Here is a 228014-nt window from a genome sequence, read left to right as displayed (position 1 = left end):
TCTCAAGACGCTGCTCACCGATCAGAAGGTTCTCGCGGGGATCGGCAACGCCTACTCCGACGAGATCCTGCACGTCGCGCAGCAGTCGCCGTTCGCGACCGCCGGCAAGCTCACCGACGACGAGGTGACCACGCTGTACGGGACGATGCGGTCGGTGCTCACCGACGCCGTCACCCGCTCGGTCGGGCAGGACGCGGCGCGCCTCAAGGGAGAGAAACGGTCGGGGCTGCGCGTGCACGGGCGTACCGGCGAGCCGTGCCCGGTGTGCGGCGACACCGTCCGCGAGGTCTCCTACACAGACCGCTCGTTCCAGTACTGCCCCACCTGCCAGACCGGAGGGAAGGTCCTCGCCGACCGGCGGATGTCCCGCCTGCTGAAGTAGCGTGCGCGCCGTGCAGGCCCGTCCCCGTCTCCGCGAAGAAGTGCGCACCCTGGCGCCGGGTTACTTCGCCTTCGTCATGGCCGGCGGCATCGTCTCCACCGGCCTCCATCTCCGGGGTTTCCACTTCGCATCGGCCGCGCTGCTGATCGTGTCCGTGATCGGATACGCGACGCTCGTGGCCATGTCGGTGTGGCGGTTCCTCGCGTTCCGCGACGAGGTCCGCGCCGATCTCGCCGATTCCGGGCGGGCGTTCGGCTTCTTCACCTTCGTCGCGGGCAGCAACGTGCTCGGCGTACGGCTGATGATGGACGGCCGGCATTCCACCGCGGCGGTGCTGCTCGCGGGCGCGGCGGCGACCTGGCTGGTACTGGGATATGTCGTCCCGTGGACCGCCGTGCTCGGCACGGCGGAGCGTCCCGTCCTCGCGAAGGCCAACGGGACGTGGTTCATCTGGGTCGTCGCGAGCGAATCGGTGGCCATCGCCGCGGCCACGCTCCAGCCCGTCTACCGCGAACTCGACCGGCTCCTCGCCGCCGTCGCGGTGTTCACCTGGGGTGTGGGCCTGTTCCTGTACGCGGCGGCGGGCATCTTCGTCGCGGCGCGGATGCTGCAGTACCCGCTGCGTCCCACCGACCTGACCGCACCGTACTGGGTGTCGATGGGAGCGTGCTCGATCACCGTCGTGGCGGGCTCACGCATCGTCGAGATGGACGACGCCCCGATGGTGGACGCGACCCGCGGACTGATCGCGGGCCTCGCCGTCGTCATCTGGGCCTTCGCGACGTGGCTGCTGCCGCCTCTCGTCGCGGCCGGTTGGTGGCGTCACCGCGTCCATCGGGTGCCGCTGACCTACGACTCGGCCCTGTGGTCGATCGTCTTCCCGCTCGGCATGTACGCGGTCGCGGGGATGTATCTGGGTCGCGCCGACGATCTGCCGCTGGTCGGGGCGATCGGTGCCGCCGAATTGTGGGTCGCGGTGGCGGCCTGGGTCGTGGTGTTCGCCGCGATGCTGCACCGCATGTGGGTCCGGCTCACGCGGCCGGTCGAGCGCGACCGACCGTGACCGCCCGCGCGCGGGCACGCCCCATCTCGCCGTACCAGCGGACGGCGAGCACGACGGCCAGGGCCACACCGACCGCGTCGCCGCCGTAGTACATCAGCTGGGCCCCCGCCTGCAGATCGGATGCGGCGAACATCGTGCCGGGAGGTGACTGCGCGTACAGCGTCTTCGCCAGCACTGCATGAGCCGCGCCGGCCACGAGCAACACCACCGCGAGATGCGCGAGACCGTACCGGCGGCGGAGCGGATCGAGGCGGCAGATCGCGACGGTGAACAGCATCCCGGCGGCGAAGACGTGCAGGTGGACGACGGTCGCGACGAGCGGGTCGTCGTGCATGGCAGCGAACAGTGGCGTCCGGTAGAGCACCCACAGCCCACCCATGTCCAGCACGGCCGCGACGGCCGGCGCCGTGAGCAGTGCGGCCGGTCGCGAATGCAGCACGGTGAGCAGACCCGCACGTGCGCCTCCCACCGGGACGGTCCTCAGCAGCAGCGTCATCGGCCTGCCCAGCACGATCAGCAGGGGTCCGACCATCCCGACGAGCAGATGCCCGGCCATGTGCGCGGTGAACGGACCACCGGGCAGAGGGAACACCGCCGTCGTGACGAGAGGCAGCACCGCCGCCGTGACGAGAGGCAGCACCGCCGCCGTGACGAGAGGCAGCACCGCTGCCGCAGCGACGGCGCCGGCACCTGCGGCGACACTCGCGTCACGCCACCACGGCCAGGCGTCGCCGCGTCGACGCAGCCGCACGGCCGCTCCGATGTACAGCGCGACGGCCACCGCTGCCGCGAACAGAACGACGAGAGCGAGCGCTCCCGGTCCCGCCTGTGTCGGATGGTCGTGCACCGACGGCTCCTATCCGTCCGAGAGCCCGGTGGGGCGCGCGCTCCGTCGCGCCGACCACCACAGGAGCGCACCGGCGACGAGGAACACGAGAGCCCCTGCGATCCAGGCCAGGTCGTAGGGCCACACGTCGACGTCGTAGCGGATCTGGTGGACGCGGAACACCTTGTGGTTCACCAGCCCGTCGAACAACTGGAACGCGCCCGCTCCCATGAGCAGCGCCGCCCAGAAGTGCCGTACCGCCAGGGCGTGCCTGCGGCGCACATCCGCGAGCAACGCGAATCCCGCTACGAGAACGAGCAACTCGGCGGTGTGCAGCAGACCGTCGGACGCGAGACCGACCGCGGGTGTGGAGCGATCGTAGAAGTGGTGCCAGCCGAGGATCTGGTGGAAGACGATCTCGTCGATCGCCGCCATGAGCGCCACACCGAGCAGGGCACCGCTGATCGCGGAGTGCCGCACCGAGATTCCGCCGTGTGTGTCTCCGGGTCGTGTCGCTCCCGTCATCGCTCCTTCACCGTGCCGTCCGTAGGACTCCGCCCTGGGAATACGGGTTGTTCCGATCCCGCGGCGGGTACCCGAGCGGTCATGCTGAGAAACGCACTGTGGGAAGGCCTGGTCGCCGGTGCGGCCGGCGTCGCCGCCATGACCGTCGGGGAGAAGATCGAGCAGGCCGTCACCGGGCGACCGAACTCCCACGTGCCGGGCCGCGTACTCGCACGGCTGACGGGCGCGTCCGAATCGGCCGGGCAGCACTCGACCGCCCTGAACTGGGCGATGCACTTCGGGCAGGGCATCGCACTCGGCGTCCTGCGTTCGGTCATGGCCGAGGTCGGCCTGCGGGGGCCGCTCGCATCGTCGAAGTTCACCGTCGTCCGTCTCACCAACGATCAGATCCTCGAGAACGCGACCGGCGTGGGAGCACCGCCGCAGACGTGGCCCCGTTCGGAACTGGCGATCGACGTCCTCCACAAGAGCGTCTACGGCTTCGTCACCGGTGCCGTTGCCGACGCACTGGCCGCCCGCCGCGGTCCCGGCCCGGGCGGGCGGCATGCCGAGCTCGTGCCCGGTCGCCATTCCGACATCGGCCCGATCCCCCGCAGCGCGGCGGCCGGCCGGTAGAGGTACGGAGCAGCACGCGCGACCTGCGGCACGGAGCACAGGCGACCTGCTGCGGAGCACGGAGGCCCGAGGAGACGTCGCCGACGCGGCGGTTACCGTATCGGTGTGAGTGTCGAACCGCTGGACACCGGCACCGTGGCCGGTCACCTGCATCTTCCCGAGGGCAGCCCGCGGGGTGCCGTCGCGTTGACGCACGGCGCCGGCGGCAACTGCGACGCCCGGATCCTGCAGTCGATGTGCTGCCGGTTCTCCGACGCCGGCTTCCTCGCCCTGCGCTACGACCTGCCGTTCCGCCGTCGCAAGCCGAAGGGTCCTCCGCAGCCGTCCCGCGCCCCGGAGGACCGCGAGGGGGTGGCCGCCGCCGCCGCGGAGCTGCGCGAACGCGTGTCCGGGCCCCTGCTGCTCGGCGGCGTCTCCTACGGCGGCCGCCAGACGTCGATGCTGGCGGCCGACGAACCCGGCATCGCCGACGCCCTCGTCCTGCTGTCCTATCCTCTCCATCCCCCGGGCAAGCCGGAGAAGCTGCGCACCGAGCACCTGCCGAAGATCTCGATGCCCACGGTGTTCGTCCACGGCGACCGCGACCCCTTCGGTACCTTCGACGAACTGCGGGAGGCACTCGATCTCCTGCCCGCGGCCACGACCCTCGTCGAGGTCACCGGGGCCGCACACGACCTGAGCCGCGCGAAGACGGATCCCTCGGAATCCGCCGTATCCGCCGCGCTGCACCTGCTGGAAGAGAAGAAGTCATGATCGAACCCACCGACGTCGCCATCGACACGCTGCTCGCCGAGCTCCGCGACCGGCTCGACGACTCCGTCGACGCCCCGACGACCCTGCGCGGACTGCTCGAAGCGGTGCTCGTCGTGGGATCGGGTCTCGAACTCGACTCCATGCTCCAGCGCATCGTCACCGCCGCGACCGCCCTCCTCGACGCCCGCTACGGCGCGCTCGGTGTGCGCGCCGCCGACGGTGGCCTGTCGGAGTTCGTGTACGTCGGGATCAATCCGACGCAGCGCGAGGTGATGGGCCACCTGCCCGAGGGTCGGGGCATCCTCGGTCTGCTCATCAACGATCCCCGGCCGGTCCGCCTCGGCGACCTGTCGAAGCATCCCGCCTCCATCGGCTTCCCGCCCAACCATCCGCCCATGAAGAGCTTCCTCGGCACACCGATCATGGTGCGCGGCAAGGTCTTCGGCAGCATCTATCTCACCGAGAAGCTGGGCGCACCCGAGTTCACCGAAGAGGACGAGGTGATCCTCAAGGTGCTCGCGATGTCCGCCGGCGTGGCCGTCGAGAACGCGCGCCTGTTCGAGGGCTCCCTTGCCCGCGAGAGATGGCTCACCGCAATGGCATCCATCAACTCCCGGTTGCTGATGGGTGGGTCGGTGGACGAGACGCTGTCGATGCTCACCGGCCAGGTCCGCGAACTCGCCCGGTGTGCGGGCGCCTATGTGGTGCTCGTCGACGGGCATCACGGCCGCCTGCAGGCCGCGTCCCCCGCGATCCCGTGCGGGAAGGACAAGCGTTTCGATCTCACCGGATCGCCTGTGCTCAAAGCACTCAAGAGCCGGCAGCCGATGCACCTCGACACTCTCGAGGGACTGCCGCCGACGGAACAGGGCGACGAGGGCCACGCGGTGGTGCTGCCGCTGTCGGCGACGTCGACGGTCACGGGCGTGCTCGTCGCGACCCGCGAGGCCGGTAGCGAACCGTGGGACGACGAGGACGTGGCCCGCTTCGAATCCATGGCGAACCTCGCGGCCGTGGCCCTCGAATTCGCCGAACAGCAACGCAAGAAGCGGTTGCTCGACGTGCTGGCCGATCGCGATCGCATCGCACAGGACCTGCACGACAACGTCATCCAGCGCCTGTTCGCCACGGGTATGAGTCTGCAGAGCGCGACCGCGGACGGAGCGGACAACGAACGCATCGTGGAGGTGATCCGCCACGCGATCGAGCAACTCGACCGGACGGTGCGCGAGATCCGCACGACCATCTTCGATCTGCACACCACCGGCGCGGCGGCGTCGAACAGCCTGCGCCGGAGACTGCTGGACGTCGTGGGCGATCTGAGCATCCACTCCGCGGTGGCACCCAACGTGCAGTTCGTCGGCCCCATCGACACACTGGTGCCGATGCGCATCCACCCGCACGCCGAAGCCGTGCTCCGCGAGGGGCTGAGCAACGCGCTGCGTCATTCGCAGTCCGACAACATCTCGGTGTCGGTCTCGGTTCAGGACGACTTCCGGATCGAGATCCTCGACGACGGCACGGGTCTGCCCGACACGCCTCGCCGCAGCGGCCTGGCGAACCTCGAGCGGCGCGCCGTGCAGTGCGGCGGGACGTGCGAGATCGGCCCCGCCGATCCGCGCGGCACCCGGGTGCTGTGGGCGGTCCCGCTCTGACGGGACCGGTCCCGCACCCGTCGGACTAGGACGTCGGCTTGCCGCGCTCGTTGCGCAGTTCGGTGGCGAGCACCGCGGCCTGAGTGCGGCGCTGCATGCCGAGCTTCGCCAGCAGGCGCGAGACGTAGTTCTTCACGGTCTTCTCCGCGAGGAACAGCCGTTCGGCGATCTCCCGGTTGGTCAGGCCCTCACCGATGAGCTCGAAGACGGCGCGTTCCTGCTCCGACAGCTCGGCCAGCGGATCGGCCGTACGCGACGCCCGGATCCGTTCCATGAGGGCGGCGGTGGCACGGCTGTCGAGCAGCGAGCCGCCCTCACCGACGGTGCGGATCGCCGAGACGAGATCGGTGCCGAGGATCTGCTTGAGCACGAAACCCGAGGCACCGGCCATGATCGCGTCGAAGAGCGCCTCGTCGTCGGCGTAGGAGGTGAGCATCAGGGCGCGCAGGCCCGGCATGCGGGTACGCAGCTCGCGGCACAGTTCGACACCGTTGCCGTCGGGGAGCCGCACGTCGAGCACCGCGACGTCGGCGCCGCTCTCGGGCACGCGGGCCAGGGCCTCGCCCACCGAGGCGGCCTCACCGACGACGGTGAAGTCGGGCACGCTGCTCAGCAGATCCACCAGGCCGCGCCGCACGATCTCGTGATCGTCGACGAGGAACACGCGGGTCATCTCGGGCACCTTTCGTTGACATGCTGTCCCGTCATTGTCCCAGGTGTACCGCGATACCCACGTCCTCGGGGCCGTTCGACACCCATCTGGGGACCTTCTCCCCCTGCCCCGCGGGCGCCGCTCGGGAGACGCTGGAGGGGCAGAGGTGGACATGTGGGACGAACGAGCCGACGAGGAGGATGTCGTGACTGTCGATGCCGGAACCTGGTCGCTCGGTGACACCGAGATCATTGCGCGTGCGGTGGTGGAGGCACCCTCGGTGCACGACACGCAACCGTGGAATCTGCGCCTGCCCGATCACAGCGCCGAACTGGAGGAACGCCTCGAGTTCGCCGAGCCGGGCCCGGACCCGCTGCGAGTCGACCGGTTGATCTCGTGCGGTACGGCCCTTGCGAATCTCGAGCTCGCGATCCGGGTCCTCGGCAACCGATCGCGCACCTCCGTGCTGCCCGATCCGCAACGTCCGGAACTCATCGCCCGGATCGAGACGCTCGGCTCGGGCACCCCGAGCAGCCGCGACCTGCGGTTGTACGCCGCCATCTCGCACCGTCGCAGCCACCGCGAATCGTTCACCGATATCCCGGTGCCGACGGAGACGCTCGCCGACGTCGTCGCCGCGGCCGGGGAGGTACCCGACATCGACGTGCGCCTGCTCGCCGCCGACGAGTCCGCCGCCCTCGCCCAGGTGCTCGCCTACGCGGCGGAGGCCCGCCGGCGTCACCCGCACTATCAGCGGGAGATGTTCTCGTGGACGTCCCACTGGCAGCCGCGCGGCAACGCCGAGGTGGTCACCACGTGGAGCGCGACCCTCGACGAACACGGCGCGGCCGGCGAGGCCATGGTCACCACCGGGATCCCCGACATCGATGCGCTGGCGGCGGCGATCGCGCGCGAATCGGTGCTGCTGTTCTCCGCCCCGTCGACGTCACCGGCGGATCTGGTCCGGGTGGGTGCGGCGGTGGAACGGTGCTGGCTCGCGGCCATCGACGCGCGACTGTCGGCGTCGGTCGTGACGCATCCCCTGCGCGTCGAAGACGCCGGTTCGCGCCTGGCCGAGATGCTCGACCTGCCGGTCGTGCCGCTGGTGATCCTGCGCGTGGGTTTCTGACGAGAAGAGAGATCGAGGTGACGATGAGCGCACCGACCGAGGATCCGATCGACGATCCGACCCGCGAGTTGTTCCACACGGCGCTGGACATGGCGCAGGCCGCCAAGGCCGGGAACGTCTCCGGGTGGCTGACCGCCCGCTACGAGTGCGGACGCGTCGAGGACGTCGCGTTCGTCCTCTCGCAGATGCTCGGGGTGCTCATCGAGAACGGGGCGATCAGCCGGGGTGTGCATCCGGCCGACGCGTGGAGGGAACTGCGCGAGCGGGGCGTCGACGACTTCGGGTGACGCCCCGCATCGCTCGTCCGCCGGATCGATCCCCGTCCGGGATCAGTCCTCGGTCTCCTTCGACCGGACGACGAGGACCGGGCAGTCCGCGGTCTGGATCAGCGCGTTGCTCGTGGAGCCGAGCAGCAGTCCCTTGAATCCACCACGTCCGCGGGTTCCGACCACGAGAAGCTGTGCGGTCTCGGCATATTCGCTGAGCACTCGCACCGGCCGGTCGCGGGCGACGACCCGTTCGACGGTGACGTCCGGGTACCGCTCCTGGTATCCGGCGAGACGTTCGGCGAGCACGATCTCCTCACCGGTCTGGATCCGGCTCCAGTGCGGGTCCTCGGGGACGGCGCCGAGCGAGGGCTGGACGCTCACGTCGCTCCACACGTTCACCGCGACGAGCGTCGCCCCGCGTGCGGAGGCCTCCTCGAACGCGACCTCCACCGCGTCGCGGCACGAGACCGATCCGTCGACACCGACCACGACGGGCCCCTCCGCCGGCGGCGCACCGTCGAGGGTGCGGCCCCGCACCACGACGACGGGCGCCGTCGCGTGCGAGACGACCGCCGTGGAGACCGAACCGGCGAGCAGACCCTTCACCTCGCCGAGACCGCGCGAGCCGACGACCAGCCGGTCGGCGTGCTCGGCCTCCGCGATGAGCGTGGGCACGACCTTGCCTTCGAGCTGCGCGGTGGTGACCTCGACGTTCCCGTGACGGTTCTCGTCGATGATCTGCCGGGCGAGCACGGCCGCATTGTCGAGCCGGTCGCGGGCCGTCGCCTTCATCTCCTCGTGGAAGCTCTGCGCGAGGTAGGGCTCGGAGTAGTAGAAGGCGGGGATGTGCACGACGGTGACGATGCGCAACGGCAGGCCGCGGATCGCAGCCGTCCGTGCCGCCCAGCTCACCGCGGTCGTGGACGCGTCGGATCCGTCGACGGCCACGACGATCGGCTTGTTCTCGGTCATCGCACGCGGAACCTTTCTCGGTGGGTCAGCCGCAGATCTGTCGCAGCTGTTCGATCAGTCGCACACGACCTGCGGTGTCGGCCGCGAAGGGGGTGACGTTGAGGGTGGTGACCCCGGCCTCCGCGAAGGCCGCGATACGTTCGCGCACGAAGCCCTCCGAGCCGATCAGGGAGATCGAGCGCAGCAGTTCGACAGGCACCGCCGCGGCCGCCTCCTCCTTCTTGCCGGCCAGGTAGAGCTCCTGGATGGTCTCGGCTTCCTTCGCGTAGCCGTAGCGGATCGCGAGGTCGTTGTAGAAGTTCTTGCCCTTGGCACCCATGCCGCCGACGTAGAGCGCGACCATGGGGCGGACCCAGTCGAGCATATGGTCGACGTCGTCGCCGATCGCGAGCGGGGTCTGGGCGTAGATCTGCAGGTCGCCGAGAGCCGGATCGCGCTTGGCCTTGCCCTTGGCGATCGACTCGCCCCACACCTCGGCGGCCTTCTCCGGGTAGTAGAACAGCGGTTGCCAGCCCTCGGCGATCTCGGCGGTCATCTCGACGTTCTTCGGGCCGAGCGACGCGATGATGATCGGGATGCGCTCGCGCACAGGCTTGTTGATGATCTTCAGCGGCTTGCCGAGACCGGTGCCGCGCTCGGCGGGCAGCGGGATCTGGTAGTGCTTGCCCTGGTGCTCGACCTTCTCGCGGCGCCACACCTGGCGGCAGATGTCGACGATCTCGCGCGTGCGGCCCAGCGGCGCGTTGTAGGGAACGCCGTGGAACCCCTCGATGACCTGCGGACCGGATGCGCCGATGCCGAGCACGAAGCGTCCGTCGGAGACGAAGTCCAGGCCGGCCGCCGTCATGGCCGTGAGCGTCGGTGTCCGGGTGAACAACTGGAGGATGCCGGAGGCGAGCTCGACGCGGGAGGTCTTCGCCGCCAGATAACCGAGCTGGCTCACCGCATCGAACGAGTAGGCCTCGGGCACGAACACGATGTCGAGACCGGCCTTCTCCAGGTCGGCCACCTCCGCCGCGGTCTCCGCGAAACCTCCGCTGTAGTTCAGTCCCATTCCGATGCGCATGCGCCACCTTCGTTCCTGCTGCACACCCCGTTCGGGGCGCGTTCGTCCACGTGCCCCCGAACACTACCGCCGTCAGGTAGTGACCGGTCGCACCACCATCACCGGGCACTGCGCCTCGCGCATGAGCGCGTTTCCGGTGGAGCCGAGCACCATCCCCTTGAAGCCACCCCTGCCCCGGGTACCGACCACGACTAGCTGGGCTTTCCCGCTCCAGGACCGCAGGTGGGCGCGGGGGCCGTCGACGTAGACCTTCCGGTGGACCGTCACGTCCGGATAGCGCTCGCCGTAGCCCGCGAGGCACTCCGACAGCAGGGAGTGCTCGTACTCCTCGAACGCGCGGGGATCGAAGTCGAGGGGCGACTCGTCGATCTCCCCGACCTTCAGGTCGCTCCAGACGTGGACGGCGACGAGGTCGACCCCGCGCCAGGACGCCTCCTCGAACGCCAGGTCGACCGCGTGGCGGCTCGCGGGGCTGCCGTCCACACCGACGACGACGGGACGCTCGTCGGGGACGGGCCCTTCCGGTCCCCGCACCACGACGACCGGGCATTCGGCATGACCGGCGACGGAGACCGGGGTGGAACCGAGGAAGGCCTCCCCCAGCTTGGTGCTCCCGGTGGCACCGAGGACGATCATCCGCGACGTGCGGGACAGCTCGACGAGCCACTTGGCGCTTCCGGTGAGCGCGAGCTCTGCGGTGATCTCGAGATCCGGCGCCACCGACTCGGCGGTCTCCGCGGCCTCCTTCAGGAGCGCCTGCGCCTCGGCCTCACTCCACTCGAAGACCTGCGAGGGACGGAAGAAGGGAAGTTTCGTCCAGCCCGACGGCGCGAAGTCCACCGCGTGGACGAGATGCAGCGGAATCTTCCGGCCGGCCGCGGTGGCCGCGGCCCACCTCACCGCCCGCTCGGAGGCCGGGGAGCCGTCCGCACCGACGGTCACGTGGTTGTGGTCGCGGGGTGCCTCACCGAGTGGTTTCACGCCCCCGAGACTAGTCGGATCCGCTACGTCCGGATACGGACTTTGGTCATCGTGTCGAGATTCCTTTGATTGCAATGCATTCCATCGACAGCGATCTGCGTCACATCAAATTGTCATTTGGGATGCGAATTTACTACCGTGAGGTCATGCAACTCACCCGGTTCACCGATCTAGGACTGAGAGTTGTGATGCATCTCGTCGCCGGCCCGGCGGAGAGTATGCCCAGCACCAGAACGATTGCAGACCAGCTCGATCTGTCGTACGCACATACGACGAAGGTCGTCGCCCGGCTCGGCGAGCTCGGAGTGGTCACCACCCGCCGCGGACGCGGTGGAGGCCTGACCGTCACCGAACTCGGCCGCACGGCGAGCCTCGGTTGGCTCGCCCGAGCCCTCGAGGGTGAAGAAGAGGTCGTCGAGTGCGAAGGAGCGAAGCCGTGCCCCATGCGTGGCGGTTGCAGCCTCCGCTCCAGGCTCCGCGCCGCACAGGACGCCTTCTACGCCGCTCTCGACGACGTCACGATCGCCGACCTGGCGACCCCTGACGCCGGCCCGGTCCTGCTCACTCTCGAACCACCCACCGGCCGCTGACCCACGGCGAGGCCGCCGGTGCAGCCCGTCACGACACACACGAGGAGACACACCATGCCGCTCTCACCCGAATCCAAGGACGTCATCGCCGCGACCCTCCCGGCGGTGGGAGCCGCCATCGGCGACATCACCCCGCTGTTCTACAGCAAGATGTTCGCCGCCCACCCCGAGCTCGAACGCGATCTGTTCAACCGCGGCAACCAGAAGCAGGGTGAGCAGCAGAAGGCACTCGCCGGATCGATCGCGGCGTTCGCGACGCTCCAGCTCGATCCCGATCCCGCCCGTGTCGAGGCGATCCTGTCCCGCATCGCCCACAAGCACGCCTCGCTCGGTATCAAGCCCGACGAGTACTGGATCGTCCACAAGCACCTCTTCGAGGCGATCGTCGAAATCCTCGGAGATGCAGTGACTCCCGAGGTCGCGAAGGCATGGGACGAGCTGTACTGGCTGATGGCCAACACTCTCATCTCGATGGAGGCCGATCTGTACCGGGCCGCGGGTGTCGAGGCCGGCGACGTCTGGCGCACCGTCCGCGTCGCCGACCGCGTCCACCAGTCCGCCGACACCGTCTCGTTCGTCCTCACCTCGCTCGACGGCTCCCCGCTGCCCACCTTCCGTCCGGGCCAGTACCTCTCGGTCGGCGTCCACCTCCCCGACGGCGCCCGCCAGATCCGTCAGTACAGCCTGTCGAGCGCACCCGCGAAGGGCGACTGGCGCATCACCGTCAAGCGGGTCCTCGCGACCACCGCACCCGACGGCACCGCGCTTCCCGCCGGTGAAGTGTCGAACTTCCTGTACAACAATGTCTTCGAGGGCGACGAGCTGGAGGTCACCACCCCCTTCGGTGATCTCGTGCTCACCGAGGACGACACTCCGATCCTGCTGGCGTCGGCCGGTATCGGATGCACCCCGATGATCGGCATGCTCGATCACCTCGCCGGCGTCGGCGACGAACGTCCCGTCGCGGTCCTGCACGCCGACCGGTCGGTCGCGAGCCACGCCCACCGCCGCGAGCTCGAGACCCTCGCCGAGAAGATCCCGTCGGCCCAGCTGTACCGCTGGTACGAGGATCTCGGCAACCGTCAGCCGCTCGAGACGGTCCGCGTCGGACGCGCCGACATCTCCGATCTGCCGCTCGACCCGAAGACCCAGGCCTACCTGTGCGGCCCGCTGCCGTTCATGCTCTCGCTGCGCGAGGCCCTGATCGAGCGCAACGTCCCGGCCGAGAACATCCACTACGAAGTGTTCGGACCCGACAGCTGGGCGCCTGCCTCCTGATCCGACCCGATCCGATCGCGGTGCCCCGGCCGAGTCTGCCGGGGCACCGCTGCATTCGCGGCTAGGCTGCACCCATGGACTCCGCCGCGGCTGTTCGCCACCCGGCCCCGTCCCGGCGTAGCAGTGTTCTGGCACTGATCGGAGTCCTCCTCGTGGCGGGCCTCGTCGCCTTGTTCCCCGGATCCGACGAGCCGCTCGGTGCAGACGCTCCCGCCGATGTCTTCAGCGCCGCCCGCGCCGGCGAACACATCGACGCGATCGCCGGCGGCCCACGACCGCTCGGGTCGCCTGCCCACGCCGATGCCCGTGACCATCTCGTCGCCGTCCTCGAGGAACTCGGGTGGTCGACCCGCGTCGACTCCGGTGTCGGATGGATGGCGCGGTCCGGTGAGGCGACCCAACGCGGCGCCCGCGTGCAGAACATCGTGGCGACCCGGGACGGTACCGATCCCACGGGCACCGTCGTGCTCGCCGCCCACTACGACACGGTCCGGGGCTCCCCCGGCGCGGGCGACGACGGGATCGGCGTCGGCACGGTCCTCGAGGTCGCTCGTGCGATCGACTCCGGCCCTCCCCCACGGAACGACGTCGTCGTCCTGCTCACCGACGGTGAGGAGAACGGTCTGCTCGGCGCCCACCGGTTCGTGGGCACGGAATCCGTCCGGGCCGGTCCCGTCGTCGTGCTCAACCACGAGGCCCGCGGGAACGCCGGTACGCCGACGACCTTCCGGATCACCTCACCGAACGGCGTCCTGATCGACAGCCTGGCGGGGGCACCGGGCGCGAACGCGGATTCCCTCACCGAACTGATCTTCGAGGCGCTGCCGAACGACACCGATTTCCGTCGCTTCGCCGAGCACGGCCACCACGCCCTCGACACGGCGATCTCCGCGGGATCGGCGTACTACCACAGCCCTCTCGACACCCCCGACCGTCTCAGCAGGACGTCGCTGCAGCACATGGGCGACACCTCCCTCGCGACCGCCCGCACGCTCGCCGGATCGGATCTCGCGACCGTCGACGACGGCGGCGACCAGGTCGTGACGACCGCGCCCTGGGGACTGCTCCACATGCCGCGCTGGGCCGAGGTGGTCGGCGCGATCGTGCTGGCCGCCATCGTGGGGGCGATCGTCGTGCTGCGGGTGCGCCGCGGTGAGGCCTCGGCCTGGCAGGTCGGCGCGGCCGTGGCCGTGGCCCTGCTCGCCGCCGTGCTCGCGGCGGGCGCGGCGTGGCTGCCCTGGTGGATCGTGCAGACCGTCGATCCGGGCACGGCCGCGCCGGTCGCCGACGAGCCCTACCGGCCGGGTGTCTTCCAGTTCGCGGCGGTCGTCGCGGCTCTCGGCGTACTGCTGATCGCGCGATCGTGGTGGGGCCGTGCCCGTCCGGCCGCCGCGCTCACGTGCGGAGCGTTCACGCTCGTCGCGGTGCTCGCTCTCGCCGGTATCCCCTTCGCCGGTGTGCCGCTGACGCTGCTCGTACTCGTCCTGCCGACAGCGCTGGGTCTGCTGGTGGCGCTGCTGCTCCCGCAGCGCGACACGGTGTGGCCGCTCGTCGCGATCGCGCTCGGTGCGCTCGGCTCGGTGATCTTCGGCCTGCCCGCCGTGCTGGTGTCGTTCGACGCCGGACTCCTCTACGGGGCACCGGTGGCCGGTCTGTTCGTCGCCTTCACGTTCGCCGCGGTGCTCCCGCTGTGCGAGCCGTTCGCGTCGACCACCCGCGGGCTCGTCGTCTCCGCGACCGGCACGATCGCGATCGTCGTGGTGGGCACGCTGCTCGCCGGCTATCTCAACCGGGACGGTGCGACCGATCCCCGGCAGGAATACCTCTGGTACTCGCTCGACGCCGACCGGAGTGCCGCGGTGTGGGGATCGCCCGACGGCCCGCGATCCGACTGGAGCGAAGGCCTGCTCACCACCGGGCCCGAACCGCTCCCCACCGCCTTCCCGTGGCGGGAGCACCGGCCGATGTACCACGGGCCTGCCCCGGTCGCCGAGCTCGAGGCGCCCGAGGTCGAGATCCTCGAGGACACGACCGGCGGAAGCGCCCGGAAGATACGACTGCGGTTGAGTTCACCGAGGGACGCCCAGGCCGTCGGACTGTGGATCGACAACACCACCGCCCACGTCCACGGCGCAACGGTGGACGGCTTCCGCGCCGAACCGTCCGACGACTTCGGTTTCCTGTTCTGGGCTCCCGGCCCCGACGGGATCGAGGTCGAGCTGACGCTGAGCATGCTCGAGAGCCGTCTCGGCATCCGCGTCGCCGATCTCGGTGACGATCTCGGCGAGGTACCCGGTTTCGAGCCGCCCGCCGATCGCGTCGTCGTCCAGCCGACGGTGGCCGTGACGCGGACCCTGCAACTGTAGGGTCGTCACTCCCACTCGTGGACGGGAGTGCCCGAGGCCATGTTCTGCACGTAGTCCTTCATCATCCCGAGCAGGGCGGTGCGCCGGTTCTCGCCGGCAGCCTCACGCCGGGCCACCTGCCGTCGCTGCCACGCCGCTCCGGTCTGCCGGGTCAGCGCACGTCCCTCGACGATGCCGAGATAGCGGTCGCGGACCGCTGCCGACAGCCCGTAGGCCTCGAGGCCCTGGTGCGCGAGCGGCAACAGGCACCGCAGTACGAGTTCGTCGGCGCCGACCCATCCGGTGCGCGGCCAGTACAGCTTCGCGTCGAGACCGAACTTCGCACCGAGCACGAGGTTCCGCTCGGCGGCGTCGAAGCTGAGGTCGCGCCAGAGCGGCTCGTCGGAGTCGGTCAGGGCGCGCAGCGTCCCGTAGTAGAAGGCCGCATTGGCCATGGTGTCGAGGACGGTCGGTCCCGCAGGGAGCACACGGTTCTCGACGCGCAGGTGCGGATGGCCGTCGCTGATGTCGTAGACAGGCCGGTTCCACCGGTAGATGGTGCCGTTGTGCATCTGCAGTTCGCGCAGTTCGGGAACCCGGCCGGCGTCGAGTTCGGACATCGGATCGACGTCCGAGACCTCCGGCAGGAGAGCCGTGAAGTAGCGGGAGTTCTCCTCGAACAGGTCGAGGACGGAGTCGATCCACCGCTCACCGAACCACACGCGGGGACGAACGCCCTGGTTCCGCAATTCGAGCGGGCGTGTGTCGGTGGCCTGCGCGAACAACGGGATCCGGCTCTCGTGCCACAGCGCCTTGCCGGCGAGGAAGGGCGAGTTCGCCGCGAGCGCGACCTGCGCTCCGGCCAGGCACTGGGCAGCGTTCCAGTGCGTCGCGAAATCTTCGGGGGCGATCCGCAGGTGCAGCTGCAGGGACGTGCAGGCCGCCTCGGGGACCACCGAATTCATGTCGGCGCGAAGGGTTTCCACGGCATCACTGCCGGGCAACGGCACACCGTCGAGATCGAGTTCGATGTCCTCGCCGCGCGCCGCGAAGATCTGCTCGTTGAGCGCTTCGTACCGAGGATTGGCGGTGATCCGGCCCCGTTCGAGATCGTCGAGTTCGAGCGTGGGCAGCATGCCGATCATGACCAGCTGCGCGTCGTGCAGGTGCATCCGCTCGTCGGCGCGCCGCAGCGACGACCGCAGCGACTCTTCGAGTTCGAAGGGTTCGTCGCCGGTGAGACGTCGTGGCTCGACGTTCATCTCGACGTTGAACTGGCCGAGTTCGGTCTGGAAGACCGCGTGATCGTCGATCGCCTGAAGTACCTCGAGGTTCGACATCGCGGGCGACATGTCGTCGCGGACGAGGTTGAACTCGATCTCCATGCCGAGATGCGGTTCGGGTGACGAGTGCACGTCGACGAAGACGTCCTCTCGAAGCATCCGCTCGAGCGCCTTCATGCAGTCGCGAACCTTGCTCCGGAACATCCGCCGGTCTTCCCCGGTGAACGAACGAGCGGATATCTCAGCTCCCAATGGAACCCCCGGGTCGGCGCGCGGTCTGTCGAGCCAAGCCTAGCGCGCGCTCACGCTGCGGGTGGGATCGACGGCGTGCCGTCGGGTGGGATCGAACACTGCGGTGGGATCGACGGCGTGCCGTCGGGTGGGATCCGATACCGCGGGTGGGATCAGACGGCGCGGTAGCCGCCCCAGTCGGTGACGACGCCGCGATCGCTCAGCCACGCGTTGGGGTTGATCTTGGTGCCTTCGGTGTCCCAGACCTCGAAGTGCAGGTGCGGTCCGGTGGACCAGCCCTCGTTGCCGACGGTGGCGATCTGCTGGCCGGCGTTGACACGCTGACCGGCCGAGACCTGGTAGGTGCTCACGTGGCCGTAGACGGCGGTGGTGCCGTCGTCGTTCAGGACGCGGACCCACTGACCGAAACCGGAAGCCGGTCCGGCGTCGAGGACCGTGCCGTTGGCCGCGGACTTGATGGGCGTGCCGAGCGGAGCGGCGATGTCGATGCCGCCGTGGTGTGCGCCCCAGCGCGGACCCCAGTCGGAGGTGAGGGTGCCGGAGACGGGCTGCACAGCAGAAGGAGCAGCGGGGTTCAGCTGGTCGAGCCAGCTGGGACCGGAGAACTGGTCGAGGAAGTTCGTGACCTCGGCGGGCAGCTCGGGCGCGCCCTGCTCGGCCGGGGTGGTGATGCCGGGGATGGCCGGGATCTCGACACCCTCGGGCAGCAGGCCCGCGGGAAGCTCGAAGGGCAGGCTGGGCGCGGGGGCCTCGGCCTGGACGTGGTCGTGGCCGGGATGCGCGGCAGCGGTGCCGGCGCCGATCTGCGAGCCGACGGCAAAGAAGGCACCCGTGGCAGCGGCGACGGTGGCGGCCTTGACCGGAGCGGACGTACCGGTGGGCTCTACGCGGTGACGGCCCTTGCCGGAGGACGGCACGCGAATCGTCTCGAGGTCGAATGCTTCGTCTTCGCGTGTGCGCTGATGGCGTCCCACAGTGTGTCCCTTGTTTCGTCCCGACTTCGACCGGGTATCCCCCGGCCGCTCCTGGCGACCCAAGGTAACAAAACGATATAGGGAAAGGCCAGTGTTACCTTTCCTTGATCTCAATCGGCGGGAACCTGCAGGTCGTACGCCCGGCCTCGAGAGCCTCGAGAGCGGGCGCTTGGTTACGGCACGCGTCCGGCGGCTACACTCACAACGCGCCAAGGTCGGCTCCGCCCGGCCGGACGCCTCCGTAGCTCAGGGGATAGAGCACCGCTCTCCTAAAGCGGGTGTCGCAGGTTCGAATCCTGCCGGGGGCACAGATCGGGTTCCGCCGCATCCGCGAGCACTGGCGGACCCACTTCCTCGAACATCACGGGCATCTTCCCGCCCACGCATCACGGTTCGATCTAGTCGGCCATCCACCGTCCGCGCGACAGTTAGCATCCACAACGATGCCGCTCGACGACGACGGAAATCGAGGACCTCACATGGACATTCGGCCTCGTGCCCGACATCTCGCCGTGATCGTCTCGGCGGCGGTCCTCGGATTGTTCGTCCCTCCCGCCCCCGCGGTCGCCGGGGGCGTCTCGGGCCTCGTCGAAGGACCCGCTCATCCCGTCGGGGCGGGCAACGCCCGCACGTACGTCACCGTCGACGAGGAGGGCACGCCGGCCACCATCGGGGTGCGACTCGATGCGGCCGCCCTCGACGACCTACCCAGTGCCCTGATGCCGGTCACCGAGGCCTACGTGCTCGAGTTGCCCGAGGAGGCGGCCGCCACCGCGTTCGACCACGTCACGGTCGACTGGAACTCGCACGGCCACGATCCCCAGCACGGCTTCGACGTCCCGCACTTCGACGTCCACTTCTATCTCCTGGATCGGCCCACGGTGGAGTCGATCCATCCCTTCGCCCCCGGCTACATCCCGGCCGCGGTCCGCGTGCCCGACCCGCGTTACATACCGGAGGGGTACGCACCGTCCGGGGATCCGCTGACGTCGACCGTCGCGGGCATGGGACTGCACTGGGTGGACACCACCGAGGCGGAGCACGATCCGGCGGCGGGACACCACCTCACCGAGACCGTGCTCTACGGCACGTGGGACGGACGGCAGGCGTTCATCGAACCCATGCTGAGCCGCGAGTGGCTCGCGACGCGGCCCGCGCACCACGAGGAACTCCGCCTGCCCGAGGCGTACCAGCGCGGAGGCCTCTACCCCACCACCTACTCGGTGTGGTGGGACGAGGCGTCGCAGACGTACACGGTCGAACTCGGCGGGCTCACGATGCGCGAGGCGTCGTAGACCGGTCGGCCGAACGGGGACTCAGTCCAGCGGGGAGACACGGATGAGGTTCCCGTCCGGGTCCGACACCACGAACGTCCGCCCGAACACCTCGTCGTGTGGCGCCTCCACGACCGTCGCCCCCTTTCCTACCCACTCGTCGTGGATCGCATCGACTGCGGCGGCCGATCCCGGCACCATCAGGCCCACCTCCGAGAACCGCGGCGCGTTCGTATCCACCGTCTCCGCGTGACCCGACCACAGTGCGAACAGCACTCCCGGCGTCACTTCGAAGGACACGTAGCGCGGGGTCGTCAGCTGCGGGGTCATGCCGAACAGCTCGCTGTAGAAGCGGGTCGCGCGGTCGACGTCGGTCACGTAGATCAGGAACAGATTGGGCGACGACACGGTCATCGACATCTCCTTCCGGTAGGCGGTGAAGGCTTCGAGGACTACCGTGACACCGAAACCCGACAGTTCCTGTCGTGTTTTCGGAAGGAGATCGGACAGTCGATGAACCGGCCGCAGCGGTTGCTGAGCATGCTGGTCGTCCTGCAGGCCCGCAGACGGGTCACGGCCGCCGAACTCGCGGAGGAATTCGGCGTCTCCGAGCGCACCGTGCTGCGCGATGTGGAAACGCTTGCTGCCGCGGATCTTCCGGTGGTCGCCGAACGCGGCAGGTACGGCGGCATCGTGATGCTCCCCGGCCGGCAGACCGACCTGAACCGGCTCAACGCGTCCGAGGTGGACGTCCTGCGCGCCCTGGGGGTCGACATGGGCCGGGCCCGGCAACTCGGTGTCGACGCCGCCGCGAGGGACGCCGTCCACAAGCTCACCGCACGTGCCCGGCGCACGCCCTCCACCGCACGCGAGAACGACCTGCTGCCGCTGACCGAGGTGGTCACCGTCGACAACCGGGGATGGTTCGCCACCGAGGACCGGGCCGACGTCGCGGCACTCACCCACGACCTGCGGCGCGGCCGGCAACTCGCCATCACCTACCGCTCGAGCGGGCACCGCGACGAACGCGAGATCGTCGTCGATCCCTACGGTGTGCTCTCCCGCGCGGGCCGTTGGTATCTCGTGGCCGACGACCAGGGGCGACCACGACTGTTCGCGCTGACCCGCCTGAATGCGTGGACAGTGCTCGACCGGCCTCGACACCTGTCCCCCGGCCGGACCCTGCCCGCCCTGGCACGCGAACTGGGCGACGCGCTCGAACGACGCGAGGACGTCGTCGTCACCGCCGATCTCGCGACGAACCGCCTCGACCTCGCCCGGCGCATCCTCGGTGCCCGCCTGCGCGGGAGCAGCGCGGGGCCGCGACCGGACGTCTCGCGGATCACGGTGGCCTACGACTCGATCGACGGTGTGCGGCAACTGCTGCAGTTCGGCGAGCACATCGAGATCGTCGGGCCACCCGAGGCACGGGACCTCGTGGCGGGACTGGCCGAGTCGCTCCTCCGCCGCCATACCGCGCATCGCCGCGGCGAGTGAACTCCCGTCGAGCCGAACCCTGTCCCGACCGGACCGGGCTTCCTATCGTGGGGAGATGTTCGACGCCCACCTGCACATCATCGATCCGCGTTTCCCTCTCGTCGAGAACGACGGCTATCTGCCCGAACCGTTCACCGTCGACGACTATCTCGCGCGGGTCGCACATTTGGGTGTCACCGGCGGCGCGGTGGTGTCGGGCTCGTTCCAGGCCTTCGACCACAGTTATCTCCTCGACGCGCTCGACCGGCTCGGGCCCACTTTCGTCGGCGTCGTACAACTTCCGGCCACCGCCTCGGACGACGAAATCGTGCGACTCGACGCGGCGGGAGTGCGCGCCGTGCGGTTCAACGTCAGACGTGGCGGATCGGCGACGCTGTCCGACCTCGACCGCCTCGCCCGGCGGGTCCACGATCTCGTCGGCTGGCACGCCGAGTTGTACATCGATTCGCGCGATCTGGCCGAACTGCACACGACGATCTCCGGACTACCCGCTGTCTCCGTCGACCACCTGGGCCTGTCGCAGGAGGGTCTGCCGTCTCTGTTGCGGCTGGTGGAGGGCGGTATCCACGTGAAGGCCACGGGGTTCGGACGCGTCGACCTGCCCGTGGCCGACACGCTGCGCGCCGTTTCCGACGTGAATCCCGGTGCACTCGTGTTCGGCACCGACCTGCCGTCGACACGGGCACCGCGACCGTTCCGGGACAGCGACATCACCCTCGTCGAGGACGTCCTCGGCGACGAGCTCGCCGACGCGGTGCTGCGCCGCAATGCTTCCGAGCTGTATCGGATCGAGACCGAAACCGCTCCTGGGACTTCGGTGTCTCGATAGACTCACGCTCGTCATCGGTGCGCGGGACGCGCCGCGGTGTTCTTCGCTGCGGTCGGCTCCCGGACGTGACCTTCCCTTTCCGAGGAGCAGCACCATGCCTGCACTGCGAATTCCACGTCGAGTTCTCGCCCTGGCGGCACCCGTCGCCGCCGCAATCGCATTCACCGGTGTGGCCACCGCTGCACCCCCTCAGCCCTTGGGCACGGCGATCACCATCGGCTGCATCAACCAGGGCAGCCTGGCGTCGTTCACCTCGGTCACGGCGCAACCCGGACCGGACGAGGGCGTCCCCGGCGGTCACGTCCTGTTCTCCACGCAGGAAGCCCTGTGGCCGGTCCCGGCGGCGGGACAGGTCAGCGTCGCATGGCTCAACCGCAACAACGGCCGTGCCGGCATCGTCGATCTCGGCGGTGCGTACCCGAACCTGTCGACGCTGGTCGACACCGGGCCGGGTGAGGTCGTGGCGACGGTCTTCGGTTCGGTGAATCTCGGCAGTGGACCGCTGTGCAACTCGACCCCCGCAGTCGGCAGCGTCGTGGTGCCGTGACGTTCGGGCGAGGCATCCGGCCACCTCTGTGCCGGATGCCTCCTCACCGAGGTGAGGCCGGATGCAGCGTCACCTGGGCGAATACATGATGATGGCGACGCCGGCGAGGCACACGAGCGTGCCCGCGACATCCCATCGGTCCGGCCGGAAGCCGTCCATCACCATGCCCCACACCAGGGAACCCGCCACGAACACACCGCCGTACGCGGCGAGGATGCGACCGAAGTTCGCGTCGGGCTGGAGCGTGGCGACGAAACCGTAAGCGCCGAGAGCGATCACGCCCAGGCCCATCCAGATCCAGCCGCGGTGCTCGCGCACGCCCTGCCACACCAGCCACGCACCACCGATCTCGAACAGGGCGGCAACGGCGAACAGCAGCAACGACTTCAGCACGGTCACGGGAGGTGACTCTAGCCCTGCGACGCGTTGCCCAGCTCGATGCGGCGCACGGAGTCGCCCCGCACGAGGATCGTCACGAGCGCCCGGCGTCCCGGAGGCAGGACCCGCACCGTGACGGAACCGTGTGAGACCAAGTCAAGTTCGTCGGCGACCGCGCGGCGGAGGCGGGCCTGTTCGTGCGGGGGCACCCCGTCCAGGCCGTGATCGTCGAGCATCACCACGTCCACACCTCGCCGGCGCGCGGCGTCGGCCGCCTCGACGACCTGCGGATCCTGCAGGGCGGGCGCTCGAAGCCCGTCCCGCAGACGCGCTTCGAGCAGCACGCCGGCGCGTCGCTCGCCCGGGTCGAGCAGCTCCCCGGTCGCGATGCGTTCGAGGAGCGGCCGGGCCAGGGAGTCGAGCCGGTCGAGCTGCGCGTCGCGCTCCTCGATCGCTGCCGCCGAGGCCGCCTGTTCCGCGCTGCGCTGCAACGACATCGCCCGCAGCAGGTAGATGGATCCGGCGAGGGGGCGCAGGGTGAAGGCGAAGAAGGTGGACATGAGGACCGGGGCCGCGTTGACGACCGACAGCGACAGGCCGGGTCCGATCCCCTGTCCCGTGACGTAGGTCCAGAAGGTCGCGGTCGCGATCATGCAGGCCAACCCGATCCACGCTGCGAGCGTGCGTCCGCGCACGCACATGAAGGTGAAGACGACGGTGGACATCCCGAGCGGCCAGGTCGCGACGCCTCCCGGGGACGGCACCGGCAGCACCGAGAAGACGAGCGCCGACGAGACCGTCCCGGTGGCGGCGAGCAGGATCGTCGCCGGCATCGGCAGCGGGTCGCCCGGAACGGTGATGAGGGTGAACGCCGCGAACGTGCACACGAGCACAGCGAGGGCGGGAGGCCAGCTCGCGGACGTGTGCTCGGCGCCGAATGCCGCCAGCACGAGGCAGACCAGGGCGTAGAGGATCACGAGTACACGTGCGGCCGTGGTGCGCATCCCCAGCAGGTCGCGCACGTCGCGGGTCGGTTCGGCGGTCACGGCGCGCGACGCTCTGCCGGATCGCGCCAGAACAGCGTCACCGTCGTGCCTCCGGGACCGGAGGTGATCTGCGAGTCGCCTCCGGCCAGGCTGCGCATGCGTCCGTGGATGCTCGCGCGGATGCCCATCCGGTAGGGATCGACCTGGGCCGGGTCGAATCCGTGGCCGTCGTCGCGGACGACCACGCGGACCGATCCGGAACCGAGGTCGACGTGCACGGCACGCTGCGTGCCCGGGCCGGCGTGGCGAACGCTGTTCCGCACGGCCTCGGCCAGCGCGGCTGCGACCGCCCTGATCACGTCGGCCGGGTAGTGCGGCCCGGCATCGACGCTCGTGGCAGTCGTGAACTCGACGTCCTCGTCCACTTCGGAGGCCGCCGAGCGGAACTGGGCCGCCACCCGGTCGGCGTCGAAGCTGCTCTCGGTGTCGTCGCCGCGCCGCAGCGAGTCGAACATCTCCAGCGCACGACGGGCCTGGGCGGCGACGGGACCGTCGGATGCGCCGCGACCCGAGGCGAGCAGGGTGGACATCACCTGGTCGTGGACGAGCGCATCGAACCGCTCGCGTTCGACCGTCCTGGCCGCGGCCGCGGCCGCCGCGACGACGGATCGCTCGGTGGCCGCGACGGTGGAATCGAGGACGTCGCCCGTGCGGAAGGCGACGATCGCCGCGGCAGCGAAGACCCCGCAGAACATGAGTGCGAACGCGAGTTCCGGGACGAATCGGTATCCCGTCGTGGTGTTCACCAGCAGGTAGTTGGTGGCCTGCACGACGAAGACCACCACCATGAGGTAGGCGAGCGCCGTCCGGGGCCGCCACGCTGCCGCCGCGGACAGTCCTGCCACTCCGGGGAAGAGCGCCTGCCAGGCCGTGCTCGTGGAGGCCTCACCCGTCCAGGCCGGGAACCACAGGACCGCCGCGATCAGGAAGGCCAGGGCGTTGGCGGCTGCGAGTCGTCCGACCCACCGGACATCGCTCAGGAAGGTCGCCACCCCGAGCGCGATTCCGGTGCCGAAGATCGCGAGCAGTGACGTCGACAACCACCACCATGCCGTGAGGTGGGCCTGCGACACCGCTGTGGGGACGACGAACAGCAGGTAGAACACGTAGCCCGCGCTGATGAACCGGCCGAAGACCCGGTGGATCCGGTCGGCCGCGCTCACGGGATCCGTCGTGTGTCCACCCTGTGCGGTGGCAGGCCGACGGGTCACAGCTCGTCGATGGAGACCACACCGTCCTGCAGAGCGCGGGCGAGCAGTGCCGTCTTCGTGGTCGCCGTACGCCCCACGCGGGCGTACTTCTCGCGGATGCGGACGATGTGGGTGCTGACCGTGGCTGCGGTGACGAACAGGCTCGCAGCCGCCTCGGACTTGGACTCGCAGAGCAGCCAGGCCCGCAGGATCTCGATCTCGCGAGCCGAGAGTGCGGGCTTCTGAGGCGCAGGCTTCTGTGCCGGGGAGTGTTCGAGCATCGTCGTCATAGCGCGTCCCTACCGAGATGAATACATGGGATCGAACCGAGTCCCCCGACGAACTCCGTTTCGAGTGGGTACAACGTAACGGTTGAAACCGACAACTACCCAGACAGATTTTTCTCTGCCCAAGAAAATATGGGCATCGGTGTGTCGACTAATTACCGGTTCGGCAGCCGTCGTGCCCGATCTCGATCCGGCGCACGCCCTCGCCCTTCACGAGCATCGTCACCATCGCCGCGCGGGCCGGCGGCAGCACCCGCACGGTCACCGATCCCTCGCTCACCGAATCGAGCACGTCCACCACCTCCCGGTAGACGGCGCGCCGGACCTCGGGGGACGCCGAGTCCATGGCGTGGTCGTCGAGCATGACGATCTCGACGCCGCGCCGGCGGGCCGCAGCGGCGGCCCGGTCGACCTCGGGCACCTGGAGCACGGGCGCACGCAGACCGTCGCGCAGTCGTGCCTCGACCAGTCCGCACTCGATCCGTTCGTTCTCGTCGAGAGGTTCGCCCGAGACGATCCGCTTGAGCAACGGGCGCGCCGACGCGTCGAGGCTGCTCAGCCGGGCATCACGTTCCTCCAGGGCCGCGGCGGCCGCGGACTCCGCCGCGATCCGCTGCATCGACCGGGCGCGCAGCAGGTAGATCGACCGCGCGAGCGGGCGGATCGTGTAGGCGCAGACGGTGCCCATGAGGACAGGTCCCGCGCTTGTGATCGTCAGCCCCAGTCCGTAGCCGAACCCGGGGCCCGTGAGATACGACCACAGCGCGGCGACGACGAGCATGAGGAGCATCCCGCACCAGGCGAACGCCGTGCGTCCCCGCACGCACATGAACACGAGGATCGTCGTGGACATCCCGAACGGCCACAGCTCGATGGGGTGCGGTGCCGGATCGGCGGGCACCACCCACAGCACCGACGCCGACGCGATCGCGCCCGAGAACGTCATCGCCAGTGCGGGTCGCACCGGTAGTGGATCCCCCTCCACCGCGACGAGCGCGTAGGCGGCGGCCACACACACGATCACGGCGATCGCGAGGGGCCAGCGGACCTCCGCATGGGGCGCGGTGTTCAGGGCGAGCACCACGCAGGTCACCGCATACAGGACGGCAAAGGCCCGCGCGGGCCGGCTGTGCATCCGCAGCAGATCGGAGACGGTCGAGTTCGCCGTGTTCATGCGGCCGGATCCCGCCAGTACAACAACACCCGGGTCCCGGCCCCGGGAGCGGACTGCACGACCGCCCGTCCACCGGACAGTCGGCGCATGCGCCCGCGGATGCTCACTTCGAGACCGAGCCGGTGCGGGTCGACGGCCTCGGGTTCGAAACCTCTGCCGTCGTCGTCGACCTGCACGGAGATCCATCTCGGTGCCACATCCACCTCGACCGTGCGGGAGGCGTCCTTACCGGCGTGCCGCACGCTGTTGCGCACCGCCTCGGCGAGGGCGGCGGCGGTCGCGCGCGCGGGTTCGGGCGGGAACGAGACGTCGCCGGATCCCGGGGCGACACGGCCGGTGAAGACGACGTCCTCGTCGGCCTCGGTCGCCGCCGAGCGGAGTCGCGCCACGACTGCGGCGGCGTCGAGCGCCGAGTCCCGATCGGTGCCGCGCCGCAACTCGTCGAGTTCGGCGACGGCGCGTTCGGCCTGCTCGACGAGCGACTCCCGGGGGGCGTTGCGCGACGCCGCCAGCAGGGTGGACATCACCCGGTCGTGGACCAGGGCGTCGAACCGTGCGCGTTCGGCGTTCCGCGCTTCCGCCGCCGCGGCGGCGGCCGCCGTGGCCTGGGTGGCGGCGATGGTTTCGTCGAGGGTGCGGCCGGTGCCGAGTCCCACCACTGCGGCCGCGAGGAAGACCGTGCAGAAGACGAACGCGAACGCCAGGTCGGGCGCCAGGAAGTATCCGAAGGGGGCGTCGCGGACGAGGTGGTTCGCGCCCTGCGCGAGCAGGACCGCGACGAGCATGTGGACGAACGCCCGCCGGGGTCGCCACGCGACCGCCGCCGCGAGCGAGGCGAGGCCGGGGAAGGCGGTGAACCACAACGAGTGGTCCTGCGGGATCTGTGTCCCGTTCCACGCCACGAACCACAACCCGACCATCACGACGTAGGCGAGCGCATTGACGGTTGCGGTCCGCTGCATCCATACCGAGCCGCGGAACGACGCGACGCCGAGCGCGACTCCGGAGCCGAACATGAGGACGGTCGCGGTGGGGGTCCACCACCACGCGACGAGTGCCGACGCCTCGAGGATCTGTGGCACGAGCAACGCGAAGTAGCAGAGGTATCCGATCGCGACGAATCGCGTGAACATCCGGAGAAGCCGGTCGGCGGCTGCGGTGCTGCGATCGTGCGACTTCTCCCCGGCGTCCCCGGCCGGTTCGTCAGCGACGGCGGACATCCGACCGTTCGGGCATCGGCAGCCATCCGTCCTCGACGGCGCGCTTGTACAGATCCGTCTTCGTGGGGGCGGGACGACCTGCCTCCGCGTACTTCTGGCGGATCCGCTGCAGGTAGTCGTTGACGGTCTGCGGAGCGAGGCCGGTCAGCCGGGCGACCCGGTCGAGCTTCTCCCCCGATGCATACAGTTCGAGCACTTCGAGCTGCCGTGGACTCAGGCCCACGTCGTCGAGTTCGGGGTCACCGTCGATCGCTGCGGCCCACTCGGTGCTGGCGACCTGCCCTCCAGCGGCGGCCACGCGGATCGCCTCGATCACCACGGCAGCAGGCTCGGATTTCCGCACCACCCCGAGCACACCGGCGCGGGCGGCCGAACGCAGCAGATAGGGGTTCTCGGCACCGGTGAACACCAGGGTCTCGAGCCCCGCCGCGCGCAACTGCTCGACGTTGCTCTTCGGCGAGGACCCGTCGGACAGGCGCAGGTCGAGAACGGCGAGGTCGAGGTCGGTGACCTGCTCGAGCAGACCCGAGACGGTGGTGGCAGTACCTGCGAGTTCGAGATCGGATTGGTCGGCGAGCATCGCGGCGAACCCGAGCGCGACCGACTCGTGATCCTCGACCAAACCGATCCGACGGACGACGCCACGCGAGCCCTCGGCCATTGATGCCTCCCCTAATGCCCGATCACCCGACTTCGAACGAACGTTAGCAGTCAGCGCCTGTTTCCTCTTCTCGCACCACGCTCGACGCATCCACGTCGTCGCGCAGACCGCGCCAGCTCGCGTGCCGAACACGGTCCCCATCCGTCCATCCCCCGAACCGCACCTCCCCCACGAGTTCGGGCCGCAACCACACCGCATCGCGGCGTTCGGCGGCCGGCACCTCGTTCACGAACGGGTTCGTGCGGCTCGTGTGCCCTTTCATAGCCTTCGCCACCGACAGGAGCGTCTCGTCGTCGAAACCGGTGCCGACCTTGCCGACGTACACGAACTCGCCGTCGTCGTCGTAGACGCCGAGCAGCAGGGAGCCGAAGGTCGAGGCACGGTTGCCCTTGCCGCGGCGGTATCCGCCGAGCACGACGGTCTGGGTGAGCCAGTTCTTCGACTTGATCCATCCGGCTCCGCGCTTGCCCGGCAGATACACGGAGTCCCGGCGCTTCGCGACCACGCCCTCCCAGTTCTTCGCTCTACTGCGTTCGAGGGCCTTCGAACCGTCACCCGGGAGCAGATCCGGGACGATCAGTCCGTCCGTCGCAGCGGCGAGCGCCTCGAGGACGCGTCGGCGATCGTCGTAGGTCTTGCGCAGCAGTGACACCCCGTCGAGATACAGCACGTCGAACACGCGGTACTCGTAGTTCACGCCGCGCTGCAGCATCGAGAAGCTCGTCACTCCGGAGCGGTCGACGGCGACGATCTCCCCGTCGAGCACCGCCGAGTGACCGTCGAGGATCGTCGCGAGTTCGACGAGCTTCCGGTAGTCGCCGGTGACATCGCGTCCGGATCTGCTGCGGAGCCTGACGGTGCCGTCCTCGATCTCCGCGACGGCGCGGTATCCGTCCCACTTGCCTTCGAAGGCCCAGTATTCGGCATCGAGACCCGAGACGTCACCCGGGGTCGCGAGCATGGGCGCGAGATCTCGCGGGAAGGCCTTGGACCCCGACGACCCGACGAGGGAGGCCGGATCGACATCGGACGCCGACTCGGTGCTCGGCGTCGACTGGTCCTTCATGCGGTGCGCCAGCCACTGGTTCTTCTCGGTGCGGATCAGCGCGTACCGTCCCTCGACCCTCTCGCCGTGGAACCGCACGATCACCTCGTCGTCCCGCCACTTCTCGGTGTCGTAGGTGCCGGTGTCCCACACGGTCATGCTGCCGGCGCCGTATTCGCCCTTCGGGATCGTCCCGTGGAAGGTCAGGTACTCGATCGGGTGGTCCTCGGTCCGGACCGCGAGATTGTTGCGCCCGGAGGTGTCCGGCAGGTTCTTCGGTACGGCCCACGAGGCCAGTACACCGTCGCGTTCGAGCCGCAGGTCGTAGTGCAGGCGACGCGCGTGGTGTTCCTGGATGACGAACCTGTTGCCGGGACCGTTCTCGGGGACACGGTCGGGTACCGGCTCCGGGGTGCGCGACGCGTCGCGCTTGCCGCGGTAGGTGTCCAGGGCGTCTCCCGACCCGGCCTTACCGCCGGACACGGCCTTGTCTCCGGACACCGCCTTGTCTCCGGATACGGCCTCGCCGAGGGGCGGGTCGAGACCGGCGAGCAGGTCCCCGAACTCGTCGATGCGGGCGAGGACGTCCCGGAACTGCAGTTGCCCGAGGTCGGGGTCGTCGAGTTCGTCCCAGCTGCGCGGCGCCGCCACCCACGGCTCGTCGCGACCGCGCAGCGAGTACGGCGCGACCGTCGTCTTGGAACTGTTGTTCTGGCTCCAGTCGACGAAGACCTTCCCCTCGCGCGCCGATTTCGCCATCGTCGCGGTCACCAGGTCGGGAAGGGTGGTCTCGAGATTGCGCGCGACCTGCTTCGCGACCTTCGACGCCCCCGACGACGACAGCATCCGATCGAGCGGGACGTACAGGTGGATGCCCTTGCTGCCGCTGGTGACCGGGTAGGCCGACCACCCGAGTTCGGCGACGGTGTCGCGCACGTGGCGGGCGACCTCCGCGCACTCGGCCAGGCCCACGCCGGGCCCCGGGTCGAGGTCGAAGACGATGCGGGTCGCGGGTCCTGCCTTCTCTCCGTCGAAACGCCACTGGTGCACGTGGAGTTCGAGGGCGGCCTGTTGCCCGAGCCAGACGAGCCCGGCGGCGGAATCGAACAGCGGGTAGGTGACCCGCCGGTCCTTGTGGTGCAGGGTGCGACGGTCGAGCCAGGCCGGTGCGTGGTCGGGAAGGTTCTTCTCGAAGAAGGACTGTTCGCCGACACCGTTCGGCCACCGATTACGGGTCGCTGCCCGGCCGACGATGTGGGGAAGCATCGCCTCGGCGACGGCTTCGTAGTACTCGACGACCTCACCCTTCGTCGTCCCGGTACTCGGATACAGCACCTTGTCGAGGTTGGTCAGGGTGATGCGGTGACCGTCGATCGTCCAGGTCGGCATACTCCGGATTCTGCCAATTCGGACGCGTTCGGGTGCGGTGTCGAAGGGTGGCGATCGGGACTGCACGTCCGTGGACGCCGAAGCTTCGGAAAGAGGTAGGTTCGGGAGCATCGGTGGTGCACGACCGCGATGCGGCGGGGAGGTGGGGCATGACGGGGTCACCGCTGGCCGGAGTGGTCCGCTCGCGCGGCGGAGGCGGGGATGTGCGCGTCGCTCAGCATTCCCCTGCAGTACGCGGGACGGACCCTGGGCGCGCTGAAGGTGTATTCCACGCGCCCCCATGTCTATACAGCAGACAGTGAGGACATCCTGGGACGTTTCGCCGACCAGGCGGCGATCCTGCTGGCGAACATGCACACCCTGTCGGAAGCCGAAGCGCTCGAGGAGCGGTTGCTGCAGGCTCTACGCGACCGCGACCTGATCGCCACCGCCAAAGGAATCGTGATGCTGCGCGAGAACCTCGATGCCGATCGTGCCGTGCAGCGACTGCTGGAGTTGTCCTCGCAACGACGCATCGCCGTACGGGAGGTGGCAGCTGAGATAGTCGCGTCGACCCACACCGAGACGGTCTGACGCCGCGATGAACTACCTTCCCGACGGCGAGCATCGCCGGCAACTCCTCGCTGCACTCCGCGCTTCCGAGCTCGGTGTCGAGGAGTTGTGGCTCCGCTACTTCGCCCTCGGCGGCGAGGTGGGGAAGGTGGAGATCGAGGCGTATCTCAACGGTTTGCTTCCCCTCTCCCGTGTGCAGCACGATCTGATCGCCCACGCGATCAACGAACGCCTCGACGAGATCGCGCCACCCCGTGCGCCCTATGCAGCCGAACTCCCCGCGTCCCTCCCCGAAGTGGACGACGGCGACGACGATCCCGGCGAATCACGAGGAACGGGGCCGGATTCCGACCGCTGAAGTGATGACGCCCGCGCGCCGAACGACCTGCGGCGCGCCGAAACCCTGCCACCCGAGCAGGGGAAATGGGCGACAGGGTTCGGCATCGCCCGAGTGGCCTACCTCTGATCCACCCGGCGCCGGCAATCGTCCGTGCAGGGGGGTGACAGGCGATCACCGATGTCCTGAGCATACGCCGAAATGCCTTCACCGGGACCGATTGTGCGTACTCGAGCCACTGCCGACGGGGCAGATCGACATATCCGACCCCCTGCGTCGGAAGTCTCGCGCCCCGCCGGCAGAGTCGACAGCGAACGCATGGTTCGCTTCCGGTGCAGTCTATTCGTTTTCTGCAGGATCGGCAGTAGTTCGATCGGACCACAGCCTGCCCGACCGGGTCACACGAGGCGTCCGGCCGTAGACGGACCGGTACTGCGTCGCGAATCGTCCGGGCGAGGAGAAGCCCCACCGTGCAGCGATCGACGCGACCGTCTCGCGGTTCGGGTCGGCGGCCTGCAGATCCCGGTGAGCTCGCGCGAGCCGTACGGACCGCAGGTATTGCATGGGCGTCGTCCGGTGATGACGCACGAAGTCGTACTGCAGGGCACGGCGACCGATTCCGGCGGCAGCCGCGATGTCCGCCAGTCTGATCGGACGTGCTGCTTCGGACTCGATGAACGCGACGGCCTTCCGCAATGCCGAGGGTGTCGATGCGGTCTCCAGGGCCTCCCTGATGGAAGGTGGTTCACTCGCCCGATCGGACGTGAGCACGTCCTCTGCCAACTGCACCATCGGCACATCGGCGCGACGGGACGCCTGGACCAGTGTCTCCTTCGCCTGTTCGGCATCGAGTCCGTACCGCTCCATCAGCACGCCCGTGGCCCGCTCGATCGCGGCCCGCGAGGCCCACACCTGCTCCTCGGTCGGAGCTGCAGCAGCGAGGTGGGTCTCCTCCGCCCACTCGTTCGCCCGTGTGTCCATCTCCCGATCCCACCATCCGAACGTCCCGTATGTCAGCACACCTGCACGTTGACCGCATGTCGACCGAAGATCCCATAACCGATCTCGAAACGGACCTGTTGGCCACCGGTCAGGAAGCGGTAGCCGCTCCCATCTATCTGTGAGTAGTGCACCAGGATCTCCGTACCGTCGTCGTCACGGATGAACCCGTGACCCAGACCGGCGTCGAACCACAGCACAACACCATGTTCCATTGTCGCTCCCCTGCCACCGTTCGCGTTGTCCCGACGGAGCAGCGACGCGGAAGCGTATCCCCTGCGCTCCCGACAGCCCCTCTGCACCTGTCATTGAAACGTGCCCGGCGGGTCCGGGGAAGTGTCCACGCCGAATCGGCGACATTCGTACGATTTCTACCGATTTCACGGCGTGCCAATGCAGTTCGTTCGATGGACAGACACCGACGATCGTGGGGGCGTATCCGGGCTGTGGGTGCCGACAGGATACATACAGCACGCACGCATTTGTGTGAAGAGCCTACGGACACATGACATTCGGATGACGTCGGGTCATACGGCCGGTGCTCCGTCGACCGGATCCACTGCCTGTGCCCGTTCGGCGACAGTGATCGCACAGGCCGCGCCGACGAGGGTGAGGTGACTGAATGCCTGGGGGAAGTTGCCGACCTGCCGTCCCGCCTGCACGTCGTACTCCTCGGCGAGCAGTCCGAGATCGTTGGCGAGTCCGAGCAACCGCTCGAACAATGCGCGGGCCTCGTCGACCCGGCCGTTGAGCGCCAACGCGCTCACCAACCAGAACGAGCAGGCCAGGAACTGACCTTCGTCTCCCGGAAGCCCGTCGTCGGTGTGCGTCGTGGAATACCTGGATACGAAGCCGTCGCGACCGAGTTCGTTCCGGATCGCGTCGATCGTGGAGGTGACCCGGTCGTCGGTCGGAGGCAGGAAGCCGACGAGCGGGATGAGCAGCACGCTGGCATCGAGTTCCGCGGAACCGTAGTACTGCGTGAACGTGCCGCGGACCGGGTCGTATCCACGTTCGCAGATCTCGTCGTGGATCTCGTCGCGGGTCCGCTTCCACCGTTCGAGAGGAGCGTCGAGCCCGAACCCCTCCGCGAGCCGGACGGCACGATCGAAGACGACCCAGGCCATCACCTTGGATTGTGTGAAATCCCGGCGGGGACCACGTGTTTCCCAGATCCCGTCGTCGGGTTCCCGCCAGATCCTCTCGACGTGCTCGATCACCGCCTGCCATCGGGGCCACATTCGCGCCTCGATCCTGCCGAGCGCCTCGGCCCCCTTGTACGCCACGCTGAGGACTTCGCCGTACACATCGAGTTGGAACTGTTCGGCAGCGGCGTTACCGACCCGCACAGGTGCCGACCCTTCGTAACCGGGCAGATGATCCACCTCGAACTCGGTCAGCCGGCGTTCGCCCCTGATCCCGTACATGATCTGGATATCGGCCGGATCACCCGTTCCCACCCGGAGCAGGAAGTCACGGAAGGCCAGGGCCTCGCCGGTGTATCCGCCGGCGAGCAGCGCCTCGAGTGCCAGCACCGAGTCGCGCAGCCAGCAGTATCTGTAGTCCCAATTGCGTACCCCGCCGAGAGCTTCGGGCAGGGAGGTGGTCGGGGCCGCCACGATCGCGCCGGTCGTCTCGTCGGTCATCCCTTTGAGGACGATCAGAGACCGGATCACCTCGTCGCGATACGCCCCCTTGTAGGTGCACCGACCGGTCCACTCGCGCCACCACTCCACGGTGCGCGCGAGCGCGGATTCGGCATCCTCGACGACGGGGGCCGGTTCGAAGGATGCGTACCGGTCCAGAGCGAATCGGTATCGGCCGCTCTCCACGGCGACGAACTCGGATTCGACGGTCCCGGCACGGATCTCCAACGGCACCGTCGTGCACAGATGGAAGGCATCCGGGCCGGCCGTCGCGACGGCACCGTCGGCCACCGCCTCGACCCATGGAGTGACGGCCGCATAGTCGGGACGCAAGGACAGATGCATCCGCATCGGCACCCGACCGCGCAGACCCTGGACGATGCGGACCAACCGAGGCGGACCCGACCCCCGGCGAGGCATGAAGTCGATCAGGCGGACGGCACCGTCCGCGGTCTCGAAATCGGTCTCGAGCACCAGGGTGCCGTCGACGTAGCGGCGGTTCACCGCCACGGGTTCCGCCTCGGGCGCGACGAGCCAGCGTCCGTGCTCCGGGCCGCCGAGCAGGGCCGCGAAACACGATCCGGAGTCGAAGGCGGGCATGCACAGCCAGTCGATCGAACCGTTCCGGCCGACGAGCGCGGAGGTCTGCAGGTCACCGATGAAGCCGTAGTCCTCGAGAAGCATGGCGGTACCCCCGCGAGAAGAGGAGTCGAGTCCTTCGATCCTCCTCTGGTCTCGGATGCGAGGTCAAGGTCACGGTTTCGACTCGTCGACGCCACTGTGCACCACCGCGGTGGATCATGACGTGCAGAGTTTCGGCGACGTCCTTCGCGACGGGAAGTACGAGATGACCGACAATCCGGTGGCGAGACCGTCCGCCCCCATCCGGCGAATGTTGCTTCCACTCGCCCTCGCTCAGTTCATCTGCAGTTTCGCAGGTTCGAACATGAACGTGATGATCAACGACATCAGCGTCGATCTGGACACCACGGTGCAGGGTGTCCAGACCGCGATCACCGTGTTCCTTCTGGTCATGGCGGCGTTCATGATTCCGGGTGGGAAGCTGACGGATCGATGGGGCCGCAAGCGATGCTTCGTCGCCGGGCTCGTCCTGTACGGCGTGGGAGCCCTCCTGAGTGCGGCAGCACCGGGTCTGGGAATCCTGATCCTGGGCAACTCGATCTTCGAAGGAATCGGCACCGCACTGCTGATCCCACCCGTCTACATCCTCACGACGATGCTCTTCACCGACATGAAGTCCCGGGCACGGGCCTTCGGCGTGATCACCGGTATGGGTGGGATCGGCGCCGCGGCGGGGCCGTTGATCGGTGGATTGATCACCACCGCGATCGACTGGCGGGCTGCCTTCGTCTTCCAGGCACTGATCGTCGCCGCCATCGTCGTTCTGAGCAGAGGACTCGAGGATCCCCTTCCCCCGGATCCGACCACCCCCTTCGACGGGATCGGTGCCGTCCTGTCCGCCGCAGGTCTCGTCTGCGTCGTCATGGGGATTCTCCAGGCGGACAACGCGCTTGCGGTGTCCGTCGGCCTCATCGGCATCGGAGTCCTGCTCATCGTGGGGTTCTTCCTGCACGTACGACGCTTCGAACGGTCCGGCAGAGTGCCACTGCTGTCGACCGGCCTGTTCCGCAATCGCACGTCGAATCTCGCGCTCGTCACCCAGAACATCCAGTGGCTGCTATTGATGGGTGTCGCGTTCGTCGTCTCGGCATTCCTGCAAGTGGTCCGCGGCTACAACGCGATCGAGACGGGCGTCATCTTCACCGCCGCGACCGCCGGTATCCTCGGTTCCTCGCTGCTGGCCGAACGGTTGGCCGCCCGGCATTCACAACGCTCCCTCATCATGAGCGGCTTCGTCGTCACCCTCGCCGGTATCGTGGTTCTGCTCCTGCTGGTGCGTGCATGGACCAGCGCATGGGCGTTCGCCCCGGGTCTGTTGCTCATCGGCGTCGGACTGGGTGCGATGCTCACTCCCTCCGTCAACGTCGTGCAGTCGGCGTTCCCGGAGGAACAGCAGGGTGAGATCTCGGGCCTGTCGCGCTGCGTGTCCAATCTGGGTTCGTCCCTGGGCACCGCCGTGGCAGGTACCGTCCTCGTCGTCGGCCTCGCCACCCCGGACCGTTCGTATGCGGCCGCGATGATCGTGCTGGCGTGTATCGGGCTCGTCGGACTCGTTGCGTCCGCACTCCTTCCCTCGAGCTCGAGTGCAGCGCCTTCCGCATCCGGAGCACGGTGACGACTGCATCGGAAAGAAAAGTCGGAGACGTACCGGACGAAACATGCTCTCCGTCAACCGATGCAGTGCGTCCTCGGTACGGCATCATGTCGACGGCGGCCGAATCGACGGTGACCGGGTGGACGGTGGCCGTGGGGACGACCAGTTCTCCGGCTCGACCTCCCCGACGTCCACGTCGTGCCCGAAGAGCTCACGGGCGAGCGCACGCGCACGATCCTGTACCTCCGCCGAGGTGAGTTCGTCCGCGAGCACCAACGACAGCCTCGCCAGACGGTCGGCCGGCTCGCCGATCCGGTGTACCGTGCACCTCCAGTCGCCCACGAGCCCGGTCCCATCGCATCGATCGTCGCGTCGGAACGGTCGTAGCCACTCGCACCGGATGCCGCACTCGTATTTCAGGATCCGAGAATTCGCGCCTTCTCCCTCTCGAACTCGGCCTCGGTGAGCACGCCCTGCGCCTTCAGTTCGGCGAGGTCCTTCAGCGCGGCGATGCGGTCCGTTCCACCCGGAGGTGAGGCGGCCGGAGGAGGCGTGGGCACGGGTTCGGGTTCGGGCGCGTACTGCGCCGGACGACCGTAGACGGCCTGCCCCTGCGATGCCCATCGCTCTCCCTGTCGACGGGAGACGCGGTTGGAGACGGCCGTCGCCGTCCCCGCTACCACTGCGGTGCGAGCCACCCCGCGGAGTAGTCCTGGCATGTCGATCTCCTCATGTATCTCGTTCGCTCGACTCACATTTCGACGTCGAGCTTCTCCAGCGAAGCCAGGATGCTCTGGACCGGGATACGCCCGGATGCGACGAGTTCGGCGCCGTTGCGACGCAGTGCCCGCGCCAGTGGAGCAGCCCAGGTGTTCTCGTAGACGAGCACGGCCGCCGAGCAGCCCGGCTCGAGCGCGGCCCCCGCTTCGTCGAAGTCGGTGTCGCCGAGCAGGCCCGAAGACGCCTCCGCGAACAACGTCACGTCGACTTCTCCCTCGAGTCCGACCTCGGAGATGTCGATCCCGGTGACCGAACCGTCGGTGTCCTTGCGGACGAACGCAAGATCGAGCACCCGGATGATGCCTCGCTCGACGAGGTCGAGCAGCAGCGGTAGCGCAGAGCCGTTCGGTGGTCGGTCGGCTGGGAATTCGATGACGAGATAGTCGACCGGGCCCATCTCGTCTATATCCGAATCGGTCACCTGGAGCCTCGTTTCGATGAAAGATCGTTCACGGAAGCCGGGAGCCGACTTCCGTCGGTGTCGTCGAGAACAGATCCCCCTCCCGTCGAGTATGACCGCCCGACGGCCACTTCTGAAGCGAATAGGGTCCAAATTCCTGCCGGAGCGATCCGCAGCGGCGCATACTGGATCCGGCCCCGAAAGGGGGCGATGCAGGGATGACCACGAACATCGACTCGGGCGGTGACGAGCCCCGACCGGGCCGGCTGGACGACGACGAACGCGCCGAACTCGATCGGTTGCGTGCGGAGGTCGCCACGCTTCGGGAGCGAGCCGTCGTCGAGGGCGAGCCCGCTCCCGAGCCGCGGCCCGCGAGACACGGATGGCGCTGGGCTGCGGTTGCGCTGCTCACCGTGCTGGTCGCGGTTCTGGCTGTCCTCTCGGTCACCGCACGCTTCGTGCGCAGCGAGATCCTCGACACCGACCGGTACGTGACCACCGTCGCCCCACTGGGCTCGAATCCCGCCATCCAGGCACAGATCGCGAATTCCGTCACCGACGAGATCTTCATGCGCGTCGACGTCGAAGGTCTGACGACCGATGCTCTGGCTGCTCTCACCGATGCCGTTCCGGCCACGGAGAACGCGCCGCGCGTCGACCGCGCCGTCGAGGGACTGGCACCGGTGATCACCGGGCAGGCGCGGAACTTCGTCAACGAGACGGTGCTGTCGCTCGTGCAGAGCGAGCAGTTCGAGGATCTGTGGATCCAGGCCCACCGCGGCGCCCACAACGCATTGGTCGCGGTCGTGACCGGGAACCTCGGACCGTCGTCGGTGACGGTCGACGATTCGGGCACGGTGAGCATCTCGCTCGGCACGGTGATCGACAACGTGAAGGGACGTCTTCTCGACCGCGGTTTCACGTTCGCCGAGAAGATCCCGAGCGTCGACAAGCAGTTGGTCCTGTTCCGATCACCGGAACTCGTCCGGGCGCAGCGGGCCGTGAACACTCTCGACAACGTTTCGGATGTGCTGCCCTGGATCACCCTCGCCGCTGCTGCCGGCGCAGTCGCTGTCGCGCCGCCCGGCCGTCGCCTACGCGCACTCGCCTTCGTGGGCCTCGCCCTGGTGGTGGGAATGTTCGTTCTGGCGGTCGCGCTCATCATCGCTCGATCGCTGTATCTCGACGATGTCCCGCCCGACGTCCTGTCGCCGGACGCGGCGGCCGCCATCATCGATGCGGTGCTGGTGCCGCTGCGGACCAGCCTTCGGGCGGTCGCGGTGCTCGGACTGGTGATCGCTCTCGGTGCCTACCTCACCGGTGGCTCGTCCTCCGCCCTGACGGTCCGTCGCGGATTCGGCCGCGGCCTCGATGCCGTCCAGCGGCTACGTCGGCCTCGCCCGCCGAATACCTTCGAAGAAGCGGCCTTCCGTGCCCGCGTTGCAATCCGGGCGGTCGTCATCGGAGTGGCTGCACTGCTCGTGATGTTCTGGCGTTACCCCACCGGGCTGGTGGTTGCGTTCATCGTGCTGGGTGCGGTTCTGGCACTGCTCGCCCTCGAGCTGGTGATCAGGCCGGCCCGCACGCCGGAGGACCGACCGACGACCGAGGATCAACCGACGACCTGATCGTTGCCGCGACCGGTCCTGCCGATGAAGGCGTCCACCGCGTCCTCGAGGGTGGGATGGAACCGGCTCGGGTCGAATCTGTCGCCCACCCCGAATCTGATGAGCCGGTCCTTGATCGGCCCTTTCATCTCGGCGAACACGAGGCGGATGCCGTTGCCTTCCAGATAGGCGTCGAGGTCGACGAGCTCGTCGACGGCGGTCGTGTCCAGTCCCGTGATCGGTTCGGCCGCGATGACCACCCATTCGACAGGCGCTTCGGTTCGGGCCACCACCGACCGCACGTACTGATCGAAGATCTCCCCGTTGGCGAAGAACAGCGGGGCGTCGAACCGGACGATCACCAGACCCGGGATACGACTGCCCTCGGGATGACGTTCTACGTCGTGGAATCCCGGACGATCGGCGGTCCGCACGAGCTCGGTGCGATACGGCTGCCAGGCGCGCGCGACCACCGAGACGAAGGACAGACCGATCGCGACGAGGATGCCTTGCAGCACGCCCACCAGAGCGACCCCGAGGAAGGCCGCGACCGCCAGCCCGAACTCGACCGTGCTCATCTGCCACATCCGGACCATTCCCCGGACGTCCACCAGTGCGGTGGCGGCGACGATCACCACGGCGCCGAGCGTCGCATCGGGTAGATAGGTGGTCAACCCCGGAGCGACGAGAACGAAGACGAGAACGGCGACCGCTCCCACAACGCAGGCGAATTGGGTTCGCGCGCCGCTCTGCTCGGCGACCGGTGTCCGGGATCCGCTCGCCGAGACCGGGAACCCTCCGAACAGTCCCCCGGCGATGTTCGCTACGCCCACCGCTTTCATCTCCGTGCTTCCGTTCACGTTCTCGCCTCGTCGCGCGGCGAAGGTGCGGGAGAGCACTCCGGTGTCGGCGAAGGCGATCAGCGCGATGCCGGCTGCCGGTCCGACGAGCCGGGCCACGTCCGACCACTCGACACCGCCGAACGACGGGAGCGGAAGTCCGTCGGGTAGCGCACCGACCATCCCTATGTCGTCGGTGAGATCGAGTGCGGCAGAGGCGATGATGGCTGCGACGACCGCGACCAGGACTCCCGGGATCCGTGGCAACCACAAGCGGAAGCCCACGATGACCGCGAGGGAGGCGAGCCCGATAACCGCTGCGACGGGGTCGATCCCACCGTTCACGACGGTCTCTGCGATCTCCCGGATCTCTCCGAGGAGACCGGGCGCGTCGACCGAGAAGCCCAGCAGTTTCGGAAGCTGTCCGACGATGACGACGAGGGCGATGGCGTTCAGGTAACCCAGCCGGATCGGTTTGGACAGCAGTTCGGTGACGAAGCCGAGGCGCAGGAAACCTCCGACGAGCAGGATCACGCCGACGAGTACGCCGAGTACCCCGGCGAAGACCAGCGCGCTCTCCGGATCGTCCGCAACGGCGAGCGGAAGGACGGCCGCAGCGATGAGCGGAGCGAGCGAGGAATCCGGGCCCAGGACGAGGATCTTCGACGGGCCGACCACCGCATAGGCCAGGAGCGGAACGATGGTCGCGTAGAGCCCGGCATAGGCGGGCAATCCGGCCGCTTCGGCGTAACCCATCCCGGCCGGAATGAGCAGCGCGGTGAGCACGAGGCCGGCAGTGATGTCCGGTCTCAACCATTCACGGCGGTAGGCACGAGCCGTGGCGATTCCGGGTAGCGCCCCCGGCCCCTCGATCCGCGGCATGACCCCGCCTCAGTGGGCCCGCGCAGGAGCAACCGCCGCAGGCGCGGGAATCGACAGGTCCGGCGAGCGTCGGCGACGTCGAACCGCCTTCTCCGCTTCCACCACGACCGGAATGATCACCGACCAGCCGATACAGACCAGCCATTGAGCACCCGTCAGCGACGTCGTCATGAGGAGGTCCTGAAGGAATCCCAACTCCACGGCGAACACCGTGACCACCACCGGAATCGCCAGGATCCGGACGGCGCCCACGATCGGCGCGGAGAATCCGGATTCCGGATCGCGTCGCATGGACAGTCCTGCGAGAACGGATCCGAACGACAATACGACGAACGCGGTCGTCATCGCCACGGTCGGCTCCGTCGTGCTCATCTCACCGGGAGCGAGGAGCATCGCCGCGAGTGCGACGGCGAACTGAAGGGTTCCGTAGAACGACCACTGCACGAAGGCTGCCCTGTTGGCGATCGGTGTGTTCGGGTCGCGAGGCGGTTTGCTCATCAGATCCGGCGAGGGCGGGTCGAGCATGATGACGGCCACCGGGAACAACGTGATGAAGAAGTGCTGGAACAGCACCATCAACGGGGTCAGGGCGACGCCGTCGTTGATGTCGAAGATGCTCGCGACGAGGAAGAGCAGGACGAGCGACAACAGCTTCGACATCTGGTACCGGATGTAGGACACGATCTTCTCGTAGATGTTGCGTCCCAGGCGTATCGCAGTGACCAGCGTCCCGAAGTTGTCGTCGGTCAGCACGATTCTTCCGGCCTGCTTCGTCACTTCGCTGCCCGACCCCATCGCAACTCCGATGTCGGCCTTCTTCAGAGCTGCGGCGTCGTTGACGGCGTCCCCGGTCATCGCGACGACCGCACCGCCCTTCTGCATGAGATCGACGAGTCGGAGTTTGTCCTGGGGAGTGACCCGACCGAACACGTGCAGGTTAGGAAGTTCTGCCGCCAGAGCCTCGTCGGGCATCGCACGAAGGTCGGGTCCGCTGACGACGCCCGGTCCGAGACCGAGCTCGGCGCCGATCGCGGAGGCGGTGATCGCATGATCGCCGGTGATCATGCGGACATCGATACCTGCCGCGTGCGCGGTGCGCACCGCCTCGATCGCTTCGGGCCGAAGCGGATCGATGATGCCGACCATCCCGACGAAGGTGAGATCGTCCACGAACGACATCGGATCGATCCGCACCGCTTCCTCCTGCCCGTCGACGAGACGGGCCGCGAACGCCAGGACCCGCAGTCCCTTCTCGGACAGGGCTCGGTTCGCCGCGAGGATGTCGTCACGAACCTCGTCGAGCGGAACCGCTCGTCGTCCAGGGCGAAAGGCGCTGCCGCACTGCGCGAGAACCACGTCCGGGGCGCCTTTGACGAGCTCGACGAACCGTGTGGCACCGTCGACCGGCAGGTGATGGAACGTCGCCATGAACTTGTACGCCGAGTCGAACGGCACTTCGGCGACGCGGGGATACGACCGGCGGGTGAGCGGGGCGTCGATGCCGAGTTTGGCGGCCAGCACGACCAGAGCCGCCTCGGTGGGATCTCCGACAACCACTCCGCTGTCGGACACCGTGGCATCGCTGTCGAGGCACAATCCGTATGCGAGAAGAGTGAAATCGGGCAGCTCGTCGCCGGCGGCACGCGTGATCCGCCCGGTCTTGCTGTATCCCTCACCGTCCACGGTGTACCACCGGGTGTGGAAGTACAACGAGCGCACGGTCATCTGGTTCATCGTGAGCGTACCGGTCTTGTCCGAGTTGACCGCGTTCGTGGCACCGAGGGTCTCGACATCGGAAAGGTTCTTGACGACGGCCTTCGCTTCGGCGAGCTGCCGGGCACCGAAAGCGAGCATCGCCTGCACGAAGGTCGGCAGTCCGGTCGGGATCGCCGACACCCCCATGGCGATGCCCAGCAACAGCACCGTGGTCAGATCCTGCCCACGGATCACGCCGATGACGACGATGACGGCAACCGCGGTCCAGGCGATGACGCCGAGCAGCCGGGTCAGCGAGTCGAGTTCGCGTTGCAACGGTGACTTGCTCGGAGCAACGGCCGAGAGCATCGACGCGATCCGGCCCATTTCGGTGTCCATGCCCGTTTCCGTCACCACCATCCTGGCGGTACCACGAGTGACGGATGTGTTCTGGAACAGCATGTCGGAGCGATCGCCCAGGGGCACGTCACCGACGGGAAGGGTCGCGGGGTCCTTCGGAACGGGTGCACTTTCTCCGGTGAGCGCTGCTTCCTGCGTCTCGAGCGTCGCCGACGTGATCACACGTCCGTCCGCGGGCACGAGGTCGCCGGCTTCGAGTTGCACGATGTCGCCGGGCACCAGGTCGGTGGCCCCGATCTCGCTCAACACTCCGTCGCGGATCGTTCGCGCCTGCGGAGTCTGCATTCTCGCGAGGGCGTCCACGCTCGCACGGGCCTTCACTTCCTGCCGCGTGCCCAGCACCACATTGAGTGCGACCAGGACGACGACGACGAGTGCGGTGGAGATCTCCCCGATCACGATGCTGACCGCCGTCACGGCGATCAACATCAGGTTCATCGGATCCCGTACCTGCCGCAGTGCGATCGTCCACGTGGACGGTGCGGGTTCGGACACGATCGTATTGGGTCCGAAGCGTCGGCGACGTTCGTCCGCCTCTGCCGTGGTGAGACCGGATCGTTCGTCGGAGGACAGCGCTGCGATCACGTCGGCGGCGTCGGTGGCATACCAGGACGGTTCTTCCCGATCGGGGACGAAATGCTTCGCTCGGTCCGGTCCGGATCTCGTAGTGGCCATCGCGGTTCGTCCTTCCCTACCGGAAGAGCCTCAGTAGAGCGTGGGTATCCAGTGAAGAGGCTGGGTCGGTGCCGTGTACCCATCGGCGTCCTGCCGCTGCGGCAGAACCAGATCGGGGCGCTCGAGCGGCTCGTAGGGGATCCGGTCGAGCAGATGGGCGATGACGTTGAGACGACCACGTTTCTTGTCGTCGTTGTCGACGACATACCAGGGAGCCCAACCGGTATCGGTGAAGTGGAACATCTCGTCCCGTGCCCGGGAGTAGTCGTACCAGCGTGTGTACGACTCCAGATCCAGATTCGACAGCTTCCAGGTCTTGCGAGGATCGTCGATGCGACTCTGCAAGCGCAGCGTCTGTTGCTCCGGGCTCACTTCCAGCCAGTACTTCAGAAGGATGATGCCGGAGTCCACGATCGCGCGTTCGACCGTCGGGATCATCTGGAGGAAATGCTGTGCCTCCTCCTCCGTGCAGAAGTTCATCACTCGTTCGACGCCGGCGCGGTTGTACCAACTGCGATCGAAGATCACGACCTCACCTCCGGCCGGCAGGTGGGGTACGTAGCGCTGGATGTACATCTGAGACCGTTCACGCTCCGTGGGTGCGGGCAACGCGACGACGCGGAAGACCCTGGGACTCACTCGTTCCGTGATCGCCTTGATGACACCACCCTTACCTGCGGTGTCGCGACCCTCGAACAGGATGCAGATACGAACTCCGGACGATCTCACCCATTCCTGCACGGCGACGAGTTCGGCGTGCAACGGACGGAGCAGGCGACGGTACTCCTTGTTCTTCATGGGTTCGCGGACCGGCGATGCGCCCTGCTGCGGTGGACCGGGGGGACGAAGAGCGCCGGAATCGGAACGCGCGGTGAGCGACTTCTCCGGCGATCTCTTCCGGTGCTTCTCGTGCCCCGTCTTGTGTCCCACGGTTCTCCCTCGGACGTTCACCCATTGTCCGCCTCCGACCCCGCGTTCGTGGGAGAACGATCGGTTCGGAGCGATGAATGCGGACCGGCCACCACGTGCCGCAGGTGTTGCCGAATCGTGCCCGGAAACGGTGCATCCGATGCCGTTTCGAGCCTTGACGTATCTCGGGGCCGACGTCACGCTTGGCCGATGAGCGGTGACGACGAGTTCCGTCAGATCCAGCAGGTGATCGAACGCCTGATCGTTCGATATCCGCTCGTTCCTCCCGACGACATCGCACGTGCGGTGCACGGCGTCTATCGCCGATTCGCCACGAGCAGGGTCCGAGACTTCGTTCCGCTCCTCGTCGAGAAGGCGGTGAAACGTGAACTCTCCGAACCTACGACTCTCGATTCCGTTCTTCCGCCCGCGATTCCGGATATCGGAAGGTAGGACGTGAGCAAGCACGAGCACGACATGCTGCTTGTGAGCGCTGCAGCATACGACCGCGTCGACGATGCCGTGGCCGACTTCGATCGCCTCGAACGCCTCCACCGCGAGGTGCGTCCGTTCCACGACTTCGACGCGTCCGTCATCGTCAAGGACGAGAACGGGAAGGTCCGCGTCGTCGAGAAGCACGAGCACCACACCCGTCACGGCGCGGCGATCGGTCTCGGCTGGGGTCTGGCCGCGGGAGTGGTGGCCGCACTCTTCCCGCCGGTGGGCATCGGCCTCGTCGGCACCACGGCCGGCGGAACGGCGCTCGGTGCACTGCTCGGACATGCCGGTGACCGAATGGGACGCGCCGACGTCGACGAACTCGGCGAGACCCTCGAAGCGGGACAGGCCGGCGTCGTCGCGGTATACGACGTCGACCTCGCCGACCGGGTCGCCGACGAGATGAGATCGGCCCGCCGGATCGTCTCCAGGACCACCGGGATCGCCACCGCCGACCTTCGCGGCACCGACCGGAATCCCTGACCGTACCGACGGAAAGAACCCTGTACGAACGGCTTTCATTCCATCCGAGCCGGGTCGCCCGACCGGGTCGTCGCGTCGTGACCGGTCGCGGCCGTCGACGGTCGCGACGAGAGATCCCGCCACCCGACGAGCACCTCGTGTACGTTCTCGGCACCTTTCAGCGGCTCGGGTGGAGGGGGCAGCGTGGCCGGGTAGAGGAGGAAGGGGGTGCCCTGCGGGCCACCCATGCCGCCGTGCGAGCCGACCTGCTCCTCGAATGCCGCGACCTCGTCGGTCTCCGGCCAGTAGGCACCACCGACCATGATGTCGGCGACGTTGCCGAAGGTGTCGGTGCGCCGGATCTTCGACAGTGCGTCGGGTCCCATCACCTCGAGGGGGTTCCGGCCGGTGACCTCGCCGGTCGTCACGTCCACCCGGCCGTGGGGTCCGAGCACGACGGATCCGCCCGGAGCGGCAACGAGGAGGAAGCCGATTCCGGGATGCTCCCGGAGCCCGGCGAGCAGTCCCGGATGCGCCGCCTCGATGGCGTCGATGTCGGCGCGACCGGGCAGGTGCGGGAAGTAGATCAGGCCGAGATTGCCCGAGCCGAGAACGATCGGCTCACCGGCGGCCGGGCGCGGCTGCTCGTCGGCGGCAGCGTGCATGCTGGCTGCGGCATAGGCGCGACCCTCCGCTCCGGGTTGAGCGGATCCCTCTCCCCTGTGCTGGTGCCTGTGACCGTCCGCCGCGACCGAACGGGACCGTGTGGCCAGCCGGACCACCAACTCCCCCAGGCTTTCCCCGTAACGCTGCAGGAAGGTCGCACCCTGACTCTGTCCGTGATCCGAGAGCACGACGACGCGATAGGACCGGTCGGACTGTTCCGCCACGGCAAGGAGCATCTCGATGATGTCGTCGACCTTCGTGAGCACGGCCAGCGTTTCGGGTCGAGATATCCCCGAGTGGTGCGAGACTTCGTCGTAGCCGATCAGATCGAGGTAGACGACGGCACGTCCCTTGATCAGATCACCGACCACGGCAGCAGCGGTGACGTCGGTGGCGAGAACGGTCGCGAAGGCGCGGACGAACGGATAGATTCCGCCTCGCGGTACTCGTGGCCGAATGTCCTTCCGCTTCTGGCGCAGTGACTGACGAAGTTCCCGTTGCAGTTCCGCGATCATCCGGATGAAGGTGCGCAGTGCGCTCGCCGGGTCGGCGAAGTACGCGCTGTAGCCGGCGCCTCCACCGAGTCGGGCACCACGCATACGACTGACGACCAGCACGTTGTCCTGTGCGCCACCGGTGAACAGGTTGCCCCGGCTCGCACCGTCGTGCGCGAGCAACCCGGGCCGGTCTGCTCGTTCGAGTTCGCGTTGTTCGTTGTCGGCGGGGTTGCTGAACACGGAGATGCGCCCGGTCGTCTTGTCGTACCAGCGGAATGCGGGCACGTTGTGATTGGACCCGTGCAGTACACCCAGCTGTGTCGCACCGGTCTGGCTGCTCCAATCCGTGTACCACGGCACCAGCCGGTGGGTCTCACGCACCAGTTTCGCCAGGCCGGGCGTGACACCGTCGGCGATCGCCCGCCGCAGGACGTCGTATCCGAGTCCGTCGATCTGGATGCACAACAGCCCCGGAGTCGCGTCCACGAGCGTCGCGTTGCGCCGCAGGCGGAACCGGTTCCGTCGCACCTGCATCAACCGATAGGCGGTATCGGAGCGCGAGGCGATCGCGCCCGAGACGACCGAGGTGACCAACGAGACCAGTGCGGCGAGGACGATCGCGTCGAGCGGGCGGTCCACCGTGGCGACCGGTACCAGGTACAACGTCAGCAGCATGATCGCGCCACCGGCCAGGAACACCCCGGCGAACAACAACACCGGGCCGACCCACGACATCAACCGCATCATCACCGGCCACAGGGCCGCGTTCAGCAGACCGAACACCAGCGCGAGTACCAGAGCAGCCGGGAGCGTCGGTATCGGAGCGAAGCCGGACCGATCCAGGGTGATGCCGCCGAGGACGCGGTCGAGCACGACGAGCACGAGCGCCGACGATCCCCACAACACGAGGAACTCGACGAGTATTCGCAACAAGCTGCCCACCGTACGCATCGCGGGCCCCTTCCCACGTCTGGAATCGTAAGGTCATGAGCACGCCACCGCGGGGGAATGCCCCGGCATCCGGTCTGCGCTGGCTCGGACACGCCACCACGCTGATCGAGGACCGCGGGACGGTCGTCCTGACCGATCCGGTGCTCACCGATCGCGTCGCGCACCTGCGCCGACGCCGGGGCCCCGCCCCGGCCGGACCGCGCGTGCTCGACCCGGATGCGGTGCTGCTCTCGCACCTGCACACGGACCACACCCACCTGCGGTCGCTGGGAAGGCTCGATCCGGACGTTCCGATCGTGGTCCCACGGGGAGCGGTCGACGGATTACCGGCACTGCGTCGGTTCGACGACCGGTTGGTCCCGCTGCGTCCCGGCGAGGCGACACGGATCGGCACGGTCACCGTGCGTGCCGTGCCCGCCCGACACGACGGTCGCCGTTGGCGGCGCGGCCCGGAGTTCGCCCCGGCGGTCGGATACGTCGTCGAGGGAGACCGGCGCACCTATTTCGCCGGCGACACGGATCTCTATCCCCGTCTTGCCGGGCATGTCGGCCCGGTGGATCTGGCGTTGCTCCCCGTGGGAGGTTGGGGACCCACGCTCGGTGACGGTCATCTCGATCCCGCTCGGGCCGCGGTCGTCGCCCGTCTGGTGGAGGCGAGTCTGGCCGTACCGATCCACTACGGCACGCTGTGGCCGATCGGATTCGACGCCGTTCGGCCCCGGTTGTTCTTCGGTCCGGGCGCCGAGTTCGTCCGCCGGGCCCACAACGCCGGGATCGCTGCCGTGGAGCTGACTCCGGGCGATTCACTCGACACATCGGGTCCCGGCCGGAACGAGCGGTGACATGGACTCCGACAGCAAAGAATTCGTCGTGATCACATCGAGCGCACGGGTGAGATCGGCGCGAACGGCCGGAACTCCTGGTCGCTCCCCCGAACGACACCCGCGCTCGACTCGGGAACCTCCAGCCAGGCCCCTTCGAGATCCCGAAGGGGTTCGGACACCACGAAGCGGGTGTCGTCTCCCAGCTGGTACAGCACTTCCACTTCGGGATGCTGCGCCCGTATCGCCTTGATGTCGGCCGAGTAGAACAACGAGCGTGTCTTCCGCTCCGTCGAATACCGGAACACCCAGACGCTGCTGCCGTCGGTGGTGGCGATCGTTCCCTGCATGGGATTCTCGATGCCCATGCGGGCTCCGATATCCTCCACGAAACCGACGGCCTTCGCCACGCCGGTGAACGGGTCGTCGGCGAGGCCGAAGGTGAGCGCGAGGTAGAACAGCATCTCGGAATCCGTCGACCCCCGGATCGCGTCGTAGAGGCTCGCATCGACGGCCATCGCCAGGTCCCGTTTCATGAGGTGGAATCCGTGCACCGCCCCGTTGTGCATCCACAACCTGTTCTCGTAGCGGAAGGGATGGCAATTGGTGCGCTGCACCGGAGTTCCCGTCGAGGCGCGGACATGCGCGAACATCAACGGCGTACGGATCTGCGTGGCGAGCTCGCGGAGGTTGCTCTCGTTCCAGGCGGGTTCGATGCACTTGAACAATGCGGGCCTCGGGCCCTCTCCGTACCAGCCGATGCCGAAGCCGTCCCCGTTCGTGGTAGTTGCGCCCATCTTGGAATGCAGGCTCTGGTCGATCAGGGAGTGCACCGGCCGGAACAGGAGGTCGTCCATCAGGACGGGATCACCGGTGTACGCCATCCATCTGCACATCCCTCCATTGAAGTCGTAGGATGCGCCGGAATGTGAGATCCGAAGAGTTCAATTCGGCCACAATATCTTCCGCAACCGAACGGAATCGAGGTGCGGGGGCGGCACACGCGCTCCCGGACGGTTGCGGGGAACACGAACTCGTAGCGCTCCGGTGGAGATCGTGCATCGGACGGGTGTCGACAGCATCACCGACTCACCGTCGACTCCGACCGGAATCTCCGGTACGTCCGCATCGACGACCACTTCTGTGGCGGTGCGCTGCAACAGGCCTCGGTTGTGGGTGCGACGGAACAGGCCGACCGCCTGGCGTGCGTTCGAGACCGAGATCGCGACGACACCGAGCCGGCCGCTGTCCAGGCGGGGCCGTCGGCCCATTCCTGCCAGGTCGTCGAAGGCGTACGGACCGTTGCTGACCAACACCGCCTGAGGCCCGTCGACGGTCTCCGTGTCGATGTGTGCCCGCAAGCCCGGCCGGCCCTGCTCCCCGAGCAGATCGGGCAGCATCTGCAGCACCGTCGCCGTCTTGTCGGCACGATACTGCGGACTCCGCACCGCCTCCGCGTAGACACCGAAGGACGCATTGTTGACGAACGGCCGCCCGTTGATCCGGCCGAGATCGACGCGCAGTTCGACCCCGTCCCGGAGGGCGTCCAGACCTGCCGCGGGATCCTCCCGGTCGAGCCCGAGGTCGAGGGCGAAATGATTCCGGGTTCCGGCGCTGATCACCACGAACGGAAGCCGGTGTTCCGCTGCGACCGCCGCGACCAGGGCCTGCGTTCCGTCGCCACCCGCGACGCCGAGCAGGTCCGCCCCTCGTTCGACGGCTTCCTCCGCCAGCTCGGTGACGTCGAGTTGCTGCGGACCGCTCAGCAGCACCACTTCGGCCCCGAGTTCCTCGGCCTTGCGCTGCAGGTCGAAACGGACGACCTTGCCGCCGCCCGAGCGTGGATTCATGACGAAGAACGGGTGCTGTACGGGAACGGCCGGGAACTCAGGCTGCGGGCTCACGCGATCGGCCCGCAGGGCACGGCGTCCGCACGCGACCGCCACAGCGACGAGCAGCACCGACACGATCGCAACCCACAGGTGACCCGACGCCGCGAAGACGACGATCACGACCACCGGCGCGAGGACGGTCACGGCCAGAGCCGCCCCGCGGATCACGCCCCGGTGGGTGAGGAACCAGTAAGCCGCGGCAACGGCCAGGGCTGCACCGGCCGCAGCGACCAGCAACAGCGCGACGACACCGCGCAGACCGGCTTCGGCGATCGGAAGCACGATGGCAACGATCAGCACCACCACGGCGGTCCACGCCCACCGGCGGGAATCGGCGGGTACCGGATCCCGATGCGATTCGTGTTCCTCGGCCATCGACTCGACCTCGCAATCGTTCCTGCGCGCCCGGGCAGCCGACCTCGCGGGCCGGACGGACTTCTCGGGTCGAGGACCGACCACTTCTTCCGAGCTTGGCACGATCGTGTGCGGGTGAGGAGTGTTTTGCCGTTGCAGAATTTTCTGCGACACCGCACGTTTCGCCGTGCCGGCAATGCCGGGCACGGACCGGTTCAGCTCAGTACGAGGACACCGACGAGGGTGATCAGCACCACCCACAGGGTGGAGGCCGCAGCGAGCACGAACGGTCGCAGCCCGATCGAGCGCAGCAGTCCGACCCTGACCCCGAGACCCAACCCGAACATGGCCGTGGTCAACAGCGCCGATTGCACGAGCGCGGCGTGCTCGAGCACGACGTCGGGAAGCAGTCCGGAGGACCGCACCGCCACCGCTGCCAGGAATCCGATCACGAACACCGGCACCAGAGGCGGCTGCCGGCCGACCGTGTCCTCGTGGACGCCCGTCTCGCGACTGCGCCGTCGGCGGACCACGCCCAGATATGCCATCACCGGGGCCAGCATCAGGACACGGGCAAGCTTGACCACGGTGGCGACCGCGAGAGCTCCGCCGCCGATCATGCCTCCGGCGGCGACCACCTGCGCGACCTCGTGGATCGATCCACCGGCGAGGATGCCGGACTGCCGGTCGTCCATCCCCAGAACTCCCACCAGCAGCGGAATCCCCGGGATCATCAGTGTGCCGAAGACGACGACCAACGCGATCGAGGTGATCACCTCCTTACGCTTCGCGTCGACGACTCCGTCTGCGGCAGCCACCGCCGCGGCGCCGCAGATCGAGAATCCGCACGAGATGAGGACCCGCTGAGTCCACGAAAGTCCGAGGACCCGCCCCAGGTACATCGTCCCGGTGATCCCGGCCGCGACGATGACCACGACGAGCGCGATGACACCCCACCCGAGGGCGAGGATGTCGTGGAAGACCAGTTGGAGGCCGAGCACGGCGATGCCGAGGCGCAGCAGCCGTTTGGTCGAGAAATCCACACCTGGGCCGATCCACGCCGGGACGGGAATCAGATTGGCCACCAGTGCTCCGAACACGATCGAGATCAGCATCGGGTTCACGGCGGGGAGCAGTCGGCCGAGCACGATCGCGATTGCAGCGCCGGCCGCGCACACCCCGATACCCGCGACGAGGGCAGCCGCGCGGGGACGCGCACCCCTCGGCGTCGACTCCGGCCGCACGACGTCCTGCGGCGCCGACGTAACCTCACCCGACATCCGGCGAACCCTGACTCGTCGACACCGTGCCCGTCGATACCGCGCCTGTCCGTACCGTGGTGACGAGTTCGCGCTTCAGGATCTTTCCCGTCGCGGTCGTCGGAAGCGTCGTGACGATCTCGATCGAGCGCGGATACTTGTATCCCGCCATCCGATCGCGGCACCAGGAGATCAATTCCTCTTCCGTGATCTGATCCCCTGCCTCGAGGACGACGAAGGCGCCGACCTCCTCGCCGTACACCTCGTGGGGAACGCCGACGACCGCTGCGAGCGACACTGCCTCGTGGGTGATCAGTACTTCCTCGATCTCGCGGGGGTAGACGTTGAAGCCTCCGCGCACGATCAGATCCTTCGCGCGATCGACGATGTAGTAGAAACCGTCCGCGTCCCTGCGAGCGAGGTCGCCGGTACGCAGCCAGCCGTCCCGCATCACTTCGGCGGTGGCATCCGGCCGGCCGAGATATCCGGACATGACGTTGTGTCCGCGCAGGGCGAGTTCCCCGATCGTGTCGGTAGCTGTGACGGTGTTCCAGTCGGCGTCGACGAGGCGGGCCTCGACTCCCCACACCGGGACTCCGATCGATCCGGGCCGCGGGTCGCGTTCCGGATCGCTGAACAACGCGAGCGGAGACGTCTCGGACAGCCCGTAGCCCTCGAGGATCCGGACGCCGAAGCGCTCGGAGAACCGGGTGAGGATCTCGACGGGCAGGGCGGCGCCACCGGAGATCGCCCGGCGCATCGTGGCGGCGATCCGTTGCACGTCGACCGCCTCGTCCACCGCATCGAGCAGAGCCCAGTACATCGTCGGGACCCCGGCGAAGACGGTGACGTCCTCCTCGATCATCAGTGTCAGTGCGGTGCGGGCATCGAAACGTGGCAGGAGAACCAGCGTGGCCCCTACCGACAGTCCCGCGTTCATGGTCACGGTCTGGCCGAAGGAGTGGAAGAGCGGCAGGGTCACCAGGTACGTGTCGGGGCACATCGGAGTGCTGTCGAACAGGCGGTTCGCGGTGAGTGCGTTGGTCACCATGTTGGAGTGGGAAAGGCAGGCTCCCTTCGGTTTTCCTGTGGTTCCGCTGGTGTAGAGGATCACCGCCGTGTCCTGCGGATCACGTACCACCGACGAGCGGACATCCGATACTTCCCCCAGCGCAGTATCGAGACTGTCCGCACCATCGAGTCCGCCGACGACGAACATGTCGCGACACTTCGGTGCTGCGGCGAAACCGGCACGACCGTATTCACCGATGGGCAGGTCGGGTCCACCTTCGGAGCAGAAGAACGCCCGGGCGCCGGAATCCTGCAGATGGTAGGTGATTTCAGGTCCCTTGAGCATGATGTTCAACGGCACCACGACGGCGCCGGCCTTGAGGATGCCGTAGTAGACGATCACGAACTCCGGCACGTTGGGGATCGACATCGCCACGGTGTCGCCCGGCGCGATTCCACGCGCGATCAACAGGTTGGCCACCCGGTTCGCTCGGGCGTCGAGTTCGCCGTAGCCGATCCGGGTGTTCCCCAGCACCAAGGCGTCCCGGTCGGGATACCGGCGGGCGGAATCCTCCAGGAGAACGGACAGGTTGAGCATCGTTGTTTCGCTTTCAGGATTCGGACGGGACGGGGGCGGTCTCGTGCGTTGTCGCTCCGGACCGCTGGAGCAGTTCCTGCAGGAACAGATCGGCGGCGGGCCAGTCGCCGAAGCCGGACGCGGGATTCAGATGCCCGACCTCACCGAGGTCGACGAATCGACTCCCCCACGCCTCCGCCAATCCTGCGACCCGGCGCCGGTCCGCGAGTGGATCGTTGCTGCTCGCCGCAAGGATGCTCGGGAAGGGAAGGCGGCGACGCGGTATCGGGAGCCAACCACCTCGATCGAGGTCGGCCGTGGTCGGATACCCTTCGGGGAGCGGCTTTTCGATATCGACCGGTGTTGCGAGCAGCGCACCGAGAACCGGTCTGGTCGATGCGTGGGCCCAGTGCACGGCGATCAGGACGCCGGCGCTGTGCGCGACCAGCACGATCGGACCGTCGACGTCGCTGACGACCGCGTCGAGCGCGGCGATTCGCGCATCCAGGCTCAGCCGGTCGTGGTCGAGCGGAGGTACGGTGCGTACCCGGTCGAGCCGATCTGCGAGCAGTGTCTGCCAGTGGTCGGCGACGTGGTCGCGCAGGCCGGGCACGATGATGACGGTCGGTTCGGTGTCGTCGTTCATCTCTCCGAAACTTCCCTTCGTACGGAGCATTCCCATGCAGGTGCGAGCCGCCGGGTGTCAGCCGTGGTGGGTGAAGCCGACCTGACCCGGGCGGCGGTTGGGGGCGTAGCCGAGCTTCGCGAGCGTCTCGTCGGCGTCACGGTAGGTCTCGCCGATCCGGTAGATCTCGCGGGCTTCCTTGCCGGTGGCGACCTCACGGCCGAGTTCGTCTGCGAGACGGACCAGTTGCCGGATCTGTTCGACCGAGGTCATCTTCTCGCCCTTGCGTCCCCAGAGGGTGTCCTCGTTGCCGCAGCGGGTGTGCAGCCCCATGGCGATGGCCATGGTGTTGACCGGCAGCACCGAACGCATGAGGGTTTCGAGTGTCAGGCAGGCACCGTCCGGGACACGCTGGATGAAGTTCATGATGTTGTACGGGTTCGGTCCGTCGAAACCGCCGCCGATCCCCACCCAGGTCAGGTTCAGCGGACCGGTGTAGATGCCGCGTCGAATCAGGCGTTCGACGGTCTCGAGCTGCGGGATCGACGACAGCTGGAAGTGCGGCTGGATGCCGGCGGCCTGCAGGCGTCGCAGGTGCTCCTCGACCCATTCCGGCCCGGCGGGCACGGTCATCTCCCGGTAGGTCACCGCGAGTTCCGGACGCTCCATCGAGGTGCCGGCGATGTCGTCCGCGGTCATGAGCTCCATGATGTTCATCTGGCTCGTGTTGATGGCGATGGTCACCTGATCCGGCTTGGGATCCAGTTCGGCGAGCATGTGCCGAACATCGTCCGACAGCCATTTGGCTTCGGCTCCTTCACCTTCCGGCGCGAAGGAGATCGAGCCGCCGACCTGCAGGATCATGTCCGGCACCGCTTCGCGCAGGCGGGAGAGCAGTTCGTTGAACTTCGACAGTCGCTTGCTGCCCTTGCCGTCGAGTTCGCGAACGTGGATGTGCAGCACCGTGGCTCCGGCCTCGTAGCAGTCCACCGCCTGCTGGACGTGCTCGTCCATCGTCAGCGGCAGGTCTTCCGGGAAATCTTCCGGTTCCCATTCGGGTCCGTACGGGGCGGCGGTGATGACCAGCTTCTCCTGGCATTCGGGGAACAAGGCATCGTCGTGGAAGTGCATCGTGGTCTCCTGTGGATCGGGTCGTGCGTGATGAGGGAAGGAAGTTCTCGGAGTCAGAAGGGACGATCGCCGGCGATTCCGGCGCGCTCCATCCTCCGGACGGCAGGCCAGTAGTCCTGGACCGCGTAGTGCTGGGTGGACCGGTTGTCCCAGATCGCCACGCTGTTCGGCGTCCATCGCCACCGGACCTGGTACTCGGGGATCGTCGCCCGGCTCTGCAGGAACCGGAGCAGCTCGCCCGCCCCGGGTGCATAGTCGATACCGCAACGGACGTTGTCGGCCGTATGGAAATTCGTGAAGTGTGTGGTGAAGCTGTTGACGAACAGGACCTTCTCGCCCGTTTCGGGATGGGTGCGCACGACGGGGTGCTCCGCGTCCGGGAACCGGTCCTTCAGCGCGAGTCGCTTGTCGATCGGCAGTCGCGCACCGAACGATGCCTCGATGCTGTGGCGTGCACGCAACCCGGCGATCTGTTCCTTCACGTGGCCGGGCAACTGCTCGTAGGCGAGTGCCATGTTCACCCAGATCGTGTCGCCACCGACGGCCGGACCTTCGACGCATCGGAGCACCGATCCCATGGGCGGGTTCTCCCGCCAGGTGGCGTCGCAGTGGTAGGAGTTCTCGAACGCCTCGGGTGGGCTGTCGAGGTCCTTGTAGATACGGACCAGACCGGGATGTTCCGGATCGCTGCCGAGTACCGGATGGTCCTCGAGCGAGCCGAAACGCTCGGCGAGGGCGACGTGCTCGGCCCTGCTCATCTCCTGGTTCCGGAAGAACAACACCTTGTGTTCGAGCAGCAGCGCCTTCAGTTCTGCGAACCGTTCGTCGTCGCGGGCCACCTCGGCGAGGTCTACGCCGTGCAGTTCTGCGCCGATGCTGCCGGTCAGCGGTCGTGCGTCCATCGGGAATCGGCGATGTGCCTCGTCCCGGACATGAGCGGGGTCGGTGGTGGTCATGACGGTCTCCTGGGCGTGACGGGGTGGATCGGGTCGAAGGTCAGAGCGAGAACACCGACGAGCCGACGCTGATGCCGGCTTCGAGGTCGCGGTGTGCTCGTTCGGCGTCGGCGAGGGCGTATCTCTGGTTGATCTCGATATCGATGTCTCCGGCCGCGACCTGCGCGAACAGCTCGTTCGCCAGTTCGGCTCGCTCGACCGGATCGGCGATGTAGTCCGCAAGCGCGGGCCGGGTGACGAACAGCGAGCCCTTGACCGCGAGGTCCATGGCGCTGATCGGTGGGATCGGGCCGGAGGCCGTTCCGAACGCGACGAGCAGGCCTCGGCGGGCGAGGGAATCGAGCGAGGAACGATGGGTCGAGGCCCCGACGCTGTCGAACACGACCGGCACACCCGCTCCGTCGGTCAGCTCGCGCACTCGTTCTGCGATGTCCTCACGGGTGTGGACGATGACCTCGGCACAACCGTAGGACCGAGCGACCTCCGCCTTCTCGTCAGTGGACGTGGTTCCGATGACGTTGATTCCCAACCGTTTCGCCCATTGGCAGAAGATCAGGCCGACGCCCCCGGCTGCGGCGTGCAGTAGGACCGTGTCGCCGGCTTCGAGTGGGTGGATGCGGCGCAGGAGGTACGCCGCGGTCAGGCCGCGCATGGTCATCGCGGCCGCGGTGTCGAAGGGAATCGCGTCGGGCAGTGCGATGAGGTGTGCTGCGTCCATCACCCGTTCGGTGCTGTATGCACCGAGCGGGCTTCCCGTGTAGGTGACACGGTCACCCTCGCGGAAGTCGGTGACGCCGGGGCCGACCGCCTCGATCACGCCGGCGGCCTCGACGCCCATTCCCGCCGGCAACGGCGCCGGATACAGCCCGGTACGGAAGTAGGTGTCCGCGAAGTTCAGGCCGACGGCTTCGTGCCGGATCCGCACTTCGCCGGGGCCGGGATCGCCGACCTCGACGGTTTCCCATTCGAGGACGTCGGGGCCGCCCGTCTCGTGGAAGCGGATCGCGTGTGCCATCTGTGTTCTCCTTGGATGTCGGGCGTTCTGCTACCGCAGAGGGGGTGTGACGCCGATAACACGACACTAACGAGCGGACATCCGGAATACTTATCCCTGCGGGACATATTCGTTGTCATTCGGGGACAACCCCTTCATCGGTCGACGGGACATCGAGGAGACGCGCGATGACGCTGCCGAAGCCGTTGGCGCGCTACGCCACACTGACGGGATTCGTCGAACTGGCCCGCTCGCTCTCGGTCGACCCGATCGATCTGCTGCGCAGCGTCGGGCTGGACCCGTCCGGACTCGACCTGCAGGACCGGTGGGTGCCGGCGGCGTCGATCGTCCGTTTGCTGGAACTGTCCGCCGTCGTCACCGCCCGCCAGGATTTCGCACTGAGACTCGCCGAACGGCGACGCCTGTCGACCCTCGGCCCCTTGAGCGTGGCCATCCGCGACGAACCGAACGCCCGCAGCGCCCTGCGCATGCTGATCCGCTTCCAGCACACGTACAACGAGGCGCTGTTCATCGACATCACCGAACGTGACGGGCTGTCGACGATCGTCCTCCGCGTCGAACCGGGCGAACCCATGCCCGTGCGTCAGGCCACGGAACTCGCGGTCGCCGTCATCCACCAACTTCTGCAGTATCTGCTCGGCGACCGCTGGCGGCCGGTGTCGGTGTGTTTCGAACACGGTCGGCCCGACGACGACAGCACACACCGTCGGGTCTTCGACGCGCCCCTCGTCTTCGACGGCAACTATTCCGGAATCGTCGTGTACACCGGCGATCTGGACCTACCCAATCGCCTCTCCGATCCCGTCCTCCGAAGTTATTCGCAGCAGGTCCTCGATGACCTCTCGGCATCCGAAACCCCCGCGCTCGAGCGGCGGGTCCGGGAACTCGTCGAACTACTGTTACCGACCGGGCGCTGTTCGGTCGACCAGGTGGCAGCGAGCCTCGGAGTGGATCGCCGCACCGTCCACCGGCACCTGGCGAGGTCGGGACAGACCTTCACCGGGGTCGTCGACGACACCCGGGCCGAACTCGCCCAACGACTGGTGACGAGTGGGCGTCACACCTTCGCCGAGATCTCGGAAATGTTGTCGTTCTCGGCTCCGAGCGGCTTCTCGCGCTGGTTCACACGCCGTTTCGGCATGACTCCCCGAGAATGGCGCAAGCGGTCCGAAGCCTGAGTGTCCCGAAATGGACAGACCCGTGTCCCCTCGGGATAAGTGAGCGCCGCACACCCCGACTACTGTGATGTGCACCACGGCAATCGCGGATCGGCGTGCACGCCCCGCCGTCCTCCCCTCCTCCGCGTGAGAGTCGTGAAACCGCTCGGGTTCCGACCCACCCCTTTTCTATCGAGGAGCTCCTATGGGAATTCTCCCCACCCCGATCGGCACCCCTGCCGAACTCACCCTCGAATCACCGGACGAGCCAACCGATTCCGGCGGACCGGCACCCGAGAAGAATCGACGCCGACGGGTCGCATACCCCTGGTTGGTCTTCGCGCTGACATTCGCACTGCTGCTCTCGGATTACATGTCGCGCCAGGTGCTCAGCGCGGTCTTCCCGTTCCTGAAAGCGGACTGGGCACTGTCGGATTCACAACTCGCATCGCTGACGAGCATCGTCGCCCTGATGGTGGGCCTGTTGACCTTCCCGTTGTCGCTCCTCGCCGATCGGTGGGGCAGGGTACGGAGCCTCACCCTGATGGCGGTGATCTGGAGTATCGCGACGCTGTTCTGCGCTGTGGCAGCCAATTACGAACAGTTGCTCATTGCCCGCTTCCTGGTCGGGGTCGGCGAGGCCGCCTACGGCAGCGTCGGAATCGCCGTGATCCTGAGCGTCTTCGTCCCGCGGGTCCATTCCGCACTCAGCGGCGCCTTCATGGCCGGCGGCTCGTTCGGTTCGGTCATCGGCGTCGCACTCGGGGGCGTCATCGCGGTGCACCTGAGCTGGCGGTGGTCGTTCGCGGCCATGGCGGTGCTCGGCCTGATCCTCGTCGCTCTGTTCCGCGCCCTGGTCACCGAAGGTAGGTTGGCGGCGCACAGGGTCGGTCAGGACACGACGCCGACCGAACCGTCTCCTCGTCCGGATTCGTCACCCCCGATCCGGGTACCGATCTCCACACTGTTCACCAGCCCTGCCGTGTGGTGCGCCTATCTCGGTGGCGGTCTGCAGATGTTCACTGCCGCGGTGCTGCTGGCATGGACGCCCAGCTTCTTCAATCGTCAGTACGGTCTGGCCCCGGACAAGGCCGGGATGGTCGCATCGATCTTCGTCCTGCTGATCGGCACCGGCATGGTGGTGTGCGGGATGATCACCGATCGGGTGAGCCGCACGAACCCGTCGGCGAAGTGGACCAGCGCCATCGCCTACTGCGCCGTCTCCCTCGTGTCGCTCGCCATCGGATTCCAGCTGGCGCCGGGTCCGGCGCAATTGGGCCTCATCGGAATCGGAGCCTTCTTCGCCGCCGGGTCCTCCGGTCCCACCGCGGCCATGGTGGCACGACTGACCCACGAGTCGGTGCGGGCCTCCGCGCTCGGCACTCTCACCGTCGCCAACAACGTCCTCGGGCTGGCGACCGGGCCGTTCGTCGTCGGGATCCTCGCCGACCGTCTGGGTCTGCTCGCCGCGCTGCAACTGACCCCGCTGGTGTACGCACTCGCGATCGTGGCGCTGGTCTTCGGTAAGCGTTGGTACGCAAGCGGCGTGGAACGACTGCACCGTCGGAGCGCGGCCGCATCGGATCATGTCCCTGCTCGATGAGACCGAGCGTCGTGTCGCGCTGCGCCGGGCGTCAGTTCCCGCCGTAGCGGCGCGCGAAGGTGTCGAGCGACGACTGCAGGTCGCCGTGCAGGGCCCGCGCCACCCCCGAGCCGATCGGGCCGAACAGGGGCGCCCCGCCGAGGTCGATCTTCATCGACAGCGTCGAACCGTCCCCGCGGGCCGCGACGGCGAGTCGCATCGAGAACTTCGTGCCACCCTTGCCGGTGCCCTTCAGCACCACGTGGTGCGGCGCGTCCAGTTCGACGATGGTCCACGTGACGCGGTTGCGCATGCCCTTGACGGACACCACCGACTGCAGGGTGGTGCCCTCGGCGAGGGTGTCCGGCAGGTCGCTGCGCCACCCGTCGTGGATGCTCAGCCACTCCCCGAACGACTCGAGGCGGGAGGCGTGCTCCCACGCTGCGTGCGGGTCGAGCGGAAGGTCGGTGGACACTTCGAGTTTCGCCATGGTCCGCAACAGTAGACGGTCCGTTCCGCCGGCGGGGCACCCCGACACGGCGGTGGCCCGCCCCCGTATCGGGAGCGGGCCACCGCGGTGCAGAGGATCAGTGGGAGACGGCCTTCTCCACACCGACACCGGTGAGCGAGCGGACCTCCATCTCCGCCTGCTTGTACCGGTCCTCCTGCCTGCGGCGTCCGACGTAGGTGCCGATGACACCGAGCGCGAACGCGAGCGGGATGGACACGATGCCCGGGTTCGACAGCGGGAACCAGGAGAAGTCCACGTTCGGGAACATCGCCGAGGGTGCACCGGACACCGCCGGGGAGAACACGATGAGCACGAGGCAGCTGATCAGACCGCCGTAGATGCTGAACAGGGCGCCGGTCGTGTTGAACTTCCGCCAGAACAGCGAGTACAGCAGGGTCGGCAGGTTCGCCGAGGCGGCGACCGCGAAGGCCAGGGCCACCAGGAAGGCGATGTTCTGTCCCATGGCGAGGATGCCGAGGACGATCGCCACCAGACCGATCACGACGACCGTGATCCGCGAGACCCGCACCTGCTCGTCCTCGGTGGCGTTGCCACGCTTGATGACGCTGGCGTAGATGTCGTGGGCGAACGACGCCGAGGCGGTGATGGCCAGGCCGGCGACGACCGCGAGGATCGTCGCGAAGGCGACGGCCGAGATGATCGCGAGGAAGACCGTGCCGCCGAGTTCGAAGGCCAGCAGCGGGGCCGCCGCGTTCTCCTTGCCGGGAGCACCGAGGATCGCGTCGGGGCCGACCATCTTCGCGGCACCGTAACCGAGCACCAGAGTGAACAGGTAGAAGGCGCCGATGAGGGCGATGGCCCAGGTGACCGAGCGACGTGCTTCCTTGGCGGTGGGCACGGTGTAGAAGCGCATCAGCACGTGCGGCAGACCGGCGGTGCCGAGGACCAGCGCGATGCCGAGCGACAGGAAATCGATCTGCGTCATGTTGCTGATGCCGTACTTGGCGCCGGGGGCGAGCACGTCACGCTGGGCGACGGCCTCGTTCGACGAGCTCGACACCATCGCCTGTGCGTCGGCGAGCAGCTGCGAGAAGTTGCCCCGCACCGCGAACAGGACGAGCACGAACATCAGGCCCGCGCCGGCGACGAGCAGCACGGCCTTGACCATCTGCACGTAGGTCGTGCCCTTCATGCCGCCGATCAGCACGTACACGATCATGAGCACACCGACGACCGCGACGACGATGGCCTGGCCGACCTTGCCCTCGATGTCGAGCAGCAGCGCGACGAGTCCGCCGGCACCGGCCATCTGTGCGAGCAGGTAGAACAGCGACACCGCGAGGGTCGAGAGCGCCGCCGCCATGCGGACGGGGCGTTCCTTGAGCCGGAAGCTCAGCACGTCGGCCATCGTGAACCGGCCGGTGTTGCGGAGCAGTTCGGCGACGAGCAGCAGGGCGACGAGCCATGCGACGAGGAAGCCGATCGAGTACAGGAAGCCGTCGTATCCGTAGACGGCGATCGCACCGGCGATACCGAGGAACGACGCGGCCGACAGGTAGTCGCCGGCGATGGCGAAACCGTTCTGCGGGCCGGAGAACTGGCCGCCGCCGGTGTAGAAGTCGGAGGCCTTCTTCGTCGTGCGGCTGGCCTTGATGACCAGGCCCATCGTGATGACGACGAACGCGACGAAGATGGCGATGTTGAGGATCGGGTTACCGACGTCGGCCCCACTCTGCGCGAGAACGCTCACTGCTGCGGTCCTTCCAGTTCCTCACGGATCGCGGCGGAACGCGGATCCAGCTCACGCCCGGCGAACTTCACGTAGACGGCGGTGATCACGAAGGTCGTGACGAACTGGCCCAGACCCAGGATCAGCCCGACATTGATGTTGCCGATGACCTTCGTCGCCATGAACTCGTCCGCGTAGGTGGCCAGCAGGACGTACAGGGCGTACCAGGCCAGGAAGAACGCCGTCACCGGGAACACGAAACGGCGCAGACGGCTGCGCAGTTCCTGGAACTCCGGGCTCTCCTGCATCGTGACGAACTCCTGCGGCGTCGGTATCCGTCGCTGCTGGGGTACGCCACTCTCGCTGAGTGGTGCTGTGGTCACTGCCGACTCCTTGATAGTCGTGTGAGGTGAGGATGATCACAACGCTAATGAGACGGCTGTCACACGAACAGAGCAGACAAGAGGCGGAACGACGAGGGGTGCCCTCGTGCGACGAACGGTCGCGTCACCGCGACGAACGGCGCCTCTCGCCGGGACCACGGCCCCGCTCACCGAACGCGCCGAGTTCGCGGTCGCGGCCCATCCCGAGCCGCTCGGGTACGTGCATGCGGGAGAACGTCCTACCCACGTCCCTGGGGATCCGGCGACGCGTCAGAAGACTCACCGTGATCATCGTGAGGAACGCCAGCGGCACGCTCAACGCCGCCGGGTAGGCGGAGAGCACCGTCGGCCACCCGGCGGCCACCGACGGATCGATCGGCAGCAGCACGGTCGCCAGGGCTGCACCGCCCGCGACGAGACCACCGACGACCATCCCCGCCGCGGCACCGATCGCAGTGAGCCCGCGCCACCAGATCCCCAGCACCAGCAGCGGACACAGCGTCGACGCGGCGATGGCGAAGACCTGACCGACCGAACGGGACAGGTCGAGGGAGGTCACCGACAGGGCGAGCACGAGCGGCACCACGCCGGCGAGCACCGCGGCCACCCGGAAGTCGCGCACCCGGCCGCGCAGTACGTCCGTGGACAACACGCCGGCGACACTCACCAGCAGTCCGGACGACGTCGACAGGAAGGCCGCGATCGCACCCGAGGCGACCAGCGCCGCGAGCAACTGTCCGCCCCAGCCCGACAGCACCGATCCCGGTAGCAGCAGCACTGCCGCATCGGAGCGTCCGGTGATGAGCAGCTGCGGGACGTACAGGCGCGCGAACACCCCGAGCAGCGTGGGGAACAGATAGAACAACCCGAGCAGGCCGATGACGGCGAGCGACGTCATGCGCGCCGCCCGCCCGTCGGGATTGGTGTAGAAGCGCACGAGCACATGGGGCAGCCCCATCGTGCCCAGGAAGGTCGCGAGCATCAGCGAATACACCTGGAACAGCGGATGTTCGCTGCTCGCTCCCAGCCCCGCCCCCGGCGACGCCCAGGTGTCGTTGTCGGTCGGCGCACCGGCGACCACCGGCACCGGTGACCCGGCGTCGAGGACCAGTTCGGTCCCGGCCCCGAGGACGTGCTCTCCCGGTTCGAGTTCGAAGACGCCCGTGACCGGCCGGCCGTCGATCTCCCCTGTCGCCACGACGGGGAGCGTTTCGGCGACCTGCACGATCACGTCGATCGTCACGTCGACGGTGGTGGTCTCGGTGACGGTGGGCGGCACGGGTTCGTCGACGCCGCGGTCGTCACCGACGAAGTGCAGTGTGAGGACAAGAGCGGGTAGGGCGACCGCGGTGAGTTTGAGCCAGTACTGGAAGGCCTGCACGAAGGTGATCGAGCGCATCCCGCCACCGACCACGTTGGCGACGACGATCACCCCGACCACCGCGACGCCCACCCAGTCGGGCACTCCCAGAAGGATGTTGAGCGTGAGTCCCGCGCCCTGGAACTGCGGCACCAGGTACAGGATGCAGATGATCGCCACGACCATCATCGACAGCGTGCGCAGCCACTTCTCCCCCAGCCGGAACTCCGCGAAGTCCGGGACGGTGTAGGCACCCGAACGTCGCAGCGGCGCAGCGACGAACAGCAGCAGACCCAGATAACCGGCGGTGAAACCGACGGGATACCACAGGGCGTCGGCACCGAACTTCGCGACGAGCCCGGCCACTCCGAGAAAGGATGCCGCCGAGAGGTATTCACCGGAGATGGCCGCGGCGTTCCAGCGCGGGCCGACGCTGCGGGAGGCGACGAGGAAATCCGAGGTGGTGCGCGCCATCCGCACGCCGTACACCCCGATCGCGACGGTGGCGATCGCCGCGGCGACCAGACCGACGACGGTGACGACGGGAATCGATCCGCTCATGGGGTCGTCAATCGTCGGTGAGGTCGGTGAAATCCTGCTCGTTGCGTTCGGCGAGGCGCAGATACACCCACGCGATACCGAGCAGGATCGGATAACCGACCACACCGAGCAACACCCACGGCAGGCGGATGCCGAGGACCGTCACCGCGGCGAGACCGGGAGCGAGGTGGAACAGCACCGGGATGGCGCCCAGCAGACACACCGTGAACAGCGCGACCCGCAGCGCGAGCCCGAGCTGCGCCCGGACCAGCCCGCGGACCATCGCGTCGCCCACCTCGGTCTGCTGCTGCACCTCGACCCGGGTACGGACCATGCGCGCCCCACGCCGTTCGGCGAGGACGACCTTCTGACGCGGCGGAGGCGGGCCGCCGGTGGTGCTCATCGCGACGTCCACGACTGCATCGGACCTCGGATGAGCCGGTCCTTGAGTTCCCGTGTGTGCCGGCGGCTGACGGGCAGTTCGACGGGCGGTGAGTTGCTGTCGCTGCGCAGGCACACGACGAGACCCGAACCCACACTGCGGATACCGGTGACGAGCGGCAACGCCACGAGATAGGAGCGGTGCACCCGCAGGAAGCCGGCGTCGCCCCAGCGGTTCTCGAGCGTCGATATCGGGATACGTACCAGGTGCGAACCGGTCGCGGTGTGCAGGCGCGCGTAGTCGCCCTCGGCCTCGACCCAGTGGACCGACGAGCGCGGCACGAGGGTGGTGACACCGCCGAGCTCGACCGGGATCACGTCGTCGCTCTGGCCGGTCTCGGATGTCGCCTGCGCGGCGGGCCGGTGGCGCTCGGCGATCCGCCGGACCGCTTCGGCGAGTCGTTCCTCCCGCAGCGGCTTGAGGACGTAGTCGACGGCGCCGAGGTCGAACGCCGAGACCGCGCGATCGTCGTGCGCGGTCACGAACACCACGGCCGGGGACACCGCGAAATTGCGCAGGATGCCTGCGAGTTCCAGCCCGTCGAGTCCGGGCATGTTGATGTCGAGGAAGACCGCGTCGATTCCTCCGTCGCGCAGCACGCGCAGAGCGGTCGTCGCGTCTCCTGCGGTGTGCACGACGCCGATCTCCTCCTGCGCGCGCAGCAGGTAGGCCAGCTCGTCGAGGGCGGGCGGTTCGTCGTCGACCGCCAGCACGGTCAGGTTGTCTGTGATCTCGTTCACGGCGAATCCATCGTGCCATGCCGGGTGTTCCTCACGGCCGGATACCCGCCCTGAACTTCGGCACGCGCATGCTCACCCGGGTGCCGGCCCCCGGCGCGGTCTCGACGACGAGGCCGTAGTCGTTGCCGAAGGCCGCACGCAAGCGGTCGTCGACGTTGGCGAGGCCCACGTGCGCGGACTCGCGGACGCCGCTGCCGTGCTCGCTGTCGGCGATCGCGTCGAGCGTGCCGGATCGCAGCAGTTCCGGGTCCATGCCGATGCCGTCGTCCTCGACGCTGATGACGCAGTCGGTGCCCTCGTCGGCCGCGGTGATGGTGATGGTGCCCGTGCGGGTGTCCTTGCCCGCGATCCCGTGCCGCACGGCGTTCTCGACGAGTGGCTGCAGAGCCAGGAAGGGCAGCGTCACGTTGAGTACCTCGGGAGCGATCTGCAGGCGTACCTCGAGGGCGTTGCCGAAGCGGGCGCGTTCGAGTGTCAGGTACCGGTCGATGTTGCGCAGTTCGTCGGCGAGCAGGGTGTACTCGCCGGCCGCGCGGAACGAGTAGCGGGTGAAGTCGGCGAAATCCAGCAGCAGTTCGCGGGCGCGGTCGGGGTCGGTCCGGACGAACGACGCCACCGTGTTGAGCGCGTTGTAGATGAAGTGCGGACTGATCTGGGCGCGCAGCGCACGGACCTCGGCGCGGTCGAGCCGGGCGCGGGAGGCGTCCAGTTCGGCCAGCTCGATCTGGCTGCACGCGTACCGCGCCACCTCGGTGATCGCACCGAGCAGCGCCGGGCCGGGTTCGACGGTCGTCACGACGCCGAGCACCCCCGCCACACCCATGTCCTCCACGACGAGCGGCTGGGCGATCAGTGCGCGGGCCGCGAGGTCGCCGTGGGCCCGTCGCAGGTCGTGGTGCCCGACGAGCACGCGGCGCTTGTCGGCGACGGCCCGGCCCGCGGCGGTGATCATCTCGTCCGTCAGTTCCTCGAACGGGCCGTCCCAGGCGAGCAGGGCACCGTTCTCGTCCAGCAGCGCCACCGCGCGTGCTTCGGCCAGCAGCATCCGCAGGTGCGGAGCGGCCTCCTTCGCCGACGACGCGTCGAGCCCGGCGCGCAGGGGGCGCGCCGCGAGGGACGCCGTGTGCAGGGTCGCGTGGACCGCGCGTTCGGCGGGTGTGGTGACCACCCGCCGGGTCCACAGCACCACCGAGACCACGACCAGCACCAGGAGCAGTACCACCGCGGCGAGCTCGATCGCGATCATGCGCTCACGTTACGTCGAATCGACGCACCGCTCCCGGGATGCGTGGTCAGTTCTCCCCACCGAGCCGGCCGGACAACCGGCGGAGGCGTTCGAGGCTCGCGCCGTCGAGTCCGACGATGGTGACCGTCTTTCCCTTGGCCGCGTACTTCTGCTGGATCGCATCGAAGGTGGCGACCGTGGAGGCGTCCCAGATGTCGGCGTCGGTGAGGTCGATGACGACGTTCTCCGGATCGCCGATGTAGTCGAACTGGTGGACGAGATCGTTGCTCGACGCCCAGAACAGTTCACCGGTCACCCGATAGGTGCGCGTGTCCACTCCCCCGTCCCCGTCGGTGTCGGCATCGGCGATCTTCTCGACGGTGGTCATGTGCGCGACGCGGCGGGCGAACAGCACCATCGCGGTGAGCACTCCCAGCGACACTCCGATCGCGAGATTGCCGGTGCTCACCGTGGCCACGACGGTGACGATCATGACGACGGTCTCGCTGAGCGGCATCAGCCGCAGCGTCCGCGGGTGCACGCTGTGCCAGTCGACCGTCGCGATCGACACCATGATCATCACGGCGACGAGGGCGGCCATCGGGACCAGCCCGACGATGTCGCCGAGGGCGACCACGAGGATCAGCAGGAACACGCCGGCCGCCAGGGTGGACAGGCGGGTCCGTGCCCCGGAGACCTTCACGTTCATCATGGTCTGGCCGACGACGGCGCAGCCGCCCATGCCACCGAAGAATCCGGTCACGATGTTGGCGATGCCCTGACCCCAGCCCTCGCGGGTCTTGTCCGAGCGGGTGTCGGTGATGTCGTCGACGAGCTTGGCCGTCATCAGCGATTCCATGAGGCCGACGAGGGCCATCGCGAGCGCGTACGGCGCGAGGATCCGCAGGGTCTCGAAGGTCAGCGGCACGTCCGGGAAGAAGAGCGTGGGCAGGCTCTCGGGCAGTTCACCCTGGTCCGCGACGTCCGGCACGTTCAGCGAGAAGGCCACCGTCACGACGGTGAGGAGCACGATCGTGACGAGCGGAGCCGGCACGGCCTCGGTGATCCTCGGGAGGACGACCAGCACCAGCAGACCTGCCGCCACCAGCGGATAGACCATCCACGGCACGTCCACGAGGTGCGGAATCTGGGCGACGAACACGAGGATGGCCAGGGAGTTGACGAAGCCGACCATGACGCTGCGCGGCACGAACCGCATGAGCTTGGCGACGCCGAGGAAGCTGAGCAGCACCTGGAAGATGCCGCCGAGGATCACCGTCGCGATGAGATGGTCCACCCCGTACTGCTCGGACACCGGGGCGATCACGAGCGCCACGGCCGCGGTCGCCGCCGAGATCATCGCGGGCCGTCCCCCGACGATCGCGATGGTGATCGCCATGGTCACCGAGGCGAACAGCCCGACCCGGGGATCCACACCGGCGATCACGGAGAAGGCGATGGCTTCGGGGATCAGGGCGAGCGCCACGACCAGGCCGGCCAGGAGTTCGGTCTTCAGACGAGCAGGCGACCGGAGAGCGAAACGGACGGAGACGTCGGTGCGGGGATCGTGCGGCACCTGTTCCGGCCCGTGCGGGGTGTTCACTTGCGGAAAGTCTACCGTTGCGGCCTGTCGTCCCTACCGCTGCACACCGTCGTCCCGACTTCGGGCACCGTCGTCCCGGCGCCGGCGGCGGATGCGCTCCTCCACCGCCGCTTCGTCGATGTCCAGGCTCTCGAGCACGTCGCGGAGGATCTCGTCGTCGAGTTCACCGCGATCGCGGGCGTCGATGAGGGCCTGGCGTCGCGCCCGCAGGGATGCCCGTCGGATGTCGTCGAACAGCGCGGCCAGTCGTGTTCCGGCGTCCTCCGCGGTGTCCTCGACGGTCTCCGCCTCCTGGCGGGATCGGAGCGACTTTCGTGCCTTGGCCAGGAGTTTGTCGTAGATCTCCGGGTCCACGCCGTCGGGTGGATGCGTGGCGAGTTCGGTGAGCACCCGGTCGCTCGACTCGGCCGAGATCCTGCGGGCCACCGCCATCTGTTCCTCGGTGCGCAGCCGCTCGTAGGGGTCGGTGACGTCGAGTCTGCGGATGAGCCACGGCATCGTCGCGCCCTGGATGAGGAGTGTGCCGATGGCGACGACCAGCGCGGAGATCTGGATCATCTCGCGGCCGGGGAAGGGAGCACCCGACGCGATCGCCACGGGCACCCCACCGGCCGCGGCGAGGGTGACGACGCCGCGCATGCCCGCCCACGACACCACGACGTGTTCCCGGAAGTTCAGCTGGTCGCGGCCGAGGCGTTCGGATCCGGCGCGTCGCACGAGCGCGCGCCGCCCCCAGTGCAGCAGACCCCACGCGGGTCGCACGATCATGACGACGAGCAGGATCATCACCGCACCGAGCAGCGCGAGGCGCAGATCGGCGCCGCTGTCGCGGACCTCGTCGAGGACGAACCGCAACTGCAGGCCCATGTAGGCGAAGACGAACGTCTCGAGCACCACGTCGACGCTCTTCCACACCGCGCGTTCCTGCAGTCGCGTGCTCACCGAGACCTCGGTGGCCCGGTGCCCGATGAACAGTCCGGCGGCGACGACGGCGAGCACTCCCGAGGCGTGGATCTCCTCGGCAGCGAGATAGGCCGCGAACGGCAGCACCAGTCCGAGCACGGTCTCGAGCGGCGAGTCGTACATCCGGGCGCGGATCAGGTGGACGGCGTACGCGAGCACCAGACCCACGGCGATCCCACCCGCCACCTCGTAGAGGAAGAACAGGAACGGCGAGTCGGCGAGGATGTGCGTGCCGGTGACGGCCGAGATCGCCACGGTGAACAGGGTCAGGGCGGTGGCGTCGTTGACCAGACCTTCCCCGGTCAGCACCGCGATGACCCGTTTCGGTAGTCCGAGTCGCTGTCCCACGGCGACGGCACTGACCGCGTCCGTCGGTGCGACGACCGCGCCGAGAGCGAGAGCCGCACCGAAGGTCAGCGTCACCATCATCGCGGATGCGGTCCACGCCACGACGAACGCCGTGACGAGCACGGCGTAGATGCCGAGCCGCAGGATCGACGGCAGGTACTGCCGGAAGGTGGGAACCGAGAACCGCAGGGCCGACGAATACAGCAACGGCGGCAGGACGACCCCGAGGATGGCCTCCGGATCCAGTTCGAGCCGCGGCAGGCCCGGCGCGAACGACACCAGTGCGCCGACCGTGACTAGCACGAGTGGGGCCTGCAGGTCGCGGCGCGACGCGACGGCGGTCACCGCGATCCCGGCGATGACGACCAGCAGGATCCACGCGCCGTTCATCGCGACGGCACCGTGCCAGGCGTCCGGTTCACGGTGTGATGGTGACACAGCCGGCGGCCGACCGTCGCGAACATGCAGGTCGTTTGTACGGACCCGGCACGGGTATGCAATCGATCGACCGCCGTGTACCCGGCCCAGCGAGGAGTGCGTGTGATCCCAGCCCGCGACGACGACGGCTATGCGGACCTGCGCACCTATGCCGCACTGGGCGACGGCGACACCGTCGCCCTCGTCGCCGAGGACGGGTCGGTGGACTGGTATCCGGTACCGCACCTCGATTCGCATCCGGTCTTCGCACGACTGCTCGACGCATCGACGGGCGGTTCCGTCGAACTGCGTCCCGTCGACGAGTTCACCGTCGAACGCGCATACGTGCCGGGCACGAACGTGCTGAGCACCGTCTTCACCACCGCACAGGGGCGGGTCCGGGTGACCGATTCGATCGACACGGGTGTCGCCGGGCGGTTGCCCTGGGGTGAGCTCGCCCGCCGCGTCGAGGGTCTGGACGGTGAGGTCGCGATGCGCTGGACGGTCACCCCCGGCACCGGACTGGGCCGGTACCAGCCCTGGTGCGACCGGACCGAACACGGCCCCGTCCTGCGGGTGGGGACGGTGAGCATCGGGGTGCGCACGTCCGGCACCGGCGAACCGGTGGTCGAGCACCGCTCGATCGGTGGCCGCTTCACCACCTCGGCCGGATCCCGGCACCTCATCGCCGTGCTGTCGACGGAGAACGAACCCCTGCCGTTGCCCGACGCCGACGCGATCGACGCCAACATCGACCGCACCGTCGACCGGTGGAAGCAATGGTCGTCGCTCCTGCACTACGACGGGCCGTGGGCCGACGCGGTGATCCGGAGCGCGCTCGCACTGAAACTGTTGCAGAACCGATCGGGCGCGATCGCCGCAGCGGCGACGACGTCCGTTCCGGAAAGCCCGGACGGCGAGAAGAACTGGGACTACCGTTTCGCTTGGGTGCGCGACGCCGCTTACACCCTGCACGCGCTGATCCGTCTCGGCGATCGCGAGGAGGTGCACGCCGCGATGAGCTGGTTGCTCCGCGTGGTGCGCGATCAGGGCGCCGATGCGGAGGTGTTCACCCGGCTCGACGGCGGAACGCCCGACGACGAACGGCGACTGGAGGTTCCGGGTTGGCGCGGTATCGGCCCGGTGGTCGAGGGGAACAGGGCCGCAGGGCAATTGCAGCTCGGGATCTACGGCGACCTGTTCGAGATCGTGACCCTCTACAGCAGTGAGGGTTACGTGCTCGACATCGCGACCGCGCGTCTGCTCGCCCGCATCGCCGACCACACCTGCGATGTCTGGCAGCAGGCCGATCACGGCATCTGGGAGCTGCTCGAACGCGAGCACTACACGAACTCGAAGATGAGCTGCTGGCACGCGCTCGACCGCGCCGTCCACCTCGCGGAGGTCGGGCAGATCCCGGGGACGGCGGATCGCTGGCGCCGCGAACGCGATCTCATCCGCGACTGGATCGAGGAGAACTGCTGGTCGGACGAACTCGGTTGCTACACCGCTTATCCCGGCACCGATCGGCTGGACGCGTCCGTCCTGCTCGGAGCCGTCGGCGGGTACGACCGGGGTCCGCGCATGCAGGCCACCTGCGACGCCCTGCGACGGGAACTCGGTCGCGGGCCGCTGCTCTACCGGTTCAGCGGCGCCGACAAGGAGGAAGGGACGTTCGTCGCCTGCGCGTTCTGGATGGTCGCGGCACTGGCCGAGACGGGACGGACCGACGAGGCCACCGAACTGATGGGCGAACTCGTGCCGCTCGCCAACGACGTGGGCCTGTACTCGGAGATGATCGCCGAGGACGGCACCTTCCTCGGCAATCTCCCCCAGGGTCTGAGCCACCTCGCGCTCATGACGGCTGCACTGACACTCATCGAGAAGTACTGATCGCCGATCGACCGGAGGAGCGGACAGGTATGACGCTGATAGGTTTTCACGCCTCACACGAACAGGCGTCCCCATCCCGCCTGCTCGAGGACGTCCGGCTCGCCGAAGCAGCCGGCTTCGGGGCGGCCATGTGCTCGGACCACATCGAACCGTGGTCGCACCGCCAGGGACACTCGGGGTTCGCGTGGTCGTGGCTCGGAGCGGCCCTGGCCACCACCGACCTACGTTTCGGTGTCGTCACCGCGACCGGCTTCCGCTACCACCCCGTCGTCACCGCCCAGGCCACCGCCACTCTGGCATCGATGTTCCCGCACCGCTTCTGGTTCGCACTCGGCAGCGGTGAGCACTGCAACGAACGCATGTCCGGAGTTGCCTGGCAGCCCAAGGAGGAACGGCAGCAACTGCTCGGCGAGAACCTCGACATCGTGCGACGCCTGCACGCAGGCGAAGTCGTCGACCACGACGGCGCGGTGAAGGTCGACCGCGGACAGGTCTGGGACCGGCCGGAGACTCCTCCCGAAATTCTGCTTCCCGCACTGACTCCCGAGACGGCCGGTCGTTTCGCCGACCGGGTCGACGGTCTCGTCACCGTGAACGCCCCGCTCGACGACCTGCGCCGGATCCTCGGCGCCTACCGCGACGGTGGCGGAGGCGGACGGACCGTGCTGCAGGTCCATCTGAGTTGGGCACCCACCCGGGAGCGTGCCCGCGAGATCGCGCGGGAACAGTGGGCGACGAACGCCCTACCGCCGGAACTGATGGCAGAACTGGCCACGCCCGAGGAATTCGAGTCCCACGCCGCCGAACTCGACGACGGCGACCTCGAGGGCGCGGTGATCGTGTCCGACGATCCCGCCGAACACGTCGACCGCCTGTGCGAATTCGCCGAACTCGGTTTCGACGAGATCTATCTGCACCATGTGGGGCCGGATCAGCGCCCGTTCATCGACACCTTCGGCGACACGGTGCTGCCGCACCTCCCGTGAACCGTGCTGCCGCACCTACCGTGAACCGTGCTGCCATACCTGCCGTGATCAGGGCTGACGCGGACCCGGTTGCGCTTCCGGTCCGGGACCGCCCTCGGGACCCGGCTCACCGCCCGGTCCGGGCTGCGCGCCCGGTGCGGGATTGTCGGTGGTACCCAGGTGCTGACGGGCGGCGTCCTGCGCTTTGTCGACGTGCTGGGCGTACTTCCCGCCGGTACGTCCGTCCACCTGGTCGCCGGCCTTCTCGATGAACTGGTCGGCCTTGTCGGGGTTCTTCGAGGCGTAGTCCTTGCCCTTGTTCACAAGGCCCTTCACCGAATCCATGAAACCCATCGTTCGGTCCTTCCCTCGTCGGATCGCCGTGAGGTTCGGGCGCACCCATCCGTGCGCTGCGGGTCAGTGTACGCCCGGCAGCAGATCGTCGGGGGCGGCGAACAGGCGACGGCGCTCCCCGTGCAGACGCCCCGACACCCACCACAGGGCCTCGACCAGGACGACTCCGATCAGCCCGCACGTCACCGCGATCGTCGTGTACCCGACGTTCGACGGATCGAGCGCGAAGAACTCCCGGGTGAACGGCACGGAGAACAGGATCACGTAGCCGAGCACCGAACCGGCGAGCAGCACGATCTTCCACCACTGGTACGGGCGGGCGACCACGGCGAGCACCCACAGCGCGATGATCAGCAGGGTGATCAGGGCCGAGGTCCCGGCCTGGATCTTCTGCTGCTCGGTCTGCTCCGGGCCGCCGTAGACGAGCACGTAACAGACGAAGGTCGCCACACCCACGACGACACCGGACGGAATCGCCAGTCGCATCACACGGGAGACGAAACCCGAGCGTGCCCGCTCGTTGTTCGGTGCCAGCGACAACAGGAAAGCGGGGATGCCGATGGTGAACCACGCCGCGATCGTCACGTGCCGGGGCAGGAACGGATAGGGCAACGGCTCGAAGTCGAACACCTGCGACAGCACACCCGACACGCCCACCAGGAAGGCGAGCAGCACCGAGTACACCGTCTTGGTGAGGAACAGGTTGGAGACGCGTTCGATGTTGCCGATGACCCGGCGACCCTCGGCCACCACGTAGGGCAGCGTCGCGAACTTGTTGTCGAGAAGGACGATCTGTGCGACCGCGCGGGTGGCGGGACTGCCCGACCCCATCGCGACTCCGATGTCGGCGTCCTTGAGGGCGAGCACGTCGTTGACGCCGTCGCCGGTCATCGCGACGGTGTGACCGCGCGACTGCAGCGCGCCGACCATCGCGCGCTTCTGATCGGGACGGACCCGGCCGAAGGTCGTCGAGCCTTCGACGACGTCGGCGAGTTCGTTGTCGCCTTCCGGCAGGGAGCGCGCGTCGATGGGAGACGCGCTGCCCGGCAGGCCGAGGGACGAGGCGACCGCACCGACGGCGATCGCGTTGTCGCCGGAGATGACCTTGACGTCGACCTGCTGGCCGGCGAAGTACTCGAGGGTCGGCTTCGCGTCCGGGCGCACCCGCTGTTCGAGGACGACGAGCGCGGCGGGCGTGACCGTGCCGGGTGCGAGTTCGTCGTCGACCGGGCGGTCGCTGCGCGCGAGGAGCAGCACCCGCAGGCCGCTCGAGCCGAGTTCCTCGGCGCGTCGCGCCGCCTCGGTGCCGGGGTCGAGCAGCACGTCGGGTGCGCCGAGCAGCCAGTTGCCGTGGGTGCCGTACGACTGGCCGCTCCACTTCTTCGCCGACGAGAACGGCGCGACCGCCGTGGGCTCACCCCAGCCGGGGGCGGTGGGGAACGCCTCGGCGATCGCGAGGACGCTGGCGTTCGGACGCGGGTCGTCGGCGGCGAGCGAAGCCAGGGCGGCGCGGGCCTCGTCGAGGTTGCTTCCGTCCAGGGCCTCGAGATCGGACAGGCGCATGCCGTTCTCGGTGAGCGTGCCGGTCTTGTCGGCACACACCACGTCGACGCGCGCGAGGCCTTCGATCGCCGGCAGCTCCTGCACGAGGCACTGGCGGCGTCCGAGGCGGACGACACCGACCGCGAACGCGATGGATGTCATGAGCACGAGGCCCTCGGGCACCATCGGCACGAGGGCGGCGACCATGCCGCTCAGTGCGGGGCCGAGCGACTCGCCGCTGGAGAAGAGCTGGTTGTAGATGATGAGCAGACCCGCGGGGATCATCAGGTAGGTGATGAAGCGCAGGATCTTGTTGATGCCCGCGTTCAGCTCCGACTTCACGAGCGTGAACTTGCTCGCCTCTTCCGCGAGTCGCGCCGCGTAGGCGTCGCGGCCGACCTTCGTCGCACGGTAGGAGCCGGATCCGGAGGCGACGAAGCTGCCCGACATCACCGTCGAACCGGGCACCTTGTGCACGGGATCCGACTCGCCTGTCAGCAGCGACTCGTCCAGTTCGAGACCCTGGGCCTCGACCACCTCGCCGTCGACGACCAGCTGGTCGCCGGGGCCGAGCTCGATGATGTCGTCGAGGACCACCTCGCGCGGAGCGATCGGTGCGGCGACGCCGTCCCGGCGCACGACGGGTTTCGTCTGGCTGACGATGGCCAGCTTGTCGAGGGTGCGCTTGGCACGCACCTCCTGGATGATGCCGATGCCGCTGTTCGCGATGATCAGCAGACCGAACATGCCGTCGATGATCGAGCCGGTGGCCAGCACGATCAGCAGCAGCACCCCGAGGATCGCGTTGATCCGGGTGAACACGTTGGCCCGGACGATGTCCTTGACCGATCGGGACGCGCGGTCGGGGACATCGTTGGCGAGGCCACGTGCCACACGCTCGGCGACCTGCTCGGTGGACAGCCCGGTGGCTGCGTGGTCGGGTGCGAGGACCGGAGCCTCGCCCGTTCCCACCACCGTCGTGGGCTCTTCTACTGCCATGACGAACCAGATTAGGGCACGAAAGCGAACAGCCGGTGTCGTGGCGGGTGGATCAGCTCGACGCGAGCCACCAGGGATCGAGTGCGACGGGCTTCGATGCATCGGACTTCGAGACGTCGATCCGCTGACCCGGCATCGGCACCGCCGTGATCACCTCCGACTCCCGCGCGGCGGGCAACAACCGGGTGATCGGCTCCGACCAGGCGTGGAAGGCCAGGTCGAAGGTTCCCCAGTGCACGGGGACCAGCAGACTGTCACGACGGTCGACGCCACCGAGGTCGAGATGCGTGCGGACCGCCTCCTCGGGGTTCATGTGCACGTCGGGCCATCGCCTGTCGTAGGCGCCGACGGGCAGCAACGTCAGGTCGAACGGGCCGTACGCCTCGCCGACGTCCGCGAAGCGCGGGGTGTACCCGCTGTCGCCGCCGAAGAACACCCGGCGTGTCGGGCCGGTGAACACCCACGACGCCCACAACGTGATGTTGCGCTGCAGGCCACGACCGGAGAAGTGCCGGGCCTCGGTGCACGTGATGCGCAGGCCGTCCACCTCGACGTGCTCGTCCCAGTCGAGTTCGACGATGCGTTCCTCGGCGATCCGCCAGCGGCGCAGGTGCGCGCCCACCCCGAGCGGCACGACGAACCGGACGGCCGGCTGCAGCACGGCGAGGGTCTCGACCGTGAACCGGTCGAGATGGTCGTAGTGGTCGTGCGAGATCACCACCGCGTCGAGGCGCGGCAGGGTCTGCAGTTCGACGGGCACCGGATGCAGACGCGCCGGGCCGACGGTCGGTGACGGCGACACACGCTCGCTCCACACCGGGTCGCACAGCACCCGGTAGCCGTCGACCTCCACGAGGGCGGTCGAGTGACCGAACCACGTCACGGCGAGTTCCGCCGCGTCGACCGGCGCGAGATAGGTCGACAACGGCACGTCGGCGCGAGGTCTGCCCCGCGATCCGCGGGTGATCAGGTCCTTCGCGAAACCGCCCGCTGCCTCGGGTCCGAGCACGGACGCCGGGTCGGTGTTGTGGAAACGACCGTCGCGGTAACGGGGCGACGCGGCGGCGTAGGGACGGATGTCGGAGACCGAGGCGCCGATGGAACCGGGCAGGCCGTTCACGGCGCGCGCCACCCACAGCGTGCCCGCCCCGGCGAGCACGGCCGAGACCGCGGACCGGACGTTCATCGTCCGCGGAAGATCGGGTCGCGGCGCTCGGAACGAGCGAGCCTGGCCTCCTGGGCGTCCTCACTGAGCCACGCTGCGGCGAGTGCGGCGGTCTGCTCGGGTGTGGCCTCGTCGCGGGTGCCGTCGTCGTTGAGGAACAGCTTCATCGCGTTCAGCGACAGCGGCGCGAGCTTCGCGATCTCGTGCGCCCAGGCCTGGGCGTCGGCTAGATCGCCGATGCGGTTGGCGAGCCCACGCGCGAGGGCCTCCTCGGCGTGCACGGGTTCGGCGGCGAGGAAGACCGTGCGTGCCGGACCGCCGCCGATGAGCGAGGCGAGACGGCGGACCGTCCAGCGGTCCACCGAAATACCCAGGCGCGCAGCAGGAACCGAGAAACGCGCGGTGGGCGCCACGACTCGCAGGTCCGACGCGAGCGTCAGCTGGGTGCCGGCACCGATGGCGGGGCCGTTGACGGCCGCGATCACCGGGATGGGGGCCTCGACGATGGTGCGCAACATCTCGGCGAGGCTGTCGGTGAACCCTTCGGCGTAGACGTCGCCGGACAGATCGGCACCGGCGCAGAAGCTCGAGCCCCGCCCGGTGATCACCATTGCGCGCGCGTCGTCGGCCACGGCCTTGTCCACGGCTTCGCGGATCTCCACGCACAACTGCGTGTTGAGCGCGTTCCTGCGTTCCTCGCGTTGCAGTTCCACGGTCACGACGTCGCCGTCGCGGCTGATCCCGATCATGTGTCGCCCCATCCCTTCGTCACCGAACACCCCGCATCATTCCACCTGCCCCGCGCGTGTGGGTGAGGCGCCGGACCGTCAGGCGCGGCCGGTCGGCGCGTAGCTCTCACGTTCCCACCGCTCGACCTCTTCGGTCACGTTGTCGGCCTCGTCCGAGAGATACGCGATGGCACCGAGAATCATGATCGACGCACCGGAGACCCACGCGATCCAGGCGGCGCCGTCGCCTGCGAACCGGCCGACCCACGGTGAGACGAGCATCGCCAGACCCACCACCGACAGAGCCCAGTGATCCTTCGTGGGATCGCGCGCGACCAACGACCACAGCGCGAAGATGCTCGCCAGAGCCCCCAGACCGAGGGTGGCGCCGCGCCCGGGCTCGGTGGTCTCGACCCAGAACGACGACGACACGGTGAGCAGACCGAGAAGCAACGCGATTCGTCCTGCCCAGGACGCGTGAACGGACATTCCGAAACCTCCTGACAGCGAAACGCTACATGTAGTGTAGCTACAGACACTGTATCGACGTTCCGATTCGAATGCCATGCTTCGATGGAGCGGCCGACCCGACACCCGACAGAAGAGGCCGAAGGCGATGGACGCCGCGACGACACCCTCACCCGAACAGCGGATCGCCGACACCGTGCTCCTGCTGCTGCGCACGAAAGGGCCGAAGGCCGTCACGATCGAAGCGGTCGCGAACGTCGCCGGCATGGCCCGGACGACGATCTACCGCAGGTACCGAGATCGCAGCGAGATGCTGAAGGCGGTGATGGAACCCCTCACCCGACCGGCACCCCCGGAACCGGAGGCCACGGCCGAAGAGCTCCTGCGGTGGGTGGTGGAGCAGTCCCGCCTCTCCGTCGACGAGGGCATCGGGCTCGGTGGGCTCGCGGCGCTCGTCACCGAACAGGAACCGTGGTTCACCGAGCTGATGCGATCTCTGTTGATGCGCCATCGGCAGATGCTCGCCGAGGCCATCCGACGCCACTGCGACGACGGAACCGTCTGCGCCGATCTCGATGTGGAGACCTTCCTGGACTGCGTGGTCGGAGCCTACTTCGCCGAGCAGGCGCGCCGCGGCGAGGTGGACGAGGACTGGCCCGCTCGCATCACGCGAACCCTGCTACCGACCTTCGCCGCCTGATGCCGGATCAGGTCGTGCGGGACACTCGCAGCGCAGTCGACGTCACCGCTCGCGTCCTCACGGAGGTCGGGGCGCCCTGGGTGATCAACATCGTCGGGTCGGTGGTCTTCGGCATCGGTGTCGGCGCCCCGGGCTGGGGCGTCTTCGTCGCGATGATCGCCGGGGTGATCCCGATGGGGCTCATCCTCACCGGGATGCGACGCGCCCGGATCGGCGACCATCACGTCACCCGGATCGACGAGCGGCACGCGCTGATCGTCGCCATCCTTGGCGTGGTGGTCGCCGGACTGGTGGTCCAGATCGTCGCCCGGGCTCCGATCGAGACGATCGCGTTCACCTCGGCCGGTGTCGCCGCCCTCGGTGTCGCCGGGATCATCACGAGCCTGGCGCACTGGAAGGTCAGCGTGCACACCGGCGTCGGAGCCGGTGTGAGTGCGGTTCTGGCACTGGCTCTCTCGCCGTGGTGGCTTCTGGGACTGGTGTTCACCGCCGCCGTCGGCTGGTCGCGTGTGCATCTCGGAGACCACACCCGCGGGCAGGTCGTCGTGGGGGCGGTCGCCGGTGCACTCGCCGCCGGACTCACCTACGCCCTGATCGCCTGATCAGTGAAACCAGTCGAGAATCCGGCCCCGCGACCAGCAGCGCGCCACCGCATCCACCCGATGCTCGGCGCCCTCGTACAGCGCGATGCCGACGATGCTGTGGCCGGAGGCCGGACGATCACCGAGCGTCGGGACCGACGGCGCGACACCCACACCCTCGGCCGACACCCATGCGACCGTTCGTCCCGTGGCCGCCTCGCGAAGGCGGTCGACGAACGACGGGCGCCGCGGAATCGCCAGACGCGACAGAGCCCAGGTGGTCGTCACGACCGGCAGGGCATCCTCGGGTACCGCCGCGATCGCCTCGTGCAGCAGCTCCACGACGTCACCGCAGAACCGGACGGGTGGGTCCTCGGCGAGCAGGGCGTCCTCGACGTCGGGGCGGTGGCGCGTCACAGCGACGCGCGCGACCACCGGAGGCATCGCACGGTCGGGAACCGACCCGCCGTGGACGATCGAACAGCTCTCCTGCACAAGAGAATCCGGGTCGCCCAGGAGCACCCCGTCGCTGTAGGTGATACCCACGCGGTCGACGCACAGGTTCAGCGCCGCGGGGCGTCCCACGTCGATCAGACCGATCGCGGTCGCGCCTACGCGATGGGCCGCCTCGACAATCGCGGGATAGAGCACCGCGTAGCGACCCGTCTCGTCGGTGGCGCCTCCCCGTCGTGCCGTGCCGGCCATCTCTGTTCACTCCTCGTCGTCGGCATCGGCTCGCGGACGGCCCGGTCCGCGTATGCGCCCCACCTCGCGCGGCATCCGCCCGGCCTCGGTGAGGGCCCGCCGGAGCAGGAACTCGATCTGGGCGTTGGTGCTGCGCAACTCGTCGGCAGCCCACCGCGCGAGCGCGTCGTGGACTGCCGGGTCGAGGCGCAGCAGCACCTTCTTACGTTCGGCCATGCCGCATGATCCCTACTGGTACAGCGATCCCGTGTTGAGGACGGGCTGAGCACTCTGGTCTCCACACAACACGACGAGGAGATTCGAGACCATCGCGGCCTTGCGTTCCTCGTCGAGTTCGACGGTGTGCTCGGCCTCGAGGCGGGCCAGGGCGGTGCCGACCATCGAGACGGCACCTTTGACGATCTGCTCGCGGGCGGCGATCACGGCGCCGGCCTGCTGACGTCGCAGCATCGCCTGGGCGATCTCGGGTGCGTAGGCGAGCTGGTTGATGCGGGTCTCGATGACGCGGATACCGGCGGACTGCACGCGGTCGTGGACCTCGGCCGAGAGCTTGGTGGTGATCTCGTCGGCGTTCTGACGCAGCGACATCACTTCCGGCGCAGCGTCGTACGGGTACGAACCGGCGATGTGGCGGACCGCGGCCTCGGTCTGGACGGCGACGAACTCCTCGAAGTCGTCGACGTCGAAGACGGCGCGCGCGGTGTCCTCGACCTGCCACACGATGACCGCCGAGATCTCGATGGGGTTGCCGTCGGCATCGTTGACCTTGGCTCTGCCCGTCTCGTGGTTGCGGATGCGGGTGGAGATCTTGCGGCGGGTGTTGAGCGGGTTCATCCAGCGCAGACCGGGTTCGCGCAGGGTGCCGGTGTACGAGCTGCCGAGGAGCTGGAGGACGCGGGCCTCGTTCGGTTCGACGAGGACGAGTCCGGCGAGTGCCACGAGGGCAAGCACGACGATGACGCCACCGGCGACGATCAGCGGGACGGTGACATCCACCGCTCCCCAGCCGATCAGACCGGCGCCGACGGCGATCACGACCAGGGCGGCGATCAGCACCGACCAGCCGTTGGACGAGCCGCCCGGCCGCTCGACGGTCACGGGCGATTGCACGACATCCATGTTCCTACCTCCCAGAGTCAAAGCGATATTAAAGTGATATCACATTTCTACGGCTGCGGACAGCGTTCCTTCCGCGCATCGGCCGCGATCGCGGCATGATGAAGGACAACGATCCGAGAGGGAGGCTCGCGATGCTCGCCGACGAGGCACTCGATGCGGCCGAGATACAGACCGCCGATGCGACGCCGGTCGACATCGTCGTGATCGGAGCCGGGCAGGCCGGTCTGTCGACCGCCTACTTCCTCACCCGCTTCGGAGTCGCACCCGAGACCGGATTCGTCGTCCTCGACCGCTCGTTCGGCCCCGGCGGCGCATGGCAGGACCGCTGGCCGTCATTGACACTGAGCACCGTCAACGGCGTCCACGACCTGCCCGGCCTCGCGTTCGCGGACGTCGTCGACACCTCCGCGGGTGAGGTTCCGGCGGCCTCTGCGGTACCGCAGTACTACGCCGCCTACGAGAAGGAGTTCGACCTTCCCGTCCACCGCCCCACCACCGTGCGGGTCGTGTGCGACCGCGGCGAGCGACTGCGCGTCGAGACCGAATCGGCCGTCTACGCGGCACGCGGCATCATCAACGCGACCGGCACCTGGGAGCGCCCCTTCGTCCCGTGGTATCCCGGCGCTGCACGCTTCACCGGACGCCAACTGCACACCAAGGACTATCGAACGGCCGAGGACTTCACCGGGCAGCACGTACTCGTCGTCGGTGGCGGCATCTCCGCGGTCCAACTCCTGGACGAGATCTCCCGCGTCACCGAGACCACCTGGGTGACGCGACGCGAACCTGCCTGGAGCGAGGAGCCTTTCACTGCCGAGCGCGGTCACGCTGCCGTCGCGCTCGTGGAGGATCGGGTACGACGCGGACTGCCACCCGGATCGGTCGTCTCCGTCACCGGGCTCCCGCTCACCCCGGCGCTGCGGGCAGCGCGCGAACGCGGCGTGCTGGAGCGGTCCCCGATGTTCTCCGAGATCACCGAGACCGGCGTGCGGTGGAGCGACGGCCGGACACTCGACGTCGATGTCATCCTGTGGTGCACCGGATTCCGGAGTTCCCTCGACCACCTGGCGCCGTTGTCGTTGCGCAATGCCGGTGGCGGCATCACGATGGACGGCCGGCTCGCGACCCGCGTCGCGAAGGATCCGCGCATCCATCTCGTCGGCTACGGCCCGTCGGCGTCCACGATCGGGGCGAACCGCGCCGGTCGCGCCGCGGCCCGGGAACTGCTCGACCATCTCACCGGCGAGGTGCCGCAGCAGTGAGCGGGCGGGGCGGATCGGTGCTGCTGGTCGCGCTCGCGACCACCGCCAGCCTCGTCGCATCGGCACCGGCCCTGGTCGACGTCATGCTCCCTCCCCCACCGCCGGCGCCGGTCGCTCCTCCCCCGACGCCGTTGACCGCCGACGAACTCACCGCGCGCACCCTGCCGGTCGTCGTGACGATCGACGCGAGCGCGGGATGGACGGGCATGACGGGCACCGGGATCGTGATCACCCCCGACGGCACGGTCGTCACGAACCATCATGTGGTGAGCGGAGCCACCGACATCAGCGCGGTCAGCGGTGCGGACGGCCTGATCTACGACGCGGAGGTCCTCGGCTACGACCGCGAACGCGATCTCGCCGTCCTGCGCCTCGGCACCGCGAGCGACCTCCCGGCCGCCACGATCGCCGAGGACCTGCCGCCGGTGGGGAGCCGGGTCACGGCCTTCGGCAACTCCCAGGGCGGTGGGGTCGTCGTGGCGACCCCCGGCACCATCGTCGAGTTCGACCGCAACGTGGTGGTGCGCGACGCCACGGACGGTTCACGTCACCGCCTCACCGGGATGATCCGCACCGATGCCCCGATCCGGCCGGGTGATTCCGGCGGGCCGCTCGTCGACGAGTACGGAACGGTCGTGGGGATCAACACCGCGGGCGCGGTGCAGCGGAACACCGACACCTCGCCCGACACGACCCCCGAGGCGTACGCCGTGCCCATCACCGAGGCGATCACCGTCGTCGAACAGGTGCGGACGGGAGTGAGCGAAGGGTCGGTGCACGTGGGCCCGACGCCCCGGCTGGGCGCGAGCGTCACCACCGCCCGCAAGGACGGGCAGGATCTCGGGGCCGAGGTGCTGTGGGTGTCCTACGACAGTCCCGCCTATCACGCCGGTCTCGACGCCGGCGACGTCGTGGTGTCCTTCGACGGGGAGCGCGTCTCGTCGACCGGGGAACTCGAGGAACGTCTGCTCCGTCACCGTCCCGGCGACGTCGTGTCGATCGAGTGGACCACCGAGAACGGTGAAAGGCGTTCCGCCGACATCGTTCTCGAATCCGGACCCGCACGCTGACGGCGACGCCCACGGAAAATCGGTTGATCGGTCACCCGAGGGGCGAAGACACTTGACCTCGAGTCGCCTCGAGGTCGCAAGATCTCATCGGACCGTCCGACGACCGGGGGAACGCGATGAGCAACCACACCGCATCACCGACGCACCGGCGTCCGCGCCTGGCGCGCGGGCCCGTGCGGCCGTTCGCTCATCCGCAGTACCGCCTGCTGATCCTGGCGCTCGCCGCGGGACTGCTGTCCGTGGGCACCTGGCTCATCGCGGTGGTGTGGCAGGTCGTCGAGATGGGTGGTGGTCCGGCCGAACTGTCCTCGGTCGCAGTGGGGCCTGCCGTGGGCATGCTCCTCGTCGCACTTCTCGGGGGTGTGCTCGCCGATCGGATCCCGCAGCGCACCCTGCTCCTCGCGACGTACATCGTCCGGGCGGTGCTGGTCGCGGTGACGGCTGCGCTCGCCGTGAACGGATCGATCGCCTTCTGGCATCTCACCGTCGTGGGTTTCGCACTCGGGCTCGCCAACGGTGTCCAGTTCCCGGCCTATTCGGCACTGTTGCCGTCCATCGTCCCGCCGCAGGACCTGCTCGCCGCCAACGGTGTCGAGGGTGTGCTCCGGCCGACGCTCGTGCAGGCGGCTGGTCCGGCGGCGGCGAGCGCCGTCGTGGCGGCCTCGTCCCCCGCCGTCGCCATGTGCACCGTCGCGCTCCTCGAGGTGGTCGGGGCATTGTGCATCCTCGCGATGCACCCGACCGTGGTCCGCTGCGACGACACGCGGACCGGAGGGTCGAGCAGATTCCGTTCCGTGCTCGACGATCTCGCGGAGGGTGTGCGGTTCACCGTGCGCACGCGGTGGTTGCTCGGAACGCTCCTGTTCGGGTCCGTCGCGGTCTTCTGCGTGCTGGGACCGATCGAGGTGCTGATCCCGTTCGCGATCCGCGAGGCGACCGGGGGCGGGCCGTTGCAGCACGCGATGGTGATGGCCGGTTTCGGTGTCGGTGGGGCAGTCGGGTCGATGCTCGTGGCGTCGCTGCGGCTGCCGAGGCGCTATCTCACCGTCCCGCTTCTGATGTGGGGGCTGGGCTGCGTCCCCCTCGCCGTCATCGGGGTCTCCGGGTCGGTACCGATCATGATCGCCGCGGTGTTCGTCGTCGGCGCGCTGTTCAACGCCGGATCCGTCGTGTGGGGAACGCTGCTGCAACGGCGGGTGCCCGCGCACCTGCTCGGTCGGGTCTCGAGTCTCGACTTCTTCGTCTCGATCGTGTTCATGCCGCTGTCCATGGCCGTGGCCGGGCCGCTGGCCCTCACGGTCGGGCTCGCGCCGACCTTCGCGATCGCCGGGTTGGTGCCGGCCGTCGCCGCGGTGATCGTGATCGTCGCGGCCCGGACGCGGCGCGACGAGATCGACAATCCACTCGACGCCGTCCCGGTGGGCGACGATGGGATCGTGCCCGCGGAGTGCGGCGGCTGAGGGGCCGCTCGTGGCCGGTACCGACCCGCGCCGGACCTCGGATTCGTCGCACCCGGGATACTCGGAGCGTGAGCGCAACACTTCGTATCAACGGCCTGTCGGCCTCCCGCGGGGAACGTGTCCTGTTCGACGGACTCGATCTCACCGTCGCACCGGGCGACGTGATCGGCCTCGTGGGCGCCAACGGCGCCGGGAAATCGACGCTGCTCACGACCCTCGCGGGGGTGGGCGACGCCGATGTCACCGGCTCGGTGATCCTCAGCCCGCCCGACGCCACGATCGGCTATCTCGCGCAGGAACCCGAGCGGGTGCCGGGCGAGACGATCCTCGGCTTCCTCTCCCGGCGCACCGGTGTCGCCGAGGCCGAACGCGTCATGAACGACGCCGCCGAGCGACTCGGCGACTCCGACGAGGACGAGTACACCCCGGCGCTCGAACGGTGGCTGGCGCTCGGCGGGGCCGACCTCGCCGAGCGCGCCGAGAAGGTGATCGACGACCTCGGCCTGGAAGCGGGCCTCGACGCTCCGATGACGGCGCTCTCCGGTGGCCAGGCCGCCCGCGCCGGGCTGTCGGCACTGCTGCTGTCGCGCTACGACGTGCTCCTGCTCGACGAACCGACGAACGACCTGGATCTGGCCGGCCTCGAACGACTCGAACGCTTCGTGGACGAGACACGCACGGCATTGGTGGTCGTCAGCCACGACCGCGAATTCCTCGCGCGCACGGTGACGGGCATCGTCGAACTCGATCCCGTGCAGCAGCAGATCTCGGTCTACGAGGGTGGGTACGAGGCGTATCTCGTCGAGCGCGAGGTGGCGCGCCGACACGCGCGTGAGCAGTACGAGGAGTTCGCCGACACCAAAGCGCAGCTCGAGGAACGCGCCCGGATGCAACGCAACTGGCTCGAACACGGCGTCCGCAACGCGCGCCGCAAGTCCAAGGACAACGACAAGATCGGACGCAAGCATCGCGCGGAGGCCACCGAGAAGCAGGCGGCGAAGGCGCGTCAGACGCAGCGGCGCATCGAGCGGCTCGACGTCGTCGAGGAGCCGCGCAAGGAATGGGAACTGCGCATGTCCATCGCCGCCGCCCCGCGCAGCGGCACGGTGGTCGTAACCCTCGACGAGGTCGTCGTCCGGCGGGGCGACTTCGTCCTCGGGCCGATCACCACGCAGGTCGAGTGGGGCGACCGCATCGTCGTCACCGGCCCGAACGGCGCCGGGAAGTCTACGCTGCTTCGGTTGCTGCTCGGCACGATCGAACCGGATACCGGTCGCGCGTCGCTGGGGTCGGGTGTTCTCGTCGGCGAGATCGATCAGGCCCGCAGCCTGTTCGAGGGGGACGAACCGCTGGTCGAGGCGTTCGGGCGCAACGTGCCCGACTGGCCGGACGCCGACGTGCGGACCCTGCTGGCGAAGTTCGCCCTCAAAGGGCACCACGTCCTGCGGACGGCGTCGTCGCTGTCGCCGGGCGAACGCACCCGCGCGGGACTCGCACTGCTGCAGGCACGCGGCGTCAATCTGCTGGTGCTCGACGAACCCACCAACCACCTGGATCTGCCGGCGATCGAGCAACTCGAGCAGGCCGTCGACAGTTTCGAGGGAACCCTACTGCTGATCACGCACGATCGCCGCATGCTGGAGACCACACGGACGACACGTCGATGGATGCTCGACGACGGGAAGCTGAGCGAGGAGTTGATGTAGATGGGTGGAAGCGTGCGCGTGGACAGCTGGACGTGGTCGGTCCGGCTGTTCAAGACCCGGTCCGCCGCGGCGAGCGCGTGCCGCGCCGGGCACGTCCGCGTCGACGGTGTGACGGCCAAGCCGTCGACGCCGGTGACGATCGGAGCCGAGGTCCGCGTACGCGCGCACGGAACGGAGAAGATCGTCGAAGTCACCCAGCTCGTGAACAAGCGCGTGGGTGCACCGATCGCCGCGACCGCCTACATCGATCACAGTCCCCCGCCTCCACCGAAGGAGATCCTCGCGGCGCTCCCCCGCCGCGACCGCGGGGCGGGCCGTCCGACGAAGAAGGAACGCCGCGAACTCGACCGTCTCCGCGGTTTCGCCGACGACGACTGACAACACTACGACATATCGATCCATCCTCTCCCATTGACAAAGCGTTGGGTTTTCACAACACTTTGTTCCATGAGTCCGGTACGTCGTGGGGAAGCTCTCCCCATCTACAACCGCATCCGCGTCCTGCGCGCGGAACGCGGACTGAGCCGCGCGCAACTGGCCGAACTCGTCGAGGTGAACCCGCAGACCGTCGGCGCCCTGGAACGAGGCGACCACTACCCGAGCCTCGATCTGGCCTTCCGTATCTGCGATGTCTTCGGACTGCCGGTCGAAGCCGTCTTCTCCCGTACCGAGTTCACGCCGTTGTCGACCGAGCTGTACAAGCCTCGAAAGGAGGCCTGACGTGTCCACCGCCTCACTGATCGACCGTTACGAGCACTACCGCACCCGCCGGTTCCTCGAGAACGAGAAGCTCACCTCCGGGTGGCTGCCGAACTGGCGCACGCAACATCGCCGTCGCATCCTCGCCGGCACAGTGGTCGCACTCATCGGCGCTATGTTCGTCACCGCCGTCGCGTCGTACTTCACGATCATGGTCTCCCTGGTGTGGCTGCCGGTCGTTCTCGCGTTCCTTCCCGCGTGGACCTGCCTGCAGATCGTGTCGGGGAGACAGTCCGACGCGCCCCGCCACGCCCTCGACGAACGCGAGATCACCGAACGCAACAGCGCTCGTTCGATCGGATTGTCGGTGGCACAGGCGCTTCTGCTGGTCCCCATCTTCGTCCTGCTCTTCGGCGCCTCGATCGACTCCCTCGACCACCAGGCCCTCGCGTACTCGATGGGTGGGTTCGCACTCGCCTCGATCCTGTTCAGCGGTTGCCTGCCCGCCGTTCTGCTCGCCTGGACCCGCCCCGACGACGATCCGGAGGACCTGCTGTGACACTGACGATCGACAATCTCTCGAAGCGCTACGGCGACACGGTCGCTCTCGACGGCGTGAGTTTCGAAGTCCGCCCCGGCGAATTGTTCGGTTTCGTCGGCAGCAACGGCGCCGGCAAGACCACCACTATGCGGATCACCCTCGGCGTCCTGGCCGCCGACTCCGGCGAGGTCCGCATCGACGGGAAGCCGGTCGACCTCGAGATGCGCCGCAACATCGGGTACATGCCCGAGGAACGCGGCCTGTATCCGAAGATGAAGGTCGGCAAGCAGTTGTCCTATCTCGCTCGGCTGCACGGCCTTTCGAAGTCGGAGGCGTCGGAGGCGGTGCAGCGGTGGACCGAGCGGCTCGGCATCGCCGAACGTCTCGGCGACACCGTCGACGCCCTGTCGCTCGGCAACCAGCAGCGCGTACAGCTCGCCGCGGCCCTCGTGCACGACCCGACGGTCCTCGTCCTCGACGAGCCGTTCTCCGGCCTCGACCCGGTGGCGGTCGACGTCATGAGCGACGTCCTGCTCGAGAAGGCGAAAGAAGGTGTGCCGGTGGTGTTCTCGAGCCACCAGCTCGACCTGGTCCAGCGCCTGTGCGACCGCGTGGGCATCATCGGCGCCGGCCGGATGCGCGCCGTGGGCACCGTCGACGACCTGCGGTCCAAGGGCGACGCGCTCCTCGTCGTCCACGCGCCGCAGGCACCCCGCGGGTGGGCGCACGGCCTGCCGGGCGTCACCCACGCCGAGTACGAGGACGAACGCACCGTACTCACCGTCACCCCCGGCGCCGACGACCAGCTGATCCTCAAGGCGGCCCTGGCCACCGGCCCGGTCCACGAGTTCTCGCTCCGACGTCCGTCCCTGACCGAGCTGTTCCGAGAGGTGGTTTCCGCATGAGCGCCCCGTTGAGCAACGCCCGCGCGGTCGGTCTCGTCGCGTCTCGCGAGTTCGTCACGCAGGTCCGGAAGAAGAGCTTCCTGATCAGCAACGCGATCATCCTCGTCGCGATCGTCGTCGGCATCGTCGCCACCTCGGTCCTGTCCGGCGGCGACGACGACCGGCCCACCGTCGGAGTGGTGGGCGCACCCGCGCTGCAGACGACGATCGAATCGCTCGGCGAGACCGTCGGCACTCCGCTCGAGGTCTCCGGCGTTCCCGACGCCGCCACCGCCCGCGAGCAGGTGTCCTCCGGTGATCTCGACGTCGCGCTCGTCCCCGGCGACGGAGCGTCCGTCACGGCGATCACCGAATCGGAACTCGACACCGACGTCCGCGCGGTCGTCGAGGCCGCTGTCGTGCAGCAGGCCCAGGTCGCCGCGCTGACCGACCGTGGCGTCGATCCCGCCGCGGTCGCGGCCGACGTGTCCGCGGCGACCGTGACCGTCGAGGCCCTCGACCCGCCGGATCCCGAACAGGGACAACGCATCATCCTCTCGATCATCGCCGTGGTCCTGCTGTACATGCAGATCCTGATGTTCGGCATGTACGTCGCGATGGGTGTCGTCGAGGAGAAGTCCTCGCGGGTCGTCGAACTGCTGCTGTCCACGCTGCGTCCGCTGCAGTTGTTGTGGGGCAAGATCGTCGGCATCGGCGCGGTCGGGCTCCTGCAGCTCACCGCCTACGGTGTGGTCGGTGTCGGCACGGCGCTCGCCACCGACACCCTCACGATCACCGGTACCGCCCTCGGCGTGCTCGCCGGCACCCTCGGCTGGTTCGTGCTCGGCTTCGCGTTCTTCGCCGTCCTCTACGCGGCGGCGGGGTCGATGGTGTCGCGGCAGGAGGACGTCAACTCCACCTCGGGTCCGCTGGTGATGCTGATCCTCGCGATGTTCTTCGCGGCGTTCTCGTCGGTCGACGATCCCGAGGCGGGATGGAGCACCACGCTGAGCTGGATCCCGCCGTTCTCGGCGATCCTCATGCCGCTGCGCATCGCGGCAGGGGTGGCCACGCCGGTGCAGATCGTCGGCACCATCGCGCTGATGGTCGCTGCCATCGCGGTGCTCAGCGTGATCGCCGCGCGCATCTACCAGCGGTCGATCCTGCGCATCGGCCGGACGGTCACGTGGAAGGAAGCGCTCGGCCGATAGCCGATCCCGCAACGAGGGGGAGGATATGTGCGGTGTGTCGCAAGAACACGCACATGTCCTCCCCCTCGTTCGCGCCGTTATAGGTTGACCTCGACGGACGAGGACAGGTGGAGGCGACGTGGCCGGTGGCAGGATCTCGGCGCAGGAGTTCATCGACAAGGTGCTCGACCCGGGAAGCTTCGTCTCCTGGGACGTTCCGCCGATCGATGTCGGGGCGGGCGAGAAGTACCTCGCCGATCTGGAGCGGGCCGCCGAGAAGTCCGGGGTCGACGAATCCGTGCTCACCGGTTCGGGCACCGTCCACGGCCGCCGGGTCGCTCTGATCGTGTGCGAATTCTCCTTCCTCGCAGGCTCGATCGGTGTCGCCGCCGCCGAGCGCATCGTCACTGCCGTCGAGCGTGCGACCTCCGAGGGACTACCTCTGCTCGCGTCGCCCACCTCGGGTGGCACCCGCATGCAGGAGGGCACCCTCGCCTTCGTGCAGATGGTGAAGATCGCCGCCGCCGTCGCCGCACACAAGGCCGCCCACCTCGGCTATCTCGTGTACCTGCGCAACCCGACGACCGGTGGGGTGTTCGCGTCGTGGGGGTCACTCGGGCACGTCACCGCCGCCGAACCCGGCGCGCTCGTCGGGTTCCTCGGCCCGCGCGTCTACAAGGCGCTCTACCAGGAGAACTTCCCCGAGGACGTCCAGACCGCGGAGAACCTGTACCGCAAAGGCGTGATCGACGGGGTCGTGCCCCTCGGCGGTGTGCGGCAGGTCGTGCACCGGTTGCTGCGCGTACTCGTCGAGGGCAACCGGCCCGAGGTGACGTCGAGTCCGGCGATCACCACCGTCGACGACGTGCCCGACATCCCGGCCTGGCAGTCGGTGATGCTCAGCCGACGGCCCGAACGGCCCGGTATCCGGCAGTTGCTGCGTCACGCCGCCTCCGCGCAGGTCCCCTTGTCCGGGACCGGTGAGGGCGAATCCGATCGCACCGTCCTGCTCTCCCTCGCCCGGTTCCGGGGCGTGTCGTGCGTGATGTTCGGCCAGGACCGCGCGGGACAGTCACCCGAACGCACGATGGGGCCGGGAGCACTGCGCGAGGCCCGCCGCGCGATGCGTCTCGCCGACGAACTGCGCCTGCCGCTCGTGCTCGTCATCGACACCCTCGGTGCCTCGTTGTCGAAGGAGGCCGAGGAGCGCGGGCTCGCACCCGAGATCGCCCGCTGCCTCGCCGATCTCGTCACCCTGCCCACCCCGACGGTGTCGGTGCTGCTCGGTCAGGGAACCGGCGGCGGCGCGCTCGCCCTTCTGCCCGCCGACCGGGTGCTGTGCGCACAGCACGGCTGGCTCGCCCCGCTCCCGCCCGAAGGTGCCAGCGCGATCGTGCACCGCGACACCACCCACGCACCGGCCATGGCGCACGATCAGGGGATCCGCTCCCGCGACCTGCTGCGCAACGGTGTCGTCGACGCGGTCGTCCCCGAGCATCCGGACGCCACCGAGGAACCGGTCTCGTTCGTCAAGCGGATCGGTGCCGCGGTGGCCCGCGAACTCGCGATCCTCACCGACGAGCCCGCGGAGGACCGCTGCCGGCGACGGATCGAGCGGTACCGGAATCTCGGCCTGCCCTCCTGACCGTCGCCGGCGCGATCCGGATCAACTCGAACCCGCCACCGCTCCGCCGGCCGCGACGGCGGCCATCATGGCCGCGTTGACGGACGCGACGGCGTCACGCACCGCCTTGGCCGCCCACTCGCCCTGCGCGATCTCCTTCGCCCGTTTCTTCACTGCCCGCTTGTCGGCGTCCGGGAACACCTTCGGCGCCGCATCCGCGGCCGACAGCAGCGCGATCAGCGCCGCGGTGCGTGGCTCCGGGGTCAGGCCGTCGATCAACGCCGCGCGGATCAGGTCGCGGACGCGCTGCTCGTGGGTGGAATCGATCGCGGGCCACTTCTTCGTCGGGAACACCCCGAGGATCTTCCCGCGCTCCTCCGAGACCCAGCCCTGCTCGACGACCCGAGCGAGAAGCTTCTCCTGCAGGCCCTTCTGCAATTTCTCGATGGCCGCCGTCGGTTTCAGCGGCCTGCCCGAGCCGAGCCGCTCGACCGCCTCGGCGAGGATCGGATCGGCGGGTCGTGCCTCGGTGCGTATCGCGATCCGCCCCTTCTTCACCTGCTTGCCCTCCGCGTCGACCGCCACCACGTCGTCGAGGGCGAGTTGGAGGAGCACCGCACCCGCGAGGACGCGGGGCAACTTCACTCCGTCGACGACAGGCTTTCCCGATTCGTCGTCGAGAAGCAGGAGCAGCAGGTCTTCCGCGATCGAGGTCATGCGGCTCAGGGTAGGCACTTCGTCCGTTCGTCGCGTGGTTGTGTCCGTCCGACGCAGACCTGCAGCCACCCCCTTGCAGGTCACATAGAGTGGTTCGGGCCACAACCGCCGTCGAGGAAGGACACGAACGATGGGCTCGTACGAGGAGGCGTTCCGCCGGAGCACCGAGGATCCGGAGGGATTCTGGCTCGAGGCCGCCCGCGCGGTCGAGTGGGAGAGCGCGCCGACGCGAGCCCTCGACGACTCGGCGGCACCGTCGTACAAGTGGTTCCCGGACGGCACCCTGAACACCAGCGTCAACGCCCTCGACCGGCACGTGGACGCCGGGAACGGCGACCGCCCGGCCCTGATCTGGGATTCGGCGATGGTCCCGGCCAAGCGCACCTACACCTACGCCGAACTGCTCGACGAGGTCGCGAAGTTCGCCGGTGTGCTGCGCGACCAGGGTGTCGCGGCCGGCGACCGCGTGATCGTCTACATGCCGATGATCCCCGAGGCCGCCATCGCGATGCTCGCCTGCGCCCGCATCGGGGCGGTGCACTCGGTGGTGTTCGGCGGGTTCGCCGCGAAGGAACTCGCGACCCGCATCGACGACGCCACGCCGGTCGTGCTCGTCACTGCTTCCGGTGGTCTCGAACCCGGCCGCACCATCGAGTACCTGCCGATCGTCGAGCAGGCGATCGGTCTGTCGCCGACCCCGCCGCACACCGTGATCGTGAAGAACCGCGAGCAGATCCCCGGCTCCGCGGCCGATTACCAGACGTCCTCGGCGGCGTGGTTCGACTGGGACGAACTGTGCGCCGACGCCGCCCCTGCCGAGCCCGTGACGGTCGCGGCGACCGACCCGCTCTACATCCTCTACACCTCCGGCACCACCGGGAAGCCGAAGGGCGTGGTCCGCGACAACGGTGGGCACGCCGTGGCCCTGACGTGGTCGATGCGCAACATCTACGACATCGACCCGGGCGACGTGTGGTGGACCGCCTCCGATGTGGGCTGGGTGGTCGGCCACTCCTACATCGTCTACGGTCCGCTGCTGGTCGGTGCGACGACGGTGATGTACGAGGGCAAGCCCGTCGGCACCCCCGATGCGGGTGCGTTCTGGCGGATCATCGCCGAGAACGGCGTCAAGGCCCTGTTCACCGCCCCCACTGCGATTCGCGCTGTGCGCAAGGCGGATCCGAACGCCGAGGAATTGAAGAAGTACCCCATCGACTCGCTGCAGACGCTCTTCGCCGCCGGTGAGCGCCTCGACCCCGACACCTACCACTGGGCGACGAAGGTGCTCGACCGCCCGGTCGTCGACCACTGGTGGCAGACCGAGACGGGCTGGGCGATCGCCGCCAACTTGCGCGGCCTCGAGGCGATGCCGCTCAAGGCCGGCTCCCCCACCGTCCCCGTCCCGGGATACCGGGTCGAGATCGTCGACGGAGAAGGCAAGCCCGTCGATCCGAACACCGAGGGCAACATCGTCATCCGCCTGCCGTTGCCGCCGGGCACGCTCGCCGGCCTGTGGCAGGACGACGACCGGTATCGCCGCTCGTACCTCGACACCTTCCCCGGCTACTACCTCACCGGCGACTCGGGCTACGTCGACGAGGACGGCTACGTCTTCGTCCTCGGCCGGTCCGACGACGTGATCAACGTGGCCGGGCACCGGCTCTCGACCGGCAGCATGGAGGCCGTGGTGGCGTCGCATCCCGCCGTCGCCGAATGCGCCGTGGTGGGCATCCGCGACGAACTGAAGGGCCAGCGTCCGTCGGGCTACGTGGTGCTCAAGGCCGGTGTGGAGATCGATCCCGAGACCCTGCGTCAGGAACTCGTCACGATGGTCCGCGACCAGATCGGTGCGGTCGCGACCTTCCGCGACGTGACGGTGGTCCAGGCCCTGCCGAAGACGCGCTCCGGCAAGATCCTCCGCAAGACCATGCGGCAGATCGCCGACCACGAGGAGTACACCGTGCCGTCGACGATCGAGGACCCCGCCGTGCTCGACGCGCTGAAGGAACAGCTCGGCGGCTGACCGACCCCGACCCGCACGGATCGGCGGACGGAGACCTCGTCTCCGTCCGCCGAGTGCATTGCATTCAGGTCACTTCCGTCGTCGGCGCCTCACGAGCACCAACACGAGCACGGCCGCGACGACTCCTCCGGCCACCGCGATCAGATCGGGCCGGTTGCGGACCTCCTCGGCGCGTTCGGCCGCGGACTGCTTGACCCGGGTGGGCACGTCGAGCCTGTCGGTGAGTTCGCCGACGGTCGCGGCGAGTTCGGCCCGTTGACGTTCGATGTCGGCCACCTCGTCCGGACGACCACCGTTGTCGGATGCGGTCACTTCGTTGCTCCCTTCGCGGCGTCGATGTCGGCGCGGACACTGGCGACCGTGCGTTCCGGCACGGGCGGTGCGGCGTTCTTCGCCTTCGAGGCCCCGACCGCGGCGAGGATGCCACCGACGGCGAGCACCACGAGCGCGACGATCAGAGCCGCGAGCCACGGTTCGACGGCCGTGGCGAGGCCGAGCACCGCCGTCGCGATCAGCGTCGCCAGACCGAGGAACAACAGGATCGCTCCCGCACCCGAGATCCCCACGCCCACACCGATGCGGGTGCCCTTGGACTTGACCTCCTCGAGCGCGTGCGAGACCTCGGTCCGAACCAGGGTCGAGACCTGTTCGGTGAGTCGCTCGGTGAGCTCTACCGTGGACAGGTTCTTCGGTTGTTCGGCCACGGGGCGTGCATTACCGGTGGGTGTCGTCATCGCGGATTCCTTTCCGTCGTGGGCACGGTAGGGCCCACGGGGTCGGCCGCCTCTCCGGGGGAGCCGTCGGGGTTGTCGGTGCTGTGGGCTTCACGCAGCCTGCGCCCGTGCTCGACGAGTTCTTCCAGCTTGGCGGCGTTCTTCTCGCTCGCGCGCGAATCACGTTCGGGCAGTTGCAGTGTCTTCTCGGCAGGCATACCGGCCTGCAGCTGACGGCCACGCTCCATCTCGGCGTCGAACTCGGCGCCGAACAACAGGGCCAGATTGGTGATCCACAACCACAGCAGGAAGATCACCGCGCCGGCGAGTGAGCCGTAGGTCTTGTTGTAGCTACCGAAATTCGAGACGTAGAAGGCGAATGCCACCGAGGCCACGATCCACACGACGATCGCGATGAGCGACCCCAGGCTGACCCAACGGAACTTCGGCTGCGACACGTTGGGCGTCGCGTAGTACAGCACCGCGACGATCATGACCACCAGTGCAAGCATCACGGGCCACTTGACGATGTTCCACACCGTCACGGCGGTGTCGCCGAGGCCGATGACGTCGCCGATCGTGCGTGCGACCGGGCCGCTGATCACGAGCATCAGGGCGGTCGCCCCGGCGGCCACCAGGGCCACAGCGGTGATCAGCAGCATCAGCGGGCGCAGCTTCCAGACGGGCCGGCCCTCTTCGATCTCGTAGATCCGGTTCATGGCGCGGCCGAAGGCGCCGACATATCCCGAGGCCGACCACAGCGCGCCGAGAATACCGACGACCAGGGCGAATCCGGCTGTCGGTGCGGACACGAGCTGTTCGATCGGGCCCCGGAGGGTGTCGACGGCGGAGGACGGGCCGAGGTCCTCGACCATGCCGAGCACGGTGTCGACCGTCGTCTGTCCCTGGCCGAACACGCCGAGCAACGAGACCACGACGAGCAGCGCGGGGAACAGCGACAGGACGGCGTAGTACGTCAGCGCGGCGGCGAGATCGGTGCACTGATCCCGGCTGAACTCCCGAATCGTCCTGCGCAGCACGTACTTCCACGACGGCTTGGACAGATCGGTCGGTGAGTCGGGTTTGCGCGGGTCGTCGGGGGCGAGGGTGGCACCCGACGATCCGTCACCTCTGTGCTCGGCGTCCATACTGCGGCGGGTACCCCACCTCACTCGTAGACCAAACTCACAGGCGCACGTGTACCGAACTCCCGCCGGGGCGGGGGCACGGCCGTACGATTCGGCTCATGGCCGACACCCCACTCGAAGGTTCCGCCGACGGTTTCGCGGACATCGCCTCGCAGCTCGACTACCCGATGTTCATCGTCACCGCATTCGACGGTGAGGAACGCAGCGGTTGCCTGATCGGCTTCGCGACCCAGTCCGCGATCGATCCGGCCCGCTTCCTGGTGGCGCTGTCGAACAAGAACCGGACCTACCGGGTGGCGTCGAAGACGAAACACCTCGCCGTGCACGTCCTGACCCCGGACGACCGCGAACTGGCAGCACTGTTCGGTGAGCACACCGGCGACGACATCGACAAGTTCGACCGCTGCGCGTGGCGCGAGGGACCCCACGGCCTGCCAGTGCTGGACGGTCCGCGCGCGTGGTTCGTCGGCCGGATCCTCGAGACGTTCACGACCGGTGACCACGGCGGTTTCCTCCTCGAACCCGAACGCGGTGAGCTCCGCGGCGACCTGGACCGCCTCATGACCTTCAAGTCCGTGGGCGATCTCGACGCCGGGCACGGCGCGTGACGTGCATCCGGCGGGCGGGAGTGGTCTGATCGGCGACATGCGACGACTCGACGGCACCGATGCGGCGCAGCACGTGGACGACACGGCGCTGCGCGCTCTCTACGCCTACCCCGACGACCTGTCCCGGCCGTGGATGCGGATCAACTTCGTGTCCTCCCTCGACGGAGCCGTGGCGGTCGAGGGACGATCCGGCGCCCTCGGCTCGCCCGCCGACAAGAAGGTCTTCGGGCTGCTGCGCGAACTCGCCGACGTGATCCTCGTGGGCGCGGGCACCGTGCGGGCCGAGAACTACGGCGGCGCCCGGACCGGCGAGGCCCTGCGTGCGCGCCGCGAGGAGGCCGGACTCGCTCCGATACCGCCGATCGCAGTGGTGACGGCCTCGTGCGACCTGCCGACCGACCTGCGGCTGTTCACGGACACGACGATCCCGCCCGTGGTCTTGACGACCGCACGGGCCCCCGAGGCCGCCCGGCGCGCGGTCGAGGCCGCCGGAGGCGACGTCCGCGTCATCGCCGACGCGGTGATCGACGGGCCCTCTCTGCTCGCGGCGATCGGCGAGGCCGGATGGTTCCGGGTGCTGTGCGAGGGCGGACCGAATCTGTTCGGCCGCATGATCGAGGACGGCGTCGTCGACGAACTGTGCCTGACCTGGGCTCCGGTCCTGGCCGCCGGCAACGCCGCGCGTATCGCGCACTCGCCGACGGCCGCTCTGACACCCCTGCGACGTGCGCACCTCGTGTGCGACGACGACGGCACCCTGCTCACCCGCTGGGTGCGACCCGATGCTCTGGAAGGAGACACGCATGGCCGATGACGACGTGGTGGAGGGGACGGACACCTCCGACGAGTTGATCGAGCAGCTGGCTCAGCTCGCCTCCGACAAGGAGCTGACGCTCGGCTGCGCGGAGTCGCTCACCGCGGGCACGCTCGCAGCCCGCCTGGGTGCCGCGAAGGGCAGCTCCGACTGGTTCCGCGGTGGCATCGTCGCGTACTCGCGCGAGGTCAAGTACGGCCTGCTCGAGGTTCCTGAAGGTCCGGTCGTATCCGAGAGCGCGGCCCGCACGATGGCGGAGAGCACCTCTCGTCTCCTGGGCGCGGACATCGTCGTCGCCGTGAGCGGCGCCGGTGGACCGGACCCGCAGGACGGCCGCCCGCCGGGCACGGTCTGCTTCGCGACGACCGGTCCGGACGGCACCCACAGCGAGGAGCAGCGCTTCGACGGTGACCCCCAGGATGTGCTCGCGAAGACGGTGCGTCACGCCCTGTCGTTGCTCGTCGAGCGCGCGTCCGCCTGAAAATCGGATGCGATCCTCTGCCCGCGGGGCCTAACGTGACGAGCATGCGCGTCGTCTTCACGAAGGGTCCCGGCATCGGGTACGAGATCGCGGTGCACCGCGACACCGGTCCGGAGCTTGCTCCGCGCAACGGCCCGGGCGGTCACCCCTATCTCCCCCACGACCTCGTACATCTGCTGGTCGAGAAGGAGGCGGGGATCGAACTCGGCGTCTTCGGGCAGCTGGCCGCGGGCGACAACGGCCTGTTCTGGCCCGCCGACAACGCGGAACGCACCCGCGCGGGCCGACGCCGCAAGGCGAAGAAGCATGCAATGCCGCCGCGCGCGGAGGCCGACATGATCAGGTCGGAGGAATTGGCGCGCATCGCCGTTCCCGTCTGGGAGGTGCGACGCGGTCTGGCGCAGAGCCTTCCGGCATATGTGTCCGCACACGATGTCACCCCGGTGGTCGACCGGATCGTCGACACCTTCGACGACCACGCCGACCGGTGGCATGCGCTACCGGTCGGCGGGTCGTTGACGGTCACCTGGAATGTGTCGCTACAGAACCGACGGTGACACGTCGAGGGTCGTGCGGTCGAGGCTTGCGAGCAGATCGAACTGCGGTCCGGTCCTGGGCAATTCGAAACGGAAGAAATAGCGTGCGGCGGCGCGCTTCCCGTCGAAGAAGTCGCCCTCGCGGTCGCCCACGGCGAGGAGCTGTTCGAGCCACATCCACGCCACCACGACGTGCCCGACGGCTTCGAGGTAGACCGACGAGTTGGCGAGGGCCACAGCGGGATCGCCGGTGGACCACAGTGTCGCGGTGGTCTCCGCGACGCGAGCGACGGCCGCACCCAGCTGCTGGGCGTAGGCGGCGGCGTCGCCCCCGGCCTGAGTCGCCCGCGCGATCGTCTCGCCCACCGCTTCGCCGAGCAGCGCGAGAGCGGCACCGCCCTGCATGATCACCTTGCGGCCGAGCAGGTCGAGACCCTGGATACCGTGCGTGCCTTCGTGAATGGGATTGAGGCGGTTGTCGCGGTAGAACTGCTCGACGTCGAACTCGCGGGTGTAGCCGTAGCCGCCGAGCACCTGGATGGCGAGGCTGTTGGCCTCGAGGCACCACTGCGACGGCCAGGACTTCGCGATGGGGGTGAGCAGGTCCAGCAGCAGACCGGCGCGGGTCCGTTCGTCGTCGCTCTCGGCGGTGCGCTGCACGTCGACGAGCTTCGAGCAGTACAGTCCCAGCGCGAGCGCGCCTTCGACATAGGACTTCTGCGCCAACAGCATTCGGCGCACATCGGCGTGTTCGACGAGCGGCACCTGCGGCGAGGCCGGATCCTTCGCGCCGAGCGGCCGGCCCTGCGCGCGGGTACGGGCGTAGTCGAGCGACTGCAGGTACCCGGCGTAGCCGAGGGAGGTGGCGAGGAAGCCGACGCCGATCCGGGCCTCGTTCATCATGTGGAACATGTACGACAGGCCCTTGTGCGGCTCACCGAGCAGGTAGCCGACCGCCCCGGCCTCGCCGCCGGGGGTGTGGACGCCCTCGCCGAAGTTGAGCAGGGTGTTGGTGGTGCCGCGGTTGCCCATCTTGTGGTTGAGGCCGACGAGGGCGACGTCGTTGCGTTCGCCGAGCGTGCCGTCGGCCTCGACGAGGAACTTCGGGACGATGAACAGCGAGATGCCCTTCACCCCGTCCGGCCCGCCGGGGATCTTGGCGAGGACGAGGTGGACGATGTTCTCGGTGAGTTCGTGGTCGCCGCCGGAGATCCACATCTTGGTGCCGGTCAGCCGGTAGGTGCCGTCCGCGGCGGGCACGGCCCTCGTGGTGATGTCGGCGAGCGACGAACCGGCCTGCGGTTCGGACAGGCACATGGTGCCGAAGAAGCGGCCCTCGAGCATCGGCGGCACGAACGTCTCGATCTGCTCGTCGCTGCCGTGGGTGACCAGCAGGCTCGCGTTGGCGGCGGTGAGGAAGGGATAGGCCGAGGTGCCGGCGTTCGCGGCCTGGAACCATGCCATCGATGCGCGCTGCACGGTGACCGGCAGTTGCATGCCGCCGTGCTCCTCGTCGAACCCGCCGGCGAGGAGTCCCGCCTTGCAGAACAGGTCGAGCGCGTCCTTGACCTCGGGGATGATCTCGACGCGACCGTCCTCGCCGATGCGGGGTTCCTGGGCGTCGCCCTTCTTGTTGTGGGTCGCGAAGTGCTTCGTGGCGATGTCGGCGCTCAGGTCGAGCACGGCGTCGAAGGTCTCCCGGGAGTGCTCGGCGAACCGACTCCGCGCGGTGAGGGACTCGATGTCGAGCCAGTCGTACAGGAGGAAGTCCAGGTCGCGGCGGGACAGTACGGGAGAGGGCATCGAGGATCCTTTCGGGCGACTCGGATATCGGCCGCAGCAGGAACGAACTCAGCAGGAACGAACTAAGCGCTCACTCAGTAGACCAACGACGGTGCATGATGTCAACGACGCCTTCTCCGCGACCCGCAGGACGGACCCCGTGACCGACACACCCGAGCAGACCCCCGACGCCTCTCTCGCCGCAGCGCTCCCAGGCGGTGGATCCGAGGTCGCACGTCGGCTGGTCGCGTCCGCGGTGGAGTCCTTCGCACGCCGCGGCTACCACGCGACCACGACCCGCGACATCTCCGTCGGCGCAGGATTGAGTCCCGCGGCGCTCTACGTGCACTTCCCGTCCAAGGAGGCCGTGCTCTTCGAGGCCGGCCGCAACGGGCACCTCCACGTCCTCGAGGAGGTCGAGAGCGCCGCTTCGAGTTCCACCGACCCGATCGAGCGGATCCGCGCCATCGTCGATCGCTTCGTGCGGATCCACGCCGTGCACCACACCACCTGCCGGGTGGCGCAGTACGAACTGCATGCGCTCTCGGAGGAGCACTACCGCGAGATCGCGGAGATCCGCAGACGCACCGACGCCGTGGTCCGGGAGGTCATCTCCTCGGGCGTCGACAGCGGCGCGTTCCGGGTCGGCGACGTACCCACCGCAGCCCTGGCGATCCTGTCGCTGGGGATCGACGTCGCCCGCTGGTACCGGCCCGGCCGTGTGGGCGTCGACGATCTGGCCCGCAACTACGTCGACCTCGCGTTGTCGATGCTCGGGGCGTCCCGCAACTGAGCCGGCCGGGCACCGAACGACGACGAGGCCCGCAACCCCGGCGGTCTCACCGGTGTTGCGGGCCTCGAATGTCGTTGCGGGTCGGGTTATCCGACGCCGAGCAGATCGATCACGAAGACCAGCGTCTTGCCTCCGAGCGGATGCCCGGAACCGGCCGGTCCGTACGCGAGCTGCGGGGGCACCGTGAGCTTGCGACGTCCACCGACGCGCATGCCCGGAATGCCTTCCTGCCAGCCCGGGATCAGGCGTCCGAGCGGGAAGCGGACGGAGTCGCCACGAGCGAACGACGAGTCGAACACGTCGTTGGTGTCGTACTCGACCCCGTGGTAGTGCACGTCGACCACGCCGCCGGGCTGCGCTTCGTCGCCGTCACCGATGGTGATGTCCTCGATGACGAGATCGGCGGGCGCCGGGCCGGTTGCCGGCTCGACCGTCGGAACCTCCGGCGGCACCTGCACGGCGAGCAGGTCGATGATGAACACCAGCGTCTTGCCCGACAGGCGGTGGCCCGATCCGGCGGGACCGTAGGCGAGCTCCGGCGGGATGGTCAGCTGGCGACGGCCGCCGACCTTCATGCCCGGGATGCCCTCCTGCCAACCGGCGATCAGACCGGACAGCGGGAAGGTGATGGACTCACCACGGCTCCACGACGAGTCGAACTCTTCACCGGTATCGAACTCGACCCCGACGTAGTGGACTTCGACCTTCGATCCGGGCTCCGCTTCGGCACCTTCGCCGACCACCAGGTCCTTGATGACCAACTGGGTGGGGGCGGGGCCCTCCTGGAACTCGATTTCGGGCTTTGTCATGCGTGTCTCCTCGTCGGGATTCGGTCGATCTTTCCGGTCGCTACGAGGTTCAGCGCTCCTCGAGGGACGTGTACGGGCGCTCGGTGTAACCGGTGTAGATCTGACGCGGACGGCCGATCTTCAGGGTCGGGTCCGAGTGCATCTCACGCCAGTGCGCGATCCAGCCGGGCAGGCGACCCAGGGCGAACAGCACGGTGAACATGCGGTCCGGGAAGCCCATCGCACGGTAGATCAGGCCCGTGTAGAAGTCGACGTTCGGGTACAGCTTGCGCTCGATGAAGTAGTCGTCCGTGAGGGCGGCCTCTTCGAGCTTCATGGCGATCTCGAGCAGTTCGTCGCCCGCACCGAGCTTCTTGAGGATGCGGTCGGCGGTCTTCTTGACGATCGCGGCCCGCGGGTCGTAGTTGCGGTAGACGCGGTGCCCGAAGCCCATGAGCTTCACGCCGTCTTCCTTGTTCTTGACCTTGCGGACGAAGTCCTTGACGTCGCCGTCGGACTTCTGGATGCCGTCGAGCATCTCGAGCACGGCCTGGTTGGCGCCGCCGTGCAGCGGGCCCCACAGTGCGTTGATGCCGCCCGAGATGGACGTGAAGAGGTTGGCGTCGGAGGAACCGACGAGGCGCACCGTCGACGTCGAGCAGTTCTGCTCGTGATCGGCGTGCAGGATGAGCAGCATGTCGAGCGCCTGAGCGATTTCGGGATCGATCTCGTAGGGCTCGGCCGGGAAGCCGAAGGTCATGCGCAGGAAGTTCTCGACCAGCGACAGCGAGTTGTCGGGGTAGAGGAAGGGCTGGCCGACCGACTTCTTGTAGGCGTAGGCCGCGATGGTCGGCAGCTTGGCGAGCAGACGGATCGTCGACAGCTCGACCTGCTCGGAGTCGTCCGGATCGAGGGAGTCGGGGTAGTACGCCGACAGGGCGTTGACCGCGCTCGACACGACCGGCATCGGGTGCGCGTTGCGCGGGAAGCCGTCGAAGAACCGCTTGAGATCCTCGTGCAGGAGGGTGTGGCGGCGGATCTTGTCGGTGAAGACCTCGAGCTGCTCCGCGGTCGGCAGCTCACCGTAGATCAGCAGGTAGCTGACCTCGATGAACGTCGACTTCTCGGCGAGCTGCTCGATCGGGTATCCGCGGTACCGCAGAATGCCCTTCTCGCCGTCGATGTACGTGATCGCCGACTTCGTGGAGGCGGTGTTGACGAAACCCGGGTCGAGGGTGGTGTACCCGGTCGCCGCGAGGAGCTTGCCCAGCTCGATACCGTCATTGCCTTCCGTCGCCTTGGCGATCGACATCGTGTGTTCGCCACCGGGGTAGCTGAGGGTGGGGTTGGTGTCATTCTCAGCGGGCACGAAGGATCCCTCTCAAGCTCAGACCTACGAGAAACTTCCGGACATTCACGTAGAACCTAGCCGTAGCGCGGGGTATGCGCTGCGGCAGGGTCCGCCGAAAGTCCCCGATCGGTATGTCGTCCATGTGGGTTCCGAACGCTCGCCCGCACCCTCCGCGACTGCGCCGCAAGGCCGGCACACGCCGATAACCTGCGGCAATACTACCCGGGTCTCACCAAGGTCGTTACGCGGGGATCTGCGCGTATCCGGCGCCCCACGCCGGCCACTGTACTCACGGCACGGCGAAGAGCGCATCGACCAGCGCGGCGGTGGTCTCCGCGACGGGCCCGCCCTCGAGGGGAGCGTCGGGGTCACCGGTGGTCGAGTCCGACAGGATCACCAGCAACAGCGGCTGCCCGTCCGGCGACCACACCACCCCGGCGTCGTTCACCGTCCCGTGATTGCCCCCGCCCGTCTTGTCCGCCGACGTCCATCCCGACGGCAATCCCCCGCGGATCCTGGTGTCCGAAGTGGTGGTCGCCCGCATCCAGCCGAGCAGTGTCCGCTGTTGCGGAGCGGGCAGCCCCGAACCGAGCAGCACCTCGCCGAAGCCACGGGACAGTCCGGCAGCGGTGGTGGTGTCACGCTGGTCGCCCCGTGCCGCCTCGTTGAGTTCGGGTTCCCAGCGGTCGAGCCGGGTGGTCCCGTCCCCGACGGAACGGGCGAAGGCGGTGACAGCGTCGGGCCCACCGATCCGTTGCAGCATCAGGTTTCCGGCGGTGTTGTCACTGCGGGTGAGCGCGGCCTCGCACAGCCGGTCGAGCGGCAGCACGCGCCCCTGATGTTCCGAGGTCACCGGCGAATTGACGACGATGTCGTCCGGGTCGATCGGAAGGGTCTCGTCGAGCCGGAGGGTTCCCTCGGCCTCGAGGCGCAGGATCGCGGCGGCGGCGTAGACCTTGAACGGAGAACAGATCGCGAACCGCTCGTCGGCCCGGTGGGTGTGGACGCGCCCGGTCACCGGCGACTGCGCGACCACACCGAGCCTCACGGCATAGCGGTCCTCGATCTCCTTCAGGCGCTCGTCGACACCGGCGGCGAGCAGCCGGGTATCGGTGGCCGACTCGGCCGTCGTCGACGGGATCGTGTCGACCGGACCGTCCTGCGACCCACAGGCCGCCGCGGCGGTGACGGACGACAGGGCGAGAGCGGAGTGGAGAAAACCCCTGCGCGACAATCCGTTCCGGACAATGGATTCGGTGGGTGTCATGCCGACAGGACACCACCGACGGGAATCGGCCCGCCAATACCCACCTGCCGTCCGCACGAGTCGGAAAAACTATCGCCGCTGTTGGCGGCCGGGACGACGAGCGGGATCCGGCCGCGCGACACGGCGGGTCGACGAATCGTCCGCCGGTGCTGATTGAATCCCCTGCCATGGACCTGATCCGCCATCTCCGGTTCTTCGTCACCGTCGCGGAGGAAGGACACTTCGGGCGGGCCGCGGCGGCGCTCGACATGACGCAACCTCCTCTGTCACAAGGACTTCGGAAACTCGAGCAGCATCTCGGTTCCGAACTCGTGCATCGCACCAGGCAGGGAGCGGTCCTCACTCCTGCCGGAGCCGAACTGCTCCCCCGCGCTCGTCTCCTCGTCGACGACGCCGACCGTTTCCTCGCCGAGGCCGGACGCGTCGCTCGCGCCCGGGGTCTCCTGCACTGGGGCGCCACCCGCGCACTGCCCGACCGCCTGGTCACCCTGTGCGTCACCGCATTGAGCAGACGCGGTGAAGCGACCGTCTCGACACGATCCGCGAGCACCGTCGAACTCGTCGACGCCGTGCGCTCGGGCATGTGCGATCTCGCCGTCGTCGAACATCCGGCCCTGACCGAAGGACTCGACGCCGGCCCGGTGGTCAAACTCCGGCGATGGCTCGTCGTGCCGGCCGACCACCGCAGCGCCCGTTCCGACCGGCCCCGTCTGCCGATGCTCTCCGACCTGACGTTCGCCGCGGCGCCGCGGACGGGGAACCCGGCGGCCTTCGACGCGGTGCAGGATCTGTTGCGCGAACGCGGACTCGATGTCGACACCACCCCGGCGGTGGACGACCGTGCGGTACTCGCCGCCGTGGCCGCCGGTACCCACTTCGGGGTGTCGACCTCACCGCCCGGCTCGGTGCCCGGCGTGGCCTGGCTGGACTGGGCTCCGTCCGCGCTGGCGCTGCGGGTGCGCATCGTGCGACGCGCCGACGCCGACGTCGGTGCGCACGTCGACGCCCTCGACCGCGTCCTGTTCAAGGAACGGGTCCGATGACCGGCGGGGATCGGCGAGACACGGCGGTCGACCGGATCCGGGCGGTCTTCGCGGATGCGGGGTGCACGGGATGGCTGCACGCCCGCCGATGTTCGGATCCGCGTGCGGCGATGCTGTCGGTGCGCGGGGACGAACGCGTGGTGCTCGCGTCGGTGTACAAGCTTCCGCTGTTCCTCGCGTTCTGTGCAGAGGTGGACGCCGGCCGGCTCGACGCATCCGGGCAGCTGCGGATCGTGCCGTCGGACTGCACCCCCGGACCGACGGGGATCGCGAGCTTCCGGGATCCGGTGACGATGAGCCGACGCGACGTGGCCGCGTCGATGATGACGGTGTCCGACAACGCGGCAGCCGACGTGCTGCTCGGCGAGATCGGCACGACCGCCGTCGAGGAACTCCTCGCGCGCCTCGGACTCACACGGACCCGGATCATCGGTGGCACGGCGGACGTCTATCAACGCCTCGTCGAAGAGACGGACACCCGCACCACCGTCGAGGCGTTCCGGGCGCTCACCGACATCGACGCGGCCTGGACCGTCTCGGCGTACGACCCGGCCTATACGAGCGCGACCACCCCGCAGGAGATGACCCGACTGCTCGAAGCCGTGTGGTCGGGCTCGGTGCTCTCGCCCGAGAGCACCGACTTCGCGCAGCAGGTGATGCGCGCGCAGGTCTGGCCGCATCGCATCGCGTCGGGCTTCCCGCATCGCGGGGTCGCGATCGCGGGCAAGACCGGCACGATCGGCATCATCCGCAACGAGGTGGCGGTCGTCGAGTTCCCCGGCGAGTATCCGATCGCCGTCGCGGTGTTCACCCGCGCCGCCCGCGCGGATCCCGTACTGCCCGTCGTCGACGCGGCGATCGGTGAGGCCGCGCGCATCGCCGTCACGGAGTTGCGGGCTCCCCTGCCGGACGACCCCGCAGGCCCGTCACCCGAGTGTGCGTGAGACCCGGTAGCGCACGAAGGCCGGGAAGGCGACGACGCACACGAGCGTGCCGACGATCACGAGGACGCCTCCCCCGGCAGCCGCGACGGCCGTGCCCGCAGCCGCTGCAGCGGCACCGTGGAGCACGTCGCCGATACGCGGCCCGCCCGCGACGACGACGATGAACACGCCCTGCAACCGGCCGCGCATCTCGTCGGTGGCGACGGTCTGCAGCATCGTCGAGCGGAAGGCCGCGGACACCATGTCGACCGCCCCGCCGAACGCCAGGAAGAACAGGGCGACCCACAGCAGCAGACCGCTGCCCTCGGGTTCGGCCCACCACACCGCGGCGCCGAAACCGACCATCGCCACGCCCCACAGGACGATGCACACGATCACGGCGAGACCCTGGCGCTGCACCCGCGGCAGCCATCCGGAGAAGACACCGCCGACCACCGCGCCGACCGACATCGCCGCGAACAGCAGACCGAGGGCGAAGCCGCCCTGGGCCGGATCGCCGAACGACTCGTGGGCGATCTGCGGGAACAGGGCGCGCGGCATCCCGAACACCATGGCGACGATGTCGACGACGAACGACGCCAGCAGGATCTTCTGGCCCGACAGATATCGGAAACCGTCGAAGACCGCGCGCAGTCCGGCCTTGGTGACCTCACCGAGCGGCGGGATCGCCGGGAGCCGGACCACCGCCCACAGCGTGGCGAGCAGGAAGATCGCATCGAGCAGATAGAGAGTGGACAGTCCCACGACGGGAATGAGAGCGCCGGCGAACAACGGACCGGCGATCGCCCCGAACTGCACGACCGTCATGTTCAGCGAGGTGGCCGCCGCGATCTGCCCGACCGGCAACAGCCGCGGGATCACCGCCGCACGGGTGGGCTGGTTGACGGCGAAGAACGCCTGCTGCACCGAGAAGAGACAGAGCAGCACCCACACGTTGTTCAATCCGATCGCGGCCTGCGCCCACAACAACAGCGACGTGAGACCGAGACCGGTGGAGGTGACGATCAGCAGTTTCCGGCGGTCCATCGCATCGGCCAGGGCTCCACCCCACAGGCCGAACACCACGAGCGGCACGAGCCCGAACACGCCGGTCAGCCCCACATAGGCGGAGTTGCGGGTGATCTCGTAGATCTGCTGGGGTACGGCGACGACCGCCATCTGCGCACCGATGACGGTGACGATCCCGGCCCACCACAGCCGGGCGTAGTCCTTGTTGCGCAGCGGTGTGGTGTCGGCGAGCAGACGCCTCACGGTTGCAGACGCTCGGTGATCCAGCGACCGTCCACCAGCCGGGTCCGGATCCGGTTGTGCAACCGGTTGGGCCGGCCCTGCCAGAACTCGACCGACTCGGGCACGATGCGGAATCCGCCCCAGAACGGCGGTACCGGGATGTCGTCGTCGACCTCGTAGCGCTCGGCGGCCTCGACGAGGGCGTGCTCGAGATCGGCGCGCTCCGCCACCGGACGCGACTGCTGCGACGCCCACGCGCCCAGGCGGGATCCGCGCGGCCGAGTCCGCCAGTACGCCAGGGTCTCCTCGTCGGGCACGCGCACGACCGGCCCGCGGACGGTCACCTGCCGGTAGACCGGCAGCCACAGGAAGGTCGCCGACGCGTAGGGGTGCCCGGCCAGATGACGGCCCTTGTCGGACTCGAAGTTGGTGAAGAAGGTCAGGCCGTCGGCGTCGATCTTCTTGCACAGCACGGTGCGGGTCGCGGGGTGGCCGTGCTCGTCGACGGTCGCGAGCACCATCGCATTCGGCTCGGGCACCGTGGTGGCGACCGCGTTCGCAAACCACGTGCGCACCAGCGGAAGCCAGCCCTCGGCGACATCGCCGGGGGTGAGATCGCGGTCGGCCGGGGACTCGTCGGTCGGCCCGGCCGGGCTGTAGTCGACACGCATACGCGCGAGGTCGTCACCCTCGGGGCGCGGCAACGGGAAATCGGACGGCACGAACGACGACGGTACTCCCGGCATCCGGGCGTCGACGCTCGGACCACGGGAGCTACAGTTTTGACGACGACCCGAGTGGGGCGCCGATCACACCCGACGGTGACCTCATTCCACCGGCAGCGCGGCTCGGACCGGGCCGTGCTCGAACGAGGAGAGCCCAACCGTCATGGCAGCGAGCGCGTCAGTTCCCGAGGATTTCGTCGCAGGACTCGAAGGCGTGGTCGCCTTTACGAGCGACATCGCCGAGCCCGACAAGGACGGTGGCGCACTGCGCTATCGCGGGGTCGACATCGAAGAGCTCGTCGAGAAGGGCGTCACCTTCGGCGACGTGTGGGCACTGCTCGTCGACGGCGAGTTCGGTCGCGGCCTGCACCCGGCCGAGCCGTTCCCCCTCCCGATCCACACCGGCGACGTGCGCGTCGACGTCCAAGCCGGTCTCGCGATGCTCGCACCCATCTGGGGCTTCCGTCCGCTGCTCGACATCGACGACGCGACCGCCCGCGACAATCTCGCCCGCGCCGCGGTGATGGCCCTGTCCTATGTCGCCCAGTCCGCCCGCGGCATCTACCAGCCCGCCGTGCCGCAGCAGCGCATCGACGAGGCGAGCACTGTCACCGAGCGCTTCATGGTCCGCTGGAAGGGCGACCCGGATCCCAAGCACGTCGAGGCGATCGACGCCTACTGGGTGTCGGCGGCCGAGCACGGCATGAACGCCTCGACGTTCACCGCCCGGGTCATCGCCTCGACCGGCGCGGACGCGGCCGCCTCGCTCTCCGGCGCGGTCGGCGCGATGTCCGGCCCGCTGCACGGCGGTGCCCCGGCCCGCGTGCTGCCGATGATCGAGGAGACCGAACGCACCGGCGATCCGCGCGGGCTGGTCAAGGGCATCCTCGACCGCAAGGAGAAGCTCATGGGCTTCGGTCACCGCGTCTACCGCGCCGAGGACCCCCGCGCCCGGGTGCTGCGCAGCACCGCCCAGCGGCTCGACGCTCCCCGTTTCGAGGCGGCGGCCGCGCTCGAACAGGCCGCCCTGGCCGAGCTGCGCGAGCGTCGTCCCGACCGGGCGATCGAGACCAACGTCGAGTTCTGGGCCGCGGTGATCCTCGATTTCGCGGAAGTCCCCGCGGCGATGATGCCCGCGATGTTCACCTGCGGACGGACCGCAGGCTGGTGCGCCCACATCCTCGAACAGAAGCGCCTGGGCAAGCTCGTGCGTCCCGCAGCGATCTACACCGGCCCCGATCCGCGCCCTGCCTCCGAGGTCACGGGCTGGGATTCGATCACGCATCGCTGATGCCTCTTCCCCTGCCGGGCCGACCAGCGCCCGGCGGGGGCTCCGAGGGGGCGGTCTAGACTACCTGTGCACCATGTCCCTCGACTCTTAGGACACGCATTCCGATGGCAGACGCGTCACCGATCATTCCCGCCGACCTCAAGCCCGCAGACGGCCGCTTCGGCTGCGGCCCGTCCAAGGTTCGTCCCGAGCAGCTGCAGTCGCTGGTCGACGTCGGCGCTTCGGTGTTCGGCACCAGCCACCGGCAGAAGCCGGTCAAGGACGTCGTCGCCCGTGTCCGCTCGGGTCTGCGCGACCTGTTCTCCCTGCCCGAGGGCTACGAGGTCGTCCTCGGCAACGGTGGCACCACCGCCTTCTGGGACGCCGCGGCCTTCGGTCTGATCCGGGAGCGTTCGCAGCACTTCACCTACGGCGAGTTCTCGTCGAAGTTCGCGACGGTCGCGAAGAAGAACCCGTTCATCGGCGACCCGATCGTCGTGGGTTCGGAGCCGGGCTCGGCTCCGGAGATCGTCGCCGACGCGTCGGCCGACCTCATCGGCTGGGCGCACAACGAGACCTCGACGGGTGTCGCGGTTCCCGTCCAGCGTCCTGCCGGTTCCGACAACGCTCTGATCGCGATCGACGCGACCTCGGGCGCCGGCGGCCTGCCGGTGAACATCTCCGACGTCGACGTGTACTACTTCGCCCCGCAGAAGAGCTTCGCCGCCGACGGTGGCCTGTGGATCGCGCTGATGAGCCCGGCCGCGCTCGAGCGTGTCGCCGAGATCAAGGAGTCGGGTCGCTTCACCCCCGAGTTCCTGTCGCTGCCGATCGCCGTCGACAACAGCAGCAAGGACCAGACCTACAACACCCCGGCGCTGGCCACCCTGCTGATGTTCGCCAATCAGATCGAGTGGCTCAATGGCAACGGCGGTCTCGACTGGGCCGTCGCGCGCACGAAGGATTCGTCCTCGCGCCTGTACGAGTGGGCCGAGGCCTCCGAGTACGCGACGCCGTTCGTCGCCGATCCGTCGCTGCGTTCGCAGGTCGTCGGCACCGTCGACTTCGCCGACTCCGTCGATGCGGCGCAGGTCGCGAAGATCCTGCGGGCCAACGGCATCGTCGACACCGAGCCGTACCGCAAGCTCGGCCGCAACCAGCTGCGTATCGGCATGTTCCCGGCCATCGATCCCGAGGACGTCACGCAGCTGACCAAGAGCATCGACTGGGTCGTCTCCCAGCTCTGAGCACGCCGCACAGCGGGGCCGGGTCCGATGTCGGATCCGGCCCCGCTGTCGTCATAGTCTCGACCTCGCATCGAGACATTTCGGCGAACCCTGGACGATAACGCGCCGCGTCGGATTTCTTGCGATGTCGCTCGGCGTGGCGCGGCGTGTCCGGCCACGAAAAATATCCAGGTCGGTTACAGTCGGGCGGGTCAATCGCGATCGGCGCGAGGAGGTCAAGGTGCGAGAGCTTCGAGTGGTCGGTCTCGAGCCCGATGCTAAGCATGTGGTGCTCGCCGATCCCACGACGGGGGACAAGTTCCGCATTCCCGTCGACGACACCCTGCGCGCGGCCGCTCGCGGCGATCTGGCCCGTCTCGGCCAGATCCAGATCGAGACGACCAGCCAGCTCCGTCCTCGCGAGATCCAGGCCCGCATCCGCGGCGGCGCCTCGGTCGAACAGGTGGCCGACGAGGCCGGCATCCCGGTCGCCAAGGTCGAACGGTTCGCCTATCCCGTCCTGCTCGAGCGGTCCCGGGCGGCCGACATGGCCAAGAAGGGCCATCCCGTCCGCCCCGACGGTCCCGCCGTCGAGACCCTCCACGAGATCGTCACGCAGGCCTTCCGCGCTCGCGGGCACAGCCTCGACGAGGCCGAGTGGGACGCCTGGCGCGACGACGAGGGCTTCTGGGTCGCACAGCTGCGGTGGCACGCGGGTCGTTCCACGAACCGCGCCCACTGGCGGTACCAGCCCGACGCTCACGGCGGCACGATCACCGCGCTCGACGACATCGCCGCCGATCTCGTCGATCCCGACTGCGGTCGCCCCCTGCGCTACCTGACCCCGGTCTACTCCGCGCGCGACGTCGACGATTCCACCGAGGCGGAGAACGCCGAGCGGCACGCCCCGATCGCGCTGGAGGCCCCCGCCGCCGACGAACCGGCCCCCGAGCCGGTCGCCGACGAGGAGACCGCCGTCGCCGTCACGGTGCCCGACGACACCGACGCATCGCGCACGTCGCAGGCTCCCGCGAAGGACAAGCGCGGCAAGCCGGCACTCCCCTCGTGGGACGACGTGCTGCTCGGTGTGCGCAGTAACGGACGCGTCTGAGGAAGTCGTCGACGATGTCGGCGACGGTGTCGACGCTCTGGTACGTCGACGCACCCGATCCCGCAGCGGTCCTGCGCGAGTTCTCCCCGGATCGCGATGCGGCCCAGGCACTTCTGTCGCGCCTGTTCCCGGATCTCCAGGTCGATCCCGGCGGCCGGGTTCCGCTGGCCGAGGCCGGGGATGCCTGCGAGGACGACGGCGTCGAACAATTCCGGATCGGCAGTTATCCCGGTGTGACGGTGGTGTCGAGCCCCCGGTTCGCGCTGCGCCACCCCTCGGAGCTACCCGCGATGTGGTTGCGCACGCCCGCCGCCGAACGCACGTGCCTGCTGGCCTCCGATCCGGCCGGCGCGTGGGGATCGTTCGCCGTGTGGGAGTGCGGCACGCTGCGCCGCAGCTTCGGGGCGAACACCGTCGAGTTCTTCGAGGATCAGGGACTCCCGTTCGTGTGGGAGCGCCCGTTCTGGGCGGGTGAGCATCCGCTCCGCTGGCCGCCGAACGTGCCCCCTCCCCCGGAGTCCCTGCCCTTCCACCCACGCAAGCTCGTCGAGGAGGCCCACGGGGCGTGGCTCGGATTCCGCTACGTCGGCCGTCGCGACGACGAGCTCGACCCGCGGAACATCGAGACGTGGAGTTTCACGCTGCGCACCCCCGTCCCACAGATCTCCGTCCCCGCACCGAAGACCTCCTGGTGGCGGCGACTCGCCGCGCACTGACGTGCCGTCGAGCGACGCTCCCGGTCGGACTCGTCACTCCTCTGCTCCGACAATGGATTTCAGTTCTTCGATGTCGTCGGGCGTGATCTCCGGGGACTGCAGGACGACGGCCCAGGCGTCGACGTACTCGGTGCTGTACTTGTGGCCGTGCCCGGCAGGGACGCCCGTGGAGAAGGGCAGATCGGCCGTGACCTGCCAGAAGGTCACGAACGGGATCCACACCATGTCCTCGAGCACGTCATGGCCGGGGGCTTCGCCGATCCAGTCCGGCTCGCTCGTGATCAGGCGCGGACTCCACCAGACGATCGGATCCGACGGGTGCATCAGATACAGCACCCGGCTGCCCTCCCACGGCTCGTCCGCCGGCGGGATCTCCGCCTGCGGGTCGTTCGTGAACCGCACCGTGCGGCCGTCCCGGAAGACCGGTTCGATCTCGGGGCTGCCGGCCTCCCTGCGATCGCTGAACTCCCGGAAGAGGACGTTGAAATTCGGAGGTCCGGCGAAGACCGTACCCGACGTGCGATTGCGCAGGTCGTACTCGCCGCTGAAGGCGGTCTCCCCGCCGAACGAACCGAGGCTCTCCCCAGCCACGAGCAGTCGGGGGCGGGCGTCCTGGGGAAGCTTCGACCAGACGTCGTAGACCGCGTCGAACAGGTCGCGTCCGGCCTCCCGCGCCTTCGACTGATCGACGAGATACGAGATCCACGAGGGCAGATAGGAGTACTGGATCGCGACCGTCGCGACGTCGCCACCGGTGAGGTACTCGACGGAGTCCACCAGGGCCGGGTCCACCCAGCCGCTCCCCGTCGTCGTCACCACCACCAGGTTGCTCCGCTCGAATCCTCCTGCCCGGGTGAGGTCCTCGACCGCGAGGGACGCGCGATCCTCGGTGTCGTCCGCCGATGCCAGGCCGGCGTAGATCCGGATCGGTTCCAGAGCAGGACCTTCCGCGAACTCGCCGAGTTGCTCGGTGGTCGGGCCCTGCCCGACGAAGATCCGACCCTGCCACCCGAGAGAATCCCACGGAACGACCGAATCCGGTCCACCGGAGCGGAGTGCAGTCGTCGGTTGCTGCACACCTTCCTCGGTTCTCGTGTCCCGCGCCGAGAACGCCGCGTTGGCGGCGTCGATGAAGCCGGCGAGGAGCACTCCGGAGACGATCGCGTACACGAGTCCCGCGACGAGAACCCACCCCACGACGTTCGCGGCCCGCTGCCCGATCCACCGGTCGAGTGTCCGTGCCGCCCAGTGGTACAGAGCGCGGATACCGTGTCCGATCGCCAGCAGCACAGCGAACATCACGACCGCGACGAGCGGGGAGAGGACCGCAAGCGCCAGGTTGTACTCGGAAACCCCCATCAGAGTACGGATCTCGTGCTGCCAGTACTGACCGAGACCGAAGAAGACCGCGAAGAGGACCACCGCGCAGACACCGAAGGTCCACCACGACGTCGCCTTCGGAGGTCGAGGAGGACGGTCGGCGAACGCACGCCACACGAACGCGACGAGCACACCGAGACCGTATCCGATCGCAGCGGTGATCCCGCAGATCATCCCCTGCAGGAGACCGCCGCGCGGGAGCAGCGACGGCGTGAAGGACAGGCACGCGAAAAGCACTGCACCCCAACACCCGGGAAGTGTGAGGTGCAGCGCTTTCCGTCGTGTCCGCGATCGGGGGTCATCGGCCGCGACGTTCGCGACCGGATCGCCCCGGACGCTGCGGCCGTCTTCCTGCACGGTCGCGTCAGTAGTAGTCGGGGCGCGGGTTCCAGGTCGAGATCGCCCAGATCACGACCGCGTCCAGCGCGATGATCAGGATCGACCACCACGGGTAGTACGGCAACCACAGGAAGTTCGCGATGATCGACAACGCCGCGAGGACGATCGCCGTGACACGGGCCCAGGTGGCACCGCTCATCAACGCGAGACCGGCGACCAGCATCACGACACCGAGGACGATGTGGATCCATCCCCACGTGGTGAAGTCGAACTTGAACGTGTATTCCACGCCCCGGACGAACACTTCGTCCTCGGCCACCGCAGCGATGCCCTGGAAGAGCTGGACGACGCCGACCGTTGCCAGGATGATCGCGGCCCCGATCGAGGTGCCTGCGGCGATGCCCTGTTTCACACTCATCCCGTCTCTGTCGGGACGTACGTCATGCGACATGACGATCCTCTCGTGTACGAAGGAGACATCGATCGTGCACCGACCCTCGCGAGGAGCGGTCACGATCCGATTCGGAGGAACAAGGGTGCTGCGGGTTACGCTGTCACCCTTACATTTTCAACCGCCGGCTGCCCCGACGCGACACGACGATCGCACGAGCCGACCATGGGAGGGCACCGTTCTTCGATGCCCTCCCCGCACCGATGGTTCACGCGATGGGCACGCCGTCGCGTCCGGTCGTGACGTTGCCGAGCGCCTGCGCCTTGAGGTGTTCGTACTCCGTGGGTGTGATCGCACCCGAATCGAGCAGGGCCTTGGCGTCGGCGATCTGCTGGGCCGGGGATTTCCCGACCGCCACGGTCCGGATGTACTCGTCGGTGGCCTGCTTCGCCTCCGCTTGGGCCTGCTGCGCCCGCAGTGCCATCCCGCGGCCCCGAGCGATCAGATAGACCAGTGCCGTGAGGTACGGGAGGATCACCAGTCCGATGACCCACACCGCTTTGACCCAGCCGGACACGGAGTGATCACGGAAGAGGTCGACGATGATTTGGAACAGGACGATCAGGTATGCCACGAATGCGAATACGACGACTGTGTACCACACGTAGTCCCAGAATGAATCCATAGCCGAACCTCCTCGGCCGGACCGGGGGACGGAACGATGCCCGCGAAACCGCCCGGAAATTGAAGATCTCGAATCCTGTTTCCCCCTGCGGCGTGCCGCTGCCGGCACCACCACCAGTCACGGCTCATCCGCTCGTCGACACCGGATCGAATCGTGGCATCTGTCCGACTCCGGCGTCGGCGGGTGTCTCTACAAGCCATGACGACCTCCGTCCCTCCCGTCCGGAAGGAACGCATAAACCATACGCCCATCACGAGTGAAGGACACCTGTTTTCGCTGATCGTGCGCCCGGCGCACGACCGGGTCGTTCAGGAGTAGATCGCTCGGGGGTTCCACGCCGAGATCGCCCAGATCACCATCACGTCGAGCGCGATGATCAGGATCGCCCAGCCCGGATAGTTCGGTAGCCACAGGAAATTCGCCACGATCGACAGTGCGGCGATGACGATCGCCACCACGCGCGCCCAGGTCGCACCGGCGATCAATGCGATTCCCACCACCGCCATCGCGACCCCGATGACGATGTGGATCCATCCCCACGTCGTGAGGTCGAACGCGAACGTGTATTCCGGCCCGGCGACGAGCAACTCGTCGCCGGCGACCGCAGCGATCCCCTGGAGGATCTGCAGCGCGCCGATCAAGGTCAGGATGATGGCGGCTCCCACCGACATCCCGGCTGCCAGACCCTGACCGATCGTCATGTGCTCTTGTTCGGCATGCGCACCGTGGGACATGATGCTCCTTTCGGCCCACCCGACATTTCCGAGTGTGCGCTTCGGAGACGTTCTGCGGAATGCCTGCCGCGGGAGGAATGCTCCGCAGGGACGGTCAGGACACGATCAGCGCGAGCCAGCCGAACGGCACACCGGCCACGAAACCGGCGGCAAGCCAGCGCAGTACCTGCACCCGGAGCCACGACCACACGGTCGGCGCAACTCCCGCGACCGTCACGACATTGACGACGACGGCGAGGGCCGGATGGATCCGTCCGAGCGCCTGCCCGCAGGCGACGACGGTGATGACGGTGGCGACGAAGGAGAATGCCGTCAGTGTGAGCCCCGTCGCCCAGGGGGTGGGCGCGGGGCCGCGAGCCTGGCTCATCGCGGGAGCCGCACCCGCTCGTAGAACGCCATCGCAGCAGCGGTGGCCACGTTCAGCGAATCGGTGCCGGGAGCCATGGGAATGCGGGCGCGCACGTCGGTCGCCCGCATCGCATGCTCGGTCAGGCCCGGGCCCTCGGCACCGAGGAGCAGCGCGACCTTCTCCCCCGTCATCGCTTCGGCGAGCGGGATCGCCTGCGGGTCCGGGGTCAGCGAGATCAGCTGGAAGCCACTGCTGCGCAACAGATCCAGGTCGGACGGCCACCGGTCGACGTGCGCGAAGGGGACACGGAGGACGTGCCCCATCGACACACGCACCGCACGCCGGTACAGAGGGTCGGCGCATCCCTTCCCGAAGAGCACACCGTCGACACCGAGCCCGGCGGCGTTGCGGAACATCGAGCCGATGTTCTCGTGGTCGTTGACCCCTTCGAGCACTGCGACCGTGCTCGCCTTGTCGAGGACGTCGTCGAGCGACAGCGGTTCGGGCCGGTGCGCGACGGCGAGCACCCCGCGGTTGAGGTGGAAGCCGACGACCTCCGCCATGGTCGCCGCATCGGTGCGGTAGAACGGCACGTCGACGTCGCGCAGGTCGTCGGCGAGTTCGTCCAGCCGCCGACCCACTCCGAGCAGGCTCGTCGGCGCGAACCGGGAGTCGAGCATGCGTTGGACCACCAGCACACCCTCCGCGATCACCAACCCCTTGCCGCCGGGAAGGTCGGGCCGACGGTCCGCGGAGTTGAGATCGCGGAAGTCGTCCACCCGGGGGTCGGAAGGATCGTCGATGTCGATGACGTGAACCACCGGGTCATTCTCCCAGCGCCCCCACGTCCTCCCGCACCGGGTCGGTCGTCATCGACCGCAGTGCGGTCGGGCGTCACCACCGCGGTGCGGTCGGTCGTCACCACCGCGGTGCGGTCGGTCGTGATCGACCGCGGGGCGGTCAGTCGTCTTCAGCGACGAGCGCCGTGAGGATTCCGACGGCGTCGCGCAGCGTGGCGAGCGAGTCGGGATCGAGCTTCTCGAGCCGTTCGGTCAGCCACGCTTCGCGTGCCTGCGCCTCGTCGGCGAGCAGCTCGCTCCCGGCGTCGGACAGCGTCACGATGATCTGTCGTCCGTCGGTCGGGTGCGGTGTCCGTTCGACGAGACCGAGTTCGTGCAGAGACGCGATGACCCTGGTCATCGAGGGTGGTTGGACGCGTTCGCGCGCTGCCAGTGCCCCCGGGGTCATCGCACCCTCCTGCGCGAGGGTGGCCATCGCCGAGATCTGGGTCAGGGAAACTCGGGAATCGCTGCGTCTCCCCCGCAAATGACGCGTCAGACGCACTACGGCGAGTGAGAGGTCACCGGCGAGTGCGCGTGTATCCGAGATCATGGCGTGCAGAATACGTCACATCGCCCGAAACACGCGTCGGCCGTCTAGGTGAGCAGTTCCGTGAGGGGATCGACCGAGAAGTACAGGGCGAACAGCACTGCGACGATCCACATCAGCGGGTGGATGGTGCGGATCTTGCCGCTGGCGGCGTGCAGGATCACCCAGGTGATGAAGCCGACGCCGATGCCGTTGGCGATCGAGTAGGTGAACGGCATGACCATGATGGTCAGGAAGGCCGGCAGGGCGATCTCGAACTTGGTGAAGTCGATGTCGCGGACCTGACCGATCATCAGGGCGCCGACGACCACGAGTGCCGGGGAGGCCGCCTCGATGGGGACCACCTCGTACAGCGGGGTCAGGAACATCGCGAGCAGGAACAGCACGCCGGTGACCACGTTGGCCAGGCCGGTGCGGGCTCCTTCCGCGATACCCGAGGCCGATTCGACGAACACCGTGTTCGACGAGGCGGAGGCGCCGCCACCGACGATGGCGCCGGTGCCCTCGACGACGAGGGCCTTGCCGATACCGGGCAGGGTGCCGTTCTTGTCGGCCAGGCCGGCTTCCTTGCCGAGGCCGGTCATGGTGCCCATGGCGTCGAAGAAGTTCGCAAGGACGAGGGTGAACACGAGCAGGGTCGCGGCGATCACGCCGATGCGGGTGAACGCGCCGAACAGGTCGACGTTGCCGACGAGGCTCAGGTTCGGGATGCCGAAGAAGGAGTCGGGGGCCTCGGGGGTGCTGAGGTTCCAGCCCTTGGGGTTGGTGCCCAGCGAGGGGCCGACGTCGGCGATGGCCTCGATGATCATCGACAGGATCGTGGTGGCGACGATGCCGATCAGCAGTCCGCCGCGCACCTTGCGGGCGACGAGCACACCCATCAGCAGCACGCCGATGACGAAGACGAAGGTCGGCCACGACGCGATCGATCCGTCGATGCCCAGGCCGACGGGCACGGTGGTGCCGGCGGCGTCGGGGATGCGGCGGACGAAGCCGGCGTCGACGAGGCCGATCATGGCGATGAAGGCGCCGATACCGGCGGCGATGGCGGCCTTGAGTTCTGCCGGGATCGCGTTGAAGACCGCGGTGCGGAAACCGGTCAGGGCCAGCACGACGATGATGATGCCGTCGATGACGACCAGGCCCATCGCTTCGGGCCAGGTGACCTGCGGCGCGATGGTCACCGCGAGCAGGCTGTTGATGCCGAGGCCGGCGGCGATGGCGAACGGATAGTTGGCGACCACACCGAAGACGATGCTCATGAAGCCGGCGACCAGCGCGGTGACGGCGGCGACCTGGTTGATGGGCAGGATGTTGCCCATCACGTCGACCTTCGCGCTCGCGTCGTCGGCGGAGAAGCTACCGAGGATCAGCGGGTTGAGGACCACGATGTACGACATCGCGAAGAACGTGACGATGCCGCCACGCACCTCCCGGGACACGGTGGAACCGCGTTCCGTGATCTTGAAATAGGTGTCCAGAAAGGACGTTCGCTTGGAGTCGGTGCCTACGGCCATGTCCACAAATCCGCTCGTCGAGTACGGGGCGTCGCAACGGGAACCGATTATTGCAGCGCGAAGGAACTAATCTGCAAACCGTGGAACCCGCCCAGCTCGTCGCAGCCCGCATCCGACGCCTCGCCGACCCTCGCCCCGCGCTCGCCGTGGGAACCGGTCTGTGGGTGGTGGCGACCGTCGTCGTGGCGGTGGTGGGCGGCGAGCTCCGGGACGATGTGCTCCCGGTCTGCGTGGCGGGAATCGTGGTGGGGCTGCTGGGAACTGCGCTCTTCCTGCTGCAGCGCCGGGCCGCCCGGCGCGGCGACCGGGGTGCCCAGGTGGGGCTGGACTGACCCTCGCCCACAGCCGTCCGCGACACGCCCGCAGCGGTGTCAGCGACGGATCCGCACCCGAGTGATCAACCACACCCACAGCAGTGCCCATGTGATCCCGAAGATCCAGCCCGCGACGACATCGGTGAACCAGTGCGCCGCGAGGTAGACGCGGGAGAGCCCGATCACGACGGTGTAGGCGGCGAGCGCGATCGTCGCGGCGGTCCGGCGGCGATCGCCCCGCGGCCATGTGCGCACGACGACCGCGATGAGCACCGTGGCCAGAACGGCGCTGGTCATCGCATGTCCGGACGGGAACGATTCGGTGTGCAGGGCCAGCAGCCGTTCGGGTTCCGGTGGCCGGACGCGGCCGAACAGATTCTTGAGCAGGACCATCACCGGCCAGCCCGTGAGGACCGCTCCGGCGACGAGGACGGCGTCGGACAGACGATCGGCCCGCACCAGCAGCAGCGTCGTCACCGCGGCGATCAGGGTCGTGGCGACTCCCCCGCCCGTGTGGGTGAGTGCGGTCACGGCGGTGGTCAGCCCCGGCTCACGGATCGACACCATCCAGTCGAGCACCGCGGCATCGAGCGTCACGGTTCGGTTCTCACGTCCGGAGCCGCGAACGCGGTGAGTGCCGCCGCCAGACCGGCCGGTGTGCTGTGGACGGTGCCGGCCGCGTCGACCCACCACGGGACCTCGACCTCACCGGTCAGCGCTCCGGAGCAGCGGACGACGAGTCGGTCGTGCAGCGCGAGCACCCCGCGCGGAAGCGGCACACCCGCGACGATCCCGGCCAGGACCGCGGCCGGTTCGCGCTCCCACGTCGAACTCCGGCCCTGCTCGACAGGTTCGGCGTCGATCACCGCGGATGCCACGGCGATGTCGAGCACGTCCGCGAGCGCGTGGGCGGTTCCCCGGCCCCCGGTGACGAGCCGGTCGTGCGGGATCGCGGCCGCGAACCACGGACGGTCGGGCACGAGAGCGTCGGCTGCATCGACGACGACACCCACCAGGCTGCGCACCCCGTCGGGCAGGGTCACCGACTCCGGGTCGAGACCACCCGACGAGAAGGCCGCTGCGAGCGCGTCGTGGGCGGCGACGATCGCGGCCGGTCCCGGCGACCTGCTGTCGTCCGCGAGCCGGTCGAGCAGTGTTTGTGCCAGATCGGTGTCGTCGATCCGCGTACCGGCGAGGGCGCTGCGGAAGGCCGATGCGTCGGGGTGGGTGCAGGGGTCGAGCAGACCCTCGAAGAGGGTGTCGTCGGCGAATCGGTAGTGCCCCAGAGGCCGGCCGTCGAGCGACGCGCGGGTGCGCAGGTACCACGCCGTGTATCCGGCGGGGTCGGTGATCGCCTCGGCCGTCGCAGGTTCGGCGGCCAGCAGGGTCAATGCCCGCGACCAGCGGCGATCGTCGACGAGATCGAGGTCGCGCACGGCGACGAGCACCTCGGGATCGTCGTCGAGCCGCTCCCACCACAGGTGCTCGTCGGGCAGGTCGTGGTCGGGTCCGGTCGGCAGTTCCGCGCGCAGGACCGTGAAACCCCAGCCCACACCGATCGCGCGCAGGGCGTCGGCGCCGTACCGGTCGGGGACGGACGGGTCGACGGTGCCGAAGGGCGCGTCCGCGACCAGCACTTCTGCGAGCGGTGCACCGGGAAGCAGCAGTTCGTCGGCGGGGACGAGGTCGCCGTGGGCGTCGGGCAACAGCAGCGCCCCGAGTTCGCGGGGCACGGCCGTGGGCGACACGAGCGGCACCAGCCGCAGCACGACGTCGGCGAGCTCACCGGCCGGGAAGTCGCCGTCCGGGTCGATGTCGTCGGGATCGGTGTCCTCGACGGCCGCGACGAGCGCCGGGTCGGCGAGCAGGTCCTCGACCGTCACGGTGCCGGCTCCGAGCCGGGCGAGCAGCGGATGCGCGGCGTCGGGATGGACGAGACGCACCCACGGCATCGACACCGGGCCGAGATCCTGCAGTTGCGTCGCGAGCACGGCCGTGCGCGGGCCGGTCACGGTCCGGCCGTCCGACAGCGGAACGGGAAGGGACGCGAGTTCCTCGGCTGCGACCGCGTCGACAACGAGCGGAGTGAGCGCCTCGTACAGGCGGTTCCACCACTTCGGATCGCGTTCGTGCCCGGAGAGCAGTTCGGCCAGTCGCGCGAGACCGAGCCGATGCACGCCGACGGCGGTCAGCGCGGAGGCATGTCGCGGCCCGCACAACTCGGGGATCACGAGTCCCGGGACGACCTCGCCGAGGACGTCGGCGAGCTCGTCGGTGAGACCGGGGAGTGCGACGGCCCGGTCGGGCACCAGATCGGCGCTGCCGTCGGCGGCGGGAAGCCACGCGCCGGCAGCCAGCTCGTCGAGGATCGCCTCGCGGATCCGTCCGTCGACCTCGCTGCGCGCGAAACCCGGCAGGGGCACCAGGTCGAGTCGCTGCTCGGCGGGCAGAGCCGCGACGAACCGCGCGTATCCGCGGGCGACGTTCTCGACATGGGCGCCGGGAAGCACACGCCGCCGGTCGGGTTGCATGGCGACGTCGGCGACGACGATCGCAGGGAGCGACAGCTCCTCGTCGGAGCGGGTGGGGGCCCGCAGGACGTCGTTGCGGACCGGGTCGATCCGCCCGTCGACGACGGGCACCAGCCATCGCGCCGACGCTCCGGTGAACTCCCACCAGGTGCGATCGCCGATCCGCACCTCCCATAGGCCGCTGTCGAGTTCGCGCCGGTGACGGGTGAATTCGTCGTCTGCGACGACGAGGGTGTGCAGGCCCGGGAGTTCGAGCAGGATGTCGTGGGCCTCGGAACGGAAGGCGTCGAGCAACGCGACCGCGTCGACTCCCGGGCGTAGGACGAGCACGACTTCGGTGTCGCTGCCGGTCGCCGGCGGTGTCTCCGTCGGCCACACGAGGCGCAGCGCCGGGACACCGGATTCCGGCTCGGGCAGGTTCCGCTCGGCGAGCACCGCGCGGGTGCGGTCGGCCGAGAAGTGGAGCGAACCGGTGCGCGAACGCACCTCGATGTCGTCGGAGACCGACAGCACCGCCGTGAAGCCGACACCGAACCGCCCCACGGTGGATCCCGCGCCGGTCTTGTTCGACGAGCGCAGCGCGGTCAGCGCGTGGACACCGCCCTCGTCGAGCGGCTCACCGATGTTCGCGACGTGGAGACGGCCTTCGGCGAACCACACCCGCAACTCACCCGGCACACCGGCACGTGCCGCGGCGTCGGCGGCGTTCTGGGCGAGCTCGGTCAGGACGCGGTCGCGGTACCCCGCACGGACGTGATCGGCCTCGGTGGCCGCGTCCTCGCGCAGACGGGTGGGCGACGACGACCAGGCCGCGATGATCCCTTCGCGTAACGCCGCGGTCCCGAACGGATCCGCGGGGTCCGGCCGGGTCACGTCAGTCGGTCTGTTCCGACTCGGGCGGGGACGGCTCGGACGACTCGGCGGTGGAATCGGTCGGCGCGGAATCGGTCGGCGCGGACTCGGTGGCCGGCCCGAGCTCGACGACCTCCACTGCCGAATCGTCGAACGCCTCGTAGATCGGCGAACCGGCGCCGGTGGGCAGGGTCGTGTCGGAATGCGCGCCGCACCCGTACTCGGCATGCACGACGTGACCGTCGGCGGCGAACTCGTTCCCGCAGACGCCGAAGGCCGCGCGCAGCGATCCGGCGAGCGGAAGGTAGAAACCGCACAGGCGGCACGAGGACGGAGCGGCCTTCGCCATCTCCGAGCCGGGGCCGTACTCTCCGTCGAACCAGCGCTGCGCTGCCTCGAGGCGACCCTCCAGGCTCATGACCTGCTTGCGGCCCAGCCCGATCTCGAGAGCGGTCTCGTCGACCTCTGGGTCGCCGGACTGCATGTAACCGGGGACCAGGCGCACGTCGTCGGGAGCGGGAGCCAGCAGGTCGCCGGGGCCCAGATCGCCGGGACGGATCCGCTCGCTCCACGGCACCCACTCGGGCGCGACGAGCGCGTCGGGACCGGGCAGGAGCACGAGTTCGCTCACCGTCACCCGATCCGAGTCCGGGGCGGCGGCCACGACGACGGCCCACTGCCACCCGCGGTAGCCCGGCAACTCCGAGGCGAAACGATGGGTGGCCGAGCACTCGTCCTCGCGCGTCACGCCCAGATAGGCGCCGACTCCACCGTCCCCGAGTTCGTCGAGTGCGGCCCGGGCGAGGTCGACGGCGTCGGCGAGCACGGAACGCACCGCCGGATCGACCACGGGGTTCGTTCCTCGGGAAGTGGAAGCAGAGGCAACACTCACGGCCCCCATTCTGCCTGACCTGTCTGCTCCGGCGCCTGCGGGTCGCGGAAGGTCGTACAGGCACCGCTCACGCGCGAGGTGCAGGATGGGCGCGTGCCCCGTCTTCTCCTCTCGGCCGCGGTCGCGACGGTCGTCTGCGTCACCACCGCCGGATGTGGCGACGATCTCGTCGCCGAACCCGGTCCACCCGCCACCGAACTCGGTGTGGAGGTCGTCGCCACGCACCCCCACGATCCGGAAGCGTTCACCCAGGGCCTCGAGATCGACGAAGGCGAACTGCTCGAAGGCACCGGCCGGGCCGGGCGCTCGTGGGTGTCGGCCCGGCAAGTCGACCTCGACGGCGGCACCGTCGCCCTCGCCGAGACCGAGCGCACCCGCGAACCCGTCCTCGACGACTTCTTCGGTGAGGGCATCACCGTGGTCGGCGACGAGCTGTGGCAGCTGACCTGGAAGGACGGCACGGCCGTCGTCCGCGATCGCGACACCCTCCTCGAGAAGCGCCGGGTCGACTACGACGGCGAGGGCTGGGGGCTGTGCGCGCAACCCGACCGCCTGGTGATGAGCGACGGCTCGGCCGAGCTGATCTTCCGCGACCCGGCCACCTTCGACGAACTCGGGCGCGTCACCGTGCACCGGGACGGGCGTGCCGTGTCGGAGCTCAACGAACTCGAGTGCACCGAGGACGGCAGGGTCTGGGCGAACGTGTGGCAGACGGACGAGATCGTGCTGATCGATCCGGCGTCGGGCCGCGTGGAGGCCCGGGTCGATGCGGCTCCGCTGCGCGATCGGCTGCCCGAGGACGCCGATGTGGACGTCCTCAACGGCATCGCGCAGATCCCCGGGACCGATCGGTTCCTGGTGACGGGCAAGTACTGGCCGACGCTGTTCGAAGTGCGTTTCGTGGAGTGATCCGGGTGGCATACCGATCGCGACACGCGTCACTCGGGCCACGTGCCGCCCTTGTGTTACAGCCGCTATCGCGTGGGGAAGAATCGAAGACGTGACCGAACCGGACGAGCGACCCGCCCCCGAGGGAGCGGACGGCCGTGCCCCGGGTTCGCAGCATCCGGGGTACAGCAACTATCCGCCTCCGCGCCGCGTCTCGGGCCGTCGCACTCCCCTGCCGCCCCTGCATCCCGTCGACCATCCGCGCCGGCCACCGGGTGCGTCGGCCGCCGGTCGGACGGAGTCCTCGTCCGAGACCGACTCGCCGCGCGCCCCGCGCATGCCGCGGAAGTTGACGGTGACGCGGGTCGCGGCCCTGCGCAGCCGCGAACTCACCTCGAAGGGCATCGCGACCTTCCGTCGAGCGGCCACGGCCGACGGCGCCGACAAGTCGGGCCTGACCGCGCTCACCTACGCGACGATGGCGAACTTCGCCTCCGACGCGGCCATCGCCGTCGCGCTCGCGAACACCCTGTTCTTCTCGGCGGCCACCGGTGAGGACAGGACGAAGGTCGCGCTGTATCTGCTCATCACGATCGCGCCGTTCGCGATCATCGCCCCGCTCATCGGGCCGTTGCTCGACAGGTTGCAACACGGTCGTCGCGTCGCTCTGGCGACGTCGTTCGCGCTGCGCACGGTGCTCGCAGTGGTGCTGGTGTTCAACTTCGACAGCTGGCTGTTGTATCCGGCGGCCCTCGGCATGATGGTGCTGAGCAAATCGTTCGCGGTGCTCAAATCCGCGGTGACACCCAGAGTCCTGCCACCGGAGATCGACCTGGTGCGGGTGAACTCCCGGTTGACGGTCTTCGGCCTGGTCGGCGGCACGATCGGCGCCGGCGCGATCGCGGCGGCCGCAGCGTGGGCGTTCGGTTCGTCGGGCGCGCTGTGGCTGTGCGCCGGGATCACCGCATTCGGCGCCTACCTGAGCATGCGTATCCCTGCCTGGGTCGAGGTCACCGAGGGCGAGGTGCCGGCGACGCTGTCGTACCACCGCTCCGACGCGCGCACCGAGGTGCTGAACGCCGACACCGTGACCGAGGTGATCGTCACCAAGTCCGGCAAACGCAAGCAACCGCTGGGACGGGCGGTGGTGACCGGGCTGTGGGGCAACGGCACGATCCGCATCCTCACCGGCTTCCTGACCTTGTTCATGGCGTTCGTCGCGAAGAACACCACCGGGCAGGATCCGCTCATGCAGGCCGCGATGCTCGGTGGTGTCGGTGCCGCCGCTGCGGTCGGCAACTTCGCGGGCAACGCCACCGGGGCGCGACTCGCGCTCGGACGGCCCGCTCTGATCGTCGTGCGATGCACCGCCGCGGTCGTCGTCGTGGCCGCCGTCGTCGCCGCGACCGGCAACGTCCTGGCCGCCGCGCTCGCGGCGCTCGTCGCGGCGTGCGCCAGCGCGCTGGCCAAGGTCTCGCTCGACGCATCGCTCCAGCAGGACCTTCCCGAGGAGTCGATCGCGTCCGGTTTCGGCAGGTCCGAGACGGTCCTCCAGCTCAGTTGGGTGTTCGGTGGGGCGATGGGTGTGCTGCTGCCGACCGAGCTGTGGCTCGGATTCGCTGTGGTCTCGGTCGTGCTGGTTCTCGGATTCGCGCAGACGGTGCTGACATACCGTGGGGGGACATTGCTGCCGGGATTCGGCGGCCGTCGACCCGAACGCGTCTCCACCGAGACGGCTGCCGGGCGAAGGCGCGCCGGTGGATCCCCCACCGAAGATTGGAACAGTTGAGTTGCAGGCCCGGACGAAGAAGACTCTCGCGCTGCTGCTGGTAGCCCTGGTGGTCGTGGTAGCGGGAGTCGCCGCCACGGTGTGGAAACTGGTCGATTCGGCCGAGCCCACGCTCCCCACGATCACCGCGTACGCACGGGGAGAGACCGTGACGGTCGACCCCGCGCAGCACTGCAATCTCTATCTCGAGGACTGCGTGGAGAACCCGATCGGTCAGCTCGACGTGCCGGCCGGTTACCCGCTGCAGCTGTCGCTCCCGAACGAGATCGCCGACGCTCCGTGGCGCATCATCACCGTCTACGGTGACACGCAGACCGGGCAGACCTACATCGACGGCGCGATGTTCGAGGCCGGTGCGCGTCGCACCCTGACCGTGAAGAGCTCCCCGGAGCTGCAGCTGCTCGGAGTGGAGATCCAGCTGCCGTCGGCCGTGGTCGACGAGGCCGGTGAACCGATCGCGCACGCCGTGTGGGCCGTCAAGACGTTCTGAGCCCGGCCCCGCATACGACGACGGGCCGTCCTCGCACATGGCGAGGGCGGCCCGTCGTGGTTCGTTCCTAGTGGTCGAGCTCGCGTGCGATCGCCCGCATGACCTCGGAGATGCGCTGCCCGGTCTTGCGGTCGGGGTAACGCCCGCGCCGCAGGTCGGGCTGGACCGCTGCTTCGAGCAGCTTGATCATGTCCTCGACCATGCCGTGCAGCTCGTCCGGCGCGCGGCGCTTCTGCTGGGCGGGAGCCTCGCGGCGGCCCTGCCGCAGCGTGGGCTGCTCGAGGAGCTCGACCTTCAGTGCCTGCGGACCCCGGCGGCCCACCGCCATACCGAACTCGACGCGCTGGCCGGGCTTGAGCGCTCCCACTCCCTCCGGGAGCGCCGAGGCACGGACGTAGACGTCCTCACCCTCGTCCTGGGACAGGAAGCCGAAGCCCTTCTCGACGTCGTACCACTTCACCTTGCCGGTCGGCACCGCGCTCACCTGCTCCTCGACAGCTGTGCCCCACAGTGGGGCAACCGTTCAACATGCAAAACAACGCGCCCCGACTCGGTCGAGCGGGACGCGTGGACACCTGTCAGTGTACCCGCAGAGGTGGGTCCGCCCCCGAATCGTCTTCCCGCTCCCGGACGTCACCGTCCGTCCTTGCGGCGACTACCGTGGTCACGTGGGTACTTCATCTTCGGATTCGTCTGCCGCCCCGCGTAACGGCCTCCTGAAGGCCGCGATCGCCTGCTTCGTCGTCGGTGTGGTGGCGGTCGTCGCCATCTTCCTCATTCCGGCGCTCACCGACGGCAAGCCCGGGCTCGTGCTGTACCTGTTGACCCTCGCATGGCCGTTGGGCTTCGCCCTCGCCATCGCCTTCGCGCTGCGCTCGGGCCGGCGCGCTCGGAATGGAGACCGGACATGAGGATCCTGCTCAACATCATCTGGCTGATCTTCGGCGGGCTGTGGCTCGCGCTCGGCTACTTCGCGGCAGGTCTGATCTGCTGCATCCTCATCATCACCATCCCGTTCGGCATCGCGTCGTTCCGGATCGGCATCTATGCGCTGTGGCCCTTCGGCAAGACGACGGTCGACAAGCCGACGGCCGGCGCCATGTCGCTGATCGGCAACGTCATCTGGATCCTGGTGGCCGGCATCTGGTTGGCCCTCGGCCACATCGCCACCGCGATCGCCATGGCCGTCACGATCATCGGTATCCCGCTCGCCGTCGCGAACCTGAAGATGATCCCGATCTCCCTGATGCCCTTGGGGCGGGAGATCGTTCCTGTGGATGCCCGCCCGAGTTACATGTGATCTTTCTCACATAACGAGCGGATAACGGGCGGGACTCGAAACGGATTTTCGGGTACCCGAACCCCACTACCTGGGACTTTATTCCCTGATCTGCGCCACGCACGTCTGTCGCCACGCGAATCGGCGCGTTATCAATTGGTGACACTTCGCCCTCGGAACCGTTACCGTCATGTCCGGTCGAACCGCCTGGCTCGACCGGTCCGGAACCGCCGCGCCAAATTCCTGTCCCGTGGTTCCGGAAGTCCCGACGAACGATCCACAGGGGACAGGAAACGGGGGACCCACCGGTCTCCCAGGAACCGATCGGCCCACAGCCGGACGGTGTCCAGGAGGCCCGGGCCGACGCAACCGCGACGGTCCTCGGGGTGAAGCCGAAGGCGCTCCCAACGGAGCGACACGGCCGGGCAACCTCTTCAGCCCGAACCCGACAGCTGACCTCGTAGGTGCGTACGGAGAGGAACACGGAACCGACATGAGCGGACGCCATCGCAAGCCCACCAATACCGGTCGTACCGTCGCCAAGTTCGCGCTGACGGGTGCAGTCCTCGGCGTCACGGGTGTCGCGTTCAGCGGCACCGCCGCTGCCGCTCCCGACTCCGACTGGGACCGCCTCGCACAGTGCGAGTCCGGTGGCAACTGGGCGATCAACACCGGCAACGGTTTCCAGGGCGGCCTGCAGTTCTCGCCGAGCACCTGGAACGCCTACGGTGGCCAGGAATACGCTGCCACGGCCCACCAGGCCAGCCGCGAACAGCAGATCGCCGTCGCCGAGCGTGTCCTCGCCGGCCAGGGCTGGGGCGCATGGCCCTCCTGCTCGTCGAGCCTCGGACTGTCGAGCGCGCCCACGCAGCGCTCCGTCGACGCAGCCCCCAGCGCTCCCGCCGAGACCCCTGCGCCCGCCATCCAGAACGCTGTCCCGCAGCTTCCGGAGACCCCCGCTCTCCCCGCCGAGGTCCAGGGCATCCTGGCCGGCTTCGAGCAGGGCGTCACCGCACTCCAGGACGCCGGTGTCGAGCTCGACCCGAACATCCTGGACGCCGTTCGCGCGGTGCTCCCGCAGTAACACCCCGAACATCCCGGAAGGGCCCCGCACCGATCACGGTGCGGGGCCCTTCCGCATATGCGGACGAGCTCGTTCCTCCCTCACACGACGACGCCCGGCCCCACGAAGGGACCGGGCGTCGTACGGAAGAGCCTGTTCGGTGATCCGCGATCGGATCAGCGGTTGATCACCGTCTTCGGATGCGTGTAGGGCAGGTCCTCGACCGGCAACGGGAACACGGTGTCCTCACCGTACGGGGAGAGCGGACCGGAACGCGTGGACGACAGTTCGGTGACAGCGTGCTCACCGTCGGCCAGCTCGGGCCATCCGTGGTCGACGTAATGCTTTTTCGAAGAGGTAGCCATGCGCTCATTTTGGCAGGTGAGTTCGGGGCCTGCTACCGCAGGTCTCTAATCTGGAGGGGATGTCCCCGACCACGCCCGCTCCCGACACCGCCTCGGACTCCCTCGCCCGCTGGCTGGCAGGTCGACGCGACACGGATCTGGCCGCCACGCTGCGTGCCCGTCCCGATCTCGTGGTGCCGCCACCGGCGAGCATGAACGTGCTCGCGAGCCGAGCGCAGCAACGCGCCTCGGTCTTCCGTGCGGCCGACGAACTCGACACCGCCGCCTTCGGGATCGTCGAGGTCCTGGCCCGTCTCGGAGCGGTGGACACCCCCGTCTCCCGCGCCGCCGTGCTCGACGAGGTCTCCGGCCGCATCAGCGCGAGGAATCTCGACCGGATCCTGTCCACCCTGCGCTCGCTGCTGCTCGTGTGGGGGTCCACCGACGAGCTGCGTCTCGTTGCCGCCGCCGTGGACGCCGTTCCGTGGCGCGTCGGACGCACCGGCGACGTCACCGGACCGTCCCGGCAGGAACTCGACGACCTCCTCGCGGCTCTCCCGCCCGAGCAGCGCAGCATCCTCGACACCCTGTCGCGCACGTCCCCGATCGGCCGGACCCGCGACGCCGCGCCGGACACTCCCGCCGACCGGCCCGTGCAGAAGCTGCTCGCTGCCGGGCTGCTCTTCCGTATCGACGACGAGACCGTCGAACTCCCCCACCGGGTGGGCCAAGCGCTGCGCGACGACGCCCCCTTCGATCCGGCGGCGCTCGCTCCCCCGCGCGCACCGAAACCCACCCGCTCGACCGCCGACGTCAACGCGACCGCTGCCGGTGCCGCCCTCGAACTGTTGCGGCACTGCGAGGACGTTCTCGACATTCTCGGGGCGCAACCCGCTCCCGTCCTCAAGGCCGGAGGGCTCGGCGTCCGCGAACTGCATCGCGTCGGGAAGGCGGTCGGACTCGACGACGAGGAGACGGCGCTCGTCGTCGAGGTCCTTGCCGGTGCCGGTCTGATCGCGCGCGGCCTCCCCGACCCGCCGACACCCGGGGACGACGATCACTGGGCCCCGACCACCGCCACCGACGCGTGGCTCACGTCCTCCCCCGCCTACCGCTGGGCCGTGCTCGCCGGTGCCTGGCTCGACCTGCCGCGCCGGCCCTGGCTGATCGGCCGCCGCGACCAGAACGACAAGCCGGTCGCCGCACTGTCCGACGAGGTGAAGTCCCCCACCGCCGCCCGTGACCGGCGGCTGCTGCTCGACGTCCTCTCCGACGTGCCGGCGGCGGGCACGGACGTCGCCGACCTGCGTGCCGCTGCGGCGTGGCGTCGTCCGCGCTGGGCGGGTCGTTTCGACACGACGAGTGTCGTGGAGACCGTGCGGGAGGCGACGACACTCGGTCTCGTCGCGCACGGCATGCTCGCGTCGCCGGGCAAGGCGCTGCTGCACGGCGGCGACGCCGAGGCCGAGATGGCGGCGGTGCTGCCCGAACCCGTCGACTACGTGCTCGTCCAGGCCGACCTCACGGTCGTCGCTCCCGGCCCGCTCGTCCCCGAACTCGGCGAGCGGATCGCGCTCGTCGCCGATGTCGAATCGGCCGGTGCCGCGACCGTCTACCGGATCGGCGACAGCAGTATCCGGCGCGCGCTCGACGCCGGTCTCGGCGCGAGCGACCTGCACGGACTGTTCGCGACGCATTCGCGCACACCGGTGCCGCAGTCGCTCACCTACCTGATCGACGACGTCGCGCGTCGCCACGGACGCCTGCGGGCCGGTGTGGCGACGTCCTTCGTCCGCGCCGACGATCCGGCCCTGCTCACCGAGGTGCTGTCCGCCCCGGTCGCCGCCACGCTCGCCCTGCGCGCGGTCGCCCCGACCGTCGCGATCTCGCAGGCGCCTCTCGCCGAGGTGCTCACCGAGCTGCGCGCCGCGGGCTTCGCGCCCGCCGGGGAGGACGCCTCGGGAGCGATCGTGGATCTACGGCCCCGGGGCGCCCGTGTTGCGATGCCGCGTGCCCGGGCCCGCTATGCCGGACCCACCGCGCCGAGCGACGAGCAACTCGACACCCTCGTGCGCACGCTGCGCGCCGGCGACCGTGCGGAGGCCGCGACACCGACGGCCTCGGCACGTGGTGACGGCAGCCGATCCGGCGGTGCGGCGACACTCGCGCTGCTGCAACTGGCTGTGCACGGCAAGCGCAGCGTCACCCTCGGCTACGTCGACGCGCAGGGGGTGGCGACGCGCCGCATCGTCGACCCGGTGTCGGTGGGCGGCGGGCAGGTGCAGGCCTTCGACCCGGCGACCGGCTCGGTGCGCAGCTTCGTCCTGCACCGTGTCACGTCGGTGGCGCTGGTCGACTGACGACGGACCCGGGTGCGGTCGATCAGGCATCGCGCGGAACCGCCCACCACCGGCCCGTGGGCGGAGAGGCTCAGCGCTGCGTCGCGAACCGCGCGAACGCCCTGCCGACGGTGAACTGGTTCTCCGGCTGCGGGAGCCCATAGTGCCCACGCAGGGTGGATTCGGTGTACTCGGTGCGGAACAGACCGCGCTCCTGCAGGATCGGCACCACACCGTCGACGAACTTCTCGAGCCCCGACGGCAGCACCGCGGGCATGATGTTGAAACCGTCGGCCGCGCCGCTGTGGAACCAGTGCTCGATCGTGTCGGCCACCTGCTCGGCCGTGCCCGCGAAAGTGCGGTGGCCGCGACCGCCGCCGAGGCGTTCGATGAGCTGCCGCACCGTGAGGTTCTCCCGTCGTGCGAGCTGCACGATGAGCGTGTACCGGCTCTTGGCTCCCTCGATCTCGTCCTCGGACGGCAGGTTCTCCGGCAGCGGCTCGTCGAGCGGAAGCTGCTCCGGCCGCAGCCCGAACCGTTCGGCGAGCTGGTGGCGCGCGTACTCGGGCGAGATCAGCCGGGCCAGTTCGGCGTCGAGTTCGCGTGCCTCCTTCTCCGTATCGCCGATGACGGGCACGATGCCCGGGAGGATCAGCACCTGCCGCGGGTCGCGGCCGACCTTGCCCACGCGATCCTTCACGTCGTCGTAGAACGCCTTGCCCTCCTCGAAGGTGGGCTGGGCGGTGAAGATCGCCTCGGCGTACAGGGCGGCGAAGTCCTTGCCGTTCTCCGACGAGCCCGCCTGCACGAGCAGCGGGTAGCCCTGCGGCGACCGCGGCACGTTGAGCGGCCCGGCCACCGAGAAGAACTCTCCCTCGTGGTCGAAGGTGTGGACCTTCGCGGAGTCGGCGTGGATCGCCGCCTCCTTGTCGGCGACGATCGCGTCGTCCTCCCAGCTGTCCCACAGCTTGGTCGACACCTCGACGAACTCGGCGGCCCGCGCGTAGCGGCTCTTGTGCGCCGGCACGCCGTCGAGACCGAAATTGCGGGCGGCGTCGTCCCCGGCGGTGGTGACGATGTTCCAGCCGGCACGTCCCCCGCTGACGAAGTCCAGCGAGGCGAATCGCCGCGCGAGGTTGTAGGGCTCGTTGTAGGTCGTCGACGCGGTCCCGATGAGACCGATCCGCTCGGTGGCCGTTGCGATCGCGGTGAGGATGATCGTGGGTTCGAGCTTGCCGCTCGGACGCCGCTCGGGATTCGCGAACAGTACGGGGCTGTCGGCGAGGAACACCGAGTCGAACCTGCCACGCTCGGCGGTGCGGGCGAGCGAGATGTAGTGCTGGATGTCGAGATTCGCGTTCGGGTCGCTCTCCGGCAGACGCCAGGCCGCTTCGTGGTGGCCGATGGGCATGAGGAAGGCGTTGAGGCGCAATCGACGATCGGTCATGTCTTCTCCTGTCGTGAAAGGTCTTTCGTCACGGTTGTGTGATGACACCGAGGGCGGTGAGGAGGTCTTCACGGATGTCCCGGAAACCGGGATCCGTGATGGAACGGGGTTTGTCGAGATCCACGTGGCGGTCGACGGCGATGCGTCCTTCGTCCAGCACGACGATCCGGTCGGCGAGCACGATCGCCTCGTCGACGTCGTGGGTCACGAGCAGCACGGTGGGACGGTGCGCGCGGACGAGGTCGTCGAGCAGTCCGTGCATCCTGATGCGGGTCAGGGCGTCGAGCGCGCCGAACGGCTCGTCGGCGAGCAGCAACTGCGGCTCCCGTACCAGGGCTCGGGCCAGCGCGACACGCTGTTGCTCCCCGCCCGAGAGTTCGAGCGGCCAGGCGTCCTCGCGCCCGGCCAGGCCGACCTCGGCCAGCATCTCGGATCCGCTGCTCCTGCCCTGCCTGTCGAGACCGAGCGTGACGTTGTCGAGCACGCGCAGCCAGGGCAGCAGACGGGAGTCCTGGAAGGCGACGGAGACCTTCTCCGGTACCGCGAGTGCGCCGCCGCGGATCTCCACGTCGTAGTCGAGGCCGGCAAGAGCACGCAGCAGAGTGGACTTCCCGGATCCGCTCCTGCCGAGCAGGGCGACGAACTGCCCTTCGGGGATCTCGAGGTCGAGTCCGTCGAGGACGTTCCGGTCGCCGAAGCCGCGGATCAGGCCGCGGATGCGTACGGCGCTCATCCGCCCAGCGTCTTCCGCCAGGCGAGCGCCCGACGCTCGAGCAACCGGAGGCCGGCGTCGGATGCCAGACCGAAGACGCCGTAGACGAGCAATCCGACGAGGATGACGTCCGGCTGACCGTAGTTCTGGGCGTTGAACATCATCTTGCCCAGGCCGCTCACAGCGTTGATGCTCTCGACCACGATCAGGGTGAGCCACGCACCGGTCACCGCCAGGCGCAGACCGAGGAAGAATCCGGGCAGCGCTCCTCGCAGCACCACCTTCCACACGAACTGTGCGCGCGTGAGACCGAGGACCTCGGCGAGTTCGACGTAGCGCTGCTCGAGCGCTGTGAGGGCGTTGTGCGTCTGGATGTAGATGGTCACGACCGTCCCGAGTGCGATCACCGTGATCTTGAAGGTCTCGCCGATGCCGAGCCACAGGATCAGCAGCGGGATGAGACCCAGCGTCGGGATCGCACGCTTGAACTGCACAGGGCCGTCGATCAGGGCTTCGCCGGTGCGGGTCAGGCCGGATGCGAGCGCGAGCGCGGTACCGATGACGCATCCGATCACGAAGCCCAGCACGGCACGGCTCAGCGATGCCAGGATATGTTGTTGCAGAGTTCCTTCCGCGACGAGCTCGACCGCGCTGGTCACCACGGTCCAGGGAGCGGAGAGCTTGCGGTCGTCGATCCATCCGGCACCCGACCCGATCGCCCACACGGCGAGCAGCAGAACCACGCCGGTCATGCGCGAGAACGGGACGGCCTTGCGGAGACCGAGCCGCCGAAGCGGCCTGATCCCGTCCGTCGGTGGCGGATCGACGGGGTCCGGCGGGCGGGCGCCGACCTCCACCGGTTGTGTCAGTGTGCTGGTCACGAATCCGACCCCTTCCGGTACTCCCGCGGAACCGACTCCGCGGCAATCGTTTCGAATCTGCGATCGAAGATCTGCTCGACGTCGAACTCGTCGAACCATCCGGCCTCGTCGAGCAGTTCCGAGGTCTCCTGCGTCCATTCGATCGCGGAGTCCCAGTCGGTGGGATAGGCCGGTTTCTGGCCGACGGTGTCGACGATCCGCCTGCCGTCCTCGTACGAGACCCCCTCGCTCTCGACGTAGTACTTCCGGATCCACTCGTCCCGGTTCTCCCATGCCCAGACGTCGCCCTGCGCCCACAGCGGGATGAACTCCTTGATCGCTGCGACCTTCGCGGGGTCCTCGAGCACGGACACCGGAGCCCACAGAACACTCAGCGCGTCGACCTCGGGCGTGAACACCCCTCGCGCACCCTCGGTTTCGTACTGGTTCAGGTACTTCGTGAGGGTCGGTTCCGCCAGCGGTGCGACGTCGACCTGTTTCGCCTGGAGCGCCGTGAGGAACTGAGTGCTCGGCAGTTCGACGAATTCCACCTCGTCGAGGCCGATTCCGGCCGACTTCAGCGTCCGGAGCACGACGACACCCTGAGCCTGCCCCGGCGACAACGCGATTCTCCTGCCGCGCAGGTCGTCCAGCGAATCGATGTCGGTACCGGGTGCCGTCGCGAGCGAGTACTGCGGCGAATCCTTCTCGCGTACGGCGACGATCCTGGCGTCGAGCCCGGTGGTATGGGCCTGGATGGGAGGAATCGCGGCATTGGCCGCGAGATCGACGGCGTCGCCGCGGAACGCCTGGATGACGTCGGGACCGGCCGAGACATCGGGCCAGTCCGACACCGTGAACGGCAACTCGTCGATACGGCCGGTCGCCTCGAGCTGGATACGAGTGGGCTTGACCGCGATGCTCAACGACGTCCCCGGTGGAATCTCCTCGGGGAGTTCGGCGTCGGCGGACAATCCCCCGGTCGAACCGCCGGCGCACCCGGTGAGCACGACGCTCAGTGCGGCCGCGACGACGATCGGAGCGCGCGATCTTCGAGAGCGCACGAGTGAGGACACGGTCATGAGAACTCCTTGCGAAGGTGAAGGGCGCGACGTCGCGCGGAATGCGCCGACGCGCGCTACCGGAAGACGAACGGGAACCCGAGCGCAGGCACGGCCCCGAGAGGAACGATCCCGAAATCAGCGGTCGCGGTTCGGAGAACAGCGACAGTGCGGACAGCCGCGGAACCGCGATCGGTGGACGACGCGACACGCACGGTGCTCGCGACGCGAGACGCTGCGGCCTGCGATCACGCTCCGGCCCATCGCTCTCCCCCGTCTGCCCGGCTGTGGACGTCCTCTGTCCGCACAGCATCGCCGGTGACGGTATCGGCCGCGTGGAACGTCCCGACAGGGATCGACGCACGGTGAAATCAACTCGGGAAACCGGAGTACGGAATATTTCGACTCCGTGTTCGGATGGCGCACAGAATAATTCGAGCGACTGGCTTTTCCTGGGAAATGACGTATGGTGTGGTCCTGTCGAGTGGTTGTTCATCGAAGATGGAGTGACAATGGCCGACAAGGGCAAGAATCCGAAGAAGCCTGCGAAGTCCCTGAAGGAACGTCGCCAGGAGAAGCGGCAGAAGGCCGCCGAAGCCGGCGAGTTCATTCGTAAGCGGAAGCGGAGCTGAATCCGGTTGCAGGCCATGGATCTCGAGATCGCAGCGCTCGAAGCGCTGTACGAGAAGATAAGTGGATTGTCCGGTCGGGAAACGGGCACCGACGCACAGCGGCACGGATATCGTGCCGCATTGGCGCGTGCACGGGTGTTCGTTCTCGACGAGCGAGCCGGCGCGATGAAACAGCCGGCCTGAGAAAGAGAAATCGGTACTGGAATGAAGCGGACGCTGCATGCCCTGGACAAGATCCAGGAACGACTCGAATCGGAACTGGATTCGAGGCCTCCCGCCTCCGAGAAGGACGCCGGCTACCGGTCCGGTATCTCCGAGGCACTGGTGTGCGTGATGGAGGTGCGGCAGTCGCTCGCACGGTGAGTACGCCGTGAAACCGGTCGGCCGTGCGTTCCCGCCACGGGGGAACGCACGGCCGTACACCGTCGTGGTGGCGCGGTACGGCCCGAACCTGGAGAATGGGAAAGTTCTACTTTCCATCCACAGGAGGCACTCGTGGCCGACGGACCGCTCATCGTCCAGTCCGACAAGACCGTGCTCCTCGAGGTCGATCACGAACGGGCGAACGAGGCGCGGCAGGCGATCGCACCGTTCGCCGAGCTCGAACGCGCCCCCGAGCACATCCACACCTACCGGGTGACGCCGCTGGCACTGTGGAACGCGCGTGCCGCCGGTCACGACGCCGAGCAGGTCGTCGACGCGCTGGTCTCGCATTCCCGGTTCGCCGTCCCGCAGGCCCTGCTCGTCGACATCGTCGACACCATGGGCCGCTACGGGCGCCTCCAGCTGGTCAAGAACCCCGCGCACGGCCTGACCCTGGTCAGCCTCGACCGGGCGGTGCTCGCCGAGGTCCTGCGGAACAAGAAGATCGCCCCGATGCTCGGCGCCCGCATCGACGACGACACCGTGATCGTGCATCCGAGCGAGCGCGGACGCGTCAAGCAGATGCTGCTGAAGATCGGCTGGCCGGCCGAGGACCTCGCGGGGTACGTCGACGGCGAGGCGCATTCGATCTCGCTGGACTTCGAGACGAACCCCTGGCACCTGCGCGACTACCAGGAACTGGCCGCCGACTCGTTCTGGTCGGGCGGCTCGGGTGTCGTGGTGCTGCCGTGCGGTGCCGGCAAGACGATGGTCGGCGCCGCCGCGATGGCGAAGGCCGGCGCGACGACACTCATCCTCGTGACGAACACGGTCGCCGGCCGCCAGTGGAAGCGCGAGCTGATCGCCCGCACCTCCCTCACCGAGGACGAGATCGGTGAGTACTCGGGTGAGAAGAAGGAGATCCGCCCGGTCACCATCGCCACCTACCAGGTGATCACCCGCAAGTCGAAGGGTGAGTACCGCAATCTCGAGTTGTTCGACTCCCGCGACTGGGGGCTGATGATCTACGACGAGGTGCACCTGCTGCCGGCGCCGGTCTTCCGCATGACCGCCGACCTGCAGTCCCGCCGCCGCCTCGGCCTCACCGCGACCCTCGTGCGAGAGGACGGACGCGAAGGCGACGTCTTCTCCCTCATCGGCCCGAAGCGGTTCGACGCGCCGTGGAAGGACATCGAAGCCCAGGGCTGGATCGCGCCTGCCGACTGCGTGGAGGTCCGCGTGACCCTCACCGACGCCGAGCGCATGGCGTACGCGGTGGCCGAGCCCGAGGAACGGTACAAGCTGTGCTCGACCGCGCGCACCAAGATCCCGGTCGTGAAGTCGATCCTCGAGCAACACCAGGACGCCCCGACACTGATCATCGGTGCCTACATCGATCAGCTCGACGAGCTCGGTGAAGCGCTCGACGCCCCGGTCATCAAGGGGTCGACGAAGACGAAGGAACGCGAGGCGCTGTTCGACCGGTTCCGGTCGGGCGAGTTGAAGGTGCTCGTCGTGTCGAAGGTCGCGAACTTCTCCATCGACCTGCCGGAGGCCTCGGTCGCGATCCAGGTGTCGGGCACCTTCGGTTCGCGGCAGGAGGAGGCCCAGCGTCTCGGGCGGCTGCTGCGTCCGAAGCACGACGGTGGGCAGGCGCACTTCTACTCCGTGGTCTCCCGCGACACCCTCGACGCCGAGTACGCCGCGCACCGCCAGCGGTTCCTCGCCGAGCAGGGTTACGCGTACCGGATCACCGACGCCGACGACCTGCTCGGACCGCAGATCGGCTGACGCGGAGTTCTCCGGAACCGCGGATCACAGGGACCAGCGTCACAGCGGTCGGTATTCCTGTTCGGGACGGCCGGTGGTGCCGTAGCGCAACTGCATCCGCAGGCGTTTCCTCGCGACGAGGGCCGCGAGATAGCGCTGGGCGGTCGCGCGCGACACCCCGATCGTCACGGCCACCTCCCCCGCCGACATCGGTTCCGGTGATTCCCGGAGCGCCTGCATCACGAGTTCCTCGGTCATCGAACGCGAGGGGGCCGGGCGGGCGGCCGGCAACACCGGTCGCAGTGCAGCCAGCGCCGTGTCGATCTCGGTCTGGGTGAGCTCCTCCCCCGCGACGACCCTGCGGTACTGCGCGTAGGCCGCCAGGCGGCGGGCCAGTTCGGTGCTCGCGAACGGCTTGACCAGGTACACCAGCGCACCGGCGGCGAGCGCCGCCCGCACCGTCGTGCCCTCGCCGGCGGCACCGAGCACGAAACTGTCGCATTCGAGGCTCCGGATCAGGTCGACCCCGGAGCCGTCCGGCAGATACACGTCCACGAGGGCGAGATCGACGGGACCGGACCGAACGGCGTCCCGAGCTGCCGCGATGCTCCCGGCGACCGCGCAGATCTCGAATCCCGCCACACCCGAGACCACGGATGCGTGGAGTTCGGCGACGCGGAAGTCGTCGTCGACGACGAGGACCTTCAGATCCGTTCCGCCCATCCCCTATCCCTTTCGTCGAGCATCCCGGGCAGCGTCGCCAGGAAGACCGCACCCCCGGTCGGATTCTCCGGTGTGCGCTGCCCGCCTCGGTCCGCCAGCACGACGTCGCCGCCGTGCAGCCGTGCGATGCGCCGTGCCAGCGCCAGCCCCATTCCGCGACCGCCGGGCACCGTCGGATCGCTGCGGGTCGTCGCGCCCTCGACGAAGACGTCGGGCAACGCGGGATCGACGCCGTCGCCGGTGTCGGCGACACTCACGTGCAGGTCGGCACCGTCCTCCATCAGTTCGACCTCCACCTCGGCCGGTGTGCGCCCGCTCGTGCGTGCCGCCTCGATCGCATTGTCGAGCAGGTTCCCGAGCACCGTGGTGACGTCGACGGGCGCCTGCACGGTGGCGTGCACCCATGTGTTCTCGCCGAGCACGAGCCCCACTCCCTGCTCGCGCGCATGCGCGGCCTTCGCGACGAGGAAGGCGTGCAGGTAGGGGTCGGTGATCGCGTCGATGCCGTCGAGCTGCTCACCGAGCGGACCCGAACCCAGGATCTGTTCGATGTACTCGAGCGCCTGCTCCGCGTGCCCGCGGCGGAGCAGTCCGTCGAGCAGGTGGAGGCGGTTCGCGAATTCGTGCCGCTGGGCCCGCAGCGCCGTACTCATCGCCTTGACGGCATCGAGTTCACGCGTGAGCGTCTCGATGTCGGTCCGGTCCCGCACCGACATCACCGTGCCGAGATCCCGGCCGTCGCGCACCACGCGCCGCGAGACGGCGACCACGACCCGGTCGCCGGTGGTCGCCGCGACCGGGATGCCGTCCGCGGCGCGCAGCACGTCGAGCAACCGCGGGGTGATCCCGAGAGTGTCGACGCTGTGGCCGATTCCGTCGTCGAGGTCGACGCGGTGGCCGATCCTGTCGTCGAGATCGAGCAGGCGACGTGCCTCGGCATTGACGACCGTGACGATGCCGCGGGCATCGGTGCCGACGACCCCGTCGGAGATCCCGTGCAGTACGACCTCCTGTTCGCGGACCAGCTCGGTGAGCTGTTCGGGTTCGAGTCCCAGGGTGAGTCGCTTCCAGCGGTTGGCGAGCAGCAACGACCCGGCAGCACCGCACCCGAGCGCCGCGAGCGCGATCAGTGCGGCATCGGCGAGGTCGCTGCGCAGATCGGCGCGCACCCGGTCGGTGGCGATGCCGACGCTGACCTCCCCGACCACCCTGCCCGAGACGGAATCGCCCACCGGCACCTTGGCCCGCACGGAATCGCCGAGCGTGCCCGACTCGCTGGTCATGACCTCGCGTCCGGCGAGCGCTTCGGTGGGATCGGTGCTCACCCTCCGGCCGAGCTGCTCCGGATCGGGATGCGCGAGCCGGCGCCCCTGGTCGTCGGTGACCACGACGAACAACGCTCCGGTGGCGGTGCGGACCGCCTCGGCGGCCTGCTGCACCGCACCGGATGCGAGTTCCGGGTTGTCCGGGGAGACCACCCCGTCGTCGGCGGCCGAATAGCGTGCGACCTCGTCCCGCACGGTCGGGTCCGCGGACACCGACCGTGCGATCGCGAGCGCGCGCTGACCGTGCTCGTCGGTGACTCGGTCCTCGGTGGTGGTGGCGAACACCGTGAATCCGATGCCGAGCGCCACCGCCACCACCGCGGACTGGAGCAGAAGTACCTGGGTGCGAAGTTTCACGGCGTCGCTCCCGTTCGTCCCATCCGTCCAGTGTGGCTCGGAGCCGATCTCACCCGAACGGAATCTGCCCGAGTACCACCCCGACGACGAGCATCACGACCGACACCACTCCCGCGCGCCACAGCACCTTGCGGTGGTGGTCGGCCAACGGCACCCCGGCGAGGGTCACCAGCAGCAGGATCGCCGGGACCAGCGGGCTCTGCATGTGGACGGGCTGTCCGGTGATCGATGCGCGCGCCATCTCGACCGGTTCGATGCCGTACTGCGCTGCCGTCTCCGCCAGGACGGGGAGCACCCCGAAGTAGAAGGCGTCGTTGGTCATGAAGAAGGTCATCGGGATGCTGAGCAGACCGGTGATGACGGCGAGGAACGGGCCGAGCGAGTCGGGGACGACGCCGGTGAGCCACAACGCCATCGACTCGACCATCCCGGTGCCCTGGAACACGCCCGTCAGGACGGCCGCGGCGAACACCATCGCGACGACCGACACGATGCTCGACGAATGGCGTGCGATCGCGGCGGACTGGTCGACGACGCGCGGGAAGTTCACGGCCAGCGCGATACCGGCGGCGATCATGAACAGCACGGGGATCGGCAGGATGTCGAGACCGAGGACGACGAGCAGCGCCACCGTGAGGATCGCGTTGAAGGGCAGCAGACGCGGACGCAGGGTCGGACGGTCGGGGTCGAGTCCGGCAGCCAACTGACCGACCTCCCCGTCGGTGGCATCGGTGTCCTTTCCGACCGTCGTACCCACTCCGGACGGACCGGCGCCGAGCGGCATCAGGTCGGGCTTCCACGTGAGCTTCCCGAGGCGGCGACGTTCGACGAAGCCCAGGTGAGCAGCGAAGCCCAGCACGACCACGAGTCCCACGACGAGCGACGGGATCATCGGGACGAACACGTCGGACGGGGACAACCCGAGCGCGCTGGCCGCGCGCACCGTCGGCCCGCCCCACGGGATGATGTTCATCGTGGCGTTCGCCAGGCCCGCGACGACGGTGAGGACGACGGGGCTGACCTTCAGTTTCAGGTAGAGCGGCAGCAGCGCGGAGGTGGTGATGATGAACGTCGTGGACCCGTCTCCATCGAGGGAGACGACCATCGCCAGCACCGCGGTTCCGATCACCAGTCGCGCCGGGTCGTCGCGCACGAGCCGCAGGATGAGCCGCACCAGCGGATCGAACAGGCCGACGTCGATCATGATGCCGAAGAAGATGATCGCGAAGAACAGCAGCGCCGCTGTGGGGGCGAGACTTTCGACGCCGTCGACGATCATGTCGCCGATGTCGGTGCCGGCTCCGGCGATCAGGCCGAACGCGACCGGGATCAGGATCAGGCCGACGACCGGGGTGGCCCGTTTCGACATGATCAGGTACATGAACGTGGCGACCATCAGGAAGCCGAGGATGACGAGCATGGCGGTGCCCACTTTCTGACGTGATCAGGGCCGGTCCGGGCACACGTCGACCACGGGTCGCGGGTGCGACCGGAGGTTCGGTGTGGGGGTCCGGCTCGAAGCCGTGAGGATTGTGTGATCTCTGCTACAGCAGAGTGTGTGGCCACGTCCCTCACCGAGTCACCGTTGCGCGCGATAGCGCCGTTGTGCGCATTCTGCTCGAGCCCGCCGCGGCCGGGCTCGCCGCCGGAGACCGGCAGTGGTCGGCCGAAGGGCTCCCATAAGCTGGTGGCGTGCGCCGCTTCGACTTCCCTGTGGACCTGCCCCATGCCAAGGCCGTGAACCAGACCCTCGCGGATGTCCGTCGTCTGCGGTGGTCGGCGATATTCGTCGGCCTGGTGTGTGTCGCGGGTGCGGTGGGTCTGTTCCTGCTCGGCGAGGCCTGGGCGTACATCGTCGCCGCCGTGCTGGCGATCGCGGCAGCGACGTCGGTGTGGGTGGCATTGTGGGCGCCGCGCAAGGTGGGGACCATCGAGCAGCTCTACCGCGACAGCCCGCTCGTCCCGGCCGTCGTCGCCGCCAAGCGTGCCCGCGGGCTGACGCTGCTCGCGCTGGTCGACATCGCCAAGCCCGAGACGTCCGGTCGGCACTTCGCCCTGGTCACCCGCAACGTGGAGGCGGTGCCGGGTCACCGGATCGCGATCGGTGAGCGGGTGCCGTGTGCCGCGGTCCTGTCCGACCGCACGACCCGCAACGACTCGGGGGTCTGGCAGATGGTGGGCCCCATGCCGATCGCCTGGGGTACCCGTGATCAGAAGATCATTGCCGACGCGGTCGCGCAGATCCCCGAGGTGGAGTGGCGCGTGCTGAAGGACAAGCTGAAGATGGTGGACCAGATCGACGCCACCGACGAGCGTCGCCTCGAACTGGCGAGCAAGGAACTGCCGCCCGAGATGCGGTGACACAGGACTGCGGTGACATGGACGTACGCACGCTGACCGACGGCGCGGTGGTGCTCTCGCCACCGGGTCCGGCCGACGTCGACGCCATCACCCAGGCGTGCCGGGATCCGCTGATCGCCCGGTGGACCACCGTGCCCTCCCCCTACGCCCGAGCGGACGCGCTGCACTTCGTCGAGGACGTCGTTCCGGCCAAGTGGGCCCAGGGATGGCCCGACTGGGCCGTGCGCACCGCCGCGGACGGAGTATTGCGCGGCATGGTCGGATTCGTTCCGCGTGAGGGCTCGGACCCGGAGATCGGGTACTGGATCGCACCGACGACGCGGCGCCACGGACTCGCGACCGCCGCGGTGCGCCTGGCATGCGGTTTCGCGTTCGCGCAGGACGGCATGAACGTCCCGCGGGTCGCGTGGCGTGCCTTCGTCGGCAACCATGCCTCCGCCGCCGTCGCACGACGGGTCGGGTTCCGGTACGAGGGCATCGCCCGCAACGGCCTGCTCCAGCGGGGCGTGCCGCGGGACGTGTGGGTCGCCGGACTGTCCGCCGACGACCCACCCGGACCCGTGGAGGGCTGGCCCCTCTAGGTCTCAGGGGCAGTGGGCATCACGCGAGGTGCGGGAGCACTTCCTTCTCGAGCAGTTCCAGCCCCGAGGTGTCGTAGGCGGCTTCGGGAACGTAGAAGATCGCGTACTCGAGCCCCTGCTTCTTCAGCGCGGTGAGGTTCTCGACGATCTGCTCGGGGGTGCCGACGGCGGGCATCCCCCGGAAGGCATCGAGCGCCCCGTCGGCCTTCTCCGCTCCGACGATCGGTTCGAGACGGGCCCGCAGTGCCTCGAGCCGGTCCTGCACCTCGGCTTCGGTGCGGCCGATCGCCACGTTGTAGTTGGCCGATCGCACGATGGCGTCGAAGTCGGTGCCGACCTCGGCGCAGCGCTCGCGCAGGATCTCCGACTTGCGCGCGAACCCTTCGGGTGTGCCGTCGAAGTTGGTGTACTGCGCGTACTTCGCGGCGATCTTCAGGGTCACCTTCTCGCCGCCGCCGGCGATCCACAGCGGAATACCGCCGTCCTGCAGCGGAAGCGGACGGACGATGGCTCCGTCGACGGTGTAATGCCTACCCGAGAACGTCGCGGAACCCGTGGTCCACGCCTGTCGGAAGATCTGCACGCCCTCGTCGAGTCGGCGCAGCCGCTCACCCGGCGACGGGAATCCGTAACCGTATGCGCGCCATTCGTGTTCGTACCATCCGCCACCGATCCCCATCTCGATGCGCCCACCGGAGATGATGTCGGCGGTGGCCGCGACCTTCGCGAGATAGGCGGGGTTGCGGTAGGCCATGGCGGTACACATCTGGCCGATGCGCACGCGCTCGGTGACGGCGGCGAAGGCCGACACGAGGCTCCATGCCTCGTGGGTGGCCTCGTCGGTGGGTTCAGGGACGGTGTGGAAGTGGTCGTACACCCAGATCGACTCCCACGGGCCGCGATCGGCGCGGACCGCTAGGTCGCGCATCACCTGCCACTGATCGGAGGGCTCGATGCCGACGAGGTCCAGGCGCCAACCCTGGGGAACGAACAGTCCGAAACGCATGCGGCTCCTTCGCTGATAGGTACGGGGCGCGATGTCGTCCATCCACCCACAGGCTCCAGTGTGCAGTGCGACCGCCGAACATTCTTCCGAACTCCGGCGCTGTGCGCGACACGACGACTGCGCTCCCGTCGGATATCGGTGAGGGTGCTGCGTACCATCGGACCCATGGCCGGACGGACACGCGTGGCACTCGCCCTCGGCAGTGGCGGTGCCCGCGGATACGCCCATATCGGCGCCATCCGGGCGATCGAGGAACGTGGCCTCGAAATTGTCGGAGTCTCAGGCGCTTCGATGGGCGCGCTGGTCGGTGGCGTCTACGCGGCAGGCGCGATGGACCCGTACACCGAATGGGCCACGGGTCTGTCCCAGATGGATGTGGTGCGCCTTCTCGACCTGTCGGTCTCGGCCCCCGGCGCGATCCGCGCCGAACGAATCCTGTCCAAGATGCGGGAGATCCTCGGCGATGCGGTGATCGAGGAACTCCCGATTCCGTTCACCGCAGTAGCCACCGACCTCGCAGCAGGTCGCGCCGTCTGGTTCCAGCGAGGTCCCGTCCACGCTGCGATCCGGGCGTCCATCGCGATACCCGGTGTCATCACGCCGGTGATACTCAATGGCCGCGTCCTCACCGACGGCGGCACCCTGTCGCCCCTACCGATCGCACCGACGGTCGGCATGCCCGCCGACCTCACGATCGGAGTCAGCCTCGGTGGGGAGGAGCAGGGCTCGGCACGATCACCCGAGAACGCCAGCTCCGAGGCACGGCCCATCGAGGAATGGAAGGCACGTTTCCGGCGCAGCGCCAACCAGATGCTCGACACCGACATCGTGCGGTCGGTGGTCAACCGGTTCTCGACCAATGCGGCGAACGACGAGCCGCCGGAGGAGGACACCGAGGACACTGGCGACGTCGACGCCGACGATGCGCTCATCCCGAAGTTCGGACGCGTCGCGGTGATGAACCGGTCGCTCGACATCATGCAGTCGGCGCTGTCCCGGTTCCAGCTGGCGGCCTATCCGCCCGACATCCTCGTGGAGGTCCCGCGCACCGCGTGCCGAAGTCTCGACTTCCACAAGGCGGCCGAGATGATCGCGCTGGGGCGCGCAGTCGCCGAGGACGCCCTCGATCGTGCCGGTATCGCGGCCTCCGCCCCCACCGGTCCGGGGCCCGAGATCTCTGTCGACTCGTCACCGGACGAGCCCGGCTCGCCTTGACTGCTACCGAGCAGCGGCGACCGGCCGGTGTGTTTCGTACATCCGGAGAGCGACGATCAGCGCGGAGGTTGCGCTGACGGCCGCAGCGACTCCGACGGCGGCGTGCAGACCCATCAGGTCGGCGACGATCCCGCCGAGGACTGCCCCGACCGCGTAGCCGAGATCGCGCCAGACGCGGTAGACGCCGACGGCCCTGCCTCGCCAGACCGGGTGGGCGACGTCGCCGATCACGGCCAGCAGGGCGGGATAGACCATGGCGGTGCCCGCGCCCAGCAGTACGGTGCCGGTCGCCCAGCCCGCGAATGCGTCGCTCAGCGCGATGACCGCCAGGGCGGCGGCCTGTGCGGCCATTCCCGCGGTGATCAGGTGCTTCCGGCCGATCCGGTCCGAAAAGGCTCCGGTGACCAATTGTCCCGCGCCCCACACTCCTGGATAAAGGGCGAACAGCAGGCCGATCTGTGCAACGGCGAGATCCGCGGTGGCGAACAACAGGGGAACAATCCCCCTTGAGAGACCGAAATTGAGGTTGTTGACCAGTCCCGCCTGACTCGCCGAGGACAGAGCGGGTTCCCGAAGACTGGTCTGGGCCAAGATCTCACGGTCGGTCAGGTCGGCGTGAAGGTGATCGTGGATCCCGTCGGCGCGGGCCACATGTTGCCCGGCGTCGAGCAGTGCGTGATCCCGAGTTTCCTTCACGAAGAAACCCGACAACACCAACGCCAGGGCTGTGTACGCGAGCCCCAACAGGAAGGGTGCCGGGCGCAGACCGAATTGCTCGGCCAGGTGACCGGCGAACAGTGATGTCACGGCGACAGCGCCGTAACCTGCAGCTTCGTTGAGTCCCATGGCCAGACCGCGCCGGGCCGGACCGACCAGATCGATCTTCATCACCACGGTCGTCGACCAGGTGAGCCCCTGGTTGATACCCAACAGTACGTTCGCGGCTACCACCCACCACCAGTCGGTGGCGAGAATCAGCATGAGAGGTACCGGCAGGGCGAACAACCATCCCACCAGCAGCACGGGTTTGCGTCCGTAGCGGTCGGAGAAGGTCCCGGCAAAGTAGTTCGCGGCGGCCTTGGTGATCCCGAAGGCGGTCACGTAGGTGAAAATGAATGTGTAACCGCTCAGCCCGAATTCGTTCTCGGCAAGCAGCGGCAGCACGGCCTGTTGCTGACCGACCATGCCTCCCACCAGGGCGTTGACCACCACCAACAGGGTGAACTGCGCGGCGTTGGCCCGCAGGCCCAGCACCGGAGGCCGGGGCGTGGCCCTGGGGCTCACGTCCCGGCCTCCGGGTCGGGGCCGACGGCTACGGCCGGTTCCGGTTCGGACACCGTCTCCATGGTTGTGACCGAGGTCAGCGACGGAAGAGCGAACGCACGCTTCGACGCTCGGCGCGGGCCGGGACGGTGTCCTGACCGCAGGTGCAGCGATCGGCGGCGGGCACGGAACGCAAGACGGCGTCGACATGCTGTCCGCATCCGCCCCATCCGGTCTTTCCGCAGTTCGGGCAGGCGACGGGGTAACACATGAGAGTCCTCCTCGATGAGAGTTCGCTACGGACCCGGCGAAGGGTCAGGAGCGGGAGGCTGCGCGTTGTTCGGCAACCTGGTCGTGGATCTCGGTCATATCGAGGGCCTCGATCCGGGTGATCAGGTCCTCGAGAGCCGGTGCCGGCAACGCGCCGGGCTGTGAGTAGACGAGCACACCTTCTCGGAATGCCATGATCGTCGGAATCGAGCGGATGTTCGCCATGGCGGCGAGCTGCTGCTCGGCCTCGGTGTCGACCTTGGCATGCACGATCTCGGGGTGTACCTGCGACGACTTGTCGAAGACCGGGGCGAAGGCACGGCACGGGCCGCACCACGACGCCCAGAAGTCGACGAGCACGATATCGTTGCCGACGATGGTGGATTCGAAGTCCGCCATCGTGAGGTTCTTCGTCGTCATCGTTTCCGTTCCTTTCTCCGGGCCGGAATGATCAGGCAGGGACGTGAGATTCGGCCCACGCGTTGTAGCCGCCGAGCAGGTCCGTGACGTTCTCGAAGCCCTGGGCCCGCAGCAGCGAAGCCGCCACGCTCGAACGCCATCCACCGGCACAGTGCACCACGATCGGCTTGCCGGCGGGAACCTGATCCAGACGGGCCCGCAACTGCGCCAACGGGATCGGCACCGCGCCCGGGATCGTCCCGAACTCGCGCTCACCGGGGTTGCGGATGTCGACGAGGGTGACCGCGTCGGCGGCGAGCAAGCGGTCGAGTTCCTCGACGGTCGTCCGGGGTGCGGCCTCGATCAGGCCGGCCAGCTCCGCGGGGAAGGTCCCGTCCCGATCGACGTTCAGATAGCCTGCGGCACCGTCGGATCCGATTCGCGCCAGGCGCACCGCGGCGTCCTGCTCGTCACCGGGATAGGTGATCAGCACGATCTTCTCGCCGACCTCGGCGACCATGCCGCCGGTCTCGGCGAAACGCCCGTCGAACCCGACGTTGACCGATCCGCGCAGATGCCCAGCGGCGAAATCGTCGACGCTTCTCGCATCGAGAACACGCGTGCCGGCCTCGAGTTCGGCCTTCACCTGCTCGGGGTTCAGCTCGGGAATGGTGCGGTCCTGCAGCAGAAGCGGGTGCATCCGCTTGTTCATCGCGGCGTCGACCGAGAAGTACGACGGGGCGGCCGGCTGCCCTTCGGTGACCAGGGCGACGAAGTCGTCCTCGCTCATCGGTTGCACGGACGGATTCGTGGCGCGCTGCTCCCCGATGGTCGAGGTGAGTTCGGTCGACAGGTTCTTTCCGCACGACGAACCGGCGCCGTGAGCGGGCATGACGACGACCTCGTCGGGCAGCGTCAGCAACTTCTCGTGCACGGTGTGGTACATGGCCCGCGCCAGATCGCTGGTCGAGCCGTCTCCGAGGTTGACCAGGTCGGGACGGCCGACGTCGCCGATGAACAGGGAGTCGCCGGTGAGCACCGCGGTCGGGACGGCGCCGGGGTGTTCGCGCACCAACACCGAGATCGATTCCCAGGTGTGGCCCGGGGTGGACAGGATTTCGAGTTCGACCTCGCCGAGGGAGAGCTTCTCGCCGTCGCTCAGCCGGCGGATCGGGTAGTCGGTCTCGGCGGCTTCACCGAATCCGATCCACGCACCTGTGGCGTCGACCAGTTCGAGGTGGCCGGAGACGAAGTCGGCGTGGAAGTGGGTGTTGATCACACCTTCGATGGTCAGCCCGTACTTCTTTGCGTCGGACAGGTATTCGGTGATGTCGCGGCGGGGGTCGACCACGACCGCCCTGCCGGTGCTCTCGTCGCCGATGAGGTAGGACGCGTGGGAGAGGCACTCGATGTAGTACTGCTCGAGAATCATGGATTCCTCCGTTGCTGGATCCGGGTGATGTTCCGGCGATGTAGACATCGTGGCATATACCCCCTAGGGTATGTCAAGTACCCCCTGGGGTATCCGGGTTCGATTTCCCGGCAGCGCAGGATCGAGCAGGGAGTTACCGATGGAGAATCCGGAAGCCGATACCGCCGCCCTGCGACGCCTGCGCCGAGCACAAGGCCAGCTCACCGCGGTTATCACGATGCTCGAAACCGACCGCGATCTGCGCGAGGTGGTCATCCAGCTCGCAGCGACATCCCACGCGCTGCATCGCGCCGGATTCAAGATCATCTCGGACCGGCTCCGCCGATGCATCCTCGACGAACAGGACGCCGCCTGCGACGACCGCATCACCGAGAAGGAACTCGAGGAGTTGTTCCTCGGCCTCGCCCGAGTTCACACGACAACACTCCTTGTGTATACCCCTGGGGGTATGTGTACGATAGTCGAAGAATACCCCCTGGGGCACTTCTATCAGCCCCATCCGATTCCCCGATCGAAAGGCCATTCATGATCGAGTCTGCTGTCACCGTCGACCCGAACTCCTTGCACGCGTCGATCGACTCCGGCAAGAACGTACGGATCATCGACGTCCGCACTCCGGGCGAGTTCGAATCCGTGCACATTCCCGGCGCCTACAACGTCCCCCTGGACCTGCTGCGCGAGCACCGCGACGAGTTCTGTGCCCATTTCGACGAGAACGTCGTGCTGGTATGCAGATCCGGACAGCGTGCCGGTCAAGCCGAAGAGACCCTGCGCGGGGCAGGATTGTTCAACCTCCACATCCTCGCCGGCGGCATGCTCGGCTGGGAATCGGCCGGCCTGCCCGTCAACCGCGGCGCCGAACGCTGGGATCTCGAACGCCAGGTCCGGCTCGTCGCCGGTTCGCTCGTGCTGAGCTCGGTTCTCGGCAGCATCGCCGTGCCGAAGCTCAAGTGGCTCGCCGCCGGAATCGGCGGTGGGTTGACCTTCGCCGCACTGTCGAACACCTGCGCGATGGGCATGCTGCTGTCCAAGCTGCCCTACAACCGCGGCGCCTCGTGTGATGCCCAGAGCATCGTCGCGCAGCTGGTCCGGTCGAATACAGAACGCGCCGAGAGGAACTGATCATGATCGCGTTGACCGTAGCTCTGGCAGTCCTCGTCGGTGTCACCCTCGGACTGCTCGGTGGCGGAGGCTCGATTCTCACCGTCCCGCTACTCGCTTACGTCGCAGGCATGGACGCCAAGGAAGCGATTGCCACTTCGCTGCTGGTCGTGGGTGTCACCAGCGCGGTCGGCGCGATCTCCCACGCACGCGCCGGCCGCGTGCAGTGGCGCACCGGAATCCTGTTCGGCCTGGCAGGCATGGTCGGCGCCTACGGCGGTGGTCTGCTCTCACGCTTCATCCCCGGCACCGTCCTGCTGCTCGGCTTCGCCGTGATGATGATCGCCACGGCGATCGCCATGCTCCGCGGCCGCAAGAACAAAGCCGCGGCCGACGAGGGCGAGCGCGCGATGCCCGTCGGCAAGATCCTGCTCGACGGTGTGGTCGTCGGTCTGGTCACCGGCCTCGTCGGCGCCGGCGGCGGCTTCCTCGTCGTCCCGGCTCTGGCACTGCTCGGCGGCCTGCCGATGCCGGTCGCCGTCGGTACCTCGCTGATCGTGATCGCCATGAAGTCCTTCGCCGGACTCGGCGGCTACCTGTCCACAGTGCAGATCGACTGGCGTCTGGCGGCGATGGTCACCGGTGCCGCCGTCGTGGGCAGCGTCATCGGCGGCCGCCTGACCTCACTGGTCGATCCGGACACCCTGCGCAAGAGCTTCGGCTGGTTCGTCCTGATCATGTCCTCCGTCATCCTCGCCCAGGAGATCCACCCCGGTGTCGGCATCGCCGCGGCGGCACTCACCGTCGTTGCCGCCGGCGCTACCTATGCCTGCAACCGCAGGGAGCACTGCCCGCTGCAACGACTCGGAGGACGCCCTCGCGCCGCCGTGGCGGCGGGCTGAGCGGAAGAGTCGGAAGTACTCACCCATTCTCGACAGACCCGAACCGAGGAGTTCACCATGCACGAAGTCGACACTGCCGCTCTGATCCAGGCGTGGGAGTCCGGAGCTCCGGTGCTCGATGTCCGCGAGGACTACGAGTACATCCAGGGCCACGTTCCCGGCGCCCAATTGATCCCCCTCCCCGAACTGTCCGCCCGTGTGAGCGAGGTATCTCCGGGAGAGACCGTCTACGTCATCTGCGCATCGGGAAACCGGAGCAAGCGCGGAGCCGAGATCCTCGAATCGGCCGGACGGCCCGCGGTATCCGTTGCCGGCGGGACGAGAGCGTGGGTGACTGCGGGCCGAGAGGTCCGGCGCGGCCCCACCGCCTGAGCATCGGTCGCACAACTCACACTCCGACCAGATACCCCCGGGGGTACACTGGTCTACAAAACTAGGAAAGGACGCCTCCATGGTCGGCGACGAAGACAGCATCGCACTGGTACTCAACCGGCTGCGCCGCGCACAGGGTCAGCTCGGCGGAGTGATCGCGATGATCGAACAGGGTCGTGACTGCAAGGATGTCGTAACCCAGCTCGCCGCGGTCTCCCGCGCTCTGGACCGCGCCGGATTCAAGATTGTGGCGAGCGGTTTGCGGGAATGCCTCACCGAGACGGCCCAGGACGGCAAGGAGCCGATGACCGAGGCCGAACTCGAGAAGCTCTTCCTCGCCCTGGCTTGACACCTCCCCATCCGAGAGAAAGCAGGACACCCATGACACTCGCACTCTCGACCACCCTGCATACCTCGTTCGACGATGCGGTCGAACGCACCCGCAAGGCACTGGCCGGGCAGGGATTCGGCATTCTCACCGAGATCGACATGAAGGCCACCCTGAAGGCCAAGCTCGGTGAGGAGCTGGAGGATTACATGATCCTCGGTGCATGCAATCCGCCGCTCGCCCACCGGGCGGTGACGGTCGATCGGCAGATCGGGCTCTTGCTCCCCTGCAACGTCGTGGTCCGCACCGACCCCGAGGATCCCGACACCGTGGTGGTCGACGCGATGAACCCACAGATGATGGTGCAGGTCGCCGATCAGCCGGGACTCGCGGAGGTCGCCGACGACGCCACCACCGCTTTGCAGGCCGCCATCGATTCCTTGAAGGCGGATACGGCACAGAACTGAAGCGACACCACGAGGGCCGGCACAGCGACTGTGCCGGCCCTCGCCCCGAACGGGTCAGGGATAGTTGGGATTGTTGTATTCGGGGATCTCGATGCTGATCGGGCGCAGTTCCGACATGTACAGCAGGACGAACTGGCGCAGCAGTTCGTCGAACGTCCAGTAGGCATCCGGCGCCAGCGGAAGCGGCAGCAGGCCTTCGCGTACCGCGATGAACGGGCCCCACGCGACGTCGAGCAGTGTGCCCCAGACGGGTTCGCGTGGAATGTTGAGCCAGTCGGCGATCTCGTCGCCGAGCGCGAACCGTGTCAGCGCCCCGAGGATGGGGCGGGTCAGGAGCGTGAAGTCGAGACCCTTACCGAGGTCGAGCAGCATATCGGCGAGCTTCACACCCTCGGGCGTGGGCGCGAGGATCGGATCGAGCGCTTCCTGCGCCTGGGATTCGGCGTCGTCCCAGGTGGCCGGGATGTACTGATCCTCGATACCGAGCATGTGCGCGCTGACCTGCCACGAGTGCAGGAATCCGTCGGCCTCCGCAGCCGGGATCGGAACCTTCCACTCCTTCAACGTGCGCATCACGCTGGTGGGCAGGCTGTGCCAGGTGACCATCATGTCGTGCTGGCTGATCGGCACATCCTCGGGCGCCATGTTGGACCAGTGCGACGATTGCGGGAGCAGATGGCGCACGGCGGCATGGACGAGCCTGGTCTTGACGGACGTGACGATCATTTCACCGTCGCCCAGATACGCATTGCGAGAACCGATGTCGTAGCCCAATTTTGCGGTCTTCGAGATGCGGCCCTTCATGTTCGCGCCGCCCTTGGAGTAGTAGACGGCCAGCGCCTCTTTCGGGATGACCGTGCTCATCATCCCGCTCACGAATCCGTACAGCACACCGAGGTACAGCCCGCGCTTCTCGTTGAAGCGGACGGCCGTCTCGAGTTTCGCCGGATCGGCCCAGGTCGGAAGCTGCCGGGCGTGTTCCATGAAGTCGCGCAGGTCGTTCGGAAGCCCTTCGGGCAGCGGCTGGGAGTTCTTCTTCCAGGTGCGCAGCAGCTCGTTGACCCTCGGTACGTCGCCGCGCTCGAGCAACGAGGCGACGAGCGGGTCGGCCTCGTTGTCCCATACCTGTCGCGGATCGGCACCGCTCCCCGTACCCGGTATCGATCCTGCGGGCGACCACCTCCAGGGTCGGGCCTGTGCCGGTGTCGCCACCGCGAACGCGCCCAGTGCACCGAGGAGGCCACCGGTTTTCAGAACGTCGCGCCTGCTCGGATTATCCATACTGTCACTCCCCTACGACTCGTGGATGTAGCAATGAAACATCTGGAGTTTCTCTGTAACATGGAACCACACCGTGGCTCGGGTCACGATGAATCGTGAAATGTCACTGCTCGGCATGGTCGGCGACAGGACCGGAACGGTAAACTCTGGCCTTCGAGGAGGACATGTGGATTCTGCGTCGCCGATTTCCCGAGCGGTCTCACCCGCCTCCCCACCGCCCCCTGCCGAATCGACATCGTTGCTGGAACGTGCTTTTCAGGACGCACTTCTCTTTCCGGACGAATCCGTCATGGGTATCGAGATCGACGAAACTCGTGTGCGTCTGCTCGATGCCGCCTACGACCAGTTCTGCCGGACCGGCATCCAACGCTCCTCGATGGAGGAGATCGCCCGCCGCGCGAAGCTGTCGCGAATCACCCTGTACCGCAAGTTCGAATCGAAGGATGCCCTCGTCGACGAGGTCATCATGCGCGAGTTCCGCCGCTACTTCCTGCGTTTCCTCGAGGACATCGCCCAGGCCGACACCGTGGCCGACCGCGTGGTCCTCGGATTCGTCAGCGCGCTGCGCGTCATCCGCACGAACAGACTGATCGGCAATCTGCTCGAGACCGAACCGGGGCTGTTCGCCGGCGCGATCGGTGGCGACGACGGAACGATGCTCGCCGCCGTCCGCCGGTTCGTCGCGGGGCAGTTGCAGCGCGAACAACGCGCCGGAACGGTCGCTGCCGACCTGAACACCGACCTGGTGGCAGAGATGCTCGTCCGTATGTCGGCGTCGTTCCTCACCACGCCGAGCCAGGTCGTCGACATCGACGACGACGAGGCCCTCGCGTCGATCGCCCGGCAGTTCCTCGTTCCGATGGTGCTGCCGGACTACGGCTCGACGCGGTAGTACCGGCCTTCGTCGTCCAATCGCGCACGCAGCGCTTCCAATACCTGCCGCTGCCCCTTGTGCAGCTTCGTCTCGGCGTCCGCGGCGACGACCCACCGGGCATCGTCGACCTCCGGGATCGTGATCCGCTTACCGGACTTCGGCGGCCATTCGACCTCGCACGTGTTGCTTTCGACGAACTGCAACTCGTCCGTCGTCTCTCCCGCGTAGATGCTGACGATCTTGCCGGACGACTGCCGGTAGCGACCGAGCAACGACAGCGGTACGTCCGGCGGTTCGATCCCGCATTCCTCGGTGAACTCGCGCAGGGCGACCTCCCGGGGATCCTCCTCCGGGTCGTACTCCCCCTTCGGCACCGACCAGGCCGCTTCGTCCTTCCCCTTCCAGAACGGACCACCGGGGTGGACGAGCCACACGCTGAGCAGACCGGTCTCGTCGATGCGGTAGAACAGCAGACCTGCACTGGTGGCGGCCATCATCGCTCCTGTATACCTGCGACAGGTTGACGCAGAATCGTTTTCAGTTTCTCGGGGGCCGTGCGGCGAGGGTCGGACAGGTAGATCTCGTGGTGGTCGCCGGCGAATGCCAACCCTCGTTCGGGCATCACCTGCGTGTGCAGGCGCTGCAGGACGGGGCCCTCGTCGTCGTACGGTCCGATGTGCAGGATCTGCAGCGCCCTGCCCTCCGTCAGCCGGAACGGCCGCACACGCGACAGGGACGGGAGCGGCTTCTTCTTCGCGCGGGCCTTGTCGCCCGCCGCTGCGATCGCGTCGTCCACCATGTCGTCGGTGATCCAGGGCGGCTGCGCGATGAGCATGCGCCACGACCAGGAGTCCTTGTCCCGCGTGAGAAAGGTGCTCATGTCCTCGCTCCACCACAGACCTTCGAGGGGCCCGACGACGAAATCCCGGCCGAGTTCCTTCTCGGAGGTGAACTTCAGGGTGTACGCCACCGAGTAGAGGGCCTCGACGGCGTCGGCGTACTCGTCGGAACCGTTCGGATCGCTCTTGCCGTCGACGGCGAGGTAACCGAACTCGGGGACGTGCACCTCGGTGAAATCCTCGGTCGAGCAGGTGTACAGCTCACGGTGCTCACGCTTGATGTCGTATTTGCCCACGGCGCCCCTTCCGTTCGAGGACGAGAATAGGCGTCCGGCGGCATCCGTACGGGCGATCCACACCCCTTCGCCCCGCGGCCGTTTGCGTCTAGCATCGTCCCCATGCTCGACGAGAGCACCCAGAAGACGTTCGAGGAGAACCGCACCCACCTGCTGTCGGTGGCGTACCGCCTCACCGGGAGCATCGCCGACGCCGAGGACGCCGTGCAGGACGCATGGCTGCGACTTGCGGGCGCGGATGTCTCCGAGGTGCGCGACCTGCGTGCCTGGCTGACGACGGTCGTGGGACGGTTGTGCCTCGACAGATTGCGCTCGGCCGCGGTGCGCCGCGAGACCTATGTGGGCCAGTGGCTGCCCGAACCGATCGTCGCGCCCCTCGGTTCCCCTGCTCCCCCGGATCCGCTCGACGAGATCGTGCGCGATGAGGACAACCGCCTCGCGGCCCTGGTCGTCCTCGACAATCTGACACCGGCCCAGCGCGTCGCGTTCGTGCTCCACGACGCGTTCGACATCCCGTTCGACGACATCGCCCGGATCCTCGACGTCGCCACCCCGACCGCCCGCCAGCTGGCTTCCCGCGCCCGCCGGACGGTCTCGGCCGTTCCACCGCCGAGTTCACCGGCCGAACACGAGGAGGCCGTCGGGCGACTCGTCGCGGCGTTCGCGGGCGCCGACCTCGACGCCGTCGTCGCCGCGCTCCATCCCGACGCCCGCATGATCGGGGACGCCGGCGGCACGACGCGCACCGCGCTGAACGTCGTGGTCGGCGCCGAGAAGGTCGCGCGGTTCATCCTCGGACTGCTGCGGCTCTACGGTGCCGAGGCGTTGACGGCCTTCGAACCGGTCCTCGTCAACGGCGAGCTGGGTCTGTTGAACCGCGGTCGCCCGGCCGAGGACGGTCGGCCGGGCTTTCCTCCGCGCGTGACGGCGTGGACCGTGCGGGACGGACGGATCTGGGCGGCCTACGACATCGCGAACCCCGAGAAGCTCAGACGCGGAGTCCTTCTGCCCGACGGCATCTTCGACTAGGCGTCATGCGTTCCCGGCTTCGTCGGCCCACGGCACCCGGCAGGCGTCTGTGCTGAATCCCTGATCGTGGATGCCCAGCGCCGAGTTCATGCGCGCACGCATGTTCTCGAGCGCGATCTGATAGGTGAGTTCGACGACGCCCGCCGGCCCGAAACGACGTTCGAGGTCGGCGACCTGTTCGTCGGTGACCTCCTTCGCCACGTCGCCGGTCATCGCGTCGGCGTACGCGATCGCGGCCTTCTCGTCGTCGCTGTAGAGATCGGAGGTCTCGTACTCGGCGATGTGGGCGAGTCGTTCGGTGTCGAGTCCGTCCAGCCGCTGGAGCATCGTGCCGAAGTCGATGCACCACGAGCATCCGACGGTCCACGCCACGCGGTAGACCGCGATCTCCCGGACCGCGGCGGGCAGGACCGTGGCGGCGCGTTGGGCGAGCATCTCGTGGACTCCGCTCGTACGCATCAACCTCGGATGGTGCGCCGTCACCGCGAAGGGTTCGGGGACCGAACCGAACCTGCGGCGGGCGAGCGCATACATCGCACGGGTCATCGGACCGGTGCGGTCGGGAGCGACGGCTTCGAGGCGTGCCATGACGGTGTCCTTCCGGTGCGACCGACGGATACTCCGCCGGTTCGAGGTGGCCTACATCATGGAGACGAGGCAGGCCGCACGGATGTGACACCGCGGGCGCTACGCTGCAGGAATGGCTGATTCGACGACTTCGGGACGAGTTCGTACGGTCTCCCGGCTACGACCGTTCGCCTCGACGATCTTCGCCGAGATGACCGAACTCGCCGTGCGGCACGGCGCGATCAACCTCGGGCAGGGCTTTCCCGACGTCGACGGCCCACCCGCCATGCTCGAGATCGCCCGCAACGCGATCGCCGAGGGGGTCAACCAGTACCCGCCCGGGTCCGGCATGCCGGTCCTGCGCGAGGCCGTCGCCGCCGACCGCGCCGCGCGGTACGGCCTGCACCACGACCCCGAGTCCGAGGTGCTCGTCACCGTCGGCGCCACCGAGGCGATCAGCGCCGCGATCCTCGGGCTCGTCGAACCCGGCGAGGAGGTGCTCCTCACGGAGCCGTACTACGACTCGTACGCGGCGTCGGTGGCGCTCGCCGGCGCGACGCGCCGGACCGTGCCGCTGACCCGTTCCGGGAACGGTTTCGTGCTCGACGTCGACGCCCTGCGCGCCGCCGTCACCGAGCGGACACGGATGCTGGTCGTCAACAGTCCGCACAATCCCACCGGCACCGTCTACGACCGCGAAGCGCTGACCGCCCTGGCCGAGCTCGCCTGCGAACGCGACCTGCTGGTGCTGTCCGACGAGGTGTACGAGCATCTGGTCTTCGACGGCCGTACGCACATCCCGCTCGCATCGTTGCCCGGCATGGCCGAACGGACGATCACGGTCTCGAGTGCCGCCAAGACCTTCAACGTCACCGGATGGAAGATCGGGTGGGCGATGGGCCCGCGCGAACTGATCGACGGGGTGCGCGCCGCGAAACAGTTCATGACGTTCGTCGGTGGAGCGCCGTTCCAACCGGCGGTCGCACATGCGTTGACGCACGAACAGGACTGGATCGCGTCGATGCGTGCCGACCTCGAACGCAAGCGAACCTTCCTGTCCCACGCACTCTCCGAGGCAGGCCTGAAGGTGTTCGACTCCGCCGGAACGTATTTCGTGTGTGCCGATCTGACACCGCTCGGCCGGACCGACGCGGTGGCCTTCTGCCGGGAGCTTCCGGGCCGCATCGGGGTGGCCGCGGTACCGGTGAGCGTCTTCGTGGACGACATCGCGTCGTGGAATCATCTGGTGCGCTTCGCATTCTGCAAGCGGGACGAGGTGCTCACCGAAGCGGTGGCACGTCTGAACGGATTGCAGGAGGCACGCTAGATGTTGCGACCGACCATCCCGTCGGACTTCGTGTCCCGAGCGGTACGGGTGGGAGCCGAGGAGGGCATCGATCTGCAACCGGCCCTCGAGGCAGCGCGCATCAGCCGCGCGGTCCTCACCCATCCCCATGCGCGGCTCACGCCCGCCCAGGTCAGTCGCTTCACCCAGGTGGTCTGGCAGATCACCGACGACGAACTCTTCGGCATCGCAGAAGCTCCCGTGCCCCGCGGCACCTTCCGGGTGATGTGCCTGACCCTCATCCATCGGCCCGATCTCGATCACGCTCTGCAACGGATGATCGAGGTGAACCATGTCATCCGGTCACTGCCGCAACTGAGCCTGACCCCGGGTGCGTCCACCACCTTCCTGGAGGTGGAACTGCCGGAGGTCGTGGACGACAAGACCCGCGTGGTGGTGGATTTCCTTCTCATGCTGCTGCACCGCTTCGCCGCGTGGCTGGTGGGCGGGCGCGTCCCCCTCGAATCGGTCTTCCTGCCGTACACCGAACCCGATCCCGTCCTGGCCCGCAGTTACGACGCGATCTTCGGTGTGCCGGTGACCTTCGGCGCGGGACGGGCCGCACTCGAGATCGACAATGCCGCGCTGAAGTCGCCGCTCGTGCAGACCGAGGAATCGCTCGAGGAGTACCTGCGCGATTCCCCGAATCTCATTCTCTCCGAACGTGAGTACGAGTCGACGGTATCGTCCCAGGTGCGGCGGATCTTCGAGTCGGGCATCGAAGGCCGGACGGCGACCGCCGAGGACATCGCCGGCAGGCTCGCGGTGAGCCCTCCCCATCTGCGCCGGCTGCTCCGTCAGGAGGGGACGTCGCTGGGGCAGTTGCGCGAGGAGGTCCTCCGCGACCTCGCGATCGCGGGGCTGAGACGTGGTGAGGCGGTCGACGATCTGTCGTCCCGGCTCGGCTTCTCCGAGCCGAGCGCCTTCCGCCGGGCGTTCAAGAGATGGACCGGAAACACCCCTCGCGCATACCGAGAACACCGCTGACGCTCACGACTGCCAACCGTCGCGACCCCGCCGGGTACCCGCCCGGTTCCGGAACAAAACTCGATTCGACCAGGAGTTTTGAGCGAGGACCCGGGCATGCGGACATGCCGGGGTCCGGCTTGCATTCCGGCATTTTCAATGGGAACGTCGGAAGCGAACCGTCATCGACTTTCGAGAGGGTGATCTACGAGCTATGCGCACGATCGTTCGCGACGACTATCCGACCCGCGGTCGCACCGCCTGCGAGTCCGTCGAGAGGAAGGATCCCGTCGTCTGGGGTTCGGCCGACGGCGGGCCGCTCGACGCCGAGGCCGTGTCCGGATACGACCGCCGCGGGTTCCACACCGCCGAAGGACTTCTCGCCGCACACGATGTGGGAAACCTTCTGGAGGAGACCGCACGACTCGGCCGGGAGCTCGGTGACGACGACCGTGTGGTCCGCGAACAGGGCAGCGGCGATGTCCGCTCGGTCTTCGACGTGCACCGGCTCAGCGATCTCGTGGACTCCATCATCCGCAGGCCCGAGATCGTCGGTATCGCACGGCAACTGCTGGGATCCGATGTGTACGTCCACCAGTCGCGGCTCAACGTCAAGCCCGGCTTCCGCGGCGGCCCGTTCTACTGGCATTCGGACTTCGAGACGTGGCACGCCGAGGACGGTATGCCCAAGCCGCGTGCCCTGAGCATCTCGATCGCTCTGACCGAGAACTACGGCTACAACGGCGGTTTGATGATCATGCCGGGTTCGCACAGGACGTACGTCTCGTGCGCGGGCGAGACGCCCGAGGACTACTACCGCGAGTCGCTGGTCACCCATGTTCCGCCGACGGGTTCGCCCGACGAGGACACCCTCACCCGGCTGGCGGCCGAGCACGGCATCGCGACGTTCACCGGCCCGGCGGGCTCGGCGACGGTCTTCGATTCGAACTGCATGCACGGTTCGAACGGGAACATCACGCCGTTCCCGCGTTCGAACCTGTTCGTGGTGTTCAACAGCGTCGAGAACACGCTTGTCGAACCGTTCGCCGCGTCGAAGCCGCGTCCGTCCTATCTGGGCAGCCGCGACTTCACGCCCCTGACGTGACATGAGGTGAGCACTTCCCACGGCTGTGGCCGGGACGCCCCGTGGCGTCCCGGCCGCCGTCGTCACGGAGATGTCGTGCGTTCCTGCATGTCGATCGGCATGGCACGTCCGCGTGAGCCGAAGATCGCGCGCCGGAGGGTGAACCTGCCCAGCTCGCGATCGTAGGGCCGGTATGCCGCATATACGATCACGTGGAGACGCGACTGCAGACGGATGAGTTTGCGGATCTGCGGCGTGAGCCTGCCGTGCAGTTCGAAAGTGTCGATGCCCGACCGGATGTAGGCCTCGTACTCGCTCGGCGGTGTATAGGCCCGGCGCGGCGACACGTCGGCGAACAGTTCGGTGAGCTGGGCGATCTCGATGTCCGCTTCGCGGAGACACAGTGCGAGGTCGATGTCCTCGTGGATCTTCGGGTCGGTACTGACGGCGTCGCGGACCTGCTCCCACGCGGACCGACGCAGTGCCATGTTCGCGCCGTGCAGGTTGTCGATCCGCCGTTCCCCACCGAATGTTCCTTGCGCCACCCGCTTGTCGATGTACCACTGCTTGAGCCTGCGGTAGGGGGAATCGTAAGAGTTGCTGAGTCCGCTGATCGCTCCCACCTCCGCGGTGTCGTCGCGGGCGAAGAAGCTGCGGACGGTGTGCGCCCAGCCGGGACGAACCCGCGTGTCCGCATCGATCCGTCCGATGAGATCTCCCGTGGCCGCGTCCAATCCGGCATTACGCGCGAATCCGACACCCGGCCGTGACTCGACGATCCGTCGCACGAGGGGCTTGCCGGCGGCGATGGCTTCGACGATCTGCGCCGTGCGATCGGTCGAATTGTTGTCCACGACCAGGATTTCGTGGATCTCCGACTTCTGGGCGAGCAGCGCCGCGAGGCATTGCGCGATGTAACGCTCCTCGTTGTGGGCCGGCACGACGATCGACAACCTGTTCGTAGCCATGGAAACGACGCTACCGGACCGACGAGGGCCGGCGGTTCGCCATCGCTGACGACTCCGCCGGCCCTTCGCGCCGCAGACGGTTCAGCCGCGACGGGTGCGCACGGCCTGCGCGAGGCGGTCGAGCTGCGCGGCGGTGGTGTCCCAGTCGATGCACGCGTCGGTGATCGACTTGCCGTAGTCGAGCTTGTCGGCCTCGCCGAGGGTCAGGTCCTGACGTCCCGCCTCGATGAAGCTCTCGAGCATCAGTCCGACGATGCCCTTCTCGCCGGCCTCGATGCGCTCGGCGACATCGGTGACGACGTCGACCTGCTTGTTGTGGTCCTTGCGGCTGTTGCCGTGGCTCGCGTCGATGACGACACGCTCGGGCAGACCGGCCTTGCGCAGGCGGGCCATCGTGTCGGCCACGGTCTCGGCGTCGTAGTTCGGTCCCGCGCTACCACCGCGCAGGATGACGTGGCAGTCCGGGTTGCCGACGGTCTCGATGAGCGCAGCCTGACCGTCGAGGTCGGTGCCGGGGAAGACGTGGCTGGCCGCTGCGGCACGGGTGCCGTCGACCGCGACCTGCACGTCACCTTCGGTGGAGTTCTTGATGCCGACGGGCATGGACAGCGCGCTGCACAGCTGGCGGTGGACCTGACTCGCGGCGGTGCGGGCGCCGATGGCTCCGTAGGTGACCAGGTCGGCGTAGTACTGGGGAAGGATCGGATCGAGGAACTCGCAGCCGACGGGCAGGCCGAGACCGGAGACGTCGAGCAGCAGCTTGCGGCCGATGCGCAGGCCGGTGTTGATGTCGAAGGTGCCGTCGAGGTGCGGGTCGTTGAGCAGGCCCTTCCATCCGAGCGTGGTGCGCGGCTTCTCGAAGTACACGCGCATCACGACGTGCAGGTCGTCGCGCAATTCCTCGGCCTTGGCGGCCAGGCGGCGCGCGTAGTCCATCGCGGCGGCGGGGTCGTGCACGGAGCAGGGGCCGACCACGACGACGAGGCGGTCGTCGGCTCCGTTGAGGATGTCGACGGTGCCGGCGCGACCCGAGCGGACGGTCGCTGCGACGACGGCGTCGGGTGCGTACTCGGCACGGATCTCGGAGGGTGCGACGAGGGGGCTGACCTTGACGGTGCGCTGTTCGTCGAGATTCGACGTGGAGATTCCGCTGGTCGCGGTTCCGGTGCTGGGGCTCATCGATGGTTCCTGTTCTCGGTGGTGCGGATTCCGACCCGAGAGAACCTGAGATTCCGACGAGCCGGTCTGGATCCGGCTCGTAGGTGAAGAAGTCAGCGCGTGGTCACGCCGACCGACCCACCCCGGGCCGACCTGCTAAACCAGAAATATGCACGCTGCATAGCTCCGGACTGTACCAGGACGGCCGATGCGCCTGTCAAACCACCCCCGGTGTGGGGACGAAGAGGCGCCTCGTCAGCGTGGGCCCGTGGGCAGGACGACACGCCCGAAGGTCGTGCTCAGCACTCCGGCAGCGGAGGTGTACCAGGCACCGGCGGCAGCGGCGAGTCCGAAATAGCCACCGACCCTCGTCAGACCGGTCTGCTCCAGCAGCGCTCCGAGGGTGAGGAAGACGAAGGCGGCGAGGAGCACCGAGAAGGTGACGAAGAGGGCTGCGCTGATCCGGGTACTGGCGAACCACATGTAGACGGTGAAGATGGTCCAGGCCAGCAGGAAGATGCCCACCCCGACGTGCCGCTCGGCACCCATCTCCTCGGCGGTGTAGGTGACCAGATACCAGAAGCTCAGCCAGAACGCCCCGTACGAGCTGAACGCCGTCGCCCCGAAGACGTTGCCCTTCAGAAACTCCCACATTCCGGCGGCGAGCTGTGTGAGGCCGCCGTAGAACAATGCCACCCCGAAGACGGCGGCTTCCGCCTCCACCGAGACGAACCCGGCGTTGGCGCAGGACAGGATGAACGTCGTGAGGGCGAAGGCTGCCAGACCCAAGGGTCCGGGGTCGGCGATGTGGGCGCCTCTGTGAACGGGGACCGCGATTTCGTTGGGGTCGTCTTCGGTGTACGACATCCGCCGGCTTCCTTCACGGGAGAAGTGCCCGACGCAGGCTCCCGGGCTCCTTCGGATGGTTCGAACACTTCCAGTGTGCGCCTCGGCAACCGGTGTGCGTGCGGCAAACGGGAAGCCGATTTCCGGGGGCGATCGAGCTTTCGAACTTCTAATGTGGCGAGCATGAGCACGCATGTCGTCCGCAGCCGCCATGTCTCTCGGGTCGTCCGATGCCCACCGCGCCGGGTCTACGAGTTCGCCGCGGATCCCGACAACCTGCCGAAGTGGGCGGCCGGTCTGGCGCGGAGCGAGGTGCGGCGGGTCGGCGACACCCTCGTCGCGGAGTCCCCGATGGGCAAGGTCACCGTCCGGTTCGTCGGCACCAACGACCACGGGGTGCTCGACCACGAGGTGACACTGCCGTCGGGGACGACGGTGTACAACCCGATGCGGGTACTCCCCCACCCGGACGGTGCCGAGGTCGTCTTCACCGTCCGGCAGATCGAACTGACCGACGACGAGTTCGACCGCGACACGCGCATGGTGGAAGAGGACCTCGCGCGACTCGCGGCGCTCCTCGAGTCGTGACCCTTCGGAACAGGAGAACGTGAATGGCCCGCAAGATCGCCACCAACACCGCAGTCGGCCTGGAGGAACTGCTGGACTTCGTCCGGCCCCGGCACCGGATGATCCTCATGACGCAGCGCGACGACGGCACACCGCAGGCCTCCCCCGTCACCGGTGGCGTCGACGACAGCGGCCGCATCGTGATCGCGACGTATCCCCGGCGCGCCAAGACCCGCAACGCCCGCAGCCGGCCGGAGGTCGGTGTCGTCGTGCTGTCCGACGACTGGAACGACGCGTGGGTGCAGGTCGACGGAACCGCGGAGGTGGTCGATGCCCACGACGACGTCGAACCGTTCGTCGAGTACTTCCGCAACATCGCCGGTGAACATTCGGACTGGGACGAGTACCGGCAGGCCATGCGTGATCAGGGCAAGTCGCTGATCCGGATCACCCCGACCCGCTGGGGTCCGGTGGCCACGGGAGGCTTCCCGCCCGAACTGGCGTAGACACCTCACCACCCCGCGTCGACCACGTGCCCCGCGATTCGTCGCAGGGGCACGTTGCGTTCCTGGGACAGCTTCCGGAGCAGGACGAACGCGTCGTCGGCGCCCACCGCGAAGCGTTCCATGAGCATGCCCTTCGCCTGCCCGATGACGTCGCGGGACGCGAGTGCGTCGCGCAACTGTTCCTCCTGGCGGGAGGCGACCAGCGCGATCGCCGCGTGGGTCGCCAGGCTCGTGCCCACATCGACGCTGTGTTCGTCGAACGCTTCCGCACGGGAACTGTGCACGTGCAGTGCTCCGTGGACCTCGCCGGTGTACAGGCACAGCACCAACGCCGATCCGACACCGGCGGCCGCGGATCCGGAAGAGACTGCAGGCCAACGACTCTCACATCGCATGTCGGTGACGAGAATCGTCCTGCGCTCCCGCATCGACTCCACGCAGGGGCCGTCGCCCGCTTCCCGCTGCAGTGCGTCGACCACGCTCGGCAGCGGCCCGGTCGCGGCGCGGGATTCGAAGCACAGACCGGACGTGCGCACCGCGATCCCGGCCTGCTCGGCGCCCGGGATCAACTCGACGGCCGACGAAGTGATCAGGCTCAGGGTGTCGTCGAGACACGCGGATTCGGCGCGCATCCTGCGCGCCACGTCGTCGATCGAACAGCGCCATCGTCCCTCGGGCCGTGCGCCGCTCGACCGCTCCCTGTTGCCGACCTCCCCCGATGCCACGCCACATACTTGCACCCGCCTCCCGGCGTGCCGAAAGACCCTAGGGCGGGGAGCCGATCGGACCGATCACGAACGGCCGGCGGTCTACCGCCACGGCACGCGTTCCGGGTCGCGCAGCATCCGCCGTGCCGTGGACATCCGGTGCACCTCGTCGGGGCCGTCGTAGATGCGGGCGTAGCGCGCCCGCCGGTACATCCCCTCGAGCGGTGTGTCGGCGGTGAGGCCGAGCGCCCCGTGCACCTGGATCGCGCGGTCGACGACATCGTGCAGCATCTGCGCGCCGCGGAACTTGATGAGCCCGATCCGGACCCGGGCGTCCTCCCCTGCGTCCATCACCCGCGCGGCGTCCAGCGTCATCAGACGTGCGGCCTGGATGTCGGCGGCGGATTCGGCGATGTAGCGCTGGATCTCACCCTTCTCGGCGAGCAGCGATCCGTGGGCGAAGCGCGAGTTGGCGCGGGCACACATGAGTTCGAAGGCTCGTTGGGCCTGGCCGAGCCACCGCATGCAGTGGAAGATCCGTCCCGGCCCGAGCCGGTCCTGCGCGACGACGAAGCCGTTGCCGCGTTCGCCGAGCACATTCTCCTCGGGAACCCGCACACCGTCGTACCGCACCTCGTAGTGATCGCTCGGGTCGTGCCCCATCGTGGGGATCGCCCGCACGATCTCGAGTCCTGGGGTGTCGATGGGCACGATGATCGCGCTGATGCTGCGGTGCAGCGGCGTCGACTCGGGTTCGGTCCGGGCGAAGACCGTGCAGTAGCCGGCCTGCGCGGCGCCGGTGGTGAACCACTTGTGTCCGTCGATCACCCATTCGCCGTTCTCGAGCCGGGCGGTGGTCTGCACGAGCACAGGGTCGGATCCGGCCACTTCCGGCTCGGTCATGCCGACGGAGGGCAGGATGTCGCCGGAGACGAGCCCGGGGATCCAGCGCTCGCGTTGTTCGGCGGTGCCGTGCCGCTGGATCATCAGGGCGTCCTGCATGGACACCGATCCCACCGCGAGCTGACCGTACTCGGAGCGTCCGATGATCTCGTTGAGGTAGACGAAGTCGAGGAAGGGAACCCCGCCCCCGCCCATCTCCTCGGGATGCCCCAGTGCCCACAGCCCGAGTTCCTTCGCCCTGTCCTTCAGACCGGCGAGCGCCTCGGCAGCCTTGTCGTCGTGGCGGCTCAGGACGGGTTCGAGAGGAATCACCTCGTCGTCGATGAACGAACGCATGCGGGTGCACAGTTCGGCCACCCGCCCTTCGGGCCGGTTCGCAGTCATGCCCGCCAATGTATCGGCGCACACGTGCACTCACATAGCGTTCCGTCCGGTACGGGTGTGGAAATCCGTCCGCCGGGGCATTCTGGGGCGAGTCCATCCTGCGACGCGACGAGCACGGAGGTGCCATGCCGGATCCGTCCGACCGAGTACCCGAATACGAACACACAGAAGACGGTCATCTCGTCGAGAGCCGGGCCGAGGACTTCGCCCATGCGCGCAGCCTGCCCGTGGACCCGGACTGGTTCAAGACCGCGGTGTTCTACGAGGTCCTCGCCCGCGCTTTCAACGACTCGAACAACGACGGCACCGGCGACCTGCGGGGGCTGACCGAGAAACTCGACTACATCGCGTGGCTCGGCGCCGACTGCATCTGGCTGCCGCCCTTCTACGATTCACCGCTGCGCGACGGTGGTTACGACATCCGCGACTTCCGTGCCGTGCTACCGGAATTCGGCACGGTCGAGGATTTCGTCATCTTCCTCGACGAGGCGCACAAACGCGGTATCCGCGTCATCACCGACCTCGTCATGAACCACACGTCCGACACGCACGCGTGGTTCCAGGAATCGCGGAGCGACCCCGACGGTCCGTACGGCGACTTCTATGTGTGGTCGGACGTCGACGACCGGTACCAGGAAGCCCGCATCATCTTCGTCGACACCGAGACGTCGAACTGGACGTGGGATCCGGTGCGCAAGCAGTACTACTGGCACCGGTTCTTCTCCCACCAGCCCGACCTGAACTACGACAACCCCGAAGTGCAGGACGCGATGCTCGACGTCCTGCGCTTCTGGCTCGATCTCGGCATCGACGGGTTCCGCCTCGACGCGGTCCCCTATCTGTTCGAGCGCGAGGGGACCAACTGCGAGAACCTCCCCGAGACGCACGCCTTCCTCAAGAAGTGCCGTGCGGTGATGGATGCCGAATATCCCGGCCGGGTGATGCTGGCGGAGGCGAACCAGTGGCCCACCGACGTCGTCGAGTACTTCGGCGAACCCGAGATCGGCGACGAGTGCCACATGGCCTTCCACTTCCCGCTGATGCCGCGCATCTTCATGGCGGTGCGGCGGCAGAACCGCTTCCCCATCTCGGAGATCCTCGCCCAGACCCCACCGATCCCGAAGACCGCCCAGTGGGGCATCTTCCTCCGCAACCACGACGAGCTGACCCTCGAGATGGTGACGGACGAGGAACGCGACTACATGTACGCCGAGTACGTCACCGACCCGCGGATGCGCGCCAACATCGGCATCCGTCGTCGTCTGGCGCCGTTGCTGGAGAACGACCGCAACCAGCTCGAGCTCTTCACCGCCCTGTTGCTGAGCCTGCCCGGCTCCCCCGTCCTGTACTACGGCGACGAGATCGGCATGGGCGACAACATCTGGCTCGGCGACCGCGACGCGGTGCGGACCCCGATGCAGTGGACCCCCGACCGCAACGCGGGTTTCTCCCGCGCCGACCCGGGCCGGCTGTACCTGCCGGTGATCATGGATCCCACCTACGGGTACCAGGCGGTGAACGTCGAATCGCAGATGAACTCGACGAACTCGCTGCTGCACTGGACGCGGCGGATGATCCAGGTCCGCAAGCAGCATCCGGCCTTCGGCAAGGCCTCGTTCACCGAACTCGGCAGCGCGAATCCCGCGATCCTGTCCTACCTGCGCGAGATGGCGCCCGGCCCGGAACGCAACTACAGCGACGTCATCCTGTGCGTGAACAACCTGTCGCGCTATCCGCAGGCGGTCGTCCTCGATCTGTCGCGCTTCGCCGGGTGGATCCCGGTGGAGCTGACCGGGTCCGTCCCGTTCCCGACGATCACGGAGGAGGGTTACATGATCACCCTGCCCGGTCACGGATTCTTCTGGTTCGCCCTGCAACCCGATCCGTCGAAGGAGGGACCGGGCGAGCATCCGGTGAGCAGCGAAGCGGAAGCGGCGGTACAGCCATGACGAGCAACAACGAGCTCTATCCGGACGAGCGGCTCGTCGAGGACCTGCGCGAGTGGATGCCGCACCAGCGATGGTTCGCGGCCAAGGGCCACACCGTCACCAGGATCGGTGTCGTCCTGCGTCATCCGCTCGTGGAGGAGCCCGGTTTCGGCGCCGACCACGTGATCGTGAAGGTCTCGTTCGACTCGACGGCGGACCAGATCTATCAGGTGCCCCTCGGCTTCCGTCCTCATCTCCCCGAGGAACTGCAGTCGTGGAGTGTGGTCGGTCCCGACGATTCCCACGACCACGGCCTGCACGTCTACGACGGCCTCCGCGATCAGGAGATCCTCGACCGGTACTCGCGCAATCTGGCGAGCGGCACCCCCGCCGGTGCGGTGGAGCTCCACACCGTGCCGGGTGCAGTCATCGAACAGGGCCTGCGTGGGCGTGCGCTGAGCGCGGAGCAGTCCAACACCTCCGTGGTGCTCGGAGAGAAGTTGCTGCTCAAGATGTTCCGTCGGCTCACGCTCGGCATCAATCCGGACGTCGAGCTGCCGCTCGCACTCGGTGAGGACGGGTGCCGGTCGATCGCCCCGATCCGGGCGTGGATCGAAGCGGAGGTCGACGGGGTCCGGACCACGCTGGCGATGGTGCAGGACTTCGCGGCGAACTCGGCCGACGGCTGGTCGATGGCGCTCGGCAGTGTCCGGGATCTGCTCCTCGAAGGCGATCTGCGCGCCGACGAGGTGGGCACCGATTTCGCCGGGGACTCGCACCGCATCGGCGCGGCCGTGGCGGATGTGCACGCCCATCTCGGCTCGGCGCTCGGCACGGACGAACGCGACGCCTCCGAGCTGGCCGAGGGCATGATCCACCGGCTCGAGGCTGCGGCGGCCGAGGTCCCCGAACTCGTCGAACTCTCCGACGCGATCCGGGCCCGGTTCGGCGAGGTCGCCGCGCTGGGCAAGGTGCGGGTGCACCGCATCCACGGCGACCTGCATCTCGGACAGGTGTTGCGCACCCCCGAGCGCTGGTTGCTCATCGACTTCGAGGGCGAGCCCGCGAAGTCCCTCGAGGAGCGCCGCAAGCCCGACAGTCCGTTCCGGGACGTGGCGGGAATGCTGCGGTCGTTCGACTACGCCGCACACCATTCGATCCGTGAATCCGAACAGGGCGCGGCCGTGGAGTCGCAACGGGAGTTCCGGGCCCGGGAGTGGGCCGAACGCAACTGCGCCGCCTTCTGCGACGGTTACGCGGCCGCCTCGGGCACGGATCCGCGGGACTCCGACGTCCTGCTGCGCGGCTACGAGCTCGACAAGGCGGTCTACGAGGTGGTCTACGAGGCACGGCACCGCCCCTCGTGGCTGCACCTGCCGCTCGAGGCGATCCGTCGTCTCACCACCCGCTGAGCACCGCCCGAACACGGGAAGGGGAGAGATGCCGTGGCATCTCTCCCCTTCCTCGTCGTGCGGGTCAGCTCACCTGGAGCAGCAGCTCGTCGTCGACGACGTCCGCCGTGACCCGGTTGCCCTCGGCGAGAGCGTCGTCGAGCAGCATGTCGGCGATGCGATCGTCGACCACCCGGGAGATCGAGCGGCGCAACGGTCGGGCACCGAACTCCGGCTGGTGACCGTTGCGGGCGATCCACGCCACCGCGTCGGCGGTGACCTCGAGATCGATCCCCTTGCTCTGCAGCCGCTTCCGGCTGTCGTCGAGCAGCAGCTCGGTGATCCGGTGCAGCTGGTCGTCGTCGAGCTTGCGGAACATCACGATCTCGTCGATGCGGTTGAGGAACTCCGGCCGCATCGATTCGCGCAGCCGTCCCATGACCCGGTCGCGCAGCGGCTTCTCGGCCGCCTCGGCGTCACCGGTGGTGAAGCCGAGGGCGCCACCGCGGCTCGAGATGATGTCCGAACCGAGGTTGCTGGTCATGATGACGACGGTGTTGGTGAAGTCCACCGTGCGTCCCTCACCGTCGGTGAGGCGACCGTCGTCGAGGACCTGCAGCAGCGTGTTGAACACGTCCGGGTGCGCCTTCTCGATCTCGTCGAGCAGCACCACCGAGTAGGGGTGGCGACGCACCTGTTCGGTGAGCTGCCCGGCCTCGCCGTAGCCGACGTAACCGGGAGGGGCACCGACGAGACGGCTCACGGTGTGGCGTTCGCCGAACTCGCTCATGTCGATGCGCAGCATGGTGCGCTCGTCGCCGAAGAGGACCTCGGCGAGTGCCTTCGCGAGCTCGGTCTTGCCGACGCCGGTGGGACCGAGGAACAGGAAGCTGCCCACCGGACGACGCGGATCGCTCATGCCGGAGCGGCTGCGCCGCACGGCGCGTGCCACGGCGTGGACGGCTTCGTCCTGCCCGACGACGCGCTTGTGCAGCTCGTCCTCGAGAGTGCGCAGCCTCTCCTTCTCGGCACGGGTCATCTGCGAGGCGGGAACCCCGGTGGCCCGCGAGACGATCTCGGCGATCAGCTCCGGGTCGACGGTGGGAGTTCCCTCGCCCTCACCGTCCCCACCGTCGATCCGCACCTGGATGCGGAGGATCTCGTCGCGGATGCGCGAGGCCTCCTCGTACTGTTCGGCCTCGACGGCGCGATCCTTCTCGGCTTCGAGTTCGCCCAGCCGCGAACGCAGTTCGGTCACGTCGGTGCGCGGCACCCGCAGGCGCAGTCGTGCACCGGCCTGGTCGACGAGGTCGATCGCCTTGTCCGGCAGGTGCCGGTCGGGCAGGTACCGCATCGACAGGTCGACGGCCGCTTCGAGCGCTTCGTCGGTGTACCGGACCTTGTGGAACTCGGCGTACCGATCGGCGAGACCCTTCAGGATCGCGACGGCGTCGTCGCGTGCGGGCTCGTCGACCGTGACGGGCTGGAAACGACGTTCGAGCGCCGGATCCTTCTCGATGTGCTTGCGGTACTCGTCGAGGGTGGTCGCGCCGACGACGTGCAGTTCACCGCGGGCGAGCTTCGGCTTCAGGATGTTCGCCGCGTCCATGGCGCCCTCGTTGCCGGCGCCCGCGCCGACGACGGTGTGGATCTCGTCGATGAAGACGATGAGCTTCCCCTGCTGGGCGGTGATCTCGTCGAGTGCCGCGGTGAGGCGTTCCTCGAAGTCGCCCCGGTAGCGGGTTCCGGCGACCATCGCCGTCAGGTCGAGCTGGACGATCCGCTTGTCCTGCAGGATGTCCGGGACGTCGCCGTCGACGATGCGCTGGGCGAGTCCTTCGACGATGGCGGTCTTGCCGACGCCGGCCTCACCGACGAGCACCGGGTTGTTCTTGGTGCGTCGGGCGAGGATCTCGATCGTCTGCTCGATCTCGTCGGCACGGCCGATGACGGGGTCGATGCCGCCGCCGCGAGCCCGCTCGGTGAGGTCGACGCCGAACTTGTCGAGGGTCGGCGTCGTGGTTTCCTCCGCGACGGGAGCCGCGGGGGTGGGCTGCAGTGCGGTCTGCAACGCCTGTGGGGTCACGCCCAGCGATGCCAGCAGGCGTCCCGGAGCGCGGGTCTGGTCGGCCGCGAGTGTGAAGAACAGGTGCTCGGGGTCGATGTAGGTGGAGCCGAGCGCACGCGAGAGCTGGTGCGCTTCGAGGAGCGCGGTCTTCACGGCACCGGTCAGTGCGGGTGCGGAGACGGCCTCACCGGGGCGGCTCTGCGGCAGCCGCTGGTCGACGGCGGTAGCGACGTCGGCGGGGTCGGCTCCGGCGCGCATCATGACCGTGCGGGAGGGATCCTGCTCCGCCATCGCGCGGAGGAGGTGCAGCACGTCGAGTTCCGCGTCACCGCGGTCGGTGGCGTAGCGCGCTGCGTGGGCGAGGAGATCCTGGGTACCGCGGCTCATGAAACGTGTGATGTCGATTCGGCCGGGGCCACCAGGCCCGAAGAATGCCGGCATTCCGAAGCCTTTCTGTCGAACTTGAGCCATTCTCACTCAACTAACGTGCCCAGTGCGCCCTCAATTCCCACATGGAAGTGATCCGGAACACGTATCGAGTTGTGGCCATTAATGTTGTGCACAACAAAACTGCGCGCTACATTCATTCCCGTGCCGTCTCCACTCGAACTCGACCAGCAGGTGTGCTTCGCGCTCTACCGCGCCTCCCGCACCATCACGGCCGCCTACCGGCCGCATCTCGACCGGCTGGGCATCACCTACCCTCAGTACCTCGTGCTCCTGGCACTGTGGGAACGCGATGCGCGAGGCGTGCAGGATCTGTGCGACTCGCTCGATCTCGACACGGGCACACTGTCCCCCCTGCTCAAACGGCTCGAGGCCGCCGGATACGTCGAACGACGCCGGCAGCAGACCGACGAACGTCGTGTCGTCGTCCACCTCACCGAAGCGGGAGATGCACTCCGGACAGAGGCCGCGGACATCCCCGGCTGCGTGACGCGGGACAGCCGGTTCGACGTCGACGAACTGGTCGCGCTACGCGAGACGCTCCACCGCCTGACCGCCGCGTTGCAGGAAGCACCCGGCGCACTCTCGAAGAAAGGCAGGACATCGTGAACATCATCTACACCGCCGAAGCACTCGCCACCGGAGCAGGCCGCGACGGCCACGCCCGCACCAGCGACGGCAAGCTCGACGTCGACCTGTCCATCCCCACCGAGATGGGCGGCAGCGGCAAGGGCACCAATCCCGAACAGCTCTTCGCCGCCGGATACGCCGCGTGCTTCCACTCGGCGCTGCAGATGATCGCCCGGCAGGAGAAGGCGGACGTCAGCGACTCCGCGGTCGGCGCCCGCGTCGGCATCGGCCCGACCGACGGCGGCGGATTCGGTCTCGCCGTGACCCTCGAGGTCACCCTGCCGAACCTCCCCCGCGAGCAGGCGCTCGAGCTCACCGAGAAGGCCCACCAGGTGTGCCCGTACTCCAACGCCACCCGCGGCAACATCGACGTCACCCTCGAGGTGACGGAGGACTGAGTCACCCGGCGCTGCGCACGTGTCCGCGCCGACCCGTAGCGTGGACACGTGCGCACGCAGGACCGGTCGCAGCTCGCGCTGTTCGCGACCGAACTCGATTTCCCCCTCGACGACTTCCAGGTCGAGGCCTGCCGCGCCCTCGAGGACGACCGCGACGTCCTGGTGTGCGCCCCCACCGGGGCGGGCAAGACCGTCGTCGGTGAATTCGCCGCCCGTCTCGCGCTCGCAGCGGGCGGACGCTGCTTCTACACCACCCCCATCAAGGCGCTGAGCAACCAGAAGTACCTCGACCTGTCGCGCCGCTTCGGCGACGACCGTGTCGGTCTGCTCACCGGCGACATCTCGCTGGACCCGCACGCGCCCGTGGTCGTCATGACCACCGAAGTGTTGCGCAGCATGCTGCACGGCGGCTCCCCGCTCCTGCACGGACTCACCCACGTCGTCATGGACGAGGTGCACTATCTCGCCGACCGCGAGCGCGGTGCGGTGTGGGAGGAAGCGATCCTCTCCCTTCCCGACGACGTGCGGCTGACCAGCCTGTCTGCCACGGTGAGCAACGCCGAGGAGTTCGGCGGCTGGCTGCGCGGCGTCCGCGGCGACCTCGCGGTCGTCGTCGAGGAGACCCGGCCCGTCCCGCTCACCCAGCACATGCTCGCCGGCGGGCGGCTGTTCGACCTGCTGTCCCCGTCCGGCACCGTCGACGAGACCCTCGAGCGGTACATCGCCCACCGTCAGCTCGTCGAGGCCGCACCCGGCCCCGCGACCGGCCGTGGGCGGCGACGGCGACGTGCACGCGGAGCACCCGGACCGGCCGGCGCCGACCTGCCCGAGGTCGTCGCCCGGCTCGAGGCCGAACAACTCCTGCCGGCCATCTGGTTCCGGTTCAGCCGCAACGGCTGCGACGACGCCGTCGCCGAATGCCTCGAATCGTCGGTCCGTCTCACCGAGGCGGCCGACGTCGCCGAGATCCGCGCGGTCGCCGACCGGCACACCGCCGCCCTGCCGCCCGCCGATCTCGACGCCGTCGGTCACACCGAGTGGCTCGAAGGACTCGAACGCGGTTTCGCCGCGCACCACGCCGGCCTGATCCCGGCCTTCCGTCACACCGTCGAGGAGTTGTTCGCTCGCGGTCTCGTGCGGGTCGTGTTCGCCACCGAGACCCTCGCCGTGGGGGTGAACATGCCGGCGCGCACCGTCGTCCTCGAACGCCTCGTCAAACCCACCGCCGACGGCCCGGTGCGCCTCTCCCCCGGCGAATACACCCAGCTCACCGGTCGCGCCGGCCGCCGCGGCATCGATGTCGAAGGCCACGCCGTCGTGCTGTGGAGTCCCGAAGCCGCCCCCGCGACCGTCGCCGGTCTCGCCGGCGCACGCTCGTACCCGCTGCACAGTTCGCTGCGCGTCGGCTACAACACCGCGGTCAACCTGGTCGCCGGTCGCGGCATCCCCGGCTCCCGGGACTTCCTGCGACGCTCGTTCGCCCAGTTCCAGGCCGAACGATCCGTCGCAGCGCTCACCGACGCCGTCCGCGCGAACACGACGACGCTGCGCGATCTCGACACCGAACTCGGGGACGTCGAGGGCTTCACCGAGTACCGGCACCTGTGCGACCGGCTCGCCGAGGCACGGCGCTCCGGTTCGGCCGAACTGGTGACGTCACTGGCACGGGCGGTGCGGTCACATCCCTCACATCGACGCGGCGACAGGGAGCGCCTCCTCGCCCTCTCGGCGCGACGCGCCGCGGTGCACGGCGACACCGAACGGATGCGGTTGCAGATCGACACGGTCACCGGACGCCTCGTCGAGACCTTCGATCGCACGCTGGATCTGCTCGAGGAGCGGGGTTATCTGCTCCGCGACCCGATGGGCGGGTCGGCCTACGTCACCGACGACGGCCGTCGCCTGGGCCGGATCTACTGCGCGAACGACCTTCTCGTCGCCGAATGCGTGCGGACCGGGGCGTGGTCGGGACTGACGCCGGCCGAACTCGCCGCCGTCGCCTCGAGCGCTCTGGGCGAGACCCGGCGCCGCACCGTCGGAGTCCCGGGACGCACCACCCCGGCGATCGACGAAGCGTTGCGCGCCACCTCACGGCTGTGGAGCGAACTCGCCGGACGCGAGGAACGCCTCGGCCTGGACGTGGGACCGGATCCGGATCCGATCGCCGTCGCCGCGATCCACCGCTGGGCACGCGGGGACGGACTCGCCGCCGCCCTGCGCACCGCATCGGACGCGGGGCTCTCGGCGGGCGATCTGGTCCGGCGCTATCTGCGCACCCTCGACCTCGTGGATCAGACCGGACTGTGCCGACGAGACGATCTGCCGCCGGTCTCGTTCACCCTGACCTGAGAACTGCAGCCCTGCAGGATGTGCGTTATCGAGAGCTCTAGGGCATCGAGAGCTCTAGGGCATCGAGTACTCGACGGAGCACAGCCGCTCCGACAGTTCCCACAACCTCCGCGCCAGGATCTCGTCGCGTGACCGCGAGGTGGACTGCACCCGCTTCGGCCGGCCGCGCATCTCGAAGAAGGAATCCGGCCCGTAGTAGCCACCCGGCTCCGCCTCCGGGGAGGTCGCCGCGTAGAGCGTCGGGAGCGCACCCTGCTGCGGGGACTGCCCGATGATCGGGGTGACGAGTTCGACGATCTTCCCGTGCCAGGACTCGCTGCGGTACTGCAGATTCGTCGACGAATAACCCGGATGCGCGGCAAGCGAACTCACGCTCGATCCGGCTGCGGTCAGGCGCCGCTGCAGTTCGTACGCGAACAACAGGTTCGCCAGCTTCGACTGCCCGTAGGCGAGCCACCGCTCGTAGCGGCGACGTTCCCAGTTGATGTCGTCGAGATCGATGCTGCCGATGCGGTGCATCGTGCTGCTGACCGTCACCACCCGGTCGGTGATGCGGTCGAGCAGCAACCCGGTGAGCGCGAAGTGGCCGAAGTGATTGGTCCCGATCTGCATCTCGAAACCGTCGGCCGTCCGCCGCAGCGGCACCGCCATGACGCCGGCGTTGTTGACCAGGACGTCGATGCGCTCGTGCTCGGCACGCACCTCGTCGGCGAACGCACGGATCGACGAGAGATCCGCCAGGTCCAGACGGCGCACGGTGGCGCGGTCGCCGAGATCGGCCGCGACCGACTCACCCTTGGCGACATCGCGGCACGCGAGCACCACCTCGGCACCGGCGTGCGCCAGCGCCCGGGCGGTCTCCGCACCGAGTCCGCTGTTGGCCCCCGTCACGACCATCGTGCGTCCCGACAGATCCGGAATATCGTTCGTGGTCCACCCCATGCCCGCCACCCTACGGACGCGCGCCGCGCGGCGACACCCCCGTTTCCGGCGTCGACGGGCCCGATGGATCGCATCCTCGCCGTGGGGCGCACCTGCTCGTAGACTTCCCCGGAACTCACGACCGCAGGCGCGCGGGGGCGCATACACGACAGGGAGGTTCCATCGATGGGGCACCACCCCGGACGTCCGGACCGCGAACTCGCCGCAGCGTTGCGGAACGGGGAGCCGGACGCCACGGCAGCGGTCTTCGACCGTTTCGCCCCCGGCCTGTACGCGTACGCGTGCGGCTTCGTCGCCGTGTCGTCGGCCTCGGACGTGGTGTACGACGCGGTCTGGACGGCGACCGCGCGGATCCGGTCGCTGCGCGACGAGAGCCTCCTGCGGGCCTGGCTCTACGCCGCGGTCCGCGCCGAATGCATCCGCGTGCTCGAGCGCACCGGCTCCGCCCTCGAATATCTCCCCGCGGCCGACCCCACCTACCAGGCCGCCTCCGACGTCCTCGACGTCCGTGAGGCGGTCCACCTGCTCGACGGCACCGCCCGCGAGGTCGTCGACCTCACGGTCCGGCACCACTTCTCGTCCCACGAGATCGAGGCGATGCTCGGTTCCGCCGGCGACGGACGTGTCCTCGCCCATGCGCAGGACTTCGTCGACCGCGCGGTGCCCCGCGTGCCGAACGCCCTCGGAACGTTCTCACTTCTCCCCTTCACCCCGCTGCCCGCACACCTGCGGGGACGGCTGCTCGCGGTGCAGCCCTCCGAGGCGGAACTGATCGATCTCGGGCGCCGGCTCGAACCGCTGGACCGGGAGGGCTTCCCCCGTCGCGATCGTCGCGCGAAGCGCACCGTTCCCGTCATCGCGGCATCGGTGGCGGTGTTCGCGGTGCTGGGCGTCGGCGCGTTGTTCGTGTTCCCGCAGGCCGAGCCCGTCGAGCGGCAGGTCCTGCGTCCTGCCGCCGAGCCGACGCTCGACATCGGGTCACCGTTCGCGACGACCACGACCACAGCGACGACCGAGACCACGACAACCACCGCGCCCGCGGAGACGACGACGGAGGAACCCGAGGCCGAGGCACCGGTGGTGACCACCACCTCGGCACCGACCGCCGAGCCGGCTGCGGAATCCACCGCTGCCCCCACCACCACGGCGACGTCGACCGCCGGTGGTTTCACCAGGCGCGGCGGGCCCGGACGCGACACCGAGCCGGACGAGGACCGCCCCCGCCGGGACACCGAGGAGAGCGACGCGCCGAACACGGGGACGCCTCGCCCCACCACGGGTACGCCCACCACGCCGCGGCCGATGCCGACGCTGCCGACCTTCCCTCCGCGCGGCGGCGCGTGAGGGCGCATCCCTGTCACGCAGCGGAGACGAGGACGTAACACGACGGGTCTACCTTCGCGGAGTCGAGCACTCGCATTCCGGTGACGAAGGAGGACCCGGTCGTGGCACCACGCCGTAGATCCGCGTTGCTGGACGAGCTCCGCGTCGACGTACCGGGCCGCCCGCAGGACGTGATCCTCGAGGAGCTGCGTCGCGCCTTCCTCTCCGGAGCCGCACCCCCGGGCACACCGATCCCCGTCGGGGAGGTCTCGGAGTTGTTCGGGGTGAGCCGCATCCCGGTTCGGGAGGCACTCAAGACCCTCATCGGCGAAGGCCTCGTGACCCACCGGCAGAACCACGGATACATCGTCGCCCAGCTGACGATCGCGGAGCTGCGCGAGATGTACCTCGTCCGTGAGACTCTCGAATCGGCATCGCTCGCGGCGGCCGTGCGCAACGCCACCGAGGAGGACGACCGGCGCGTCGAGGAGTCACATCGACTTCTCGAACGCGCTGTGCAGGAAGGCGACTCGCGTAGCTATCACCGCGAGAGCCGCGTCTTCCACATGGCCCTCACCAGGCCGTCCCGCATGCACCGTCTGCTGCACATGCTCGAATACGCCTGGAACATCACCGAACCCGTGCAACCGATGGTGCACGTGAGCGATTCCGAGCGCGCCGAACTCCATCGCGAGCACGAGGCGATGCTCACCGCCTTCCTCGCGCGCGATACCGACGCGCTGCTCGCGGCGTCCGAACACCACAACCGGCACCTCGACGTCGCCATCTCCGGCCTCACCGCCGAATCCGGCCTGCTTCCCGCGGAAGATATACAGTTCGGGTAACTCTCCGGCAATATCGCCCGGTTACGGTCTGCACATCGGAATTCACCACCGCCGTTGATGTTCCGTCGATCGATTCGACTCCGCCCACCGGCCTCGCACCGGGACACGGGCGGCTCCCCCTCGCACAGGAGCAGGCATGACCGAAGTGCTGACACCGAGCGCCGGCAGCGTCCCCGCCGCAGCCCCGCCGCCCGCGACCGGATACGACCCGCGGTTGACCAACGACGACCTCGCCCCGCTGAAGAACCAGCGGTGGGGTTCGTACAACATCTTCGCTTTCTGGATGTCCGACGTCCACAGCGTGGGCGGGTACGTCACCGCCGGCAGCCTGTTCGCTCTCGGTCTGGCCAGCTGGCAGGTCCTCGTGGCCCTGCTCGTGGGCATCACTATCGTCTACTTCTTCTGCAATCTCGTCGCCAAGCCCAGCCAGGTCACGGGTGTGCCCTATCCGGTGATCTGCCGCAGTGTCTTCGGCGTCCTCGGCGCGAACATCCCCGCGATCATCCGCGGGCTGATCGCGGTGGCGTGGTACGGGATCCAGACCTTCCTCGCCTCGGCGGCACTCGACGTGGTGCTGATCAAGCTGTTCCCCTCGCTCGCGCCCTATGCGGTGGTCGAGGACTACGGATTCGCCGGTCTGTCCGCACTCGGATGGGTCAGCTTCCTGACGCTCTGGGTGCTGCAGGCCTGCGTGTTCTGGCGCGGCATGGAGTCGATCCGGCGGTTCATCGACTTCTGCGGCCCGGCCGTCTACGTCGTGATGTTCCTGCTGTGCGGTTATCTGATCTCCCAGGCCGGTTGGAGCGCAATCGATCTGACCCTCGGTGAGGTCACGCACACCGGATGGTCGTCGGTGCCGGTCATGCTCGGCGCGATCGCCCTGGTGGTCTCGTACTTCTCCGGCCCGATGCTCAACTTCGGCGACTTCTCCCGGTACGGGAAGTCCTACGCCGCCGTCAAGAAGGGCAACTTCCTCGGTCTGCCGGTGAACTTCCTGGTCTTCTCGCTGCTCGTGGTGATCACCGCATCGCTCACGCTGCCCGTCTACGGCGAACTGATCACCGACCCCGTCGAGACCGTCGCCCGCATCGACTCGACCTTCGCGATCGTGCTCGGCGCGCTGACCTTCGCCATCGCCACGATCGGCATCAACATCGTCGCGAACTTCATCTCCCCGGCCTTCGACTTCTCGAACGTCAGCCCGCAGAAGATCAGCTGGCGCGCCGGCGGCATGATCGCCGCGGTGGGCTCGGTGCTCATCACCCCGTGGAATCTGTACAACAACCCCGAGGTCATCCACTACACCCTCGAAACCCTGGGCGCGTTCATCGGTCCGCTGTTCGGCATCCTCATCGCCGACTACTACCTCGTGCGCAAGCAGAAGGTGATCGTCGACGACCTGTTCACGATGTCGGAGAAGGGCGCGTACTTCTACCGCAAGGGCTACAACCCGGCCGCGGTGATCGCGACCGTCGTCGGCGCCGTGGTCGCGATGATCCCCGTGCTGTTCAACGATGCTCCCGGTATGGGTACCGCCGCCCAGTACAGCTGGTTCATCGGCTGCGGTCTCGGCTTCGTCGTCTACCACCTGCTCGCGACCCGTACCCGCCTCGCAGTCCGTCTCCCCGACCGGGTCGCACAGGAAGCAGTCTGATCCTCCATGTTCATCAAGGTCGTCAACCCGAACACCACGTGGTCGATGACCGCCACGATCGAGGCGTGTGCCCGGGCCGTCGCAGGTCCGGGCACACGCGTCGAGGCGGTCAGCCCCACCATGGGCCCACCCTCGATCGAGAGCCACTACGACGAGGCGCTCGCCGTGCCGGGCATCCTCAGCGAGATCGAGAAGGGTGAACGCGACGGCGTCGACGGCTACGTCGTCGCGTGCTTCGGTGATCCCGGACTGGACGCGGCGCGCGAACTCGCTGCCGGACCCGTCGTCGGTATCGCCGAGGCCGCGATGCACACCGCCGCGGTCCTGGGGCGCGGATTCTCCGTCGTCACGACGCTGGCCCGCACGACCGGACGCGCGTGGGACCTCGCGCACCGCTACGGCATGCGCGACGCGTGCCGGGGCGTGCACGCGTGCGACCTGCCGGTGCTGGCCCTCGACAGTGATCCCGACGCACGCAAGATCGTCACCGAGGCGTGCCTCGATGCCCTGTACGAGGACGGTTCCGACGCCATCGTGCTCGGCTGCGCCGGGATGGCCGACCTGTGCGCCCACATCTCCGCGAAGATCGGGGTGCCGGTGGTCGACGGTGTCGCGGCCGCGACGCTGACCGTGCAGTCGCTGGTCACCATGGGGCTGGCGACCGGCAAGCGGGGCGAGTTCGCAACTCCCCCGCCGAAGCGCTATACGGGACTGCTCGACGGGTTCACGACGGGCGGGTGAAGCCCGCCGACCCACCGTCACTGCCGGGTGAAGCCCGTCCCTGTCCTCCCGACAGAGTGGGTCCCCCTACGATCGGGGCGTGCCGTCCATCCACCATGCACCGCTGAGGAAGACCGACCCCGAGAGCCTGTACCGGATCGTCGCCCTGCGGACCGACGTGTTCGTCTTCGAGCAGGGCATCACCAGCGAACCGGAACTCGACGGCCGCGATCTCGACCCGACCACCGAACTGTTCTGGACGCGGGAGGGTGACGAGGTCCTCGCGACGCTGCGCGTGCTCCACGACGACGGGGACGTCGCCCACATCGGCCGTGTCGCCACCGCCCGGCACGCACGCGGGCGCGGCCTCGCCGCGGAGCTGATCGAGGCGGCGCTCGGGACCTGTCCGGGGGTGGTCGACATCTCGGCGCAGGCGTATCTGGAGCACTGGTACGCGCGATTCGGGTTCGTGCGCACCGGAGCGAACTATCTCGAGGCCGGGATCGACCACGTGCCGATGCGCCGCACCCCGTGACCGCAGGGCGCCCCTCGGGCGGCGGTCACGGGGTGCGGGCGACGACGCGTATCAGCCGATCTCGACATGGACTCCGGTGAGTTTCTCCGACAACTCCCACAGCCGCGTCGCGGTCTCGCGGTCGCGGGCGCGACGCCCCACGCCGGCGACACCGGGCGCTCCGTAGAGCAGGAAACGCGGACCGATGTAGCCGCCCGCGATGCCCGGATCGGAAGCGGCGAGCACGACCGATTCGGCTCCCTGGTCCGGGGTGCGCTGCAGGATCGTCTTGCCGAAACCGAACAACCGGTCGAACCACGTCCCCGTGTGACTGCCCACTTCGGTCGCCGCGTAGCCCGGATGGGCCGCGACGGCGCGCAGCGGTGAGCGGACCGCGGCGAGTCGTCGTTCGAGCTCGAGCGCGAACAGCAGGTTCGCGAGCTTCGACTGTGCGTACGCCGCGGCGCGGTTGTACGGGCGGCGTTCCCAGTTGAGGTCGTCGAGATCGATCCGGCCGATCAGATGGGCGGCACTCGACACCGTGACGACGCGACCGGTGATGCGCGGCAACAGCAGTCCGGTCAGGGCGAAGTGTCCGAGATGGTTCGTTCCCATCTGCATCTCGAACCCGTCGGCGGTGCGACGCAGCGGCACCGCCATGACCCCGGCGTTGTTGACCAGGACGTCGATCCGCCGATCGGCGAAGGCGTCCGCGAAGGCACGGATCGCCGAGAGGTCGGCGAGATCGAGCGACATCATCTCGGCCCGGGGGCCGATCTCGTCGGCGATGCGCTTGCCCCGGTCGACGTTGCGACCGGTGAGGACGACGGTGGCACCGGCAGCCCCGAGGGCCCGGGCCGTCGCTTCACCCACCCCGCTGGTGGCCCCCGTCACGACGACGGTGCAGCCGGCCAGCGATGTGGTGGCGTCAGGCGCCAATCGAGGACTTGAGCATCGGGAGCATCGCCCACAGCTCGTCCTGCCAGTAGCCCCACGAGTGGGTACCGACGATCGGGAACGAGAAGTGTGCGGTGTCGATCCCCAAGGTCAGCAGGCGCACCTGGAAGGCACGGTTCTGCGTGCGGGCGAGCGCTTCGAGACCCATGGCGTTGGTCGTGTTGAAGCTGCCCACCAGCGAGCTCGGCCGGTCGTACTGGCCGGGCAGGCCGCTCGCCGCGGAGATCCACATCGGCAGGCCGCGCAGCTGCGGCGCCGCGACGAACGGGTCGTGACGCAGCCACGCCGGGTTCCAGGGCGGTCCCCACATCGCGTCGGCGTTGTATCCGCCGGCGTCGAGCATGGCGAGACGGATGGCCTCGCGCATACCCGGAGCCGAGAGGTTGAGGTAACCCGAGAGCGAGCCGGCGAACTTGAACTGGTCGCGGTGGTAGGCGGCCAGGATCAGCGCCGCGTTACCGCCCATCGACAGGCCGACCACCGCGTTGTTGTTGCGGTCGATGCCATAGGCGTTCGCGAGATGGTCGGGGAGGTTCTGGGTGAGGAAGGACTCCCACTTGTAGGTGTAGGGCTGGCCGTTGAAATTGCTCGGCGCGTACCAGTCGGCGTAGAAGCTCGACTGTCCACCCACCGGCATGATCACGTTGACGCCGTGATCGGCGAGCCACGCCGCGTTGGTCTCGTGTTCCCAGCCGCTCACGTCGTCGGTGGCGCGCAGACCGTCGAGCAGATAGACGGCCTTGTTGCTGCCGTTGTTCGCTCGCCAGATGCGCACCTTGATCGCCCCGACCCCACCCGGTGCGGCGACCATGTCCTCGTGGAAGCGTTCGTACGGGTCGGCCGCAGCCGTGCCGGCACCGAGCCCGCTGAACGCGAGGGCCAGCGGAAGCACCAGTGCCGCCACCAGCAGCCGTACGAGAGCGCGTCCCCCCCGCCGACGGGTTCCGGTCTTCGCCGAAATCGTCACAACAAGCTCCCCTTGCACTCCAGTAACATTCTTCACTTCCGTCCCAGGGTATCGACGGTGCAGAAACCTTAAGCAGGCTTGCACACAATCGTTATCGTGGAAAGTCCGGCAGCGTTATCGTCCGGCCTTCGGCACTCGCATTCCGGTCGCACCGCTAGCCTGACGATCCGTGCCCGAAGCTCCCCTCCCCGTTCGCGACGGCCTGAACCCCACCCGCCTGCGACTGCCGGAAAACCCCAGTTGGGAGACCATAGCGGAGTTCCTGCTCGCGCGCTTCCCGAGCGATGCGACGCGCATCGCGGAGAAGATCGAATGCGGCGAAGTGGTCGTACAGGACGGCACAGCGATCACGCATTCGACCCCGTACGTCCCGCGCGAATTCGTGTATCTCTACCGTGATCCGCCCGCCGAACAACGCGTGCCCTTCGAGATCGACATCCTCCACCGCGACGAGAACCTGCTCGTAGTGGACAAACCGCACTTCCTGGCGACCACCCCGCGCGGCTCGTGGGTGACGGAGACCGCCGTCGTCCGGTTGCGCAAGGAACTGGAGTTGCCCGAACTGTCCCCCGTCCATCGACTCGATCGGCTCACGGCGGGCGTTCTGGTGTTCACCGTCCGGCGCGAGGCACGACGCGCGTACCAGATGTTGTTCGACCGGCGTCTCGTCGAGAAGGAGTACGAGGCGATCGCCCCGGCGGCGCCGCATCTCGACTTCCCTCGCGAGGTCCGCAGCCGCATCGTCAAGGAACGCGGAGTGCTGCAGGCACGCGAGGTCGACGGTCCCGTCAACGCCGTCACCCGGATCGACGTCACAGGCACGGCCGGCGGCCGTGCGCGTTACCGATTGCGTCCCGAGACCGGCCGGACGCACCAACTCCGGGTACACATGAACTCCCTGGGAATCCCCATCCTCGGCGACAACCTCTATCCGGAGGCGTACGAGGTTGGGCCGCAGGACTATTCGAATCCGCTGCAGCTTCTGGCCAGGTCCCTGTCGTTCCACGATCCGATCACAGGTCGGCCGACCCGCTTCGTAAGCCGACGAAACCTGGCAGCATGGAGTAACAGCACACCAGGACCCCGCTGACCGGCGAGTTCTCGTCTTGGAGGTTTCCATGGAAATCGGCAGCATCTCGCGTACCTATGACGGGCGGGTGGCCCTGCGGTTCGAACGCTCGTTCCCCCACTCGCCGGAGAGAGTGTGGCGGGTCCTGACCGATCCGCACCATCTCCGCGCCTGGTTCCCTGCCGACGTCGAGTTCGAGCTCACACCCGGCGCCACACTCGAATTCCGCTCGACGCAGGAACAGACCCGACGTTTCGGCCTGCCGGAAGGGCACACCACCATGGGCAGTGTCCTCACGGTGCGGCCCGCACGGATCCTGGAATACCTCTGGGATACCGACGTTCTGCACTGGGAACTCACTCCGGACGGCTCCGGCGGGTGCTGGCTCACCCTCACCCACACCACCGACGACGAGGAGGACGCCCTCGCACACGGCGCCGCCTGGCACGCCGGATTCGAGGTGGTCGAGGCCCAGTTGGAGGAACGTCCGGTCGACTGGTCGATCTGGGACCGCGCAGCCGAACTGAGCACGCACTATCAGGGAAGCTCGGGCTGATCGCCCGGCTCGGGATCCGGGCCGACCGCCCGGGTGGAATATCCGCCTAGCGGCGCGCCCCACGTCGCGCAGGAGCCGAACCGACGCCGTCGAGATCGTGTTCCCGGGCGGTCGTGCGCGCCACGATGCGCGCACCCCAGGCACCGATCGCGTCCCAGTCCCGGAAGTCACCGGAAGGGGCACCGACCATCCTGACAACCATCCGTTCGCCGGTGCCGAGCACCGCCGGATCCAACTTCCCCGGGAAGGTGCGATGTTCGACGGCCTCGACGCGTTCGGCGACGGCGCACGCGTCGTAGCACGTGTTCACCGACCTCCCGCCCGAGGCGACGGGACCCGACGAGAACAGGTAGACGTCGCGTTCGCGCAGTTCGGCCGCGTGCCGGTCGGAGAACTCCCGCGCGCTGCGCAGCCAGCGACTGCGGTAGACGGCACTGCCGAGCACCACGACGTCGTACGCGTCGACCTCGTCGACGTGCTCGGGCGCGTTCACGTCGACCTGCGCGCCGTGGTGGCGCATCGACGCGGCCAGCGCTGTCGCGATCTCCGCGGTCGAACCGTGCCGACTGGCCACCGAAACAAGAACCTTCATCATTACCTCCGGACCCGCGTCGAACCATGATCACCCCGGAACCGGGCCTTGACCAGGGCCGAAGTGCCCTTTGCCCGGTATCGGCAGATCACAGTCGGACGAACCCCCTCATATCGGACCGCGTGGCAAGGTGGACTCGACATAGACGGAGAAGGAGTAGATGCATGCGCAGCACATCGCCGGCGACCGTCGCGGAGGAGGCGGAACGCAAGTATTCCGCCCCCGGCGACCGGCCGCTTCCGGACTTGACGGGACTGCCGTCCGTCGATGCGATCGACGTCGACCGGTTCGAACTGTCGGCCCAGTACTACGACACCGCCGAGCTGAGCCTGCTGCGCTCGAAGATCACGCTCCGGAGGCGCGAGGGCGGTGACGACGCGGGATGGCATCTCAAACTGCCGTCCGGTATCGACACCCGCACCGAACTGCACTTCCCTCTCGGTGACGACTCGGCCGAGGACGTTCCCGCAGACCTCGAGTCCTTGTTGCGCGGCATCCGGCGCGGCGCCCCGCTGAGCCTGGCCGCTCTACTCGTGACCCGACGACATCGGCACCGACTCCGGTCGTCCGACGGCGGCCTCGTCGCGGAGGTGGTGGTCGACGATGTCGACGCCGTGCGCGGAGCCGACGGATCGGAGATCCGCTGGAAGGAGATCGAGGTCGAGTGGAATTCCACCCTCGGCGACAAGGCGGTCGGCCGATTCCTCACGGCGCTCGAGGAGCGCTTCGCGGCCGTCGGCATCACCCGTTCGGAGAGCCCGTCGAAGCTCCACCGCGTGCTCGGCGACCTGATCCCCACCCGCCCGTCGATCGCGAAGGGGTTGCTCCCGGTACGCGACTATCTCTCGAGCGAACTGCACACCCTGGAGCTGTCGGACATCGCGGTCCGTCGCGACACGCCCGACGCGGTGCACAGCATGCGCAAGGCCGCGCGGCGTCTGCGCAGCGCACTGCAGACCTATTCCGACGAGATCGTCGTCGATCACGATCTCGTCGACGAACTCCGTTGGCTCGGAAGACGTCTCAGCCCCTCACGCGATCTCGAGGTCCAATGGGAGCGGCTCGCGGATCGCGTGGCCGACATCCCGGTCGAATCGCACCGGGAAGCGACGAGGGCCCGTATCGACGAGTACTTCTCGGCCAGGTCGGAGTCCGCCCGCCTCGAGGCCGTCGACACCTTGAACTCGGATCGGTATGTCGGGCTGCTCACCCGCCTCGACGCAGCGATCGACGACCTCGCTCCCGCCACCGAAGCGGCGGGGGCGCGACCGAAGGTGGCACGGAAGGAACTGCTGCACGCGGTCGCAGCGCTGTCGAAGAAGGTCTCACGCCGCGTCGACAAGGTCGGCGACGCCGAGAACCCGGCGGAGCGCGACGCGCTGATGCACCGGGCCCGCAAGGGCGCCAAGCGGATGCGGTACGCCATCGAGGTGATCGCGCCGCTGCACCCGAAGCGTTCGGGACGGATCCTCGACCGGTTCGACGACTTCCAGGATCTGCTCGGTGAATTCCAGGACTCCGTCGTGGCGCGGGAACATCTCCTGGACATGCTCTCCGAGCAGGGGCACGCCGCCGAGACCAGTTTCGGGCTCGGGATCCTGTTCCGCATCGAGACCGAGCTCGGCGACGCGCAGGCCGCGCATCTGGACGGCGGCTGGAAGAAGGCCTTCCGCTCCGCCCGCCGATTGTGGACCTGATCGAGGTCCGAAGGCCCTGGCCCGGGCACCCCGGATCGGAGATCATGAAGATCGTCGACACCGGGCCACAGCCGCGTCGTGGCGGTAACGTGGCCTCGAGCCGACCGGCGCACGGGAAGCCGCGCGCCGCAACGAGAAGGAGATATCGATGAGCACACCGAGCACCCGCAAGGCAGTCGTCGCAGGCGTCGACGGCTCCGAGACGGCTGTAGCGGCAGCGCGGTGGGCCGGAGCCGTCGCGTCGCGTATCGGAGCACCCCTCCACCTCGTGCACTCGATGCCCCCGGAAGGCATCTTCTACAGCGAGGCCGCGGTGCTGGTGCAGTCGCAGATGATCCAGCAGCTCGAGGAGGACGGCAAAAAGCTCCTCGCCGACGCCGCCGAACGAGTCCGCGCAGATCACCCCGATCTCGAGATCAGCAGGTTCATCGGTCCCGGACCCGCAGCCAAGTCGCTGCTCGAGGCCGCCGAGGACGCACGCCTGGTCGTCATGGGCGCCACCGGCGCGGGTGCGCTGGAGAACTTCCTGCTCGGCTCCACCGTTCTGCGCGTCGCGAACCATTCACCCTGCCCGGTGGTCGTGTGGCGCGGCAACACCGATTCTCCGCTGCCCGATTCCCGGCCGATCGTCGTCGGTGTGGACGGCAGCGAATTGTCCGCTGCCGCAGTCACTCACGCGTTCGATCTCGCGTCGGCCCTCGGGGTTCCGCTCCGGGCAGTGCACTCCTGGCTCGGTGACGCCGCACTCGGTGTCGGCGCCACGGCCGCACTGGTCGACTGGGATGCCGTGGAGACCTCGGAGACCGCGGTTCTCGCCGAGACGCTGGCCGGCTGGAGCGATCGCCATCCCGAGGTCACCGTCGAGCGTGTGATCGACCGGGGCCCGGCCTCGAAGGTCCTGCTCGCGCACCTCGACGACGCCCAGCTCGTCGCGGTCGGAAGCCACGGGCGTGGCCAGTTCCGCGCCGCCCTGCTCGGATCCACGAGCCAGAACCTGCTGCACAAGGCTCCGTGCCCGGTGCTCATCGCCCGCAAGGTCTAGAACCGACCGTTCCGGGCCGACGGGGATCGCTTCGACGAAGCGATCCCCGTTCGCTGTTCCCGGGGCGCGATCACCAGGGCGCCGGACCGAGCATGCTCTCCAGCCGTGCCGCGTCGACGGTCTCGACACCCGTATCGATCGCCACCGCCTCCGGCCACGGATCCCGCCGACGGAGTTGCTGTTCGAGCACAGCAGGGGTCGCATCGGATGCATCGTCGCCGCGATCGGCGCGGGATGCCATCCGCTGCAACAGGATTCCCTTGTCCGCACGGCACTCGATCTCGATCACGTCCACTCCGGCGCCGTCCGCGACCTTACGGGCCGCGTCGCGCTGCCCGGACGACAACCAGGTCGCGTCCAGCACGACGGATCGCCCGCGGGCAAGAGCGGTCTCGGCGCGACGCAGCAGTTCCCCGTAGGTCGCCTCCGAATGCGCCGGTGCGTACAGACCGGCATCCGTACCGTCGCCGGTGCGGTCGGTGGGTTGCAGACCCGCCAACTCCTTGCGGACGACGTCGCTGCGCAGTACATCCGCTCCGAGATACGCACCGACCGTGCGCGACAGTGTCGTCTTGCCGGTCGCGGAGACACCACCGACGAGCACCATGCGCACACGTCCCCGGTCGAGATGTCCCTCGAGCAGCTCGACGAAACCGGTCGCCGTCTCCCGCGCCGCTGCATCACCCTGCTCGTAGCGCAGAGCGGTCACCTTCGCGCGCACCAACGCTCGATAGGCGATGTAGTGGTGCACGAGCGAGGAGGGCGGGTGATCGCCCGAGACCTCACCATATTGCTCGAGCAACCGCCGTGCTGCGGGTTCGGCACCGAGACGTTCGAGATCCATTGCGAGGAAGGCGAGATCGAGTACTGCGTCGCCGTAGCGCAACTCGTCGTCGAACTCGAGGCAGTCGATGATGCGCGGACCGTCGTCGAGACAGAAGATGTCGTCGGCGAGCAGGTCGCCGTGTCCGTCCACGGCCCGGCCCGCCGCGATGCGTTCGTCGAACAGCACCGCCCGGCCGGCGAGGTAACGGTGCACGGACTCCCGGATCCGCGTCAACGCCCCGGCACGATCCGCCCCCACCTCCAGCCGGCCGAGATGGTCGAGACTGAGATCCCACAGCTCGGCGACGAAATCCGCGGAGGCACACCGGTCGATCTCGGGACCGTGCGGCGAGGAGGCGTGCAGTGCGGCGACCTGCCGTGCCACCTCGTCGATCACCGCCGACACGTCCTCACCTCGACGGACCGCCGCGGCCAGGCGCCGGTCGTCGGGCAGCCGCACCATTTCGACGAGGTGCTCGCACAACTGTCCGTCCGGGCCGTGGACGTCCGCGACGCCCAGATAGACGTCCGGTGCGAGACGCCGGTTGAGCTCCACCTCCCGGTGGCAGATCCGTTCACGGGCCTCACGCGTGCGGTTGTCGAGGAAGCCCAGGTCGAGCGGCTTCTTCAGCTTGTGCACGCGCTCGCCGACGAAGAAGACCACCGACGAATGCGTCTCCCTCACCCCCGCGTAGCCGACACCCTCCGGTCCGGCACCTGTGGTCACTGCGCCCTCCCTGTCGTCGGCGGCTCCCACCGAGTCCTCTCGTCCACCATATTGTCGTTCAGACACTCCCCCGGTGCATCTGCACAGCGCCCACCGGTGCATCCGCACAGTGTGTGTTCTCCTCCGGATCGCCCGAACGAACCGTCCGCGACAGGTAGCTTTCACACCGAGGTGACTTCTGGACGGGGTGAGATGAGAAACGATCAACCGAGCCGGGTACGAGGAGACGACACCGTGCGGGCGGACGACGGACCCACGGTGACGGTCCTCGCGTACACGACGGCTCTCGAACGAACGATGATCGAGGAGTGGCTGCGCTCGGACGAGCTTCCCGCCGAGTACCGCACGCCGACCCGCCCCGAGTCGCTCGACCTCGACTCACGGGTGCTCACCGAGGAGCTCGTGACCCGCACCGACGATCCGCTGATCCTGCCCTTGCGGGTCGTGTGGCTCCCGGCGGAGCGCGACGGTGCGCGGCGTGTCCGGTTCTCCGACGTCCTCGCCCTCACGAACCCGCGCAATCCGAATCTGTTGCTGCAGAAATGGCTCGTGCGCAAGGGCGCCGACCGCTACCGGATCGTCGTCGCGCAACCGGCCCGCCTGTCCGAACTGCGTGATGCGCTCAGGGTGGAGGGCGGTGACGGCGACGACGGGGCTCTCGCGCGGTACGTGACCCGCCGCGCCGTCGTCGCGCTCGAACGCGCCGAGCGAGCGGTGATCGGCGACCGCTACAAGGTCCCGCGGCTCGTCGCCGCCCAGATCATGGACTCGCCGATCTTCCGGCGCCGTCTCGACGAGATCGCCGCCGAGCACGGCCTCTCGCGTGCCGAGGTCGAGGCGCGGGCACGCAGGTCGCTCGACGAACTAGTGGCCGTGCAGTCACGACTGGTCACCGACCTGTTCTCGCAGGCGATGCGGCCGCTGCACTCGTCGGCGTGGACCGTGCACGCCGACGAGTCCGGTCTGCGTGCACTGCGCGAGTCCAACCGCCGGTATTCCCTGGTCTTCCTGCCCTCGCACCGGTCCTACGCCGATGCCTTCGTGCTGGGCGACATCCTGGCGGCGAACGACTTTCCCGGCAACCACATCATGGGCGGGGCCAACCTCACCTTCTGGCCGATCGGTCCCGTCGCCCGCCGCACCGGCACGGTGTTCATCCGGCGCAGCTTCGCCGACGACGACGTCTACAAGGCCGCGCTCGAGGAGTACTTCGCGTTCCTGCTGAGCAAGCGGTTCAACCTCGAGTGGTATTTCGAGGGTGGCCGGACCCGGACCGGCAAGCTCCGTCCCCCGCGTTACGGGCTGCTCAGTTACGTGGCCAACGCGATCCGCGGCGGACGGGTCGAGGACGCGATGCTGGTGCCGGTCTCGATCACCTACGAAGGGCTCGCCGAGGTCGCGGCGGTCGCCGCCGAACAGACCGGCGCGACGAAGAAGCCCGAAGGCCTGGGGTGGCTGGTGCGCTACGCCCGCAATCAGCGCAAGCGGGCCGGGAATGTGTACGTGCGGTTCGGCGATCCCGTGTCGATGCGCGAACTGCTGGTCTCCGGTGGGGATCCGGACCTGACCGCGCCGGCGCCGGCAGCCGACCCGGCCTCGGCGCCGACGGATTCCGAGGAGACACGGGCGCTGCGCCGCAAGGCGCTGCAGAAGGTCGCCTTCGAGGTCGCGGTCGGCATCAACTGCAACACGCCGGTGACGGTGAACTGCCTGGTCACCCTGGCTCTGCTCGGTGTGCGCGACCGCTCGCTGACGCTCGAGGGGGTGCGGGCCGTGATCGCACCGGTCCGCCGCTATCTCGATCGCCGCGGTGTCCCGCAGGGCGGCCTGCACATCCTCGACGTCGAGGGTGGCCTCGAGGACGTGCTCTCGTCGCTCACCCACGCGGGCGTGGTGACCACCTACGCCGGCGGGGAGGAGCCGGTCTACTCGATCCAGCCGGGTCAGCATCTCGTCGCGGCGTTCTACCGCAACAGCGGTGTGCACTGGTTCGTCAACCGGTCGATCATGGAACTGGCCATCCTCTACGCGCACGCCAATCCCGGCGACGATCCTGCGCGGGTGGCGTGGGAGGAGGCGAAGAACCTGCGCGACCTGCTGAAGTTCGAGTTCTTCTTCCCCGACCGCGACACCTTCGAGGTCCAGATGCGCGACGAGCTGGCCTGGCTCGTCCCGTCCTGGGGCGACACGCTGCCGACGAAGGACGAGGCCCTGACCGGTCTCGTCGAGACGGGCTTCTTCATGTCGCATCGCACGCTGCGGTCGTTCTTCGACGCGCAGCTCGTCGTCGCCGAGCGTCTCGCCGTCCGGGATCCGGAGCTCGAGGTCGACCGCGCAGCCTTCCTGTCGGAGTGTGTCGCGGTGGGTCGGCAGATGCTGCTGCAGCGCCGCCTGTACGGGCCGGAATCGGTGTCGTCGGAGTTGTTCGCGTCCGCGCTCGACCTGGCGCGCAATCGAGGATTGCTCGACCACGACGAGGACTCCGAGATCGTCCGCGAGCGCAGGAAGGCCTTCGCAACGGAGCTGTCGGAGTTGGCCCAGCGGGTCGCGTTGGCCGAGTCGCTCGACGTGTCGAACAGAAAGGTGGAACGGTGAACCTCGAGCAGGCCCTCGAACGGGTGCGCACGGGTCCGCAGGGACCCGAGGTGGCGGCCTTCTTCGATTTCGACGGCACCATCGTGCACGGCTTCTCCGGTGTCCACTTCTTCCGCGATCGGGTGCTCGCCGGGAAGGTCTCCGCGTCCGAACTGGCCGCGACGATGATCAACGGGATCCGCGGGACGGAGACCGAGGAGGACTTCGAACGCTTCGTCGCGATCGCCTTCAAGGCGTGGCGCGGTCACACCGAGGACGAGCTCTACGAGATCGGCAGCCGGTTGTTCATGACGACGATCGCGGGACACCTGTATCCGGAGGCGTGGCAGCTCATCGGCGCGCACCAGAACGCGGGCCACACGGTGGTGATCGCCTCGTCGGCCTCGCGTTACCAGATCCAGGCCGCCGGGGACGCGCTGGGCGTCGAGCACATCCTGTTCACCCCGCTCGAGGTCGAGAACGGTGTGCTCACCGGTCGGGTCGACGGTAAATCGTTGTGGCGCAGCGGCAAAGCGGAGGCGGCGCGCAATTTCGTCGAGACGCACGGCATCGACGCCGAGTCGAGCTACACCTATTCCAACGGTGGTGAGGACGTGGAGTTCCTGGCCGTCGCCGGCAACCCCACCGCCACGAATCCCGATCGCACTCTCACCCGTGTCGCCATCGAACGCGACTGGCCGATCATGCGGTTCCGGCCGCGCGGCACACCGGGAGCCCGCGAACTCGTCCGCACCGCCGCCGCCTACGGCGGAATGTTCGGCTCGGTGTGGACGGGTCTCGGACTCGGCCTGATCAACCGCAGCCGAAAGACCGCGCTGGACTCGATCATCAGCATCGGCACCGAGGTTTCCCTGGCTCTGGCCGGAGTGGACGTACGCATCGTCGGGGAAGCGAATGCGTGGGCCGCCCGGCCGGCGGTGTTCATCTTCAACCACCAGAGTCAGCTCGACCCGGTGGTGCTGGCCAAGGTCCTGAGGCAGGACTTCACGGGCGTGACGAAGAAGGAGATGGCCAACGACCCGTTGTTCGGTCCGCTCCTGCGGTTCGTCGGCGCCACTTTCGTCGACCGCACGAACACCGAACGGGCGGTCGCGGCGCTCGGACCCGTCGTCGACACCCTCCGCGAGGGGACGTCGATCGTCATCGCCCCCGAGGGCACGCGCTCGCTGACCCCGGCGATCGGCAGGTTCAAGAAGGGTGCCTTCCACATCGCGATGCAGGCCGGTGTGCCGATCGTGCCGGTCGTGATCCGCAACGCCGGTGAGATCCTGTGGAAGCACTCGACCCTGCTGCGGTCGGGCACCGTCGACGTGGCGGTGCTCGAACCGATCGACGTGAGCAGCTGGTCGCGGGAGAACCTCGACGAGCACATCGCCGAGGTCGAGGACCTCTACCGCCGCACGCTGTCGAGCTGGCCCACCGAATAGATGACGAACGAGACCGTGAAACCCGAGGAGCCGGACGACGACGGACCCGACGAGAGCACGAACGGTGAGAACGGGCCCCTGACCCCGAAGCGGCGCCGGTATCTCAAGTGGATCGTCGGAGCTCTGCTCGTCGTGGTGCTCACCGTCGAGATCGTGCTCGTGTGGCCGGAGCTGTCCGACAGTGTCCGCGGCCTCGGACGCCTCCACTGGGGCTGGGTCGCGGCGGCGGTGTTCGCGTCGATGGCGGAGATGTCGACCTTCGCGCGGGTGCAGCGGGCACTGCTGTCCGCGGCGGGTGTGAAGGTCTCACAACGGCAATCGCTTTCGGTGGCCCTCGCGGCGAACTCGATGAGCGTGACGCTGCCGGGTGGACCGGTGGTGGGGACGACCTTCACCTACCGGCAGATGCGACACTGGGGCGCACCCCCGGTGGTGGCGACCTGGCAGCTGGTCATGGCCGGTCTCCTGCAGGCTGCCGGACTCGCCCTGCTGGGTCTCGTCGGCGCTCTGCTCGTCGGCGCCAGCAACAACCCGTTCTCGCTGATCTTCTCGATCGGCGGCCTGTTGCTGCTGGTCGTGCTCATCCAGTACGCGGCGGGCAACCCGGGGTCGTTCGAATCGATCGGCCTGATCGCCCTGCGGAGTCTGAACCGGCTGCGGAAGAAGCCCGAACAGGCGGGTGCGCGGGCGTGGCGGAAGATCGTCGGCCAGTTGAGCGCGGTGCAACTCGACCGTCCGCATGCGGCCCGTGCGTTCGGCTGGTCGGTGAGCAACTGGGTGTGCGACGGTGCGTGCCTGGCGTTCGCCGCGTACGCGGTCGGCGGTGCACCGAGCCTGGCAGGGATCGCGGTGGCCTACGCGGCCGGGACCGCCACCAGCCGTGCCATCCCGCTACTCCCCGCCGGTCTGGGTGTCATGGACGCCGTGCTGGTCCCGGCGCTCACCGCCTCCGGCATGACCGGCGCGCAGGCCCTGTCGGCGGTGGTCGTCTACCGGTTGATCAGTTTCGTGCTCGTCGCTGCGATCGGCTGGATCGTTTTCGCATTCCGCTATCGGAACGTCGGCGAGGAGGAGGACGAGACTCCCCCGGACCTGCGGCTCTGGGACGACGACTGAAGGCGCCGACCCGAAAAGATCGCCCGCGCGCCGGTCGGGGCGCTAGCGTTGTCCTCCATCCGAATGAATGGAGGGACGAGGTCCGTGGCACAGCACGAGGTCACACGTAAACGGGAGGTCTGGTCGGGCCGGTCGGTGTTCATCATGGCCGCAATCGGCTCGGCGGTCGGACTCGGCAACATCTGGCGCTTCCCGTACATCGCTTACGAGAACGGTGGTGGCGCATTCCTGATCCCGTATCTGGTCGCGCTGCTGACCGCGGGTATCCCCCTTCTCCTGGTCGACTACGCGATCGGGCACAAGTTCCGCGGCTCGCCGCCGCTGGCCTTCCGCAGACTGCGCCGCGGCGCCGAGTTCATCGGCTGGTGGCAGGTGCTGGTGTGCTTCGTCATCGGCGTGTACTACGCGGTGATCGTGGCTTGGGCCGCGCGGTACACCTTCTTCTCGATCACCGAGGCATGGGGCGACGATCCCGAAGGCTTCTTCATGAGTTCGTTCCTGAACCAGGACACCGATGCGACCTTCGGCCTGAGCTTCGTGCCGGGCGTCGCGTGGACGCTGCTGCTGGTCTGGATCGCGACGCTCGCGGTGCTCGCTCTCGGCGTCCAGCGCGGTATCGGCAACGCCAACCGGTTCTTCGTGCCGTTGCTGGTCCTGCTGTTCGGTGCGCTCGTCGTCCGGTCGCTGACCCTCGACGGCGCGACCACCGGTCTCGATGCGTTCTTCACCCCGAACTGGTCGGCGTTGACCGACACCGGGGTGTGGATCGCGGCGTACGCGCAGATCTTCTTCTCGCTGTCCGTCGCCTTCGGCATCATGGTGACCTACGCGTCGTACCTCAAGCGCAAGACGAACCTCACCGGTTCGGGTCTCGTGGTCGGGTTCTCGAACTCGAGCTTCGAGGTGCTCGCCGGCATCGGTGTCTTCTCCGCTCTCGGCTTCATGGCCCAGGCGCAAGGCGTCGAGGTCGGTGAGGTGGTCGCCGGCGGTATCGGTCTCGCCTTCATCGCCTTCCCGACGATCGTCTCGGAGATGCCCGGCGGCCCGCTCTTCGGTGTGCTGTTCTTCGGCTCGCTGGTCTTCGCCGGATTCACGTCGATGATCAGCATCATCCAGGTGACCGTTTCGGCCTTCCAGGACAAGACGGGCCTCGGCCGGGTGCCTGCCGTTCTCGCCATCGGTGGTGTGTCGGCGATCGTGTCGCTGCTGCTCTTCCCCACCACCACCGGCCTGAACACCCTCGACGTGGTGGACCGCTTCGCGAACCAGTTCGGCATCGTGGGTGTCGCCTTCGTGGCGCTCGTGGTGGTCGCGTGGATCTATCGTCGTCTGCCCGAACTCCGCGACCACCTCAACTCGGTGTCGTCGTTCAAGGTCGGCACGGGCTGGATGGTGTTCACGGGCATCATCACCCCGCTCGTCCTCGGCTACATGCTGTTCAGCGAGATCCGCGACCGTGTCCGCGACGGCTACGGCGGTCTTCCCGACAGCCTGGTCACGGCCTTCGGGTGGAGCGTGCAGGCCGGCGTGATCATCCTCGCCGTCCTCCTGACGTTCATCCCGTGGCGCAGGGGAATCGACGAGGAATACGAGCTGGACGAAAACCGTCCGCTCGCGTCCGCCCAGGCGCCTGCTTCGTCCGGCGATCCCTCGCCCGGACCCGACTCGTCCACCGGAGGTACCCGATGAGCACAGCGGCCGTCGCCATGATGATTCTCGCCCTCGTCACGCTGTGGGGCGGTCTCCTGCTGAGCATCCTGCATCTGCGAAAGCATCCGGACGATCCGGACTGATCATCTGCACAACCGACCCACATGGGTGTCGGTTCGGTAACACCACGGGGCGGCGCTCTGGCCGGAGCGCCGCCCTTGTGGTCTCCTGGAACGGTCGTACTCTAAACCTCTACTTTAGAGTTAGGTAGAGCCCGTCCGGGTGTCACGACCCACAGGAGGAGAACCCCACATGAGCCGCAGACACCGCAATCGGATGCGTCGCATCTCGGCCGCCGCAGCCCTGACCGTCGCCGCAGGCCTGGCACTTCCCGCCGTCGCCGTCGCCGAACCCGCGCCCGCGGAGCCGGCAGCACCGGCGGAAGCGCCCGCCACGAGCCCGCTCGTGAGCTCGCTCGAAGCCCTCCGCGCGCTGCCCGGCGTCGATCCCACGACTCTCGCTGCTGCCGAAGCGATCGCGAACGCACGCGGAAGCGCTGTCGACGCGGCCGAAGCGACCCCGCTCGGCGCCTACGAGGACGGCATGGAGTTCCTGCGTCGCCTCGGCGTCGAACCGTTCCTCTACCCCACCGGCGCACCGTTCTGCACGGCCGACGGCGACCTGCCGCTGGGCACCGTGCCGGCCGTTGCGGGCGCTCTGCCCGGGCCGTGGCCGAACTCCGACCTTCCGTGGGTGTCGGAGAACCTGAACGTCGTCTCCCCTGCCGAGACGCTCTTCGCCTTCGTCCCCGTCGGGCTCGAGGAGGACGCCGACACCTCGGGCATCCAGCTCGCGTGGTTCAACGTCAACACCTTCCAGGGCGGTTTCGTGCCGATGGGCACGCCGGAAGAGGCGGCCGCGGGCGCCATCCCGGCCGGGGTTCCCGAAGACCTGCGCGGGCTCGTCGAGCAGGCGATCACGACCTTCATCGCCGACACGCTGCCGCTGGGTGGTGTGCGGGTCGCGCCGGTCGAGACCGGATCGGGCACCGTGCTCTCGGCCGTCTTCGGCAACGTCCGCAACGGCGACGCGCAGTGCTTCTTCCTGCCCACGATCGGCATCGTGGACGTGCCGGCCTGATCGAACCCCGAACTCGAACTGCAGCGGGTGGGCCTCAGCTCGCCCGCTGCAGTCGATTCAGCCGGTCGAACACGAGCGTGACGGCGGTGTCCATGTGCGCGAGCACATCGTCGACCGACTGCCGGCCCGCCACCCACGCGACCAGCGCCGACATCCACACGTCGGCGATGATCCGCACGGCGTTGAGCACCTCTTCGGTGACGATGTCGATGCCCGCCGCCTGCGCGAACAGTCGGGTGAGCACCTCACCGAGACGGTCGAGTTCGGGCGCCGAGGACGCATCGGCGAACATCGCCGCCCGGATGAGCGCGTCGTAGCGCAGCGGATTCTCGGACAGACGCGGCATCACCCCGCGCAGGACGCCCATGAGACGCTCGGCGGCACCGTCGCCCGGGATCTCCGCGGTGGTCACGGCTTCGGCGGCGGTCTCGAATTCGAATACGAGCGCCACGACGAGCAGGTGGTTCTTCGACGGGAAGTACCGGTAGACCGTGCCGAGAGCGACACCGGATCGGTCTGCGACCGCCCGCATCTGCACGGCGTCGTAGCCACCCTCGGAGGCGAGTTCCTCGGCGGAGGCGATGATCCGCATGTACCGCGCCCGCTGCGCCGGCCGCAGGTCCGCACCGGGCGACCGAGTGGATCCGAGGGGCGGTCGCGCGGTCTGCGTCGACGCCGACTCCTCGCCCGCGGTCTCCGTCGTCGACTGCTCCGTCATCACGTCACCTTCCGTTCATGCCCGTTTCGAGGATAGTTCAGCGTGGTGCGTCTGCCTTTTCGCACCGCCGACCGGCCACAACCGGACAGGTGTCCGGAAATCTCTTCCCTCCGGATGTAGAACGCGTTACATTTTCTCCGTCACCGTCTGGAGAGGGGCTGTTGTGCGCCACGGAATCACCCTGTTCACAAGCGACCGGGGAATCCGGCCCGAAGTTGCTGCCTCGACCGCGGAGAGCCGCGGTTTCGACAGTTTCTACGTGCCCGAACACACCCACATCCCGATCCGCCGCGAATCCGCGCATCCGGGAACGGGCAACGAGACCCTCCCCGACGACCGCTACATGCGCACCCTCGATCCCTGGGTGGCGCTGGGCCTCGCCGCCGCGGTGACGTCGACGATCAGGCTGGGCACCTCCGTCGCCCTACCCCTCGAGCACGACCCCATCACACTCGCCAAGACCATCGCGAGCCTCGATCACCTCTCCGGCGGCCGGGTGAACTTCGGTGTCGGATTCGGTTGGAACGCCGAGGAACTCGCCGACCACGGTGTACCGCCGAAGAAGAAGCGCACCGCCATGCGCCAGTATCTCGAAGCGATGCAGACGCTGTGGACCGAAGAAGAGGCCTCCTACGAGGGAGACTTCGTCGCGTTCGGGCCGAGCTGGGCGTGGCCGAAACCCGTACAGCAGCCGCGGCCCCCGATCTTCCTCGGCGCCGGTTCCACCGACCGCAACTTCGACTGGATCGTCCGCCACGCCGACGGATGGATCACCACACCCACGGAGAACAACGTCGTCGACAACGTCGCCCGTCTGCACAAGGCCTGGGCCGACGCCGGTCGTGCAGGAACTCCCGAAATCCTCGCTCTGGCAGGACGTCACGACGCCGAACAACTGAAGCTCTGGGAGGACGCCGGGGTCACCGAGGTGATCTTCGGTCTGCCCGACCGCGCCCAGGACGACGTCGTCGCGTACATCGACCGACTCGCCTCGAAACTCGACCACTGATCACCGACCCGAACGGACCCCGATGAGCACCGATCTCCACCCCCTTCCCGCCGACAGCGTCTCCACCTGGGACCACGAAGCCGACGTCGTCGTCGCCGGTTACGGCATCGCCGGTGTCTCGGCGTCCATCGAGGCCGCCCGCGCGGGTGCCGACGTGCTCGTGCTCGAACGGACCGGGGGCTGGGGCGGTGCCGCCTCACTGTCGGGCGGCATCGTCTACCTCGGCGGCGGCACCCCGCTGCAGAAGGCCCTCGGATTCGACGACACACCCGAGAACATGAAGGCGTTCATGCTCGCCGCGCTCGGGCCGGGAGCCGACGAAGCGAAGATCACCGAGTACTGCGAAGGCAGCGTCGAACACTACGAGTGGCTCGTCGACAACGGTGTGGTGTTCAAGGAGAGCTTCTGGGGCGAACCCGGCTGGGAGATCCCCGGCGACGACGGCCTGATGTACTCCGGCGGCGAGAACTCCGCACCCTTCAACGAGATCGCGACGCCCGCGCCGCGCGGCCACGTCCCGCAGATGACCGACAAGCGCACCGGTGAGAAGGGCGGTGGGTACATGCTCATGCAGCCGCTCTCTCAGGTCGCCGAAAGTCTCGGTGTGCGCGCCGAATACGACGTGCGGGTGCAGCGGTTGATCGTCGACGGCGACGGACGCGTCGTGGGCCTGGTGGCCAAGCAGTACGGCAAGGACGTCCACATCCGGGCCCGCCGCGGCGTCGTCCTCGCGACCGGCAGTTTCGCGTACAACAAGGAGATGGTCGAGTCGTACGCGCCGCAGCTCAGCGGTCGCCCGGGTGCGGCGATCGAGGAGCACGACGGCCGCGCGATCCGCATGGCGCAGGCGCTCGGCGCCGATCTCGCGCACATGGATGCCACCGAGGTCGCCTTCTTCGGCGACCCGCAGTTGATGGCCCGGGGCATCCTCGTCAACGGCCGCGGTCAGCGCTACGTCCCCGAGGACACCTACCCCGGTCGCATCGGCCAGCTGACGCTGCTGAAGAACGACAACCAGGCGTACCTGATCATCGACGAACAGGCGTACGAGGAGGGTTGTGCGGCAACGAGTTCGACACCCTTCTTCAAGTTCCGACCGAAGTGGGTCGCGGAGACCGTCGCCGAACTCGAATCCGACATGGAGCTGCCGGCCGGCACGTTGCAGGCGACCGTCGAGGTCTACAACAAGCACGCGGAAAACGGCAGCGATCCGGTACTGGGCAAGAAGAGCGAGTGGGTCAAGCCCATCGGCAGCCCCATCGCAGCGCTCGATCTCCGCAACTGCACAGCAGGTTTCACGCTCGGCGGCCTGCGCACCTCGGTGAACTCGGAGGTACTGCACGTGTCCGGCGATCCGATCCCCGGCCTGTTCGCCGCGGGTCGCTGCACGTCGGGCGTGTGCGCCTGGGGGTATGCGAGCGGCACCTCGCTGGGCGACGGAAGCTTCTTCGGGCGTCGCGCCGGTCTGTCGGCCGCGAAGGGCTGAGACCGAAGGGGTGGTTCCGGTGGCCGAGCCACCGGAACCACCCGTCAGGTCAGAACACGCGGTCCAGGTCGCGCGAGACGATGTGGTCGGCGCCGTACTCGGCGAGCGCCGCGATCGTCATGGACGGATTGCACGCCCCGGTCGACCCCGGGATCTTGGCGCCGTCCACCACGTACAGGCCGGGCTGGCCGTGCACGCGACCCACGTCGTCGCACACCACCCCGAACGGCGCACCACCGAGCGGATGGAAGGTGTTGATGTCGACGGCGTTGACGTCGATGACGATCGCGGCCGGTCCCGCGATCCGCCGGATGCGGGCCTCGATCGCACGGGTGAGTTCTCGATCGTAGGCCTGATCCCAGTTCAGGACCGCATCGTCGCGGCCGGCGTCGTAGTGCCAGACTCCCCGGCCGTCGACGATCCCCAGACCGATCATCGTCGTCGTTCCCACATCGACGGGGAACGGCACCGGACCGGTGACGATCATCAACGGTCCGGCGGGGTCGGTGTAGTCGCGCATACCCACACAGGCGGGCCCGCCCTGATGGTCGCCGGGGCTGACGAGCGGACTCGTCACGGCGAACACCCGGTCACCGTTGTTGCCCCATCCCGTTCCGACGCCGTCGGGAAGATCGGGGACGAGTCCCTTTGCCTTCGCCTTCACGAGAAGACGGGTCGTGCCGGCCGATCCGCCGCCGAGAAACAACGCCGGTGTGATGATCCGCTTGCGTTCGAGAACCGTTCCGTCCGTGTGGATCCGGTCCACGTGCACGATCCAGGTGCCGTCCGGTGCCCGCTCGATGTCGTCGACCCGGTGCAGCGGCGCGACCGTGACGTGCCCCGTGCGTTCGGCTTCGGCGAGATAGGTGACGTCGACCGAGAACTTACCGCCGTTGTTGACTCCGTAGATGACGTCGCCGGTCGTGTAGGACGGTTTCAGTTCCCCGGTCAGCTCCCGTCGCGCGAAGTCCCAGTCGATGCACATCGGCACCCTGAACGTGTCGTAGCCCTCCGAACCTGCACGGTCCAGGAACTGGCGTGAGGAACGGTACCGATCGTGGTCGAGCAGATCGTCCGGGATGGTCGCGACCTGCAGCATCCCCGCCACCCGCCGATAGTGGTCGGAGGCCAGCAGCTCGTAATCGATACGCGAGGACACCGAATCGGAGAATCGCTGCCCGTCGGGCTGCACGGTCATGCCGTGATAGGCCAGCGAACTCCCGCCGACCCCCGCGCCGCACATGACGTCCATACCGTTCCCCGGAACCCGTTCGATGAGCCCGGTGAACGGTTCGGTCGGGATCGGCGGAGTACCGGTCATCACCGGGGCGGACGACAACCACGACATCCGCCGGTCCGGTTGCAGCATGTGAGGGAACGTCTCGGCGTTCGGTCCCGTGGGCCAGCGGATGCCCCGTTCGAGGACCAGCGTCTGCACACCGGCCCGGCCGAGATGCAGCGCGGTGATCGCACCGCCGAATCCGCTGCCCACGACGACCGCCCGATGGCGCTCCTGGGTGACCTCGGCGCGTGCGCGTGGGATCGGGGACAACGACAACGCGGCAACAGCCGCACCGCCGACGACGGTTCCCCGCAGGAAGGTACGGCGGGACAGCGCAGTATTCACGAATGGCTCTCCTGGAGCGTGGTCAGACAACCGTGAGCGGGAGGGGGATACCCCGATCCTCGAAGACGAAGGACGAACCCGTGCTGAAGCGGGTGATGGCGACCTCGTCGCACTCGTTCGCCGGGGATTCGGCACGGAACACCTCGACGACCAGTGCCTCTTCGGTCTCGGAGACCAGGCGGGTGGTGAAGTGCGGATCCACACCACGCACCAGGGCGTCGAGCGGACCGAGGTGTTCGGGGTCGATCAGGGTGGGCCAGGACCCGTCGTCGAAGGCGCCACCTCGCCGGTTGATCCGGAGACCCAGCGCGTCGTCGTCGAAACAGATCACCCGATCGACGTACCGGTGCGGTGCCAGCAGCGGATGCACGTCGAGTACCGCGGCCAGGCCGGCGAACGAGCGCGGCAGTCCCAGCGCGGTACGGATGCGCTCGGACGTGATGCCGGCGATGCCGGTGAGCTGTTTACGGGTCAGCTCGATCGCGGACTGCTCGTCGGTCCGCTTGCGCACACTCATGAGGAAGCCGAGAGCGAGCAGGTGATGTTGCAGGCACACCTCTTCGGCGATGCGTACCAGGGCCGACTTCGAGAACTCGTCGAACCGGAGGTCTGCGAGGAGAGGTCCCGAATAGTCGTGTCTCCCTTCACCGTCCCGGTCGATCGGACTCAGCTCGAGTGCCACGGCCGCGGTCCGGCCGAGCGCTTCGGTGTGTGGTTCGACAGCCGGTGGTTCGTACGACGCGTCGATCGTGACCGTCCATGCGCAGTGCGGGTGCCGATCGGCCGGCGCGCGGGGCGGCCGATGGATCGGCCGCACCCTCGCGTGCGGATTGGTGGCGAGGGCGGTGGCGTCGAAGGTCGGGTCCTCGATGTCGTGGCACATCGCGGTCACGTAGGCGTCGCCGAGCGGCTCGACGTCCATCAGTGCCCCGCAGTGGTCGAGCCAGAATTCGCCGTGGTCGCGGTCGTGGACGCGATAGCGGAAGTCCATGAACTGCGGGGGCGCCCCGATGTCGAGTTGCATGCCCTTGAAGATGGTGACGACGTCGTCGCCCTCGAACTTCAGGGCACGCTGCATGCGGCGCGTGTACCACGGCGAGGACGCCTGCCATTCCTCGATGGCCACCTCCGCCATGCCCTCCCGACCGAACGCCGAGATCAGATGTGCCATCCCCGAACGGTCGATGAGCTGACCGCACAGCAACAGTTCGGGGACGAGCACGGCGAGGTCGGTGCGGGAGAGCGCGGCGAACGATCCGCCGGTGTCCACAGCGGTCACCACAACGGGACCGGCGACTCGCCGACCCGGTACCAGCCGGGAAGCCGCTTCTTCCCCGTCGATCGCTCGATCCGCTTCTGCATACCGTCGGACAGCGCATTCGCCGTGATCATCTCGAGGAACAGGTGCGAGACGTTGCCGAAGTCGAAGAAGTCGCGCTGCCACGACCACTGGAAGTTGCCGCCGTACCGGAACCAGCTCCCGCCGATACCGTGCACGGAGTAGTGCTCACCGTTCTCACGGGTCCTGTCGGCGACCTGCTTCCAGAAGCCGATCACGTCGCCGGAGCGTTCGTCGACGACGAACTGCTGGTAGGGATACTGCCAGCCTTCGAGCCCGTCCATCTCCTGGCCCAGTGCGAGATCGCGGATCTCCTCGCGGCCCACGGCCATGAACTCGTCCTTCGGACCGTAGTTCCAGCCGTAGGTGGCGTCCTCGGTGTACATGTCGGCCAAAGGCTTCCAATCGCCTTCGGCCTCGGCCCGCTTGTTGGCGTCGACCCAGCGGGTGATCATCTCGTCGAGCTCGGCACGATCGAACGTGGCCATCCTGTCTCCTGGTCCTCAGTCTTCGACGATGCGAAGGGCTTGGGTGGGGCAGTACTTCACAGCTGCTCGTACGTCGGCATGCATCTCCTCCGGCACCGGATCGAGGAGGATCTCCACCTCACCCCGTTTGGCGACGGAGAAGACGTCCGGGGCTTCCATCGAGCACATCGCGTGTCCCTGACACAGATCGAGATCTGCTTCGATCCTCATCCGAACCTCACTCCTGCGTCGCCGTGCCGGTGTCCGACGCCGCCCGGGTGCGTCGTCGGTACCGCACAGCACACGGCTGTTCGAGTTGGACCACCATCTTGGAGTGGTCGTTGCGATAGGTCTCGGGCGGCTGGGACAGTTCGAACTCGAAGTCGCGCAGCAGAACCGAGAATATCGCCTTCAGCTGCATGAGCGCGAACGCCGCTCCCACACAGCGGTGCCGGCCGGCCCCGAACGGGATCCAGGTCCACCGGTTGACGATGTCCTCCTGGTTCGGGTCGATGTAGCGGCCGGGATCGAAGGCATCGGGATCCGGGAAGTCCTCCGGGATGCGGTTGGAGATCGCCGGTGTCGCACCGACGAGATCGCCCTCCGAGATCCGATAGCCGGCGACCTCGAAGTCGTCGCGCGCGACCCGAAGGAGCAGGATCAGCGGCGGATGCAGGCGCAGCGTCTCCTTGAGGACCGCTTCGAGCACCGGGATCTGCCGCAGCGCATGGAAACTCACACTCTCGCCGTCGGAGTAGAGGACGTCGAGTTCGGCGGTGACCTGCTGCATGTACTCGGGGTTGCGCAGCAGTTCGATGAGCGCCCAGGCCGCCGTGCCCGAGGTGGTGTGGTGGCCGGCGAACATCATCGAGATGAAGATGCCGGTGATCTCGTCGGCGCTGAAACGTTCCTTGCCGTCCTCGTCCTTGATGGAGACGAGGACGTCGAGCATGTCGCGGTCCTCCTTGCCCTGCGGCGGGTTCGCGATGCGCCCGTCCATGATCTCCTGCACGAGGGCCACGAGTCCGCGGCGGGCCTCGTCGCGTCGCCGGAAACTCTCGATCGGCGCGTAGGGATCGACGAAGGCCAGGGCGTCGGTGCCCTTCTCGAGGTCGTGGTAGAGGTGGGCGAATCGTCCGTCGAGCTGGTCGCGGAACTTCTTGCCGATCAGGCAGGCCGACGACGTGTAGATGGTCAGCTCGGCGAAGAACTCGAGCAGGTCGATCTCGCCTTCGTCGCCCCAGCCGGCGACCATGTCCTGCACCTCGCGGTCGATGGTCGCGGCGTGGCCGCGCATCTGTTCGCCACGCAGCGCCGAATTGTGCAGCATCTCCTTGCGGCGCTCGGGGCTGGCGTCGAAGACGACGCCCTCGCCGAAGACCGGCTTCATGAACGGATAGGCGGCCTGCTGGTCGAGATCCTCGTCCGCAGCCCGGAAGAAGAACTCGTTGGCCTCTGCACCGGAGAGGAGTACGACCTTCTTGTCGGCGAGCTGGAAGACCCCGACGTCGCCGCACTCCTCACGCACCCGGCGCATGAGCGCGATGGGATCGGTGCGCAGTTCCTCGAGGTGGCCGTGTTCGTGTTCGCCGCCGGACACACGCCGGGGTTCGACGAGTGTGGTCATGGATTGTCCTTCCGCAGGGGTGCTTCGGGTTGAACCTCGATGAGCACGATGTGGGCGCCGCGGGGGGCCGAGACGACCGAGAGCGCGGCCGCGGCGATGTCGGATGCACGAAGGAAGTAGGGGTGTCGCGCGAATCCCCATGTGCCCCAGTCCTCGAGCATCGGTTCGAGCACCTCGGCCGGCGCGGTCATGCCGGCGCCGGTCTGTGTCGGTCCGGGACGCACGACCGACGCGCGGACTCCCGTGCCCTCGAGTTCCATCCGCATCTCGCGGACGAGCGCTTCGAGGCCGGTCTTGGCGGCGTTGTAGGCACCCATCCACGGCCGGGGCAGCACGGCACAGTCGGATCCGATCACGACGAAGTCGCCGCGCTTGCGTTCGATCATGCCGGGCAGCGCGCGGTGGGCCAGGCGTTGCGTGCCCATCAGGTGCACGTTGACCTGGAAGGCGAACCGATCGGGGTCCATCTCGTGCGGCAACGCGAAATCCATGTCGCCCGCGCCCGAGACGACGATCTCCGCGGGGCCCAGAGCCTCTTCCGCTGCGGTGACGAACTCGTCGACGGACTCGGTGGACGACACGTCGAGGAAGTGGGCGAAGGCCTCGCCGCCCTCACCGCGGATCTTCTCCGCGATCGCCGCGCACTCCTCCACGCGGCGCGCACCGAGTGCGACGGGGTGTCCGGCCTCGGCGAGCGCGTAGGCGGTGGCGGTACCGATTCCCGAGGAGGCCCCGGCGACCAGCGCGGGACGACGTTCGGGGTGGGGTTCGAATCTAGGCATGTCGTTCGGTGACCTCTACAGGAAGGGCCGCGAAGCCTCGGACATTGGTGGAATGGACACGTTCGCAGCGGTCCTCGTCGATCTCGTAGTCGGCGACGCGCCGGGCGAACTGTTCGAGCGCGATGTTCGCCTCGAGGCGGGCCAGGTGCGCACCGAGGCAGAAGTGGACTCCCCCACCGAAACTGGCGATCTTCTGGGAGCTGTCCCGTCCGATGCGGAAGTCGTCGGCGGCGTCGAATACGTCGGAATCGCGGTTGGCGGATCCGATGAGCAGCAGGACCTTGTCGCCGGACCGGATGGTGGCGTCGTGCAGTTCGATGTCGGCGACGGCGGTGCGGGCGACGATCTGGCTCGAAGTGTCGTAGCGCAGGGTCTCCTCCGTCCACTGCGGTGCGCGGGCGGGATCGTGGAGGACCTGCGCCACCTCGGACTTGTTGTGCGCGCCCCAGTAGAGGGCGTTGCCGAGCAGTTTCGTGGTGGTCTCGTTGCCCGCGACCACCATGAGGAACATGAAGCCGATGATCTCGTCGTCGGTGAGCCGGTCGCCGTCGATCTCGGCTTCCAGCAACGCCGACGTGAGGTCGGAGGTCTCCTTCTTCCGGCGTTCGGCGAGCATGTCGGCGTAATAACCGACGAGGTGCAGCGATGCCTCCATCGCGGCGACCGGCACGTCGAGCACGCCCTCCTCGCGGTGGACGACGAGATCGGCGAGACGGCGGATCTCGCTGCGGTCGGATTCGGGCACACCCATCAGTTCGGAGATCACGTCCATGGGCAGCTTGCCCGCGAACTCCGAGATCCAGTCGAATTCCCCTGCCTCCACAGCGGGTTCGAGGTAGCGCAGCGTCAGTTCGAGGATGCGCTCTTCGAGGTCGGCGACGCGGCGCGGAGTGAACCCCTTGGAGACGAGGCGGCGCATGCGCATGTGCCGCGGGTCGTCCATGGCGAGGAAGGACATCACCTTGTGGGCGTTGGGCCCGTAGGCGGACGGATCGAGCGAGACACCGTTGGCGCTCGAGAGGCGAGTGTTGTCGCGGAAGGCCGCGACGACGTCGGCGTGGCGGGACAGGGCCCAGAATCCGAGGTCGGGGTTGTGGTAGGCCGGGTCCTCCTCACGGAGGCGGCGGTAGGTGGGATACGGATCTTCGTGGAAGGCGTAGTCGTACGGGTTGAAGATCACGGGGCCGAGCGTCGGTGGATCGGGCGAAGCGGGCCCTGCGTGCGACGCGGAGCCCGGGGATGCCTGGATCATGGATCACTCCAATAGAAGTCGGGCGGATGTCTCCAGCCTGTCGGCGAGTTTCTCGTAGGTGCCGTAGCCCATGCCGGCCCGGACGAGCGCGCCGGCGTAGAGCAGTTCGAGTGCTTCGAGTTCGTCCGGATCGGAGTCGGCGCCGAGCGCTGCCGAGATCCGGTGACGGATGTCGAGTCCGATGCGCGCACGCAGGTGTTCGACATCGGGGTCGTGACCGAGCAGTGCACTGGTGACGGCGGCGGCGAGTTCGGGTTCGTCGGCCAGCAGCAGCGCGATTCCCCTCAGCACCGCGACCACCCGATCGGCACGGCTCGTGCTCTCGGCGTCGGCCGTGGGAGCGTTGGCCAAGCGACGCCAGAACACCTCGGCGACGAGGTGTTCCTTGGACGAGAAGTAGGTGTAGGCGGTGGCCGGGGCGACTCCGGCGCGGGCGGCGACCATACGCACCGTCAACCCCGTGAAGCCCTCCTCGCGGAGCACCTCGACCGCAGCCTGCGTGAGCCTCGCAACCGTGTCGGCCTGCTTCTCGGTCAGGCGACGGCGGGTCGATTCGAGATTCACGTTTCTGGACACGTGTCTGGACATTACTACGGTCGGAGGGGGTCGGCAATGCCCGCGTCGCGTTCATTCGACGAATTCAGTGCTCTCGTGGGTGGATACGGACGGGCATGGACTTGATGCCGTTGATGAAGTTCGACCGCAACCGCCGCGGTTCGCCGGCCGGCTCGACCCGGTCGATACGGGCGGCGAGGGTCTCGAACATGATCCGCAGTTCGAGTCGCGCCAGATGCGCCCCGAGGCAGAAGTGCACACCCGTCCCGCCGAAGGCGACGTGCGGATTGTGCTCGCGCCCGATGTCGAAGACGTGCGCGTCGTCGAAGATCTCCTCGTCGCGGTTCGCACTCGGGTAGTACATGATCACCTTGTCACCCCGTTCGACCTGCTGGTCGCCGATCGAGGCCGGACAGGTGGGCGTGCGGCGGAAGCCCACCACGGGCGTGACCCAGCGCAGAACCTCCTCCACGGCGCTGTCGATCAGGCCGGGATCGTCCTGCAGCCTGCGCCATTGTTCGGGATGATCGACGAAGGCCTGCATCCCGCCCGAGATCGCGTTGCGCGTCGTCTCGTTGCCCGCGATGACGAGCAGGACGAAGAACATGTCGAACTCCATCTCGGAGAGCGTGTCGCCGTTCTCGTCGGGACACACCAGCTTCGAGACGATGTCGTCGTGCGGTTCGGCTCGCCGTTGCGCGGCGATCTCGTTGGCGTACAGGAAGATCTCGGCGGCGGCGAGTTCGCCGTCCTCCTGGGTGGTGCCGTATTCGGGGTCGTCCCAGCCGATCATGCGGTTCGACCAGTCGTACAGCTTCCCGACGTCCTCGGCCGGTGCGCCGAGCAGCGCTGCGATCACCTCCAGCGGCAGGGGTGCCGAGATCGCCGGGACGAAGTCGATCACCGCGCCGTCGCGTGCAGCCTCGATCGCTGCGTCGACGGTGCGTTCACACGTCTGCCGGATACGCTCCTCGAGCGTCTTCACCATGCGGGGGGTGAAACCTCGGCTGACGAGTTGCCGCAGGCGGGTGTGCTCCGGCGGGTCGAGATTGAGCAGCATGGACGCCTGTTTCAGGCGTGTCTCCTCGTCGAAATCGTCGATCTGGGTGGTTCCGAGCGCCGAGGAGAAGGTCGTGCTGTCGCGGGAGACCGCGATGACATCGGCGTGCCGGGTGACGGCCCAGAAGCCCGCGGTGCCCTCCTCGGGTTGGCGGTGGACCGGACAGGTGCGCCGGAGTTCGGAGAAGTAGTCGTGCGGGACCCCCTGGGTGAAGACGTCGGGATTCTTGAGATCTGTGGGTGAAGTCGTCATGAAGCCGCTCTCGTGGGATTGTACGAATGGCATTCGTTTACAAACTACTCACGTTCGTTTGGAATGGAAGCCCCTTAGACTGTTTTCATGGCAGACGACAACTCCCGGCCCGTGCGCCGACGGACACTGACCCGCGACAAGGTCGTCGCGGCAGCGCTCGGAATCGTCGACGATCTGGGATGGGAACAGCTCACGATGAGCACCCTCTCGTCGCGCTTGGGAATCGTCACGGCCTCGCTGTACAACCACGTCCGCAATCTCGACGACGTGCGGGGGACCGTGCAGATCCGCGCGATGAGCGATCTCGGAGCGCACCTGCGCGAGGTCGCGATGGGCCGCAGCGGTGTCGACGGGCTTCGCGCCCTCATCGACGCCCACCACACCTGGGCCCTCGAACATCCCCGTCACTACGAGGCATTGACCACCGCACCGGTCGACCGCGACGGTCTGCTCGCCGCCGCACTGGACGCCAACGTGACCCTGCGCACGATGCTCGCATCCTGCGGCGTTCCGGAGGAGGAGACTCTCGAGGCCGCGGTCGGCATGTTCGCCGCCCTGCACGGTTTCGCGGTCCTCCAGAGCAGCGGCTTCCTGGGCGACGAGCTCGACCTCGACCACATCTACGAGACGGTCGTGCGCGGAGTTCTGACCGGCGCCTCCCTCGACCCCACGAAGACGCGCTAGAGTGGCATCCAACTGAACACATCCGTCTTCAGATGGAGGGGTCATGCGGACGATCGACACTCTCGGCGACCTCGTCTCACCGCTCGGTGGCACGATCAACGCCGCCAACGTCATCATGCAGCTCGCCCATCCCGGCGTCGGCCAGGGCGTCGTCGACAGCACGGTCGACACCGGCCGCGCCGATCTCCATCCGGTCAAGCGGGCCCGCACGACCGGTACCTATCTGGCGGTCGCGGTGTTCGGTAACGACGCCGACCGCGATTTCGTCCGCGAGTCGGTGCGGAAGATCCACGCCCGGGTCACCTCGTCACCCGGCGCGGAGGTCCGCTACAGCGCCAATTCCCCTGCCCTGCAGTTGTGGGTCGCCGTCTGCCTGCTCAAGTACTTCATCGACCAGCACGAGTTCCTCTACGGCCCGCTCACCGAGGAGCAGTACGCCCGGATCCTCCGCGACGGCGCGACCCTCGCGACGACACTGAACGTCCGGCCGGAGTCGTGGCCCACGACCCGCGAGGAGTACGAGGAACTGTGGAAGGCCGGCGTCGCCGACATCTCCATGAACGAGCAGGTACGCGAGTACCTCACCGAACTCTGCAATCTCGCGTTCCTCGAGGTGCGTCTCGGACGACTGGGCCGCGGGATCCACCGGGTGCTCGGCAGGTCGTTCGAACTGATCACCCGCGGTGCACTGCCGCCGGAGTTCCGCGACCTCATGCAGTACCCGTGGACCGCCGACGACCAGCGGCGTTTCGACCGCTATCTCGTGGCGGTCCGGCGCCTGCACCGCGTCACGCCGTGGGTGTGGCCGCTGCTGTGGAAGGCCTATCTGCTCGATCTGCGCACGCGGCGACGCCTCGGACTGCGGGTCTTCTGAGCCCTGCCCTCACACGACGGAGCTCGTCGAGGACCGACCTATCCCGGCGCTCCCGCACGACTCGCGCCTTCCACGAGGTGGGCGAGTTCGTCGAGCGTCCAGGGCGGCGACGTGTCGTGGTCCCGCCACGCCAGCAGCGTCGGTACCGGCTTGTCGAACCGACCGACGAAACATCCGGAGCCGGCGAAGATTCCGCCGGTCACGGTCGCCGTGCCGCTCGCGAGGTAGGCGTAGAGCCGCGCCACGTACTCCGGCGGCGCCGGGTTTCGTGAGCCCTCGTAGGTGACGTCGTCGAGCAGTCCGCGCTCGTGCAGTCGCTCGATGTGCCGCTCGTACTCCGGTCCCGTCGACAACCGTGTGCGGGCTCCCGGGCACACGACGTTGGCCCGCACTCCGTGTTCGCGCAGTTCCGCGGCGATCGCTGCGGTCAGACTGTTCACCGCGCCCTTTCCGGCCGGATATCCGGTACCGCCGTAGTCGCCGAGGAACGCGAACGATCCGGTGTTGACGATCGCCCCGCTCCCCTGCGCCACGAACCGGGGCGCGAACACCCGGCACGTACGGAAGGTGCCGGTCAGATGCGAATCGATCAGGTCGTCCCACTCCTCGTCGGTGACCGTGAGGATCGACGAGCCCGGAGGTTCCGCGGTGCCGGCACAGTTGATCAGCGCGTCCGCCGCCCCGAACTCGTCGAGGGCCGCCCCGAGGAGATCCTCCGCGACCCCGGAGGCGGCCGCCGAACCGGACACTCCGATCGCACTGCCGCCCTGCGACACGAGCTCCTCCACGGTGTCGCGCACCGCCTCGGCGTCGCGGCCGTTGACCACCACCCGCGCACCCTCGTCGACGAGGGTCCGCGCCACCGCCCGTCCGATCCCCCGGCTGGAGCCCGTCACGACCACGACGCGGCCCGCGAGCGGGGTCGAATTGTCCGGCCCCGAATTGTTTTCTGCCATAAGGTTCCCCGTTCACCCATTGCGCTGCCTCGAGTGCCCGAACTATAGTCCAGACACCTGTCCAGAACCGAGGGAACGTCTGATGACACTTCGCCCCACCGACAGCTCCACCCTTCTGATCGACGGCAAGCTCGTACCCGGCAGCGGAGGCACCTTCGCGATCACCGATCCGAGCACCGAAGAACTGCTCGGCCACGCGGCCGAGGGCACCGCCACCGACATGGACGCCGCGATCGCGGCCGCACGTCGCGCCTTCGACGACACCGACTGGTCACGCGACCACACCTTCCGGGCCCGCTGCCTCCGTCAGTTGCGCGACGCCCTGCGCGAGCACATCGAGGAACTGCGGGAGATCACCATCGCCGAGGTGGGCGCTCCCCGATTCCTCACGAGCGCCGCGCATCTCGAAGGCCCCATCGACGACCTGCTGTACTTCGCCGACCTCGCCGAGAGCTACGCGTGGACGCAGGATCTCGGCAACGCCTCCCCCATGGGTATCCCGACGCACCGCTATCTGCTCAAGGAAGCGGTCGGGGTCGTCGGCGCGATCACGCCGTGGAACTTCCCGCACCAGATCAACTTCGCCAAGCTCGGGCCGGCTCTCGCCGCCGGGAACACCGTGGTGCTCAAGCCCGCCCCCGACACCCCGTGGTGCGCTGCCCTGGTCGGGCGGATCGCGGCCGAGGAGACCGACATCCCACCGGGAGTGCTGAACATCGTCACCTCGAGCGATCACCGCCTCGGCGCACAGTTGAGCGAGGATCCGCGCGTCGACCTGATCTCGTTCACCGGTTCCACCGCGACCGGCCGGGCCGTGATGCGCGCGGCCTCCGAGAACCTCAAGAAGGTCTTCCTCGAACTCGGCGGCAAGTCGGCGTTCATCGTCCTCGACGACGCCGACCTGCGCGGTGCCTGTTCGATGGCGGCCTTCACCGTGTGCACGCATGCCGGTCAGGGCTGCGCGATCACCACGCGACTGCTCGTTCCCCGCGAACGGTACGACGAAGCCGTGGCCCTGACCGCGAAGTCCATGAGCGGCATCCGGCCCGGCGACCCGCGCGATCCCGGCACGGTGTGCGGGCCGCTCATCTCCGAGAAGCAGCGGCAGCGCGTGGAGGGATACATCCGCCTCGCCGTCGAGGAGGGCGGCACGATCGTCACCGGCGGCGGACGCCCCGCCGAACACGAGCGCGGCTTCTTCGTCGAACCCACCCTCATCGCCGGCCTCGACAACTCCGCGCGCACAGCGCAGGAGGAGATCTTCGGCCCGGTGCTCGTGATCATTCCTCACGACGGTGACGACGACGCGATCCGCATCGCCAACGACTCCCCCTACGGCCTCTCGGGTTCGGTGTTCGGCACCGATCCGGACCGCATCGCGCGGGTCGTCGCAGGTGTACGGACCGGCACGCTGGGCGTCAACGGCGGCATCTGGTACGCCGCCGACGCCCCGTTCGGGGGCTACAAGCAGTCCGGGATCGGCCGCGAGATGGGTGTGGCCGGTTTCGAGGAGTACCTGGAGACCAAGCTCGTCGCCGAGCCCGCGAGCTGACCCGAACTTCCGAAAGGACTTTTCCGATGGCACGTTTCACCGGTCGCACCGCGATCGTCACCGGCGCCGCCCAGGGGATCGGCGAGGCGTACGCACGTGCGCTCGCCGCCGAGGGCGCAAACGTGGTGATTGCCGACATCGATGCCGAACTCGGCGAGCAGGTCGCCAAGCAGATCGTCGCCGACGGCGGCATCGCGAGCTTCACCTCGGTCGATGTCTCCGACCCCGCCTCCGCCGAGGCACTCGCCGCGTCGACCGTCGAGACCTACGGCGGCATCGACCACGTGGTCAACAATGCCGCCATCTACGGCGGCATGAAACTCGATCTGCTGCTGACGGTCCCGTGGGACTACTACAAGAAGTTCATGAGCGTGAACCTCGACGGTGCCCTCAACGTCACCCGCGCGGTGTGGCCGCACATGACGAAGAACGGCGGGTCGATCGTCAACCAGTCGTCGACGGCGGCCTGGCTGTACTCGGGCTTCTACGGCCTCGCCAAGGTCGGGATCAACGGTCTCACACAGCAACTCGCCGTCGAACTCGGCGGGTCGAACATCCGCATCAACGCGATCGCCCCCGGCCCCATCGACACCGAGGCGACCCGCACCACCACCCCCGCGAACATGGTCGCCGACATGGTGAAGCAGTTGCCGCTCAAGCGCATGGGCACCCCCGACGATCTCGTCGGCATGTGCCTGTTCCTGCTCTCCGACGAGGCCGCCTGGGTCACGGGGCAGATCTTCAACGTCGACGGCGGGCAGGTGATCCGCTCGTGACCGGCCCCGCGATCGGCCGGGTCGGGTACATCGGGCTCGGCAACATGGGGGCGCCCATGGCCGAGCGGCTGCTCACCCGGCCCGGGGGCCTCACCGTGCTCGACGTGGTGCCCGAGGCGATGACCCCGTTCACCGACAAGGGTGCCACCGCGGCGTCGAGCCCGGCGGAGCTGGCCGCCGGCTGCGATCTCGTGTGCGTGACCGTCCTCGACGACGCCCAGGTCCGCGACGTCCTGGCCGGTCCGGACGGACTGCTCGCGACGGCACGGCCCGGCACGGTCGTCGCGGTGCACTCGACGATCTCCGACACCACCGCCGTCGAACTCGCCGCGAAGTGCGCCGAGAAGGGAGTCGACTTCGTCGACGCACCCGTCAGTGGTGGCGCCGGCGGCGCGAAGAACGGCACTCTCGCGGTGATGGTCGGCGCGACCGACGACGGCTTCGCGAAGATCGAGGAACCCTTCGGCACCTTCGCGTCGCTGGTCGTGCACGCGGGTCCCGTCGGGGCGGGAACCCGGATGAAGCTCGCCCGCAACCTGCTCCACTTCATCGCGTTCACCGCGGCAACGGAGGCGCAGCGACTCGCCGAGGCCGCGAGGCTCGACATCACCGAGCTCGGCAAGGTCGTCCGGCACACCGACGCGATCACCGGCGGCGCCGGTTCGATCATGTGGCGCGACACCACATCTCCCCTCGGTGAGGACGACTCCTGGTTCCCGATCTTCTCGCGTGTGCGCGCCCTCGGCGAGAAGGATCTCGCGCTGGCTCTGGACCTCGGCGATCGACTCGGAGTCGACCTGCCGCTCGGAGCCCGGGCGCTGTCCGACCTCGGCCCCGGCCTCGGAGTCGGCACGGGAGAGATCGCACGGACCCGTTCCCGGAAGGAGCACGCATGACCGACGAGACCCGCCGCCGCGGCCTGGAGATGATGTCCAAGGTCTACGGCTGGGAGATGCAGGACGGCCCGGGCGAGCACTTCGCCGTCACCGCCGACCACCTGTTCGCGAACATCTGGACCCGTCCCGGGCTGACCATCCGCGATCGGCGACTGCTGCTGCTCGGGGCACTCACCGCGCAGGGGGCTCCCGACATCGCCGAGATCCAGATCGAGGCGGCGCTGAAGAACGACGAACTCGACGAGCAGCAGCTCCGCGAGATCGCTTTGTTCCTGTGCCACTACGTGGGCTGGCCGCTGGGCTCGAAGCTCGACAATGCAGTGGGCAGCGTGTTGCAGCGACGGAAGGCGGCGGCCCGCTCGTGAGCATCCCCGGCGGGTCCGCACCGGAGCCGGACTGTCCGGAACTCGGGTTCTACGGCCTCGCCGGGCACACCGACGACCCGAGGGCGCTGCTCGACGAGATCACCGTCGCCGAGGAGATCGGTCTCGGTTCGGTCTTCCTGTCGGAACGGTTCGACACCAAGGACGCGGCAGCGCTGGCCGGGGCGGCGGCCGCGACGAGCCGTACGCTCGGGATCGGCACCGCGGCGACCAATCCGCACACCCGCCATCCCCTCGTCACGGCGACGATGGCGACCACCCTGCATCGGTTGAGCCGCGGCCGGTACGCCCTCGGGCTCGGCCGCGGCTTCGACGTGCTGTTCGATCTCATGGGCCTGCCTCGCGTGACGTCGGCGCAGCTCGAGGACACCGTCGACCTGCTCCGGACGCTGTGGCGCGGTGAAGCGGCCGTCGATCATCATGGCCCGGCCGGCGACTTCCCGTATCTGCGACGCACCGCCGAGGGCGTCGACGGCATCCCGATCCTCATGGTCGCGCTCGGCGAGCGCACGCTCGACCTCGCGGGACGCGTGGCCGATGCCGTCGTCCTGCACACCTTCTTCACCGACGACACGCTCGCGCGCGCCGTGAAGACCGTGCGACGCGCCGCCGAGCAGGCCGGCCGCGACCCGCAGTCCGTCCGCATCTGGTCGGTCCTCGCGACCGTCGACGAGTCGATCCCCGAGGATCTCCGGTTGCGGAAACTGACCGGACGGCTCGCGACCTACCTGCAGGGCTACGGTGACGTGCTCGTCCGTGCGAACGGCTGGGACCCCCAGGTACTGCACCGCTTTCGGGACGACGCGCAGGTCCGTGCTCATTCCGGACCGATCGACGCAGCGCCGGTCGAACTGCTGATGCACATCCGGTCGTTGCTGCCCGACGAGTGGCTCGCCGCGAGCGCGACCGGCAGCGCGGCACACTGCGCGACCCGCATCGCCGACCAGTTCGACGCCGGTGCCGACAGCGTGATCCTGCACGGCGCCACACCCACCGAGCTCGCTCCGGTCGTCGCCGCGTGGCGGACGATCCGCGACCCCGAGCGTTTCGCATCCCTACCCGCCAACCCCGGCCGGAGCGCACCATGACCGATCTGTTGCTGTCGGTGGACGACCTGACTCCCGAACGACTCTCGGCCGTGCTCGGCGGCACGGTACGCACGGTGCAGGTCGAGCGGATCGGAACGGGTCAGATCGCCCTGTGTTACCGGCTCGTCCTGACCGGCGACGACGTGCCGTCCTCACTCGTCGCGAAACTCCCGTCACCCGATCCCGGGACGCGGCGGATGCTCGCCGGCGCCTATCGCGGGGAGGCACGCTTCTACAGCGACATCGAGCCGTCCGTCGCGGTGCGCACACCCACCTGCTATCACGTCGCCTCCGGTGAGGACGGCGAGTTCACCCTCCTCCTCGAGGACGCCGCACCCGCACGACCCGGCGACCAGCTCGCCGGGTGCACCGTCGACGAGGCGCACGACGCCGTCCGCAATCTCGCCGGACTGCACGGTCCCCGCTGGTGCGCACCCGATCTCCACGAATCGGACTGGCTCACCACGACGGACGCCGAGCAGGCCCGGATCCTCGCCGAGCTGTACGGTCCGGCCATCGAGACCTTCCTCGACGGTCTCGGCGACCTGATCGGCGCGGAGGACCGCGATACGCTGCGGGCCTGCGCGGAGCTCACGCAGGAGTGGGTGCTCGCGCGATCCGACCGGTTCGCGCTGCTGCACGGCGACTACCGGCTCGACAACCTCCTATTCCCTCCCGGTGGCGAGAGCGGTGTGGTCGCGGTGGACTGGCAGACCCTGACGGTGGGACTCCCCGCCCGCGACCTCGCGTATTTCGTCGGGACGAGCCTGGAACCGGAGGTCCGGCGCGAACACGAGCAGGCCCTGGTCTCGACCTATCACCGCGCGTTGCTGTGCCACGGCGTCGAGGGCTACGGCCTCCAGCAGTGCTGGGACGACTACCGCTTCGCGATGCTGCAGGGTCCGCTCGTCGCGGTCTTCGGGTGCGCCTACGGCACGAGGACCGAGCGCGGCGACCGCATGTTCGCGGTGATGGTGAAGCGGTCGTGCGCCGCGATCCGCGAACTCGACAGTCTCACCGTCGTGTCCGGAAGCATCGGACGCCGCGACCGGTCGGTAGGGTGACTCGGGATACACCGCATCACGCGAGAAGAACGGAGATCCATCCGATGTCCCGCACCACCCTGCCCCGCGAGGCGATCGAACTCGCCGAGGCGACACCGGGTTTCATGCCCCAGGACGAGGGAACCGCACTGCACGAGGCTGCGGTGCAGTATCTCGGTGACGGCGTCGGCGTCGAGATCGGCACCTACTGCGGCCGCTCGACCGTGTATCTCGGCGCTGCGGCCAAGGCGACCGGCGGCACCATCGTCACCGTCGACCACCACCACGGTTCGGAGGAGCACCAGCCCGGCTGGGAGTACCACGATGCGTCACTGGTCGACCCGCACACCGGTCGGCTCGACACCGTCGGCGCTCTCCGGCACACCCTCGCCGACGGCGACCTCGAATCGCACGTCGTCGCGGTGGTCGGCAATTCTCCTGTGGTGGCGTCGTTCTGGCGCACCCCGGCCTCGTTCGTGTTCATCGACGGCGGGCACAGCAGCGAGGCAGCCCGGGCGGACTACGACGGCTGGGCGAAATGGGTGCGCATCGGCGGCGCCCTGATCATCCACGACGTCTTCCCCGACCCGAAGGACGGCGGCCGGCCCCCGTACGAGATCTACTGTCTCGCACTGGAGAGCGGCGAGTTCGTCGAGAAATCGGTGACGTCCTCGCTGCGGGTTCTCGAACGCACCGCCGGCACGGTCGGCTCCCTGCCCGGCAGCTGAACTACGGGACGAGCACCGGGCAGCGCTCGGTGCAGCGGTCGGCGCCCACCTGATCGGCGGGTGCCGCCGCATCCCGGAAGATCGCGCTTCCGCCCGTCGTGCGCGAGAGCGCGTCGGCGGCGAGGATCACCGCTGCGCTGGTCCAGGAACTGACCTCCACCGGCCAACGCTTGCCGTCGGCGTAGACCAGACCGGTCCAGTACGAACCGTCCGGGTCGCGCAGATGCTGCATGGCCGCGAACAATTCACGGGCACGCCCGGCGTGGCCGAGGGCGTCGAGCGCCAGGACCAGTTCGCACGTCTCGGCCCCGGTGACCCACGGACGATGGTCGACGCACCGGATCCCGAGACCGTCGACGACGAAATCCGACCAGCGCTCGCGGATCCGTTCGTGCGCATCGGTGCCGCGCACCGCTCCCCCGAGGATCGGGTAGTACCAGTCCATCGAGTACTCGGGCTTGGGCGTGAACGCCTCGGGGTGCCGACGCAGAGCGTGGCCGAGACGGATCAGCGCGACCTCCCATTCGGGTTGCGCCTCACCGATCAGGTCGGCGATCCGCAGACCGCACCACAGACTCTGGTGGATGCTCGAACAACCTGTGAGCAGCGCTTCGTCGAACATCCCGCCGTCGCCTCGCGCCCACGAGATCTGGCCGCCCGGCAACTGCATGTCGACCACGAGGTCGAGCGCAGCACGCACCGTCGGCCACATGTGCTCGACGAACCCGCGATCGCCCGTCACGAGGTGGTGGTGCCATACGCCCACGGCGATGTAGGCGGTGAAATTGCTGTCGGTGTCGTGGTTCTCGACGATGTCGCCGCGGAACTGGATGGGCCACGACCCGTCGGCACGCTGCGTCCGCCGTGACCACTCGAAGGCGGCGTCCGCCTCTTCACGTAAACCGATGGCGGTCAACGCCATCGCGGATTCGATGTGATCCCACGGGTCGATGTGCCCACCGGGGAACCACGGGACGGCGCCCGAGGGCTCCTGCATCCGCGCGATGGCCCGGCCCGTCGCCAGGCTCTGTTCCGGCGACAGCACACCCGGCACCGACGGCACCGTCAGGCGCGCGGATTCACCGCGCCGCACCGGCGTTTCCCGGCTTCTCGAGGTAGAACACGACACTCTTCCCGATGACGGGATCGAGGATCTTCTCGGCCGTGCGGGTGACCCACGGGGCCTTCATGAGATCCCAGACCAACAGCCGGTGGTACGCCTTCGTCAGCGGATTGTCGTCGTTGTCGACGCCGACGGCGCACTTGAGCCACCAGTACGGCGCGTGCAGCGCGTGGGCGTGGTCGGTACCCGAGACCGTGAGACCGGCGGCGGTGAGTTTCGCGGCGAGTTCGTCGGCCTTGTAGATGCGGATGTGCCCGCCCTCCACCTCGTGGTAGGCGTCCGACAGTGCCCAGCAGATCTTCTCCGGCAGCCAGCGCGGCACGGTTACGGCCGCGACACCACCGGGCTTGAGGACCCGGACGAGTTCGGCGATGGCCCGCTCGTCCTCCGGCACGTGCTCGAGCACCTCGGAGATGAGCACGAGATCGAAGGTCGCGTCGTCGTAGGGCAGCGCGAGCGCGTCGCCGACCTCGGCCCGGGCGAGCGCACCCTCGGGGACCTCGCCTTCGAGTTCCATCGCGACGAACATGTCGGCGACGGCCTTCATGTCGTCGGCGTTCTGGTCGAAGGCGACGACGTCCGCGCCGCGGCGGTACAGCTCGAAGGAGTGGCGCCCCGCGCCGGCCCCGATGTCGAGAGCGCGTATCCCCGGTACGACGCCCAGGCGGTCGAAGTCGACGGTCAGCATCCGTTCTTCCCCTCTCGATGCGCGGCGATCGCCTTGTCGTAGATCGCGGCGGTCTGCGCGGCCACGGCCGCCCAGCTGTAGCGTTCGAGCACCCGGTCGCGGCCCTTCGCGCCGAGACGCCGACGCTCGGCCGGGTCGTCGAACAGGCCCGCGAGCCCCGCTGCGAGCTGTTCGGCGTCGCCCGGGGGCACCAGCAGACCGGCGTCCCCGACGACCTCGGGGATGGCCCCGGCGCGGCTCGCGACGAGCGGTGTTCCGCACGACATCGCCTCGACGGCCGGCAACGAGAATCCCTCGTACAGCGACGGCACCGCCGCGACCTCGGCGGAGGCGAGCAGGTCGGCGAGTTCGGTGTCGTCGATCCCGGAGACGGTGCGCACGACGTCGCCGATCGCGAGTTCGTCGATGAGCTTCTCGGTGGCGCCGCCCGGGGCGAGCTTCGAGACGAGGACCAGTTCGATCTCGCGTTCGGTCCGCAGCTTCGCGACCGCCTCGAGCAGGGTGGGAACACCCTTGAGCGGGGCGTCGGCACTCGCGACGCAGACGATCCGGCCGGGAACGCGCTCGTCCTTCCGCGGCGCGAACACCTCCGTGTTCACGCCGAGCGGGATCGTGTGGATGCGTTCGGATTCGATCCCGAAGGCCGTGCGGATGTCGTCGGCCGAGTTCTCCGACACCGTGAGCAGCGTGGGAATCTGCCGGGCCACCTTCTCCTGCATGCGCAGGAATCCGTACCAGCGCCGGAGCGTGATCCTACGGCGGAGGGTGGTCGCGGAGGCGAGATCGAGTTCGCGGTCGCGTGTGATCGGATGGTGGATCGTCGCAACGAGGGGAAGGTCCTCGGCGATGCGCAGCAACCCGGACGCGAGCGACTGGTTGTCGTGCACGACGTCGAAGTCGCCGAGGCGGTCGCGCAACAGTCGTGCGGCGCGCAGACCGAAGGTGCGCGGTTCGGGGAAACCGGCGGTCCACATGGTGGCGACCTCGAGGACGTCGATCCAGTCGCGGTACTCACCCGGTTTCGGGGTGCGGAACGGATCGTCGTCACGGTAGAGATCGAGACTGGGCACCTTCGTGAGCGTCACGCCGGGGTCGAGTTCGGGGTACGGCTGCCCGGAGAACACCTCGACGATGTGTCCCTGGGCGACGAGTTCGCGACTGAGATGGCGAACGTAGACCCCCTGACCCCCACAATGCGGCTTGCTCCGGTACGACAACAGAGCTATGCGCACATTCCACCTCGGGGTTCGCTCGGAGGGCCAGGTCGCTCGGACAGATGTCCACTAGTTGTGTAGGGCACACACTAGAACATGTTTTGTGTCCTCACGATAGCGAGCCGGACCGCACCCGGGGCGGATCGGCGATACGAGTGGGACGGCGAGCAGGCACCGCCTGCGAACGGGTGACGACGACGAAGCCCCGGTATCGATGTGATACCGGGGCTTCGCCTGGAGCGACCCTGACGGGACTCGAACCCGCGACCTCCGCCGTGACAGGGCGGCGCGCTAACCAACTGCGCCACAGGGCCATGAGGAACCGGAGTTCCCACAGCTCGACCCACCGCAACCGGTGGGTCGAAGATATGAAATTGATGGTTGTTCGCCGGACAACCGTGGTGGCCAGGGCCGGGATCGAACCGGCGACCTTCCGCTTTTCAGGCGGACGCTCGTACCAACTGAGCTACCTGGCCGGACGGCACCCGAACCGAATGCCGATCGAAACTCTGGAGCGACCCTGACGGGACTCGAACCCGCGACCTCCGCCGTGACAGGGCGGCGCGCTAACCAACTGCGCCACAGGGCCATACATATTCACTTCTCACACCAAGATACTGCACACTTCGACGAGGTCGAAGCGTACCCCCTACGGGATTCGAACCCGCGCTACCGCCTTGAAAGGGCGGCGTCCTAGGCCGCTAGACGAAGGGGGCCCGATCGGATTTCTCCGAACCGCACCCTCAACGGGTTTGGCGTTCCGTTGGGAGCTTGGACAGCTTATGCCACGGCATTCGCGAATCACAAATCAGCAGGTCAAGTGGCCGATTCGTCGTTGTCGGGCCTGCTCGGCCAGCCCTTCTCCCGCCACTGCGCGAGCCACTGCTCCGACGCCATCGCCTCGAGCGGCACCTCCACGCAGGCCTCGAAGCGTGCGCGGACGTCGGTCTCCGGCGACGTGAGGTCGGCGAGATAGCGCTGACCGGCGAGCGACGACGCGATCGCCTCGACGAAACGCTGGAGGTCGACATCAGGCCGGAACAGGCCCTTCTCCTGCGCTTCGCGCGCCAGCTGGTAGCCGGCCCGCCCCCACAGGACGCTGCCGCGCAGCCTGACCTCCTCCGCGAACTCGGGTTCTGTGACCAGACGGAACTCCGCGGCGATGACCACATCGTCGTGCAGAGCCGCACCGAGATCACCGACGAGACCGTGCAGCCGCTCGAAGGGGTCGAGATCGGGGACGTCCATCCACCTGCCGACGATGGCACGGTAGTGCTCGAGTCCTTCGTCGAGCACCGCCCGGGCCAGATCCTCCTTGGACGCGAAGTGGAAGTACATCGCACCCTTGGTCGCGTTCGACTGCTCGAGGATGGCGTTGATCGATGCTGCGGCGAAACCTCGCCGCGCGAATTCGGTGGCTGCCGATCGGACGATCGCAGCCCGCGTACGACGCGCACGCTCCTGTTGACGGGGCATGGGGAAATTCAGCCTTCCACGTTCCTGTGTTTCCCCCACGAGACAACTCTAGTCTGCCCCCACAACCCCGGCTCCGGGCCGTGTTCCACCGGGTGAAATATGAAACCCCACCCCCGGGACCCGGGTTTCCACAGAACACACCGAGTGGTACGCTTTGTCCGGCTCGGGTGCGAAGCAGGGGGTGGGCACCCGGGCCTCTTTCCATTCGTCACGGGCGGCGTCCGCACCGCCGGATGTCCGATATCATCGATCGCGCAGCGTGGCTCACCCTGTGATGTGGTCACCGCACCATGCGGTGTGGTCACTGCGGTGTGGTTACACTGTGCGCCCATGCCCCTATAGCTCAGTTGGTAGAGCTACGGACTTTTAATCCGCAGGTCGTAGGTTCGAGCCCTACTGGGGGCACCGCGGACGGCCTGGCGTTTCTCTTCGGAGGACGCCAGGTCGTTTTCGTATGTGCCAACGATGTGCCAAACCTCACACGACCCTCTCGGCGGCCGGCCTCCTAGGCGGCGGGCAGTCCTCTCAGAGGGTCTTCATGGGTGACGCATCGTGTCTTGCGCGTGATGGACAGCGCGTCGAACCCTGTGCCACGATGCGCTCACAACCAAATGAATGGACCCCGGCGAGTGCGCGAACACTCCCGGGGCGTGGCCGAACTGCGAAGGAGTTCGACAGTGCCTCAGCATACCCATGCCCAGCCGCAGGGTGGTATCCGACGCGGCCCCCGTCTCGCCGATAACTTCACCATCGTTTCCAACCGGCTGCTCAACAACAAGCGCCTGAGCTTCCGCGCCCGCTGCATCCTTCTGTGGCTGCTCTCCAAGCCCGAAGACTGGCGCATCCGCTCCGAAGCCATCGCCGAGCAGTCCGACGTCGAAGGCCGCACCGCCGTCCGCACCTGCATGCGCGAGCTCGAAACCCACGGCTACCTCGTGCGCGAGAAGGTCCAAGACGAACGTGGACGCTGGTACACCATCCAGACCGTCTACGAAGAGCCCCTTCTCAGCGGCGATCCGTCTCCCGAACCGACGACCAGGAAATCGAACTCCGGTCGTCCGCGCGACGGAAAGACGGGCGTCTTTACAAAGAACCGATCACCCAGGACTGAAACAAACAACAACACCGCAGGCACCGAAACGTCACCCGTCGAGGTGGCCGGGGTGACGGTGTCGTTGTCCGACGATGCCCGCAAAGAACTCGTGAGGCTCGAGACGAACTACGCCGAGCTGATCACCGCCTGCCGAAGCGCCGGTCTTCTCGGCTCGTTCGACTACGTCAAGCCCGCCCAGAAAGCCGAGATCCTCGAGCTAATCGACCAGCACGGCGCCGCGGCCCTGGCCGAGCGGGCGAAAGCCATGCACCGCGACGACAACCCCACCCTGTACGCCCAGGGCTGGATCCGACTGTGGAAGGCGATGTCCCCACCCCGCCTCACGCCGACGCCCCCGCAGATGCACGCACCCTCACCGATCGACGACTGCGACCTGTGCGACGACTACGCCTGGCTCCTCGGACCGGACGGTCGCCCCGTCGAACCCGCGGTGTGGTGCACGCACGGCCGGGCGGCCGCGTGATCAACGACCAGGCCCTCACTGCGCTGATCGCCGACTCCCAGATCCACATCGACATCGCGCACCGCCGCCTCCTCGAGGACGGCATCGACACCATCGCTGACGCCTACCGTGACGCCTTTGTCACGTTGTGCGCCGGCATCTACGACCTCACCGGGAGAACCGCATGATGTCCTCGATCCGCCCGCCGTTTCCCTACTTCGGCGGCAAACAGTCTCTCGCCGCGACGATCGCCACTGCGCTGCCGCCGCACCGCCACTACATCGAACCGTTCGCTGGATCGCTCGCCGTGCTCCTGGCCAAGAAACCCTCACCCGCTGAGACCGTCAACGACGTCGACCACGCCCTGATGACCTTCTGGCGAATCCTGCGCGACAGGCCGGCCGAACTCGCCGTCGCCTGCGAGTTCACACCCCACGCCCGGCACGAGCACGCCACAGCCCTCACCCTCGACCTGGACGGCGAGACCGACGAACTCGAGATCGCCCGCCGTGTCTGGGTCGTGCTTTCCCAGGGGCGCACCAGCACCCTGCGGCCCACCGGATGGAGACATGACACCACCGGCCCCCGATCGACCTCGATGCCCGGCAGGCTCGACGGCTACCGCGCCCGCCTCCTCCCCGCCGCCGAGCGCATCCGCAACGTGTCTCTGGAATGCCGCGACGGAATCGAGATGATCACCGCCTACGGACAGGGCCCGGACAGCGTGCTCTATGTCGACCCGCCCTACCTGCGCCGGGTGAGAACCAGCAACTACCGACGCGAGATGGGATCCGTGCGGGCCCATGAGCACCTCGCAGCCGAGTTGCACGACTGCACCGCATCCGTCGTCCTGTCCGGCTACCCCGACCCGCTCTACGACGACATGTTCCGAGACTGGAACCGCTACGAACTCGATGCTTACACCACCCAAGGCATCACCGGCACTGCACGCACAGAGGTGCTCTGGTCCAACCGACCTCTTGCACTCGACCAACCCAACGACCTGTTCAGCACCATCGCCGCCGAGGAGACACCGTGAGGAAACTGTCGACGCCGTCACCCGCCACCGTCGCCGTCGCGCTCGCCGCCCTCGCGGCCGCGGCCGTGGCCGGCACCAGCTTCTGGCGGTCCTTCACCGCGATCGCCGAGCTCGCTGTCGCATACCAGGTGCCGGCCGATCAAGCGTGGATGATCCCCGTCGCGGTCGACGGCCTGGTCGTCGTCGCGACCGTCGCGGCCGCGGTCGCGCGACACCGCGTCGCACGGGCCTACTCGTGGTTCCTGCTCGTCGCAGGCACCGTCGCATCCGTCGCGGGCAACGGCATCCACGCCTGGCAGCTCACCGTCTCCCCCATCGGCGTCGGCATCGCCGTGCTGCCGCCGCTCGTCACCCTCGCCGCGGTGCACCTGACGATCCTGCTCGCGCGACAGGGCGACAACGTCGCGACAGCACCGGTCCGCGACAGCGAACCCGAGCCGATCCGCGCCCCGCTCGACGACGACACCGAGCGCGACAAGGCGCCGCGCCCGGTCACCCAGCTCCATGTCGCCCCCGCGACACCTGTCGCGAGCGCGACGGCACCTGCAGCTGCGACGCGCCAAGTCCGTCGTGTCACATCACGCACGTCCGATGCGACCGACGCAGAGCTCCGCGCCCGGGC

The 228014-nt window shown here is 68.3% G+C and carries 225 protein-coding genes, 6 tRNA genes, 3 pseudogenes and 1 riboswitch (2 of these 235 running past the window's edge); of the genes and pseudogenes, 114 read left to right on the top strand and 120 right to left on the bottom strand.

The genetic code is table 11. From position 1 onward, the window contains the following. Together LPH33_RS05225 and LPH33_RS05220 are read left to right on the top strand one after the other, a co-directional pair. A protein-coding gene (locus tag LPH33_RS05225) for an Fpg/Nei family DNA glycosylase (RefSeq protein WP_145693418.1) crosses the window boundary here: on the top strand, positions 1-382 show its 3' end. It extends 485 nt beyond the left edge of the window; the window shows 382 of its 867 coding nt (coding positions 486-867); the start codon falls outside the window, past its left edge; its stop codon occupies positions 380-382. Between the two features lies 1 nt (position 383). Then, entirely contained in the window at positions 384-1445 is a 1062-nt protein-coding gene (locus LPH33_RS05220) for a tellurite resistance/C4-dicarboxylate transporter family protein (protein WP_186455325.1), read from the top strand. Here the strand turns inward: LPH33_RS05220 and LPH33_RS05215 are convergent. Together LPH33_RS05215 and LPH33_RS05210 are read right to left on the bottom strand one after the other, a co-directional pair. Next, complete coding sequence (locus tag LPH33_RS05215; RefSeq protein ID WP_229567355.1) at positions 1414-2292, bottom strand: cytochrome c oxidase assembly protein; 879 nt, start codon at positions 2290-2292, stop codon at positions 1414-1416. The two genes, LPH33_RS05220 and LPH33_RS05215, sit on opposite strands and share 32 nt — an antisense overlap. 9 nt (positions 2293-2301) lie before the next feature. After that, positions 2302-2796, bottom strand: coding sequence for a DUF2243 domain-containing protein (locus LPH33_RS05210; RefSeq protein WP_145693420.1), 495 nt, complete (start codon positions 2794-2796; stop codon positions 2302-2304). 81 nt (positions 2797-2877) lie between these two features. On the opposite strand from LPH33_RS05210, the gene LPH33_RS05205 reads away from it, so the two are divergent. From LPH33_RS05205 to LPH33_RS05195, 3 genes are all read left to right on the top strand, one after another. After that, positions 2878-3411: a hypothetical protein gene (locus LPH33_RS05205; protein ID WP_145693421.1), complete on the top strand. Its 534-nt coding sequence runs from the start codon at positions 2878-2880 to the stop codon at positions 3409-3411. 105 nt (positions 3412-3516) lie between these two features. Then, complete coding sequence (locus tag LPH33_RS05200) at positions 3517-4164, top strand: alpha/beta family hydrolase (protein ID WP_145693422.1); 648 nt, start codon at positions 3517-3519, stop codon at positions 4162-4164. Continuing rightward, entirely contained in the window at positions 4161-5819 is a 1659-nt protein-coding gene (locus LPH33_RS05195; protein ID WP_160873842.1) for a GAF domain-containing sensor histidine kinase, read from the top strand. Before LPH33_RS05200 ends, LPH33_RS05195 begins: the two co-directional genes overlap by 4 nt. Before the next feature lie 25 nt (positions 5820-5844). Here the strand turns inward: LPH33_RS05195 and LPH33_RS05190 are convergent, their stop codons facing one another. Next, positions 5845-6492, bottom strand: coding sequence for a response regulator transcription factor (locus LPH33_RS05190; RefSeq protein WP_033096942.1), 648 nt, complete (start codon positions 6490-6492; stop codon positions 5845-5847). A 151-nt stretch (positions 6493-6643) separates the two neighbouring features. Here LPH33_RS05190 and LPH33_RS05185 point away from each other — a divergent pair, with 151 nt between their 5' ends. Together LPH33_RS05185 and LPH33_RS05180 are read left to right on the top strand one after the other, a co-directional pair. Next, on the top strand, positions 6644-7600 hold the full coding sequence (locus LPH33_RS05185; protein ID WP_051032983.1) for a nitroreductase family protein: 957 nt from the start codon (positions 6644-6646) through the stop codon (positions 7598-7600). A gap of 17 nt (positions 7601-7617) precedes the next feature. Further along, a complete protein-coding gene (locus LPH33_RS05180; RefSeq protein WP_016692199.1) occupies positions 7618-7887 on the top strand; it encodes a hypothetical protein in 270 nt (89 codons plus the stop codon). Between the two features lie 42 nt (positions 7888-7929). On the opposite strand, the gene LPH33_RS05175 is transcribed toward LPH33_RS05180, so the two are convergent. The 3 genes from LPH33_RS05175 to LPH33_RS05165 all read right to left on the bottom strand — a co-directional run bounded on the left by LPH33_RS05175 (position 7930) and on the right by LPH33_RS05165 (position 10888). Continuing rightward, complete coding sequence (locus tag LPH33_RS05175) at positions 7930-8841, bottom strand: universal stress protein (protein WP_229567353.1); 912 nt, start codon at positions 8839-8841, stop codon at positions 7930-7932. A 25-nt stretch (positions 8842-8866) separates the two neighbouring features. After that, complete coding sequence (locus LPH33_RS05170; protein WP_088897747.1) at positions 8867-9907, bottom strand: LLM class F420-dependent oxidoreductase; 1041 nt, start codon at positions 9905-9907, stop codon at positions 8867-8869. 72 nt (positions 9908-9979) lie between these two features. Further along, a complete protein-coding gene (locus LPH33_RS05165) occupies positions 9980-10888 on the bottom strand; it encodes a universal stress protein (RefSeq protein ID WP_016692202.1) in 909 nt (302 codons plus the stop codon). A gap of 146 nt (positions 10889-11034) precedes the next feature. Here LPH33_RS05165 and LPH33_RS05160 point away from each other — a divergent pair, with 146 nt between their 5' ends. From LPH33_RS05160 to LPH33_RS05150, 3 genes are all read left to right on the top strand, one after another. After that, complete coding sequence (locus LPH33_RS05160) at positions 11035-11478, top strand: RrF2 family transcriptional regulator (protein ID WP_160873839.1); 444 nt, start codon at positions 11035-11037, stop codon at positions 11476-11478. 54 nt (positions 11479-11532) lie between these two features. After that, positions 11533-12756 (top strand): globin domain-containing protein, encoded by a 1224-nt coding sequence (locus tag LPH33_RS05155; RefSeq protein WP_160873838.1) that lies wholly within the window; start codon positions 11533-11535, stop codon positions 12754-12756. A gap of 74 nt (positions 12757-12830) precedes the next feature. After that, a complete protein-coding gene (locus LPH33_RS05150) occupies positions 12831-15122 on the top strand; it encodes a M28 family peptidase (protein ID WP_088897749.1) in 2292 nt (763 codons plus the stop codon). Between the two features lie 5 nt (positions 15123-15127). Here LPH33_RS05150 and LPH33_RS05145 read toward each other — a convergent pair whose 3' ends face one another. Both LPH33_RS05145 and LPH33_RS05140 read right to left on the bottom strand, forming a co-directional pair. Continuing rightward, a complete protein-coding gene (locus LPH33_RS05145) occupies positions 15128-16636 on the bottom strand; it encodes a glutamate-cysteine ligase family protein (protein WP_172414911.1) in 1509 nt (502 codons plus the stop codon). A gap of 152 nt (positions 16637-16788) precedes the next feature. Next, complete coding sequence (locus tag LPH33_RS05140) at positions 16789-17610, bottom strand: M23 family metallopeptidase (protein ID WP_160873835.1); 822 nt, start codon at positions 17608-17610, stop codon at positions 16789-16791. Between the two features lie 235 nt (positions 17611-17845). On the opposite strand from LPH33_RS05140, the gene LPH33_RS05135 reads away from it, so the two are divergent. Beyond that, a tRNA-Arg gene (locus LPH33_RS05135) sits at positions 17846-17918 on the top strand. 171 nt (positions 17919-18089) lie between these two features. Continuing rightward, positions 18090-18905, top strand: coding sequence for a DUF5602 domain-containing protein (locus tag LPH33_RS05130; protein WP_229567351.1), 816 nt, complete (start codon positions 18090-18092; stop codon positions 18903-18905). A 21-nt stretch (positions 18906-18926) separates the two neighbouring features. Here the strand turns inward: LPH33_RS05130 and LPH33_RS05125 are convergent, their stop codons facing one another. Further along, positions 18927-19298, bottom strand: coding sequence for a VOC family protein (locus LPH33_RS05125; RefSeq protein ID WP_229567350.1), 372 nt, complete (start codon positions 19296-19298; stop codon positions 18927-18929). 99 nt (positions 19299-19397) lie between these two features. On the opposite strand from LPH33_RS05125, the gene LPH33_RS05120 reads away from it, so the two are divergent. From LPH33_RS05120 to LPH33_RS05110, 3 genes are all read left to right on the top strand, one after another. Beyond that, positions 19398-20381: a helix-turn-helix transcriptional regulator gene (locus LPH33_RS05120; RefSeq protein ID WP_160873833.1), complete on the top strand. Its 984-nt coding sequence runs from the start codon at positions 19398-19400 to the stop codon at positions 20379-20381. Between the two features lie 55 nt (positions 20382-20436). Further along, positions 20437-21210 carry an amidohydrolase family protein gene (locus LPH33_RS05115; RefSeq protein WP_229567348.1) on the top strand — a complete coding sequence of 258 codons (774 nt, stop codon included), beginning with the start codon at positions 20437-20439 and terminating at the stop codon, positions 21208-21210. 94 nt (positions 21211-21304) lie between these two features. Then, positions 21305-21757, top strand: a complete 453-nt coding sequence (locus tag LPH33_RS05110; RefSeq protein WP_229567346.1) for a hypothetical protein — start codon at positions 21305-21307, stop codon at positions 21755-21757. 69 nt (positions 21758-21826) lie between these two features. Here the strand turns inward: LPH33_RS05110 and LPH33_RS05105 are convergent, their stop codons facing one another. From LPH33_RS05105 to LPH33_RS05070, 8 genes are all read right to left on the bottom strand, one after another. Then, positions 21827-22156 carry a YnfA family protein gene (locus tag LPH33_RS05105; protein WP_229567343.1) on the bottom strand — a complete coding sequence of 110 codons (330 nt, stop codon included), beginning with the start codon at positions 22154-22156 and terminating at the stop codon, positions 21827-21829. Positions 22157-22167: 11 nt separating this feature from the next. Next, positions 22168-23181 carry a hypothetical protein gene (locus tag LPH33_RS05100; protein ID WP_229567340.1) on the bottom strand — a complete coding sequence of 338 codons (1014 nt, stop codon included), beginning with the start codon at positions 23179-23181 and terminating at the stop codon, positions 22168-22170. Then, a complete protein-coding gene (locus tag LPH33_RS05095) occupies positions 23178-24344 on the bottom strand; it encodes an ATP-binding protein (protein WP_229567336.1) in 1167 nt (388 codons plus the stop codon). Before LPH33_RS05095 ends, LPH33_RS05100 begins: the two co-directional genes overlap by 4 nt. A gap of 44 nt (positions 24345-24388) precedes the next feature. Continuing rightward, a complete protein-coding gene (locus LPH33_RS05090; RefSeq protein WP_016692216.1) occupies positions 24389-24661 on the bottom strand; it encodes a LuxR C-terminal-related transcriptional regulator in 273 nt (90 codons plus the stop codon). 148 nt (positions 24662-24809) lie between these two features. Continuing rightward, positions 24810-25832, bottom strand: a complete 1023-nt coding sequence (locus LPH33_RS05085; protein ID WP_229567334.1) for a hypothetical protein — start codon at positions 25830-25832, stop codon at positions 24810-24812. Continuing rightward, positions 25829-27052 (bottom strand): sensor histidine kinase, encoded by a 1224-nt coding sequence (locus LPH33_RS05080; RefSeq protein ID WP_229567333.1) that lies wholly within the window; start codon positions 27050-27052, stop codon positions 25829-25831. The genes LPH33_RS05085 and LPH33_RS05080 overlap by 4 nt, the downstream gene beginning before the upstream one ends. Continuing rightward, entirely contained in the window at positions 27036-27713 is a 678-nt protein-coding gene (locus tag LPH33_RS05075) for a DNA-binding response regulator (protein ID WP_229567331.1), read from the bottom strand. Before LPH33_RS05075 ends, LPH33_RS05080 begins: the two co-directional genes overlap by 17 nt. Before the next feature lie 43 nt (positions 27714-27756). After that, positions 27757-30147: an ATP-dependent DNA ligase gene (locus tag LPH33_RS05070; protein WP_229567330.1), complete on the bottom strand. Its 2391-nt coding sequence runs from the start codon at positions 30145-30147 to the stop codon at positions 27757-27759. Between the two features lie 177 nt (positions 30148-30324). On the opposite strand from LPH33_RS05070, the pseudogene LPH33_RS26810 reads away from it, so the two are divergent. From LPH33_RS26810 to LPH33_RS05060, 3 genes and pseudogenes are all read left to right on the top strand, one after another. Continuing rightward, positions 30325-30480, top strand: a pseudogene (locus tag LPH33_RS26810) (GAF domain-containing protein); the annotation flags it as partial. Between the two features lie 18 nt (positions 30481-30498). Then, positions 30499-30720 (top strand): ANTAR domain-containing protein, encoded by a 222-nt coding sequence (locus tag LPH33_RS26805; protein WP_261380119.1) that lies wholly within the window; start codon positions 30499-30501, stop codon positions 30718-30720. Positions 30721-30727: 7 nt separating this feature from the next. Continuing rightward, positions 30728-31057 carry a hypothetical protein gene (locus tag LPH33_RS05060; protein ID WP_160873827.1) on the top strand — a complete coding sequence of 110 codons (330 nt, stop codon included), beginning with the start codon at positions 30728-30730 and terminating at the stop codon, positions 31055-31057. Between the two features lie 318 nt (positions 31058-31375). On the opposite strand, the gene LPH33_RS05055 is transcribed toward LPH33_RS05060, so the two are convergent. From LPH33_RS05055 to LPH33_RS05045, 3 genes are all read right to left on the bottom strand, one after another. After that, on the bottom strand, positions 31376-32017 hold the full coding sequence (locus tag LPH33_RS05055; protein WP_229567327.1) for a helix-turn-helix domain-containing protein: 642 nt from the start codon (positions 32015-32017) through the stop codon (positions 31376-31378). Between the two features lie 32 nt (positions 32018-32049). After that, positions 32050-32250 carry a cold-shock protein gene (locus LPH33_RS05050; RefSeq protein ID WP_033096757.1) on the bottom strand — a complete coding sequence of 67 codons (201 nt, stop codon included), beginning with the start codon at positions 32248-32250 and terminating at the stop codon, positions 32050-32052. A gap of 312 nt (positions 32251-32562) precedes the next feature. Next, positions 32563-34365 carry a glycoside hydrolase family 15 protein gene (locus LPH33_RS05045; protein WP_229567325.1) on the bottom strand — a complete coding sequence of 601 codons (1803 nt, stop codon included), beginning with the start codon at positions 34363-34365 and terminating at the stop codon, positions 32563-32565. 121 nt (positions 34366-34486) lie between these two features. On the opposite strand from LPH33_RS05045, the gene LPH33_RS05040 reads away from it, so the two are divergent. After that, positions 34487-35938 carry an MFS transporter gene (locus LPH33_RS05040; RefSeq protein WP_229567323.1) on the top strand — a complete coding sequence of 484 codons (1452 nt, stop codon included), beginning with the start codon at positions 34487-34489 and terminating at the stop codon, positions 35936-35938. A gap of 395 nt (positions 35939-36333) precedes the next feature. Here the strand turns inward: LPH33_RS05040 and LPH33_RS05035 are convergent, their stop codons facing one another. Together LPH33_RS05035 and LPH33_RS05030 are read right to left on the bottom strand one after the other, a co-directional pair. Continuing rightward, the gene (locus tag LPH33_RS05035; RefSeq protein ID WP_088897863.1) at positions 36334-36636 is read right to left on the bottom strand and encodes an SHOCT domain-containing protein; all 303 of its coding nucleotides are present in this window, start codon (positions 36634-36636) and stop codon (positions 36334-36336) included. Positions 36637-36668: 32 nt separating this feature from the next. Further along, positions 36669-37118, bottom strand: a complete 450-nt coding sequence (locus LPH33_RS05030; RefSeq protein WP_033096760.1) for a DUF6325 family protein — start codon at positions 37116-37118, stop codon at positions 36669-36671. A 197-nt stretch (positions 37119-37315) separates the two neighbouring features. Between LPH33_RS05030 and LPH33_RS05025 the strand changes: the two genes are divergently transcribed. Continuing rightward, complete coding sequence (locus LPH33_RS05025) at positions 37316-38725, top strand: hypothetical protein (protein ID WP_229567321.1); 1410 nt, start codon at positions 37316-37318, stop codon at positions 38723-38725. On the opposite strand, the gene LPH33_RS05020 is transcribed toward LPH33_RS05025, so the two are convergent. The 3 genes from LPH33_RS05020 to ppk2 are packed head-to-tail and all read right to left on the bottom strand — an operon-like array spanning position 38710 to position 44145. After that, on the bottom strand, positions 38710-40425 hold the full coding sequence (locus LPH33_RS05020; protein WP_229567319.1) for a SulP family inorganic anion transporter: 1716 nt from the start codon (positions 40423-40425) through the stop codon (positions 38710-38712). The genes LPH33_RS05025 and LPH33_RS05020 overlap by 16 nt on opposite strands. Positions 40426-40434: 9 nt before the next feature. Next, entirely contained in the window at positions 40435-43215 is a 2781-nt protein-coding gene (locus LPH33_RS05015; protein ID WP_229567318.1) for a cation-translocating P-type ATPase, read from the bottom strand. Positions 43216-43245: 30 nt separating this feature from the next. After that, positions 43246-44145 carry a polyphosphate kinase 2 gene (gene ppk2 / locus LPH33_RS05010; RefSeq protein ID WP_088897774.1) on the bottom strand — a complete coding sequence of 300 codons (900 nt, stop codon included), beginning with the start codon at positions 44143-44145 and terminating at the stop codon, positions 43246-43248. A gap of 189 nt (positions 44146-44334) precedes the next feature. Here ppk2 and LPH33_RS05005 point away from each other — a divergent pair, with 189 nt between their 5' ends. Both LPH33_RS05005 and LPH33_RS05000 read left to right on the top strand, forming a co-directional pair. Beyond that, entirely contained in the window at positions 44335-44577 is a 243-nt protein-coding gene (locus tag LPH33_RS05005; RefSeq protein WP_145693435.1) for a three-helix bundle dimerization domain-containing protein, read from the top strand. Positions 44578-44580: 3 nt separating this feature from the next. Then, positions 44581-45105, top strand: coding sequence for a DUF1269 domain-containing protein (locus tag LPH33_RS05000; RefSeq protein WP_145693436.1), 525 nt, complete (start codon positions 44581-44583; stop codon positions 45103-45105). 35 nt (positions 45106-45140) lie between these two features. Here LPH33_RS05000 and LPH33_RS04995 read toward each other — a convergent pair whose 3' ends face one another. Beyond that, positions 45141-47198 carry a phage holin family protein gene (locus tag LPH33_RS04995; RefSeq protein WP_145693437.1) on the bottom strand — a complete coding sequence of 686 codons (2058 nt, stop codon included), beginning with the start codon at positions 47196-47198 and terminating at the stop codon, positions 45141-45143. A gap of 35 nt (positions 47199-47233) precedes the next feature. Between LPH33_RS04995 and LPH33_RS04990 the strand changes: the two genes are divergently transcribed. Continuing rightward, complete coding sequence (locus LPH33_RS04990) at positions 47234-48040, top strand: MBL fold metallo-hydrolase (protein WP_160873820.1); 807 nt, start codon at positions 47234-47236, stop codon at positions 48038-48040. A gap of 32 nt (positions 48041-48072) precedes the next feature. Here LPH33_RS04990 and LPH33_RS04985 read toward each other — a convergent pair whose 3' ends face one another. The 8 genes from LPH33_RS04985 to LPH33_RS04950 all read right to left on the bottom strand — a co-directional run bounded on the left by LPH33_RS04985 (position 48073) and on the right by LPH33_RS04950 (position 56839). Then, positions 48073-48903, bottom strand: coding sequence for a class II glutamine amidotransferase (locus LPH33_RS04985; RefSeq protein ID WP_120281602.1), 831 nt, complete (start codon positions 48901-48903; stop codon positions 48073-48075). Positions 48904-48963: 60 nt separating this feature from the next. Beyond that, positions 48964-50286 (bottom strand): diacylglycerol/lipid kinase family protein, encoded by a 1323-nt coding sequence (locus LPH33_RS04980; RefSeq protein WP_229567316.1) that lies wholly within the window; start codon positions 50284-50286, stop codon positions 48964-48966. 194 nt (positions 50287-50480) lie between these two features. Continuing rightward, positions 50481-51545 (bottom strand): YeiH family protein, encoded by a 1065-nt coding sequence (locus tag LPH33_RS04975; protein ID WP_229567314.1) that lies wholly within the window; start codon positions 51543-51545, stop codon positions 50481-50483. Beyond that, positions 51535-53133 carry a long-chain-fatty-acid--CoA ligase gene (locus tag LPH33_RS04970; RefSeq protein ID WP_160873817.1) on the bottom strand — a complete coding sequence of 533 codons (1599 nt, stop codon included), beginning with the start codon at positions 53131-53133 and terminating at the stop codon, positions 51535-51537. Before LPH33_RS04970 ends, LPH33_RS04975 begins: the two co-directional genes overlap by 11 nt. A gap of 13 nt (positions 53134-53146) precedes the next feature. Beyond that, positions 53147-53758, bottom strand: a complete 612-nt coding sequence (locus LPH33_RS04965; protein ID WP_145693442.1) for an RBBP9/YdeN family alpha/beta hydrolase — start codon at positions 53756-53758, stop codon at positions 53147-53149. 57 nt (positions 53759-53815) lie between these two features. After that, a complete protein-coding gene (locus tag LPH33_RS04960) occupies positions 53816-54868 on the bottom strand; it encodes a 3-keto-5-aminohexanoate cleavage protein (protein ID WP_039587506.1) in 1053 nt (350 codons plus the stop codon). Between the two features lie 53 nt (positions 54869-54921). Further along, complete coding sequence (locus LPH33_RS04955; RefSeq protein WP_229568259.1) at positions 54922-55770, bottom strand: TauD/TfdA dioxygenase family protein; 849 nt, start codon at positions 55768-55770, stop codon at positions 54922-54924. Positions 55771-55864: 94 nt separating this feature from the next. Then, a complete protein-coding gene (locus LPH33_RS04950; protein WP_229567312.1) occupies positions 55865-56839 on the bottom strand; it encodes a quinone oxidoreductase family protein in 975 nt (324 codons plus the stop codon). Between the two features lie 167 nt (positions 56840-57006). Here LPH33_RS04950 and LPH33_RS04945 point away from each other — a divergent pair, with 167 nt between their 5' ends. Both LPH33_RS04945 and LPH33_RS04940 read left to right on the top strand, forming a co-directional pair. Further along, a complete protein-coding gene (locus tag LPH33_RS04945; RefSeq protein ID WP_420714476.1) occupies positions 57007-58017 on the top strand; it encodes an AraC family transcriptional regulator in 1011 nt (336 codons plus the stop codon). Between the two features lie 184 nt (positions 58018-58201). Further along, positions 58202-59599: an MFS transporter gene (locus LPH33_RS04940; protein ID WP_229567309.1), complete on the top strand. Its 1398-nt coding sequence runs from the start codon at positions 58202-58204 to the stop codon at positions 59597-59599. A 31-nt stretch (positions 59600-59630) separates the two neighbouring features. On the opposite strand, the gene LPH33_RS04935 is transcribed toward LPH33_RS04940, so the two are convergent. The 9 genes from LPH33_RS04935 to LPH33_RS04895 all read right to left on the bottom strand — a co-directional run bounded on the left by LPH33_RS04935 (position 59631) and on the right by LPH33_RS04895 (position 69773). Beyond that, complete coding sequence (locus LPH33_RS04935; protein ID WP_016695006.1) at positions 59631-60068, bottom strand: SRPBCC family protein; 438 nt, start codon at positions 60066-60068, stop codon at positions 59631-59633. A gap of 97 nt (positions 60069-60165) precedes the next feature. Further along, entirely contained in the window at positions 60166-61800 is a 1635-nt protein-coding gene (locus LPH33_RS04930) for a cation acetate symporter (protein WP_088897783.1), read from the bottom strand. Further along, positions 61797-62162 carry a DUF485 domain-containing protein gene (locus LPH33_RS04925; RefSeq protein WP_019289889.1) on the bottom strand — a complete coding sequence of 122 codons (366 nt, stop codon included), beginning with the start codon at positions 62160-62162 and terminating at the stop codon, positions 61797-61799. The genes LPH33_RS04930 and LPH33_RS04925 overlap by 4 nt, the downstream gene beginning before the upstream one ends. Before the next feature lie 124 nt (positions 62163-62286). Beyond that, a complete protein-coding gene (locus LPH33_RS04920; RefSeq protein ID WP_088897784.1) occupies positions 62287-64083 on the bottom strand; it encodes a cation acetate symporter in 1797 nt (598 codons plus the stop codon). Positions 64084-64090: 7 nt separating this feature from the next. Beyond that, positions 64091-64465, bottom strand: coding sequence for a membrane protein (locus LPH33_RS04915; protein ID WP_037191816.1), 375 nt, complete (start codon positions 64463-64465; stop codon positions 64091-64093). After that, complete coding sequence (locus LPH33_RS04910; protein WP_016695001.1) at positions 64462-65244, bottom strand: LytR/AlgR family response regulator transcription factor; 783 nt, start codon at positions 65242-65244, stop codon at positions 64462-64464. The genes LPH33_RS04915 and LPH33_RS04910 overlap by 4 nt, the downstream gene beginning before the upstream one ends. Before the next feature lie 31 nt (positions 65245-65275). Next, complete coding sequence (locus LPH33_RS04905) at positions 65276-66490, bottom strand: sensor histidine kinase (RefSeq protein ID WP_016695000.1); 1215 nt, start codon at positions 66488-66490, stop codon at positions 65276-65278. 46 nt (positions 66491-66536) lie between these two features. Further along, entirely contained in the window at positions 66537-68072 is a 1536-nt protein-coding gene (locus LPH33_RS04900) for a SulP family inorganic anion transporter (RefSeq protein ID WP_016694999.1), read from the bottom strand. A gap of 33 nt (positions 68073-68105) precedes the next feature. Continuing rightward, positions 68106-69773, bottom strand: a complete 1668-nt coding sequence (locus LPH33_RS04895) for a Na+/H+ antiporter (RefSeq protein WP_229567307.1) — start codon at positions 69771-69773, stop codon at positions 68106-68108. 150 nt (positions 69774-69923) lie between these two features. Between LPH33_RS04895 and LPH33_RS04890 the strand changes: the two genes are divergently transcribed. Together LPH33_RS04890 and LPH33_RS04885 are read left to right on the top strand one after the other, a co-directional pair. Beyond that, complete coding sequence (locus LPH33_RS04890; protein ID WP_229567305.1) at positions 69924-71693, top strand: glycoside hydrolase family 15 protein; 1770 nt, start codon at positions 69924-69926, stop codon at positions 71691-71693. Between the two features lie 29 nt (positions 71694-71722). After that, positions 71723-72679, top strand: coding sequence for a TIGR03885 family FMN-dependent LLM class oxidoreductase (locus LPH33_RS04885; protein WP_229567301.1), 957 nt, complete (start codon positions 71723-71725; stop codon positions 72677-72679). Between the two features lie 48 nt (positions 72680-72727). Here LPH33_RS04885 and LPH33_RS04880 read toward each other — a convergent pair whose 3' ends face one another. The 5 genes from LPH33_RS04880 to LPH33_RS04860 all read right to left on the bottom strand — a co-directional run bounded on the left by LPH33_RS04880 (position 72728) and on the right by LPH33_RS04860 (position 77935). Next, positions 72728-73012, bottom strand: a complete 285-nt coding sequence (locus LPH33_RS04880; protein WP_016694995.1) for an antitoxin — start codon at positions 73010-73012, stop codon at positions 72728-72730. Between the two features lie 63 nt (positions 73013-73075). Further along, entirely contained in the window at positions 73076-75553 is a 2478-nt protein-coding gene (locus LPH33_RS04875) for an HAD-IC family P-type ATPase (RefSeq protein WP_229567298.1), read from the bottom strand. Between the two features lie 52 nt (positions 75554-75605). Continuing rightward, entirely contained in the window at positions 75606-76739 is a 1134-nt protein-coding gene (locus tag LPH33_RS04870) for an MBL fold metallo-hydrolase (RefSeq protein WP_160873809.1), read from the bottom strand. Continuing rightward, a complete protein-coding gene (locus tag LPH33_RS04865; RefSeq protein ID WP_160873808.1) occupies positions 76736-77467 on the bottom strand; it encodes an enoyl-CoA hydratase in 732 nt (243 codons plus the stop codon). Before LPH33_RS04865 ends, LPH33_RS04870 begins: the two co-directional genes overlap by 4 nt. A gap of 78 nt (positions 77468-77545) precedes the next feature. Beyond that, a complete protein-coding gene (locus LPH33_RS04860; protein ID WP_160873807.1) occupies positions 77546-77935 on the bottom strand; it encodes an SPW repeat domain-containing protein in 390 nt (129 codons plus the stop codon). A 127-nt stretch (positions 77936-78062) separates the two neighbouring features. Between LPH33_RS04860 and LPH33_RS04855 the strand changes: the two genes are divergently transcribed. Continuing rightward, positions 78063-78614, top strand: a complete 552-nt coding sequence (locus LPH33_RS04855; protein ID WP_160873806.1) for a TetR/AcrR family transcriptional regulator — start codon at positions 78063-78065, stop codon at positions 78612-78614. A gap of 14 nt (positions 78615-78628) precedes the next feature. After that, entirely contained in the window at positions 78629-79216 is a 588-nt protein-coding gene (locus LPH33_RS04850; protein ID WP_229567296.1) for a hypothetical protein, read from the top strand. Here the strand turns inward: LPH33_RS04850 and LPH33_RS04845 are convergent, their stop codons facing one another. The 3 genes from LPH33_RS04845 to LPH33_RS04835 are packed head-to-tail and all read right to left on the bottom strand — an operon-like array spanning position 79217 to position 81019. Beyond that, positions 79217-79900, bottom strand: coding sequence for a DUF2332 family protein (locus tag LPH33_RS04845; RefSeq protein WP_229567294.1), 684 nt, complete (start codon positions 79898-79900; stop codon positions 79217-79219). It abuts the gene before it with no gap. 6 nt (positions 79901-79906) lie between these two features. Further along, complete coding sequence (locus LPH33_RS04840; RefSeq protein WP_060652022.1) at positions 79907-80116, bottom strand: hypothetical protein; 210 nt, start codon at positions 80114-80116, stop codon at positions 79907-79909. A 12-nt stretch (positions 80117-80128) separates the two neighbouring features. After that, positions 80129-81019 carry an SPFH domain-containing protein gene (locus LPH33_RS04835; RefSeq protein WP_160873804.1) on the bottom strand — a complete coding sequence of 297 codons (891 nt, stop codon included), beginning with the start codon at positions 81017-81019 and terminating at the stop codon, positions 80129-80131. 131 nt (positions 81020-81150) lie between these two features. Here LPH33_RS04835 and LPH33_RS04830 point away from each other — a divergent pair, with 131 nt between their 5' ends. The 10 genes from LPH33_RS04830 (at position 81151) to LPH33_RS04785 (ending at position 91476) form a co-directional block, all read left to right on the top strand. Next, positions 81151-82281: an NAD(P)-binding domain-containing protein gene (locus tag LPH33_RS04830; RefSeq protein WP_160873920.1), complete on the top strand. Its 1131-nt coding sequence runs from the start codon at positions 81151-81153 to the stop codon at positions 82279-82281. Next, a complete protein-coding gene (locus LPH33_RS04825) occupies positions 82278-83351 on the top strand; it encodes a S1C family serine protease (protein ID WP_145693450.1) in 1074 nt (357 codons plus the stop codon). The genes LPH33_RS04830 and LPH33_RS04825 overlap by 4 nt, the downstream gene beginning before the upstream one ends. 116 nt (positions 83352-83467) lie before the next feature. Then, positions 83468-84811, top strand: a complete 1344-nt coding sequence (locus tag LPH33_RS04820) for an MFS transporter (protein WP_229567292.1) — start codon at positions 83468-83470, stop codon at positions 84809-84811. A 68-nt stretch (positions 84812-84879) separates the two neighbouring features. Then, on the top strand, positions 84880-86517 hold the full coding sequence (locus LPH33_RS04815; RefSeq protein ID WP_145693451.1) for an ABC-F family ATP-binding cassette domain-containing protein: 1638 nt from the start codon (positions 84880-84882) through the stop codon (positions 86515-86517). Beyond that, positions 86518-86895: an RNA-binding S4 domain-containing protein gene (locus LPH33_RS04810; protein WP_006551630.1), complete on the top strand. Its 378-nt coding sequence runs from the start codon at positions 86518-86520 to the stop codon at positions 86893-86895. Positions 86896-86964: 69 nt separating this feature from the next. Then, entirely contained in the window at positions 86965-87237 is a 273-nt protein-coding gene (locus LPH33_RS04805) for a helix-turn-helix transcriptional regulator (protein WP_145693452.1), read from the top strand. A gap of 1 nt (position 87238) precedes the next feature. Then, on the top strand, positions 87239-87775 hold the full coding sequence (locus tag LPH33_RS04800) for a hypothetical protein (RefSeq protein ID WP_088897795.1): 537 nt from the start codon (positions 87239-87241) through the stop codon (positions 87773-87775). Then, on the top strand, positions 87772-88662 hold the full coding sequence (locus LPH33_RS04795) for an ABC transporter ATP-binding protein (protein ID WP_145693453.1): 891 nt from the start codon (positions 87772-87774) through the stop codon (positions 88660-88662). The genes LPH33_RS04800 and LPH33_RS04795 overlap by 4 nt, the downstream gene beginning before the upstream one ends. Then, a complete protein-coding gene (locus LPH33_RS04790) occupies positions 88659-89852 on the top strand; it encodes an ABC transporter permease (protein WP_088897797.1) in 1194 nt (397 codons plus the stop codon). The genes LPH33_RS04795 and LPH33_RS04790 overlap by 4 nt, the downstream gene beginning before the upstream one ends. Positions 89853-89970: 118 nt before the next feature. Beyond that, on the top strand, positions 89971-91476 hold the full coding sequence (locus LPH33_RS04785; RefSeq protein ID WP_229567289.1) for an acetyl-CoA carboxylase carboxyltransferase subunit alpha/beta: 1506 nt from the start codon (positions 89971-89973) through the stop codon (positions 91474-91476). Positions 91477-91497: 21 nt separating this feature from the next. On the opposite strand, the gene LPH33_RS04780 is transcribed toward LPH33_RS04785, so the two are convergent. After that, positions 91498-92172: a GOLPH3/VPS74 family protein gene (locus LPH33_RS04780; RefSeq protein WP_145693455.1), complete on the bottom strand. Its 675-nt coding sequence runs from the start codon at positions 92170-92172 to the stop codon at positions 91498-91500. A gap of 130 nt (positions 92173-92302) precedes the next feature. On the opposite strand from LPH33_RS04780, the gene LPH33_RS04775 reads away from it, so the two are divergent. Next, entirely contained in the window at positions 92303-94195 is a 1893-nt protein-coding gene (locus LPH33_RS04775) for a propionyl-CoA synthetase (RefSeq protein ID WP_229567287.1), read from the top strand. A 69-nt stretch (positions 94196-94264) separates the two neighbouring features. On the opposite strand, the gene LPH33_RS04770 is transcribed toward LPH33_RS04775, so the two are convergent. From LPH33_RS04770 to LPH33_RS04760, 3 genes are read right to left on the bottom strand one after another with little or no spacing between them, the layout of a single operon-like run. Next, entirely contained in the window at positions 94265-94507 is a 243-nt protein-coding gene (locus LPH33_RS04770; protein ID WP_120281568.1) for a DUF3618 domain-containing protein, read from the bottom strand. Continuing rightward, positions 94504-94929 (bottom strand): phage holin family protein, encoded by a 426-nt coding sequence (locus tag LPH33_RS04765; protein ID WP_060652009.1) that lies wholly within the window; start codon positions 94927-94929, stop codon positions 94504-94506. The genes LPH33_RS04770 and LPH33_RS04765 overlap by 4 nt, the downstream gene beginning before the upstream one ends. After that, a complete protein-coding gene (locus tag LPH33_RS04760; protein WP_106200555.1) occupies positions 94926-96056 on the bottom strand; it encodes a YihY/virulence factor BrkB family protein in 1131 nt (376 codons plus the stop codon). Before LPH33_RS04760 ends, LPH33_RS04765 begins: the two co-directional genes overlap by 4 nt. 98 nt (positions 96057-96154) lie before the next feature. Here LPH33_RS04760 and LPH33_RS04755 point away from each other — a divergent pair, with 98 nt between their 5' ends. From LPH33_RS04755 to LPH33_RS04740, 4 genes are read left to right on the top strand one after another with little or no spacing between them, the layout of a single operon-like run. Continuing rightward, positions 96155-96664 carry a flavin reductase family protein gene (locus LPH33_RS04755; RefSeq protein ID WP_106200556.1) on the top strand — a complete coding sequence of 170 codons (510 nt, stop codon included), beginning with the start codon at positions 96155-96157 and terminating at the stop codon, positions 96662-96664. Between the two features lie 37 nt (positions 96665-96701). Next, positions 96702-97478 carry a pyrimidine reductase family protein gene (locus LPH33_RS04750; protein WP_186455327.1) on the top strand — a complete coding sequence of 259 codons (777 nt, stop codon included), beginning with the start codon at positions 96702-96704 and terminating at the stop codon, positions 97476-97478. After that, complete coding sequence (locus tag LPH33_RS04745; protein ID WP_106200558.1) at positions 97468-97959, top strand: CinA family protein; 492 nt, start codon at positions 97468-97470, stop codon at positions 97957-97959. Before LPH33_RS04750 ends, LPH33_RS04745 begins: the two co-directional genes overlap by 11 nt. 44 nt (positions 97960-98003) lie before the next feature. Next, positions 98004-98516, top strand: coding sequence for a hypothetical protein (locus tag LPH33_RS04740; protein WP_186455328.1), 513 nt, complete (start codon positions 98004-98006; stop codon positions 98514-98516). Here LPH33_RS04740 and LPH33_RS04735 read toward each other — a convergent pair. Next, positions 98499-100298: an acyl-CoA dehydrogenase gene (locus LPH33_RS04735; protein WP_016694485.1), complete on the bottom strand. Its 1800-nt coding sequence runs from the start codon at positions 100296-100298 to the stop codon at positions 98499-98501. The genes LPH33_RS04740 and LPH33_RS04735 overlap by 18 nt on opposite strands. Before the next feature lie 139 nt (positions 100299-100437). On the opposite strand from LPH33_RS04735, the gene LPH33_RS04730 reads away from it, so the two are divergent. Next, a complete protein-coding gene (locus LPH33_RS04730; protein WP_390889807.1) occupies positions 100438-101070 on the top strand; it encodes a TetR/AcrR family transcriptional regulator in 633 nt (210 codons plus the stop codon). 86 nt (positions 101071-101156) lie between these two features. Here the strand turns inward: LPH33_RS04730 and LPH33_RS04725 are convergent, their stop codons facing one another. From LPH33_RS04725 to bla, 4 genes and pseudogenes are all read right to left on the bottom strand, one after another. Further along, positions 101157-101522: an FKBP-type peptidyl-prolyl cis-trans isomerase gene (locus LPH33_RS04725; RefSeq protein ID WP_039958015.1), complete on the bottom strand. Its 366-nt coding sequence runs from the start codon at positions 101520-101522 to the stop codon at positions 101157-101159. Between the two features lie 6 nt (positions 101523-101528). After that, positions 101529-101879: pseudogene (locus LPH33_RS04720) on the bottom strand (FKBP-type peptidyl-prolyl cis-trans isomerase); the annotation flags it as partial. A 49-nt stretch (positions 101880-101928) separates the two neighbouring features. Further along, a complete protein-coding gene (locus LPH33_RS04715) occupies positions 101929-103227 on the bottom strand; it encodes a citrate synthase (protein ID WP_016694482.1) in 1299 nt (432 codons plus the stop codon). A 271-nt stretch (positions 103228-103498) separates the two neighbouring features. Then, entirely contained in the window at positions 103499-104476 is a 978-nt protein-coding gene (bla, locus tag LPH33_RS04710) for a class A beta-lactamase (RefSeq protein WP_229567284.1), read from the bottom strand. Between the two features lie 167 nt (positions 104477-104643). Here bla and LPH33_RS04705 point away from each other — a divergent pair, with 167 nt between their 5' ends. Continuing rightward, entirely contained in the window at positions 104644-105519 is an 876-nt protein-coding gene (locus LPH33_RS04705; RefSeq protein WP_106200561.1) for a LysR family transcriptional regulator, read from the top strand. After that, positions 105516-106463 (top strand): serine hydrolase, encoded by a 948-nt coding sequence (locus LPH33_RS04700; protein WP_016694478.1) that lies wholly within the window; start codon positions 105516-105518, stop codon positions 106461-106463. Before LPH33_RS04705 ends, LPH33_RS04700 begins: the two co-directional genes overlap by 4 nt. On the opposite strand, the gene LPH33_RS04695 is transcribed toward LPH33_RS04700, so the two are convergent. After that, complete coding sequence (locus LPH33_RS04695) at positions 106446-107714, bottom strand: MFS transporter (protein ID WP_088897806.1); 1269 nt, start codon at positions 107712-107714, stop codon at positions 106446-106448. The two genes, LPH33_RS04700 and LPH33_RS04695, sit on opposite strands and share 18 nt — an antisense overlap. Continuing rightward, a complete protein-coding gene (gene pdxH / locus LPH33_RS04690; protein WP_202399395.1) occupies positions 107711-108397 on the bottom strand; it encodes a pyridoxamine 5'-phosphate oxidase in 687 nt (228 codons plus the stop codon). Before pdxH ends, LPH33_RS04695 begins: the two co-directional genes overlap by 4 nt. A 184-nt stretch (positions 108398-108581) precedes the next feature. Here pdxH and LPH33_RS04685 point away from each other — a divergent pair, with 184 nt between their 5' ends. The 4 genes from LPH33_RS04685 to LPH33_RS04670 all read left to right on the top strand — a co-directional run bounded on the left by LPH33_RS04685 (position 108582) and on the right by LPH33_RS04670 (position 112741). After that, complete coding sequence (locus LPH33_RS04685; RefSeq protein WP_059381794.1) at positions 108582-109709, top strand: citrate synthase 2; 1128 nt, start codon at positions 108582-108584, stop codon at positions 109707-109709. A gap of 104 nt (positions 109710-109813) precedes the next feature. Continuing rightward, positions 109814-110935, top strand: a complete 1122-nt coding sequence (gene serC / locus LPH33_RS04680) for a phosphoserine transaminase (RefSeq protein ID WP_060651998.1) — start codon at positions 109814-109816, stop codon at positions 110933-110935. 220 nt (positions 110936-111155) lie between these two features. Then, a complete protein-coding gene (sepH, locus tag LPH33_RS04675) occupies positions 111156-112025 on the top strand; it encodes a septation protein SepH (protein ID WP_186455329.1) in 870 nt (289 codons plus the stop codon). 14 nt (positions 112026-112039) lie between these two features. Then, positions 112040-112741: a DUF6928 family protein gene (locus tag LPH33_RS04670; protein ID WP_229567281.1), complete on the top strand. Its 702-nt coding sequence runs from the start codon at positions 112040-112042 to the stop codon at positions 112739-112741. Positions 112742-112774: 33 nt separating this feature from the next. Here the strand turns inward: LPH33_RS04670 and LPH33_RS04665 are convergent, their stop codons facing one another. The 8 genes from LPH33_RS04665 to LPH33_RS04630 all read right to left on the bottom strand — a co-directional run bounded on the left by LPH33_RS04665 (position 112775) and on the right by LPH33_RS04630 (position 119525). Next, positions 112775-114358: an alpha/beta hydrolase gene (locus LPH33_RS04665; protein WP_160873796.1), complete on the bottom strand. Its 1584-nt coding sequence runs from the start codon at positions 114356-114358 to the stop codon at positions 112775-112777. A 127-nt stretch (positions 114359-114485) separates the two neighbouring features. Then, on the bottom strand, positions 114486-114911 hold the full coding sequence (locus LPH33_RS04660; protein ID WP_059381851.1) for a DUF7144 family membrane protein: 426 nt from the start codon (positions 114909-114911) through the stop codon (positions 114486-114488). A gap of 208 nt (positions 114912-115119) precedes the next feature. Next, complete coding sequence (locus LPH33_RS04655) at positions 115120-115536, bottom strand: SHOCT domain-containing protein (protein ID WP_059381798.1); 417 nt, start codon at positions 115534-115536, stop codon at positions 115120-115122. Positions 115537-115844: 308 nt separating this feature from the next. Next, positions 115845-116270: a DUF7144 family membrane protein gene (locus tag LPH33_RS04650; RefSeq protein WP_059381799.1), complete on the bottom strand. Its 426-nt coding sequence runs from the start codon at positions 116268-116270 to the stop codon at positions 115845-115847. Positions 116271-116364: 94 nt separating this feature from the next. Next, positions 116365-116637, bottom strand: coding sequence for a DUF2537 domain-containing protein (locus tag LPH33_RS04645; RefSeq protein ID WP_059381800.1), 273 nt, complete (start codon positions 116635-116637; stop codon positions 116365-116367). Beyond that, positions 116634-117440, bottom strand: a complete 807-nt coding sequence (locus LPH33_RS04640; RefSeq protein ID WP_160873795.1) for a TrmH family RNA methyltransferase — start codon at positions 117438-117440, stop codon at positions 116634-116636. Before LPH33_RS04640 ends, LPH33_RS04645 begins: the two co-directional genes overlap by 4 nt. A gap of 139 nt (positions 117441-117579) precedes the next feature. Beyond that, positions 117580-118011 carry a MarR family winged helix-turn-helix transcriptional regulator gene (locus tag LPH33_RS04635; RefSeq protein ID WP_085469263.1) on the bottom strand — a complete coding sequence of 144 codons (432 nt, stop codon included), beginning with the start codon at positions 118009-118011 and terminating at the stop codon, positions 117580-117582. A 44-nt stretch (positions 118012-118055) separates the two neighbouring features. After that, positions 118056-119525, bottom strand: coding sequence for an NCS2 family permease (locus tag LPH33_RS04630; protein ID WP_016691320.1), 1470 nt, complete (start codon positions 119523-119525; stop codon positions 118056-118058). A gap of 80 nt (positions 119526-119605) precedes the next feature. On the opposite strand from LPH33_RS04630, the gene LPH33_RS04625 reads away from it, so the two are divergent. Next, entirely contained in the window at positions 119606-119857 is a 252-nt protein-coding gene (locus LPH33_RS04625) for a DUF2530 domain-containing protein (RefSeq protein WP_016691319.1), read from the top strand. A gap of 39 nt (positions 119858-119896) precedes the next feature. On the opposite strand, the gene LPH33_RS04620 is transcribed toward LPH33_RS04625, so the two are convergent. From LPH33_RS04620 to LPH33_RS04610, 3 genes are read right to left on the bottom strand one after another with little or no spacing between them, the layout of a single operon-like run. Further along, positions 119897-120436, bottom strand: coding sequence for a phosphatase PAP2 family protein (locus LPH33_RS04620; protein ID WP_088897811.1), 540 nt, complete (start codon positions 120434-120436; stop codon positions 119897-119899). Beyond that, positions 120433-123243: a sacsin N-terminal ATP-binding-like domain-containing protein gene (locus LPH33_RS04615; protein WP_088897812.1), complete on the bottom strand. Its 2811-nt coding sequence runs from the start codon at positions 123241-123243 to the stop codon at positions 120433-120435. Before LPH33_RS04615 ends, LPH33_RS04620 begins: the two co-directional genes overlap by 4 nt. Position 123244: 1 nt before the next feature. Continuing rightward, entirely contained in the window at positions 123245-124072 is an 828-nt protein-coding gene (locus tag LPH33_RS04610) for a DUF3027 domain-containing protein (protein ID WP_088897813.1), read from the bottom strand. A gap of 135 nt (positions 124073-124207) precedes the next feature. Between LPH33_RS04610 and LPH33_RS04605 the strand changes: the two genes are divergently transcribed. The 3 genes from LPH33_RS04605 to LPH33_RS04595 all read left to right on the top strand — a co-directional run bounded on the left by LPH33_RS04605 (position 124208) and on the right by LPH33_RS04595 (position 127281). Then, positions 124208-125023 (top strand): glutaminyl-peptide cyclotransferase, encoded by an 816-nt coding sequence (locus LPH33_RS04605; protein WP_229567278.1) that lies wholly within the window; start codon positions 124208-124210, stop codon positions 125021-125023. Between the two features lie 91 nt (positions 125024-125114). Next, positions 125115-126791, top strand: a complete 1677-nt coding sequence (locus LPH33_RS04600; protein WP_160873793.1) for an MFS transporter — start codon at positions 125115-125117, stop codon at positions 126789-126791. Then, complete coding sequence (locus LPH33_RS04595; RefSeq protein ID WP_229567275.1) at positions 126760-127281, top strand: DUF2771 domain-containing protein; 522 nt, start codon at positions 126760-126762, stop codon at positions 127279-127281. Before LPH33_RS04600 ends, LPH33_RS04595 begins: the two co-directional genes overlap by 32 nt. Positions 127282-127348: 67 nt before the next feature. Here the strand turns inward: LPH33_RS04595 and LPH33_RS04590 are convergent, their stop codons facing one another. After that, on the bottom strand, positions 127349-127756 hold the full coding sequence (locus LPH33_RS04590; RefSeq protein ID WP_229568255.1) for a cold-shock protein: 408 nt from the start codon (positions 127754-127756) through the stop codon (positions 127349-127351). Between the two features lie 193 nt (positions 127757-127949). On the opposite strand from LPH33_RS04590, the gene LPH33_RS04585 reads away from it, so the two are divergent. The 3 genes from LPH33_RS04585 (at position 127950) to LPH33_RS04575 (ending at position 129644) form a co-directional block, all read left to right on the top strand. After that, positions 127950-128192 carry a hypothetical protein gene (locus LPH33_RS04585; protein WP_051032935.1) on the top strand — a complete coding sequence of 81 codons (243 nt, stop codon included), beginning with the start codon at positions 127950-127952 and terminating at the stop codon, positions 128190-128192. Beyond that, entirely contained in the window at positions 128189-128581 is a 393-nt protein-coding gene (locus LPH33_RS04580) for a YccF domain-containing protein (RefSeq protein ID WP_016691310.1), read from the top strand. Before LPH33_RS04585 ends, LPH33_RS04580 begins: the two co-directional genes overlap by 4 nt. 302 nt (positions 128582-128883) lie before the next feature. Further along, positions 128884-129043, top strand: a riboswitch (cyclic di-AMP (ydaO/yuaA leader). Between the two features lie 10 nt (positions 129044-129053). Next, a complete protein-coding gene (locus LPH33_RS04575; RefSeq protein WP_016691309.1) occupies positions 129054-129644 on the top strand; it encodes a resuscitation-promoting factor Rpf1 domain-containing protein in 591 nt (196 codons plus the stop codon). Positions 129645-129799: 155 nt separating this feature from the next. Here LPH33_RS04575 and LPH33_RS04570 read toward each other — a convergent pair whose 3' ends face one another. Further along, entirely contained in the window at positions 129800-129988 is a 189-nt protein-coding gene (locus LPH33_RS04570) for a hypothetical protein (protein WP_006551681.1), read from the bottom strand. A 59-nt stretch (positions 129989-130047) separates the two neighbouring features. Between LPH33_RS04570 and LPH33_RS04565 the strand changes: the two genes are divergently transcribed. After that, positions 130048-132327, top strand: coding sequence for a helicase-associated domain-containing protein (locus LPH33_RS04565; protein WP_088897818.1), 2280 nt, complete (start codon positions 130048-130050; stop codon positions 132325-132327). Positions 132328-132397: 70 nt separating this feature from the next. On the opposite strand, the gene LPH33_RS04560 is transcribed toward LPH33_RS04565, so the two are convergent. The 4 genes from LPH33_RS04560 to LPH33_RS04545 are packed head-to-tail and all read right to left on the bottom strand — an operon-like array spanning position 132398 to position 136407. Then, positions 132398-133753 (bottom strand): LLM class flavin-dependent oxidoreductase, encoded by a 1356-nt coding sequence (locus tag LPH33_RS04560; protein WP_229567273.1) that lies wholly within the window; start codon positions 133751-133753, stop codon positions 132398-132400. A gap of 28 nt (positions 133754-133781) precedes the next feature. Continuing rightward, a complete protein-coding gene (locus LPH33_RS04555) occupies positions 133782-134507 on the bottom strand; it encodes an ABC transporter ATP-binding protein (protein ID WP_229568253.1) in 726 nt (241 codons plus the stop codon). Further along, entirely contained in the window at positions 134483-135346 is an 864-nt protein-coding gene (locus LPH33_RS04550) for an ABC transporter permease (protein WP_160873790.1), read from the bottom strand. Before LPH33_RS04550 ends, LPH33_RS04555 begins: the two co-directional genes overlap by 25 nt. Further along, complete coding sequence (locus tag LPH33_RS04545; RefSeq protein WP_229567270.1) at positions 135343-136407, bottom strand: PhnD/SsuA/transferrin family substrate-binding protein; 1065 nt, start codon at positions 136405-136407, stop codon at positions 135343-135345. The genes LPH33_RS04550 and LPH33_RS04545 overlap by 4 nt, the downstream gene beginning before the upstream one ends. A 626-nt stretch (positions 136408-137033) precedes the next feature. Between LPH33_RS04545 and LPH33_RS04540 the strand changes: the two genes are divergently transcribed. From LPH33_RS04540 to LPH33_RS04530, 3 genes are all read left to right on the top strand, one after another. Then, complete coding sequence (locus LPH33_RS04540) at positions 137034-137201, top strand: hypothetical protein (RefSeq protein WP_016691300.1); 168 nt, start codon at positions 137034-137036, stop codon at positions 137199-137201. Positions 137202-137222: 21 nt separating this feature from the next. Then, on the top strand, positions 137223-137381 hold the full coding sequence (locus LPH33_RS04535; RefSeq protein WP_016691299.1) for a hypothetical protein: 159 nt from the start codon (positions 137223-137225) through the stop codon (positions 137379-137381). Between the two features lie 132 nt (positions 137382-137513). Beyond that, entirely contained in the window at positions 137514-139172 is a 1659-nt protein-coding gene (locus tag LPH33_RS04530) for a DNA repair helicase XPB (RefSeq protein ID WP_088897823.1), read from the top strand. A 39-nt stretch (positions 139173-139211) separates the two neighbouring features. Here the strand turns inward: LPH33_RS04530 and LPH33_RS04525 are convergent, their stop codons facing one another. From LPH33_RS04525 to LPH33_RS04515, 3 genes are read right to left on the bottom strand one after another with little or no spacing between them, the layout of a single operon-like run. Further along, positions 139212-139874: a response regulator gene (locus LPH33_RS04525; RefSeq protein ID WP_160873788.1), complete on the bottom strand. Its 663-nt coding sequence runs from the start codon at positions 139872-139874 to the stop codon at positions 139212-139214. Next, positions 139856-141556, bottom strand: a complete 1701-nt coding sequence (locus LPH33_RS04520) for an ATP-binding protein (protein ID WP_229567268.1) — start codon at positions 141554-141556, stop codon at positions 139856-139858. Before LPH33_RS04520 ends, LPH33_RS04525 begins: the two co-directional genes overlap by 19 nt. Positions 141557-141605: 49 nt before the next feature. After that, the gene (locus LPH33_RS04515; protein ID WP_229568251.1) at positions 141606-142976 is read right to left on the bottom strand and encodes a CitMHS family transporter; all 1371 of its coding nucleotides are present in this window, start codon (positions 142974-142976) and stop codon (positions 141606-141608) included. Positions 142977-143248: 272 nt separating this feature from the next. Between LPH33_RS04515 and LPH33_RS04510 the strand changes: the two genes are divergently transcribed. Together LPH33_RS04510 and LPH33_RS04505 are read left to right on the top strand one after the other, a co-directional pair. Continuing rightward, a complete protein-coding gene (locus LPH33_RS04510) occupies positions 143249-143917 on the top strand; it encodes a DUF3239 domain-containing protein (protein ID WP_016691294.1) in 669 nt (222 codons plus the stop codon). A gap of 17 nt (positions 143918-143934) precedes the next feature. Further along, a complete protein-coding gene (locus LPH33_RS04505; protein WP_229567265.1) occupies positions 143935-144498 on the top strand; it encodes a GNAT family N-acetyltransferase in 564 nt (187 codons plus the stop codon). A 19-nt stretch (positions 144499-144517) separates the two neighbouring features. Here the strand turns inward: LPH33_RS04505 and LPH33_RS04500 are convergent, their stop codons facing one another. After that, positions 144518-145504 (bottom strand): LLM class F420-dependent oxidoreductase, encoded by a 987-nt coding sequence (locus LPH33_RS04500; RefSeq protein WP_160873785.1) that lies wholly within the window; start codon positions 145502-145504, stop codon positions 144518-144520. Between the two features lie 165 nt (positions 145505-145669). On the opposite strand from LPH33_RS04500, the gene LPH33_RS04495 reads away from it, so the two are divergent. Further along, entirely contained in the window at positions 145670-146719 is a 1050-nt protein-coding gene (locus tag LPH33_RS04495; RefSeq protein WP_229567262.1) for a patatin-like phospholipase family protein, read from the top strand. Between the two features lie 3 nt (positions 146720-146722). Here LPH33_RS04495 and LPH33_RS04490 read toward each other — a convergent pair whose 3' ends face one another. The 3 genes from LPH33_RS04490 to LPH33_RS04480 all read right to left on the bottom strand — a co-directional run bounded on the left by LPH33_RS04490 (position 146723) and on the right by LPH33_RS04480 (position 150083). After that, positions 146723-148003: an MFS transporter gene (locus LPH33_RS04490; RefSeq protein WP_229567259.1), complete on the bottom strand. Its 1281-nt coding sequence runs from the start codon at positions 148001-148003 to the stop codon at positions 146723-146725. 294 nt (positions 148004-148297) lie between these two features. Beyond that, complete coding sequence (gene trxA / locus LPH33_RS04485) at positions 148298-148672, bottom strand: thioredoxin (RefSeq protein WP_016691289.1); 375 nt, start codon at positions 148670-148672, stop codon at positions 148298-148300. 31 nt (positions 148673-148703) lie between these two features. Continuing rightward, positions 148704-150083, bottom strand: coding sequence for an MBL fold metallo-hydrolase (locus LPH33_RS04480; RefSeq protein ID WP_064852757.1), 1380 nt, complete (start codon positions 150081-150083; stop codon positions 148704-148706). Positions 150084-150222: 139 nt separating this feature from the next. On the opposite strand from LPH33_RS04480, the pseudogene LPH33_RS04475 reads away from it, so the two are divergent. The 6 genes and pseudogenes from LPH33_RS04475 to LPH33_RS04450 all read left to right on the top strand — a co-directional run. Further along, positions 150223-150489, top strand: a pseudogene (locus tag LPH33_RS04475) (metal-sensitive transcriptional regulator); the annotation flags it as partial. Positions 150490-150608: 119 nt separating this feature from the next. Continuing rightward, complete coding sequence (locus tag LPH33_RS04470) at positions 150609-151205, top strand: rhodanese-like domain-containing protein (RefSeq protein WP_064852759.1); 597 nt, start codon at positions 150609-150611, stop codon at positions 151203-151205. A gap of 2 nt (positions 151206-151207) precedes the next feature. Then, a complete protein-coding gene (locus LPH33_RS04465; protein ID WP_229567258.1) occupies positions 151208-152086 on the top strand; it encodes a sulfite exporter TauE/SafE family protein in 879 nt (292 codons plus the stop codon). A gap of 57 nt (positions 152087-152143) precedes the next feature. Beyond that, positions 152144-152458, top strand: coding sequence for a rhodanese-like domain-containing protein (locus LPH33_RS04460; RefSeq protein ID WP_064852828.1), 315 nt, complete (start codon positions 152144-152146; stop codon positions 152456-152458). Positions 152459-152537: 79 nt separating this feature from the next. Further along, entirely contained in the window at positions 152538-152807 is a 270-nt protein-coding gene (locus LPH33_RS04455; RefSeq protein WP_016695659.1) for a metal-sensitive transcriptional regulator, read from the top strand. A gap of 32 nt (positions 152808-152839) precedes the next feature. Continuing rightward, the gene (locus LPH33_RS04450; protein WP_016695660.1) at positions 152840-153253 is read left to right on the top strand and encodes a DUF302 domain-containing protein; all 414 of its coding nucleotides are present in this window, start codon (positions 152840-152842) and stop codon (positions 153251-153253) included. Positions 153254-153307: 54 nt separating this feature from the next. On the opposite strand, the gene LPH33_RS04445 is transcribed toward LPH33_RS04450, so the two are convergent. Then, positions 153308-154534 (bottom strand): oxygenase MpaB family protein, encoded by a 1227-nt coding sequence (locus LPH33_RS04445; RefSeq protein WP_229567256.1) that lies wholly within the window; start codon positions 154532-154534, stop codon positions 153308-153310. Between the two features lie 289 nt (positions 154535-154823). Here LPH33_RS04445 and LPH33_RS04440 point away from each other — a divergent pair, with 289 nt between their 5' ends. After that, positions 154824-155426: a TetR/AcrR family transcriptional regulator gene (locus LPH33_RS04440; RefSeq protein ID WP_082937732.1), complete on the top strand. Its 603-nt coding sequence runs from the start codon at positions 154824-154826 to the stop codon at positions 155424-155426. Here the strand turns inward: LPH33_RS04440 and LPH33_RS04435 are convergent. Beyond that, a complete protein-coding gene (locus LPH33_RS04435; RefSeq protein WP_088897872.1) occupies positions 155408-155902 on the bottom strand; it encodes an NUDIX domain-containing protein in 495 nt (164 codons plus the stop codon). The genes LPH33_RS04440 and LPH33_RS04435 overlap by 19 nt on opposite strands. After that, on the bottom strand, positions 155902-156543 hold the full coding sequence (locus tag LPH33_RS04430; RefSeq protein WP_160873779.1) for a GyrI-like domain-containing protein: 642 nt from the start codon (positions 156541-156543) through the stop codon (positions 155902-155904). The genes LPH33_RS04435 and LPH33_RS04430 overlap by 1 nt, the downstream gene beginning before the upstream one ends. A 102-nt stretch (positions 156544-156645) precedes the next feature. On the opposite strand from LPH33_RS04430, the gene LPH33_RS04425 reads away from it, so the two are divergent. Beyond that, positions 156646-157572 (top strand): sigma-70 family RNA polymerase sigma factor, encoded by a 927-nt coding sequence (locus tag LPH33_RS04425; RefSeq protein ID WP_016695665.1) that lies wholly within the window; start codon positions 156646-156648, stop codon positions 157570-157572. A 3-nt stretch (positions 157573-157575) separates the two neighbouring features. On the opposite strand, the gene LPH33_RS04420 is transcribed toward LPH33_RS04425, so the two are convergent. After that, positions 157576-158160, bottom strand: a complete 585-nt coding sequence (locus LPH33_RS04420; RefSeq protein WP_229567255.1) for a carboxymuconolactone decarboxylase family protein — start codon at positions 158158-158160, stop codon at positions 157576-157578. A 112-nt stretch (positions 158161-158272) separates the two neighbouring features. Between LPH33_RS04420 and LPH33_RS04415 the strand changes: the two genes are divergently transcribed. The 3 genes from LPH33_RS04415 (at position 158273) to thpD (ending at position 161555) form a co-directional block, all read left to right on the top strand. After that, positions 158273-159466 (top strand): pyridoxal phosphate-dependent aminotransferase, encoded by a 1194-nt coding sequence (locus tag LPH33_RS04415; RefSeq protein WP_160873778.1) that lies wholly within the window; start codon positions 158273-158275, stop codon positions 159464-159466. After that, positions 159467-160471: an AraC family transcriptional regulator gene (locus tag LPH33_RS04410; RefSeq protein ID WP_026061800.1), complete on the top strand. Its 1005-nt coding sequence runs from the start codon at positions 159467-159469 to the stop codon at positions 160469-160471. Between the two features lie 193 nt (positions 160472-160664). Further along, entirely contained in the window at positions 160665-161555 is an 891-nt protein-coding gene (gene thpD / locus LPH33_RS04405) for an ectoine hydroxylase (RefSeq protein ID WP_016695669.1), read from the top strand. Between the two features lie 62 nt (positions 161556-161617). Here the strand turns inward: thpD and LPH33_RS04400 are convergent, their stop codons facing one another. The 3 genes from LPH33_RS04400 to LPH33_RS04390 all read right to left on the bottom strand — a co-directional run bounded on the left by LPH33_RS04400 (position 161618) and on the right by LPH33_RS04390 (position 164527). Next, entirely contained in the window at positions 161618-162502 is an 885-nt protein-coding gene (locus LPH33_RS04400) for a glycosyltransferase (RefSeq protein ID WP_229567254.1), read from the bottom strand. Between the two features lie 81 nt (positions 162503-162583). After that, positions 162584-163681, bottom strand: a complete 1098-nt coding sequence (locus LPH33_RS04395; RefSeq protein ID WP_160873775.1) for a 3-deoxy-7-phosphoheptulonate synthase — start codon at positions 163679-163681, stop codon at positions 162584-162586. A gap of 234 nt (positions 163682-163915) precedes the next feature. Continuing rightward, complete coding sequence (locus tag LPH33_RS04390; RefSeq protein ID WP_229567252.1) at positions 163916-164527, bottom strand: acetate uptake transporter; 612 nt, start codon at positions 164525-164527, stop codon at positions 163916-163918. Between the two features lie 162 nt (positions 164528-164689). Here LPH33_RS04390 and LPH33_RS04385 point away from each other — a divergent pair, with 162 nt between their 5' ends. Continuing rightward, entirely contained in the window at positions 164690-165094 is a 405-nt protein-coding gene (locus tag LPH33_RS04385; RefSeq protein ID WP_229567250.1) for an SRPBCC family protein, read from the top strand. A gap of 23 nt (positions 165095-165117) precedes the next feature. Beyond that, the gene (locus tag LPH33_RS04380; RefSeq protein WP_229567249.1) at positions 165118-165579 is read left to right on the top strand and encodes a PPOX class F420-dependent oxidoreductase; all 462 of its coding nucleotides are present in this window, start codon (positions 165118-165120) and stop codon (positions 165577-165579) included. A 5-nt stretch (positions 165580-165584) separates the two neighbouring features. Here the strand turns inward: LPH33_RS04380 and LPH33_RS04375 are convergent, their stop codons facing one another. After that, positions 165585-166304: a GAF and ANTAR domain-containing protein gene (locus LPH33_RS04375; protein WP_229567247.1), complete on the bottom strand. Its 720-nt coding sequence runs from the start codon at positions 166302-166304 to the stop codon at positions 165585-165587. Between the two features lie 84 nt (positions 166305-166388). After that, a complete protein-coding gene (locus LPH33_RS04370) occupies positions 166389-167573 on the bottom strand; it encodes an acyl-CoA dehydrogenase family protein (RefSeq protein WP_026061804.1) in 1185 nt (394 codons plus the stop codon). Between the two features lie 125 nt (positions 167574-167698). On the opposite strand from LPH33_RS04370, the gene treS reads away from it, so the two are divergent. Together treS and LPH33_RS04360 are read left to right on the top strand one after the other, a co-directional pair. Continuing rightward, positions 167699-169522, top strand: coding sequence for a maltose alpha-D-glucosyltransferase (treS, locus tag LPH33_RS04365; RefSeq protein WP_016695679.1), 1824 nt, complete (start codon positions 167699-167701; stop codon positions 169520-169522). Further along, complete coding sequence (locus tag LPH33_RS04360) at positions 169519-170913, top strand: maltokinase N-terminal cap-like domain-containing protein (protein ID WP_160873772.1); 1395 nt, start codon at positions 169519-169521, stop codon at positions 170911-170913. The genes treS and LPH33_RS04360 overlap by 4 nt, the downstream gene beginning before the upstream one ends. Before the next feature lie 64 nt (positions 170914-170977). Here the strand turns inward: LPH33_RS04360 and LPH33_RS04355 are convergent, their stop codons facing one another. Then, the gene (locus LPH33_RS04355; protein WP_229567245.1) at positions 170978-173401 is read right to left on the bottom strand and encodes an ATP-dependent Clp protease ATP-binding subunit; all 2424 of its coding nucleotides are present in this window, start codon (positions 173399-173401) and stop codon (positions 170978-170980) included. A gap of 150 nt (positions 173402-173551) precedes the next feature. On the opposite strand from LPH33_RS04355, the gene LPH33_RS04350 reads away from it, so the two are divergent. Genes LPH33_RS04350 through LPH33_RS04340 form a run of 3 tightly spaced genes read left to right on the top strand, consistent with a single transcriptional unit; the run spans position 173552 to position 176784 of the window. Continuing rightward, positions 173552-174016, top strand: a complete 465-nt coding sequence (locus LPH33_RS04350; RefSeq protein WP_024103053.1) for a MarR family winged helix-turn-helix transcriptional regulator — start codon at positions 173552-173554, stop codon at positions 174014-174016. Then, positions 174013-174435 (top strand): organic hydroperoxide resistance protein, encoded by a 423-nt coding sequence (locus LPH33_RS04345; RefSeq protein ID WP_016695683.1) that lies wholly within the window; start codon positions 174013-174015, stop codon positions 174433-174435. The genes LPH33_RS04350 and LPH33_RS04345 overlap by 4 nt, the downstream gene beginning before the upstream one ends. Before the next feature lie 48 nt (positions 174436-174483). Beyond that, a complete protein-coding gene (locus LPH33_RS04340) occupies positions 174484-176784 on the top strand; it encodes a DEAD/DEAH box helicase (protein WP_229567244.1) in 2301 nt (766 codons plus the stop codon). 54 nt (positions 176785-176838) lie between these two features. Here LPH33_RS04340 and LPH33_RS04335 read toward each other — a convergent pair whose 3' ends face one another. After that, positions 176839-177726, bottom strand: coding sequence for an oxidoreductase (locus LPH33_RS04335; protein ID WP_229567243.1), 888 nt, complete (start codon positions 177724-177726; stop codon positions 176839-176841). 165 nt (positions 177727-177891) lie between these two features. On the opposite strand from LPH33_RS04335, the gene LPH33_RS04330 reads away from it, so the two are divergent. The 5 genes from LPH33_RS04330 (at position 177892) to LPH33_RS04310 (ending at position 182803) form a co-directional block, all read left to right on the top strand. Further along, positions 177892-179070, top strand: a complete 1179-nt coding sequence (locus LPH33_RS04330) for an RNA polymerase sigma factor (RefSeq protein ID WP_229567242.1) — start codon at positions 177892-177894, stop codon at positions 179068-179070. Positions 179071-179171: 101 nt separating this feature from the next. Further along, a complete protein-coding gene (locus tag LPH33_RS04325) occupies positions 179172-179894 on the top strand; it encodes a GntR family transcriptional regulator (protein WP_229567241.1) in 723 nt (240 codons plus the stop codon). A gap of 136 nt (positions 179895-180030) precedes the next feature. After that, on the top strand, positions 180031-181548 hold the full coding sequence (locus LPH33_RS04320; protein ID WP_160873767.1) for an NCS1 family nucleobase:cation symporter-1: 1518 nt from the start codon (positions 180031-180033) through the stop codon (positions 181546-181548). Positions 181549-181554: 6 nt separating this feature from the next. After that, a complete protein-coding gene (locus LPH33_RS04315) occupies positions 181555-182289 on the top strand; it encodes an aspartate/glutamate racemase family protein (protein ID WP_229567240.1) in 735 nt (244 codons plus the stop codon). Positions 182290-182368: 79 nt separating this feature from the next. Next, complete coding sequence (locus LPH33_RS04310) at positions 182369-182803, top strand: GNAT family N-acetyltransferase (protein ID WP_059384207.1); 435 nt, start codon at positions 182369-182371, stop codon at positions 182801-182803. A gap of 51 nt (positions 182804-182854) precedes the next feature. On the opposite strand, the gene LPH33_RS04305 is transcribed toward LPH33_RS04310, so the two are convergent. Further along, a complete protein-coding gene (locus LPH33_RS04305) occupies positions 182855-183721 on the bottom strand; it encodes an oxidoreductase (RefSeq protein ID WP_229567239.1) in 867 nt (288 codons plus the stop codon). Continuing rightward, on the bottom strand, positions 183711-184706 hold the full coding sequence (locus LPH33_RS04300; protein ID WP_254072913.1) for an alpha/beta hydrolase: 996 nt from the start codon (positions 184704-184706) through the stop codon (positions 183711-183713). Before LPH33_RS04300 ends, LPH33_RS04305 begins: the two co-directional genes overlap by 11 nt. Before the next feature lie 169 nt (positions 184707-184875). Between LPH33_RS04300 and LPH33_RS04295 the strand changes: the two genes are divergently transcribed. Further along, positions 184876-185796 carry a pseudouridine synthase gene (locus LPH33_RS04295; protein WP_229567236.1) on the top strand — a complete coding sequence of 307 codons (921 nt, stop codon included), beginning with the start codon at positions 184876-184878 and terminating at the stop codon, positions 185794-185796. A gap of 28 nt (positions 185797-185824) precedes the next feature. Continuing rightward, entirely contained in the window at positions 185825-186331 is a 507-nt protein-coding gene (locus LPH33_RS04290; protein ID WP_016693033.1) for an SRPBCC domain-containing protein, read from the top strand. A 46-nt stretch (positions 186332-186377) separates the two neighbouring features. Here LPH33_RS04290 and LPH33_RS04285 read toward each other — a convergent pair whose 3' ends face one another. Continuing rightward, the gene (locus LPH33_RS04285; RefSeq protein ID WP_016693032.1) at positions 186378-186923 is read right to left on the bottom strand and encodes a flavodoxin domain-containing protein; all 546 of its coding nucleotides are present in this window, start codon (positions 186921-186923) and stop codon (positions 186378-186380) included. A 164-nt stretch (positions 186924-187087) separates the two neighbouring features. On the opposite strand from LPH33_RS04285, the gene LPH33_RS04280 reads away from it, so the two are divergent. Beyond that, complete coding sequence (locus tag LPH33_RS04280) at positions 187088-188620, top strand: CYTH and CHAD domain-containing protein (RefSeq protein ID WP_145691335.1); 1533 nt, start codon at positions 187088-187090, stop codon at positions 188618-188620. A gap of 148 nt (positions 188621-188768) precedes the next feature. Further along, positions 188769-189662 carry a universal stress protein gene (locus tag LPH33_RS04275; protein ID WP_088897845.1) on the top strand — a complete coding sequence of 298 codons (894 nt, stop codon included), beginning with the start codon at positions 188769-188771 and terminating at the stop codon, positions 189660-189662. A gap of 70 nt (positions 189663-189732) precedes the next feature. Here LPH33_RS04275 and LPH33_RS04270 read toward each other — a convergent pair whose 3' ends face one another. Next, on the bottom strand, positions 189733-191244 hold the full coding sequence (locus LPH33_RS04270) for an AAA family ATPase (protein WP_420714475.1): 1512 nt from the start codon (positions 191242-191244) through the stop codon (positions 189733-189735). A gap of 162 nt (positions 191245-191406) precedes the next feature. On the opposite strand from LPH33_RS04270, the gene LPH33_RS04265 reads away from it, so the two are divergent. The 6 genes from LPH33_RS04265 (at position 191407) to LPH33_RS04240 (ending at position 199142) form a co-directional block, all read left to right on the top strand. After that, positions 191407-193809, top strand: a complete 2403-nt coding sequence (locus LPH33_RS04265; RefSeq protein ID WP_229567228.1) for a glycerol-3-phosphate 1-O-acyltransferase — start codon at positions 191407-191409, stop codon at positions 193807-193809. Then, positions 193806-195236, top strand: a complete 1431-nt coding sequence (locus LPH33_RS04260) for an HAD-IB family hydrolase (RefSeq protein ID WP_088897848.1) — start codon at positions 193806-193808, stop codon at positions 195234-195236. The genes LPH33_RS04265 and LPH33_RS04260 overlap by 4 nt, the downstream gene beginning before the upstream one ends. Beyond that, entirely contained in the window at positions 195237-196352 is a 1116-nt protein-coding gene (locus LPH33_RS04255) for a lysylphosphatidylglycerol synthase transmembrane domain-containing protein (RefSeq protein ID WP_088897849.1), read from the top strand. It abuts the gene before it with no gap. A gap of 84 nt (positions 196353-196436) precedes the next feature. Continuing rightward, positions 196437-198041: a sodium-dependent transporter gene (locus tag LPH33_RS04250; protein ID WP_088897850.1), complete on the top strand. Its 1605-nt coding sequence runs from the start codon at positions 196437-196439 to the stop codon at positions 198039-198041. After that, positions 198038-198145: a methionine/alanine import family NSS transporter small subunit gene (locus LPH33_RS04245; RefSeq protein ID WP_006551747.1), complete on the top strand. Its 108-nt coding sequence runs from the start codon at positions 198038-198040 to the stop codon at positions 198143-198145. Before LPH33_RS04250 ends, LPH33_RS04245 begins: the two co-directional genes overlap by 4 nt. Positions 198146-198314: 169 nt before the next feature. After that, complete coding sequence (locus tag LPH33_RS04240) at positions 198315-199142, top strand: hypothetical protein (RefSeq protein ID WP_229567226.1); 828 nt, start codon at positions 198315-198317, stop codon at positions 199140-199142. Positions 199143-199176: 34 nt separating this feature from the next. Here the strand turns inward: LPH33_RS04240 and LPH33_RS04235 are convergent, their stop codons facing one another. After that, a complete protein-coding gene (locus LPH33_RS04235; RefSeq protein ID WP_016693022.1) occupies positions 199177-199860 on the bottom strand; it encodes a TetR family transcriptional regulator in 684 nt (227 codons plus the stop codon). A gap of 163 nt (positions 199861-200023) precedes the next feature. On the opposite strand from LPH33_RS04235, the gene LPH33_RS04230 reads away from it, so the two are divergent. Both LPH33_RS04230 and LPH33_RS04225 read left to right on the top strand, forming a co-directional pair. Continuing rightward, entirely contained in the window at positions 200024-200869 is an 846-nt protein-coding gene (locus tag LPH33_RS04230; RefSeq protein ID WP_088897852.1) for an LLM class F420-dependent oxidoreductase, read from the top strand. A 22-nt stretch (positions 200870-200891) separates the two neighbouring features. After that, positions 200892-202355, top strand: coding sequence for an FAD-dependent oxidoreductase (locus LPH33_RS04225; RefSeq protein WP_145691340.1), 1464 nt, complete (start codon positions 200892-200894; stop codon positions 202353-202355). Positions 202356-202404: 49 nt separating this feature from the next. On the opposite strand, the gene LPH33_RS04220 is transcribed toward LPH33_RS04225, so the two are convergent. From LPH33_RS04220 to LPH33_RS04180, 9 genes are all read right to left on the bottom strand, one after another. Continuing rightward, a complete protein-coding gene (locus LPH33_RS04220; RefSeq protein ID WP_145691341.1) occupies positions 202405-203982 on the bottom strand; it encodes a GMC oxidoreductase in 1578 nt (525 codons plus the stop codon). Between the two features lie 22 nt (positions 203983-204004). Then, a complete protein-coding gene (locus tag LPH33_RS04215) occupies positions 204005-205264 on the bottom strand; it encodes a hypothetical protein (protein ID WP_088897855.1) in 1260 nt (419 codons plus the stop codon). Further along, a complete protein-coding gene (locus tag LPH33_RS04210) occupies positions 205258-205809 on the bottom strand; it encodes a nuclear transport factor 2 family protein (RefSeq protein ID WP_016693017.1) in 552 nt (183 codons plus the stop codon). Before LPH33_RS04210 ends, LPH33_RS04215 begins: the two co-directional genes overlap by 7 nt. Positions 205810-205824: 15 nt before the next feature. Further along, positions 205825-206019, bottom strand: coding sequence for a ferredoxin (locus tag LPH33_RS04205; RefSeq protein ID WP_088897856.1), 195 nt, complete (start codon positions 206017-206019; stop codon positions 205825-205827). Between the two features lie 7 nt (positions 206020-206026). After that, positions 206027-207415, bottom strand: coding sequence for a cytochrome P450 (locus LPH33_RS04200; protein WP_145691344.1), 1389 nt, complete (start codon positions 207413-207415; stop codon positions 206027-206029). Beyond that, positions 207412-208197 (bottom strand): SDR family oxidoreductase, encoded by a 786-nt coding sequence (locus LPH33_RS04195; protein ID WP_145691345.1) that lies wholly within the window; start codon positions 208195-208197, stop codon positions 207412-207414. The genes LPH33_RS04200 and LPH33_RS04195 overlap by 4 nt, the downstream gene beginning before the upstream one ends. Further along, positions 208190-209377, bottom strand: a complete 1188-nt coding sequence (locus LPH33_RS04190; RefSeq protein WP_016693013.1) for a cytochrome P450 — start codon at positions 209375-209377, stop codon at positions 208190-208192. Before LPH33_RS04190 ends, LPH33_RS04195 begins: the two co-directional genes overlap by 8 nt. A 75-nt stretch (positions 209378-209452) precedes the next feature. Then, on the bottom strand, positions 209453-210013 hold the full coding sequence (locus tag LPH33_RS04185; protein ID WP_016693012.1) for a TetR/AcrR family transcriptional regulator: 561 nt from the start codon (positions 210011-210013) through the stop codon (positions 209453-209455). Between the two features lie 76 nt (positions 210014-210089). Beyond that, the gene (locus tag LPH33_RS04180) at positions 210090-211316 is read right to left on the bottom strand and encodes a cytochrome P450 (protein WP_088897455.1); all 1227 of its coding nucleotides are present in this window, start codon (positions 211314-211316) and stop codon (positions 210090-210092) included. 87 nt (positions 211317-211403) lie between these two features. On the opposite strand from LPH33_RS04180, the gene LPH33_RS04175 reads away from it, so the two are divergent. Continuing rightward, a complete protein-coding gene (locus LPH33_RS04175; RefSeq protein WP_229567223.1) occupies positions 211404-212000 on the top strand; it encodes a TetR/AcrR family transcriptional regulator in 597 nt (198 codons plus the stop codon). Between the two features lie 43 nt (positions 212001-212043). Next, positions 212044-212874 (top strand): oxygenase MpaB family protein, encoded by an 831-nt coding sequence (locus LPH33_RS04170; RefSeq protein WP_229567222.1) that lies wholly within the window; start codon positions 212044-212046, stop codon positions 212872-212874. Between the two features lie 38 nt (positions 212875-212912). Here LPH33_RS04170 and LPH33_RS04165 read toward each other — a convergent pair whose 3' ends face one another. Beyond that, entirely contained in the window at positions 212913-213830 is a 918-nt protein-coding gene (locus LPH33_RS04165) for an SDR family NAD(P)-dependent oxidoreductase (protein WP_145691349.1), read from the bottom strand. A gap of 82 nt (positions 213831-213912) precedes the next feature. Between LPH33_RS04165 and LPH33_RS04160 the strand changes: the two genes are divergently transcribed. From LPH33_RS04160 to LPH33_RS04130, 7 genes are read left to right on the top strand one after another with little or no spacing between them, the layout of a single operon-like run. Further along, positions 213913-215382 carry an aldehyde dehydrogenase gene (locus tag LPH33_RS04160; protein ID WP_145691350.1) on the top strand — a complete coding sequence of 490 codons (1470 nt, stop codon included), beginning with the start codon at positions 213913-213915 and terminating at the stop codon, positions 215380-215382. Positions 215383-215408: 26 nt separating this feature from the next. After that, positions 215409-216158, top strand: coding sequence for an SDR family oxidoreductase (locus LPH33_RS04155; RefSeq protein ID WP_016693006.1), 750 nt, complete (start codon positions 215409-215411; stop codon positions 216156-216158). Then, positions 216155-217054, top strand: a complete 900-nt coding sequence (locus LPH33_RS04150) for an NAD(P)-dependent oxidoreductase (RefSeq protein WP_088897459.1) — start codon at positions 216155-216157, stop codon at positions 217052-217054. Before LPH33_RS04155 ends, LPH33_RS04150 begins: the two co-directional genes overlap by 4 nt. Then, entirely contained in the window at positions 217051-217419 is a 369-nt protein-coding gene (locus LPH33_RS04145) for a carboxymuconolactone decarboxylase family protein (RefSeq protein WP_016693004.1), read from the top strand. Before LPH33_RS04150 ends, LPH33_RS04145 begins: the two co-directional genes overlap by 4 nt. After that, positions 217416-218525 (top strand): TIGR03857 family LLM class F420-dependent oxidoreductase, encoded by a 1110-nt coding sequence (locus LPH33_RS04140; protein WP_145691351.1) that lies wholly within the window; start codon positions 217416-217418, stop codon positions 218523-218525. The genes LPH33_RS04145 and LPH33_RS04140 overlap by 4 nt, the downstream gene beginning before the upstream one ends. After that, positions 218522-219589 (top strand): phosphotransferase, encoded by a 1068-nt coding sequence (locus LPH33_RS04135; RefSeq protein WP_088897461.1) that lies wholly within the window; start codon positions 218522-218524, stop codon positions 219587-219589. Before LPH33_RS04140 ends, LPH33_RS04135 begins: the two co-directional genes overlap by 4 nt. Positions 219590-219633: 44 nt before the next feature. Next, a complete protein-coding gene (locus LPH33_RS04130; protein WP_016695561.1) occupies positions 219634-220296 on the top strand; it encodes a class I SAM-dependent methyltransferase in 663 nt (220 codons plus the stop codon). A gap of 1 nt (position 220297) precedes the next feature. Here the strand turns inward: LPH33_RS04130 and LPH33_RS04125 are convergent, their stop codons facing one another. From LPH33_RS04125 to LPH33_RS04090, 8 genes are all read right to left on the bottom strand, one after another. After that, the gene (locus LPH33_RS04125; protein ID WP_088897462.1) at positions 220298-221389 is read right to left on the bottom strand and encodes a prenyltransferase; all 1092 of its coding nucleotides are present in this window, start codon (positions 221387-221389) and stop codon (positions 220298-220300) included. After that, a complete protein-coding gene (locus LPH33_RS04120; protein WP_088897463.1) occupies positions 221376-222107 on the bottom strand; it encodes a class I SAM-dependent methyltransferase in 732 nt (243 codons plus the stop codon). Before LPH33_RS04120 ends, LPH33_RS04125 begins: the two co-directional genes overlap by 14 nt. Then, entirely contained in the window at positions 222101-223339 is a 1239-nt protein-coding gene (locus tag LPH33_RS04115; RefSeq protein ID WP_229567219.1) for a glycosyltransferase family 4 protein, read from the bottom strand. The genes LPH33_RS04120 and LPH33_RS04115 overlap by 7 nt, the downstream gene beginning before the upstream one ends. A 222-nt stretch (positions 223340-223561) precedes the next feature. After that, positions 223562-223635, bottom strand: a tRNA-Asp gene (locus tag LPH33_RS04110). 85 nt (positions 223636-223720) lie between these two features. Continuing rightward, a tRNA-Phe gene (locus tag LPH33_RS04105) sits at positions 223721-223797 on the bottom strand. A 39-nt stretch (positions 223798-223836) separates the two neighbouring features. Continuing rightward, a tRNA-Asp gene (locus LPH33_RS04100) sits at positions 223837-223910 on the bottom strand. A gap of 54 nt (positions 223911-223964) precedes the next feature. After that, positions 223965-224037: transfer RNA gene (locus tag LPH33_RS04095), tRNA-Glu, on the bottom strand. A 100-nt stretch (positions 224038-224137) separates the two neighbouring features. Continuing rightward, positions 224138-224797, bottom strand: coding sequence for a TetR/AcrR family transcriptional regulator (locus LPH33_RS04090; RefSeq protein ID WP_016695565.1), 660 nt, complete (start codon positions 224795-224797; stop codon positions 224138-224140). Between the two features lie 332 nt (positions 224798-225129). Here LPH33_RS04090 and LPH33_RS04085 point away from each other — a divergent pair. The 5 genes from LPH33_RS04085 to LPH33_RS04065 all read left to right on the top strand — a co-directional run. Further along, positions 225130-225202, top strand: a tRNA-Lys gene (locus LPH33_RS04085). Between the two features lie 272 nt (positions 225203-225474). Then, on the top strand, positions 225475-226374 hold the full coding sequence (locus LPH33_RS04080) for a replication protein (protein ID WP_229567217.1): 900 nt from the start codon (positions 225475-225477) through the stop codon (positions 226372-226374). Next, positions 226371-226541: a hypothetical protein gene (locus LPH33_RS04075; protein WP_229567215.1), complete on the top strand. Its 171-nt coding sequence runs from the start codon at positions 226371-226373 to the stop codon at positions 226539-226541. The genes LPH33_RS04080 and LPH33_RS04075 overlap by 4 nt, the downstream gene beginning before the upstream one ends. Then, positions 226538-227392, top strand: a complete 855-nt coding sequence (locus tag LPH33_RS04070) for a DNA adenine methylase (RefSeq protein WP_229567213.1) — start codon at positions 226538-226540, stop codon at positions 227390-227392. Before LPH33_RS04075 ends, LPH33_RS04070 begins: the two co-directional genes overlap by 4 nt. Then, a protein-coding gene (locus LPH33_RS04065) for a DUF2637 domain-containing protein (protein WP_229567212.1) crosses the window boundary here: on the top strand, positions 227389-228014 show its 5' portion. It continues 133 nt past the right edge of the window; 626 of the gene's 759 nt are visible here — the first part of the coding sequence; its start codon is at positions 227389-227391; its stop codon lies off the right edge, out of view. The genes LPH33_RS04070 and LPH33_RS04065 overlap by 4 nt, the downstream gene beginning before the upstream one ends.

This window comes from Rhodococcus sp. RDE2 (assembly GCF_020885655.1).
Lineage (GTDB): Bacteria > Actinomycetota > Actinomycetes > Mycobacteriales > Mycobacteriaceae > Rhodococcus > Rhodococcus pyridinivorans.
The sequence above is the reverse complement of the archived record's forward strand: the minus strand, read 5'-3'. Positions and strand labels throughout refer to the sequence as shown.

Coding starts and splice junctions, on each gene's coding strand:
- LPH33_RS04240 (WP_229567226.1), top strand. CDS start 198,315: ATGAGCCGCAGACACCGCAATCGGATGCGTCGCATCTCGGCCGCCGCA.
- LPH33_RS05175 (WP_229567353.1), bottom strand. CDS start 8,841: ATGACCGAGAACAAGCCGATCGTCGTGGCCGTCGACGGATCCGACGCG.
- LPH33_RS04290 (WP_016693033.1), top strand. CDS start 185,825: ATGGAAATCGGCAGCATCTCGCGTACCTATGACGGGCGGGTGGCCCTG.
- LPH33_RS04960 (WP_039587506.1), bottom strand. CDS start 54,868: ATGCACTTCCACGACGATGCCTTGTTCCCCGAATGCCAGGAGAAGCTG.
- LPH33_RS05120 (WP_160873833.1), top strand. CDS start 19,398: ATGAACCGGCCGCAGCGGTTGCTGAGCATGCTGGTCGTCCTGCAGGCC.
- LPH33_RS04905 (WP_016695000.1), bottom strand. CDS start 66,490: ATGATCGCGATCGAGCTCGCCGCGGTGGTACTGCTCCTGGTGCTGGTC.
- LPH33_RS04980 (WP_229567316.1), bottom strand. CDS start 50,286: ATGGCCGAGGAACACGAATCGCATCGGGATCCGGTACCCGCCGATTCC.
- LPH33_RS04970 (WP_160873817.1), bottom strand. CDS start 53,133: ATGCTCAACCTGTCCGTTCTCCTGGAGGATTCCGCCCGCCGGTATCCC.
- LPH33_RS04740 (WP_186455328.1), top strand. CDS start 98,004: ATGCGCGTCGTCTTCACGAAGGGTCCCGGCATCGGGTACGAGATCGCG.
- LPH33_RS04440 (WP_082937732.1), top strand. CDS start 154,824: ATGGGTATCGAGATCGACGAAACTCGTGTGCGTCTGCTCGATGCCGCC.
- LPH33_RS04985 (WP_120281602.1), bottom strand. CDS start 48,903: ATGGCGTACACCGGTGATCCCGTCCTGATGGACGACCTCCTGTTCCGG.
- LPH33_RS04120 (WP_088897463.1), bottom strand. CDS start 222,107: ATGCTGACCGTCGACTTCGACCGCCTGGGCGTCGTACCGGGGATACGC.
- LPH33_RS04320 (WP_160873767.1), top strand. CDS start 180,031: ATGACCGAAGTGCTGACACCGAGCGCCGGCAGCGTCCCCGCCGCAGCC.
- LPH33_RS04875 (WP_229567298.1), bottom strand. CDS start 75,553: ATGGCAGTAGAAGAGCCCACGACGGTGGTGGGAACGGGCGAGGCTCCG.
- LPH33_RS04410 (WP_026061800.1), top strand. CDS start 159,467: ATGTTGCGACCGACCATCCCGTCGGACTTCGTGTCCCGAGCGGTACGG.
- LPH33_RS04745 (WP_106200558.1), top strand. CDS start 97,468: ATGGCCGATGACGACGTGGTGGAGGGGACGGACACCTCCGACGAGTTG.
- LPH33_RS26805 (WP_261380119.1), top strand. CDS start 30,499: ATGCACACCCTGTCGGAAGCCGAAGCGCTCGAGGAGCGGTTGCTGCAG.
- LPH33_RS05150 (WP_088897749.1), top strand. CDS start 12,831: ATGGACTCCGCCGCGGCTGTTCGCCACCCGGCCCCGTCCCGGCGTAGC.
- LPH33_RS04765 (WP_060652009.1), bottom strand. CDS start 94,929: ATGACGACACCCACCGGTAATGCACGCCCCGTGGCCGAACAACCGAAG.
- LPH33_RS04760 (WP_106200555.1), bottom strand. CDS start 96,056: ATGGACGCCGAGCACAGAGGTGACGGATCGTCGGGTGCCACCCTCGCC.
- LPH33_RS04885 (WP_229567301.1), top strand. CDS start 71,723: ATGACGCTGATAGGTTTTCACGCCTCACACGAACAGGCGTCCCCATCC.
- LPH33_RS04670 (WP_229567281.1), top strand. CDS start 112,040: ATGTCGGCGACGGTGTCGACGCTCTGGTACGTCGACGCACCCGATCCC.
- LPH33_RS04540 (WP_016691300.1), top strand. CDS start 137,034: ATGGATCTCGAGATCGCAGCGCTCGAAGCGCTGTACGAGAAGATAAGT.
- LPH33_RS04450 (WP_016695660.1), top strand. CDS start 152,840: ATGACACTCGCACTCTCGACCACCCTGCATACCTCGTTCGACGATGCG.
- LPH33_RS04935 (WP_016695006.1), bottom strand. CDS start 60,068: ATGGCGAAACTCGAAGTGTCCACCGACCTTCCGCTCGACCCGCACGCA.
- LPH33_RS04400 (WP_229567254.1), bottom strand. CDS start 162,502: ATGGCTACGAACAGGTTGTCGATCGTCGTGCCGGCCCACAACGAGGAG.
- LPH33_RS05050 (WP_033096757.1), bottom strand. CDS start 32,250: ATGGAACATGGTGTTGTGCTGTGGTTCGACGCCGGTCTGGGTCACGGG.
- LPH33_RS04830 (WP_160873920.1), top strand. CDS start 81,151: ATGCTCGCCGACGAGGCACTCGATGCGGCCGAGATACAGACCGCCGAT.
- LPH33_RS04775 (WP_229567287.1), top strand. CDS start 92,303: ATGGGCTCGTACGAGGAGGCGTTCCGCCGGAGCACCGAGGATCCGGAG.
- bla (WP_229567284.1), bottom strand. CDS start 104,476: ATGACACCCACCGAATCCATTGTCCGGAACGGATTGTCGCGCAGGGGT.
- LPH33_RS04535 (WP_016691299.1), top strand. CDS start 137,223: ATGAAGCGGACGCTGCATGCCCTGGACAAGATCCAGGAACGACTCGAA.
- LPH33_RS05055 (WP_229567327.1), bottom strand. CDS start 32,017: ATGGACACACGGGCGAACGAGTGGGCGGAGGAGACCCACCTCGCTGCT.
- LPH33_RS04470 (WP_064852759.1), top strand. CDS start 150,609: ATGATCGAGTCTGCTGTCACCGTCGACCCGAACTCCTTGCACGCGTCG.
- LPH33_RS04135 (WP_088897461.1), top strand. CDS start 218,522: ATGACCGATCTGTTGCTGTCGGTGGACGACCTGACTCCCGAACGACTC.
- LPH33_RS05090 (WP_016692216.1), bottom strand. CDS start 24,661: ATGACGACGATGCTCGAACACTCCCCGGCACAGAAGCCTGCGCCTCAG.
- treS (WP_016695679.1), top strand. CDS start 167,699: ATGCCGGATCCGTCCGACCGAGTACCCGAATACGAACACACAGAAGAC.
- LPH33_RS04090 (WP_016695565.1), bottom strand. CDS start 224,797: ATGCCCCGTCAACAGGAGCGTGCGCGTCGTACGCGGGCTGCGATCGTC.
- LPH33_RS05115 (WP_229567348.1), top strand. CDS start 20,437: ATGTTCGACGCCCACCTGCACATCATCGATCCGCGTTTCCCTCTCGTC.
- LPH33_RS04755 (WP_106200556.1), top strand. CDS start 96,155: ATGGCCGACACCCCACTCGAAGGTTCCGCCGACGGTTTCGCGGACATC.
- LPH33_RS04380 (WP_229567249.1), top strand. CDS start 165,118: ATGGCCCGCAAGATCGCCACCAACACCGCAGTCGGCCTGGAGGAACTG.
- LPH33_RS04855 (WP_160873806.1), top strand. CDS start 78,063: ATGGACGCCGCGACGACACCCTCACCCGAACAGCGGATCGCCGACACC.
- LPH33_RS04655 (WP_059381798.1), bottom strand. CDS start 115,536: ATGGATTCATTCTGGGACTACGTGTGGTACACAGTCGTCGTATTCGCA.
- LPH33_RS04700 (WP_016694478.1), top strand. CDS start 105,516: ATGACCGGCGGGGATCGGCGAGACACGGCGGTCGACCGGATCCGGGCG.
- LPH33_RS05020 (WP_229567319.1), bottom strand. CDS start 40,425: ATGCCGCGGATCGAGGGGCCGGGGGCGCTACCCGGAATCGCCACGGCT.
- serC (WP_060651998.1), top strand. CDS start 109,814: ATGGCAGACGCGTCACCGATCATTCCCGCCGACCTCAAGCCCGCAGAC.
- LPH33_RS04990 (WP_160873820.1), top strand. CDS start 47,234: ATGAGCACGCCACCGCGGGGGAATGCCCCGGCATCCGGTCTGCGCTGG.
- LPH33_RS04565 (WP_088897818.1), top strand. CDS start 130,048: ATGTCCCCGACCACGCCCGCTCCCGACACCGCCTCGGACTCCCTCGCC.
- LPH33_RS04315 (WP_229567240.1), top strand. CDS start 181,555: ATGTTCATCAAGGTCGTCAACCCGAACACCACGTGGTCGATGACCGCC.
- LPH33_RS04650 (WP_059381799.1), bottom strand. CDS start 116,270: ATGTCCCACGGTGCGCATGCCGAACAAGAGCACATGACGATCGGTCAG.
- LPH33_RS05015 (WP_229567318.1), bottom strand. CDS start 43,215: ATGGCCACTACGAGATCCGGACCGGACCGAGCGAAGCATTTCGTCCCC.
- LPH33_RS04460 (WP_064852828.1), top strand. CDS start 152,144: ATGCACGAAGTCGACACTGCCGCTCTGATCCAGGCGTGGGAGTCCGGA.
- LPH33_RS05160 (WP_160873839.1), top strand. CDS start 11,035: ATGCAACTCACCCGGTTCACCGATCTAGGACTGAGAGTTGTGATGCAT.
- LPH33_RS04175 (WP_229567223.1), top strand. CDS start 211,404: ATGGCAGACGACAACTCCCGGCCCGTGCGCCGACGGACACTGACCCGC.
- LPH33_RS04205 (WP_088897856.1), bottom strand. CDS start 206,019: ATGAGGATCGAAGCAGATCTCGATCTGTGTCAGGGACACGCGATGTGC.
- LPH33_RS04515 (WP_229568251.1), bottom strand. CDS start 142,976: ATGCTCGTCATCCTCGGCTTCCTGATGGTCGCCACGTTCATGTACCTG.
- LPH33_RS04545 (WP_229567270.1), bottom strand. CDS start 136,407: ATGACCGTGTCCTCACTCGTGCGCTCTCGAAGATCGCGCGCTCCGATC.
- LPH33_RS05125 (WP_229567350.1), bottom strand. CDS start 19,298: ATGACCGTGTCGTCGCCCAATCTGTTCCTGATCTACGTGACCGACGTC.
- LPH33_RS04360 (WP_160873772.1), top strand. CDS start 169,519: ATGACGAGCAACAACGAGCTCTATCCGGACGAGCGGCTCGTCGAGGAC.
- LPH33_RS04200 (WP_145691344.1), bottom strand. CDS start 207,415: ATGACCACACTCGTCGAACCCCGGCGTGTGTCCGGCGGCGAACACGAA.
- LPH33_RS05185 (WP_051032983.1), top strand. CDS start 6,644: ATGTGGGACGAACGAGCCGACGAGGAGGATGTCGTGACTGTCGATGCC.
- LPH33_RS04495 (WP_229567262.1), top strand. CDS start 145,670: ATGGCCGGACGGACACGCGTGGCACTCGCCCTCGGCAGTGGCGGTGCC.
- LPH33_RS04880 (WP_016694995.1), bottom strand. CDS start 73,012: ATGGGTTTCATGGATTCGGTGAAGGGCCTTGTGAACAAGGGCAAGGAC.
- LPH33_RS04575 (WP_016691309.1), top strand. CDS start 129,054: ATGAGCGGACGCCATCGCAAGCCCACCAATACCGGTCGTACCGTCGCC.
- LPH33_RS04750 (WP_186455327.1), top strand. CDS start 96,702: ATGCGACGACTCGACGGCACCGATGCGGCGCAGCACGTGGACGACACG.
- LPH33_RS04070 (WP_229567213.1), top strand. CDS start 226,538: ATGATGTCCTCGATCCGCCCGCCGTTTCCCTACTTCGGCGGCAAACAG.
- LPH33_RS04245 (WP_006551747.1), top strand. CDS start 198,038: ATGAGCACAGCGGCCGTCGCCATGATGATTCTCGCCCTCGTCACGCTG.
- LPH33_RS04335 (WP_229567243.1), bottom strand. CDS start 177,726: ATGGGGTGGACCACGAACGATATTCCGGATCTGTCGGGACGCACGATG.
- LPH33_RS04915 (WP_037191816.1), bottom strand. CDS start 64,465: ATGAGCACCACCGGCGGCCCGCCTCCGCCGCGTCAGAAGGTCGTCCTC.
- LPH33_RS04285 (WP_016693032.1), bottom strand. CDS start 186,923: ATGAAGGTTCTTGTTTCGGTGGCCAGTCGGCACGGTTCGACCGCGGAG.
- LPH33_RS04870 (WP_160873809.1), bottom strand. CDS start 76,739: ATGAACGTCCGGTCCGCGGTCTCGGCCGTGCTCGCCGGGGCGGGCACG.
- LPH33_RS04415 (WP_160873778.1), top strand. CDS start 158,273: ATGGCTGATTCGACGACTTCGGGACGAGTTCGTACGGTCTCCCGGCTA.
- trxA (WP_016691289.1), bottom strand. CDS start 148,672: ATGACGACGAAGAACCTCACGATGGCGGACTTCGAATCCACCATCGTC.
- LPH33_RS04995 (WP_145693437.1), bottom strand. CDS start 47,198: ATGCGTACGGTGGGCAGCTTGTTGCGAATACTCGTCGAGTTCCTCGTG.
- LPH33_RS04920 (WP_088897784.1), bottom strand. CDS start 64,083: ATGAGCGGATCGATTCCCGTCGTCACCGTCGTCGGTCTGGTCGCCGCG.
- LPH33_RS04275 (WP_088897845.1), top strand. CDS start 188,769: ATGAGCACACCGAGCACCCGCAAGGCAGTCGTCGCAGGCGTCGACGGC.
- LPH33_RS05130 (WP_229567351.1), top strand. CDS start 18,090: ATGGACATTCGGCCTCGTGCCCGACATCTCGCCGTGATCGTCTCGGCG.
- LPH33_RS05070 (WP_229567330.1), bottom strand. CDS start 30,147: ATGCCGACCTGGACGATCGACGGTCACCGCATCACCCTGACCAACCTC.
- LPH33_RS04940 (WP_229567309.1), top strand. CDS start 58,202: ATGGGAATTCTCCCCACCCCGATCGGCACCCCTGCCGAACTCACCCTC.
- LPH33_RS04445 (WP_229567256.1), bottom strand. CDS start 154,534: ATGGATAATCCGAGCAGGCGCGACGTTCTGAAAACCGGTGGCCTCCTC.
- LPH33_RS04955 (WP_229568259.1), bottom strand. CDS start 55,770: ATGGACGCACGACCGCTGACCGGCAGCATCGGCGCAGAACTGCACGGC.
- LPH33_RS04860 (WP_160873807.1), bottom strand. CDS start 77,935: ATGTCCGTTCACGCGTCCTGGGCAGGACGAATCGCGTTGCTTCTCGGT.
- LPH33_RS04155 (WP_016693006.1), top strand. CDS start 215,409: ATGGCACGTTTCACCGGTCGCACCGCGATCGTCACCGGCGCCGCCCAG.
- LPH33_RS04235 (WP_016693022.1), bottom strand. CDS start 199,860: ATGACGGAGCAGTCGACGACGGAGACCGCGGGCGAGGAGTCGGCGTCG.
- LPH33_RS04435 (WP_088897872.1), bottom strand. CDS start 155,902: ATGGCCGCCACCAGTGCAGGTCTGCTGTTCTACCGCATCGACGAGACC.
- LPH33_RS04160 (WP_145691350.1), top strand. CDS start 213,913: ATGACACTTCGCCCCACCGACAGCTCCACCCTTCTGATCGACGGCAAG.
- LPH33_RS04425 (WP_016695665.1), top strand. CDS start 156,646: ATGCTCGACGAGAGCACCCAGAAGACGTTCGAGGAGAACCGCACCCAC.
- LPH33_RS04390 (WP_229567252.1), bottom strand. CDS start 164,527: ATGTCGTACACCGAAGACGACCCCAACGAAATCGCGGTCCCCGTTCAC.
- LPH33_RS04630 (WP_016691320.1), bottom strand. CDS start 119,525: ATGGCCGTAGGCACCGACTCCAAGCGAACGTCCTTTCTGGACACCTAT.
- LPH33_RS04225 (WP_145691340.1), top strand. CDS start 200,892: ATGAGCACCGATCTCCACCCCCTTCCCGCCGACAGCGTCTCCACCTGG.
- LPH33_RS05170 (WP_088897747.1), bottom strand. CDS start 9,907: ATGCGCATCGGAATGGGACTGAACTACAGCGGAGGTTTCGCGGAGACC.
- LPH33_RS04840 (WP_060652022.1), bottom strand. CDS start 80,116: ATGGCCGAACGTAAGAAGGTGCTGCTGCGCCTCGACCCGGCAGTCCAC.
- LPH33_RS04705 (WP_106200561.1), top strand. CDS start 104,644: ATGGACCTGATCCGCCATCTCCGGTTCTTCGTCACCGTCGCGGAGGAA.
- LPH33_RS04735 (WP_016694485.1), bottom strand. CDS start 100,298: ATGCCCTCTCCCGTACTGTCCCGCCGCGACCTGGACTTCCTCCTGTAC.
- LPH33_RS04645 (WP_059381800.1), bottom strand. CDS start 116,637: ATGAGCCAGGCTCGCGGCCCCGCGCCCACCCCCTGGGCGACGGGGCTC.
- LPH33_RS05190 (WP_033096942.1), bottom strand. CDS start 6,492: ATGACCCGCGTGTTCCTCGTCGACGATCACGAGATCGTGCGGCGCGGC.
- LPH33_RS04210 (WP_016693017.1), bottom strand. CDS start 205,809: ATGGCCACGTTCGATCGTGCCGAGCTCGACGAGATGATCACCCGCTGG.
- LPH33_RS05025 (WP_229567321.1), top strand. CDS start 37,316: ATGACCACGAACATCGACTCGGGCGGTGACGAGCCCCGACCGGGCCGG.
- LPH33_RS04420 (WP_229567255.1), bottom strand. CDS start 158,160: ATGGCACGCCTCGAAGCCGTCGCTCCCGACCGCACCGGTCCGATGACC.
- LPH33_RS04355 (WP_229567245.1), bottom strand. CDS start 173,401: ATGCCGGCATTCTTCGGGCCTGGTGGCCCCGGCCGAATCGACATCACA.
- LPH33_RS04265 (WP_229567228.1), top strand. CDS start 191,407: ATGAGAAACGATCAACCGAGCCGGGTACGAGGAGACGACACCGTGCGG.
- LPH33_RS04660 (WP_059381851.1), bottom strand. CDS start 114,911: ATGTCGCATGACGTACGTCCCGACAGAGACGGGATGAGTGTGAAACAG.
- LPH33_RS04330 (WP_229567242.1), top strand. CDS start 177,892: ATGGGGCACCACCCCGGACGTCCGGACCGCGAACTCGCCGCAGCGTTG.
- LPH33_RS04780 (WP_145693455.1), bottom strand. CDS start 92,172: ATGACCTCGATCGCGGAAGACCTGCTGCTCCTGCTTCTCGACGACGAA.
- thpD (WP_016695669.1), top strand. CDS start 160,665: ATGCGCACGATCGTTCGCGACGACTATCCGACCCGCGGTCGCACCGCC.
- LPH33_RS05210 (WP_145693420.1), bottom strand. CDS start 2,796: ATGACGGGAGCGACACGACCCGGAGACACACACGGCGGAATCTCGGTG.
- LPH33_RS04370 (WP_026061804.1), bottom strand. CDS start 167,573: ATGACTGCGAACCGGCCCGAAGGGCGGGTGGCCGAACTGTGCACCCGC.
- LPH33_RS05075 (WP_229567331.1), bottom strand. CDS start 27,713: ATGGCCGAGGGCTCGCGTGGCGTCGTCCGTCGGATCGGTTTGGTCGAG.
- LPH33_RS05155 (WP_160873838.1), top strand. CDS start 11,533: ATGCCGCTCTCACCCGAATCCAAGGACGTCATCGCCGCGACCCTCCCG.
- LPH33_RS04465 (WP_229567258.1), top strand. CDS start 151,208: ATGATCGCGTTGACCGTAGCTCTGGCAGTCCTCGTCGGTGTCACCCTC.
- LPH33_RS04165 (WP_145691349.1), bottom strand. CDS start 213,830: ATGGCAGAAAACAATTCGGGGCCGGACAATTCGACCCCGCTCGCGGGC.
- LPH33_RS05005 (WP_145693435.1), top strand. CDS start 44,335: ATGAGCGGTGACGACGAGTTCCGTCAGATCCAGCAGGTGATCGAACGC.
- LPH33_RS04195 (WP_145691345.1), bottom strand. CDS start 208,197: ATGCCTAGATTCGAACCCCACCCCGAACGTCGTCCCGCGCTGGTCGCC.
- LPH33_RS04500 (WP_160873785.1), bottom strand. CDS start 145,504: ATGCGTTTCGGACTGTTCGTTCCCCAGGGTTGGCGCCTGGACCTCGTC.
- LPH33_RS04805 (WP_145693452.1), top strand. CDS start 86,965: ATGAGTCCGGTACGTCGTGGGGAAGCTCTCCCCATCTACAACCGCATC.
- LPH33_RS05110 (WP_229567346.1), top strand. CDS start 21,305: ATGCCTGCACTGCGAATTCCACGTCGAGTTCTCGCCCTGGCGGCACCC.
- LPH33_RS04455 (WP_016695659.1), top strand. CDS start 152,538: ATGGTCGGCGACGAAGACAGCATCGCACTGGTACTCAACCGGCTGCGC.
- LPH33_RS04480 (WP_064852757.1), bottom strand. CDS start 150,083: ATGATTCTCGAGCAGTACTACATCGAGTGCCTCTCCCACGCGTCCTAC.
- LPH33_RS04975 (WP_229567314.1), bottom strand. CDS start 51,545: ATGTCGGGTGAGGTTACGTCGGCGCCGCAGGACGTCGTGCGGCCGGAG.
- LPH33_RS04635 (WP_085469263.1), bottom strand. CDS start 118,011: ATGATCTCGGATACACGCGCACTCGCCGGTGACCTCTCACTCGCCGTA.
- LPH33_RS04835 (WP_160873804.1), bottom strand. CDS start 81,019: ATGGATGTCGTGCAATCGCCCGTGACCGTCGAGCGGCCGGGCGGCTCG.
- LPH33_RS04525 (WP_160873788.1), bottom strand. CDS start 139,874: ATGGGCGGAACGGATCTGAAGGTCCTCGTCGTCGACGACGACTTCCGC.
- LPH33_RS04560 (WP_229567273.1), bottom strand. CDS start 133,753: ATGACCGATCGTCGATTGCGCCTCAACGCCTTCCTCATGCCCATCGGC.
- LPH33_RS05035 (WP_088897863.1), bottom strand. CDS start 36,636: ATGCCAGGACTACTCCGCGGGGTGGCTCGCACCGCAGTGGTAGCGGGG.
- LPH33_RS04145 (WP_016693004.1), top strand. CDS start 217,051: ATGACCGACGAGACCCGCCGCCGCGGCCTGGAGATGATGTCCAAGGTC.
- LPH33_RS05045 (WP_229567325.1), bottom strand. CDS start 34,365: ATGCTTCTCGAGGACTACGGCTTCATCGGTGACCTGCAGACCTCCGCG.
- LPH33_RS04965 (WP_145693442.1), bottom strand. CDS start 53,758: ATGAACGACGACACCGAACCGACCGTCATCATCGTGCCCGGCCTGCGC.
- LPH33_RS04810 (WP_006551630.1), top strand. CDS start 86,518: ATGGGTGGAAGCGTGCGCGTGGACAGCTGGACGTGGTCGGTCCGGCTG.
- LPH33_RS04180 (WP_088897455.1), bottom strand. CDS start 211,316: ATGACGACTTCACCCACAGATCTCAAGAATCCCGACGTCTTCACCCAG.
- LPH33_RS04895 (WP_229567307.1), bottom strand. CDS start 69,773: ATGAACGGCGCGTGGATCCTGCTGGTCGTCATCGCCGGGATCGCGGTG.
- LPH33_RS04865 (WP_160873808.1), bottom strand. CDS start 77,467: ATGATCGGGATCAGCCGCGACGGCGACGTCGTGACCGTGGAACTGCAA.
- LPH33_RS05060 (WP_160873827.1), top strand. CDS start 30,728: ATGAACTACCTTCCCGACGGCGAGCATCGCCGGCAACTCCTCGCTGCA.
- LPH33_RS04790 (WP_088897797.1), top strand. CDS start 88,659: ATGAGCGCCCCGTTGAGCAACGCCCGCGCGGTCGGTCTCGTCGCGTCT.
- LPH33_RS04280 (WP_145691335.1), top strand. CDS start 187,088: ATGCGCAGCACATCGCCGGCGACCGTCGCGGAGGAGGCGGAACGCAAG.
- LPH33_RS04255 (WP_088897849.1), top strand. CDS start 195,237: ATGACGAACGAGACCGTGAAACCCGAGGAGCCGGACGACGACGGACCC.
- LPH33_RS05205 (WP_145693421.1), top strand. CDS start 2,878: ATGCTGAGAAACGCACTGTGGGAAGGCCTGGTCGCCGGTGCGGCCGGC.
- LPH33_RS04170 (WP_229567222.1), top strand. CDS start 212,044: ATGCGGACGATCGACACTCTCGGCGACCTCGTCTCACCGCTCGGTGGC.
- LPH33_RS04505 (WP_229567265.1), top strand. CDS start 143,935: ATGGACGTACGCACGCTGACCGACGGCGCGGTGGTGCTCTCGCCACCG.
- LPH33_RS04570 (WP_006551681.1), bottom strand. CDS start 129,988: ATGGCTACCTCTTCGAAAAAGCATTACGTCGACCACGGATGGCCCGAG.
- LPH33_RS04945 (WP_420714476.1), top strand. CDS start 57,007: ATGACGCTGCCGAAGCCGTTGGCGCGCTACGCCACACTGACGGGATTC.
- LPH33_RS04130 (WP_016695561.1), top strand. CDS start 219,634: ATGTCCCGCACCACCCTGCCCCGCGAGGCGATCGAACTCGCCGAGGCG.
- LPH33_RS05080 (WP_229567333.1), bottom strand. CDS start 27,052: ATGTCCGCCGTCGCTGACGAACCGGCCGGGGACGCCGGGGAGAAGTCG.
- LPH33_RS04950 (WP_229567312.1), bottom strand. CDS start 56,839: ATGGCACACGCGATCCGCTTCCACGAGACGGGCGGCCCCGACGTCCTC.
- LPH33_RS04385 (WP_229567250.1), top strand. CDS start 164,690: ATGAGCACGCATGTCGTCCGCAGCCGCCATGTCTCTCGGGTCGTCCGA.
- LPH33_RS04395 (WP_160873775.1), bottom strand. CDS start 163,681: ATGAGCCCCAGCACCGGAACCGCGACCAGCGGAATCTCCACGTCGAAT.
- LPH33_RS04845 (WP_229567294.1), bottom strand. CDS start 79,900: ATGGCCGGCACGGCACGACGGGGAGGCGCCACCGACGAGACGGGTCGC.
- LPH33_RS04820 (WP_229567292.1), top strand. CDS start 83,468: ATGAGCAACCACACCGCATCACCGACGCACCGGCGTCCGCGCCTGGCG.
- LPH33_RS05085 (WP_229567334.1), bottom strand. CDS start 25,832: ATGAACACGGCGAACTCGACCGTCTCCGATCTGCTGCGGATGCACAGC.
- LPH33_RS05195 (WP_160873842.1), top strand. CDS start 4,161: ATGATCGAACCCACCGACGTCGCCATCGACACGCTGCTCGCCGAGCTC.
- LPH33_RS04580 (WP_016691310.1), top strand. CDS start 128,189: ATGAGGATCCTGCTCAACATCATCTGGCTGATCTTCGGCGGGCTGTGG.
- LPH33_RS04685 (WP_059381794.1), top strand. CDS start 108,582: ATGGCAGCGAGCGCGTCAGTTCCCGAGGATTTCGTCGCAGGACTCGAA.